The sequence below is a fragment of the Bacteroides sp. AM44-19 genome, assembly GCF_003603395.1.
In the GTDB taxonomy this organism is placed as follows: Bacteria; Bacteroidota; Bacteroidia; order Bacteroidales; family Bacteroidaceae; genus Bacteroides; species Bacteroides uniformis.
This window is the reverse complement of the sequence record NZ_QTNB01000007.1, coordinates 57672-233730: the sequence shown is the minus strand read 5'-3', so window position 1 is coordinate 233730 and position 176059 is coordinate 57672. Positions and strand designations below refer to the sequence as shown.

General features: G+C 48.2%; 110 protein-coding genes and 1 tRNA gene (1 of these 111 running past the window's edge). 66 read left to right on the top strand and 45 right to left on the bottom strand.

The features are described 5' to 3' along the window. The first annotated feature begins 274 nt into the window (after positions 1 to 274). From DW947_RS12925 to DW947_RS12910, 4 genes are all read left to right on the top strand, one after another. The gene (locus tag DW947_RS12925; RefSeq protein WP_005824875.1) at positions 275 to 586 is read left to right on the top strand and encodes a metal-sulfur cluster assembly factor; all 312 of its coding nucleotides are present in this window, start codon (positions 275 to 277) and stop codon (positions 584 to 586) included. A gap of 39 nt (positions 587 to 625) precedes the next feature. Further along, a complete protein-coding gene (locus DW947_RS12920; protein ID WP_005824878.1) occupies positions 626 to 1390 on the top strand; it encodes a UDP-2,3-diacylglucosamine diphosphatase in 765 nt (254 codons plus the stop codon). A gap of 41 nt (positions 1391 to 1431) precedes the next feature. Further along, positions 1432 to 3288 (top strand): ChbG/HpnK family deacetylase, encoded by a 1857-nt coding sequence (locus tag DW947_RS12915; RefSeq protein ID WP_117963522.1) that lies wholly within the window; start codon positions 1432 to 1434, stop codon positions 3286 to 3288. A gap of 99 nt (positions 3289 to 3387) precedes the next feature. Then, positions 3388 to 3600, top strand: coding sequence for a hypothetical protein (locus DW947_RS12910; RefSeq protein WP_005824882.1), 213 nt, complete (start codon positions 3388 to 3390; stop codon positions 3598 to 3600). Positions 3601 to 3698: 98 nt separating this feature from the next. On the opposite strand, the gene DW947_RS12905 is transcribed toward DW947_RS12910, so the two are convergent. From DW947_RS12905 to pta, 3 genes are all read right to left on the bottom strand, one after another. Next, entirely contained in the window at positions 3699 to 5099 is a 1401-nt protein-coding gene (locus DW947_RS12905; RefSeq protein ID WP_005824885.1) for an alkaline phosphatase, read from the bottom strand. Positions 5100 to 5279: 180 nt separating this feature from the next. Then, complete coding sequence (locus DW947_RS12900; RefSeq protein ID WP_022401075.1) at positions 5280 to 6476, bottom strand: acetate/propionate family kinase; 1197 nt, start codon at positions 6474 to 6476, stop codon at positions 5280 to 5282. 21 nt (positions 6477 to 6497) lie between these two features. Next, the gene (gene pta / locus DW947_RS12895; RefSeq protein ID WP_005824889.1) at positions 6498 to 7517 is read right to left on the bottom strand and encodes a phosphate acetyltransferase; all 1020 of its coding nucleotides are present in this window, start codon (positions 7515 to 7517) and stop codon (positions 6498 to 6500) included. Positions 7518 to 7839: 322 nt separating this feature from the next. On the opposite strand from pta, the gene DW947_RS12885 reads away from it, so the two are divergent. From DW947_RS12885 to DW947_RS12870, 4 genes are read left to right on the top strand one after another with little or no spacing between them, the layout of a single operon-like run. Beyond that, entirely contained in the window at positions 7840 to 8178 is a 339-nt protein-coding gene (locus DW947_RS12885) for a CidA/LrgA family protein (RefSeq protein WP_005824896.1), read from the top strand. After that, on the top strand, positions 8175 to 8870 hold the full coding sequence (locus tag DW947_RS12880) for an LrgB family protein (protein WP_005824898.1): 696 nt from the start codon (positions 8175 to 8177) through the stop codon (positions 8868 to 8870). The genes DW947_RS12885 and DW947_RS12880 overlap by 4 nt, the downstream gene beginning before the upstream one ends. Before the next feature lie 52 nt (positions 8871 to 8922). Then, positions 8923 to 9837 (top strand): DUF2156 domain-containing protein, encoded by a 915-nt coding sequence (locus DW947_RS12875; RefSeq protein ID WP_117866040.1) that lies wholly within the window; start codon positions 8923 to 8925, stop codon positions 9835 to 9837. A gap of 42 nt (positions 9838 to 9879) precedes the next feature. Next, positions 9880 to 10896 (top strand): GNAT family N-acetyltransferase, encoded by a 1017-nt coding sequence (locus tag DW947_RS12870; RefSeq protein ID WP_098031843.1) that lies wholly within the window; start codon positions 9880 to 9882, stop codon positions 10894 to 10896. A 2-nt stretch (positions 10897 to 10898) separates the two neighbouring features. Here DW947_RS12870 and DW947_RS12865 read toward each other — a convergent pair whose 3' ends face one another. From DW947_RS12865 to folP, 4 genes are all read right to left on the bottom strand, one after another. Then, positions 10899 to 12218, bottom strand: coding sequence for a TldD/PmbA family protein (locus DW947_RS12865; RefSeq protein ID WP_005824904.1), 1320 nt, complete (start codon positions 12216 to 12218; stop codon positions 10899 to 10901). Between the two features lie 22 nt (positions 12219 to 12240). Continuing rightward, positions 12241 to 13779, bottom strand: a complete 1539-nt coding sequence (locus DW947_RS12860; RefSeq protein ID WP_005824906.1) for a TldD/PmbA family protein — start codon at positions 13777 to 13779, stop codon at positions 12241 to 12243. A gap of 79 nt (positions 13780 to 13858) precedes the next feature. Continuing rightward, positions 13859 to 14623: a diadenylate cyclase CdaA gene (gene cdaA / locus DW947_RS12855; RefSeq protein WP_005824908.1), complete on the bottom strand. Its 765-nt coding sequence runs from the start codon at positions 14621 to 14623 to the stop codon at positions 13859 to 13861. Positions 14624 to 14649: 26 nt separating this feature from the next. Then, a complete protein-coding gene (gene folP / locus DW947_RS12850; protein ID WP_005824910.1) occupies positions 14650 to 15501 on the bottom strand; it encodes a dihydropteroate synthase in 852 nt (283 codons plus the stop codon). Between the two features lie 184 nt (positions 15502 to 15685). Here folP and DW947_RS12845 point away from each other — a divergent pair, with 184 nt between their 5' ends. Next, entirely contained in the window at positions 15686 to 16984 is a 1299-nt protein-coding gene (locus DW947_RS12845) for a UDP-N-acetylmuramoyl-tripeptide--D-alanyl-D-alanine ligase (RefSeq protein WP_005824911.1), read from the top strand. A 2-nt stretch (positions 16985 to 16986) separates the two neighbouring features. Here DW947_RS12845 and DW947_RS12840 read toward each other — a convergent pair whose 3' ends face one another. Further along, positions 16987 to 17370, bottom strand: a complete 384-nt coding sequence (locus tag DW947_RS12840; protein ID WP_005824913.1) for a VanZ family protein — start codon at positions 17368 to 17370, stop codon at positions 16987 to 16989. A 103-nt stretch (positions 17371 to 17473) separates the two neighbouring features. Here DW947_RS12840 and DW947_RS12835 point away from each other — a divergent pair, with 103 nt between their 5' ends. The 3 genes from DW947_RS12835 to DW947_RS12825 all read left to right on the top strand — a co-directional run bounded on the left by DW947_RS12835 (position 17474) and on the right by DW947_RS12825 (position 22247). Then, positions 17474 to 18841: a sodium-dependent transporter gene (locus DW947_RS12835; RefSeq protein ID WP_057281369.1), complete on the top strand. Its 1368-nt coding sequence runs from the start codon at positions 17474 to 17476 to the stop codon at positions 18839 to 18841. A gap of 6 nt (positions 18842 to 18847) precedes the next feature. After that, positions 18848 to 19798, top strand: a complete 951-nt coding sequence (locus tag DW947_RS12830; RefSeq protein ID WP_057281370.1) for a helix-hairpin-helix domain-containing protein — start codon at positions 18848 to 18850, stop codon at positions 19796 to 19798. Positions 19799 to 19922: 124 nt separating this feature from the next. Further along, positions 19923 to 22247: a TonB-dependent receptor gene (locus DW947_RS12825; protein WP_117963520.1), complete on the top strand. Its 2325-nt coding sequence runs from the start codon at positions 19923 to 19925 to the stop codon at positions 22245 to 22247. Positions 22248 to 22249: 2 nt separating this feature from the next. On the opposite strand, the gene DW947_RS12820 is transcribed toward DW947_RS12825, so the two are convergent. From DW947_RS12820 to DW947_RS12810, 3 genes are all read right to left on the bottom strand, one after another. Beyond that, positions 22250 to 22909 carry an ABC transporter ATP-binding protein gene (locus tag DW947_RS12820; protein ID WP_044468256.1) on the bottom strand — a complete coding sequence of 220 codons (660 nt, stop codon included), beginning with the start codon at positions 22907 to 22909 and terminating at the stop codon, positions 22250 to 22252. A 64-nt stretch (positions 22910 to 22973) separates the two neighbouring features. Next, positions 22974 to 23684 (bottom strand): ThiF family adenylyltransferase, encoded by a 711-nt coding sequence (locus DW947_RS12815; RefSeq protein WP_044468255.1) that lies wholly within the window; start codon positions 23682 to 23684, stop codon positions 22974 to 22976. A gap of 1 nt (position 23685) precedes the next feature. Then, positions 23686 to 25815 carry a cation:proton antiporter gene (locus DW947_RS12810; protein WP_117963519.1) on the bottom strand — a complete coding sequence of 710 codons (2130 nt, stop codon included), beginning with the start codon at positions 25813 to 25815 and terminating at the stop codon, positions 23686 to 23688. Between the two features lie 154 nt (positions 25816 to 25969). On the opposite strand from DW947_RS12810, the gene DW947_RS12805 reads away from it, so the two are divergent. Continuing rightward, positions 25970 to 26977: an aspartate-semialdehyde dehydrogenase gene (locus DW947_RS12805; RefSeq protein ID WP_009037764.1), complete on the top strand. Its 1008-nt coding sequence runs from the start codon at positions 25970 to 25972 to the stop codon at positions 26975 to 26977. Positions 26978 to 27049: 72 nt separating this feature from the next. Here DW947_RS12805 and DW947_RS12800 read toward each other — a convergent pair whose 3' ends face one another. The 3 genes from DW947_RS12800 to DW947_RS12790 form a co-directional block, all read right to left on the bottom strand. Further along, positions 27050 to 28948, bottom strand: a complete 1899-nt coding sequence (locus DW947_RS12800; protein ID WP_117963518.1) for a RagB/SusD family nutrient uptake outer membrane protein — start codon at positions 28946 to 28948, stop codon at positions 27050 to 27052. A 19-nt stretch (positions 28949 to 28967) separates the two neighbouring features. Further along, a complete protein-coding gene (locus DW947_RS12795; protein WP_117963517.1) occupies positions 28968 to 32309 on the bottom strand; it encodes a SusC/RagA family TonB-linked outer membrane protein in 3342 nt (1113 codons plus the stop codon). A gap of 414 nt (positions 32310 to 32723) precedes the next feature. Continuing rightward, complete coding sequence (locus tag DW947_RS12790; protein ID WP_005824933.1) at positions 32724 to 33572, bottom strand: hypothetical protein; 849 nt, start codon at positions 33570 to 33572, stop codon at positions 32724 to 32726. A 405-nt stretch (positions 33573 to 33977) separates the two neighbouring features. Here DW947_RS12790 and DW947_RS12785 point away from each other — a divergent pair, with 405 nt between their 5' ends. The 5 genes from DW947_RS12785 to DW947_RS12765 all read left to right on the top strand — a co-directional run bounded on the left by DW947_RS12785 (position 33978) and on the right by DW947_RS12765 (position 41518). Next, a complete protein-coding gene (locus DW947_RS12785) occupies positions 33978 to 37373 on the top strand; it encodes a SusC/RagA family TonB-linked outer membrane protein (protein WP_044468867.1) in 3396 nt (1131 codons plus the stop codon). A 22-nt stretch (positions 37374 to 37395) separates the two neighbouring features. After that, complete coding sequence (locus DW947_RS12780) at positions 37396 to 39081, top strand: RagB/SusD family nutrient uptake outer membrane protein (RefSeq protein ID WP_005824940.1); 1686 nt, start codon at positions 37396 to 37398, stop codon at positions 39079 to 39081. Between the two features lie 208 nt (positions 39082 to 39289). Further along, complete coding sequence (locus DW947_RS12775) at positions 39290 to 40843, top strand: hypothetical protein (RefSeq protein WP_005824945.1); 1554 nt, start codon at positions 39290 to 39292, stop codon at positions 40841 to 40843. A gap of 90 nt (positions 40844 to 40933) precedes the next feature. Further along, positions 40934 to 41206: an HI0074 family nucleotidyltransferase substrate-binding subunit gene (locus DW947_RS12770; protein WP_005824947.1), complete on the top strand. Its 273-nt coding sequence runs from the start codon at positions 40934 to 40936 to the stop codon at positions 41204 to 41206. Between the two features lie 3 nt (positions 41207 to 41209). Next, positions 41210 to 41518 carry a nucleotidyltransferase domain-containing protein gene (locus tag DW947_RS12765; RefSeq protein WP_005824948.1) on the top strand — a complete coding sequence of 103 codons (309 nt, stop codon included), beginning with the start codon at positions 41210 to 41212 and terminating at the stop codon, positions 41516 to 41518. Between the two features lie 148 nt (positions 41519 to 41666). Here DW947_RS12765 and DW947_RS12760 read toward each other — a convergent pair whose 3' ends face one another. Beyond that, positions 41667 to 42290, bottom strand: a complete 624-nt coding sequence (locus DW947_RS12760; protein ID WP_005834690.1) for an HU family DNA-binding protein — start codon at positions 42288 to 42290, stop codon at positions 41667 to 41669. Positions 42291 to 42662: 372 nt separating this feature from the next. On the opposite strand from DW947_RS12760, the gene DW947_RS12755 reads away from it, so the two are divergent. The 15 genes from DW947_RS12755 (at position 42663) to DW947_RS12680 (ending at position 67307) form a co-directional block, all read left to right on the top strand. Further along, positions 42663 to 44756 carry a BT4734/BF3469 family protein gene (locus DW947_RS12755; protein WP_117963516.1) on the top strand — a complete coding sequence of 698 codons (2094 nt, stop codon included), beginning with the start codon at positions 42663 to 42665 and terminating at the stop codon, positions 44754 to 44756. A gap of 230 nt (positions 44757 to 44986) precedes the next feature. Continuing rightward, positions 44987 to 46153 (top strand): exo-beta-N-acetylmuramidase NamZ domain-containing protein, encoded by a 1167-nt coding sequence (locus DW947_RS12745; RefSeq protein WP_034525429.1) that lies wholly within the window; start codon positions 44987 to 44989, stop codon positions 46151 to 46153. 158 nt (positions 46154 to 46311) lie between these two features. Further along, a complete protein-coding gene (locus DW947_RS12740) occupies positions 46312 to 47766 on the top strand; it encodes a sodium:solute symporter (RefSeq protein WP_117688958.1) in 1455 nt (484 codons plus the stop codon). Between the two features lie 15 nt (positions 47767 to 47781). Continuing rightward, a complete protein-coding gene (locus DW947_RS12735) occupies positions 47782 to 50892 on the top strand; it encodes a xanthan lyase (RefSeq protein ID WP_117963515.1) in 3111 nt (1036 codons plus the stop codon). A 19-nt stretch (positions 50893 to 50911) separates the two neighbouring features. Then, positions 50912 to 52771, top strand: a complete 1860-nt coding sequence (locus DW947_RS12730; protein WP_117963514.1) for a PQQ-binding-like beta-propeller repeat protein — start codon at positions 50912 to 50914, stop codon at positions 52769 to 52771. Between the two features lie 24 nt (positions 52772 to 52795). Beyond that, the gene (locus tag DW947_RS12725; RefSeq protein WP_117963513.1) at positions 52796 to 54256 is read left to right on the top strand and encodes a glycosyltransferase family 2 protein; all 1461 of its coding nucleotides are present in this window, start codon (positions 52796 to 52798) and stop codon (positions 54254 to 54256) included. 36 nt (positions 54257 to 54292) lie between these two features. Continuing rightward, entirely contained in the window at positions 54293 to 55225 is a 933-nt protein-coding gene (locus DW947_RS12720) for a DUF4922 domain-containing protein (protein ID WP_057281521.1), read from the top strand. 41 nt (positions 55226 to 55266) lie between these two features. After that, positions 55267 to 56586: a SpoIID/LytB domain-containing protein gene (locus DW947_RS12715; protein WP_057281381.1), complete on the top strand. Its 1320-nt coding sequence runs from the start codon at positions 55267 to 55269 to the stop codon at positions 56584 to 56586. A gap of 27 nt (positions 56587 to 56613) precedes the next feature. Beyond that, positions 56614 to 57936 (top strand): MFS transporter, encoded by a 1323-nt coding sequence (locus tag DW947_RS12710; protein ID WP_005824972.1) that lies wholly within the window; start codon positions 56614 to 56616, stop codon positions 57934 to 57936. Between the two features lie 48 nt (positions 57937 to 57984). After that, positions 57985 to 59226: an exo-beta-N-acetylmuramidase NamZ domain-containing protein gene (locus DW947_RS12705; protein WP_117963512.1), complete on the top strand. Its 1242-nt coding sequence runs from the start codon at positions 57985 to 57987 to the stop codon at positions 59224 to 59226. Positions 59227 to 59403: 177 nt separating this feature from the next. Further along, entirely contained in the window at positions 59404 to 62349 is a 2946-nt protein-coding gene (locus DW947_RS12700) for an FAD-binding and (Fe-S)-binding domain-containing protein (RefSeq protein WP_117963511.1), read from the top strand. A gap of 33 nt (positions 62350 to 62382) precedes the next feature. Beyond that, positions 62383 to 63567 carry an acyltransferase family protein gene (locus DW947_RS12695; protein WP_057281383.1) on the top strand — a complete coding sequence of 395 codons (1185 nt, stop codon included), beginning with the start codon at positions 62383 to 62385 and terminating at the stop codon, positions 63565 to 63567. Positions 63568 to 63680: 113 nt separating this feature from the next. Continuing rightward, a complete protein-coding gene (locus tag DW947_RS12690; RefSeq protein ID WP_005824980.1) occupies positions 63681 to 64520 on the top strand; it encodes a BadF/BadG/BcrA/BcrD ATPase family protein in 840 nt (279 codons plus the stop codon). 53 nt (positions 64521 to 64573) lie between these two features. Further along, the gene (gene murQ, locus DW947_RS12685) at positions 64574 to 65383 is read left to right on the top strand and encodes an N-acetylmuramic acid 6-phosphate etherase (protein ID WP_005824981.1); all 810 of its coding nucleotides are present in this window, start codon (positions 64574 to 64576) and stop codon (positions 65381 to 65383) included. 28 nt (positions 65384 to 65411) lie between these two features. Next, the gene (locus DW947_RS12680; protein WP_005824982.1) at positions 65412 to 67307 is read left to right on the top strand and encodes a serine hydrolase; all 1896 of its coding nucleotides are present in this window, start codon (positions 65412 to 65414) and stop codon (positions 67305 to 67307) included. Positions 67308 to 67451: 144 nt separating this feature from the next. Here the strand turns inward: DW947_RS12680 and DW947_RS12675 are convergent, their stop codons facing one another. The 12 genes from DW947_RS12675 to DW947_RS12620 all read right to left on the bottom strand — a co-directional run bounded on the left by DW947_RS12675 (position 67452) and on the right by DW947_RS12620 (position 85589). Beyond that, positions 67452 to 68096, bottom strand: a complete 645-nt coding sequence (locus tag DW947_RS12675) for an FKBP-type peptidyl-prolyl cis-trans isomerase (protein ID WP_005824983.1) — start codon at positions 68094 to 68096, stop codon at positions 67452 to 67454. A 68-nt stretch (positions 68097 to 68164) separates the two neighbouring features. Further along, positions 68165 to 69706, bottom strand: coding sequence for a glycine--tRNA ligase (locus DW947_RS12670; RefSeq protein WP_005824984.1), 1542 nt, complete (start codon positions 69704 to 69706; stop codon positions 68165 to 68167). A gap of 238 nt (positions 69707 to 69944) precedes the next feature. Next, positions 69945 to 72281 (bottom strand): beta-glucosidase, encoded by a 2337-nt coding sequence (locus DW947_RS12665; protein ID WP_044468059.1) that lies wholly within the window; start codon positions 72279 to 72281, stop codon positions 69945 to 69947. Between the two features lie 13 nt (positions 72282 to 72294). Beyond that, on the bottom strand, positions 72295 to 73491 hold the full coding sequence (locus tag DW947_RS12660; protein WP_044468058.1) for an esterase: 1197 nt from the start codon (positions 73489 to 73491) through the stop codon (positions 72295 to 72297). Between the two features lie 35 nt (positions 73492 to 73526). Beyond that, complete coding sequence (locus tag DW947_RS12655; RefSeq protein ID WP_005834667.1) at positions 73527 to 75068, bottom strand: DUF1593 domain-containing protein; 1542 nt, start codon at positions 75066 to 75068, stop codon at positions 73527 to 73529. Positions 75069 to 75089: 21 nt separating this feature from the next. Next, positions 75090 to 76637, bottom strand: coding sequence for a RagB/SusD family nutrient uptake outer membrane protein (locus tag DW947_RS12650; protein WP_005834665.1), 1548 nt, complete (start codon positions 76635 to 76637; stop codon positions 75090 to 75092). 20 nt (positions 76638 to 76657) lie between these two features. Further along, positions 76658 to 79714: a SusC/RagA family TonB-linked outer membrane protein gene (locus DW947_RS12645; RefSeq protein ID WP_005834663.1), complete on the bottom strand. Its 3057-nt coding sequence runs from the start codon at positions 79712 to 79714 to the stop codon at positions 76658 to 76660. A 74-nt stretch (positions 79715 to 79788) separates the two neighbouring features. Next, on the bottom strand, positions 79789 to 80805 hold the full coding sequence (locus tag DW947_RS12640) for a GRP family sugar transporter (protein ID WP_005834661.1): 1017 nt from the start codon (positions 80803 to 80805) through the stop codon (positions 79789 to 79791). 35 nt (positions 80806 to 80840) lie between these two features. Then, complete coding sequence (locus DW947_RS12635) at positions 80841 to 82265, bottom strand: L-fucose/L-arabinose isomerase family protein (RefSeq protein ID WP_005830248.1); 1425 nt, start codon at positions 82263 to 82265, stop codon at positions 80841 to 80843. A gap of 38 nt (positions 82266 to 82303) precedes the next feature. Next, positions 82304 to 83782, bottom strand: a complete 1479-nt coding sequence (locus DW947_RS12630; RefSeq protein WP_005830250.1) for an FGGY-family carbohydrate kinase — start codon at positions 83780 to 83782, stop codon at positions 82304 to 82306. 48 nt (positions 83783 to 83830) lie between these two features. Next, complete coding sequence (locus tag DW947_RS12625; RefSeq protein WP_005834658.1) at positions 83831 to 84754, bottom strand: transketolase family protein; 924 nt, start codon at positions 84752 to 84754, stop codon at positions 83831 to 83833. 1 nt (position 84755) lies between these two features. Then, on the bottom strand, positions 84756 to 85589 hold the full coding sequence (locus DW947_RS12620) for a transketolase (protein WP_005830255.1): 834 nt from the start codon (positions 85587 to 85589) through the stop codon (positions 84756 to 84758). 254 nt (positions 85590 to 85843) lie between these two features. Here DW947_RS12620 and ribB point away from each other — a divergent pair, with 254 nt between their 5' ends. Both ribB and DW947_RS12605 read left to right on the top strand, forming a co-directional pair. Further along, positions 85844 to 86458: a 3,4-dihydroxy-2-butanone-4-phosphate synthase gene (ribB, locus tag DW947_RS12610; protein ID WP_005830259.1), complete on the top strand. Its 615-nt coding sequence runs from the start codon at positions 85844 to 85846 to the stop codon at positions 86456 to 86458. A 7-nt stretch (positions 86459 to 86465) separates the two neighbouring features. Then, positions 86466 to 87227: a DeoR/GlpR family DNA-binding transcription regulator gene (locus tag DW947_RS12605; RefSeq protein ID WP_005830261.1), complete on the top strand. Its 762-nt coding sequence runs from the start codon at positions 86466 to 86468 to the stop codon at positions 87225 to 87227. Between the two features lie 79 nt (positions 87228 to 87306). Here the strand turns inward: DW947_RS12605 and DW947_RS12600 are convergent, their stop codons facing one another. Beyond that, positions 87307 to 88833, bottom strand: a complete 1527-nt coding sequence (locus DW947_RS12600) for a MutS-related protein (protein ID WP_005830263.1) — start codon at positions 88831 to 88833, stop codon at positions 87307 to 87309. Positions 88834 to 88971: 138 nt separating this feature from the next. Between DW947_RS12600 and DW947_RS12595 the strand changes: the two genes are divergently transcribed. Further along, the gene (locus DW947_RS12595; RefSeq protein ID WP_044467387.1) at positions 88972 to 90075 is read left to right on the top strand and encodes a glycoside hydrolase family 43 protein; all 1104 of its coding nucleotides are present in this window, start codon (positions 88972 to 88974) and stop codon (positions 90073 to 90075) included. 81 nt (positions 90076 to 90156) lie between these two features. On the opposite strand, the gene DW947_RS12590 is transcribed toward DW947_RS12595, so the two are convergent. Next, a complete protein-coding gene (locus DW947_RS12590; protein WP_005830268.1) occupies positions 90157 to 92154 on the bottom strand; it encodes a glycoside hydrolase family 2 protein in 1998 nt (665 codons plus the stop codon). A 244-nt stretch (positions 92155 to 92398) separates the two neighbouring features. Here DW947_RS12590 and DW947_RS12585 point away from each other — a divergent pair, with 244 nt between their 5' ends. From DW947_RS12585 to DW947_RS12445, 28 genes are all read left to right on the top strand, one after another. Continuing rightward, a complete protein-coding gene (locus tag DW947_RS12585) occupies positions 92399 to 96409 on the top strand; it encodes a hybrid sensor histidine kinase/response regulator transcription factor (RefSeq protein WP_057281385.1) in 4011 nt (1336 codons plus the stop codon). A 119-nt stretch (positions 96410 to 96528) separates the two neighbouring features. After that, positions 96529 to 99705: a SusC/RagA family TonB-linked outer membrane protein gene (locus tag DW947_RS12580; RefSeq protein WP_005834643.1), complete on the top strand. Its 3177-nt coding sequence runs from the start codon at positions 96529 to 96531 to the stop codon at positions 99703 to 99705. Positions 99706 to 99748: 43 nt separating this feature from the next. Next, complete coding sequence (locus DW947_RS12575) at positions 99749 to 101371, top strand: RagB/SusD family nutrient uptake outer membrane protein (RefSeq protein WP_009037735.1); 1623 nt, start codon at positions 99749 to 99751, stop codon at positions 101369 to 101371. A 40-nt stretch (positions 101372 to 101411) separates the two neighbouring features. Further along, positions 101412 to 102869: a glycan-binding surface protein gene (locus tag DW947_RS12570; protein WP_057281386.1), complete on the top strand. Its 1458-nt coding sequence runs from the start codon at positions 101412 to 101414 to the stop codon at positions 102867 to 102869. A gap of 130 nt (positions 102870 to 102999) precedes the next feature. Then, a complete protein-coding gene (locus DW947_RS12565; protein ID WP_005830286.1) occupies positions 103000 to 104433 on the top strand; it encodes a cellulase family glycosylhydrolase in 1434 nt (477 codons plus the stop codon). Positions 104434 to 104464: 31 nt separating this feature from the next. Further along, a complete protein-coding gene (locus DW947_RS12560) occupies positions 104465 to 106537 on the top strand; it encodes a glycoside hydrolase family 97 protein (protein ID WP_005834638.1) in 2073 nt (690 codons plus the stop codon). Next, positions 106534 to 110259, top strand: coding sequence for a glycoside hydrolase family 2 TIM barrel-domain containing protein (locus DW947_RS12555; RefSeq protein WP_227212764.1), 3726 nt, complete (start codon positions 106534 to 106536; stop codon positions 110257 to 110259). The genes DW947_RS12560 and DW947_RS12555 overlap by 4 nt, the downstream gene beginning before the upstream one ends. A 26-nt stretch (positions 110260 to 110285) precedes the next feature. Continuing rightward, positions 110286 to 112346, top strand: coding sequence for a beta-galactosidase (locus DW947_RS12550; RefSeq protein ID WP_057281388.1), 2061 nt, complete (start codon positions 110286 to 110288; stop codon positions 112344 to 112346). 22 nt (positions 112347 to 112368) lie between these two features. Continuing rightward, a complete protein-coding gene (locus DW947_RS12545; RefSeq protein WP_057281389.1) occupies positions 112369 to 115476 on the top strand; it encodes a glycoside hydrolase family 2 TIM barrel-domain containing protein in 3108 nt (1035 codons plus the stop codon). A gap of 57 nt (positions 115477 to 115533) precedes the next feature. Beyond that, positions 115534 to 117150: an alpha-L-fucosidase gene (locus DW947_RS12540; protein ID WP_057281390.1), complete on the top strand. Its 1617-nt coding sequence runs from the start codon at positions 115534 to 115536 to the stop codon at positions 117148 to 117150. Between the two features lie 14 nt (positions 117151 to 117164). Beyond that, positions 117165 to 119555, top strand: coding sequence for a TIM-barrel domain-containing protein (locus tag DW947_RS12535; protein ID WP_009037730.1), 2391 nt, complete (start codon positions 117165 to 117167; stop codon positions 119553 to 119555). Between the two features lie 49 nt (positions 119556 to 119604). Further along, complete coding sequence (locus DW947_RS12530; RefSeq protein WP_227212766.1) at positions 119605 to 122445, top strand: family 43 glycosylhydrolase; 2841 nt, start codon at positions 119605 to 119607, stop codon at positions 122443 to 122445. A 158-nt stretch (positions 122446 to 122603) separates the two neighbouring features. Continuing rightward, complete coding sequence (locus DW947_RS22000; protein ID WP_255342453.1) at positions 122604 to 122729, top strand: hypothetical protein; 126 nt, start codon at positions 122604 to 122606, stop codon at positions 122727 to 122729. 137 nt (positions 122730 to 122866) lie between these two features. Beyond that, positions 122867 to 125548, top strand: a complete 2682-nt coding sequence (locus tag DW947_RS12520) for a DNA gyrase/topoisomerase IV subunit A (RefSeq protein ID WP_009037727.1) — start codon at positions 122867 to 122869, stop codon at positions 125546 to 125548. A gap of 61 nt (positions 125549 to 125609) precedes the next feature. Beyond that, complete coding sequence (locus tag DW947_RS12515; protein ID WP_005830316.1) at positions 125610 to 126464, top strand: DUF3316 domain-containing protein; 855 nt, start codon at positions 125610 to 125612, stop codon at positions 126462 to 126464. A gap of 44 nt (positions 126465 to 126508) precedes the next feature. Next, entirely contained in the window at positions 126509 to 127525 is a 1017-nt protein-coding gene (locus DW947_RS12510) for a S41 family peptidase (RefSeq protein WP_085931088.1), read from the top strand. Between the two features lie 76 nt (positions 127526 to 127601). Then, positions 127602 to 127683: transfer RNA gene (locus DW947_RS12505), tRNA-Leu, on the top strand. A 168-nt stretch (positions 127684 to 127851) separates the two neighbouring features. Beyond that, positions 127852 to 130716, top strand: coding sequence for a hypothetical protein (locus DW947_RS12500; RefSeq protein WP_117963385.1), 2865 nt, complete (start codon positions 127852 to 127854; stop codon positions 130714 to 130716). A 178-nt stretch (positions 130717 to 130894) separates the two neighbouring features. Then, positions 130895 to 133918 (top strand): SusC/RagA family TonB-linked outer membrane protein, encoded by a 3024-nt coding sequence (locus DW947_RS12495; protein ID WP_117963383.1) that lies wholly within the window; start codon positions 130895 to 130897, stop codon positions 133916 to 133918. Between the two features lie 18 nt (positions 133919 to 133936). Next, positions 133937 to 135487 carry a RagB/SusD family nutrient uptake outer membrane protein gene (locus DW947_RS12490; protein WP_005830324.1) on the top strand — a complete coding sequence of 517 codons (1551 nt, stop codon included), beginning with the start codon at positions 133937 to 133939 and terminating at the stop codon, positions 135485 to 135487. A gap of 12 nt (positions 135488 to 135499) precedes the next feature. After that, the gene (locus DW947_RS12485) at positions 135500 to 137599 is read left to right on the top strand and encodes a family 43 glycosylhydrolase (RefSeq protein WP_005830326.1); all 2100 of its coding nucleotides are present in this window, start codon (positions 135500 to 135502) and stop codon (positions 137597 to 137599) included. Positions 137600 to 137616: 17 nt separating this feature from the next. Next, positions 137617 to 139008, top strand: a complete 1392-nt coding sequence (locus tag DW947_RS12480) for a glucoamylase family protein (protein WP_117963381.1) — start codon at positions 137617 to 137619, stop codon at positions 139006 to 139008. Positions 139009 to 139127: 119 nt separating this feature from the next. Beyond that, complete coding sequence (gene bglX / locus DW947_RS12475) at positions 139128 to 141419, top strand: beta-glucosidase BglX (RefSeq protein WP_005830329.1); 2292 nt, start codon at positions 139128 to 139130, stop codon at positions 141417 to 141419. A 137-nt stretch (positions 141420 to 141556) separates the two neighbouring features. Beyond that, entirely contained in the window at positions 141557 to 144592 is a 3036-nt protein-coding gene (locus DW947_RS12470) for a SusC/RagA family TonB-linked outer membrane protein (protein ID WP_005830331.1), read from the top strand. Between the two features lie 80 nt (positions 144593 to 144672). Further along, entirely contained in the window at positions 144673 to 146193 is a 1521-nt protein-coding gene (locus DW947_RS12465) for a RagB/SusD family nutrient uptake outer membrane protein (protein ID WP_005830332.1), read from the top strand. A 315-nt stretch (positions 146194 to 146508) separates the two neighbouring features. After that, entirely contained in the window at positions 146509 to 148845 is a 2337-nt protein-coding gene (gene bglX / locus DW947_RS12455) for a beta-glucosidase BglX (protein WP_034525957.1), read from the top strand. A gap of 39 nt (positions 148846 to 148884) precedes the next feature. Then, positions 148885 to 149748 carry an endonuclease/exonuclease/phosphatase family protein gene (locus tag DW947_RS12450; protein WP_008662722.1) on the top strand — a complete coding sequence of 288 codons (864 nt, stop codon included), beginning with the start codon at positions 148885 to 148887 and terminating at the stop codon, positions 149746 to 149748. Between the two features lie 44 nt (positions 149749 to 149792). Beyond that, complete coding sequence (locus DW947_RS12445; protein ID WP_034525907.1) at positions 149793 to 151127, top strand: glucoamylase family protein; 1335 nt, start codon at positions 149793 to 149795, stop codon at positions 151125 to 151127. Positions 151128 to 151214: 87 nt separating this feature from the next. Here the strand turns inward: DW947_RS12445 and DW947_RS12440 are convergent, their stop codons facing one another. From DW947_RS12440 to DW947_RS12385, 13 genes are all read right to left on the bottom strand, one after another. Beyond that, on the bottom strand, positions 151215 to 153746 hold the full coding sequence (locus tag DW947_RS12440; RefSeq protein WP_008662721.1) for a TonB-dependent receptor domain-containing protein: 2532 nt from the start codon (positions 153744 to 153746) through the stop codon (positions 151215 to 151217). Positions 153747 to 153896: 150 nt separating this feature from the next. Further along, the gene (locus DW947_RS12435; protein WP_005830344.1) at positions 153897 to 155192 is read right to left on the bottom strand and encodes an MgtC/SapB family protein; all 1296 of its coding nucleotides are present in this window, start codon (positions 155190 to 155192) and stop codon (positions 153897 to 153899) included. Positions 155193 to 155226: 34 nt separating this feature from the next. Then, on the bottom strand, positions 155227 to 155694 hold the full coding sequence (locus DW947_RS12430; protein ID WP_009037712.1) for a CYTH domain-containing protein: 468 nt from the start codon (positions 155692 to 155694) through the stop codon (positions 155227 to 155229). Positions 155695 to 155713: 19 nt separating this feature from the next. Then, complete coding sequence (locus tag DW947_RS21995) at positions 155714 to 155848, bottom strand: hypothetical protein (RefSeq protein WP_005830349.1); 135 nt, start codon at positions 155846 to 155848, stop codon at positions 155714 to 155716. An 80-nt stretch (positions 155849 to 155928) separates the two neighbouring features. Next, complete coding sequence (prfB, locus tag DW947_RS12425; protein ID WP_005830350.1) at positions 155929 to 157044, bottom strand: peptide chain release factor 2; 1116 nt, start codon at positions 157042 to 157044, stop codon at positions 155929 to 155931. A gap of 114 nt (positions 157045 to 157158) precedes the next feature. After that, positions 157159 to 157911, bottom strand: coding sequence for a carbohydrate-binding family 9-like protein (locus tag DW947_RS12420; protein WP_008662718.1), 753 nt, complete (start codon positions 157909 to 157911; stop codon positions 157159 to 157161). After that, positions 157908 to 159308, bottom strand: a complete 1401-nt coding sequence (locus tag DW947_RS12415; RefSeq protein WP_008662717.1) for a family 10 glycosylhydrolase — start codon at positions 159306 to 159308, stop codon at positions 157908 to 157910. Before DW947_RS12415 ends, DW947_RS12420 begins: the two co-directional genes overlap by 4 nt. Positions 159309 to 159313: 5 nt before the next feature. Further along, a complete protein-coding gene (locus DW947_RS12410; RefSeq protein WP_008662716.1) occupies positions 159314 to 160540 on the bottom strand; it encodes a DUF5009 domain-containing protein in 1227 nt (408 codons plus the stop codon). An 11-nt stretch (positions 160541 to 160551) separates the two neighbouring features. Next, the gene (locus tag DW947_RS12405; RefSeq protein ID WP_057258726.1) at positions 160552 to 163002 is read right to left on the bottom strand and encodes a glycoside hydrolase family 9 protein; all 2451 of its coding nucleotides are present in this window, start codon (positions 163000 to 163002) and stop codon (positions 160552 to 160554) included. Between the two features lie 85 nt (positions 163003 to 163087). After that, on the bottom strand, positions 163088 to 164173 hold the full coding sequence (locus tag DW947_RS12400) for a M57 family metalloprotease (protein WP_008662714.1): 1086 nt from the start codon (positions 164171 to 164173) through the stop codon (positions 163088 to 163090). A 128-nt stretch (positions 164174 to 164301) separates the two neighbouring features. Then, entirely contained in the window at positions 164302 to 165903 is a 1602-nt protein-coding gene (locus DW947_RS12395) for a SusD/RagB family nutrient-binding outer membrane lipoprotein (protein WP_005834583.1), read from the bottom strand. A 15-nt stretch (positions 165904 to 165918) separates the two neighbouring features. Further along, entirely contained in the window at positions 165919 to 169008 is a 3090-nt protein-coding gene (locus tag DW947_RS12390; protein ID WP_005830357.1) for a SusC/RagA family TonB-linked outer membrane protein, read from the bottom strand. Between the two features lie 854 nt (positions 169009 to 169862). Then, on the bottom strand, positions 169863 to 171668 hold the full coding sequence (locus tag DW947_RS12385; protein WP_119958541.1) for an AMP-dependent synthetase/ligase: 1806 nt from the start codon (positions 171666 to 171668) through the stop codon (positions 169863 to 169865). A gap of 217 nt (positions 171669 to 171885) precedes the next feature. Between DW947_RS12385 and DW947_RS12380 the strand changes: the two genes are divergently transcribed. Both DW947_RS12380 and DW947_RS12375 read left to right on the top strand, forming a co-directional pair. After that, a complete protein-coding gene (locus DW947_RS12380) occupies positions 171886 to 172503 on the top strand; it encodes a porin family protein (RefSeq protein ID WP_005834577.1) in 618 nt (205 codons plus the stop codon). Positions 172504 to 172593: 90 nt separating this feature from the next. After that, the gene (locus tag DW947_RS12375) at positions 172594 to 173664 is read left to right on the top strand and encodes a M20 family metallo-hydrolase (protein WP_005830364.1); all 1071 of its coding nucleotides are present in this window, start codon (positions 172594 to 172596) and stop codon (positions 173662 to 173664) included. 7 nt (positions 173665 to 173671) lie between these two features. Here DW947_RS12375 and DW947_RS12370 read toward each other — a convergent pair whose 3' ends face one another. The 3 genes in view from DW947_RS12370 to DW947_RS12360 are tightly spaced (at most 49 nt apart) and all read right to left on the bottom strand, a layout consistent with a single transcriptional unit that may run on beyond the window. After that, positions 173672 to 174973: a murein hydrolase activator EnvC family protein gene (locus DW947_RS12370; protein WP_005830365.1), complete on the bottom strand. Its 1302-nt coding sequence runs from the start codon at positions 174971 to 174973 to the stop codon at positions 173672 to 173674. Between the two features lie 49 nt (positions 174974 to 175022). Then, on the bottom strand, positions 175023 to 175610 hold the full coding sequence (locus DW947_RS12365; protein ID WP_005830366.1) for a DUF4292 domain-containing protein: 588 nt from the start codon (positions 175608 to 175610) through the stop codon (positions 175023 to 175025). Further along, positions 175588 to 176059, bottom strand: partial view of a tetratricopeptide repeat protein gene (locus tag DW947_RS12360; protein ID WP_005830367.1) — the final stretch only. It continues 1379 nt past the right edge of the window; the window shows 472 of its 1851 coding nt (coding positions 1380-1851); its start codon lies off the right edge, out of view — the gene reads right to left on this strand; it ends in the stop codon at positions 175588 to 175590. Before DW947_RS12360 ends, DW947_RS12365 begins: the two co-directional genes overlap by 23 nt.

The following is a 176059-nucleotide window of genomic DNA, read 5'->3' as shown; positions in this document are numbered from 1 at the left end:
CTGATATCGGTTATAAAAAGAAAAAGCGTCTAGCTAAATCAGGAAAAGACATTACCCTATATTGTAACGCCCTTTACCCCATATTGTAAAGACCTTTACCGCCTATTGTAAAAGGAGTTTCCCCAGGGGTAAAGGGAGTTCCCCCAGCGGGTGAAGCGTGTTTCCCCACCGTCAAACCCTTTCTGAAGTAATGAAAAGGAGGGCGTTCCTTTGCATTTTCAATTAAATTCCATAGCTTTGTTCTTTGAAAACCTATATATAAAACCCTACGAATATGACCAAATTTGAAATAGAAGAGAAAATAGTCTCCATGCTCAAGACCGTATTCGACCCGGAAATACCGGTAAATGTATACGACCTGGGACTGATTTACAAAATAGACGTCTCCGACCAGGGAGAAGCCTCCATCGACATGACGCTGACTGCCCCCAACTGTCCGGCAGCCGACTTCATCATGGAAGATGTGCGCCAGAAGGTGGAATCCATCGACGGCGTAACCTCCGCCACCATCAATCTCGTTTTCGAACCCGAGTGGGACAAGGACATGATGAGCGAAGAAGCGAAACTGGAGCTGGGATTCCTTTAAATCAGTTGAAAGTTCAAAGTTGAAAATGGAAAGTTGAAAATGAAGAATGTATATTTCCTCTCGGATGCTCACCTGGGCTCACGAGCCATCGAACACGGACGAACCCAAGAACGGAGGCTGGTCAACTTCTTGGACAGCATCAAGCACAAGGCATCGGCCGTATACCTGCTGGGAGACATGTTCGACTTCTGGTACGAATTCCGTACCGTAGTGCCCAAAGGATACACCCGCTTTCTGGGCAAGCTGTCCGAACTGACCGACCTGGGAGTAGAAGTCCACTTTTTCACGGGAAACCATGACCTTTGGTGCGGCGACTATCTGACCAAGGAGTGCGGCGTCATGATACACCGCGAACCGCTGACCACCGAAATCTTCGGAAAAGAGTTCTACCTTGCCCACGGTGACGGGCTGGGCGACCCGGACAAGAAGTTCAAGATGCTGCGCGCCATGTTCCGCAGCCGTACCCTACAGACGCTGTTCTCTGCCCTGCACCCCCGCTGGAGCATGGAGCTGGGACTGAACTGGGCCAAGCACAGCCGCTTGAAACGCATAGACGGGAAAGAACCCGCATACATGGGAGAAAACAACGAATACCTGGTGCTCTACACCAAGGAATACCTGAAAAGCCATCCCAACATCAACTACTTCATCTACGGTCACCGCCACATCGAACTCGACCTGATGCTGAGCAGTACCGCCCGCATCCTCATCCTCGGCGACTGGATAAACTACTTCTCGTACGCCGTCTTTGACGGCGAGAACCTCTTCCTTGAGAATTTTGTGGAGGGAGAGACGAAGCTATAACCCGCATTTCCAAACTGTTAACCATCATACCATTACCACCCATGAAACCTTTAAGACTGAAAAACATGATTGCCGGATGCCTGCTCGCAGCAGGAGCATTGCCGGTATGGGGACAATCCGGCGCCCCGACACTTGTCATCCGCATTGACGATCTCGGTGCCCTGCATTCCGTCAACGAAGCCTGTATCCAGACCTACCGCTCGGGTATTGCCCGCAGCGTGGAAGTGATGCCCGTAGCGGCCTGGTATCCGGAAGCCATCAAGATGCTGAAAGAAAATCCGGGACTGGACGTCGGCCTGCACCTCGTCATCACCAGCGAGTGGGAGAACGTGAAGTGGCGTCCGCTGACCCACTGCCCCAGCCTGACGGACGAGAACGGCTATTTCTACCCGATGATGTTCCCTAACCCCGCCTATCCGGGACAGTCCATCATGGAGCAGAAATGGGACATCAAGGAGATAGAGCAGGAGTTCCGCGCGCAGATAGAGACGACGCTGAAAAGCATTCCGCAACTCAGCCATCTGTCCGGACACATGCTCTCCACCGGTTTCAGCAAGGAAGTGAACGAGCTGGTGCAACGGCTCGCCAAAGAATACAACCTGCCGTCCATCGACCGCATGGACTCCTCCAAGGACTACCGGTTTACCTACATCGGGTACGACGGCCCCAAAAGAACCGCCGAAGAAAAGGAGGCCAGCTTCATCAAAGCATTGGAGAAGTTGCAGCCGGGCCAGCGCTACCTTTTCTTAGACCACCCGGCACTGGACAACGATGAAATGAAAACCGTCTTCCACGTCGGATATGAGGACGTGGCGCTGGACCGCCAGGGAGTGACCGACCTGCTGACAAGCCCCCATGTCCGGAAAGCCATTGAGGACAAAGGCATAAAGCTGATTTCCATCAACCAACTGACCAAGGGCCTGCCCCGCACCGCCGCTACTCCGAAGCTGGACAAGGCCATGAACAGATATCTGGATGCCGTAAAGAAAGCCGGACAAGACCTGCACAGTATCATGATTGTGCAACACGGCAATGTCATTGCCGAAGAATGGATGGGCGAAGGGAAAGAGGATGAGCCTCACATCCTGAACTCCGTCAGCAAGACATTCACCGCCACCGCCGTGGGACTTGCCGCCTCCGAAGGCAGGCTGAAGCTGACGGACAAGGTCATCTCCTTCTTCCCCGACAAGCTTCCGGCAACCGTCAGCGAAAATCTGGCAGCCATGACCGTACGCGACCTGCTGACCATGAACTGCGGGCACGACACCGACCCCACCGGAACGGTACGCAAAAAGGCGGACGCCGATTGGGTGCAGGAGTTCCTTGCCTTCCCCGTGGAGCACAAGCCCGGTACCTTCTACACCTACAACAGCCTGGGAACCTACATGCTCTCAGCCATCGTACAGAAAGTGACGGGCGAGAAAGTGGTGGATTATCTCTATCCCCGTCTGTTCCGCCCGCTTGGCATCGTCAACGCCCGGTGGCAGGAAAGCCCGCAAGGCATCAATACCGGAGGCTGGGGGTTGTACCTCAAAACGGAAGACCTTGCCAAGATGGGACAACTGTTCCTGCAGAAAGGAAACTGGAACGGACAGCAGATTCTGCCTGAAGAATGGGTAAAGGAGGCATCTGCCTGCCAAGTGCCCTCACTGCCCGCCGGCATGAAACCGGAGATACTGAAGAAAGCGAAGATGAGCGCCAAGACAAGCGACTGGCTGCAGGGCTACGGCTACCAGATGTGGCGCTGCCGCCACAACGCCTACCGTGCCGATGGTGCCAACGGACAATACATACTGGTGTTGCCGGACAAGGATGCCGTCATTGCCGTCACCGCCAACATCCCCGACATGCAGGCAGAGCTGAATCTAATATGGAAGTACCTGCTGCCCACGCTATAAAACGTTTATTCTTATAAATGATTACGAAAAAGTGAAGATTACCGGAACTTTTTCCCGGCATGGTTGTAATAACATCATAACATTAAAAACATTAGCGTCATGGATGATATGATTTACAGAAACGACCCGATTGCCGAAGAGAACATAGACCCGCACGGACGTCCGGCAACGGATGAATTCGAGGAATGGAGCGAAGAGGTCTCCGAACGGACAGATACCGGATACAAGGACCAGAAAGTAAAATCCGCCAAGGAACGGGAGAAACGTATCCGGGAGATGGATGAAATTATAAAGAAGGACCTTAAGGAATAATCACCACAGATAGCACAGATTCTCACAGATTAGTCTCTTATACTTGATTTCAGAGCTTCCAATCTGTGAGAATCCGTGTAATCTGTGGTGACCTTTTATTATTTGTATCCGCCAGCCTTGGCTATGCGTTTCGGGATTTCCGTGTTGTCCATCTTACCCACGAACAGCTTGGAACCTGCACCTACTGCGAATACCGGCACATATCCGGCTGTATGGCCACCGCTGGTCCAGCCTACCATGGCAATCTGGCTCATCACCTTCTTGGCGGCAACGGCCAGGGGCTCAGTCTTGGCATAAAGACTTTCCTCAAACACTACATGCTTGTTCACAAATGATTCTTCGTAAGCATCACGCAGCATCTTCTCCTGCTCCCAGCTCACCGGCAGCTCTTTCCAGAAACCCATCTTTTCTGCCAGGAATTCCTTCATTTCCGGCCAGTTGATAACCTTGCGCATCTTGCGTAAATCCGTGATGGAACGTGAAAGGATATCCTGAGACTGCTTCTGCTTGGCAAGGGCTTTCAGTTGAAGCTCGTACTTACCGGTACCCAGCCCCAGACCGCCGGTTTCATGGTCGGCAGTTACCACAATCAGCGTTTCTTTGGGATGCTTCTTATAGAACTCGTAAGCCACCTTGATGGCGTTGTCCATATCCACCACTTCCTCAAAGACTGTGGCGGGGTCGTTTCCGTGGCAGGCCCAGTCAATCTTTCCACCTTCAACCATCAGGAAGAAACCCTTGTTACTGCCTTTGGTCAGGAAAGAGATGGCGCTTTCGGTAATTTCGGCCAGCGTCAGGTCGCCTTCCTGGCGGTCGATGGCATAGGGCAGGCAAGAAGGCTCTGCCCCTTCTTTCTGGATAAGAATCATCTTGTCCGCCTGGGCAGACTTCGACTTGTATTCGTCAAGGCCTCTTGCAACGGTATAGCCGGCTTCTTCAAAGATAGGGAAGATGCTCGGAGCCTCTTTCTTGTCGGCAGTAGTAGTCGGTTTCAAGAAACCACCGCCTGCATAGAAGTCGAAACCGGCTTTCGGCAGGTCGAGGGCTATCTCGTAATACATACCACGGTCCGGCTGGTGGGCATAGAATGCAGCGGGAGTAGCATGGTCTACGCTGACGCTGGTAGTTACCCCAACTTTCTTACCGGACTTTTTGGCTCTCTCGGCCACACTCTGAAGCACACTCTTGTTATCGTCCATACCAATGGCGCCGTTATAGGTCTTTGCACCGGTAGCCAGGGCTGTTCCGGCAGCAGAAGAGTCAGTCACCGAGTTGGTGGCAGAAAAGGTAGTTGCCATGCTGGCAACCGGGAAAGAAGTGAACAGCAAAGGCTTTACACCGATGCGCCCTTCTTGTTCGGCCAGATACATTTCCGTACCGTTCACCTGGTTCACACCCATTCCATCACCGATGAAATAAAACACGTACTTCGCCTGCTGGGCATAGGCCATGCCGCTGGTCAGCAGTACAAAGAACAACACATACATTAATCGTTTCATAAGCAGTTCTTATTTAAAGTTATTCGGAAAATTGCCTTTATTGTTTTTAACCGAGTAACAAAGATAAGGATTTTAAAGGATTCGGAAAACATTTCGCCCCTACAAATACATTACATATTTGCAGGGGCGAAACCACATCCGGACTCCGGGAAGCCGGAACCGGGAAATATTACAGCGATATTACTTCTTCAGAATATCCATCGTGTCCGAAGCAATCATCAGTTCCTCGTCAGTGGGGATTACCACCACCTTCACCTGAGAATCTTCGGTAGAGATAACCATTTCTTCACCGCGTACTTTGTTCTTCTCGGCATCCAGCTTTATGCCCATGAATTCCAGGCCTTCACATGCACCCCAGCGGGCACTTGCCTGATTCTCGCCGACACCACCGGTAAATACCACGATATCCACACCACCCAAAGCAGCGGCATAGGCACCGATATATTTCTTGATGCGGTAGAAGTACATTTCTTCAGCCAGAACAGCCTTCGGATTGCCGGCAGCTACGGCATTTTCCAGGTCGCGCATGTCACTGGATTCACCGAAGATACCCAGCACACCGCTCTTCTTGTTCAGCAGGTTGGAGATGCCGTTGGCATCCAGACCCTCTTTCTCCATGATGAAGGAAACGGCACCGGCATCAATATCACCACTGCGGGTACCCATCATCAGACCTTCCAGCGGGGTCAAGCCCATGCTGGTGTCTACACACTTACCGTCCTTGATGGCAGTAATGGAACCACCGTTGCCAATGTGGCAAGTGATGATTTTCTTTCCTTCCGGCTCTACACCCAGGAACTCGCAGACGCGCTGCGATACGTAGCGGTGTGAGGTTCCGTGGAAACCATAACGGCGTACGCCGTACTTTTCATAAAGTTCGTAAGGCACGGCATACAGATAGGCATGCTTCGGCATGGTCTGGTGGAAAGCCGTATCGAACACACCAATCTGCGGAACATTAGGCAGAATGGCAGATATTGCATTTACACCCTTCAGGTTAGCAGGATTGTGGAGCGGAGCCAGGTCGTTGCAGGCAGTGAAGGCGGCAAGCACTTCCGGCGTCAGCCGTACAGACTCGCTGAACTTTTCGCCTCCATGCACCATACGGTGACCTACGGCATTGATTTCGTCCAAAGACTTGATGGCTCCATATTCAGGGCTTGTCAAAGTGTTCAGGATAAATTCCACACCTACGGTATGCTCTGGAATGTCCCTCTCAAGAACTTTCTTCTCGCCACTGGGCAAGGTGAACTTCAGGAAAGAGTCCTTCAAACCAATTTTTTCGATACCACCCTGGGCGATAACTTCTTTCCGGTCCATATCAAACAATTTGTATTTGATGGACGAGCTACCGCAGTTCAATACTAAGATTTTCATACTATATATCAGATTTAAAAGTTATTCAGCATTCTTTTTGGCAGCAATGGCCTGGTTGGCAGTGATGGCAATCATGCGGTACACATCCTCGATGGAGCAACCGCGTGAAAGGTCGTTCACCGGACGGGCGATACCTTGCAGGATAGGTCCTACGGCATCAGCATGTCCCAGACGTTGCACCAGTTTGTAGGAGATGTTGCCCACTTCGAGGCTGGGGACAACCAATACGTTAGCATGTCCGGCGATAGAAGAACCCGGAGCCTTGCTTGCACCTACTTCCGGCACCAAAGCTGCATCGGCCTGCAACTCACCGTCGATGGCAATATCGGGAGCCATCTCCTTGGCAATCTTCAATGCCTCAACCACTTTATCCACCACTTCGTGCTTGGCAGAGCCCTTGGTAGAGAAGCTCAGCATGGCAACTTTCGGGTCGAGACCGGCAACTGCCTGGGCTGTACGCGCCGTACATACGGCAATCTGTGCCAATTGTTCTGCATCGGGCACCGGAGTCACAGCCACGTCACCCATCACCAGGATACCGTTCTTTCCATATTCAGGAGCATGTGTCAGCAGCAGCATGGCACCCGAAACGCAAGTGATGCCCGGGGAAGTCTTGATAATCTGCAAAGCAGGGCGAAGTACATTACCCGTAGTGTTGCGTGCACCTGCCAACTGGCCGTCAGCATCGCCATTCTTTATAATCAGGCAGCCCAGATAAAGCGGATCGACAACCAACTTGCGAGCCTCTTCGATGGTCATGCCTTTCTTTTTGCGGAGCTCGCAAAGCAGTTGGGCATATTCTTCTTTCTTAGGATGGTCTTCCGGGTCGATAATGGTAGCCTTGTTTATATTTCCCAGCCCCCACTCTTTGGCACAAGCCTCTATCTCGGCAGGTTTTCCAAGGATAATCAAGTCGGCTACTCCGTCAGTCAAGATTTGATTGGCAGCTTTCAGTGTACGCTCTTCCGTACCCTCGGGAAGAACAATTCGTTGGCGGTTTGCTTTGGCACGCTCAACAATTTCGTTAATTAATCTTTGCATGATATTTTAATTGTCTATTAAGAATCGGCAGTATGTGTTATTCACGCCGCAAAAGTACACAATTTTGCAATATCTACATTGCAAACATCGGTCTTTTTACCGTTCAGACCATAATTATTATAATATTTAACATTAGGTATTCCCAGCATTCATGTGTACGCACACGTGCCCCTCTGCAACAAACAATTACCCGTCCGGCAGGAACAACCCGCCCGACTCTACAAACGACATAAAAAAAATCAGGATACAACGATAACAAGCAATACATAGAATACCTACCTTTGCAGCGTTTTCAACGTATAACAATAGGTATTATAATAGTATGATTCGTCAATGCGCCATCCTTTTCGGATGCTTAGCTTTGGGTGAACTGATTGTTTTCTTTACGGGTATCAAGTTACCTTCCAGCATCATCGGTATGCTGTTGCTCACCCTATTCTTGAAATTGGGTTGGATTAAACTGCACTGGGTGCAGGGTATGTCCGACTTCCTGGTTGCCAACCTGGGCTTCTTCTTCGTACCGCCCGGTGTAGCTCTCATGCTTTACTTCGATGTCATCGCCTCCGAGTTCTGGCCGATAGTGACCGCTTCCATAATCAGCACCCTGCTGGTGATTGTAGTCACCGGATGGGTTCATCAACTAACACGTAAAATCAAATGAACTTTTTAGAAAACGAATTTTTCCTATTGGCTGTCACCTTCGGGATTTTCTTTCTGGCCAAACTCCTGCAGAAAAAGACCGGCATCATGTTGCTGAACCCCATCCTGCTGACAATTGCCATCCTCATTGTCTTCCTGAAGATGACACATATCAGTTATGAGACCTACAATGAAGGAGGACATCTGATAGAATTCTGGCTGAAACCCGCTGTTGTGGCCCTGGGAGTCCCCCTATACCTCCAATTGGAAACGATTAAGAAACAGCTGCTCCCCATCATGCTGTCACAACTTGCCGGCTGCATTGTGGGAGTTATCTCTGTCGTGCTGATAGCTAAATTGATGGGGGCTTCCGACGAGATTATCTACTCCCTGGCGCCCAAGTCGGTCACTACGCCGATAGCCATGGAAGTAACCAAGTCGCTGGGCGGCATTCCCTCACTTACCGCCGCCGTAGTGGTTTGCGTGGGTCTACTGGGAGGAATACTGGGCTTCAAGACCATGAAATTGACACACATCGGCAGTCCCATGGCACAAGGCCTTTCCTTGGGAGCCGCCGCCCACGCGGTAGGAACTTCCACAGCCATGGACATCAGCCGCAAATACGGTGCATTCGCCAGCCTCGGCCTGACCCTGAACGGTATCTTCACAGCATTGTTGACCCCGACTATTCTGCGATTATTAGGGCTACTCTAACAAAATCGTCTTATTTTTGTTATCTATAATCATAACCAACTAAGAACAACGTATGATTTCATTTAAGGATATCGAATTACAAGACAAAGAACTTATTATTTCCTATACACAAAACAGCCCGCAACGGAATTGCGACCTTTCATTCTCCAACCTATGCAGCTGGCGCTTTCTATACAATACAAAGTTTGCCATCATGGACGGCTTCCTCCTACTGAAATTCTGGGCAAACGACGAACTGGTGTATATGATGCCAATAGGCAACGGAGATTTGACAAAAGTACTGGACGCACTGGTCGAAGACGCACACCGGGAAGGGGAACCTTTCTGCCTGCTGGGAATATGTTCGGGCATGTGCTCGGAACTGGAAGCCTTCATGCCCGGAAAATTCCAGTTCACAGCAGACCGGGACTATGCCGATTACCTCTATCTGCGTACAGACCTCGCCACGCTTGCCGGAAAGAAATTCCAGTCCAAACGGAATCATGTCAACAAATTCAAACGCACCTATAATTACGAATATACTCCCATCACTCCCGACCGCATCCAGGAATGTCTGGACCTGGAAGCCGAATGGTGTAAGGCCAACAATTGCGACCAGCATGAAGGAACGGGCAACGAACGTCGCGCACTGGTCTACGCCCTCCACAATTTTGAAGAACTGGGATTGACCGGAGGCATCCTGCATGTAGACGGCAAAATTGCCGCCTTCACTTTCGGAATGCCCATCAACCAAGATACCTTCGGAGTACATGTGGAAAAGGCCGACACCAGCATAGACGGAGCGTACGCAATGATTAACTATGAATTTGCCAACCATATCCCCGAACAATATGTCTACCTCAACCGTGAAGAGGATTTGGGTATTGAAGGATTGCGCAAGGCCAAACTTTCGTACCAGCCTGCCATTATTCTGGAAAAATACGTGGCATGCCTGAAAGATGAACCGGTGGAAGCTATCAAATGGTGAGAGTAAGGATTAGAGATTAAGGATTAAAAGGATAAGGGATTGATGATACGGGAAAAGGTAAAGAACTTATGGAAGCTCTGTTTCAATGATAGCGAGGAATTTACTGAACTGTATTTTCGGCTCCGCTACAACAATGATATCAATATTGCCATCCAAAGCGGCGAAGAAGTGATTGCCGCCCTACAGATGTTGCCTTATCCTATGACGTTCGAAGGAGAAGATATTCATACGGCCTATATATCCGGCGCCTGCACACACCCTGATTACCGTAACCGGGGCGTAATGCACGAGCTGTTATCACAAGCCTTTGCACGGATGCTACACAATAATGTCGCCTTATCCACCTTGATACCGGCAGAGCCGTGGCTGTTCGACTACTATGCCCGCAGTGGTTATGCACCCGTATTCCGCTATGCAGAAGAGACTTTTATCGCTTCCGGCACACCGGCAGCCGATACGGGCCTTACTTTGGAAATGTCTGCCGAATATACTGAAAAAAGATATGAATATCTCGACCGGAAATTGCGGGAGCGCCCTTGCTGCATCCAGCATACGGAAGAGGATTTTCAGGTTATCATTGCCGATTTACAACTGGGGCAGGGCTTCGTTTGCACATTGAGCAATGGGGAGGAAATCACGGCTTTGGCCATTACCTATCCGATAGGGAAAGCCAACTGGCGCATTGGAGAAATCGTGTCGGATACTCCCGCTACAAAAACTTTACTGCTTCAACATATCTGCCAAAGCTTGAATCTCCCGTCCATCCGGGTTCTCACTCCTCCCGCTACCGGTGAAAGCCAACTTTTGGGCATGGCACGCATCATCAATGCCAAAACCATGCTGCAACTCTATGCTACGGCCCATCCGGAACTGGAACTCAGCATTCATCTCACCGATGAGCAGGTCAGTGCCAATAACGGCTACTACTACCTGAACAATGGTAAATATATGAATAGTGCCAAGCGTCTGCCGGGCAGCCACTTGGCACTTACAATCGGTGAACTCACCGAAAAAATATTTGCAACATCAAGCCCATATATGAGCCTGATGTTGAACTAGCATTATAATCCGCTGAAGTCGACTCCCTCAAATACCAGCGAAGGAATCTGCCATGAACGGTTCGGTTGAGGGTCATTGCCCACAGCAACCAAGGAATTCCATAAAGTAACCATGTTACCCGTCACATTCATTTCGTTGACGGGCTGTGTCAGCTTGCCGTCTTCAATAAGGAAACCCTCTATACCATAAGAGAAGTCACCGGTACTGCTATTGCTGTTACCGCCATTGAAGCCCGTAACCAAGATGCCTTGTTTAATATCTGCAACCAATCCGTTCAGGTCCTTATCGCCCAGTGTCAGAATTAGACGTGAAGGTGCACTGATAGTAGGAGCTATATCCATCTTCTTACCATTGTAGGTATCGATGAAATAAGTTTTCAGCACGCCTTTGTCAAAAACAGTGCGGGGTTCGGTAGCCACACCCTCATTATCGAAATAGCGTGAACCGTTTGCACCGATAGCATGCGGCTCGTCACGCAACGTGAAGAGGTCGGAAGCCACTTTCGTATCCAGCTTATCCATCAGGAAGGAGTTCTTTTGTTGCAAAGCACTGCCATACAATGCACTTAGCATCGGACTGAGCAGGTTTCCCACATTCATAGGGTCAACCACCATTGTATATTTACCCGACTTTGCTTTCTTCTGTCCCAGCTTGCGCAATACGCGTTCCAATGCCTTGGCACCGATTCCCGTCTTCGTCAATTTATCATAGAACAGAGCCGAGTCGTACCAGTAATCCTGAGGGCGAGCTTCGCCTTCTCCCTTAATGGATACACTGGCTGAGACAGAGAACCAGGTACTCTTCGACTCGCCTTCAAATCCGTTGCTTATCAAACGATAGGAAGAACCCTCGCCATCACTATAAGAAGAATCAACCGAAATGATACGCTCATCCTTGCCCAATACCTCCTCTGCAGCAGCACGTGCAATCGCCACTTTATCATCCGGGTTGACTTCATAGAGTTTCTTGTCAAAAAGCTGCAAGTCAGGCTTGCCTCCTTTATAGTAGCGTGCAGGGTCGGCCAGCATACGCGACTCATCCACCGCCAGATAGCGGGTAGACTCTATACCATTCGTGATAAGAGTTTCCAATTCTTTCTTATCCAGCCGATTGGTGGAAAAAGAGCCGAAACGTCCGTCCACATAAAGATTCAATCCCAAACCATTCTCCGTAGACTGCTGCAAACGGTCCATTTTGCCGTCACGCAGTTCAAAAGAAGAATTAGAATTTGTATATAGCACCAGTTTGGCTGCCTGGCAACCGTTCTTCAAGGCATATTCCATTGCCCATTGTGCCAATTTCTTATTGTCGTCTGTAATCATGTCTTTAATTGATAGTTGATAATTAACTTTCTCCTCCTACAGTCAGCTTGCTGACTAGTGCCGATGGCATACCGCAGGTAACGGGACAAGACTGACCGTCTTTACCACAGGTCCAAGTACCGTTGTCAATCTTATCGTTATTTGCCACCATCGTGATGTCAGCCAATGCTTTCGGACCATTACCGATGATATTTATATCCTTGACGGGCTGCGTCAACTTGCCATCCTCAATCAAGTAACCCGACTTCACAAAGAAGGTAAAGTCTCCGGCACCGATTTGCACCTGGCCATTGGTAAACTGGTCACAATAGATACCTTTCTTCACGGTGGAGATAATGTCCGCTTCCTTCATATTGCCGGCTTCCATATAAGTGGCACGCATACGGGGGATAGGAGTATTACGGAAAGTATCGCGACGTCCGTTTCCAGTAGGAGCCACCCCATAATGCTTGGCACTGATGCGGTCGTGCAGATAACTGGTCAGGATACCTTCCTTCACGATATAGGTTTTCTGGCCTTCCACACCCTCATCGTCGAAATTCACGGCTCCACGATTGAAAGCGATGGTACCGTCATCCACCACGTTGATATGCTCATCGCACACCTTCTTTCCCAAAAGGTCGCAGAAAATGGAAGTACGTTTACGGTTGAAGTCAGCCTCAAAAGCATGTCCTATGGCTTCGTGCAACAAGATACCCGAACCGCCAGCCCCCATCACGACGGGCATTTCGCCACCTTTGGGTTTCACAGCCTTGAACAAGATAGCAGTCTTATCCACCGCCTCACGTGCAATAATATCCACGATGTCATCCGTCATGAATTCAAAACCCTTGCGGTAAGAACGACCGGCATAACCGTTCTCCATCTTTCCATTCTCTTCCATGATGCAGACTGCCATAAAAGAAACCATCGGACGGTAGTCGTAGTAGCTCACGCCCTCGGAATTACAGAACAGCACGTGCGATGTACTGTCAGAAAGAGAAGCCTGCACCTTACGTACACGATTGTCCAAAGAGAAAATCTTTTCGTTCAGCTTTTCTAAATAAGGTATTTTTGCCTTGACACTCACGTCCTCCCAAGGTTCAGTGACGGCATAGCGGCTTTTGGTAATTGTCTTTTCCGTCAGTCCTACAGATTTTCCGGCCTTGCCCGAAGAGGCGATACGGGCAGCAGTACGTGCAGCACGCAGCATTTCTTCCATAGTTACCCCTTCCACATAAGCATACCCCGTCTGGTCGCCTGCCAATACGCGTACGCCCATACCGAAGTCAATGTTAGCTCCACAGTTGTTTACTTTGCCGTCCATCAGAACCACACTGTTGTTGAATGTGTGTTCAAAATAAAGGTCGGCATAATCGCCGCCTTTTTCCAGAGCGGCAGCCATCACTTTCTTCAAGTCAGCCTCCGTCACACCGAAGTGAACCATTGCCGAAGCTACGGCAGACTGATTATCTGCTCCTCCTAAAGCTCCGCGTACTGACGCAGGCATAGCCAACGAGGGTACTGCCAGCGAACCTAACATCGCCAGACTTCCCGTCCGTAAGAAATTTCGTCTATCCATCCTTTTCAGTTATTAGTTATAAGATATTGTTTTTTATATCATAGTTATATGACGTAAAAATAGGAGATTTTGTCACACCTTAGCTTTCCTTTGTTAACAAACTTTCCAATTCCTCTGCATTCAGACGCAGATAGAATTGTCCTTTGTAAGCCACTGAAATACCTCCGGTCTCCTCCGATACAATGATGGCATGCGCATCAGACACCTGGGAAATCCCCATGGCAGCACGATGCCTCAGCCCCAGTTCCTTAGGAATGTCCAGATTATGGGAAACAGGCAGGATACATCCCGCCGCTTTGATACGTTTCTTACTGATAACCATCGCTCCATCGTGCAACGGACTGTTCTTAAAGAAAATATTCTCAATCAGACGCTGGTTTATATCGGCATTGATAATCTCTCCCGTACGCACCACATCATCCAAAGGCAGATTATGTTCAATGACAATCAGGGCACCAACCTTCTGCTTCCCCATACTGATACATGCCATTACCACCGGCATGATGTCGTCATGTTCCAGCTTCTCTTTCTTGTTACCGGTGAAGAAGCGCACCAGCGCACTGGCATGCTGATGCGAGCCGAGTGTCAGCAAGAAGCGCCGTATCTCGTCCTGAAACAAAATGATAAGCGCCAGCACGCCCACACTGACCAGCTTGTCGAAGATGGAACCGAGCAATTTCATCTCCAGCACCTGCGATACCACCAGCCATATCAGGATAAACACCAGGATACCCGTAAACACATTTATAGAACCGGAGGCTTTCATCAGCTTATACGTATAGTACAGCAAAAAAGCCACTAACAGAATATCTATAAAATCTTTTATTCCAAATTCAAAAAACACGATATTGAATGATTAGGGGTTAGGGACTAGGAATTATTTCGCATGGCTTGCACAATCCGTACGGTTTCCACGGCTTCTTTCACGTCGTGTACGCGGAGAATGTCAGCACCTTTCAGCAAACAGATGGTATCGAGCACCGTAGTACCATTCAGCGCCTCCTGAGGAGTAATGTCCAACAAGCGGTATATCATCGATTTACGTGAAACGCCTACCAGCAAAGGCAACTCAAAAATACGGAACTCTTCCAGATGGGACAGCAATTCATAGTTATGCTCCATTGTCTTTCCAAAGCCGAAACCGGGGTCCAGAATGATGTCTTTTACACCTAAGTCACGTAATTGCTGCACCTTGCGCGCAAAATACAAGAAAACCTCTTTCAGAAGATTGTCGTAATGAGGATGCTGCTGCATACTTTGCGGAGTGCCTTGCATGTGCATCATAATATAAGGTACGTTCAATGCCGCAACGGTATGGAACATATTCGCATCCATCTCACCGGCCGCAATATCATTGATGATGGCAACACCATACTCTTCCACACACATTCTTGCCACATCCGCCCTAAAAGTGTCTACCGACACCACAGCATCCGGCTGTATCTCAAAAAGTATTTTCAGGCCCATACGCAACCGTTCCATCTCTTCCCTGGCAGAGACATTGTCGGCATTGGGACGGGAAGAGTAAGCGCCTATGTCAATAATGGCCGCTCCCTCCGAAACTATCTGTTTCACCCGGCGTGCTATTTCCACCTCTGTCTGTGTACGGCTACCGGCATAAAAGGAATCGGGAGTAACGTTCAGTATGCCCATGACACGGGGTTGAGAGAGGTCGAGCAGCGAACCGTTGACATTTATATATCGGGCAGTTGTAATTTCCATAGGCAGTCTGTTCTATATAGTACCTGCAAATGTAAACAAAAAAGTGGTTTCAAAATACATAAACTCATAAAACTGATAAGTTTTTTGCTTGTACCCGGGAAGGGAGAGGATTAAAACTATATCTTTGCACGATGGTTTACCACAGATTACACAGATTCACACAGATTGATTTAATTATAAAGTCATGGATATAACAGCTATACATCAGATATTCCTAACATGCACCAGTGTCACTACTGACAGCCGTAACTGCCCCCAAGGCTCTTTATTCATTGCGCTGAAAGGCGAGTCATTCAACGGAAATGCCTTTGCCGCCCGAGCGCTGGAAAGCGGAAGTGCTTATGCCATAGTAGATGAAGAAGCCTATGCCCCCGCAGGCGATACACGATACATCGTGGTGGAAAACAGCTTGAAGACCTTGCAACAACTTGCCAATTACCACCGTCGGCAGATGCGTACACCCATCATCGGCATTACGGGTACAAACGGAAAGACTACTACCAAGGAACTGATGTCCACCGTACTTTCGCAAACTCACAACGTGCTCTATACCTTGGGAAATTTGAACAATCACATCGGTGTTCCCCTCACCTTGCTTCGCCTGCGCCCTGAACACGACCTTGCCGTGGTGGAAATGGGCGCCAGCCACCCGGGAGACATCAAGGAGCTGGTAGAGATAGCCGAACCTGACTACGGGATCATTACCAACGTAGGAAAAGCCCATCTGGAGGGATTCGGCTCTTTTGAAGGAATCATCAAGACCAAAGGAGAGATGTACGACTATCTGCGGACGCGGAAAGAAGCTACCATCTTTATCCATAACGACAACCCCTACTTGAAAAAGATAGCCTACGGACTCCACCAGATTGCCTACGGCAGTGAGGACGGGCTGTACATCAACGGACACGTCACCGGCAATTCTCCTTACCTCACCTTCGAGTGGAAAACGGACAACGAAAGCAAATATCACGAAGTACAAACCCGGCTTATCGGTGAATATAACTTCCCCAATGCTCTGGCAGCTGTCACCATCGGACATTTTTTTGGTGTGGAACCGGAGAAAATAGACAAGGCACTGGCCGGATATACCCCGCAAAACAACCGTTCACAACTGAAAAAAACAGCGGACAACACTCTGATTATCGATGCCTATAATGCCAATCCCACAAGCATGATGGCTTCCATTAGTAACTTCCGGAACATGCAGGCCGAAAACAAAATGTTGATATTGGGAGATATGCGGGAGTTGGGTAAAGACAGTGCCGACGAGCACCAGAAGATTGCAGACTATCTGGAAGAATGCGGATTCAAGGATGTAGTTCTTGTAGGGGAATTGTTTGCCGCCACACGCCACTCTTATCAGAGTTATCCCGATGTAACCGCACTCATCGCAGAGCTGCAAAGAGAGAAACCTTGCGGGAAAACAATTCTGATAAAAGGGTCGAACGGCATCAAGCTAAGTTCCGTAGTTGAATACTTATAATCCTATTTCATCCTTGGCCTTAAAATGAAATAGCCGACCATTGATGCAAGCACCGCTCCCGTGGTATTGGCCGCAAAATCCAGCCAGTCTCCACCACGGTATGTCGTGCAGTATTCTTGCAGCAACTCCACCATTCCGCTGAACAAAACGGGACAGACAAACGCCCCTGCCCATGCATGCCATAAAGGGGCGTTGTCTCTCCGGTGAGCGCGAAGAAACTCCAGCCACAGCATTCCTGACATGCCGAAATACATACAGATATGCACCACCTTGTCTATATTGGGAATCTTGCTTATTTCTGTAGAAGGCGGTTTAAAGAATGAAAGATAAATCACCGTCAGAATAATAAAAAGCGACACCGGATATTTCTTAATATAATATAGCATATACCAAATTATCAACGAACTGTGCGCAAAAGTACAGAACATTTTCTATATTTGCATGTTTTAGCTGGTATTAATAACGAATTGAAAGAAAAATCTACGTTTTATGACAAAAAGTGACAGAGCCAACTTCGGAAGCAAATTAGGCGTCATACTTGCCTCGGCAGGCTCCGCAGTCGGTTTAGGCAATATCTGGCGTTTCCCGTTTGAGACCGGGAATCACGGAGGTGCGGCATTTATCTTTGTATACCTGGTTTGCGTGCTCATTCTCGGCATCCCCATCATGATTGCAGAATTCCTCATCGGCAGGCGCTCGCGTGCCAATACGGCAAGGGCTTATCAGAAATTGGCACCCGGCACGCATTGGCGCTGGGTAGGACGTATGGGCGTACTGGCCGGATTCCTTATTCTGGGATATTACTCCGTTGTGGCAGGATGGACGCTTGAGTTTATCGGCGAAGCGGCTACCAACAGTTTTGCCGGGAAGTCGGCAGCCGATTTCATCGCATCCTTCAACAGCTTTGTCAGCAACCCCTGGCGTCCGGTCATCTGGCTGGTGCTATTCCTGCTGGCCACCCATCTCATCATTGTCAAAGGAGTGGAAAAAGGTATTGAAAAATCAGCCAAAATCATGATGCCGATGCTATTTGTCCTATTGATAATCCTTGCCATCTGCTCCATATCCCTGCCCGGAGCAGGAGCAGGCATTGAATTCCTGTTGAAACCGGACTTCAGCAAAGTGGACGGCAATGTGTTCCTTGGAGCCATGGGCCAGGCATTTTTCTCCTTGAGCTTGGGGATGGGATGTCTCTGTACATACGCTTCTTACTTCCGCAATGATACGAACCTGCCCAAAACGGCACTCAACGTGGCCGCTATCGACACCATGGTAGCCATTTTGGCAGGATTCATCATCTTCCCTGCCGCCTTCTCTGTAGGCATCAAACCGGATGCGGGTCCCAGTCTGCTATTCATCACCCTACCTAATGTCTTTCAGCAAGCGTTCGGCAATATTCCCTGGCTGGCGATACTGCTGTCTCTGATGTTCTATATCCTACTGGCATTGGCAGCACTTACTTCCACCATTTCCCTGCACGAAGTGGTAACTGCCTATCTACATGAAGAGTTCAAGTTCTCACGCAGCAAGGCAGCCAGATACGTGACAGCGGGCTGTATTTTCTTAGGAGTATTCTGCTCACTGTCTCTCGGTATCGGCAAAAGCTATACCGTATTCGGGCTAAACCTATTCGATTTGTTCGACTTTGTAACGGCCAAGCTAATGCTACCGTTAGGCGGTTTCTTCATTTCCATCTTCATAGGCTGGTATCTAGACAAGAAAATCGTATGGGAAGAAGTCAGCAACAACGGTACCCTGAGAGTAGCCGTCTACAAACTATTGATATTCATCCTGAAATACATTGCCCCGATAGGAATTGCATTGATTTTTATCAATGAGCTGGGTTTTCTGAAATAAGCCATCATGCAGAACCCCTTTAAAGAATTCCTTTATTTCTCCCGGGGAGAAAGGCGCGGAATACTGGTTTTGATTACCGGCATTATTCTCGTCTTTCTCTCCGGGTATATTTATATATACCAAAGAGAGCACCGCCCTCTCTCCGATGAAGCAATCCGGCGGCAGGCCACTGCCATGGCAGAATACGAATCGTTCGTCGCATCCATACAAGAAAAGGAACAAAAATGGGACAACAGACTTAATTCTTCCTCCCAAAAACAACCGACAACCGTCTCTCTCGTCCGTTTCAATCCCAATACTGCCGACTCCGTCACTTTTTGCCGACTGGGACTGCCCGGATGGATGGCGCGGAACATACTCCGCTACCGTAGCAAAGGGGGGAAGTTCCGTGAGGCAGAAGATTTCCGGAAAATATATGGAATGACAGAAAAACAATATCAAGCACTCCTACCCTATATCCACATCACTCCGGAAGACACAGAAACAAGAACCGTCCAGTTATACAGCTCTCCTGCAAGCAATGACAGCACTGCTACTTCCCGAATTGCACCGGAAAAATATCCGGCTGGAATCCTTGTCGACCTGAACCGTGCCGACACCACAGAACTGAAGAAAATACCAGGCATCGGTAGCGGCATTGCCCGTCTAATCATCGGTTATCGGCAACGCTTGGGAGGATTCTACAACATCACGCAATTACAAGAAATCCATTTGGACACCAGCCAATTGCAGTCCTGGTTTTCCATCGACACCCGTGCCATCCGCCTCATCAACCTGAACCGTAGTAGCATAGAGAGGCTGCGCCACCATCCTTACATCAACTTCTACCAGGCAAAGGCCTTTGTAGAATACCGGAAGAAGAAAGGCGACCTTCATAGTCTGAAACCTTTTGCACTTTACGAGGAATTCTCCGATACCGATTTGGAGAAAATCAGTCACTACGTTTGCTTTGAATAACAGCATCATGCAACATTTTTCAATGTCTGATGCAACCTTTTCACCAGTCATTTCGTCTAACAAGCAGAAACACCCTAAAAACAGGAAGGCCTACTGCAATAAGGATTAGAACCATCGTATCAATATGAAAAAATTAATGATTATAACCATGCTGCTGGGCAGTATGGCACAGAATGCTTTTGCTCAAAAAATAGAAATAAAAGGAACCGTCCGCGATGCTTCCGACAAGAGTATAGAGTATGTCAATGTGGTATTACAGACCATCGACTCTACTTTTGTCGCCGGTGTGACCACAAGTCCAGAAGGAGAATTCATCTTCAAGAACACGGCTACCGGAGATTACAGACTTGTTCTTTCCTGCATCGGGTATAATACCGGATACATCACCCTCAATGGAGTAAAGCGCCATACCGACCTTGGACCAATCGTATTAGACAGTGCTTCTATCGCACTGGAAGGAGTGACTATCACCGGCTCCAGCCAAATCAGCCGTGCAGACCGCAAACTGGTTTTCCCATCCGAAAGACAAATGAAAACTTCCACAAACGGAGTGAATCTGTTGCAGGAACTGATGCTGCCACGTATTCTGGTCAACCCCATGAACAATGAGATTGGATTGTCCGGCGGTGGAGAACTGCAATTACGCATCAATGGAGTCAAAGCCGAAATAGACGAGATAAAAGCCATTCGCCCTGCCGACATTATACGTATAGAGTACCATGACAATCCGGGACTGCGCTACGGTAATGCCGAAGTCGTTTTGGACTACATAGTGCGCCGACCTAAAACGGGCGGAAACTTCGGTGCCGACATTTCCCAAGGGTTGAACACGATGTGGGGAAACTATAATCTGTACGGCAAAGTAAACCACAAAAAATCAGAATTCGGCTTCTCCTATTACATGGGACCGCGGGATTTTAACGGCATGTACCGCGACAATGAAGAAGAATTCCACCTGGCAGACGGCACTACACTCAGACGCCTGGAGAAAGGAGAGCCCAGCAAGGCAACCATGTACCAGCACAACCTAAACGTAAATTACAGTTTGCAGGCTTCTGAAAATTCCCTTTTCAGCGCCACCTTCCGCCTTCGAGGAAACAATCAGCCGCACTGGGATTATAAAGGAACTCTCTATAACGCCAATGACGAAGCGGACGTGGTAGACATGACCGACCGTACCGACCAGAGCTGGACACGTCCCTCACTCGATTTGTACTACCAACAAGACCTGAAAAACAAACAAACCCTGGTATTCAATGTAGTAGGCACCTACAATCGGGAAAAATCGCAGCGGCTCTACCAAGAAAGCACCCTGGGAAACATATTGACCGATATTGACAACAATATCCGAGGCAACAAATACTCCCTGATTGCCGAGGCCATTTATGAGAAGCAATATTCCAAGGGGAACGCATTGAGCTTCGGTCTGAGCCATACACAGTCCTACTCTAACAATGAATACAGAAACGGGCATTATTATGAAACCAATATGCACCAAGGGAACACATACATATTCGGAGAATACCGTGGAAAGATAGACAAACTAAACTACCGGCTGGGAGTGGCCATGACTCGTTTCTACTATAATCAGAGCGGCAAGGACAAATCTACCGAGAGCTACAGTTTCAACCCGAGTATCGTTCTGCACTATGCCATGTCAGACAACTCCTACCTCCGCTGGAAGGGAAACATCTATAACGCTTCTCCTTCATTGGGCGACCTCAGCGATGTGGAACAAGCAGTGGATTCATTCCAGATACGTCGTGGTAACCCGAATCTGAAGTCGTACATGTGCTATCATACGGAGCTGACTTACGAGTGGAAAAAAGGCATCTTTTACACCAACTTATGGGGAGCCTATGACTATCGTCCCAATGCCATTATGGACGAGAAGATTCAAGAAGGCAACAAAATAGTGCAGACTTGGGACAATCAGAAGGATTGGCAGAAACTCTCCGGACGTGCCATGCTCCGCGTAGGACCCATCCGCGACATTCTGCAATTTTCTTTTACGGGCGGTGTCAACCATTACATGAGCCATGGCAATCACTACTCACATACCTACACCAACTGGTTTTGTGAGGCAGAAGCCTCATTAAACTACAAACAGTTCTCTCTGTTCTGGCAGATAAACACCAATTGGAACAATTTCTGGGGAGAAACCCTCTCGGGAGGAGAAAACATCCAGATGTTAGCTGTATATTACAAGCATAAGAATCTTCGGGTAGGAGTCGGTGCATTCAATCCTTTCACCGACAACTATAAAGTACAAAGCGAAAACTGGAATAAATTCGCATCCTACAAGACAAATAATTACATAAAAGAAAGCTCCCGCATGTTCCTGGTGAACTTTTCCTACAACTTCTCGTTCGGCCGCAGTTTCAAGACAGCACAGCGGAAGGTAAACAACAGTGACAATGACTCGGGAGTAATGGGCACGGGGAAATAGGCTCAGACCATTTTATTGATTTCCCCGTCAATCAGATGTATCGTCCGGTCGGTGAGCTGCGCCAGTCCTTCATCATGGGTTACGATAACAAACGTTTGTCCGAAACGGTTACGTAAATCAAAAAAGAGCTGGTGCAGTTCTTCCTTATTATGGGTATCCAAGCTGCCGGAAGGTTCATCTGCCAGCACCACTGCTGGATGATTGATGAGAGCACGGGCCACCGCCACACGCTGCTTCTCACCTCCCGACAACTCATTCGGCTTGTGGGAGGCCCGTTCGGCAAGCCCCATGAATTCAAGAATTTCCGTAGCCGCCTCCTTGGCTTCCTGCTGTCCTCTTCCGGCAATGAAGGCTGGTATCATTACATTCTCCAAAGCCGTAAACTCCGGCAGCAGTTGATGGAACTGGAACACAAAGCCGATATGGCGGTTGCGGAATGCGGAAAGTTCCTTCTCCCTCATACGGTTGACTTGTGTACCGTCAATAACCACCGAACCGCCATCCGGCATATCCAACGTACCCATGATTTGCAGCAAGGTAGTTTTACCCGCTCCACTGGGGCCTACAATGCTGACAATCTTCCCTTTCTCTATCTCCAGGTCAATACCCCGCAACACTTGCAGGTTACCGAAACTCTTCGTTATATTCTCTAAATGAATCACTAGGCTATTTACAATTTGACAATTTACTATTTACTATTTGATAGTTTTCTTTCAAGTGCTATTACTATAGTCTTTTAATTACATATTCGGCCAAATAGCAGCCAAAAACTGCGGGCATGTAGCTCACTGTTCCACAGGTGGACTTCTTGTTCATCTCGTCGTCCGTCAGCAAAACGGCATTCGGATCAGCCTGTTCGGTGCTGAAAACAACTGGAAGTTTCCGCTTTATGCCCATTTTTTGCAAACGCTTACGCACAGCCTTGCTCAACCCGCAATGATAGGTATCCCAGATATCGGCAAAGCGCACTTGCGAAATGTCACTCTTTGCTCCTGCCCCCATGCTGGACACTATCTTGATATGCCGCTTCATGCTTTCCGCTATCAAGTGGCATTTTGGAGCAAGCGTATCGATGGCATCCACCACAAAGTCATAAGCCGCATCATCCAGCAGTTCCGGTATGTTCTCATCTTTCAAGAATACGGGCAACACTCTCAGTTCCAGAGCCGGATTAATGTCCCTGAAACGTGATGCCAATATCTCCGCCTTCTTTTGCCCCAGGGTAGAATGCAGAGCCGGCAACTGACGGTTTATATTCGTAGGCTGCACGGTATCGGCATCGACAATCGTCATCCGCCCCACTCCGGCACGGCATATCATCTCGGCCGCATAAGCACCTACACCACCCAGTCCTACTATAAGTACATGCGCCTTGCATAACCGTTCCATCTTTTCATCTCCCAGTAGGAGTTGCGTTCGCTGTTTCCAATCTTCCATTCTAGCTTTTCTTAAACCATTTATAGAACCATTTGCCTACCTTCTCGTAATGCTGCGACTCATTGTTGCCACGCGGATTTGAGAAGGATACCGCATCCTGCGGTTCACCCAGTTGGTCTGGATACAACACAATCAGACTATTGTTTGCAAAATATTTACTGATTTGTGCTGGCAACTTCTCGAAGGAGCTGTCATAGGAGATGGAGCCCCGGCGGGCACTGATAATCACTAACAGATGGTCAAAGTTCACTTGTCCGGTCAATATCAGTAAGTCCCCCCAATCGTCCAGGCGGGAAAAGTCTGTCAATGTCTGTCCATATTTGGCTTTCACCAGCCCTTGAAGATGGGCGGTAGTCTCTTCATTGGCATAAAAATGCACCCGACAGCCCAAAGTACTCCCCAACCGGCAGAAATGTTCCACCCACTTCAGGAATCCCGCCTCATACTCGGCTTTCGGAGGTACCGCCACAATCACCCGCCTAATTGTGTTAATGGGCATCAGGAACTTGGAAACCATCACCTCGCGATGCAAGCCCTTCAGCAGATTCTCCGTCAGCATACCGAAGAATGAATCCACAATATTGACTTTACGGTGCAGACCTATAATGACATCCGTTACCGCATATTCTTTTGCTGTATGGATAATGCCCGAAGCGATATTCAAGTCGTAACGCGTGATTTGCCTCAACGGCACATCTGCCGAGGCCGTTATCATGGCAGCCTTTTCCAGATAGCGTTTCCCACGCAGTTCGGCGCTTTCAGAACTACTATCGTCGTTGATGACATTCAGTGCCAACAAATTATCCCGTTGCTTCGGGTCGCGTATCACCAAAGAAAGATTTATCAGGTCTTCAATCGTATCGGGGTTGGCTATCGGAATCAATATCTTCTCCGCTTCCACGGAGCGGTTTTCTTCCAGATGCGCCTCCTCCATGGCAATCTTCCGTGCGGCACGCTCCGTAATGAACGAGCTCACAATGCAAGTTACAAGAATCAGCAGGACGGTACCATTCAAAACATCATCGTTCAGCAAGCGTTCCCCATCGGGCAGAATGATGTTGTACCCCACCAACACAGCCGCCAGCGTTGCCGCTGCTTGTGCATTGCTCAATCCGTACATCAGCTCCCGTTCAATCCCTCCCATCTTATATATTTTCTGCGTCAGCCAGCAGGCAATCCATTTACCTGCCAATGCCACCACAATCATTACAGCCGCTACTTTCAGAGCATCGCCATGACCGAAAATCACATGCACATCAATCAACATACCCACACCTATCAGGAAATAGGGAATAAACAAGGCGTTGCCCACAAACTCCAGATGGTTCATCAGCGGAGAGACATGCGGAATCAGCCGGTTCAAAACCAAACCTGCAAGGAAAGCACCCAGGATACCTTCCATCCCCACAAACTCCATCAATCCGGCTCCGAGAAAAACCATGGCAAGCACGAATATGAACTGCATCACGTTGTCATCGTACCTCCGGAAGAACCAACGGCCTATGCGTGGAAACAGATATACAATCAAAATACCCAGGAAGATAACCTTTATGACAAGCCATACCCAAAAGAAGCCGTCCGACTCCCCCTTGAACATACCACCCACAACGGCCAGAACCAGCAAAGTGAGTGTATCTGTAACCGCCGTCCCCCCCACTGCAATGCTCACACTACGATGCCGCGACACACCGTAACGAATCACGATGGGATAGGCCACCAGCGTATGCGACGCATACATACTTGCCAGTAGAACAGAGGTCAGCACCCCGTACTTCAACAAAGCTATATTCGTTACCAAGCCTATGCCTATGGGCACAATAAAAGCCAAGAGCCCCAGAACAAGCGCTTTGCCCCGGTTCTGTTTGAAGTCTCCCATATTCATTTCCAGACCGGCAAGGAACATAATGTAATACAAGCCTACTTTGCCGAAAAGCTCAAAACTGCTATCACGCACCAAGATATTGAAACCATGCTCCCCAATGACAAGCCCCGCCAGTATCATTCCGATAATGTGCGGAATACGAAGCTTATTCAACAATATGGGAGCAAACAATATAATGAGGAGTACAAGGAGGAATATCCATGTAGGGTCGGTGATGGGAAGTTTCAAGCTGAAGTCAAACCAATCCATAGGCTGTAAGTTTTAGGTTTTGAATGCAAAATAACGAAAAACTTTTCACTTTATGCGGTGTTATACAGCATTTTGTTATAAATTTGCGACCAATTCTATCTTTTTAGAGATAGTATTTCACTTTTTTATAAACTTAATTTAAAACAAAAGAAAAATGAAAGTAGCTATTGTTGGAGCAAGCGGAGCCGTGGGACAAGAGTTCCTGCGAGTGCTCGATGAAAGAAATTTCCCGTTGGACGAGTTAGTATTGTTCGGTTCTAAACGCAGTGCCGGAACCAAATATACCTTCCGCGGTAAACAGATCGAGGTGAAACTCTTGCAACACAATGATGACTTTAAAGGGGTTGATATCGCTTTCACTTCCGCAGGCGCAGGCACCTCCAAAGAATTTGCCGAAACCATTACCAAGTACGGAGCAGTGATGATTGACAATTCCAGCGCTTACCGTATGGACGACAATGTACCTTTGGTAGTGCCCGAAGTGAATGCCGCCGACGCCAAAGAACGTCCTCTCGGTATCATTGCCAACCCTAACTGTACGACTATCCAAATGGTAGTGGCACTGAAAGCCATCGAACAGCTTTCCCATATAAAGACCGTACACGTTTCTACCTATCAGGCTGCTAGTGGTGCCGGCGCTGCTGCCATGGACGAGTTGTACGAGCAATACCGCCAGGTATTGGCAGGCGAACCCGTAACCGTTGAGAAATTCGCTTACCAGCTGGCATTCAACCTCATTCCGCAAATCGACGTATTCACCGAAAACGGCTATACCAAAGAGGAGATGAAGATGTTCAACGAGACCCGTAAGATTATGCACTCTGACGTAAAGGTCAGTGCTACTTGCGTACGTGTTCCCGCTCTCCGCTCCCACTCCGAAAGTATCTGGGTAGAGACCGAGCGTCCCATCTCCATAGAAGAAGCCCGCGAAGCATTTGCCAAAGGCGACGGACTGGTGTTGATGGACAACCCGGCAGAAAAGGAATACCCCATGCCGTTGTTCCTCGCGGGCAAAGACCCGGTTTACGTAGGTCGTATCCGCAAGGACCTCAGCAACGAAAACGGATTGACGTTCTGGATTGTGGGCGACCAGATTAAGAAAGGCGCTGCACTGAATGCGGTGCAGATTGCAGAATACCTGATTAAGGAAAAGGCACTGTAAGAGAACAATGAATAAAAAATAAGGGATGTCCTAGAAATGACATCCCTTATTTTTATAATCCACTTTATGGTATTACCAACCTGGATTCTGAGTCAATACCTGACCTTTATTCTCATAAATAGTCAACTGTGCAGCCGGTATGGCACGCAAATAGTAGCGTTCCGAATTCAATTCACCAGCCTTAAATATACGAAGTTCCTTTTCACGAAGATAATAAATATACCCTTTTTCAGTATCCTCATTACCCGGATTCTCTGGGTCGAACAGATAGAGCACTCTCTTGCCGGAATCATCTTTTGAAGATATTTCCGGATAATCGGCCATATTGACATAAGCACCTAGGAAAGACATGGTAGGATAACCATTTGCATCTTCTGAGTTTAAGTATTCAAACTTGGCCCAACGACGGAGGTCTTCACCACGACGGCCTTCCATAATCAACTCAATACGACGCTCACGACGGATTTCCCACAAAACCGGATTGACATCAGGGTCACGGGCAGGGTCATTAATAACAACCCCATTCACACTCAAGTTGCTGCCATTCAGTTGAACTTTCGGCATAGTCTTGGCTTCAGTATCTCCCCACTTCGTCAGCTGACGGTCACGGAGTTCATTGATAGACTTGTCAAGGTCGCTCTGCGAGAAAGCGTTACCCCCCACTTGGGCAATCTCATAACGCGCCTCTACATAATTCAGCAGCACTTCCGCATAGCGGATGCACGGCGCATCAGCCGGACTTAATCTACCGGTACAATAATCCAGACCAGCCACCCACCACTCGTCGTTCAAGAACTTTTTGGTAGGATATCCCGTTGGTGATGTACCTTCGGTATAATTTGTCCCCATGGCGCTCATGATACGAAGACTGTCGGCAACTGTTTGATACAAACGCGGGTCACGGTCTTGAAATGACTTCTGAATACTCGGGTCTTCCTTACCTTGATACAGCGGAGACTGACCTATCGGCAAACCGTCACTACAAAGATAAGTGTTGATTACATCTTGCGTAACACCACCCTGAGTCTGATCTTCCGGACCATTGTAGGACATCAAAGCATTACACTGCAAACCGCTTGTATATTCACGATACCAGATGACTTCCGGATTGTTAGCCAAATCGTCCGTAGTAAACAAAGCATTATAAGTATTGCCTATTGAATAGATACCAGAGTTCATCACTACCTCTGCACCATTAATGGCTCCTTGCAGCAAGTTCTTAATATCACCATCCGCCACCTTCTCTGAAGTAGGACCTACAGTAGTACCGTGATATTTCAGCCATGTGGCATGATACAGCATTTCGCGTGACATATACGCACCAACCACATATTTGTTGACTTGGCGCTTCGTATCATCCGTACGTACATTATCCAATGCATATTGAAAATCCTCTTGTATCTTCTGCGCTACATACAAATAAGAATCACGGTCTTTATAAAGAGCCGGGTCTGCCGGGTCTGTCACCTTATCGTAGTAAGGAACACCGCCATAATACTTTGCCAGCGTACTATAGGCCATTGCACGGAAATAGCGTGCAATACCTTCCCAGTGTCTCTTGGCTTCGTCCGAAATATTCATTCCGGGAATCTTCTCAAGCATGACATTGGCTTTATAAATAACACTATAATTGTCCGACCAAGTTCCCGTCCGGCTATTCCAGTCTGTAGTGGCAGAAGTGGAGAAATAAATATATCCTGAACCGTTTGTATTTGCATTATTCAGATTGATAAAATCATCCGTATAGTCATCTCCAGAGAAATAACCGGCAAAAACAGTATAGTCGGTACCATATCCTGCAAAGTAGGAAGAATAGAAGTCTTGCGCATAAGTACGCAAAGAAGTTTCAGTCTGCCAATAAGTGTCATTGGTCTGCTTGTCCTGCGGGTCTTTATCCAAAAAATCGTCGCAACCGCAGAGCGAGCTCATTGCCAACGCACAAACGATGTATAATAAATTTTTCTTTTTCATAACTGCAATTACTATTAGATTATAAACTAAGCTGAATACCGAACGACACTGTCTTCTGATATGGATAGCTACGGCCAAAGTTACGCTGGTCGCTCCTTGTACCAGCAGTACGTATACCGATTTCCGGATCGATAGCAGGCTTCACACCGTCGATGGTGAAAAGGTTTTCACCGGTGAAATAAACACGCAAGCCTTGCACCTTGAATTTACTTAACCAAACCTTAGGAAGAGAATAGCCCACAGTAAATGTCTTCAGACGCAGATAAGCCATATTCAGCAAATAGCGGTCATTCACGCTATAGTTACCCGAAGCAGACTGCCTGTAATCCATCGGACGGGGATAGAAAGCATCTGTGTTTTCGGGAGTCCAATAATCTTCAGCTCCTTTGTAGAAGGGTTCACCGGTAGTAAAGCCCGGCAATACCTGGTTACCTGCTGCCCAAAGTTTCCTCTTGGCTACCCCCTGGAAGAACATGCTTATATCAAAGCCTTTCCAAGCAGCATCCAGATTCAGACCAAACTGCAAACGCGGCAGAGCGTTACCAATAACACTAAGGTCGCCCACTTCATTTGTATTTGTCTGTTTTACGATTTCACCGTTGTTGTCGAGGTCTTTATAAAGTACATCACCGGGAGCAAATTGATAACCGGCAGGGAATACCTTGGTCTGGTCGGGCAAACCGGCTTTCAAAGAACCGTCAGCATTAAAGTCATCTTCCGTCAGAAAACGGTCGAACTGCAAGCCCCAGATATCACCCAAAACCATACCTTCTTTATAAGCACCCTTATCCCACCAGCCGGTAGCTCCATAAGAAGGAATCTTTGTATTATACGTCCACTTGGTTACTTCAGTTCTGTCATCGGCTACAGAAGCCGTCACGCCAAAGTGCAGACCATTCTTGAAGGTGTGGCGATAGTCAATGGCAAGTTCCCACCCTTTGGTCTGGATAGTACCCATATTTTCATATGGAGCGTCAGCACCCAATGTAGCAGGCAGGTTGGCAGTAGTCAAAATATCACTGGTAGTACGGTTATACCAATCAAACGTTACTCCCAAAGCATCATTGAAGAAACGGGCATCCAAGCCAAGGTCAAGTGTAGTAACCTTCTCCCAAGTAAGGGTTGAAGACACAATAGTCGGTTTTTGCGTTGACTGTACTTTCTTTCCATCGATAATCCAACTGTCAACAGAAGTGGACAGAGTGGAGATATAACGGTCGGTACCTACATCCTGGTTACCAATCATACCCCAAGAGCCACGAATCTTCAACGTACTCAGATAAGGCTTCAGTGACTGCATGAACGGTTCTTCAGAAATACGGTAACCGGCAGACATAGAGGGGAAGAAACCGAAGCGGTTGCCCGAAGGGAAACGGGAGGAACCGTCATAACGGCCGTTCAGCTCCAACATATATCGGTCTTTATAAGAATAATTAAGACGTCCGAAGAAGCCTGCTACAGACCACCAGGTATGCGAGGAGCTTGTAGTCTGGTCACCTGTAGCCAGATTCAATTCCGGTTTTGCAGGGTCGAGCAGACCTTTGCGTTGTGCCCAGTAATATTCATATTCGCTCTTTTCAAGGCTGGAACCTGCCATCGCCTTAAAATCATGATCTCCCCAGCGTTTGGCATAAGTTGCCACGAAGTTGGCTGTCAGATTCTCCGTGCGTCCGGTTTCCTGATATACATAATCATAAGTAGCAGCAGATAGATAACTGCCATAAGAATCACGTAATGCCTCAACAGACGGACGGGTAGTGAAGATTTCATAACCACTGGTCAAGCTCGGTGTACCATACTTCTTATAGCGATTTTCCACGCTGCTATAAGCAACATCTATATCCAGTGTTAAATCTTTGATAGGCTTGATAGTTGCACCACCTGTCAAACGCAGATACTCACGTTCTTTTGTGGTAATAGGAGCACTTTTCTGTTCGGTCAAGGCGTTACGGAACTCCTTGCCTTCAAAAGTACCGTAAGGCATCATCGGCTGCCAACGATACAGATAGTACATCGGATCGTAAAGATCAATGTTATAGTTGAATGGCTTGTCATAGTCAGAACGGGTGAACATGACACCTGTACGGATAGACACATATTTGTTTAATTCAGAGTTCAAAGAGATATTGGCATTGTAACGCTTATAGTTGTCTGAATTGACTTTCATCATACCATCCTGGCTCAGATATCCCAAAGCGATATTGTAATTAGTCTTTCCGTTGCCACCGTTGATAGAAAGGCTATGGTTCTGTTGCGGAGCCCAGTCTTTAATGTATTCATCATACCAGTCCCAAGTACGGATAAAGAACATACCGCCATCGCGGAACTCAAAGTCACGACCCAATTCCATCTCACGGCCAAACTGGTCACCATAACCATATTTGTCCCAGTAATCCTTCATTTTCTGTACATGTGTAGCATCCACACGCATATTACCCACTACGTTATAAAATGCGGTAGACCCCTTAGTCTGATTGATTACACCTTGCAAGTTAATATCAGCCTGCTGCCATCCCGGAAGTTGTTCGGGTGTCTTGGTCGGCGTACGCCATGCAAAGTTATTGGTATATTTTACAGAGAGACGTTCATGTTTACTTCTTGATTTTGTGGTAATCAGCAATACACCAAATGCACCACGGGCACCGTAAATGGAAGCAGAAGCGGCGTCTTTCAATACAGAAATACTTTCAATATCGTCCGGATTCACCATAGAAATATCCGTTACTTCCACATTATCTACCAGAATCAACGGTTTGGAGTCACCATTCGGAGAACCGATACTACCACGAATCTTGATAGTAGGCGCACCACCTATCTCACCGGAGTTGGTAGTGATGGTCAATCCCGGTACCGCCCCCTGCAAGGCACGGCCTATATCCGTGATAGGACGGCTATCGATTGTTTTGTTCACATCCACGGAAGCCACCGCACCGGTCAGGTTCACCTTTTTCTGTGCACCATAACCTACTACGACAACTTCATCCAACAATTCCGTATCATCTTTCAAAACAACCTTCATTACCGAAGTTGCCTTGACTTCTTGAGTAGTATATCCCACAAATGATACTTGCAGAATAGCACCGGGCTTTACATTTAATTTGGAAACTCCATCCAAATCCGTAATACCACCATTGGTCGTACCTTTCTCAATGACATTGGCGCCAATAATAGGTTCACCTTTTGTATCTACAACTGTAACAGTCACAGAGATAGATTGCATCTGTTCTTGTACTCCTTGCGAGTCGTCGGATGCTGTTTGGGCAGCCATCACGTTGCCACTGCCTAAAAACAGAGCACAGATTGCCACCGCCGTAAAGAACTTACCATTGGCAAGTCCTCGTTTTTTGCGATCTTCATTCATAAGTGATTGATGATTTTGTTAATTAAACCAGTTTTTCAAAATTAGGGTAAGGGAATCATATAGTTCGGAATTGTCAGACCATTTCCGAAGATTTCTTTAATTTCTCATAGGCATTTTCTTTATTTAAAGGTTCATAACTTTTATATTATCTCTCTTTTTTTCTATTTATTTACCAAGTCCAGACGGAACTTAGTTATATATTATATAAGGCTAAAATTTTGTTAATTACTTAACTCTATTGGTTGTTTTAAGAGATAAAAAACTCGTTATTAACAAAGGTGAGAAATGATTCGTTCATTTCGTCCTAACAAAGATACATTATTATTTAATATCAAGAACATTTCTTTGTATTTATTTAACTTTATATTCATACATTTGCAAAAAGGAGGTTATACACCTTATTATATAAAGAATTTAAGGTTCTTCTATATTTAAAGAATGGAATTCAATCAGGCCATTCATTGGTGTTTCTTCAATGATTTCCAGTTCGATGCCAAATTCACGGGCAACTTCCCGCAAAATGGTCGCGTAGCTGTAAGCCAATGAACCCACAAAACGAATAGGATAATTTTTGTAGTCATATTGGCAGACATTACGAGTAAAGAAATTTCTCAGATTACCGGTAATCAGCTCAAATACATAGTCATCATTGGTATAATCAGCCAAAAAATAAGATATAGTAGACAAAAAGCGATTGGGGAACGGGCGGTTATACACAGATTCCATAACCTCATTCGGGCTTATACGGAACTTCTCAAAGAAATCCGCCGTTACATCTTTAGGAGCCAAACCTTTCAGTACATCAGACAAAAACATTTTGCCCAATACAGCACCACTACCCTCATCCCCCAGGATGTAACCTCCTGCCCGGACATTCTTTACAACGATTTTCCCATCATAAAAACATGAGTTTGAGCCGGTTCCCAAAATACAAGCAATGCCGGCCTCGCATTTGAACAAGCCACGTGCAGCTGCCAGCAAATCACTCTCTACCTGAATTGGAGTTTTGAATTGTGCTACCAATGAAGCTCCCAATACATTTTTCTTTTCATAAGAAGTACATCCGGCACCATAATAATAGACTTGTTCCAATTTCCTTTTGAAAAAATGCTCGGGTAATCCTAACCGCACACTTCGGCTAATCTCTCTTCTCGTTTGAAAGAAAGGATTTAAGCCCTCTGTGAAGGCTCGCTGTATCAGACGATTATCTTCAACCAGCGCCCATTCTGTTCTCGTAGAACCACTTTCTGCAATTAGTTTCATAGGTAGTTAGTTTTAGAATTGAATACAAATATATAGCTTTTTTTAATCTTTCCAAGGCTATTTCAAGAAAAAATCATTTTGCTGGCCATACATCTCCCTTTTGCTCATATCCTCAATCATCCAACAAAGTATTCCCACTTTTCCAACGCAACCGCGTTTTAGTCAAAACAAGACGATAACAGACTAACAATAAGATACTATCTGACTGAATTCCAAGTTCCGTCTGGACTTGGTAAATAAATAGAAAAAAAGAGAGATAATATAAAAGTTATGAACCTTTAAAAAGAGAAAATGCCTATGGAAAAAGAAACAATCCTGCAAGTTGAATAGTCTCACTATTCGGCCCTTATTACCCTTACCCTAAATTTAAGAAGTATTTAATTAACAACAAATCATCAATCATTTATGAATGAAGATCACAAAAAACGAGGACTAACACATAGCAAACTCCTCACAGCAGTGGCAATCAGCTCACTGTTATTAAGTAGCGGCAACGTGATGGCTGCACAAGCCAATCCTGATAAATCGCTTGGTGTAACAGAACAATTACAAGCTATCACCATCAGCGGTTTAGTTGTCGATGCAGCCGGCGAACCGATTATCGGTGCCAGCGTAGTAGAAAAAGGGACTACCAACGGCGGAATTACCGACTTAGACGGTAAGTTTACATTGACCATAACACCGGGAGCAACACTAAAAATATCATTTGTGGGCTATCAGACACAAGAAGTGAAGGCAGCCAAAACGATGAGAATAACTCTGAAAGAAGATACCGAGATGCTGGATGAAGTAGTAGTAGTAGGCTACGGTGTACAAAAGAAGGCTAACTTGACAGGAGCAGTTTCTACAGTGGACTTAAACAAGACAATGGCAGGTCGTCCACAACAAGATGTAGCCAAAGCATTGCAAGGGGCTGTTCCGGGACTAAGCATTCTCACCACAAGTGGTGCCATCGACGAGACAGCCTCCATGCGTATACGTGGTTTGGGGACATTGAGTAATGGAGAAGTCAGCAATCCACTCATTGTAGTGGACGGCGTTCCGATGGATGACATTTCTTTCCTCGATACGCAAGACATCGAAAATATTTCCGTACTGAAGGACGCTTCCGCTTCCTCCATTTATGGAACGCGCGCCGCTTTCGGTGTGATTCTAATCAATACCAAGAGCGCAAAGCCTAGCGAAAAGGTTACCATCAATTACAGCAACAATTTTGCATGGGATCAAGCTACTTACCTGCCGGACTATCCCGATGTACCCACACAATTAAAGATGGGTATCGAAGCCAGTATGAACGGTGGTGCCGGTATGCCTGAATTGTTCGGTATGTATTTCGACAAATTGTTACCTTACGCCGAAAAGTGGCAGCAACAGAACGGCGGCAAGACCGGCTACCGTCCTATGAACCTCTACCAAAGCGATAGTAACGTGGGTGACTATATCGTATTGGACGGCACTCCTTTTTATTATGCTGACTGGGATGTACAGGACATCTACTTCAACAAAGCTGCTCCTTCCATGAGCCACAATGTTTCTATACAAGGAACATCTGGTAAGACCAATTACTACCTATCTTTCGGCTACAACGAAAAGCAAGGACAGATGAAGATTCACCCGGACGAACTAAAAAAGTACAATGCCTCAGTCAATGTCACCACTAATGTTTACGACTGGCTACAGGTGGGTGCACGCATCAACTATAGTCGTAAGAACTATAAACGCCCGGACACATGGGCCAACACCTACCAATATTTGTGGCGTTGGGGTTCTTATTTCATTCCTTCGGGCACAATCGACGGCTATGACACACGCGTCATGGCCATGCAGAAGCAAGCTGCCGATCGTGAAGTGACAACAGACCTGACCCGTATGAACACCTTCTTGAAAGCTGAAATCGTTAAAGGACTGACCCTTAATGCAGACTTTACATATGCCATTCAGAATATGAACAGCGGTTCGCAGGACAACTCCGTTTACGGCATCAATTGGAGCGGGAAACCGGTACCCTCTTACATCGTCACTAAAGGCAATAGCGGTATCTGGAGAGACTTTTCCAAACAGAACACATGGACGGCCAACGCATACGTAAACTATACCAAAACATTTGCCAAAAAACACAACCTGAATGTAATGGCAGGTGTCAACGCAGAAGAAGAGGAATACAAATATCTGTATGGTACCCGCAATGTGATGTACGATCAAGAGGGATACCCCGAACTGAATATGGCTGGCAAGGATGGACAAGATTTGAGTTGGAATCATACATCCCGCGCTTCTGCCGGTTATTTCGGCCGTATCAATTATGACTACAAAGGCATTTATTTATTGGAACTGAACGGACGTTACGACGGTTCTTCCCGTTTCCCCCATACCGACCAGTGGGCCTTCTTCCCTTCTGCATCCATCGGCTACCGCTTCTCCGAAGAAGCCTACTTCGCCCCACTGAAACATATTGTCAGCAATGGTAAGTTGCGTGCTTCTTTTGGCGAAATCGGCAACGAGGCTGTGGGCGACTACATGTTCGAACAATTAATAAGCCAACGGTTGAACAATAAAAGTACCGGCTATATCTATTGGATTGAAAACAATAATGCCAACGCTAATCTCCTGACCATGTATAACATGCCGGATTTGGTATCAAGTACTTTGACCTGGGAGCGTATCCGCACCCTCAATATAGGTCTTGACCTGGGTCTCTTGAATGACGAACTGACTATAGGTTTCGACTGGTTCCAACGTGAGAATCGTGACATGCTGGCACCGGCACAAGTATTGCCGAACACTCTGGGTGCTTCTGCTCCTTATGAAAATGCCGGTACCTTACGTACACGTGGATGGGAGTTGAACTTGAACTGGCGCCATACCTTCGGCGACTTCGACGTATATGCCAACTTCAACATCGGTGACTCCAAGACTAAAGTAACAAAGTGGGACAATGATTCCAAACTGCTCAGCACCTATTACACCGGTAAAACCTACGGTGACATTTTCGGTTTTGAAACCGACCGTTACTTCGAGGAAAAAGACTTCACCAGCCAAAATGCAGACGGCTCATGGAATTATGCAAACGGCATTGCAAGCCAGGCAGGACTGGAATCCGGTAATTTCCATTACGGCCCGGGAGACGTCAAGTTCAAGGATTTGGACGGCAATGGCAAGATTGACGGTGGAAAAGGCACAGCAGACGACCACGGCGATTTGAAAGTCATCGGAAACTCTATGCCACGCTACGAATACAGCTTCCATTTAGGCGGAGCGTGGAAAGGTATCGACCTTGACCTCTACTTCCAAGGTGTAGGCAAACGTGAGGACTGGACGACTTCTTCCCTAAACCTTCCCGCCATGGTACATGCCGACGTAGCCATCTATTCCCACCAAACAAGCTATAACAAAGTGCTTTGGAATTCAGACTATACCGCCATTACCGGTTATGAGGTAAATCAAGGCAACCGTTATCCACGTCTTTATCGTGGTACAAATAATAGTGGAGGTACCGTATCCGGTATAGCTAACGGCTGCAACAACTACTATCCCCAATCCCGCTATTTGACAGACATGTCCTATCTTCGTCTGAAGAACGTAACTGTGGGATATACCCTTCCGAAAGAGTGGACACGCAAAGCCTACATTGAGAAAGCACGTATCTACTTCAGTGGCAGCAACCTCTTTCTGCTCCACAAAGGGAATGACCTTCCAGTCGACCCCGAAATCAGTACAGGCAATGGACTTACAGCCGGTGGATGGGGACGTATAGCTCCTATTACACGCACATTCTCATTTGGAGTCCAGGTAACATTATAACAACCTCAAAAACTTAAGAACAATGAAGAAATTATTTATATATGGGGTCACAGCGCTGGCGATGTTAACCGGTTGCAACGATTTGCTGGACAAATCCCCCTTGGATACCTTCACGAATACTCCGGCATACTGGAGCAACACCGATAATTTGGATAATCAGTGCAATACTTTTTATAACAACTTTACCGGCTTTGGCAACGGAGCCAGTGGAGGATGGTTCTACTTCAAAACAATAAGCGATGACCAGGTAGATGCAGAAAGCCATAACTGGACTTACACTAACGTGGTCGCATCTTCCACAAACTGGTCAGCCCCTTTCACAGAAATCCGACGCGCCAACTATATCATTGCCGGTGTACAGTCTTCCTCTCTTGATGAAGCAACAAAGGCCCACTATGAAGGTCTTGCACGCATGAACCGTGCGTGGGAATACTATCAGTTGGTCCGTATGTACGGCGATGTTCAATGGATAGACAAAGTTATCGACCCAGCCGACAACGAAGCCCTCTACGGACCACGCACCGACCGGGATGAAGTGATGGACCATGTGCTGGCAGACATCAATTATGCGTGCGAACACATTACCGCAAACAGCAATCGGCAACGTTTCAGCACCGACATGGCATATGCCATGAAAGCAGACATCACCTTATATGAAGGTACATACTGCAAATATCGCACTCAAGCTGAGAATGGCAAAGCCGCTGATGAGAGCCGCGCCAACAAATACTTGCAAGAATGTGTATCAGCCTGCGAATATCTTATGGCCAAAAACTACTCTCTAAGTAACAGTTACAAAGCCAACTATAATTCTGTCAGCCTGGCAAGCAATCCGGAAATGATTTTCTACAAGCCTTATGCACAAAGTTCGTTAAGGCACTCCACCATTGACTACACAATCAATACAAGTGGTACGCACGGCATTTCAAAGGACGCATTCGACAGTTTCCTTTTCCTTGATGGAAAACCGTTGGCAACAACCTCGAAAAACAAGGACGATGCAGCCGTATTGGATGCAGACAAAAATTACTCTATAAGAGAGGTTTTGGCCGTACGCGACAAGCGCCTGTCCGAAATTCTTGACCCGGTACTTTCTTTCAGAGGCCACGCCTACAGCCGTGCCGGTGTAGCAGCCTTCACCACATCGACCGGTTATGGCATCGCCAAGTATGATAACCCCGAAGAATTGAGTGTTAGCGACCGAAACAACATCGGCTACCAATACACCGACTGCCCGCTCTATTGGATTTCAGTTATTTATCTGAACTTTGCAGAAGCCAAAGCCGAAATGGGTTCTCTCACACAAGACGATCTCAACAACTCCATAAACAAGCTTCAGGCTCGTGCCGGCCTGCCGGCTATGACAACTACTCCAGATGCCGATCCTGCCAATAATATGGGAGTAAGCAATCTGATTTGGGAGATACGCCGCTGTCGCCGTTGCGAACTGATTATGGATAACTGGTACCGATATTGGGATTTAATCCGTTGGCACCAGCTCGACAAATTGGATTCAACCAAGTACCCGAACACCATGTTGGGCGCCAACGTAAGCAATGTGCCTGACTGTGAAGAAGCGACCAAGAACGGATATATAGATGCCTCCGATGCACAAATCCGTACTTATGAAGCCAAACATTATTTCTACCCGATTCCAACTACACAGTTGACCCTGAATAAAAACATGAAGCAGAATCCGGGTTGGTAATCAACTAAAAACAGCATATCGCGCTGTACCTCGTTTGGATTTAATTAAAGCGTTCATACATTCCATGTATCTAAATACAAATGTATGGACGCTTTTGTTATTCCCTTTAAAAGGTGTATAGAAACACGAATAGCACCTTCTAAAAGGAACCATAAATCAATATCATATACTTTCCCTTCGTTCATAACATACTAACAAGAAACATATCATGAAAAAGAAGAACATATTTTTCGTACTACTAATCTGCTTCATCAATAGTAGTTGCAACAAAGAAGAACAAACAGACGAGTTACAAGATAAGGATTTCTATTCTGATGTCACAACACGTGCTTCCTACATAAGCGGTACTATTACGGGCGAAATGAACCCCTATGTTAGTGATGGTTACTACACTTATGATTTAAGTATTCCTATACAAAAACAATCTGTAGGTATAAGAATTTCAGCAGTCGGTGGAGAAGCACGATTCAAAACAAACTACCAAGAACGATTCGAGAGTACATGGGTAACCCAAATTCCAGCAGGAAAAAACCATTTTCCAATAAATGTATTATGGACTAAAGCAGGTAGTAATTCTACCCTGATGGTACGTCCTGAAAAAAGTACAATCGAACTTACCGCAGATCTAAGAAACATCAATGTCAAAATGAAACCTATGCCAATCAATGCCCCTTCAACATTTGAATTGGGAGATACGATAACACTTTGGTGCAATTATTCCATAAACAAAGATACGGGCATAAAGTGGACTTACGATAAAAATCTATTCGCTGAAGTCTCTCAAAGTGCATCTGTCACACAAAGTAGATTCCAAATAAATTTGAAATCAAAGCAAGCCTTCAAGAACAGCGATGTCGGAGTAGAAGTCCATGATTTCTACATAAATTCTATCGGAGCAAAAGAGTATTTCATGGCTCGGAAAAGCAATATCAGTTTTCCCAATATGGGTCCTCAAATAGATGGCTACAGAAATATTGAACAATATAAAGAATACATATATTCCATCAATGACAGCAAGGCACATACATTTTATTGGACCGGGAAGAATATTAAGATAGTAAGTGGTCAGAACAGCTCTACGGTAACAATCGTACCGACACAACCCGGTAACGCAAGTGTCAAAGTGAGCTACAAATATAAAAATCAAACCGATAATTTTACCAATGAGCTACCTTTGAGTGTATCTAAGACATCAATGCAACTGATTGGCCCTGACGTAATCTGTGACAACGGGACATTCAGTATCAAGAATTTTCCCACAAAAGCAACAGTGGATTGGATTGTTGGCAACGATTTATATTCGCAATTAAATCAGGCATCACCTGCTATCACCCTGAATAATTTAGGGACACCCGGAGGCAGTTCCATTTATACGACCTTAACCGCAATAGTACACACAAAGGAATACACTGTTCAGTTTTCCAAACCAATTACTTTCAATGTATCAGGAATACAAGAAAATGACCATGACATTATATATGGCTATCTGTCACAAAGCGGAGGTGAATGCGGATTGAATCCTATTCCTGAAGGTGCGCATGATTTTCATTGGAGTGTTGACTGCGATTGGGAGGTAGACATGCAAGGATATTATTTCACTACTTTCAGCAGTCGGAACAGTCATGAAATTGAACGAGTTTGCGTAACGGTTGATTTCATAAATGCATGTGGAACCAGAACATACATATATAACTATTTCGACATCGGCTCAACAAATTCAGGAACTTATTCCACACCTAAAAACAGCCTTTCTCCAAAATAGCCCCAGACAGCTTTCACGAAAAAGCCCCCATCCATTTGCTCGTTACACAAAAGAAGCTTATATTTGCTTACTTAAAAACAGACAGCTATCATGGTACAGCAAGACATACGATGGATACAGCGTTTTGAATATACCCACGAACTGGCCTGGAAAGTGATGAAGGACTATGCAGAATATCAGGGGTATACCGACATCCGCAGCTCCCGTGATGCCATACGCAAAGCCCTTGAAATGGGATTGATTGATGACAAGCAATGGACGGAGACTATAGAAGCCCGAAATCTGACATCGCACAATCATGACAACGATGTAGTCTCTGAAGAGAAAATGCAATCCTTGAATACACCATCCTTATTCGATTGAGCTATGTACGGATTGACCGACAATGAACTGGAAAAGCTATGCAATCTCTTCCGGAAACATGAAGAAATAGAGCAGGCTGTTTTGTACGGCTCACGAGCCAAAGGAAATTTCAAGCCTTTTTCCGACATAGACATCACGCTGATGGGAGACAGACTTACGTATAATACTTTAAGCAGCCTTTCCGATGAAATAGACGACCTGCTTTTGCCTTACAGCGTAGACCTTTCCATCTATGGCAAATTAAAGAATGCCGACCTTTTGGAACATATACACCGTATGGGAATACCCATATTCAGCCGCCCATCAAACTAAACTAAATTTCACACATCCACCCTCACCACCCTCACCTTTCGCACGCATCGCCCTATTCATCGGCATTCAAGAGGTGGGTGAGAGCAAATTTAAAAAGTGAGGGCAAAATTTGCCCTCACCACAAGATTTCTTCGTTCAAAGTTATAAGTCACTCATTCTTACCGTAATATCCTGAAACGGGTACATAAATCGGTTGCAGCATTGTTCCCTCATTCTTCAACTTTCCTTCGGTGCGCAGCCGACGGATATGCCGCATGGCAGTAGTACGCATCATGCCGCAAACGCTTTGAAAGTCATTCCGTGTCATAAAAGGGCGAGTGGCGAAATAGTTGGTCAGCCGACGGTCTATCTCTTTATCCGTCAGTTTAGCCGAATGCTCGTTTGCCTTCAAAGCCTTTGCCTTGATGGTACCAATTTCATTTTTCAGTTTCTGGTCAGCACGAAATTTCACACCCGCCATCTTCACCTTCGTCAACTTACGCTTGGTAGCAGCCACTACCCGTTCGGTCGTGGTGAGCGACACGCGAAAGTAGCCGATGCCGTCGAGATGCACCTGCCTTCCTTCGGCAAGTTCCCTGCCCATGACGTGCGACACAGCATCGAGCACAGCCGTCACATCGGTTTCTGTCAATGAGCAACGTGCCTGGATGTCCCGCCGCAATTCATCGGTAGACCTGCTCCCATTTAGGCGGAGACGGGGATGAAGGATTTTATCTTCCGGAGATTTGTCGTACGAGTCCGGATTCTCGTACCAATCAAACAAAATAGCCATAGTTCAAACTGCGTTAAAGGGTTACATTATACGATAAAGCACTGCACGGAACACGTGCGAAGTACGTACGCAGTCTGTTGAAGTACAAAGGTTATATCACAGCCCAGCCCGTGAGCAGAACCGTTCACTGTAGTGAGCTGCTCCGTTCACTAATATGAACAAGAAAGACCACTTTAGTGGACTGTTCATAAACTCTGGTGTAAAAGTAGACAAAACTATGGGGATAAGCAAAGAAACGAACACCTTTTATAAAAGAAACATATAGACATTCCACCCCAAAAAAGAAGCCAATCGGAAAATAATCCTTGAAAAGCTTGTATCCCCCCCCTTTCCCGGCGTATCTTTACAAGAATATTACATACACGATAAAGAATGAAAATCACACTGATCAGAGAGGAACGCGAAAGCGGAAAAGAGGCCGTCAGCACACAAAAAACGGACATGTTGATGGAAAAGCTGAAAACCGAGAACAAGACCGGATACATTACGGAGCTGCGTAGCATCATCCCGCATTTGAAAGGGACCAACGCCCGATATGAGCATATCGACAGACTGCCGCGTCTCTATCCCGCCGTAGAAATGACCCGCACCAAAGCAGGAGAACACCGGATAAAGACCTACAACGGGCTGATACTACTGGAAGTAAACAATCTGGCCGGGGTGGCCGAAGCCGAACTGGTGAAACAACAAGCCGCCCTGCTGCCGCAAACCTTTGCCGCCTTCTGTGGCTCCAGCGGACGAAGCGCCAAAATATGGGTACGCTTCACCCTGCCCGACGGAGGGCTTCCAAAGAATGAAGACGATATCGCCTTATTCCACGCCCACGCCTACCGCCTGGCAGTGAAGTGCTACCAACCCCTTCTCCCTTTCCCCATCACCCTCCAGGCTCCTTCACTCCTACAAAGCTGCCGGATGACCGTGGACGAACAGCCCTATTATAGCCCCACCGCCGTGGCCTTCTGCCTGGAACAGCCCTGCGCCCTGCCCTCGGAAGACAACTACCGCCAACGGAAACAGCAGGAAAGCAATCCGTTGCTGAGAATGACTCCCGGCTACGAAGTGGCGGACACATGCAACCTGCTCTTCGAGGCCGCCCTCGACCGCGCCTTCCGCGATTTGGACAACTGGCGACGGGGCGACGACCTGCGCCCGCTGCTGTCCCGCCTTGCCGAACATTGCTTCAAAGCCGGCATTCCTGAAGAAGAAGCGGTGCGCCAGACACTGATGCACTACTACCGGGAGGCAGACGAACCCCTTGTACGCCTGACGCTGCATAACCTTTACGGGGAATTGAAAGGCTTCGGCACCCGCAGCAGCCTGAACAAAGACCAGGAAACTGCTTTCCGGCTGGAGGAGTTCATGAAACGCCGCTACGAATTCCGCTACAACACCGTGCTTGGCGACTTGGAATACCGGCAGCGCGACTCCATCCACTTCTACTTCCAACCTGCCGACCAGCGCGTACGCAGCAGCATCGCCATGAAGGCACTGAAAGAGGGAGTACGTGTGTGGGACCGCGACATCACCCGCTTCCTGTCTTCGGACTACGTGCCGCTATACAACCCCATCGAAGAATATCTCTATAACACCGGACGCTGGGACGGCAAAGACCGCATCCGCGCATTGGCCGACCTCGTGCCCTGCCACAATCCCCACTGGAGGGAACTGTTCTACCGGTGGTTTCTTGGCATGGTGGCACATTGGCGGGGAATCGACAAACAGCACGGCAACAACACCTCGCCCCTGCTCGTAGGTCCGCAAGGTTACCGCAAAAGTACTTTCTGCCGCATCCTATTGCCACCGGAACTGCGTTTCGGCTACACCGACAGTATCGACTTCAAGAGCAAGCAGGAAGCGGAGCGCAGCCTTGGCCGCTTTTTTCTGATTAACATCGACGAATTCGACCAGATAAACGCCAATCAGCAAGGCTTCTTGAAGCACCTCCTGCAAAAACCGGTTGCCAACCTGCGAAAGCCCTACGGTAGCACTATTCAGGAAATGCGCCGCTATGCCTCCTTCATCGGGACCAGCAATCTGAAAGACCTGCTGACCGACCCGTCGGGAAGCCGCCGTTTCATTTGCATCGAAGTGACCGGCCCTATCCAGACAAACGTCACTATCAATTATCGCCAGCTCTATGCCCAAGCCATGCACGACATCATGAAGGGTGAACGCTACTGGCTGGACGACACTGACGAAGCAATCGTAAAGGAGTACAACCGGGAATTCGAGCGGGTAGACCCATTGGAAGAACTTTTCCTTTGCCATTTCCGTGGCGCGGAGGAGAGCGAAGAAGGCGAATGGCTCACAGCCATGCAGATTTTCAACGATCTGCAACAGAAAACGAGGGATAAGTTGGCCATCAACCGGATAGCAGCTTTCGGGCGCACGCTCCGCAAGCTGGACATCCTCAACAAGAAATCGAACCGGGGAACACTTTATCATCTGGTAAGAATAGAAGAATGAACCGGCACTCCCACCGATTGTACCAAAGTGAGGGCAAACTTGGCCCTCACTCTTTTTATAAAAAGTATTTCCGTAGGCAACTGATGCAGTTCAACCATTATTTAATAAGGTGAACAGTTGACTATTTGCAAATTATGATTGATAATACTAAAAATACCCAAATAAGTGTTTTTGATATTAAAATAAAACGTATCTTTGTTGCAAACAACGTCCTCCTTAATAATACTATTATGAAGAAACTGCTGCTTTTAGCCTTTGTGCTATGTAGTTCTTTACTGTGCCGGGCACAAGAAGAACGAGTTATTTTAGGTGATGAACAGACTTCCGAGTATTTTCCAATCCTAAAAGATAAACGAATTGCCATATTCTCCAATCATACAGGAATGATAGGAGACAAGCATCTGCTGGACATTCTGCTGGAAAACAAGTTCAATGTAGTAGCCATTTTCTCCCCTGAACACGGTTTCAGAGGAGATGCCGACGCAGGCGAACATGTGTCCAGCTCGGTAGACAAGAAGACCGGGGTACCCATCCTTTCGCTGTACGACGGGAAGTCTGGAAAACCAAGCGAAGCCTCCATGCGCAAATTCGATATTCTTGTGGTAGACATCCAGGATGTCGGCCTGAGATTCTATACTTATTATGCCTCCATGTGCCGGCTGATGGACGCTTGTGCAGAATACAACCGCAAGGTGCTGATACTGGACCGCCCCAATCCGAACGGACACTACGTGGACGGCCCGATACTGGATATGAAATATAAATCCGGTGTAGGTTGGCTGCCGATTCCCGTGGTGCACGGCATGACGCTGGGCGAACTGGGCCTGATGGTAAACGGCGAACGCTGGTTGCCGGCGTCACGCACTTGCGACCTGACCGTCATTCCCTGCAAGAACTATACGCACCAGACCCTATACAAGCTGCCGATTCCCCCGTCCCCCAATCTGCCGAACATGAAGTCCATCTATCTGTACCCCTCGACCTGCTACTTCGAGGCCACTCCGGTCAGCCTGGGAAGAGGAACCGACCTCCCCTTCCAGGTCTACGGGCATCCCAACATGACGGGCTACAGCTACAGCTTCACCCCACGCAGCATCCCCGGAGCCAAGAATCCGCCCCAGCTGGGCAAACTTTGTCATGGCGTAAACCTGAGCAATATGAGTGATGAAGAAATCTGGAAACGCGGTATTGACCTGAGTTACGTGATAGACGCTTACCGGAATCTGAACATGGACGACCACTTCTTCCGTTCCTTCTTCGAACTGTTGATAGGCACCGACTACGTGCGCAAAATGATAAAGGAAGGGAAGAGCGCCGAAGAAATCAAGGCAAGATGGAAAGACGACGTAGAGAAATTCAAGGTACAGCGCAAGCCCTACCTGCTCTACGAAGAATAAAGGGATGTACGATTTGGCGATTTACGATTTACGATTAAAAAATGAACGTGAATTGGAAGAGAACGTCAGAGCGTACATAGGATAATCAAAGTCGTACATATCATCAAAAGAAGTAATTTCAATCGTAAATCGTAAATCATAAAATCGTAAATAACCTCATGACTCCACTTTCCGTAATCATTACCATCGCTGCCTACTTCGTGATATTGTTCACGGTATCTTATATTGCAGGAAGAAAGGCTGACAACGCAGGATTCTTTGTCGGTAACCGTAAGTCATCCTGGTATGTCGTGGCCTTCGCGATGGTTGGTTCCGCCATTTCGGGTGTGACCTATGTATCCGTACCCGGCATGGTTGCCGCCAGTAACTTCGGCTATCTGCAAATGGTGTTGGGCTTCATTGCCGGACAGCTCATCATAGCCTATCTACTGGTACCGCTGTTCTACAAAATGAACCTGGTATCCATCTACGAATATCTGGAGAACCGTTTCGGCATGTCTTCCTACCGCACGGGTGCCTGGTTCTTCTTCATCTCCAAAATGCTCGGTGCCGCTGTCCGTCTGTTCCTCGTATGCCTAACGTTGCAACTGCTGGTATTCGAACCTTTCGGACTGCCTTTCCTGCTGAACGTGGCCATCACGGTGGCACTGGTCTGGTTGTACACTTTCCAGGGTGGCGTAAAGTCTCTTATCTGGACAGACTCTCTGAAGACATTCTGCTTGGTGGTGTCGGTCGTACTCTGCATCTGGTATATCGCTTCCGACCTCAATCTGTCATTTACCGGTATGGTAAGCACCATTGCCGACAGTGACATGTCCCGCATCTTCTTCTTCGACGATGTGAACAGCAAGCAGTACTTCTTCAAGCAGTTTCTCGCCGGTGCCTTCACCATGATTGCCATGACCGGGCTGGACCAGGACATGATGCAGCGCAACCTGAGCTGCAAGAACTTCAAGGACTCACAGAAGAACATGATTACCAGTGTCATTTCGCAGTTCTTCGTCATCCTGCTCTTCCTGATGCTGGGCGTACTGCTCTACATCTTTGCCGCCAACCAGCAGATTGCGGTGGAGAAGAGTGACGAACTATTCCCGCTGATTGCCACCGGCAACTATTTCCCTGCCATTGTGGGCATACTGTTCATCATCGGCCTGATTTCTTCTGCCTATTCAGCCGCAGGCTCGGCACTCACCGCGCTGACCACTTCCTTCACCGTAGACATTCTGGGAACGAAAGGCAAGTCGGAAGAGACGGTTGTGAAGATGCGCAAGAAAGTGCACATCGGCATGGCGGTTGTCATGGGAATCACCATTTTCGTATTCAATCTTCTCAACAACACCAGTGTCATCGACGCTGTATATATTCTGGCAAGCTATACCTACGGTCCTATCCTGGGTCTGTTTGCTTTCGGCATTTTCATGAAACAACAAGTGCGTGACAAGTACATCCCGTTAGTTGCCATCGCCTCCCCGGTTCTCTGCTTCATTCTGCAGAAGAATTCCGAAGCCTGGTTCGGAGGTTATCAATTCAGCTACGAATTGCTGATTTTCAATGCACTGTTCACTTTCATCGGTCTCTGTCTATTGATTAAGAAAGATAAAAAGAACAATTAACTTAATACATCATCTATGAATGTAAGACGTCAGTTTTTACTTAGTCTGCTTGCCGCCTCCCTCTTCCCCCACGCGGGAGGCGCGCAAGGACTTCCGACGGATGTCCGCCAGGCAATCGGGAAATTCTTGGATACCACCGCACGAAAAGAAGTTTCCGTAGGACGTATCAGCATCGACTCAGTGGCTGTGGAAGGAAATACACTGCAACTGTTTGCCAACATGAACTGTGCCTATATTCCTTTCCGTGAGGACAATGTGGCCGAAATCTACCAAGGCGTAAGCGCCCTGCTGCCGGCGGAGTTTGCCAAATACAAGCTGCAAATCCGTACCAACAAGCGCAGTATCGAAGAACTGGTTCCCCAAGCCCTGCGCAGTAAAAAAGACAAAAAGACGAAGACATTCAGCCCCGTCGCTTCCAAGCCTCTGGTTACCGAAGTTTCCTCCCCCTACACCCCCACCAACGGCTTGCATAACCGGCATATCGCCCTATGGCAAAGCCACGGCTGGTACTACGAATCAAAACTCGACCGCTGGGAATGGCAGCGTGCGCGTATCTTCCAGACAGTGGAAGACCTCTACACCCAGAGCTACGTATTGCCCTTCCTCGTACCGATGTTGGAAAATGCCGGTGCCAATGTGCTGCTTCCCCGCGAACGCGATTGCCAGACGGCAGAAGTCATCGTAGACAATGACGGTTGCCTGACCGGCCGTTCCGTCTATACAGAAAATTCCGGTGACAAGCTCTGGAGTCAGGGAGAAGGACAAGGCTTCGCCCACCTGCGCCCCCAATACATAGACTTTGAGAATCCTTTCAAGGAAGGCACCTACCGCGCCATAGAAACCATCAAGAAAGGAAACGCAAGCACCGCCGAATGGATTCCCGAAATCCCTTCGACCGGACAATACGCCGTATACGTCTCTTACCAAACCTTGCCAAACAGCGCGGACGATGCCCTTTACACCGTCTATCACAAAGGCGGCACCACGCAGTTCAAGGTAAACCAGCAAATGGGAGGCGGCACCTGGATTTACCTCGGCACCTTCGGCTTCAATGCCGGTCGGAACAATGAATGCAAAGTCGTTCTGAGCAACCTTTCCTCCAAAGTAGGAAGAATCATCACCGCCGACGCCGTGAAGATTGGCGGCGGTATGGGGAACATCGCCCGCCGCATCTCCAACGAGGGCGCTACGGAAAACCTGAAAAGCTCCGACACCCGCAACCTGCAAAACACCCATACAGGCAACATCCAAGACCGTGTAACCTATTCTCCATTGTCCACTATCAATTATCAACTATCTAACTATCCCCGCTTCTGCGAAGCCGCCCGCTACTGGCTGCAATGGGCAGGCATACCGGACAGCGTATATTCAGAAAGCAACGGAAAGAACGACTATACGGATGACTATAAATGCCGTGGTATCTGGGTGAACTACCTTTCCGGAGGCTCTGCCGTGAATCCGACGGAGAGAGGGCTGAACATCCCCGTCAACATGGCCTTCGCCTTCCACTCCGATGCAGGAACTACACAGAACGATTCCATCATCGGGACACTCGGCATCTACCATACCAACGCCTACAATGAGAAGTTCGCCAACGGAGCATCACGCTATCTGAGCCACGACCTGACAGACTTGATTCAGTCCAACATCGTGCGCGACGTGCGTACCCTCTACGAACCTCAATGGACACGCCGTGGCAAATGGAACCAATCTTACTATGAGGCCCGTGTACCCCGCGTACCTACCATGCTGCTCGAACTGCTTTCCCATCAAAACTTTGCAGACATGCGCTACGGACTGGACCCACGTTTCCGTTTCACCGTAAGCCGCGCCATCTATAAAGGTATGTTGCAGTTCCTCTGCTCACAATACCACATGGATTATGTAGTGCAACCGTTACCGGTAGACCACATGGCCTTGCACATGACCAGCGAGAACGAAGTGGAACTGACCTGGCAACCCGTAGCGGATGCGTTGGAACCAACTGCCGTAGCAGAGAAATACATTGTTTATACCCGTATCGGCGACGGGGATTTCGACAACGGAGTATTGGTGGACGGCAACAGTTACCGAACCACGCTCCCCGCCGGCATGGTATGCAGCTACAAGGTTACCGCTGTCAACAAGGGCGGTGAAAGTTTCCCTTCCGAAATTCTTTCCACCGGACGGGCGTTCAATTCCAAAGGTACCGTATTGGTGATAAACGGATTCGACCGTATCAGTGCCCCTGCCGACTTTACGGCCCCCGCCCCCGCCGACACCCTCCTTGCCGGATTTCTGGATGAGCAGGACCACGGGGTCCCCTATATCCATGACATCAGCTACATTGGCAAGATGAAGGAATACCGCCGTTCCATTCCCTGGATGGACGACGACGCCTCCGGTTTCGGCGACAGTTATGGAAATTACGAGACCCAAGTCATCGCAGGAAATACGTTCGATTATCCTGCCATACATGGTGCCGCTATCCTGAAAGCGGGATATTCGTTTGTATCGGTTAGTAATGAAAGTCTCTCCCCCGTAGGAAAGGGAGAGAAGAATATTCCGGTGGATATGAGGGAGTATAGGTATGTGGACTTGATACTTGGGAAGCAATGCCAGACCAAGATGGGACGGGGAGGCGTAAAACCGTTGGAGTTCAAGACTTTCAGCAAACCGATGCAGGAGGCTATTGCGGCTTATTGTAAGCAAGGTGGAAATATCTTTGTTTCGGGCGCTTTTGTAGGAACGGATTTATGGGACAACCGCCTTGCAACCGCCGACGAAGCCGACAAGAAATTTGCGATGGAAGTACTGAAATATAAGTGGCGTGTGGGACAAGCGGCTACAATGGGTAAGGTGAAAAGCGTAGCTTCTCCGTTCCCCGCCCTTTCAGGAAACTATACCTATCACAATGAGCTGAATGCCGATTCGTATGTGGTGGAATCACCGGACGCCATTGAACCGGCAACCAAAGATGCGCACACTGTGATGCGGTATTCTGAAAACAACCTAAGTGCCGGTGTGGCTTATCAAGGCAATTACAAGACTTGTGTCTTGGGATTTCCCTTTGAAGCCATACGTACTGATTCTGAAAGAGAGGCACTCATGAATGCTGTACTGACATTCTTCAACGACAACAAGTAATATCAACCAATCATCATCTATGAACAGAAGACTGTTAATAATCGTCCTGATGGCTTACCTGCTCCCCCTGGGGATGCAGGCACAGCAAGGGACATTCCGTTTTGCCCAACTGACGGACATTCATCTGACCCCGAACAATCCGAATCCCACAGAGGACCTGCTGCGTTCCGTGGCACAGATTAATGCCACCGACAGTATCGACTTTGTCCTGGTGACGGGCGACCTGACCGAAGAAGGCGACCGTACTACCATGGAAAAAGTGAAATCGTGCCTTGACTTGCTGAAGGTCCCCTACCACGTAGTCCTAGGCAACCATGAAACGAAATGGAGCGATTCCGGCTGCACCGCTTTCGGAGAAATCTTTGGCGGCGAACGCTTCGAGTTCGAGCATAAGGGATTCCTTTTCCTCGGCTTCAACTCCGGTCCGCTGATGCGTATGGCCTATGGGCATGTAGTGCCGCAAGACATCCGTTGGATGACGGAGGAAATGGAGAAAAACGGCAAAGACAAACCGGTGATACTTGTCACCCACTACCCGCTAATGGAAGGTGATGTGGACAATTGGTATGAGGTGACGGATGCCGTCCGCCCCTACAACGTGCGCTTGTTTATCGGCGGACACTACCACAGCAACCGGGATTTACGTTACGACGGCATTCCGGGCGTACTGATGCGCAGCAACCTGTGCGACAAAGAAGGGAAACCGGGTTACGGCATCTATGAAGTAACCGGGGATTCCATCCGGGTATACACGCAACGTATCGGCGAGCCCAAGAAGCAGTGGACAGCATTCTCGCTGACCGGACAGTATTACGACCGCAACGGAAAGGCAGAGAAATATCCTGACTTCTCGGTCAACAAGGAGTATCCGCAAGTAAAGGAGCAATGGATGGTGCAGACGGGCGCAGGCATTTACTGCTCTCCCGCCGTAGAAAAAGATAAAGTGTTCGTAGGAGACGATATGGGACAGCTGACAGCCTACGCCCTGAAAAACGGTAAAAAGCTATGGAGCTTTGAATCCGGCAAGCGCATTGTCGGTACTCCGGCCGTAAGCGAGGGCATCGTTGTATTCGGGTCTGCTGACCGTCGCATCTACGGATTGAACGCCAAAGACGGCAGCCTGCTCTGGACGGTAGAAGCCGCCGAACCGGTGCTCGGAGCCGTGACCATCGCAGACGGCAGAGCATACATCGGTGCCAGTGACGCCACTTTCCGTGCCATAGACATCCATACGGGAAAAGTAATCTGGGCCTACACCAGCGTGAAGGGCTACATCGAGACCAAGCCGTTGGTGACGGAAGACAAAGTTATCTTCGGCGCATGGGACAATACACTGTATGCCCTGAGCAAGGCAAACGGGCATGAACTATGGAAATGGACGGGCGGACTGACCCGTATGCACTTCTCTCCAGCCGCCGTATGGCCGGTAGCCACCGACGGCAAAGTATTCATTACCGACCCGCAACGCGCCATGACCGCCATAGACATCCATACGGGCAATACCGTGTGGCGCACCTTCCAGTCCATGGTGCGCGAGACCATCGGACTTTCCGAAGACGGTGAACGTATCTATAGCAAAACGATGAACGACAGCATTGTTTGCTATGCAGCTCAAGGAGATACTCCGCGGGAGTTGTGGGCAACCAATGTAGGTTTCGGTTATGAGCATGCCCCCTCCATGCAAGTGGAAAAAGAGGGGGTAATGTTTGGCAGTACCAAAGAAGGACTTATCTTCGCACTGGAAGGAAAAACAGGCAAAGTACTGTGGAAACATAAAATAGGAAATTCACTTATCAGTACCGTAGTTCCGTTGAACGGCCACGAAGTGCTGTTCACGGCAACCAGTGGAGAAGTGGGACTTCTGAGAATTAAAAATTGAGAATTAAAAATTAAAAGATATATCATGAATAAAATCAGTTGCTTTCTTCCCTACGCAGGAAAAGAACAAGTAGAAAAAACAGTGAACAGCCTACAGGCGACAGGACTTATAGAAGAAATCCGGTTAATCACGACCGATACCACTCTGGAATCGCTCCCGGGCTGCGAAATATTGTTTGTTGACATGCCCTACAGCAGTGCAACCCTCAAAGCTATTGCTAATGCAGCCAAAGGAGAATACACATTGCTTTATACCAAAGAGACTACGCTCGAAATGGGTATGTTTGCACTGGAACGTATGATACACATCCTTGAAGATTCAAGCGCCGGTATGGTATATGCCGACCACTACCAAATAGCAGACGGCAAGCAGAGCAACGCTCCGGTAATCGACTACCAATTCGGTTCCTTGAGGGATGACTTCAACTTTGGCTCCCTGCTCCTTTTCAACACCGAAAAACTAAAGGAAGCCGCCGGGCACATGAAGTCTGACTACAACTTCGCCGGACTTTATGATCTGCGCCTGAAATTGAGCCAACATTCAGACTTGGTACATATCAACGAATACTTATACAGCGAGGTGGAAAACGATACCCGCAAGAGCGGCGAAAAGATTTTCGACTATGTAGACCCCAAAAACCGTGACCGCCAGATTGAGATGGAGCAGGCATGTACCGAACATCTGAAAGAAATCGGGGGGTATCTGGCACCGGAGTTCAAGAAGATTGAGTTCTCTGCCGGTAACTTCGAATATGAGGCCTCCGTCATTATTCCGGTACGCAACCGTATCCGTACCATCCGTGACGCCATCAAATCTGTATTGATGCAGAAGACAGACTTTAAATATAATCTTATCATCATCGACAACCATTCCACAGACGGCACTACGGAGGCCATCGATGAATTCAAGGATGACGAACGCGTCATCCATATCATCCCCGAACGTACCGACCTCGGCATCGGCGGCTGCTGGAATATGGGGGTACACCACCCCAAGTGCGGCAAGTTTGCCGTGCAGCTGGACAGCGATGACGTATACAAAGACGAAAATACACTCGCCATCATGGTCCGCGCCTTCTACGAGCAGAACTGCGCCATGGTAGTAGGCACCTATATGATGACGGACTTCAACATGAACATGATTGCTCCGGGCATCATCGACCACAAGGAATGGACTCCGGCAAACGGACGCAACAACGCCCTCCGCATCAACGGTCTGGGTGCCCCGCGCGCCTTCTATACCCCGGTGCTGCGCGAAGTGAAAGTACCCAATACCAGCTATGGCGAAGACTATGCACTGGGACTGAACTTCTCCCGCCAATACCAGATAGGACGTGTGTACGACGTGGTCTACCTCTGCCGCCGTTGGGACGACAATTCCGACGCCTCACTGGACATCGTGAAGATGAACGGACACAACCTTTACAAAGACCGCATCCGTACTTGGGAACTCCAGGCACGCATAGCGATGAACAGGAAAAAGTGATTGTACACCGTAAATCATCAAATAACAGACAACCTCATGAATCAAACGATACACAATCTTCTAACCGAACAACTGGCATCCTGGGAGACGGCACGCAACAACTATGCCGCCCTCTCCGGCGTGCGGGTGAAAGAGCTGAACGTAAACGGCATACCCTATAAGGTGCAGTTCAACCCGGCACGCATCGTTTCCTCCGGTGCCAGGGTGGATGCCAAGTCCATCCAGGAACGGAAATGTTTTCTGTGCCCGGCAAACCTGCCGCCGGTACAGAAAGGCATCCCGTTCAGCGGACATTACAACATCCTGGTGAATCCGTTCCCCATCTTCCCCCGCCACCTGACAATACCGGAACTGGCGCATACGCCCCAACGCATCGCTTCCCGCTTCACCGACATGCTGGAGCTGGCCGGGGCGCTGACGGAATATACCATCTTCTACAACGGTCCCAAGTGTGGTGCCTCTGCCCCCGACCATGCCCATTTCCAGGCAGGAAACAAGGGATTCATGCCCATCGAGAAGGACTGGCGCGGACAGACTGCCGGGAAAATAGCCGATTATAGGAAAGCAGCACTGTGGTATCTTGACGACGCTCCCCGTGCCACACTTGTGATTGAATCCACCTCCAAAGAGGACGCGGCAGACTTGTTCGACATCATTTACCGTTCTCTGGACGTGAAACCCGAAGAAGACGAGCCGATGATGAACGTACTGGTCCTATACGAGGCCGACCGTTGGGTGGTCTTTGTCTTCCCGCGCGAGAAACACCGCCCCGCCTGCTATACTGCCGAAGGAGAAGCCAATCTGTTGAGCAGCCCGGCATCCGTCGACTTGGGAGGTGTCTTTATCACCCCCGTAGAAAAGGATTTCTTGAAAATCACTGCGGAAGACGTGGCGCAGATATTAAGTGAAGTATGCCTCTCTGCCACAGATTTCCACAAGGTACGGCAGCGTATCAGGGAAAAAATATGACTTCTGAAATCCAAGAACTCTAATTTTAAAGAAATACCATTATGAAAGAGCCCAAAGTACAAGTAGGCATTCTGTTTGAACCGCAGATAGAATTCGTTTTGCTGAATCCGTATCGCATGGACGGAACGGAAGTCAGCGGAAAGCAGGTAGTGACCTACGACGAAGGCAAGATTCTCTGGAATGGACGCCGGTATGACGAACTGCTGTTTGAACCGCAACACGAGCAGACCGATGCCTTCGAACTATTGGACGTTACCATCGGCATCAATTTCCATTGGGAGCGCAAGGAAGACCAGCGTTTTCTGGGTGCTCTCAAAATCATCGTTGAGAATGGAAAGCTCACCGGCATCAACGTCATCCATGTAGAAGATTATCTGACCAGCGTCATCTCCTCCGAGATGAGTGCCACCGCTTCTCTGGAGCTGCTCAAGGCACACGCTGTCATCTCCCGAAGCTGGCTACTGGCACAAATACAAAAGAATAAGGAAATCACCGAAGCCCAAGCTAACTACTCGGCCTTTACGCAGACCGACGAAGAGCTGATTCGCTGGTACGACCGAGAAGACCACACACGTTTCGATGTATGCGCCGACGACCATTGTCAGCGCTACCAGGGCATTACACGTGCCTCTACCGATATTGTGAAACAAGCCATCTCCGCTACCCGCGGCCAAGTACTGACATCTGATGGTAAGATTTGCGACGCCCGTTTCTCCAAATGCTGCGGCGGTGCTTTCGAGGAATTCCAATACTGCTGGGAAGACATCAAATACCCCTATCTTGCCCAACAACGAGACAGCAAAACGCACGCCACACTACCCGATTTGACGCAGGAAGTCGAAGCGGACCGCTGGATTCGTACCTCCCCCGAAGCATTCTGCAACACCACCGACAAGAAAATCCTCTCGCAGGTACTCAATAACTATGACCAGGAGACTACGGACTTCTATCGCTGGAAAGTGGAATATACTCAGGAAGAACTTTCAGCCCTCATTCTGAAACGTTCAGGCATTGACTACGGACAAATCATCGACCTTATCCCCATAGCCCGCGGAACCAGCGGACGCCTCTGGAAACTGAAGATTGTGGGAACCAAACGCACACTCACCATCGGCAAGGAACTGGAAATCCGCCGTACGCTCTCCACTTCACACCTCTATAGCTCCGCCTTTGTGGTAGACAAAGAGGAGTTGTCCGCCGAAGGCATTCCCGGACGCTTCATCCTCACCGGCGCCGGTTGGGGGCATGGTGTGGGGCTTTGCCAGATAGGTGCAGCCGTGATGGGCGAGCAAGGGTATAAGTATGATGCAATACTGCTGCACTATTATATAGGTGCCAGCATTGAAAAGCTATATGAATAATCGGATAAAACACAATAAATCAATATCATGAACCATACAAAAAACATATCGCCATGGGCATGGGTACCCACCTTGTACTTTGCACAAGGCATTCCGTATTTCATCGTAAACAACATCTCCGTGATGATGTTTACCAAGATGGGCGTACCGAACGGAGAAATGGCCTTGTTCACAAGCCTGCTTTATCTGCCCTGGACTATCAAACCCTTCTGGAGTCCGTTTGTCGACATCATCAAGACCAAAAGATGGTGGACTCTTTCCATGCAGATTCTGATGTCCGTGGCATTCATCCTGCTGACGCTGTCCATTCCACGGCCGGACGAGGCGACTATGGCAGCCGGAACAACCCCCATCAGCATGTTCAGCATCACGCTGATGCTGTTCATCATCACGGCTTTTGCCTCTGCCACACACGACATTGCCGCCGACGGCTTCTACATGCTGGCACTGAAACAGAGTGACCAGGCAGCCTTCGTTGGCATCCGAAGCACGTTTTACCGGCTCGCCTCTATCTTCGGACAAGGCGTGCTCGTAGCCATTGCCGGCGCCATCGAACTGAGAACCGAAAACATTCCGCTGTCATGGACCATCACGATGCTGGTTACAGCCGTTCTGTTCAGCCTGGTGACGTTCTATCACCTCTTTGCAGTCCCCAAACCCACCTCAGATAAGTCAACACTGGCTGCCGATGCCGCCACTGCAGGAGCCATATTCAGAGAATTCGGACGAACATTCGCCACCTATTTCACCAAACCGGGCGCATTGCTGGCCATCGTGTTCATGTTGCTGTACCGCCTGCCTGAAGCATTCCTCATCAAAATGTGTATGCCTTTCCTGGTTGCCTCCAAAGAATCGGGAGGTCTGGAACTATCGACAGCAGAAGTAGGTATCGTATACGGCACCATCGGAGTCATATTCCTCACCCTGGGCGGTATCCTCGGAGGATTGTTCGCATCACGCATTGGCTTGAAAAAATCCATCTGGTGGATGGCAGGATGCATGACTCTGCCATGCCTGACGTTTGTCTATCTTGCCATTGCCCAGCCCGACAATCTGTTTGCCATCTCCACCGCCATCGCCATCGAGCAATTCGGCTACGGCTTCGGTTTCACGGCCTACATGCTCTACATGATGTACTTCTCCGAAGGTGAATTCAAAACATCCCACTATGCCATCTGTACCGCATTCATGGCACTAAGCATGATGATACCAGGTATGTTTGCGGGATATATCCAGGAGGCTATCGGATATACGGACTTTTTCTGGTTGGTAATGATATGCTGTTTCGCCACGGTTGTTGTCACCATTTTTGCAGACAGAAGGATAGACCCGGAATATGGAAAAAAATGATTAATGGTTAATGATTAATGTTTTGTGAGTAATATTTAGTGATTGGTTATGAAGAGGACTATTATTATATCCTTGCTCTGCCTCCTTTGCGGAGGTGCGATGCAAGCACAGAAGATCAGAATAAAGACCGGTATCGAGGTACTGAAAGAACAGAATTTCCGATGCCTGGAAGGTAAGCGTGTAGGATTGATTACCAACCCGACGGGGGTGGACAACCGGATGAGGTCCACCATTGACATCCTGCACGAGGCGCCCAACGTGAACCTTGTGGCACTCTACGGCCCCGAACACGGCGTGCGCGGCGATGTGCACGCAGGCGACCATGTGACGGACATCAAAGACGCGACTACCGGACTGCCCGTCTATTCGCTTTACGGAAAGACCCGCAAGGCCACGCCGGACATGCTGAAAGATGTGGATGTATTAGTGTATGATATCCAAGACATCGGTTGCCGTTCCTTTACCTACATCAGCACCATGGGACTGGCCATGGAAGCCGCTGCCGAAAACGGCAAGGAATTCATTGTGCTGGACCGGCCCAATCCCGTAGGCGGATTGAAGATTGAAGGCAACTTGGTTGAAGATGATTGCATTTCTTTTGTAAGCCAGTTTAAAATTCCGTACCTTTACGCCCTCACTTGCGGTGAGCTGGCACTGATGCTCAATGGCGAGAAGATGTTGAAGGATGGGGAACAATGTAATCTCCACATAGTGAAGATGAAAGGCTGGAAACGCAAGATGGATTATACCCAAACCGGACTGCAATGGGTTCCCTCCTCTCCACACATTCCACATCCTCATTCTGCATTCTTCTACCCCGTCAGCGGCATTCTGGGCGAACTAGGATATATGTCTATCGGCGTGGGGTATACCATTCCGTTCCAGATGTTTGCCGCACCATGGATGGAAGCGGAAAAGCTGGCCGGAAACCTGAACCGTCTGAACGTACCGGGGGTCATCTTCAGACCGATGTACCTAAAGCCGTTCTATAGTGTAGGCAAAGGCGAGTTGCTGCAAGGTGTGCAAGTGCACATCATGGATTTCGGCAAAGCACCGTTGAGCGACCTGCAATTCCTGGTCATGCAGGAAGTCGCCGCCCTCTATCCTGACCGTGCCGTGTTTGACCATGCCGACAAGGGACGTTTCTCGATGTTCGACAAAGTAAGCGGTTCGCGGCAGATACGCGAGCGCTTCGCGAAGCGGAACCGTTGGGAGGACATACGCGACTACTGGTATAAAGATGCCGAAGACTTCCGTAAGCTGTCGAAAAAGTATTATTTATATAAATAAATTTACAGATAAACAAGGAAGGGAAAAGAGCCTGATACGGAGACTATTTCAGTCGTATACAGAACCACATTCAGTCGTATACTTAAATATATTCAGTATACGACTGAATGTACCCCCTCGTAAGACACGTTTACAGAGCACTTTGAAGCGAAGTGATGCAATATAAAAAAAGTGAACATGAAAGAGCATAGTTACATGGCTTTCCTGCAGGAAGCAAAACAATTCATTCCGCAGGAAAGGATTTACACCGACGAACTTCGCCGGCTGGCTTGGGGTACGGATGCCGGTTTTTACCGACTGATTCCCCAGATTGTAATCCGTTCGAAAGACGAAGATGAAGTTTCACAACTGTTGAAACTGGCGAGCCGCCACGGGCTGCCCGTCACCTTCCGAGCGGCAGGGACCAGTTTGTCGGGTCAAGCCATTAGTGACTCCATCCTCATCGTAGCCGGCAAGAATTGGGAAAAATACAGCATATCCGCCGGCCACGAACAGATAACCCTCCAACCGGGCATCATCGGACAACGTGTGAACGAACTGTTGGCTCCCTACGGCCGTAAGTTTGCACCGGATCCCGCCTCGGTGAAAAGCGCCATGGTAGGCGGTATTGTCATGAACAATGCTTCCGGCATGAACTGCGGTACGCACGCCAATAGCGACAAGGTGCTTGTTTCCGCCCGTATTATCCTAATGGACGGTACCCTGCTGGATACCGGAAATCCCGTCAGCCGCGCCTCCTTCGAAGTGACTCACCGTGACTTCATTCGCCGCATCTGCGAACTGCGCGATGAAATACGTACCAACGAAAAACTGGCCGAACGCATCCGTTACAAATATTCCATCAAAAATGTAACCGGGCTCAATCTGCTGCCCTTCGTCCGTTTCGACGACCCATTCGAAATCATTGCCCACCTCATGGTAGGTTCCGAAGGTACACTGGCGTTCCTTTCGGAAGTGACGATGAAGACTGAATATGATTATCCCTACAAGGCCAGCGCTATGCTCTACTTCAAGACCATCAAAGAAGCGAGCCGCGCTGTGGTAGCCATGAAGAAGCTGGTCGACGAAACCGGCGAATGGACAGTAAAAGGGGCTGAAATGCTAGACTATAAGAGTCTTTCCTCCGTCAACGACCCCGTATTCCTAAAATACAAAGGCGAAGTTGCCTCCTCTGCCCTCCCCGGCGTGGAGCCCGGCGACGAAACCGGGTTGACAGCAGTGCTGACCGAAACCCAAGCCCGTACCCCGGAAGAACTGCAACAGAACATATCCGCCATCGAAGCTTGCCTGCAAGCCTTCACCTCCTATATTCCGGTACGCTTCACCGACCGTCCGGAGGAATATTCCAAATACTGGGGCATCCGTTCCGGCATCTTCCCCTCTGTGGGAGGTACGCGCCAACCGGGAACCACTTGCCTCATCGAGGATATCGCCTTCCACATTGAAGACCTTCCAGAAGCGACGGCAGAACTGCAACAGCTCATAGCCCGTCACGGCTATGACGACGCCTGCATCTACGGCCATGCTCTCGAAGGAAACTATCACTTCATCATCAACCAGTCCTTCAGTACCCAAGCGGAAGTGAAACGCTACGAAGACTTGATGAATGACATCAAGACCTTGGTAGTAGATAAATATGACGGTTCCCTAAAAGCCGAGCATGGTACGGGCCGGAATATGGCTCCCTTTGTCCGCCATGAATGGGGAGATGACGCCTACAAAGCCATGAAAGCCGTCAAAGAGCTGTTTGACCCACAAGGATTGCTAAACCCCGGTGTCATTTTCAATGATGACCCGCAATGCCATATCAAGAACTTCAAGCCGCTGCCTTTATTAGTGATGAGTGACAAGAGACAAGCTACGTCACTCGTAGCTGACAAATGCATCGAGTGCGGTTTCTGCGAAGTCAACTGTCTCTCCTGTGGCTTTACCCTTTCCTCGCGCCAGCGTATCGTGTTGCAGCGCGAAATATCCCGGCTGAAACAAAGCGGCGAGGACCCGACACGCCTTGCACTGCTCGAAAAACAATACCGCTATCCCGGCAACCAGACTTGTGCCGGAGACGGCCTCTGCTCCATGTCGTGCCCGATGGGTATCAATACGGGCGACCTTACCCATATAATCCGCCAGGAAGCATTACCCAAAGGCAGTCTGGGATACAAAGCCGGAGACTTTGTCGCCAATCATTTCGCCGGTGTCAAGAGTACACTGCGTCCCGTATTGTCCTTAGCCAACTTCGGACATTCACTATTAGGGACAAAGGCGATGAGCAATATTACCAAAGGCTTGCACAATGCATTAGGCATACCTCTATGGACGCCGGCTATGCCGAAAAGTTATCAGTTACAAGCTACAAGCACTATGCAGCATAATAGCGCAGCACTTGTAGCTCGTAGCTCTGTAACTCGTAACTACAAAGTCGTTTACTTCCCCAGCTGCATCAACCAAACTATGGGTCTGGCAAAGAAGTCTCCCGTAGAGCAGCCATTGGTAAATAAAATGGTGTCCTTGTTGCAAAAAGCCGGTTACGAAATCATCTTCCCGAAAGACATGGACAAACTTTGCTGTGGCACCATTTGGGAAAGTAAAGGGATGCTGGACATTGCCGACCGCAAGACAGCCGAACTGGAGGCCGCACTTTGGGAAGCCAGCGAACAAGGCAAATACCCCGTCCTCTGTGACCAAAGCCCTTGTCTGCACCGCATGCGCGAATGTATCAAGAAGATGAAACTGTATGAACCTGCAGAATTCATCTATACATTCTTACGTGAGAAGCTGATTTTCACACCTATTAACCGCCCCGTAGCAATCCACATCACCTGCTCCATGCGGAAAATGGGACTGGCAGATACCATTATAGCCCTTGCACGCCTTTGCTCCAGTAAAGTCATCGTGCCGGAAGAAGTAGGTTGCTGCGGTTTTGCCGGAGACCGGGGATTCACCTATCCTGAGCTGAACTCGTACGCCCTACGCAAACTCCGCCCGCAAATAGAAGCGTCCGGAGTGAATATAGGCTACTCTAACAGCCGTACTTGTGAAATCGGATTGACAACAAACTCAGGTATCCCCTATGTATCCATTGCCTATCTGGTAGACGAATGTACAAAGGCAGCTGATAATTAGGATTGATAATTAACTTAACACACAAATATTACAATGAACAGTACAAAAGTAAGTAAACGCATCCTTGCACTCGACATTCTCCGTGGTGTCACCATCGCAGGTATGATTATGGTAAACAACCCCGGTTCGTGGGGACATATCTATGCCCCCTTGCGGCATGCAGAGTGGAACGGTCTGACCCCCACCGACCTCGTCTTTCCCTTCTTCATGTTTATCATGGGAATTTCCACATACATTTCCCTGAAGAAATACAACTTCGAGTTCAGCCACGCCGCCGGCATGAAGATACTGAAACGCACCATCGTCATTTTCCTCATAGGCATGGCTATCGGCTGGTTCTCGCGTTTCTGCTATTACTGGGCTTCAGCTCCGGACGACCTCAGTTTTGGAGAAAAACTATGGGCTTCCGTCTGGACATTCGACCGTATCCGTATCCTGGGTGTCATGCAACGGCTGGCCCTTTGCTACGGAGCAGCCTCCATCATTGCACTAACCATGAAGCATAAACATATACCTTATCTGATTGCCAGCCTATTAATAGGTTACTTCATACTGTTGATGTGTGGCAACGGTTTCGCCTATAATGAAACAAACATTCTTTCCGTGGTAGACCGTGCCATCCTGACCCCTGCACACATGTACAAGGATAACGGCATAGATCCCGAAGGTTTGTTAAGTACTATCCCTGCCATTGCACACGTGTTGCTGGGATTCTGTGTAGGACGGCTGATGCTGGACGGCAACAAGTCGGAAGACCGTGCCTCATTTCTCAATTCGCAGCTTATCACACTGTTTCTGGTAGGTGTTATCCTTACTTTCTCTGGTTTCCTGCTAAGCTACGGTTGCCCCATCAACAAGAAAATATGGTCTCCTACCTACGTATTCGTCACTTGCGGACTGGCATCCAGTTTTCTGGCATTGCTTATCTGGATTATTGATGTGAAAGGCTATAAGAAGTGGAGCATGTTTTTCGAGGCATTCGGTGTGAATCCGCTGTTCATGTATGTATTGGGCGGCGTACTTAGCATACTTTTCGGTAGCATCAGCTTCCCGTGGGGAGACGGCAGCATCAGTATACACGGATTCTTATACAATATAGTCCTCATGCCCGTTTTCGGTGAAACCGCCGGTTCCCTTGCCTTTGCCCTGCTGTTTATCGCCATTAACTGGTGTATCGGCTACCAGTTGTACAAACGAAAAATATATATCAAGATATGAGAATAAGGATGAAGGATGAAGGATTAATGTTTAATGATACCACCTTTATTATATGCAACACCCTAATCCTTAATCCATCATCCCTAATCCTTAATCCTTAAAAACTATTTTATATGATTCTAATAGCAGACAGTGGCTCTACAAAAACCGATTGGTGTGTTGTAGAGAATGGAGTACTTCTCCAACAGATATTCACGAAAGGTACGAACCCTTTCTTTCAGTCGGAAGAGGAGATCAGTAATGAAATAGCAACAGCGCTATTACCTCAGCTGAAAACAAGTGAACTGGATGCCGTATACTTTTATGGTGCAGGATGCGGATTTCCCGACAAGATAAGTATGGTGCACCGTGCCATAACCAAACACCTCAGTGTGAAAAATGAAGTGGAAGTCAATACCGATATGCTGGCTGCCGCACGTGGCCTCTGCGGACATGACTCAGGCATTGCCTGCATCATGGGGACCGGCTCCAACTCATGTTATTATGACGGAAAAAGCATTGTCACCAATGTATCTCCTCTGGGATTCATCTTGGGAGACGAAGGCAGCGGAGCCTGCTTGGGCAAACTGTTGGTAGGCGATATCTTGAAAAATCAGATGACACCCGAGCTGAAAGAGAAATTCCTCAAACAATTCGACCTGACACCTGCTGATATCATCGACCGTGTCTACCGTAAACCTTTCCCCAACCGTTTCCTGGCAAGCTTGTCACCATTTCTTGCACAGAATCTGGGTGAACCTTGTGTACGCGCTCTGGTACTGAACAGCTTTAAGGCATTCCTTAAACGCAATGTCATGCAATATGAAGACTATCAGCATCAAAAAGTACATTTCATCGGTTCCGTAGCCTTCTATTACAAGGAAGTTCTGGCAGAAGCTGCCAAAGAAATGGGTATCCAACTGGGTGCAATCATCAAGAGCCCCATGGAAGGACTCATCAAATATCACAACTGAAAGTGACAAATCGTAAATAGTAAATAGTAAATCGTCAAATAGTAAATAGCCTTATGTTCGTAAAAATCTCAGAGCAACCATCGCTCTACAATGACTTGGAAAAGAAATCAGTCCGTGAAATTCTGGAAGACATCAATACCGAAGACCAGAAAGTGGCGCTTGCCGTACAGAGGGCAATCCCTCAAATAGAAAAGTTGGTAACCCAGATTGTGCCCCGCATGAAACAAGGCGGACGCATCTTCTACATGGGTGCGGGTACCAGTGGACGTCTGGGCGTACTCGACGCTTCGGAAATTCCACCGACTTTCGGTATGCCCCCCACGCTGGTTATCGGCTTGATTGCCGGTGGTGACACTGCATTGAGAAATCCGGTAGAGAATGCCGAAGATGACATTCACCGCGGTTGGGAAGAGTTGACGGAACGCAATATTACAGATAAGGATACGGTCATCGGTATTGCTGCATCCGGTACCACCCCCTACGTGATTGGTGCCATGCACGAGGCACGCGAACACGGCATACTGACCGGCTGTATCACCAGCAACCCGGACTCTCCAATGGCAGCAGAGGCAGATGTAGCCATCGAAATGATTGTAGGGCCTGAATATGTGACGGGAAGCTCACGCATGAAATCGGGAACAGGACAGAAAATGATACTGAATATGATTACTACTTCCGTCATGATACAGTTGGGACGCGTGAAAGGCAACAAAATGGTGAATATGCAGCTCAGTAACAAAAAGCTTGTGGACCGTGGTACCCGTATGATTGTAGAGGAACTCGGACTGGACTATGGCAAAGCCAAGGCGCTGCTGTTGATGCACGGTTCGGTGAAAAAGGCAGTGGATGCGTACCGGATTTAGCTATTACTCACTCTTAAATTCCTTTATTATGAAAGCAATATATTTTTTTCTCTTTTCTCTTTGTCTGCAAGCTGCCACCGCGCAACCCTTGCAACGCGTAGCCCCTGAACAAGTGGGAATGGACTCACGCAAGTTGATGTATGCTGACGAAGCGATTGAAACAGCCATCTCCAACAAGGATATTCCCGGTGCCGTACTTGCTGTAGTACGTAACGGCAAGATGGCCTATCTGAAAGCTTACGGCAACAAGCGTATTTATCCCAATGTGGAGCCTATGACTGCCAATACTATCTTTGATATGGCATCTTGCAGCAAATCCATGTCGACCGCCGTATGTACGATGATACTGGCAGAACGCGGCAAGCTCCGTATGCTGGACCCCGTCAGCCTCTACATACCCCATTTCAAGAATTGGGAAAGCGAAGACGGCAAAGAGAAAAAGGTAATCCGCATTGCCGATTTGATGACACACACTTCCGGTCTTCCTCCCTATGCACCGGTAGCCGAGCTAGAAAAGCAGTACGGTTCTCCCAATCCTGATGGGCTTATGGAATATATTGCTACTTGTAAACGCGACTTCAAGCCGCAGACTGATTTTCAATACAGTTGCCTCAACTTCATCACTTTGCAGCACATTATCGAGACTATAAGCGGACAGAGCCTGCGTGACTTTGCACGTGAAAACCTATTTGATGTACTCGGCATGGAGCATACCGACTATCTGCCTTGCCAACGTGATAAGGATGGTAACTGGATTACGATAGTTGACAAAGGAACGAGAAAACAAGGACACAAGGAAAACAACGTAGCCAATTCTCAATTTTCAATTCGCAATTCTCAATTGAATAACATTGCCCCCACTGAAAAGCAACCTAATGGACAAGTTCTCTGCGGACAAGTTCATGACCCGCTGGCACGTGTCATGAACGGAGGTATCAGCGGTAATGCAGGAGTATTCTCTTGTGCTGATGATATTGCCATACTCTGCGCAGCCCTGCAAAACGGAGGTGAATGGAACGGACGCCGCATCCTGAGTCCGCTGGGTGTAAAAGCCATGCGTACTGTGCCACGCACTACCGCCAGTCTGGGACGCACTCTCGGTTGGGATAATTTTACAGCCTATGCCTCCAACAATGGAGATTTGTTTGGTCCTAATACCTATGGGCATACCGGCTACACGGGTACCTCCATCATTATCGATCCGGACAATGACACTTCCGTCATACTCCTTATCAACGCCGTACATCCGGAAGACGGACACAGCGTAGTTCGCCTGCGTTCATTGGTTGCCAACGCTGTGGCGGCTTCCATCTACCCCATTCCGCGTATTTATACAGACCATTACTACAAACGTTTCCTACAGTTTATGGATGAGCCTGCCATTACAAGCAAGGACATCGTCATGCTTGGCAATAGCCTGACTGAAGGTGGCGGTGACTGGTCTGCCCGTCTTGGTAAGAAGAATGTACGTAATCGCGGCATCATCGGTGATGAAGTGATGGGTATCTATGACCGCCTGCATCAGATACTTCCCGGACATCCCGCCAAGCTGTTCCTGCTTATCGGAGTCAATGACATTTCCCATGACTTGGCACCAGACAGTATTGTAGACATGATTCGCATGACGGTGGAACGCATCCGGAAAGAATCTCCCGACACAAAACTCTACCTACAAAGCCTACTCCCTTTCAATGAAAGTTTCGGCCGATACAAAAAACTGACTGGAAAGACAGATATGGTTCCTGAAATCAACTCCCGTCTGGAGGCGTTTGCCAAAGAGGAAGGCATTGCCTATATCAATCTTTTTCCACTATTTACAGAGAAGGGAACAAATGTACTACGCAGTGAGTTGACCGGCGACGGACTGCATTTGAATGAGGATGGATACAAAATCTGGGTAAAGGCCATTAAGAAGAAAATATAAAACGAACCAGTCTCCGAACGTCTGCCACACTACCAACAGGCTAAAGAAGACATCTCTCCATTAACTAGATTCCCCCTGCCATAGACATCTATAGCAGGGGGAATTCTTATATTCGGGGCGTTTCGGCACACACCCTCTTTTATCTCATTCGGCAAAGCTAACCAGTTGCAAGTCAAACGTCAACAGAGAGCCTCCGGGGATTGTATTTGTAGAATAAGGAGCAGTATAATCATTTATACCATATCCGCTTTGATAAGGGATATACAACATCCACCGCTCACCCATCCGCATAAGCTGCAAGGCAGCTGCCCAACCGGCAACGACACCCGAAACTTCAAAATCCACGAATGAATCAAAAACCGTAGGTTCTTTTACCGGAGGAATAGGTATATCGCGGTCAATAGCACTATAACCGTCAAAGCAACCGTCGAATTCTTCGCCATTCACATAAGTCCCATAATAATAAGCATTCACCTTTGAATGATAACCCGTATACAACGGGCGTTCACCCGTCTCATTCTTCACAAGCTTCTTGCAATAGACATACTGAGCACCTTCAGAAGTGCTTGCAGTCGTCTGTATGGCATACAGTTTCCCGAGTTCCATAGCATCGGCCTGCTCTGCTGTGGCGACATAATTCTCGCCAGTCAGCCTTTTTATCGAGTCAACAAAAGCCTCGCCGCGTTCTCTCCAATTATCATACTTTCCAGCCTCTTCCACTTCTTCACAAGAGATAAAAGCACCCACCAGCAACAGCAAGAAAGGCAAAAACAAAAGGGACTTTTTCATTTACTATTTTACTATTTTACTATTTACTATTTCAGTTTGTTCACGCACCGGTCTATTCCATAACCGCTTTATTGCAAGGTTTTCAGCAACGATGTGATGCTTACACGGTCTGCAATAATATTATTCAGTTCAGAGATAGCCACGCGCTCTTGCTGCATGGTGTCACGATTACGCAGTGTCACACAGTTATCTTCCAAAGTCTGATGATCCACGGTGACACAGTACGGAGTACCAATGGCATCCTGGCGGCGGTAACGCTTACCAATAGAATCTTTCTCATCATACTGACAATGGAAGTGGAACTTCAGATTGTCAATGATTTCGCGCGCTTTTTCGGGCAGACCATCTTTCTTTACCAACGGCATTACGGCCAGTTTCACCGGTGCCAGTGCAGCAGGCAACTTCAAGACAACACGGGATTCACCGCTATCCAACGTCTCTTCACAGTAGGAAGCCGACATGATGCTAAGGAACATGCGGTCTACACCGATACTAGTCTCGATGACATACGGGGTATAGCTTTCGTTGGTTTCCGGATCGAAATACTTGATGTTCTTGCCGGAGAACTTCTCATGCTGGGACAAGTCGAAATTTGTACGGCTGTGAATACCCTCTACTTCCTTGAAACCGAAAGGCATCAAGAACTCAATGTCTGTAGCAGCATTAGCGTAGTGGGCCAGTTTGTCGTGGTCGTGATAACGGTAATGGTCATCACCGAAGCCCAGCGCCTTGTGCCATTTCAGGCGAGTAGCCTTCCAACTCTTGAACCAGTCAAGCTCTGTACCCGGCTTCACAAAGAACTGCATTTCCATCTGCTCGAACTCGCGCATACGGAAGATGAACTGGCGGGCTACAATTTCGTTACGGAAAGCCTTACCAATCTGGGCGATACCGAAAGGAATCTTCATGCGACCGGTTTTCTGTACATTAAGGTAATTTACGAAGATACCTTGTGCCGTTTCCGGGCGAAGGTATATCTTCATGGCACCATCGGCGGTAGACCCCATTTCTGTTGAGAACATCAGATTGAACTGACGTACCTCTGTCCAGTTCTTTGTACCACTGATAGGGCAAACGATTTCTTCGTCAAGGATAATCTGACGGAGTTCGTCCAGATTATTATCGTTCAAAGCCTTGGAAAAACGTTCATGCAAGGCATCACGTTTGGCCTGGTGTTCCAGCACACGACCGTTGGTACTGCGGAACTGAGCCTCATCGAAAGCCTCACCAAAACGCTTGGCAGCTTTGGCCACTTCTTTGTTTATCTTGTCATCGTACTTAGCAAGCTGGTCCTCTATCAACACATCGGCACGATAACGTTTCTTGGAATCGCGGTTGTCAATCAAAGGGTCATTGAAAGCATCTACGTGTCCGCTGGCTTTCCAGATGGTGGGGTGCATAAAGATTGCTGAGTCGATACCGACAATATTTTCGTGCAGCAGCACCATACTCTGCCACCAGTATTGCTTGATGTTATTTTTCAGTTCCACACCCATCTGACCATAGTCATACACAGCTCCCAGTCCATCATAAATCTCGCTGGAAGGGAACACAAAACCATATTCCTTACAGTGTGATACGAGTTTCTTAAAAACGTCTTCTTGTGCCATTTTCTGTTGTATCTAAATTAATTTGAATCTTATTTTCAGCTAAAAAGCGCCACAAAGATAGGGATTTATATCGTAAGTAGGACACGGAGGGTATTAATTTATCTTATTACCAAATAAAAGAAGAAGCTACCTCATAACTCCGAGGCAGCTTCTTTCCCAATTTTACCCAATTACAATTAATTTACCTAAGCACTACAAATCAACCTAATCACAACCAAGAATAATATTATACTCACCTTCAGCGTTTTATCGTATTAACAGTCTCTTGTGGTTTCAATATGTCATTTGTTTTTTCCACAACTGATACCACATCAACATCAAGTACAGCCTTAATATCCTTGGAAGAGGTTCCAATCAAAAACTTATAATTTCCAGCATCCACTACCCATGAAGAAGAAGCTTCATCATAAGAAGCCAAATCCGTAGTGTTCAGTTTCAAAGTGGCAGTAACAGTCTCACCTGGCCTCAATTCCTTAGTTTTGGTAAAAGCTTTAAGTTCTTTTTCCGGTTTGTTCATCTGAAACCTATTGGGAGCGGAGACATAAAGCTGAACAACCTCTTTCCCTGCAAACTTACCAACATTCTTCACATCAATAGAAACAGAATATATACCATTATCAACTTTGACAGACGGATTGACATACTCGAATGTTGTATACGAAAGACCATAGCCGAAAGGATAAGACACTTGCTTTCCGAAACTATCGAAATAGCGATAACCGACAAAAATATCTTCTTCATAATCCGTATAGTCTACATTCTTCACTGAAGATCTTTTGTCCTCCTTATTCCTCACATCTGTATTAGCCCTAGCATCCATAGGAAAATTGGTCGAAGAAGCAACGTCCATCAACTTGTTCGGGAAAGTCATTGTCAACTTACCCGATGGAGATACCTTACCGCTCAACACATCCGTCACACTATTTCCACCCTCCTGTCCTGCCTGCCAAGCCAGCAAAATAGCATCCGGTAGTTTTTTCCAAGAAGCTGTTTCGATTACACCTCCGATATTCAATACCACCACCACTTTCTTCCCAGCAGCATGGAAAGCTTGGCTGACGGACTTCAGCAGTTGCAATTCTTCCTCGCTCAGTTCAAAATCACTGACATTACGGTCTACAAATTCACCGGAAGTACGTCCCAGCGTAACCAATGCAACATCCGCTTTAGCAACTTGTTCTGACAACACCTTTGTAGTAGGGATAAGTTCTGTCGGGCGAGGTACCGGCATAAATCTGGAGAAAGGCTGAGACGAGTCAGGAGTATTTTTCTTATTCTCGGCCTCAATATACTGTTCATAATCGGCCTTCAATGCTTCATCTATCTGGTATCCAGCATTCTTCAAACCATCCAATAATGAGACTGTATAGGCACGATTCACATTACCTGAACCGGTACCTCCTGCTATGAAATCATAGGAAGTACACCCGAAAAGAGCTATATTTCTGACCTTCCTTTCAAATGGCAAGGTTTCGTTATTATTCTTCAACAAAACCATTCCTTCAGTCGCTGACTGGCGGGTAACTGCTGCGTGCGCCTTCAAATCAGGTTTATTGGAATATTTGTATTCTTTAAAATGAGGAGTTTGGAGAATAAGTTCAAGAACACGCTTCACATTACGATTCAGTATGGATTCATCCAATTTTCCGGATTTCACTCCTTCGATAATCATATCATACTGGTTAGCCCTTCCTGGTTGAAGCATATCATTACCTGCTATCATCTGAGTCACGGCATCCTTCCCTCCAAACCAGTCAGTTACCACCATACCCTCGAAATTCCACTCATCACGCAATAAAGTGGACAGCAAGTCTGTATTCTCAGAAGCATAGGTGCCATTAATATGATTGTAGGAGGACATTACTGTCCATGGTGCCGATTCCTTCACTGCAATTTCGAACCCCTTCAAATAGATTTCCCGTAAGGCACGAGGAGTGATACGAGCATCATTAGCATTCCGATTGGTTTCCTGGTTGTTAACAGCAAAATGTTTGATGGAAGTTCCCACTCCGTTGCTCTGTATCCCTCTAACATATGCAGCAGCTATCTTGCCAGACACTAACGGGTCTTCGGAATAATATTCAAAATTACGCCCGCACAAAGGATTCCGATGGATATTCAAAGCAGGAGCCAGTAAAACATCCGCACCATATTCCAACACTTCATTACCAATTGATTTTCCAACTTCCTCTACCAAATCCTGATTCCAAGTAGAAGCAAGTAACGTACCGATAGGAAAATGTGTACAATAATAAGTAGCAGAATCCCCTTCGCGGATAGGATCTATACGTAAACCTGCAGGTCCATCAGCCAACACAATGGCAGGAATTCCCAAACGGGGTATCGGATAAGTAGTACCTGCTGCACCGGGAACCAACTTCTTTGTAGTGCCAATCACCGTACTGTCACCCGAAGTACCCACCATTCCGGTACCGATAACCAAATGTGCCTTTTCTTCCAAAGTCATGGCACCAATAACATCCTCAACGGAATCTTTACCCAGTTGGGGAGCCGCCGGTCCACAAGCGCTCAAAACGCTTGCGACCAACAGCAGACTGAATAGTTGTTTCTTCATGGTGTGTTATGATTTATTTGAACAACTTGGGAGCAAATACAGAGAGATAAATACGCCAGCAAGTCCATACATGCCCACCGGGAGTTTCCATAAACTCATACTTATATCCCTTCTTATCCAAATCGGCGCGATAGGCGGCATTGTTCTTATACAGGAAATCGTCTTTGCCGATACCCAGCCAGTAGAGTTTAGGAGCTTTTTCAAACTGGACAGCCAGCTTCTTGTCCATATCCTGATAAACCGGGCTATTCCGCTGGCCTGCACTCTGGACATTAAGAGCGGCAGAGAACAAACCTACATAATCGAACATATCGGGATAGTTCAAAGAAATATTGGCAGAATGAAAGCCACCCATTGAAAGGCCTGCAATGGCACGGTGTGCCTTGTCTGCCTGCACACGGTAATTACTTTCTACGAACTTCACAATCTCGGGGAAATAGGTTTCAAATGCACCGTCCATGGTTCCGTTCTTCATGTGGTAGGGCTTATAGTAACCCAGGCTGCTTTCACCCGGTGCAGCTTCCATGGCGGCATGTCCATTGGGCATCACGACAATCATCGGTTCAGCCTTGCCTTGTGCTATCAGATTATCGAGAATCTGTGCCGCACGTCCGAAAGTAGTCCATTCGTCTTCATCACCGCCCATGCCATGCAACAAGTAGAGCACAGGATATTTTCTGTTACCGGACTGTTCATAACCCGCCGGTGTGTAGATGTTGATACGGCGATCCATTTTCATGCCATCAGAGTGATACCAACGGTGGGCCAATGTTCCATGAGGCACTTTATTGACCTTATATAAATCAGCCTTGCCATTCCCTACGATGAATACATTGCTTGTTGTGGCAAAGTCACGATAGACATAAACATTGTTGGGGTCTATGGTCGGTACGCCGTCTACCATGAATTCATAACTGTAGAGTTCCGAGTCCAGCGGTTTGGTGGTATAGGTCCAGATTCCTTCGGCATTCTTCGTCATGTCTATCAGGCCTGCGCCCACCATACCGCCAATGTGTTGTCCCTCCGCCCTTTCGGCAAAGTCACCTGCAATCTGTACCTTCTTGGCATCGGGAGCCTTGAAGTTAAAAGTCACTGTGTTGTCTTTATTCACGATTGCAGACTCGAGGTCTTGCGCAACAAACAAGTTCTGCTGGGCAGACATTTGCAGTCCACAAGCTGCCATAAATGCAGCCAATATAATCTTTTTCATTTCAGTTCTTCAAATTAAAGTTCATTGATTCAAGTTCATTCTGCCACTGTAATAATCAGGCGGTGATAGCGGTTCATCTGTGGCGTACCGTTATCCGTAGCTTCCAAAATCAAGTGGATGGTATCACCGGGGTTGGCATCAGCCGGAACAGTAAAAGCTGTATTTGCAGAAGCAGGGTCATCTACCGTTACTTTGCCCCGATATGTACCGGCTGACACATACTGCCACCATTTAATGGTAAGGGCATCCTTATCCGGATCGGTTACAGTGTATTTAAGTTTCAGCTTCTCACCCGGCTTGGCACTCATGGCAAGCGCCCCTTTTATCACCGGCTCATGATTTGCGTCGGCATAGTTTGGAGTGACCGACCATTTAAAGCGGGCAGCCAATCCATTCATTACCGGAGCTGTGAAGTCGGGCAAAGGATAGTGCTCGGCTCTATACTTCATCTGCTCCATGCGCGGAAGATTCTTCACCGAATCGGGAAGGACGGTTCTTCCACCGCACCATCCCCCATAAGTGGGGTCTTCGTGACCACGCAGGCCGTTACCTATCAAATTCAGGAAACAGTAAGTATCGCCTTCAGCCAGATAGGAGCCTTTCGGCTGGATTCCGGTCCAAACCACATAGCCTTGCTTTTTCAATTCATCAACCGTATAACCCGACAAACCGAAGAAATCGAACTTATCACCTTTCACCATCTGCTTACCGTCTCCCCAGACCCGATACATTTCACCGAAAGGACCTTTACTGCGGATGTTCTCCTGCATCCATTCCGGAGAGTAGAAAACCTGATTTTCCTTGGAGGCTCTTAACTGTGCATTATAAGCCAGGCCGACTGTCATCCCCCCCATCTCCATTTGTCTGAGTTCCGGCCAGAAAGGTCGGATATACCGTGCATACGTATCATCCTGATCACCCGAAAGGGAAAGGACCACTTTTCCTATTATCTTCTCACGGATGCCTTTCCAGGCATCGGTATGCTCATAAATATCCTGAATGGACTTCAAGGCACGGGCGATGGTGCTGCCACCTCCCCAAGCATTGATGAATACCGGATCCGTACAATCATCGAGCAATACAGCTTTAATCAGCTCCGACCCCGGAGTGTCCTTGGAAATATCACCGTCGAACTCGATATTACCGATACGCACTTTAGACTTCAGGTATTCGGGAGTCGGATAAGACGGGTCGTGCACTTTCAGATTGGGATATACTTTCTCGTAAGCTTCCACGGCATCGTCAATGAAACGTTCATCCGGATCCCAACGCCAGCTTTCCATAGGTCCGTAGTCTATGCCATTACGGGAATATTCACGTCCAGGCACATACCACTTCGTGCCGTGCCCGTCACCTTTCCAATGGAACTGGCTGCTGGCATAAATCAAGCCTTCCACACGGAAATCCGTACTGAAAAGCAGGAAACGTATCAAAGAGTTCAGGTCATCAAGTTCCGGGTCACAAGTAATGATGACACGCGGTTTTGACGATTTTTCACCGGGCGTCTGCTGTCCGCTCATGCAAACCGGCATCACAGCCATAAGGCCTGATAGGAATAAGCATTTTAATTTATTCATAAACTAAGTTTTATTGATTAATTACCAACCCGGGTTCTGGGTCATATTCTTATTGACATTCATTTCAGTAGCAGGGAACGGAAGCAGTTCATGCTTACCGCTCTTGAAGCCGGCAGAAGCATTTTTCTGTTCATCCCAACTTACACGGCCGTCTTTGTAAAGAGCCGGTCTTTCCTGCCCTCTCTTGGCAAGTACCGTAGCAGCATCACCCCACCGAATCAAATCCTGGTAACGGCAGCCTTCCATCCAAAGCTCCAGACGCTTCTCTTTCTTGATATCATCCATAGAGACGCTGCCCAATGCAGGCAACTGGGCACGGTCACGCACTTTATTCACATATCCGGCAGCCTTACTTGCATTTCCGGACTGAAGACTCGCTTCAGCAGCAAGCAGCAGAACCTCGGCATAACGCATGGCACGGGTATTGTTAGGACAACGCAACCACCAATAGTTGATGACATCTGCTTCATAAACACGGTATTTCCAGCTGAAGTAACCGGCATTGTCCGGCATATAAGCTATGGCATTGCTCAATGAGATACCCATATCCTCCATTTGCCGGTATGTCTTGATAGAGGCATTCAAGCGATAAGTATCTCCCATTTCGACAAACGCATCGTAGCTTTCCTTCGTCGGATTAAAAAATCCCCAGCCGCCATGAGAATAGATTTGAGTAGGCTCATTGAATGCAAGCATGTCTCCACGCCAATGCACATATACCCAAATCATGTTACTCATAATGCCGGTAACATTGTTGGCGTCGTAAACATAATTACTTTCAAACAGACTTTCACAATTCGCCTCGCCTTTGGTAGTCTGGATATTCTCATAATCACTGTAAAGGTCGTACTTCCCGCTATTGATTACCTCATCCAAAACTGTAACAGCAGCACCATAATTCTTCTGGAATACGTATGCCTTGCCCAACAAGGCTTGTGCAAATTGTTTGGTGATACGATAGGTAAAGTTGTCCAAGCTTGTCTTTTCCTCCAAATTGCCACTGTTGACAGCTTCGGTCAAATCTTGGTTCACCAATGCCCAAAGCGCCTCTGTATTACCATTTGCCTGGGAATATTCGTTTGCTTTCAACGGATGGTCCACCAACGGCGGAGTTCCCCAAAGACTGATCAATTCGATGTAGGACATCGCACGGAAAACCTTTGCCTCTGCACGTGCACGAAGCTTAACCTCAGAATCATCGCCTACATACTGCAAAACAATGTTGGCGGCATAAATCACTTTATAAAGATTCGTATACAACGTTTTAATATGGGAAAAATCAGAGTCGAACGTATAAGTCGACAGCAACTGTGCACTGGCAGCCGTCCAGCTTTCCCCTGCCGAATAGCAATCGTCAGAAAGAAGATTCTTCAGCCAGAACGCAGGCGCATAGGTGTCCTTCCAATTGCTATAGCAGGCTATAATGGCTTCTTCCGCATCGGCATCCGTTTTATAGAAATTTTCGAAAGTGCTTACCCCATGCTGCGAAATATCCAGATTGTCCTCACAAGAGGAAAAGAAAGTGCAGCCGGCAAGTAACAGACTTGATAAAATATATTTTGCTTTCATATTTCGTATTGAATTAAAGATTAAAATACTACGTTAAGACCGAGCACGACTTTCTTGCTGGACGGATAAGAGCCCATATCCAAACCCATCGCATTGCCTGTACTCGTAAATTCAGGATCAAATCCGGGATATTTGGTAAATGTGAAGAAGTCGTCTAAAGAACAATACAAACGAAGGTTACTCAAACCCACCTGCTTCAACAAATTCTTAGGCAGGTTATAGCCCAACTGTATCTGCTTGATTTTAAAATATGAACCGTCGAATACAAATTTGGAGCTCTTTAAATACTTATCATAATTGCTGGGATTGGAACGGGCATATTTTGCATTGTCTCCCACAGCAGTCCACCGTCCGTCATAGAATTCCTTCAAGGTATTCGCTTTCATACGGGAAGTACGGTTATAGCCGGCAAACACATCATTGCCATGAGAACCGGAACCAAAGATTGTCAGGTCAAGGCCTTTCCAGGCAGCTGTCAAAGTAATACCATAAGTAAAGTCGGGAATGGCAGAACCGATTTCTGTCTGGTCGGCATCTCCAATAATGTCATCATCATTCTTGTCTTTGAATATTGGGTCACCCGTTTGCGGATCAATACCCGTGCACTCATAACCGCGCATGTACCAAATGGGATGTCCTTCTTCAAAATAATTCATAGTGCCGATACCTGCACTTGTTGTACTGGCAATACGCTCCAATGTTTCATGAAGATAAGTTACTTTATTCTTCAAAGTAGCGATGTTAGCTTTTACACTATAACTGAAATCTTTGATATGATCACGCCATGAGAGTTCAAACTCAAATCCGCTGTTCTTGACATTTCCCGCATTCATAGGTGAAGTAGTGTTACCCACAATCAAAGAAGGAGTAATACCGGTTACAATCAAGTCTTTGGTTTTCTTCTCATAATAGTCAAATCCGAAGCTCAAACGGTCATTCAGCATCCGGAGGTCAATACCCAAGTCTATCTGTTCGGAAGTTTCCCACTTCAAATCATAGTTACCGGTTGCAGATGGCAACGAACCTGTTTCATAAGACACATCACCGGACATTGGATAATTGATTCCAGACAAAATCGTAGCATCATACATATAGTCTGCCAAACCGGCGATACTACCATTCTGTCCCCAGCTTGCACGCAACTTCAAATGAGAGATTGACTTGAGGTTTTCCATAAATTTCTCGTTGGAAAGTACCCAGCCGACAGACACAGCCGGGAAATAGCCCCAACGTTTCTGCAAAGGAAGGATAGACAAGTCGGCTGCATCCGCACGAAGGGTGAATTGGGCAAAATACTTGCCTGCATAGTCATAAGATGCCCGGCCAAAGTAAGAAAGATTGGCATACCTCCGTTTCTCTCCACCACTTACCGTACGGGTGGCAGTACCGGTCCGAAAAGCAAAATAGGCATAATTGGGATCCAACTTGGTAATACCCAAATCAACCTTGTCGCCGGAACGGCTACCATTGATTCCTCCCGTCACTCCAAAGGAAGTATTGGAAGAATAGGACATACCAAGCATCACGTTTACATTGTGCTTATCTGCAAATGTCTTGGTATAGTTGGCAAAGTTTTCCCATTGCCAGTACGTGGTGTTGGAGCTTGTCGCACTTACCGATACATAGTCCTGATAAAGGTCAGAGCAGGTAATGTTAGGCATAACATAGCCGTAGGAATTGCTGTAAGTATAACGGTATCCCAAACGTGAAGTGATGACCAGCTCTTTAATCGGAGTAAAATCCAGATAAGTGGAGCCGCTGAACACAAAACCATCTCTTTTCGTTGTACCACGGTCACGCATAATATACGGATTGATATTATTGGAGTCACCATAAGGGGAAATAGAATAATAATCACCATTGGCATTCTGAAGCAAGGTATGCCCTTGGTTCATATAATTAATCATAGTGTCGGGCAGTTTATCCGGTGTATAGGTAACTGGAGTAAGAGGGTCAAGCTGAATGGCAGACAGCATCAAAGAACCGGTTGCTGAGCCTTCGCTTACAGACTGTACATGATAACGGGAAAATGAATTGTTTGTCGTGAACTTCAACCAATCCTTTACTTTATAATCTGCATTGACAGTGCCGGTAATACGGTCAAAAACGTCCTTATTGCCTACAATGGGACCATTGTTGCTTAAATAAGAAAGCGATGCAAACAGTGAACCATTATCATTGGCCCCTTGGAAATTGACATTGTGACGTTGCATCATGGATGATTCAAACGTTTCTTTCACCCAATCAGTATTTGTCTTTCCATCCCAATACCTATCTATTGTTTCTCTGGGAATAAGATTGCCTTCAGTCATATAATTGACGTATTCCTGAGCATTCAGAATATCAGGAGTACGACCCAAAGACTGGGAGGACAACTGGAAATCATAAGAAATACGGCGGACTCCCTTTTTTGCCTTCCGGGTGGTAATCAAGACAACACCGTTACCGGCCTGGGCGCCATAGATAGCAGCAGAGGCAGCATCCTTCAATACTTCCATACTCTCAATATCGTTCGGATCGAGGTTGCTGATGTCTTTCGTACGCAGACCATCGACTACATACAAAGGATCTGAGCTGGCATTACTGCTATATCCACGGATACGAATGGCGGGATTCGAACCAGGAGCCGCAGATGCAGAAATAATTTGCACACCGGCTGTCTTACCCTGCAAGGCCTGCTCGGCATTGGTAATGGTACGATTTTCAAAATCTTCAGCCTTTACGGAAGAGATGGCCCCCGTTACGGAGCTTTTCTTCTGTACACCATATCCCACTACAACCACTTCATCCAAGGTCTTGTTATCTTCTTTCAGTACTATATTCATAGTACCCGCAGCGGCTTTCTTTTCCTGGGTCACATAACCTATATACGAAAAGACGATAGTGGCGCCCTCATTCACCGACAAGGTATAATTACCATCCAAATCAGTTATGACACCATTTGTCGTACCTTTTTCCAATACACTTACACCAATCATCGGTTCATTAAGTTCATCGGTGATTCTGCCAGATACACTTACATGTTTCTGTGCAAAAACAGATGTCATACCTACCAAAAGGAACAGCACCAAGACCATTAACCTTTTCTGTTTAATTTGTCTTACAATCGTTTTCATTTATTATTATTTTGGGTTAACAATGAATTAAAATATCAGTTTGAAAGCGTAATCAGTACCAGCCCCACAACAAAGAGTACAAACATAGTCGCAATCATAGGTACAGTTCCTTTGGGAGCTCCTTTGAACTCTTTCCATACAAAGAATCCCCAAATCATGGCTACCACCGGTGCGGCATTGCTCAGCGCATAGGCTATGGCCGGATTGGCTGATCCGGCTCCCATAAAGCTGACCACCATACCGCTCATCCAGATAAAGCCGCCCAACATACCGATCAGGTGTGTACGGGTATCACCTTTCAGATAGTCCTTCATTGTGACCTTGTTTCCTTGAGCCGGATGACTCATGGCAAACGTATTGAAAATGGGAGTAGTGATAAGGACACCGGCGGCAAAGCAAAATACGCCGGTATAGGGAGTCAGTGTTCCCGTACCACCCGCAACATACTGGGGATCGAGTGATTTTACAACCAATCCATAGAAAAACATGATGGCCAATCCTGCCACAATAGCCAATAAGATACCTTTTTTAGGGGTGGATGCCTGACTCGCCGACATCTTTCCATAAGCCTTCCCGCAAATGCAGATGGCTACAATGATAACAACTACCCCTATCCAAAGCAATGCCTGGTTTCCGGGGTATACTTCACCGGCCAAAGTTATCAGCAGATAATTAAAAATTATACCGCCTATCCAGGCTAAGCCTCCGCCAATGGGAAACCCTATCGACATACCGGCCACAGCGATGGCTGCCGTCAGAAAGATATTACCGAAATTCCAGACAATACCACCCAACAGTGCATACTTCATACTGTTCCAGTCCATTGCCGCCAAGTCCTCAAAGAAAGTACGGCCTTCACTTCCCAAGCTTCCCAATGTCAGAGCCCCCAACAGAGCCGTGAAAAACAAACCGAAAGCCAAGTCCCAATAGAAAAGCTCGAAACTCCAGCTTTTCGAGGTCACCATCTTCTGCGTATTCGCCCAAGAGCCCCAACAGAGGCAGCAATAGACACAACACAGAATGGCCAAAATATAGTTGTCAACAAGTATCATAATTTATCTTCTGTTGTTTACCGTGTGTTTACTTTTCATTCATGCACATATAGATTCCAGCCCAAATAGTCCTCGATGGCTTCGTTCAGAATTTCCTTCACATCATTGCGAACCATAGCCACATGATGTTCAAAACCATTTTTACAAATATACTTCATCAGAGTCTGCAAGTTATTCACCTTGGTGACAGCTATGCATCCATCCATTCCATACGGGTCATCCGTGATTTCACCAGTACCCAAATAAGCCTTGATAGCGCCTTTTGTATCATCTGTGGAAATACGGAAGAATGTGAAATCACCTTTGGTCACTTTACCATATACGGCACCGAATGTATTGACCTTGCCCAGCGTACGTCCCAAAACGCCCAGTGTACCAAGCTTCAAGTCATTTCTGACAAACGATTTCGGGAAGTTACCGCAATGGGTACATACACATTTGTTCCGGTCTTCTGCAAAATTGTTATTCCAGTCAAGCAATGCCGATTGACCTTGCGCTGCCAATGTCAAAGCATACATGGACACAGCGCCGGCAATATCTACCTCACAAGCGGCAGGAAGTAATTTTTCACCCAGCATACTCATTGTCACACATGCTGCACAACCATAATTTTGTTCCAAAGAGTCCCAACACTGAACAGCAACAGCATCAATCTGATTGGCTTCGATCCAACGTTCTACAGCCACACCGAATTTTGCCTGAAGCACCAGCTTGTCACTATATTCCTTGGGAACTGCCGCATAGCACTTAATTTCTTCAAGCTTCTTCAGCAACTCCGCATCCGTATCCTCAATCTTACGGGCAGCACCGAGTATTTCAGAAAGGTCGACCGGAACGACTGTAATGCCACTCTTCTGTAACAGTTTCTCACTTGCACGTACAGTCTGGAAACCAGCCGGACGAGCACCGATAGCACCGATACGTGCATGGCGCAAGCCATTGACTACACGACAGATACCAGCAAACTTATTGATATCCTTGGCCAGTAATTCGGAGTATATAGAATAGGTGTGTAGCGTGGTATCTGTAAAAGGTATGCCATATTGATACAGATTGTTACAAACAGAAATCTTACCGCAAAAAGCATCACGGCGGCTGTCCAGATCCACCTTGTCGTTCTCGTCGTCACAAGCCTGTACCAAAACGGGGACATTCAAATCGGCCACGCTGATAGCATTGATGATTCCAATCTCAAAGCCAAAGTTGGGCAGGGAAACTATGATACCGTCAATGCGGTCACGATTCTGTCGGAACAGTTCCGCACACTTCAATCCGTCTTCGCGGGTTTCAATACTGCTACTGCCGGTAGGAGTAGCGTCTTCAGGTAAGATCACATAATCATAGCCTTCGTCGGCAAGTGTTTTCAACAATTGTTTGCGAACATCTTTAGCCAATTCTGAATTAAAATAAGCACGAGTGCCGATAATTATACCGAAACACATTCTTTCCTTGTTTTTCATTGTAGATAGTGGGTATTTAAATTATACTTTGAAAATATTTATCTGATTAATTGGTTTACCGCTTTCAACCAGCCTTCACACCATTTTTCTACCTGTGATAGGTTACTTTGCGGCTCTATGCGGTAGCGGCTCCGGCGTAATACGGACACCTGCTCAAAGCTCGTCCATATCTTGCGAGCCATTCCGTTCATTACAACGGCTCCCAAGGCCGAAGCTTCTTCAACATCCGAACAATTGATCGGTACACGTAAGCAGTCGGCCTGGAACTGCATCAGGAATTTATTTTTTGTAGGTCCTCCATCGGCTCTGACTTCTTTCAGCTTTATACCTGCCTGACTGGTCATCGCTCTGACCAAATCATTCACTTGATAGGCTATGGATTCAAGTGCTGCCCTGAGAACATGCGGTTTCCCGGTACCTAAGGTCATCCCTAAAATGGCAGCCTTTACATCCCCTTGCCACCAAGGAGCTCCCAACCCGGCAAAAGCCGGTACGACATACACACCTCCATTGTCTTTTACTGTAGCCGCCAACTCTTCCGCTTCGTCTGGCGAACTAATCATCTGCAATCTCTGTTCTAGCCACTTGATGGTAGCACCAGTACAATGGATATTGCCTTCAAAAGCATAGAATATTTTTCCAAGTGCGGCAAAACCGATGGAAGTGACCAATCCACGGGGAGCAACGGCAGCTTTTTCACCAATATTCACCATCACTGATGAGCCGGTTCCATAAGTGACCTTGCCCAGCCCTTCTTCAAAGCACATCTGACCGGCCAGTGCACCGTGTGAATCCCCCAATACACCGGCTATGACAATAGGATTCTTAAATAATCCTCCCACCGTAGTTTCTCCAAAAACAGCATCACATGGCAGTAATTCAGGCATCATAGTTTCGGGGATGGTAAATAGCTCCAGCAGGTCACTGTCCCATTGCATCGTATGAATATTAAACAAAAGAGTCCTGGAAGCATTGGTATAATCTGTCACATGGCGTTTACCATCAGTCAATTTCCAAATCAGCCACGTATCAATGGTTCCCATCAATAAGTCACCGTTATCAGCAGCCTGACGGGCTCCTTCCACATTGTCAAGTATCCACTTCACACCACTGGCTGAGAAATAAGGATCCAATAGCAAACCGCTTTTCGCCTGTACTATTTCGCTGTACCCACTGGCTTTCAACTCATTACAGATATCAGCACCACGCATGCATTGCCATACCACAGCATTGCATATCGGTTTGCCCGTATGCTTATTCCATACAACCACTGTTTCACGTTGATTGGTGATGGCCAACGAATACATATTGTCTGCCACTTCCTCCTTTATCAGTTCGGCTATACTTTTCTGTACATTCCGATAAATTTCTTCAGCATCATGCTCCACCCATCCGGATTTGGGATAATATTGTTCATGGGTGACATTGACGCGCCTCAGCATTTCACACCTCTCATTGAATAGCATGGCTTTGGTAGCCGAGGTGCTTTGGTCTATTGCAATTATCAGGTTTTCCATTTCAGGTATTATTAAAGGCTAATTGATTTCAAATTTATCGAATCGGAGTTACTTAAGGAAGTCAAGGGCAGTTTTCACGATACCGGATGAGTCGAGTCCATAATGGGCAAAAATTTCCAGGGAGTTCCCATGCACCACATTCTCATCAGGGATACCCAGGATTTTCACCGGTACGGGATGCTCGGATATGATTTCAGTCACCATCGCCCCAAGACCTCCATACTGGCTATGCTCCTCAACCGTGATGATTCGCCCGGTTTCGGAAGCGGCTTTCAAAACAGCTTCCTCATCACAAGGTTTAATAGAGGACATATCCAATACCCGGGCCGAAATACCATATTCGCGTAACTTCAAAGCCGCCTGACGTGTGTGGTATACGGTTTCACCGGTTCCGATAATAGTCAGATCTGTTCCGTCCAGCAACATGTTGGCCTTACCTATGGCAAAATCAAAATCATCATTTTCATAGACATCGGGAACTGCTGCACGACCTACACGTACATAAACCGGTTCGGGATAATCAACCAAAAGCTCAACCAGTTTTTTAGTCTGTCGGGCATCGCAAGGTAACACGATATTCATTCCGGGAAAAGTACGCAGCACGGCAATGTCGTGTAAGCTATGATGGGTAGCCCCCAAAGCTCCGTAAGCTACTCCTCCACTTACTCCCAATATTTTTACGTTGTTCTGGCTATAAGCCAAGTCCACCTTTACCTGTTCCAAGCTACGAGCCACATAAAAACAAGCCGGACCACATACAAACACTTTCTTTCCGCTATGAGCCAACCCGGCTGAAATACCCACAGCATCCTGCTCCGCAATACCACACTCCACGAATTGCTGCGGCAATTCTTTGGCAAAATCATTTAACGTCACCGAGCCACGGGCATCCGTCGTCACAGCAATGATGTCCTTGTCCATCCGAGCCAATGACAACAAAGTGTCGGTGAAACTTTTTCTGCAAGCTATCATATCAATTATATTCTAAATCCTTAATTCTTTCTGATATTTCTTGAATGGCCTGTTCATACTGTTCGTTACTCGGAACCCCATGATGCCATTTAGCTACCCCTTCCATGAAAGATACTCCTTTCCCTTTTGTCGTATGAGCCACCAGCAAATGAGGGTGACGGTTTGCATAATCAATGGAACGGAAAGTCCGGATAATATCTTCCATGTCGTCACCATTCATATCCTTTACCTCCCAGCCGAATGCCGTCCAGCGATCATGGATATCATCAATTCCCATCACATCTTCCGTATTTCCGCTAATCTGCAAATGATTACGGTCTATTATAGCCACCAAATTATCTAATCTATACTGCCGGGCAGCCATTGCTGCTTCGTAGATGGAACCTTCACCCTGTTCACCATCCCCCATCAACACATAGGTTTTATAATCCCTGTTGTCCATTTTGGCAGCTATCGCTATACCTACCCCAACAGACAAACCATGTCCCAAGGCTCCGGTATTCACTTCAATACCCGGAACTCCGATAGTGGGATGTCCCGAAAGGATAGAGCCATATTGTCCCAATGTATCCAAAATGCCTTCTGTTATAAACCCTTTGGATTCCAGCGTCACATACAAAGCCTCCACACAATGCCCCTTGCTCAAAATGAAACGGTCACGCAAATCATCTTTAGGACTGTCCGCATTCACATTCATCACATCAAAGTAAAGAGCCGTAAGAACATTGAGGCAAGACAAATCTCCGCCGATATGACCGGCTTTTGCCTTATAGATAATTTCAATTAATCTTTTTCGATTCCTTTCTGATTGAAGAGTCAATTCTTTTGTTTTCATAGCTTATTTGCTTTCATTTCTTTGCAAAGAAAACAAATAAAAACCACGAAACGAAAGAAAACAAAAGTTTTCCATTGTTTATTAACATGTTTTATAATTAGACCAGGGCGAAAAACGAAACAAATAAATAAAAAAGAGAAAGGAACTACAGTGCAAAAGATAATATATAGAATAAAAAAGAAGAAAAACAGCAAGAATAGACTTTCATTTGACTTTTTCTGACTACCTTTGCGGAAAAATTAAATGATTATACAATGCTCAATACTGTAGACGAAGGAATAGAAGCGGTTCGACAAGGGAAAATAGTGATAGTTGTCGATGATGAAAATAGAGAAAACGAAGGCGATTTTATTGTATCCGGTGAAAAAATAACTCCTGACATTGTTAACTTCATGATTACACACGGAAGAGGGCTTCTTTGTGTACCGCTACCGCGTTCACGTTGCAAAGAACTCCAACTGCCCCCAATGTCGGAAGACAACACTTCCCTTTTAGGCACGCCGTTCACCATGTCCGTCGATCTGAAGGGCTATGGCTGCACAACGGGAGTTTCCGCCTATGACCGCTCCGCTACCATACGTGCTTTGGTTACCGGTAATATAAAGCCCTCGGAACTGGCACGTCCCGGACACATTTTCCCCCTTTACGGACATGAGGACGGAGTATTGGGACGTGACGGACATACAGAAGCATTACTCGACCTGACAAGAATGGCAGGATTGACACCCGGCGGCGCTCTCATTGAAATACTGAACCAGGATGGGACAATGGCCCGCTTGCCACAACTACTTGAAATGGCAAAAAAGTTCCGACTGAAGATTATAGCGATCAAAGATATACAGGATTATCGTAGAAACAACAATATATAAAGTAGATATGGCACTAAACCAAAGAAGAGTCAAGATTCTGGACCTTATCCGCGAAGACGGGCATGCAAAAGTTCAAGAATTAAGCAGGATTTTCAATGTAACGGATGTAACAATCAGACAAGACCTGGAAGCCCTTGAAAAATTAGGGTATATCCAAAGAGAACACGGCGGAGCCTTCCTGAAGGATGTGGGCTCATTTGCAAAAACCGGAAAGGTTTTCAATCAGACCCATATTGAGGAAAAAAGAGAAATAGCCCAAAAAGCAGCGTCGTTTATCAGTGAAGGTGAATGTATCATTCTCGACTCCGGTTCTACTACCACAGAAATAGCCAAACTACTTACACAATACAAAGAGCTGACCGTCATTACCAATGCTCTGAACATAGCACTTATATTGGGCGAAAATCCAGGCATCAACCTCATTGTGACAGGAGGAGAATTCAAAGCACCCACCCTTTCATTGACAGGAAAGATGGCAGCCGATTCACTCAAAGGTTTCCATGCCAACAAACTATTCCTTGCCACAGCAGGAATATCCCCAGACATGAGTCTGACCTATCCGAGCCTCAGCGATCTGATGGTTAAATCGGCCATGATAAAAGCCGCCGAGGAAGTCATTCTGGTAGCTGATTCCTCCAAGATAGGAATTAGTGCATTTGCCAGTTTAGGTTCAATATCTATGGTAAATTCTTTCATCACAGACAGCAATATCTCGGAAGAGAATATCGAAAAGATGAAAGAAAAGAACATAAACCTTCTAATTGGATAACTTAAAAGATTACCCCTTCCAGAAGATATTGAACAGACAATATAGTAACGATTGGAATAAGGAACAATTAGAAGTAAAACTATAAAACATGTTTTTTAGCCAGCCGATACGCTTCCCCGACCACTTCCTTCGGATAACCGCACATCTCGATAATCCGGATGGCATTACGTTCCGTCGCCGGTCCCGGTTTCAGCTTATAATCAAAAGACAAGGTATTGTCGGCAACACATTCACAAAAATGAAACGATTCATATTCGTTCTCAAGTAAGGAAGCCAGTTCAACGTCGTGAGTGGAAGCAAACACGATACTGTTCTTGTGTGCCAAAGCAGATAGCACAGCTTTGGCTATAGCTATCCGTTCCACCGTGTTCGTCCCTTTGAACAACTCATCCAGCAGGAAAAGCTGCCTACGTCCCTTTCCGACCTCCAGCATCTCTCGAACAATCTGTACCTCCTGCAGAAAGAAACTTTTTCCTTCCATCAGACTATCCTCCAGATGGATAGCAGAAAACAATGCGGTATCCATGGGAAAACGAAAACTGCGGGCGAAACAAGTATGGAACACTTGTGCGGAAAGCAGGTTAAGTCCGATAGCACGGATAAAGGTTGTCTTACCAGACATATTGGAGCCGGTAACAAGGACAGAACTGCCACAAAGCGTAATGTCATTGGGGATACAATGCTCTATAAGCGGATGATAAAGGCCCTCTGCATGAAGCGTTTCACCCTCGTCACAAGCTTCCGGAAGAGTATAATAGGGCAGCCCATCCCGAAGCTCGGAAACAGAGCAAAGCGCATCCACCAATCCAAAATAGCGGAAAACCTCTTCAATCTGTTCTTGCCTGCCCTGCAATAGAAAGAAAGCCTTGGAAACCGGAATAACCTCCCGCAGGAAAAACACATTCACCATCTCGATGAAGAAATAAGCAAGAATGGCGATGTCGCTCTCCAGCTTGATACTGAAACGGAAAGTGGAAAGTTGCTTTCGTAACGGACGCAGCGCCTGCAAAGTCTTTTGGATATCCCGATGCACCGATACACACAACGGAATCTGTGCCAGCCTCTCCGCTTGCCTGAGCAGCAGCCATAACTGAGGGATGGAAAAGAAATAGCCCTGAATCCGTGCCTTGCTGCGATAGTGCAATACCATGTTCACCAATACCGATATACACAATAACCCCAGAACGTAAAGCGAAGATGTAACATAAACCATCCCTGACAAAACAAAAGGCACGAACTGCAATATACTTAGCAAACGGTAAAAGCGGCGGGAATATATGGGATGGGAAATGGAAAACAACGATGCAATGGCGCAAGCATCCGGCGTATCCAGTTTCTGCAACTCCGACCGGATTTCTGCACGCAACTCCTTGTCGGCAGAGAGTTCGCGAATCACTTCCTCCTGTTCCGAAATCTCCGAAAGGCGGTTGTAATGCAACAAGTCGTAGAGGTACTGTCGGCCCACACAAGAAGAGGTACGGTCGGCCCATTCGAAAAAGTCATCCAGATTGAGGTCGTCCCAGGTTTTCTGTGACACCAAATGTTCTTTCTCCTTCACCGACCGGTACTCGTGGTATAGCGATATATCCGAAAATGACTGTCCCATCAAAGAATTATTTAGAATGATGCACAAAAATAATGAAAAGCTTGCATTCTATCTAATTTCCTTGCAGCTTTCCCTATATTGTGTTTACTTTGCAGATACAAACACTTTTCGTTACTTCAACATTTAAATTCTAACAAGATGAAGCACACCCTTTTCACATTGGCACTGGTCTTATTGGCTCTGCTGTCAGCATCATGCGGAGATAAGAAGAAAGTAGTATATCAGAACCCACTTCCCATGGCCTTCGGAGACCCGTTCCTCCTGAAAGCTTCCGACGGGAAATTCTATATGTACGGGACGGGGGGAGTACAGAACGGCTTCAAAGTATATTCCTCCGATGACCTGGTGACATGGAAAGATGAGGGTCCCGTCTATCAAGGCGGCACATCCGACTCATGGGCCACCGACTGTTTCTGGGCGCCCGAAGTGTATGAGCGCGACGGCAAATACTACTTATGGTTCAGCGCCAACTGGAAGGAAAACCCCACTCAGGAGCAAGAGAACTTCCGTATCGGCGTAGCCGTAGCCGATAAACCCACCGGGCCTTTCAAAGATTTGTCCGACCGCCCGGTATTCGACCCCGGCTATCCTATCATCGACGCAAACATACTCTTTGACGATGCATCCGGAAAGACCTACCTCTACTACTCCCGCTGCTGCTACAAACATGCCGTCGAGAGCGAAGTCTCAGCATGGGCCAAAACAAAGGGCTGGTTTGACGAGATTGAGGAGAGCTGGATTTACGGCGTGGAGCTGAAACCGGATTTCTCCGGTGTCATCGGAGAGCCGGTAGCATTGCTTTGCCCGCCCAAAACGATGGACGACCCTCAAGCGAAATGGGAGAACCGTTCGGTGACTACACATGAGGTCAACAGACGCTGGACAGAAGGTTCGTATATGGTGAAACACGGGAATCTCTATTACATGCTTTACTCTGCAAACTTCTTCGGAGGAAAGAATTATGCGGTGGGCTATGCAACCTCCCAAAGTCCTTTAGGCCCATTCACAAAGGCTGCCAACAATCCGGTGCTGCAAAAGAACACAGAGCAAGGCGGCATCGTGACCGGAACCGGGCATTGTATGCTCATCGACATTCACAATCGGCTCTACTGTGTCTACCATGGACGCACCGAAACCACCGGTGACGAACGAATGGTATTCATCGACCTCATAGACATCCAACCAGACGGGAAACTGGTAGTCCACGGACCGAATACGGATTTACAGAAAATCACATATTAAAGCTATCAGGCGCAGACTGTACAGCATTTCACGGTTCATTATTCCCCGTGGCTCTCCTATACATTCCGCGCCTGATGAAAATTAAAAAGGACATATCCATACACAACAATCCGCTCCATATTTGTTCCTGACTTCAATTCTATTTTCACCGGTATCCAATACAATGCCTTTCCATTCCAGTACATTTACGGAATCAGGTTTTGCAGTCCCATATGCTTTGCCATTGATATACAATTTGGCAGCTCCGCTATTGCTGAATACTTGCACATCAACGGTTTTGCGGGTTCTGTTTACCAATCGTTTTCCTGCGATATATACAAACTTATCTTCTTGATTCCAGTTTGCCTTATAAAAGTAAAAGGCATCTTTCTTTATTTTCCGGTCGTAAGTCACCAGCCCCTTATCGTTGCGTCCCATAATGGATCCCTCCCTACGGCCTGCCGCCGAAAAGTCGAACATGCACCAGATGAAGTTGCACCACAAGAATTCGCGTTCCTGAAGCTGTTTCCAATTCTCCACATGATAATAAGTCTGCCAGTTTTCGGGATGCCATTGCCCCCACGGTTCCGGATGCCTCAGCGAGTCCTCCTGCTGGAATACGCATGCCCCGGCACCATACTCGCTGATGCCCATCTTCCGCTCCGGATGTGCTGCATGCTCGCGGTCTATCCAGCGCCCCATGTCATCCATGTTGTCGCCATACCAGCCGAAATACTTGTTGAAAGCAATCAGGTCGGTGAATCCGTTGAAGTCGTCATCCTGATTACTGGCTCCCATAGTGGGACGGCTCGGGTCCAACTGACGGGCCAAAGCATGAAGCTCTGCCGCCATACGCGAAGGACGGTCCAGCCAACCGGAATTTATCTCATTGAACAGCCCCCAGAACAAAATGCAGGGGTGATTGTAGTTCTGTAAAATCAGTTCCTTCAATTGCAGGCGCAAGTTTTCATCATAAGCAGGATTATTCACATAAACATTGACAAAAGGAATCTCAGCCCATGCCACCAGTCCCCGCTTGTCCATCTGTTGATGCATGTATTTGGCTTGCGGATAGTGACAAAGACGCACGGCATTGCATCCCATTTCCTGCATCAAGTCCAAATCTTCATCATGGTCTTGCGGATAAAATGCCGAAGCGCGTTCTGCCCTATCCTGATGCCGGTTCACGCCATTCAAGCGATAAGGCTTTCCATTCAGGAAGAAACCTTTCTCCGCATCGGCATGAAAGTAGCGGAAACCTATCTCTTCTTCGCGGCGGTCTATCTCTTTTCCATCCTTACGCAATATCACCACTCCTTTATATAAATAGGGATTCTTCACTCCATCCCACAAATGAGGCCTTTCAAGCACTATGTCCATCATCACCTTTTTATCCTCACCCACCTCTGCACTGGCAACACGGCAAAGCAACTTTTCCTTGTCATATAGTCGAAACTCCACCTCGCAACCGGTCACAGTAGTTTCCCTTGCCGAAAGCAGTGCTTCAATTTTCAAATGGGCCTTTTTCTCCGATACATCGGACTGAGTGAAGAATACACCTGAAGAGGCATAATAAGCAGGTTCTATGCAGACATCCTCCGTCACCAGCAGTTCCACCCCCCGATACAACCCACCAAACATATTGAAGTCGCCGCAAATGGGAGCGACATCCATAGTCTGAGCATTGCTGACACGAATTTCCAATACACTTTCTGTTCCCGGGACCAGGAAATCAGTCAATTCTGCCACAAATGCCGTATAACCACCCTTATGTTGCATCACAAAATGATGGTCGATAAAAATGTCGGCAACCGTCTGTGCAGCCATCACTTTCAAGAAAAAACGTTTGCCCCGATAATGGGCAGGAACAGACAACTTACGACTGTAATTGCATAATCCCCTATAATAATCGGCATTGCCAAACATGCCATCGCCCGCATTCCAAGTGTGAGGCAAAGTAACCTTCACTATTTCCGAAGCAGGTGCCTGAAAACCCCGGTGGAAATTCCATCCTTCATTCAGTGGAATCACCTCTACGGCAAATACACATGTTGACAATATTCCCAAAGAGAATAAAAATAAAATGATGAATCTGTTCATTTTCGATAAAGTATTAGAAGGTTAATCATATTGGCAGGAACCAGTCCTTCCCTGCAAAGGTATGAAATAAATGTTGAATAATAAATGAGAAAAACACTTCAAGACACGCAAGACAACAAACGGATGGCATGTTTAAGACTTATACGACCGCGATGCAACATTACAGACCTATTAATGCAACATATTTACGTTTATTTAAATAAGATATTGCTATCTTTGAGAATTCAATTTCAGATTATATAGTATGTCTTTTACAAACTATTTACACAAATTAGTGTTCCCCCTCATTATTCTGTTACTGGCTTATCTGCCGTTAGCAGGACAAACTCCGTATGTATTTCGCCATCTGAAAGTAGAAAACGGGCTTTCAAACAATAACGTAAAAACCATATTGAAAGACTGTGAAGGCTTTTTATGGATAGGGACCGCCAATGGATTGAACCGATACGACGGATATAGCTTTAAAGTGTATCAACCCAAAGAAAAAGACATCCATTCTTTATTGTCTAACGACATCTGGAACTTACAGGAAGACGGTTTGGGCAATTTGTGGATTGGAAGCGAGGCAAGATATTGTATATACGACCGAGACAAAGACAACTTCATTACCGATATTCCCTCATACCTCCTTAAAATAGGCATCCAGATAAATGGTACCTACAAAGTACATGTTGACAAAAGACACAATTTATGGGTACTGCAAGGCCAAAATGCTTTTTACTTCAATTTTTCTCATAAAACCCTTAAAACATTCAAAATAGAAAACTTTCCAGAAGAAACTCCGGAACTGAGTATCAGCGATGATGGTGAAAACCTATATCTTCTTTGGAATTCGACCTTATTGAAACTAGAGAACAACGCAAAGAAATGTAAACGGGTAGATAACATCAGCTTACCCTCCAACTCTATTATCGAAAAGCACATATACACTGATTATCATGGAGGCATCTGGCTATATTCATATACCGATGAACAAATATTCTATAAGAAAAACATAAAATCGGAATGGAACCAAATCAATCTCCATTCCAAAATAGAGACAAAAAGTAATGCGGTAAGGAGCATACTGGATGACTCGAACGGACATGTCTGGATAGGAACGGACCATAAAGGAGTATTCATTTATGACTACGTAAATGATAACCTTGTCAACCTCCTGAATACCCCTATGTCTTCCACATCCCTTGCTTCCAACAGAATAAATACAATCTACCGTGATGATTCAGGCGTCATTTGGTTAGGAAATTTCAAAAAAGGAGTTTCTTATTATCACGAAAGCTTCCATGAATTTATTGATACCCAGCATAAAGAATGCGGTGATATAGCCTCCATTTTAGAGGATAAGGCCGGAAACATTTGGCTGGGAACAGATGGGAACGGACTTTATGTAAAAGAAAAGCAAAAAGGATTTGCCATTCGCAAACTATCCATCCCCGACATAGCCATCATCAGTCTTCTCGAAGACCATAAAGGACGGATTTGGGCAGGAAGTTATCAAGACGGATTGTTCTGCTATGAGAACAACAGTATTCGCCATTTTACTCCAGAGAACAGCCAACTGCCATACAGTGGCGTATGGAGTATGAAGGAAGACCGATATGGAAACTTATGGATAGGTTATGTACTGGAAACTTTGGTTTGTTTTAATCCGGACGCAAATACTGCGACAAGTTATCTACTACCTGATGGGAATAATATCAATGTACTCAATATCTGTTATGACTATGGAGACAAAATGTATATCGGGACTACATACGGACTCTGTGTAATGGACATCGTGACGAGAAAACCCGAAATGATTTATGCCAATCGAAAAGAGACACAGCCATTCAAGCAGCTCTTCATTTCCACTGTATTCAAGGACGACAGAGATATATTGTGGTTAGCCCATAAACAAGGATTGACTGCCTGGGACTTAAAAAATGATTCACTACACTGGTTCGACGTAAACAACGGATTGTGTGACAATCTCATTAACAGTATAACCCAAGACAATCATGGTAACATGTGGCTTGCAACAAGTAACGGATTGTCTATATTGGAAGTAACCCCAGACACCCAGGAAGGAGTAGACTTTTCTTTCAAGAATCTTTCTACCAGAGACGGATTGCCAGAAAATCATTTCAACTCCCATTCCGCTTGTAAATTGTCCAGCGGAGATTTACTGCTGGGAGGCACCAGTGGCTATACATCTATAAATCCGAACAAGCTGACCGAAAAGAGCCGACCGCTGGCAAAGGTGTATTTTACAAATCTGACCATTGGCAATCAACATATAGAAGTAGACTCAATATATGAAGGGCGTAAACTATTAACAACTGTACTTGGCAGAACCCCATCATTGTCTGTCAGATATGACGATTATTTAATCTCCATCGAATTTGCCGCAGGCGATTTGCTGAATGCTGATAAAATAAGATATGCCTATAAACTGGAAGGATTAAATACCCAATGGTACTATACAAACGAGAACAAAGTAGCTTTCACCACCCTTCCTCCTGGCAATTACAAACTATTGATTAAAGCTTGTAACAGTGACGGTATATGGAATGACGAAGCTAGTGAGTTGAATATAACCGTTTCATCTCCAATATATTTATGTAATGTTGCTATCATCTTATACATATTGTTTGCCATTGGTATAATATCCTATGTAATATACCGATTCAAAAAGCATCACAACATAAGACTGGAGCAACAACGAGCAAAACTGGAGCAAGAACAAAAGTTGCTCCTGAATGAGATGAAGCTAAAGTTCTTTACAAATATAAGCCATGATTTACGTACACCACTGACGCTTATCATTAGCCCGTTACAAATGTTATTGTCAGAAACCCTGGATGACGGAATACGCAAAAAACTAAATACAATCAATAAAAATGCACAACAATTACTTACATCGATAAACTCTCTGCTTGATTTCCGGAAACTGGATGTAGGAGCCGAGACAGCTCATTACAAATCGGGAGATATTGTCAACTTTATCCGCGAGATTTGCAGTACTTTTCAAGAGTATGCTCTTGACCATACCATCAGCTTCTGTTTCATGTGCGAAGTAGAAAACCTGAACATGTCCTTCGATCCGGTTAAAATAAAAAAAGTAATGAACAACTTGTTGTCCAATGCCTTCAAATACACTCCTGATAAAGGAGAAATCAATGTACATCTTTATCGCGAAGATGACAATGTATGCATCTGTGTGGCAGACAACGGACAAGGTATCATAGACAAAGACAAGAAACATATCTTCGAACGTTTTTATCAGGTGCAACAAACTTCGGAAAAAACCGGCAGTGGAATCGGCCTGCATATTGCAAACGAATATGTACATCTACACAAAGGAACAATCTCCGTTACAGACAATTTTCCTAAAGGTTCCGTATTTACCGTTAAATTGCCTATCGTCACATATGCCAGTGAAAAGGAGGAATTACTTCCGGAACTGCTAAACAATGACAAAGCTCCGAATGAACTTCCCGTTCCAAATGCGGAAGAATTGCGGTATACCATCTTGTTGGTGGACGACAACAAGGATTTCTGTAGTTTCATGTCTGAATACCTGTCCGATGAATACGCCATACAGGTTGCCTACAATGGAGCAGAGGCATTGAAGATATTAGAAAAAAACAGTGTCAATATTGTAATAAGCGACATCATGATGCCAGTGATGAATGGAACAGAGCTATGTCGGCAAATCAAAACAAACATGCAATGGTCCCACATTCCCGTTATATTGCTTACAGCCCGTATGGCAGAAGAATACAAAAGTGAAGGATTTGAGCAAGGAGCCGATGACTATATCGTAAAGCCTTTTGACTTCAAATTACTAAAGCTGCGCATCAGGAAATTTATTGAATGGACAGAAAAAAGCCATCGTAAATTCAGTCAGAAAATAGAAGTGACACCTAATGAAATAACAATCACTCCACTAGACGAACAATTTATTGAAAAAGCTATCAAAATAGTAGAAGAGCGCATGAGTGATTCCGACTTCTCTGTGGAAATGTTAGGAGCAGAATTGGGGTTGAGTCGTAGCCATCTCTACAAAAAGCTGATGTGTATCACCGGTAAAGGTCCGGCAGAATTCATCCGGATTATCCGTTTGAAGCGCAGTAAGCAACTTCTAAAGGAAAGCCAGAAACAAATTGCAGAAATTGCCTATGAGGTGGGATTCAGTTCTCCAAAAAGGTTCACTGTAAACTTCAAGAATGAATTTGGAATATCACCATCTGATTACATCCGCAGTCTAAAATGATAACTTGAAACATAAAGGTATGTTATTTGAGACATGATAGACCTATGCTATTATGATAACTTTCCATATTTGCAGTAGCTTTTAATAACAGTTATTTTTAAATCTTAAATTAAAGTATTATGAAGTTACACGCAAATGTATGCTCTCAATGGGAATGGACAAAATTGAGACAATTGCTTGTTATCGTGTTACTAGGTTTGGGTATTGTTTCCACGTATGGACAAACCAAAACAGTATCCGGTATCGTTAAATCAGAATCGGGCGGTGAGCCACTTGTAGGAGCCACCGTCAAAGTGAAAGAAACCAATACGGGCGGCATTACCGACATCGACGGCCGTTACACCATCCAGGCAAATCTGGGACAAACATTGATAGTCTCTTACATCGGCTACCGCACCAAAGAGGTGAAAGTAGAGCGCACCACCCGCATCGACATACTGCTGCAAGAAGACAATGAGATGCTGGACGAAGTAGTAGTAGTGGGATACGGTACGATGAAACGCAGTGACCTGACCGGTTCCGTAGTCAGCGTGACGGGTGACGAACTGAAAAAGTCCGTAGTCACCTCGCTCGACCAAGCTTTGCAAGGACGTGCCGCCGGTGTGCAGGTGACCCAGAATTCCGGAACTCCGGGTGGCGGTATCTCGGTCAGCATCCGTGGTATCAACTCCTTGAACGGCAACGAACCGCTCTACGTTATCGACGGTGTAGCCATCTCAGGCAACAACACCAGCAACAGCAGCGTGCTCAGTTCCATCAACCCTGCAGACATCGTTTCCATGGAAGTATTGAAAGATGCATCGGCCACAGCCATCTATGGTAGCCGCGCCTCCAACGGTGTAGTACTCATCACCACCCGTCAGGGCGAAGAGGGCAAAACGAAGGTCTCCTACGAAGGTTACTATGCCTTGCAACAGCTTCCCAAGAAACTGGAAACACTGACACTCCCCGAATATGCAGTTTACCAGAACCTCCGCGCCGCCACCATCGGCTTCGGTGCACGCGAAGAGTTCAAAGACCCCTCACTCCTCAGCCGCGGTACCGACTGGCAGAATGAAATCTTCCGCACTGCCCCGATGCACAACCATCAGATAAACATCTCCGGAGGTTCGAAGAGCATGAAATACTCGCTCTCCGGCGGCTACATGCAGCAAGACGGTATTGTATTCGGTTCGGACTTTGAGCGTTTCTCTTTCCGCGTCAACATGGACAACGACATCAACAAGTGGCTCACCACCGGCTTGCGCGCCTCCGTAGCCCGTACACAGCAGACCAACAACGTAGACGGTTCGGGTGCCATCTACAATGCCCTGAACCAGCTCCCCGAAGTGCCTGCCCGCAACCCGGACGGCAGTTTCGGCATGCAGACGGAGAACATGTATGGAACTTACTTCTCCAACCCCCTCTCCGACCTTATCCAAAATGAAAACTATAGTCGCAACACACAAGTCTATGTCAACGCCTTTGCCGACATCAAGCTGTGGAAAGGACTCGTATTCCGCACGGAATATGCCGCCAACTTCAATTACAGCAACGACTATAAGTTTACCCCCTCCTACGACTACGAGCACTTCAAGCAGCAGTCGTCAGCAAGCCGTGGAGCCGGCAACGGAAGCAACTGGACATTGAAAACTTACTTTACTTATAATAATACCTTCGGCAAACACGGCCTCTCTGCCATGCTGGGACACGAAGCGCAAGAAAACAAGTACGAGTCGCTGAGCGGCAGCCGTACCAACTTCCTCTTCAACTCCGTACACGAACTGGATGCGGGTGATGCCACAACAGCAAAAGCCAACAGTTCCCGTGGTTCATCCGCCATCGAATCATACTTCGGCCGTCTGAACTACAACTACGACGACCGCTACTTGCTGACCGCTACGCTCCGTGCCGACGGTTCGTCTTCGTTTGCCAAAGAAAGTCGTTGGGGTTGGTTCCCTTCGGTAGCATTGGCTTGGAAAGTCAACAACGAAGCTTTCCTCAAAGATGTGGAAGCCATCAACTCACTGAAACTCCGCCTGGGTTGGGGTGTAGTAGGTAACCAATGGGCGGGTTCCTATGCCTACGGCGTCACCATGGCTTCGGCAGCCTCCATCTGGGGTACTGGTTTCTATGCAGGCAACTATCCTAATCGTGAACTGAAGTGGGAAGAAACAAACTCCTTCAATGTAGGACTCGACCTCGCCCTCTTCAACAACCGCATAGAGTTCATCGCCGATGCTTATTACAAGAAAACGGACAATCTGCTGATGCAAGCTTCTCTTCCTACCTACGTAAGCGGTCTGATTCGTGCACCGTGGGTCAATGCCGGTGCCATGACCAACAAAGGTGTAGAATTTACCCTGAACACGCACAACATCCAGACACGTGATTTCACCTGGACCTCAGGACTCACCTTCTCCATCAACCACAACGAAGTGACGAAGCTCTACTCCGAATCATCCGCTATTTCGGGAATCAACGGTTCGGAAACACTGACCTACACCATGGTGGGCGAACCGGTCGGGCAGTTCTACGGCTATAAAGTAATCGGTATGTTCAAGGAAGAAGGAGATTTCTACAAGAAAGGTGCCGACGGCAACTTCCTGCTCGACGAAACGGGCAACCGCATCCAAGTAGCCATCCCGAAAGACCAGACCATCGGCAAATCGGGCATCTGGGTAGGTGACTACATCTATGAAGACCGCGACAACAACGGTGTAATTGATGAGAAAGACCGCACGTTCCTCGGCAATCCGGCACCCAAATTCACGTTCGGCTTCAACAACTACCTTTCTTATAAAGGATTTGACCTCAACATCTTCCTGAACGGCTCGGTGGGCAACAAGGCTATCAACCTGATTCGCCGCACCTTCACCGATCCCATGCGTAACAGCAACCTGCTGAAAGAAGCTACCGGCATTGCCCAAATCGCCATGCACGACCCCGAAGTGGGCGACGAGGTACTTTCCAATGTTTACGTGGCCAACGCCGATGCAGCCAAAGTACAACGCATCACTACCAGTAGCGCCAACGACAACAACCGTATCTCCGACCGCTTTGTTGAAGACGCTTCCTACCTCCGCATAAAAAACATCTCGCTGGGGTACACCTTCCCACAGAAATGGTTGCGCCGTTTGCAGATAGACCATCTGCGCCTCTACGTCAACATCCAGAACCTCTGTACCATCACAGGCTACAAAGGCTACGATCCCGAAATAGGCGCTTTGAACTACAATGTATTGCTACGTGGTGTGGACGATGCGCGCTATCCTTCGCAACGTATCTATACATTTGGCCTTAACTTCAATTTCTAATGAGCCAGACAAATCATTTATCATTTAAAATCTCAATATAGTTATGAAACACAGATTTCTAACCCTTATATCATCGCTCCTTCTGCTTACGGCATGCAGCGACTCATTTTTGGAACGTGCTCCCGAAGGAAACTACGTAGATGTGACATACTACACTTCCGACGATGCACTCGAACAAGCCACTGCACCGCTTTACAACCGTGCATGGTTCGACCTCAACTCCCGCGCCATCGTGCCGCTGGGCAGTAACCGTGCCAACGATAACTTCAGTCGCTGGGGAGCTCCCGAGTTCACCAACTTCAAGGTGACAGCCCTGAGCGAAAACCTTGCCAATGCATGGACAGGTTTCTACTCGGTCATTACAATGGCCAATGCAGTTATCAGTGATGTGCAGACCAAATGTAGCAACAGCGTAAGCGAACGTGCCAAGCGCACAGCCATTGCCGAAGCCCGCCTGATGCGTGCTTGTGCCTACTTCTACATGGTTCGCCTCTGGGGACCGGTTATCATCATCGAAGACAACGACAAAGTGGTTGCCAATCCCATGCAACCGCTCCACCGTGAAGAAGATGTGCTGGAACTCGTTATTCGTGACCTCACTTATGCAGTCGAGAATCTTCCTGAAGTGGCAACCGCCAAAGGACGTGTCAACGCATGGGGTGCAAAAGGCATGCTTGCCAAAGTCTACCTCGCCCGCTCAGGCTGGAAAGGAGGCACACGCGACAACGCCGACCTGGAGAAAGCCAAGGAACTGGCCGCCGACGTGATAAACAACAGCGGCATCAGCCTTTACGAAAACTATGAAGACCTCTTCAAGTATAAGCACAACAACAATCCCGAATCGCTCATTGCCATGCAGTGGGTGCCACTGGGTGATTGGGGCGTATGCAACACTCTGCTTGCCGACCTCGCCGGCAACAGCAAGATGACCGGCGGTGTAAACGTATGGAGCAGCTATCAGGCAAGTATAGATATGCTCCAGCAATATGAGTTGGGCGACACTATCCGCCGCAACGCCACCTTCTGCACACCGGGTACATACTATTCATACATCTGCATTGCCGACGGTGGTTATACTTACGACGGCGCCACCTCTTGCATTAAAAAAGGTGTACCGGGCGGTCCGGACGACGACAACGACGGTTATATCCAGTCCATGAACTCTCCGCTCAACACCTACATCCTACGCCTTGCCGATGTTTACCTGACCTATGCCGAAGCTTGTCTGGGCAACAGCGAAGAACTGACCGGTGGTCCCGGCCTGGAAGCATTGAACCAGGTGCGCGACCGTGCACGTATCCCCCGCAAGGAACGCGTAACCTTCGAAGACATCATTCGCGAACGCCGCGTAGAGTTCTCGATGGAGTATTGTAACTGGTATGACATGGTATCGTGGTATCACTGGAAACCCGACTACATGCTGAATTACTTCCAGAACCAACACCGCGGCTACACAGTAGACCTCATCGTGAAAGACGAAGACGGTTACCTCCACTTCGGCAAGAAAGAAGGCGACACTTTCCTCGAAGGCATAGAAAATTGGCAGGAACCGGGCGAGAACATCGAAATCCACCACGGCAACATCCTGATGCCTTATCCGGAAAGCGATGTCATCCAGAATCCGCTACTGAACGAAGAACCGGTAGCATACGAATTCAGTGAATAAACCAAGTTATACATTCATTATCTCAAATAACGACTTTAATATGAAATATATACATTTTCCTTTTGTGTTGCTCACCATCCTGTTGGCATGCAACCTTTTCACCGCCTGCAACGATGACGAGGGCGGCGGTGTTCCCGTAATCCACCACATCCGTCTTGTCGACCCAGAGAAGGCCGACAGTACGTTCACCGATGTAAATCCGGGCACCATGATTGTAGTCATCGGCGAAAATCTGAATAATGTGCGGAAAGTGTTCATCAACGAACAAGAAGTTTCGTTCAATAGCAACTACGGCACTTCCACCAGTCTCATCCTCACTATCCCCGGCGAATTGCAACTGACGGGTGCCAACCCCGAACTGAAAGGCGAACTGCGTATCGAGACCTCGCACGGCATTGCCACGTACTCCATGCATGTACTCTCGCCCGCACCCTACATCACCCGTGTAGCCACAACCTTCCCCGTGGAGACGGGCACGCCTCTGCGCATCGTGGGCGGTAACTTCTACGAAATTCAGCGCGTTTATTTCACCACTGCCGTGGACGACATCACCAATGCACCTGTTTCGGTAGAAGTAACGGACTACACGGTAAACAAGAACTTTGACGAAATATCATTCAATGCTCCCGCAGGCCTGATTGATGAAGGCAGTCTGGTAGTGGAGTGCTATACCGCATCCGCATTTACTCCCTTCCGTCGCACAGCCCTCCCACCAAGTATCAGCAAGGTAAGCTCCATGATGCCTATCACGGGTACCACAGTTACCGTACTGGGACAGAATTTTATGGATATCGCCTCCATCACAATGGGCAATCGCTCGGTAGATCTCTCTACTGTTACCGTAAGCGAAGCTAACGATATGCTTACCTTTACCATGCCGCGTGCACCGCAAGGCACTTGCTCACTCGCCATTACCACAATGGGCGGTACTGCCGAAGTTCCGGGCTTCTATCCTTTGGAGAATATAGTATTGAACTATGACAACATCGGTTGGTTCTCCTGGGGCGGGCAAGCTGTACCCGTCACTGCCGACGGTACAGCAGCTCCTTTCTTCTCGGATGGTAAATGCTACAGCATATCAGGGGAACTTTCAGCATGGAATTACTGGTGGGGCCAATTGCAGAACGGTGCCGTATGGGGCATTGACACAGCCTTCCTGCCTACCGATACACCGACTTCCGAACTGGCTTTGCAGTTCGAATGCTTCGTGGCAGTGGAATATGGCGAAGGTCCTGTATTCCGCATCTACCTCAAAGGGAATGAGGCTCACAACTACACGAACTATCGTCCGGTGAGCGACTTCACCGGAAAAACCGAAGTAGGCCAATGGATGCAGTGCAGCATTCCGCTCTCCGAACTGGTAGACGAAACCACTTGGGGCGAGTTCCAAAAACGTGACGGTGACGAGTTGGCACTCCAGATGACAAATCCCAGCGAAAACGGTCCATACAACATCGAAATGTATTTTGATAATTTCCGAGTTGTCAAGATACAATAATTTGAATTAAATTCTGGCACAGGATTACACAAAGTGACACCTTCTTTTAAACTCTTAGACGCTGATTCAATTGAATCAGCGTCTAAAAATAAATACACCGAAATTATTAAAACGAAATTTTACCGATACCATGACACAAATCTTCAAGAAAACCTTATTAACCAGCCTGGTTCTATTTCTGATGACAGCTTGCTCTGACGATAAAAAGGAGCTGAAAATCATCGTAGAGCCTACTTCTTTCCATTTTGAACAAACGGGTGGTAGCAAGAAATTCGGTATCACCCCCAATGAACCAGCCACTTTCCAAAGTTCGGAAGCATGGTGCAAAGTAACCTCGGAAAGCAGCACTCCCGTACAGGCAATCTATAACATAACCGTAGAACCCAACACTACGCCCGACGTGCGCAACGCCATCATCACCGTCAGCGTAAAGGAGCATATACAAGAAATCAACGTGGAGCAGGCGGCCTATATCCAAAGCGATGAACCGGAAAAATACACTGTACGCGAGAATCTCACAACCCACCAACTGATTAACGAAATGGGACTGGGCATCAACCTAGGCAACACGCTGGATGCCGTGGGCGACTGGATAGACCCAAGCAACATTCTCAATTACGAACAAGCATGGGGAAGCCCTATTATCACACAAGAAATCATTGAAGGATATGCCAAAGCGGGCTACTCATCTCTGCGCATACCGGTCAGCTGGGGCAATCTGCTGTCCGACGACTTCAAAGTGCATCCTGACCTGATGGACCGCGTAGAGAAAATCCTAAACTGGACCCTCGACTGTGGCATGGTGGCTATCATCAATATCCACCACGAAAACGAATGGATTAAACAAGTACCCACCGACAGCAAAGCAAAAGAAAAATTCACTTCCATCTGGAAACAGATATGTGAACGCTTCGAAAAGTACGGTGACCACTTACTGTTCGAGCCAATGAATGAAATCGGATACGATGAGATTTGGACTCCGTGGGGCGGTAGTGAAGCCGACAAGGCAAAGGCACTGGGATACGTGAACGACCTCAACCAGCTCTTTGTCGACATAGTAAGAAACAGTGGCGGCAACAACGCCAAACGTCATCTGTTGGTGGAAATCTACAACACCAACTTGGAGTATGCTTACGACCCCTTGTTCAAGATGCCGAATGATCCCGCAAACCGACTTGCTCTTACAGTGCATTACTATACTCCCGCAAACTTTGCCATACTGGGTGGAGGCGAGGTTGTCGATTGGGGTGTAGGCCGGGAAAGCTGGGGAACGGAAGCTGACTTCAAGGAACTGAACGACAATATGGACCTACTGAAGAAGAATTGCGTAGACAAAGGAATCCCCGTCATCATAGGCGAATATTGCGCCGACTCCAGAAACAGAACAAAGGAAGTGATAAGACTCTTCTGTGTTTCCGTAACCGAAGCCATCTACTCGCGCGGCATGTGCCCAATGCTATGGGACACTCCGGGGGGACAATACAACCGACAGACTTGCCAGTTCGACGACCCTCTCTTCTTAGAAGAAATGATGGCTATTCCGGTTAAATATCCACGGAATTAAACAAATATTCATAATCAATAATCAAATAAAAATGAACAGAATCAGCACTTGTTTCGCCAGCCTATTGCTTTCTTGTGCATTGACGGCACAAGCACAGCAATATCAACTGAATTCACCGGACGGAAAACTAATTGTCAACATCGAAGCCGGACAAGCCCTCAACTGGGCGATTGCCCACGACGGTACCACCGTTCTTTTGCCTTCAGACATTGCCATGCAATGCACTGAATCTGAGGGAAAGCCCATTGCTTTCACCTTCGGCAAAGATGTGAAGGTGACCAAAGCTACCCGCACTTCCGTCGACACTTCCTTCCCCACTCCTTTCTACAAAAAGGCGAGTGTGAAGGACACTTATAACCAACTCACGCTGAAATGCCGTAACGGCTATAGCATACAGTTCCGCGCCTACGACGACGGAGCCGCCTATCGTTTTGTTTCCGAACTGCGCAAACCTTTCTGCGTGAAGGACGAGATTGCCGAGTTCAACTTCGACCGCGATTACCACGCTTTCGTGCCCTATATTAACGACAATCGCGCCGGCGAGCGTTACTGCTACTCCTTCGAGTCCTACTACGATGAGGCCCCCCTCTCTCGCATGTACAAAGACTCGCTTGCCATTACTCCGCTGATGGTAGAACTGGAGAACGGAAAGAAAGCCGTCATTATGGAAGCCGGATTGTCCAACTATCCCGGCATGTTCCTCACTGCCAACCCACAGATGCCCCACGGAGTGAAGGCAGAATTCGCCCCCTATCCACTGGAAACAGTCATCGGAGGCTATGACCGCTTGAACCTCGTCCCTACCAAACGTGCCGACGTTATCAGCAAGCCCAACAATGCCCCCTACTTCTGCCCCAACGGGCGTCCCACAGGGAAACAGACCTATCCTTGGCGTGCCGTGCTTGTTGTTACCCACGACACACAACTCGCCAACAACGACATGATGCAACGCCTCGCACCCGAATGCCGCATCGCTGACACATCCTGGATTAAACCCGGAAAAGTGGCATGGGACTGGTGGAATACTTGTAACCTGACCGGCGTGGACTTCAAGGCAGGCATGAATACGCCCACCTATAAGAAATACATCGACTTTGCCGCCGAAAACCAGCTGGAGTATATCATCATCGACGAAGGTTGGAGCGGAAAGGAATCATTAATGGAAGACATCAGTCCCGAAATCAATCTCGAAGAACTGGTGGCATACGGCAACCAAAAGGGCATAGGCATCATCCTCTGGGCAAGCTGGCGCAATCTTACGGGAGGAGGCGACATCTCCCCTGCCGTGGAACAAGTTATCAGCCACTACGCACAAATGGGAATCAAAGGTTTCAAAATTGACTTCTTCGACCGCGACGACCAACTCGCCATCTCTTCTACCGAACAACTCGCAGCATGTGCCGCCAAGCATCACATGTTGCTTGACCTACACGGACTGAAACCCTTCGGCATCCAGCGCGCCTATCCCAACATCCTCAACTTTGAAGGTGTGAAAGGACTGGAAAACAGCAAGTGGGAGCCCATCGTGAACGGTGCACCCTTGCATGACTTCCCGCGCTACGACGTTACCGCCCCCTATCTGCGCCAACTCGCCGGTCCGATGGACTATACGCCGGGAGCTATGGTAAATGCCACCCGTTCCCTGTTCCGCTCCGTCAACGACCACCCCATGAGTCAAGGTACACGTGTACACCAGATGGCTATGTACACCGTCTTCGAAGCACCCTTGCAGATGCTTGCCGACAGTCCCAGCAAATACATGAAGGAACAGGAATGCACCGACTTCATCGCCAAGGTTCCCACTACCTTTGACGAAACCATTGCTCTTGATGGTAAAATAGCCGAATACATCACGATAGCACGCCGCAAAGGAAACACTTGGTTTGTAGGCAGCATGACCAACTGGACTCCGCGTAGCTGCACCATCGACCTCTCCTTCCTCAGCGAAGGCAACTACGAAGCCGAAATCTTTGCCGACGGCATCAATGCCGACCGTGAAGCTACCGACTATAAAAAAGAAGTACGCATCGTCACTGCCAAAGACAAACTCAATGTACAACTGGCACCCGGCGGTGGATGGACAGCACGAATTACAAAAAAATGAATCTGAGAAAACTGTTTCTGCCATTGTGTTCAGTAGCCTTGTGCCTGCAATCCTATGCACAAGACAAATCCTTCCTTAAGGATATGCTCTGGTATATAGACAACCCTTCTGTATTTGAAAAAGGACAAGAGGAAGGACACGCTTGGCATATGCCCGAAAAGAGCATGCTACTGAATGGGACATGGAAGTTTTTCTGGTGCGATACACCGGAAGGGATACCTGCACACTTTTTTAACCCCGAATTTCCGGATAAGCAATGGGGCGACATCAAAGTTCCCTCAAACTGGGAAATGCAAGGTTATGGTGACAAGCTGTTCAGAAATGTATCTGCTCCCTTCGGGGTGAATCCACCACATGCTCCCAAAGAGTATAACCCTACCGGACTATACCGGCGAACATTCAAGGTACCTGCAAGTTGGGCAGCAAAAGACCAGATATTTTTAAGGTTCGAGAAAGTGGCATCCGCTTCTTTTGTATGGGTCAACGGTCATGAAGTGGGCTACAATGAAGGAGCACAAGAACCTGCCGAATACAACATCACTCCTTATTTGAAGCCGGGCGAAAACACGCTGGCTGTCTGTGTACTAAAGTATTCGGACGGCTATTACCTGGAAGGACAAGATTATTGGCGACTGGCCGGAATCTTTGACGACGTATGGTTGTACGCCACACCTGCTGTCAGGATATTCGACTGGCAAGTAATCACAGAGTTTGATAATACGTATACCGATTCGCAGTTAAGTATTCAGGTAAAAATCAAGGACTACCAAAAGAAGCCAAATGAGAATTATGGATTGAAAGCTTACTTAAAGGATAAAAACGGCAAGATTATCTGTAACTTTTCCGCAACTCCATTTGAAATGGACGCTGCGGAAAAGACAATACAGTTGCATACCTTGGTACAAGAACCCCGGAAATGGACAGCCGAGACACCCGAGCTTTATACGCTCGGTCTGGAATTATCCAATCCGGCCGGTCTGCAGAAAGACAAGATAGAAACGGTCATCGGATTCAAAAAGACGGAAATCAAAGACGGTGTTTTTTATCTTAACGGTATCCCACTGAAAGTCAATGCACAAAATTCGCACATGCAGCATCCCGAAGAGGGACATGTCATGGACGAAGCCACCATACGCAAGGATTTTGAATTGTTGAAACAGTTTAATTTCAATGCCGTACGTACCTCTCACTATCCTCCGGTGAATAAGTATTTGGAACTGGCCAATGAATACGGGCTTTATATCATAGACGAGGTGGGCGATGAAGCCCATGCCTCGGAATGGATTTCAAGTCTCCCGGAATACGAAGAGATGTATCGCGAGCGATGCCGCAGAATGGTGTTACGGGACAGAAACCATCCCTGCGTCTTGTTCTGGAGCGCAGGAAACGAAAGCGGTGAAGGTATCAACATTACCCACACCATTGAAGAAGGGAAATCGCTGGACCCCACCCGCTTCTGGATGTATGGCGGAAATGCATTCTCCCATCCGGCAGAAGATATTATCGGACCCCGTTACCCTACTCCTATGGAACTGGAAATGCAGGTAGGCATAGGAGAGGATTCCCGACCATCGTTTATGGATGAATACTTATCGGTTGCAGGCAATGCCGGCGGTGCCCTGGACGATTATTGGGAAGCCATCTACCGACATCCCCGCCTGATAGGAGGGGCCATCTGGGATTTTGTAAGTCCGGGACTGACCGAACGGATAAGGCAAGTGGACGACCTTTCGCCCTTCCATACTCCCGCCCATCTGATGGGAAATGCCCGCTTGGTGAAGGAAGGAAAGAACACGGTGCTGGACTTGAACGGTCACGACCAATGGGTAGAGGTCTATCGTGCAGACAATGTGGAGTTGAACAGTAATGAACTGACACTCACTTGCAGAATCTACCCCCGGAAACTGGTAAGCAGTTGCGGCTCATTCATCACAAAAGGCAATTATCAGTTCGGGCTGCAACAACGCGGTAAAGACAAACTGGAATTTTATATCTATACTGATAAAAAGCATTCCGTATGCGCCTCCTTGCCTACTGACTGGGAATACAACTGGCATCAAGTGACGTGCGTCTACGACGGACAGAAAATGTCCATCTATATAGACGGAGCAGAAAAGGCCTCCACACAAGCATCGGGCAATATCCGGAACTTCCCCTACCCCGTCAACATCGGTCGGAATGCAGAAACACACGGCCAAGAGACTTCGGTCTACATCTGCGATGCTCAAATGGACGAAGTCGGCATTTTCGCCAAGGCACTGACTTCCTCTTTTCACCCGGAAGAAGCCGCTCTGTGGCTAGATTTTGAGCAAGAGACGGAAAATGGTACATTCTACAGTTACGGCATCGGTGCACGTACGTACGGCAGCATCTGGCCCGACCGTAGCGTACAGCCCGAAATGTGGCAAATGAAGAAAACCGGACAACCTCTTTCTTTTTCCATGTCGGATGTGACAGAGGGAGTCGTTGAGTTATGGAATCGCAATCATTATACAAATGCTTCCCGATATGCCATACGATGGGAATTGAAAGAAGATGACAAGGTTATTCAATCGGGCGACTTGGCACTCTCAACAGCACCGCTTAGTCGTGAACTGGTGCACATACCTTATAAGAAGCCTGCCCTGATTCCCGGCAAAGAATACCGCCTGATGCTTCATGCCGTCCTGAAAAAAGATGAATTGTGGGCAAAAGCCGGACATGAGGTGGCATGGGAAGAACTTGAACTGCCTTGGAGCCTGCCATGCTCTTCGGAAGAAAAGGTTCAAGGCATACCTTCCTATTCACTTTCGGAGAAAGAATTGATTGTCTCCGGAGAGGGCTTCAAATATGTTTTCAACCGTACTGACGGACAACTGACGTCGATGGTTGTTCAAGATATGGAACTGCTGGAGTCACCGCTCCGGCTGAATCTTTGGCGTGCCCCGCTGGCCAATGAGCTGGACAACTGGAATGCTTCCAGTGCCCGCTCCTCCAACTGGAAAGAAGGTTACGGATACACGGTAGCCACAGAAATGTATTCTGCAGGGATTGACCGCCTGACACATCAGCCCCTCTCTTTTTCGGTGTCCGAAACCACCGAAGGCGTACATATACACATCATTGATGCGGAATTGATGGGCAAAGGAGAAAAAGAGAAAAAAGACCTCTACATCGAAGGAGTACAGAACAACGGCATCATCAACCACTATGAGTATATTATCAATAGTGAAGGGACGATAGAGATACGCCATGTATTGAAGCCTGAAGGGAAAATGCCGCTTTGGTTTCCTCGTATAGGACTTACGCTGACCGTAAGCGATGCGCTCGACCAAGTGAAATGGTACGGCCGAGGACCGCAAGAGAACTATCCGGACCGGAAAACCGGCTATCCGACGGGGATATATGCCTCTACCGTACAAGCTATGTACGAGCCCTATCTAATGCCACAAGATTACGGATTGCGGACAGATGTACGCTGGTTGCAACTGACTACGGACAAAGGCATCGGCCTTCAATTCAAGATGAACGAATGGTTTAACTTCAACATTTATCCGTACAGCACGGATAACCTGACGAAAGCGATGTATACCTACCAATTGCAGAAGCAGAAAGGCATGACCCTGAATCTCGATTATGCCACTACCGGGGTCGGTTGTACAGCCCGCGGTGTATTCGGTGCTTACAAAGCGATGCCGCAGGAATATCGGAGAACCATCAGCATAAAACCTATGATGAAATAAAAACATTGTATCGGACTGGTAAGATTATGAAAAACAAAAATTACTTTATTCTATTAGTGTTGTTTTTAAGCGCTCTACAAATAAAAGCGCAGTATTCATTCGACAACGTGCTTTATGGCGCAGCCTATTATCATGAGTATATGCCCTATGAGCGACTGGATGAAGATATCCGGCTGATGAAAAGAGCCGGCCTGACAGTAGTGCGCGTTGGAGAATCTGCCTGGGGAGTATTTGAGCCGCAAGACGGAACCTTTGAATTTGAATGGATGGACCGCATTCTGGACAAGATGCATGCAGCAGGAATCAAAGTCATCTTGGGAACTCCCACCTATTCCATTCCTGCATGGCTGGCATACAAACACCCGGAAGTGCTGGCAGAACACGCTAAAGGGAACAAAGCCTATTATGGAATCAGACAGAACATGGATTTTACAAACCCGACCTACCAATTCTATTGCGAACGGATTATCCGCAAGATGCTGGAAAGATATGCACAGCATCCGGCAGTCATCGGGTATCAAGTGGACAACGAAACAGAAGCGCGCGGAGTAAACAACAGAGACTATTTCTTCGGATTCAGGAACTACATCAAACAGAAATTCAACAATGACCTGAACCTGCTTGCCAAGGAATGGGGAATGAACTACTGGGGAATGAACATCAACACCTGGGAAGAGTTCTATCCGCGCGATGGAGTGACAAGCCCTTCGTACAAGAATGAATGGGAGCGCTATAACCGGAAGGAAGTGGCCGATTTCCTGAATTGGCAGTGCGACCTTGTAAATGAATACAAGCGTAAAGACCAATTTGTTACTCACTGCTTTATGCCCGACTTCCATAATATAGACCAAGTGGAAAGTTTCAGGCAAATGCAATATCCTGCCATCAATGTCTATCACGATGTACAGGATAAACAAGACGGCCAGCGCATCGCTTATGCCGGTGACTTCGTGCGCACCGTAGCCGACAACAATTACATCGTCATGGAAACCAACGCACAAGGCATCGGCTGGGATGCCCGCACCCAGTTTCCTCCATACGACAACCAGTTGCGGCAGAATGTGTACGCACATTATGCTTCCGGAGCCAATATGGTGGAATACTGGCACTGGTCTACCCTGCACTATGGGCAGGAGACATACTGGCGCGGCGTGCTGGGCCATGACATCCAACCCAACCGCATATACAAGGAATTCACCACCACCGCCAAAGAGTTGGAAAGAATAGGCAGCCACATCGTGAACTTGAAAAAGAAAAACCGAGCAGCTATCCTCTACAGTCATGATTCTTATCATGCTCTCGGCTTCATGCCCTACACTTACAAGAGCAATTATCCCATTGATATGGTGCATAAAGCCCTCTATTTCCAAAACATAGAAACGGACATCATCCCTTGTGACAAGACAACCGATTTCAGCGGATATGACATGCTTGTCATTCCCCCTTTGTATGTGGCTACCGACCAATTACTATTAGCCATTGATGAATTCGTACAGTCCGGCGGACACGTGGTAATGATGCACAAAAGCGGTTACTGCAATGAGCACTCCGCAGTTCGGGCCACCTTGGCTCCCGGGCCGCTACGCAAAGCCTGCGGCTTCCATTACCAAGAATTCTCCACTATCGGTGACTTATCATTAAAGGATAACCCCTTTCAATTAGAGGGAAAGAACCAGATAAGCGACTGGTATGAATTCCTGATTCCCGAGACAGCCACCCCGTTGGCTTATGCAGAGCATCCATTCTTCGGCAAATGGCCCGTTGTCACCGAAAACAAGTATGGCAAAGGCAAACTGACCTACATAGGAGCCTACCCTTCGCAGGAATTGCTGAATGCCATCGTGCGAAAGGCAGCCATCCATGCCGGTATCATCTCTTCAGAGAGCGACGTGTTCCCCATCATACAGCGTTCGGGAATAAACAAAGCCGGAAAAGCCATCCGTTACTTCTTCAATTACAGCAGCGAGAGCAAAGAAATCACTCATAACTATCCGACGTCCAAAGAGCTGATTTCCGGCAAGACTGTAAAAGAAGGAGACCATGTAACATTGCCCCCCTGGGGAATTCTCATCATGGAAGTTTATTGACCATCAGAAAACATGAGAAAAAATGAGAAAAAAGATATTTGCCTTTCTATTGCTAAGTGCCCTATATGCCGGCGCCCAAGAAGTTCCGGACTGGGAGAATCCTATTGTAGTCGGCATCAACAAAGAGCCGTATCATGCCACACTGACATTGCCTTCGCAAAAAGTCGATTGCAAAGAAATCATATCCCTGAACGGCAAGTGGCGATTCCAATGGTCTGCCGACCCGGGAAAGCGCCCGGCCGACTTCTACAAGAATGATTTCAATACCGACACATGGGATACCATCACAGTGCCGGGAGCATGGCAATTGCAAGGTTATGGGAAACCTATCTATTCCAACGTAAACTATCCCTTCCAGAAGGATGCACCCAGAGTGACAAGCGAGCCTCCCGCCGAATATTACAGTTACGGGCACAGAAATCCCACAGGCTCTTATGTCACCACGTTCGAAGTGACGCCCGATATGAAAGACAAGTGCCTATACCTTCACTTTGAAGGAGTAAAATCGGCCATGTATGTCTGGGTAAACGGAGAGCGGGTAGGCTACAGCCAGAATTCGATGTCGCCTGCCGAGTTTGACATAACCGAATTTGTGAAGAACGGAGCCAATCGTCTGGCAGTGGAAGTGTATCGGTGGTCGGACGGCAGTTATCTGGAAGACCAGGACATGTGGCGGCTTAGTGGAATACTCAGGCCGGTAGAGCTATGGGTACGTCCCCGGACAAATATCCGGGACTATAGGTTCAGCAGCGACTTGTCGGACGACATGCGTTCAGCTACATTCGGAACCGAAATTTGGATAAGAAACCAGACCGACCGCAAAGTAAAAGACCTGACCGTAGAAATAAACCTGGTGGGGAAAGACAACAGAGGAAATAAACTCGACAAAAAAATGGTGGCTCCCGTAGGTACTATTCAGGCCTTTTCTGAAACGAGCGTCACACTGTCCGAAATGCTCCGGGAGCCTCAACTATGGTCTGCCGAAAAACCGCATCTATATGACATCCACATCAAGCTTCGCAGGAAGAATGAACTTTTGGAATCGTTCGAATACCATTGGGGCATACGGAAAATAGAAATCGCGGGAGACGTCTTCAAAGTCAACGGGAAAGCCGTCAAGCTGAAAGGAGTGAACCGTCACGACTTCCATCCCCGTATGGGATTCTTTGTCGACAGCCGGACGATGGAGAGAGATATCCGGCTGATTAAACAAGCCAACATCAACATGATACGCACGTCCCACTATCCACATCTGCCATTGCTGTACGAGCTATGTGACAAGTATGGAATCTACGTAATGGACGAAGCGAACCACGAAAGTCATGCCTACGGTTTGGGGAACAAAGTATTAGGAGACAACCCTCAATGGACACTGGCCCATGTGGACCGGGCAGTAGCCGTGGTGGAAAGGGACAAGAACCATCCGTGCATCCTATTCTGGTCATTGGGCAACGAGGGTGGAAGCGGTGCCAATTTGCGAGCTATGGCAGACACAATCCGTGCCTTAGACCCCACCAGACCGATATACGACGATACAGACCGCACCGTATCCGATGTCTATGACGAAGCTTATCTGCATCCCAACGCTTTGAAGGAACTTGGCGAGAAAATAACCGACCGCCCCGTATTCATGAGAGAGTATGCCTACGCCATGGGAAATTCCATCGGCAACCTCAAGGAGTATTGGGATGTGATTGAAAAGGACGAAAGTATTATCGGAGCTGCCATTTGGTGCTGGGTAGACCAAGGCATTCCTAAAAAGCTTAACGGTGCACCGTTAAGTTTCGGCGAGAGCCCCTCGTCACTCCCATTACTGCCCGATGAATTCTGGGCGTATGGAGGAGATTTCGGGGACTATCCCAACGACGGTCCCACCGGCATTAACGGGCTGGTATCTCCCGACCGGGTGCCTCACCCCCATTACTATGAAGTACAAAAAGTATATCAATACATCAAGTTTGAAAAGAAGGGAACACAGCAAATCAAATTGACCAACGGGTATGCGTTTTCCGATTTGGATGAATTCGATTACAGCTATGAGTGGATATGCAACGGAAAGGCTGTACGCAACGGCGACCTCCACTTGTCCGAAGGGAATCTGCTGGAGGTACCTTCAAGACCGGATAAGTGTGGGGAACTTTGCCTCAATGTATATGCCACGTTGAAGGAATCCACGACGTGGGCAGAGAAGGGCTTCAAAGTTGCCAAGGAACAACTTACGTATCATGACTATGAATTCCCACAATTGAAGGATGACGGCGGGAAGGCCACGTTTAAGGAGACACCCGAAGCGGTGGAAATTATAGCCGCCGATGCCTTGTTCACCATAGAAAAAGGTACCGGTGCTTTGGTGAGTTGGCGAGTCAAGGGAGAAGAGTTGTTGCACAGTGCCTTGGAACCCTATTTTTGGAAACCGGCAAATGACATTCAGGTCCGCAACGGCTACAATGAACGTTTGAGCGCTTGGAAAAATGCAGAGCAAAAACGTATCGTAAAGGCATACCAAGCAACCGTAAACGATGGTATGGTGATAGTGGATGCCAGTCTCTCCCTCCCCCGGATAGGAGCCGGTTACCATCTCCGCTACACTGTGGACGGCAAAGGCCGCATACAAGTAGAAGCAACCTATCAGCCTGAAAAGGAAGATATTCCGCTGATGCCCAAATTCGGTATGCGCATGAGAATGCCCTCGGCGCTGAACCGGATAGCCTGGTACGGACGCGGCAAGTTCGAGAACTATCCCGACCGCAAGAGCGCCGCTTTCCTGGGAGTCTACGAGTGTGGCATACACGAATTTATCACGAACTACATCGTACCGCAAGACAATGCCAACCGGTGCGATACACGCTGGTTCATGCTGGGAGACAGTGAGCGATGGAAAATACAAGTCAAAGGCTTGCAACCCCTATGTTTCCGTATATGGCCCTACGGGGAAGAAGACCTGGAAGGGAAAGAGCATGCGCACGAACTGCCCGAACGCGACTTCATCAACCTGAATATCGACTCCAACATACACGGAGTAGGTGGAAACGACGGATGGGGCGCACAGACCATGAAGCCATACACCATTGACGGCAATCGCTCTTACCGGTATGGGTTTATCATGGAGTATATGGACAAAACAGAATAATCCGTTCATCAATGCATTCAAAAAGGGAATAAACATTTTGTAAACAACAATAAAGGTATGAAAAGAAACATCTTTAAAACAATTCTCCTATCCGCCTGCATCCTGCAAGGGGGCAGTGCATTGGCACAACAAGAGAAAGCAGAACCGGGCAAGTTCTCACCTACCTGGGAGTCATTGTCCCAATACGAAGTGCCCGAATGGTTCCGCAACGCCAAATTCGGCATATGGGCACACTGGGGTCCGCAATGCCAACCCGAAGCCGGCGACTGGTACGGTCGTGGCATGTACGAAGAGGGCGGTGCTGCCTACAAGTGGCACTTGGAGCATTACGGACATCCTTCGGAATTCGGCTTCAAGGATGTAATCAACGAATGGAAAGCCGAAAAATGGAATCCGGAGAGGCTGGTAGCCCTTTTCAAGAAAACCGGTGCCCGATATTTCTTTGCTATGGGCAACCATCACGACAACATGGACTTGTGGGACAGTAAATACCAATCATGGAACTCCGTCAACATGGGCCCCAAGCGAAACGTACTGGGCGAATGGGAGAAAGCGGCCCGCAAAAACAAACTTCCCTTCGGTGTCAGCATCCACTCCTCCCATGCTTGGACATGGTATGAAACTGCACAAGGAGCCGACAAGAAAGGCCCATACGCAGGAATCTCCTACGATGCCCGCGTAGTGACTAAGGAAGACGGCAAGGGAAAATGGTGGGAAGGCTACGACCCGCAAGAGCTATACGTACAGAATCATGCCCTGAGCGGACATGCTTGGGCTGCATGGGACTGGCCCGAAGGAACCTCTGTCCCCCCACAGAGCTACTACGACAACTTCTTCGACCGCACAGTGGACATGATAAACAAGTATCATCCCGACCTGGTCTATTTCGACGACAGCGTACTCCCCTTCTGGCCCATCAACGATACGGGGCTGAAAGTCGTGTCGCACTACTATAACCAAAACATGAAGCTTCACAAGGGCAATCTCAATGCCGTAGTCTTCGGAAAGAAGCTGGAAGCTAAACATAAAGAGGCCATCGTATGGGATGTAGAAAAAGGGGTTCCATCGGAATGCCAGGACAAGGCGTGGCAAACCTGTAGTTGCCTCGGTACTTGGCACTATAACCGCTCTGCTTACGAAGACAACTGGTATAAATCAGCCGAGACCGTCATCCACATGCTCATTGACATCGTCAGTAAAAATGGCAACCTATTACTAAGCGTACCAATGAAAGGAAACGGCACCATCGACGACAAGGAAGAAAAAATTCTGGAAGACATAGCCGCCTGGATGGAGGTGAACGGAGAAGGAATATTCGACACACGTCCCTGGTGTATTTATGGTGAAGGTCCCTCCACAGAAACAGCAATACCTTTGGACGGAGCAGGATTCAACGAAGGCAAGAACGCACCCTACACTTCTGCCGACATCCGGTTTGTGAAAAAAGGGAAATACTTGTATGCCCATATCATGAAATGGCCCTCAGACGGAAAAATACAGATAAAATCACTGGCTATCGGCAGTCCCTACTGCAAAGGAGAAATCGAAAAGGTAGAATTATTAGGAGGTGGAAAGGCAAAGTTCAGAAGAACTTCCAAAGGCTTGCTTATTGACCTTCCCAAAGACAAGACACCCAATCCTATTTCTTTGGTACTGAAAATCACTAACCGTTAAACTGCTGATATTGTATGAAAAAGGGATTTTTTTTAAGACTATTTGTCCTGCTGATGCTGACATTTTTCATAGCAGAACAAGGCAGAGCACAAACCTACCAACGCACCTCACAAGGCATAAAAAGCACTGTGCAAGGTATAAATATAGATATTAGCTTCTTCTCTCCTGTCACAGTGAGAATCTTAAAATCGCCTGACGGCTGGAAGTATACCAAAGAAAGTTTGTCGGTCATCGGGCAACCGGAAAAAGTAAAACTATCCGTCTCTTCGAAAGGGGGCATATTGACTATCAAAAGCCATCAGCTTACAGTCCATCTCAACGAAGAGACCGGACAAATAACTTTTGCCTCTTCCGATGGAAAATCGCTGTTGCAGGAACAAAATAAAGGCGCACGTTTTGATGATTTCAACGATGCCGGCACAAAAACCTTCAGCGTTTATCAATCGTTCACCTTAGAGAAAGACGAAGCTATTTATGGATTGGGACAATTGCAAAACGGCAAAATGTCGCAACGTAACCAGACCAAACGCCTTATCCAAGACAATCTTGAGGATGTGATTCCCTTCTTCCAGTCCGTCAAAGGCTACGGTCTCTTTTGGGACAACTATTCGCCAACCATCTTCAAAGACAATCAAGAAGAGACATCCTTCCTTTCTGAAGTCGGCGACTGCATTGACTACTATTTCATGTACGGCGAAAATGCCGATGGAGTAGTTGCCCAGATGCGCTACCTCACAGGACAAGTGCCCATGTTTCCATTATGGACATATGGATTCTGGCAAAGCCGTGAACGCTACAAAAGCCAAAAAGAGATTGTTGGCGTAGTGCAAAAATACCGCGAACTGGGTGTGCCCCTCGATGGAATTATCCAGGATTGGAGATACTGGGGAAGCAACTACCTGTGGAACGCAATGGATTTTTTGAACGAAGAATTCTCCGACCCCAAAAAAATGATGGAAGACATACACGGAATGAATGCCCACATTATCATCTCCATTTGGTCAGCTTTCGGACCACATACCAAACCCTATCACGAGTTGGATAAAGGGAACATGCTCTTCAACTTCCGCACATGGCCCGAATCCGGTTCCGAGAAGTGGCCTCCCAATATGGACTATCCATCCGGTGCCCGCGTGTACGATGCCTACCATCCGCAAGCACGCGACATCTATTGGAAGTACCTGAACGAGAACCTACGTTCTGTGGGTATAGACGGCTGGTGGATGGACTCTACCGAACCCGACCATTTTCACCCCATTCCTGAAGATTTTGACACGCCCACCTATTTGGGGTCATTCCGTAAAGTACGCAATGCCTACCCTTTAATGAGTGTAGGTGGAGTGTACGACCACCAGCGTGCCGTAACTTCGGATAAACGCGTATTTATCCTTACCCGCTCAGCCTTTGCCGGCCAGCAACGTTATGGTGCCAATACATGGACAGGAGATATCACAGCATCATGGGAAGTTTTGGAGAAGCAAATACCTGCGGGATTAAACTTCTCACTATGCGGCATTCCCCATTGGAACAGCGATATCGGCGGATTCTTCCTATGGCAATATCCCTTGATGCTGGATGACCCGGATTATCGCGAGCTTTATGCCCGTTGGATACAGTTCGGTACATTCTGTCCCATGATGCGATCACATGGGGAAGGTGCTCCCAGAGAAATCTATCAATTCGGCAAAAAAGGCGAGCCAATATACGATGCGATTGAGAAATACATTCGGTTACGCTACAGTTTGTTACCATACATCTACACAACTGCCTGGGAGGTAACTGCCAATCAGTCCAGCTTCATGCGTGCCTTGGCAATGGATTTTGCCCACGATCGCAACGTGTGGAACATCCACAATCAGTATATGTTTGGCAAATCCCTATTGGTATGCCCTGTAACCCAACCCATGTATACCCAAACAGTTTCGGACACCATCCGTGTAGAAGATTTCAGTACCGTTAAGTCTATGCGAATATATCTGCCTAAAAATACGGAATGGTATGATTTTTGGACCAATCAGAAACACTCCGGCGGACAATATATCGTGAAAGATACCCCTATTGACATTTTACCACTTTATGTGAAAGCAGGTTCCATCCTGCCAATAGGTCCCGAAGTGCAGTATAGCACCGAAAAATCATGGGACAACTTGGAGATAAAAGTGTATCCCGGTTGTAACGGCGAATTCACACTTTACGAAGACGAGAATGACAACTACAATTATGAAAAAGGAATGTACAGCACCATTACGATGAAATGGAATGACCGTACTCGCATGCTCACTATTGAAAATCGGAAAGGAGAGTTTTCCGGTATGTTGAAAGAACGGAAATTCAACATAGTAACTGCTGATGGCGCAAAAAAGGCAGTGGCTTATAATGGGAAAAAAGTAACGGTTAAAATGTAATGGTTTCTAAAAACAGCTATTAATTTGCATTATGGAAATAAATACTCGTATGAAAAAATATCATCATTATCTTACCCTTTTAAGTTTATTTATGCTGCTCGGCATCCTGAAATTGCAAGCAGCGATACAACTCCCTGCCATATTTTCCAACCATATGGTGCTACAACGTAACTCAGAACTTACTTTCTGGGGATGGGGTATTCCGGGAGAAACAATTTCCATCGCCCCCGAATGGATGAAAGGAGAAATAATCAAAACCCAAGTCAATAATACGGGGAAATGGTCAGCCCGTGTACCTTCCGGCGAAGCCGGCGGACCTTATGAGATTCGTTTCAGCGGCTCGTCAGAAGTAACCTTGACCGATGTCATGCTAGGCGAAGTTTGGCTGTGCAGCGGACAATCCAATATGGAATGGAGCGCCAACCACGGCATAAAGAACGGAGACGAGGAAACGGCAAATGCCCATTGTCCCAATCTCCGAATTTTTCACGTGGCCAGAATAGCCGCCCCGTTCCCTCAAGAAAACTGTTTCTCGCAATGGACACAGTGCACGCCCGAAACGATGCGCAGCACGAGTGCCCTGGCCTACTTCTTCGGCCGCAACATCCAGGAAGAGCTGGACGTGCCGGTAGGAATCATCGTAGCCGCATGGGGCGGAACCACCGCCGAGACATGGACGCCCCGCGAATGCGTAATGAGCGACCCGATCTTGTGCGACTATCCGTATGAATCCAATCCTTGGTTTCCGGCTGAAACAGGCACGTTGTACAACAGCATGATTTATCCCGTGATGCCCTACGGCATTGCCGGATGCATCTGGTATCAGGGAGAAGCCAACCAAGGCCGTGCCAGCTCCTACGCCCGGGTGATGCAGCGGCTAATAGGCTCGTGGCGTACCGGATTTAACAAGGAATTCCCATTCTATCTGGTCCAGATAGCCCCCTTCCAATACCACTCCAAAGACAACGGACCGGCACTGCTACGCGAGCAGCAGGCCATGTTGCCCGAAATGCTGGACAAGGTCAAGATGATTACCGTGTCAGATTTGGTGGACAATGTGCAGGACATCCATCCACGTGACAAAAGAAGCGTAGGCAAACGTCTCGCCAATCTTGCACTGGACGATACATACCATATATATGCAGGCCCCTATAAAAGCCCGGTCTTTGAAAGCGCCTGCCGCAAAGGCAACCATGTGACAATCTCTTTCAAAGACATAAAGAACGGACTGGCCGTACACGGGAAAAGGATAGAGGGGCTGATGATGGCCGCAGCCGGCCAGGAATGGCAAGAGGCCCGGGCCAGGATAGACGGGGGAAAGCTGATTGTCCCGGTAAAAGGAATCGAAAGCCCGGTTTCCATTCGCTACTGCTTCAGTGACGCTGCTCAAGGCAACCTTTTTTCAACGGAAGGCATCCCCTTAGCCCCCTTCCGGGCAGACAGCATCGCCTCTTCTGAAAACATTCCGGTTTCTACAGACAGCGCTTTGGAAGAATCTTTTGAATTCTCGCCCAAGTTCTCTACCGGCAATGCCAATCCCCTTCTCGACTTCCAATACATGGCCGACCCCACAGCAGTGGTGCACGACGGCCGCATTTATGTGTACGGCACTAACGACCACCAGCAATATGATGTAGTGGGCCGTAACGGGAAAAACACCTATCAGCACATCCATTCGCTGACGATGGTCTCTTCTGACGACATGGTGAACTGGACTTATCACGGAGTAATCAATGTAAAGGCTCTGGCTCCCTGGGGAATGGCTTCGTGGGCACCTTCCATCGCTTCGCGCAAGGAGGCCGACGGCAAAACCCACTTCTATCTGTACTACTCCAACAGCGGTTCCGGTGTAGGTATGCTGACTGCCACTTCCCCCGTGGGGCCCTGGACAGACCCATTGGGCAAATGTGTGGTAGACGGCAATACTCCAGGACTCGGCAAGTGTAAAGCTCCCTTCGATCCGGGAGTAGTCATCGACGACAAGGGCATCGGCTGGCTCTCCTTTGGCGGGGGCGACAGCGACGACTACATTCCCGGAGACGCACGCATCGTGCGGCTGGCAAATGACATGAAGACGCTGGACAGCGAAATAGTTGAAATAAAAGCGCCATACCACTTTGAAGCAAACGAACTGAACTATCTGAACGGCACTTGGATTTACACCTACAACACCAACTGGAAGAACCGGGATGCATGGCCCCACAAGGATATAGACAAGCCGAGCCGGTGCTGCATGAGCTACATGACGAGTCGCACGCCACTTGAGACAGACAGCTGGACCTATCGGGACAACTACTTCAAAAATCCCGGCGACTATGGCATGTCCGACAGCAACAACCATACACATCTGGTAAAATTTCAAGGGAAGTACTATCTCTTCTACCACTCACTGGGCTTGCAGGACAGCCGCGACCTCAAAGTGGGCGTCCGCAGTATCTGCGTGGAAGAAATAGAGGTGGACGAAAAGGACCTCACTATCCACATGGGCACAGCCACAGCCAAGGGCGTTTCACAAATCAAGCCTCTCGACCCGTTTGCGCAGCAACAGGCCGAGACCACAGCCGCCACACGCGGCGTTGCCTTTGAACCTACCGGACAGACAGGCAACATGTCTGCCGTAGGAAACAAGAGCGGACAGGCCATCTGTGTCCGCGGTGCGGAATTCCCGCAATCACCTCAAGCCATACAGATGAAGATAAAAGGGAAAGGCTCCATCGAAATACACATGGACAGTCCAGACGGTCCGCTCCTATCCACCTTGACCTTTGATACCGATACGTGGCAAACATTGACAAAGCCGTTGGACAAACAGATAAAAGGCAAACACGACATTTACTTCGTATTCGGGAACGGAAAGTTCTTATTTGACGAATGGAAATTCACAAAATAATGAATCCGTCGGCAGAATCTGCCCAGTATCTCTTCACCCTTGTGATGATATCGCTGCACAATTCGAGCCAACACACAACAAGCTAGCAAGTTACTTTGCCAGCGTTTTGCCACCATATTGGCAAAGTTTTGCCATGCCTTTGGCAAAGCTTTGCCAATGTGGTGGCAAAACCTTGCCAACTTGTCGGCAAGAAAGACAAAAGCAACATCGCTGTCCGCAAAGAGGCGGAAGCACGTCCTCAATATAATTCCGCTAACGGGAAAGAGACAGATTGGTTCCATTAACGGGCAGAAGTTTTAAAAAATGGGAAGGATTTGGCACAATAGTTCCGCGCAAATTCTCATTTATCGAACAAAAATTGTATTTTTGCCTGCGACTGAAAAATCAGTAATATCATAGAATAGACAATTCCCGAACAAATATGAGCGAAGATTTTGAAGCACCGAAAGATGATTTGGACAAGGAACTCCCGGCCGGGAGCGAAGAACACTCGGATTACAAACCTGCGGACGCAAAGGATGCCAATATAAAGCACCAACTGAGCGGCATGTACCAGAATTGGTTTCTGGACTACGCCTCATACGTTATATTGGAACGTGCCGTACCCCATATCATGGATGGTCTGAAACCCGTACAGCGGCGTATCCTCCACTCCATGCGCCGCATGGAAGACGGGCGCTACAACAAGGTGGCGAACATCGTAGGACATACCATGCAGTTCCATCCGCACGGTGATGCTTCTATCGGCGATGCTCTGGTACAGCTGGGACAAAAGGACTTGCTCGTGGATTGCCAGGGAAACTGGGGTAACATTCTGACGGGTGACAGCGCCGCTGCCCCCCGTTATATCGAAGCACGTCTCTCCAAGTTCGCACTGGACGTGGTATTCAACCCCAAGACCACCGAATGGAAACTCTCTTATGACGGGCGAAACAAAGAACCGGTTACACTACCGGTAAAATTCCCACTGCTGCTTGCACAAGGTGTGGAAGGTATTGCCGTAGGCCTGTCATCCAAAATATTACCACATAACTTCAATGAGCTGTGCGATGCTTCCATCAGCTATCTGCACAACGAAGAATTCAAGCTGTACCCCGACTTCCAGACGGGAGGCAGTATCGATGTATCCAAATACAACGACGGTGAACGTGGCGGTGCGATACGCGTGCGCTCCAAAATAGAAAAGATAGACAACAAGACACTTGCCATTAAGGAAATTCCTTACGGGAAAACGGTGGCCAGTGTATGCGACTCCATCGTAAAGGCCAGCGAAAAAGGAAAAATCAAGATACGTAAGGTAGAGGACCTGACATCCGGCAGTGTGGAAATATTAGTGCATCTAGCCCCGGGTGTATCATCCGACAAGACCATCGATGCCCTCTATGCCTTCACCGACTGTGAAGTGAGCATCTCTCCCAACTGCTGTGTCATCGACGACCAAAAGCCCCACTTCCTCACCGTGAGTGATGTATTGCGCAAATCAGTCGACAACACATTGGCACTGCTACGCCAGGAACTGGAAATCCGTAAGGGAGAGATACTGGAAAGCCTGCATTTCGCTTCACTCGAAAAGATATTCATTGAAGAACGTATTTACAAGGATAAGGAGTTTGAACAAGCCAAAAACATGGATGCCGCCTGCGAACATATCGATGAGCGCCTGACTCCCTACTACCCGACTTTTATCCGCGAAGTGACCAAGGAAGACATCCTCCGGCTGATGGAGATAAAGATGGCACGTATCCTCAAATTCAACTCCGACAAGGCAGAGGAACTGATAGCACGCATGCGAAAGGACATAGAGGAGATAGACTGCCATCTGGCAAACATCGTGGAATATACCGTCGACTGGTTCCGTATGTTGAAGGACAAGTACGGCAAAGCCTTCCCCCGCCGCACGGAACTGCGTAACTTCGACACCATCGAAGCAACCAAAGTCATCGAAGCCAACGAAAAGCTGTACATCAACCGCGAAGAGGGTTTCATCGGAACTGGATTGAAGAAAGACGAATTCATAGGCAACTGCTCGCCCATAGATGACGTGATTATCTTCTTCCGCGATGGAAAATATATCATCACACCGGTGGCCGACAAGAAGTTCGTGGGCAAGAATATACTTTATGCCAACATTTTTAAGAAGAACGACAAACGTACCATCTACAATGTCTGCTACCGTGACGGCAAGGAGGGGACAAGCTATATCAAGCGTTTTGCCGTCACTTCCGTGGTGCGTGACCGCGAATACGATGTGACGCAAGGTACTCCCGACTCCCGTATCACCTACTTCACCGCCAATCCCAATGGAGAAGCTGAAATCATCAAGGTAACCCTGAAACCCAATCCCCGTGTACGCCGTATTATCTTCGAGGAGGATTTCAGCAACATCAATATCAAGGGACGGCAGGCCATGGGAAATATACTCACGAAACTCCCCGTACACAAGATAGCCTTGAAACAACGTGGAGGCTCCACGCTGGGTGGACGGAAAGTCTGGTTCGACCGTGATGTGCTACGTCTCAACTACGACGGGCGCGGAGAATATCTCGGAGAATTCCAGAGCGAAGACACCATCCTTGTCGTACAGAACAGCGGAGAGTTCTATGCCACCAACTTCGACTTGAACAATCACTATGACGATGGCATACGCGTATTGGAGAAATACGATCCGAACAAAGTATGGACCGCCGTACTCTACGATGCCGACCAGCAGAACTATCCTTACATCAAGCGTTTCTGCTTCGAGGCAACCGCCCGCAAGCAAAACTACTTGGGAGAAAACAAGAACAGCAGCCTCATTCTGCTGACAGACGAGTGCTACCCACGTTTAGAAGTGGTGTTTGGCGGCCACGACAATTTCCGAGAGCCGATGGTGGTGGAAGCCGACGAATTCATCGCCGTGAAAGGCTTCAAAGCAAAAGGTAAGCGCCTGACCACCTATACTATAGAAACCATCAACGAGCTGGAGCCTACCCGTCAACCGGAACCCTCGCAGAAAACCGAAGAGCAGGAAACGGATGAAGAACCGGAAATTCTGGACCCCGACCACGGTAAAAGCGAAGGGGACATACTGGACGAGATGACAGGACAGATGAAACTCTTTTGATGAAGGACGGAAATGAAGTATTAGTGGCTAACGATTACTAATTTGTAATTGATAATTTAATATGTACATATACAAGATAATAATCCTATGCGGACTGCTCTTGGGAAGTGTCGGACTGAAAGCACAAGAAGCACAATGCAGCATCGACCGGAAGCTACGGGCTGACTCCACCAACCGTAACCGTATTATCACCCGTGCCACCATGTATGGTGTCGGCTTCACCAACGTGTTCGACACTTATCTTTCACCTCAGGAGTATAAGGGAATCGATTTCCGTATCTCCCGCGAAAGCATGCGGATGACACGGTTGATGGACGGCAACGTGTCTCTGCAAACTTTCTTCCAGGCAGACTTAGGATATACACACAACAAAGTAGACAATAACAATACATTCTCCGGACTGGCCAACTGGAACTACGGCCTGCATTATAATTTTCCAATCACGGGCAATTTCAAACTGCTTGCCGGAGGAGTCGGCGACTTCAACGGTGGCTTTGTCTATAATCTGCGCAACGGAAACAACCCCGCCCAAGCACGTGCCTATATCAACCTTGCCGCATCTGGAATGGCTATTTGGGACTTGCGCATCAAGAACCGTCCCATCACACTACGCTATCAGGTAAATCTTCCCTTGGCAGGTATCATGTTCATGCCCAACTATGGACAGTCCTACTACGAGATATTTACGTTAGGACATTGGGACGGAGTAGTGAACTTCACCTCCCTGCACAACCAGCCCTCTCTGAGACAAATGCTGACCGCAGACTTTCCGGTGGGACGTGCCCGGATGCGTTTCGCTTACATATGGGACGCACAACAGTCCAAAGTAAATGAAATAAAGACACATACTTACTCGCATGTATTCATGGTGGGGTTCGTAAAGGAACTCTATCTGTTTCCTAACAAGAGAAAGTAAAAAGTGACAAGGTGATAAACGATAAGATGATAAGGATAATGTGCATGAAAAGAAGATATATTTTAATAATTTGGAGTATCCTACTCACGTTATTGCCCCTATTGAACGGATGTATTCGTGAGGAAGAGTTCGACAATACCCCACAAGGCAATTTCGAAGCCTTGTGGAAAATAATAGACGAACAGTACTGCTTCCTGGACTACAAGCAAATAGACTGGGATGCCATCCATGACAAGTACCAGCCACTCATTACCCCGGGAATGAGCTACGACGGTCTATTTGAAATATTAGGTAACATGCTTGCCGAGTTAAAAGACGGACATGTCAACTTGTACTCTTCTTCCAACATGGCGCGCTACTGGGACTGGTATCTGGATTATCCTCGTAACTTCAACGAAAGTATCATTGAAAAGTACCTGGGAAGAGACTACCGCATTGCTGGAGGCGCCAAATATACCATATTGGAGGACAACATAGGATATATCTATTACGGTGATTTCTCCAGCGGCATCGGAAACGGCAACCTGGATGAGATTCTGTTATACCTTTCCGCTTGTAACGGCCTAATTATCGACGTGCGCAACAATGGTGGCGGCAACCTGACAAACGCCACCCGAATGGCACAACGCTTCACGAATGAAAAAGTACTGACGGGATATATTCAGCACAAGACCGGCAAAGGCCATAGCGATTTTTCAGATCCGACTCCCATTTATGTGGAACCTTCCAACAGTATCCGCTGGCAAAAAAAGGTAATTGTCCTGACCAACCGTCATTCCTATAGTGCAACCAATGATTTTGTCAACTCCATGCGCTGTTTTCCCAATGTCACCCTGGTTGGTGACAAAACCGGCGGCGGGTCGGGCCTGCCATTCTCTTCGGAACTGCCCAACGGATGGGGGGTACGCTTTTCTGCCAGCCCGCACCTCGATGCCCAAAAACAGCATATCGAGTTCGGCATCGACCCGGACAAGAAAGTGGATATGAGCAAAGAAGATGAGAACAATGACTTGGACACCATCATTGAGGAAGCAAGAAAAATACTGAAAGTGACTTTCTAAAACGACTTTATCTACAAAACAATTTGCCAAAACGAAAATTCTTTCTATCTTTGCTCCCGCTAATCGGAATTATTCCGCGGATGTGGCGTAATTGGCAGCCGCGCCAGACTTAGGATCTGGTGCCGTGAGGCGTGTAGGTTCGAGTCCTATCATCCGCACAATCCCTATAATAAATTTCAAAAGACAAACAACTAAGAGGGGAGGATATTCATTAAGAAGCATCCTCCCTAACCGCTTCAAGTACCTTTTTTATCTCATCAAAACACAATATTTAGAATACTTATTGTATCTTTGCTTCCAAGAAACACTTCGATTAACCTGAAAAAATGAAACAAAATACGATAAGACCGATGCTTTTCAAGTATTGGGTAGTGTGCCTTCTATTGTTCATCCTCTTCATCCAGGCCAGGGCTTCTTCCTTCATGCCCGCCGTCACCAACTATCTTGCCAAAGACTATGAAGCCGGTTATCAGAACTGGGCATGTGCGCAAGGCAGCAACGGCGAAATGTATTTCGGCAACAGCCAGGGGCTCCTGGTATATGACGGTTATCGCTGGACTCTCCACAAAGTGCCGGGGAACCATATTGTCCGTTCGGTGTATGTGAAAGAAGACCGTATCTATGTGGGGGCATTCGAGGAATTCGGCTATTTCAAGTATTCGGAGGCAGGCACTCTCCGGTACCATTCTTTGAGCAAATTCCTGAAAAATTTCCCCATGGAGAACAACGAGATATGGAACATTGTAGAGCTGGACGGTCGCATCTACTTCCAGTCGTTCAGCGCTTGGTTCTCCTACGACGGGAAGATGGTACGCGCTTTCCGCAACAGACAGCAACAGCCGCTCTACTTCTACACCCAAAACGGACATATCTACACACAGATGATTGATGAGGACTTCTATGAATTCGACGGCAAGGATTTCCATCATCTCTTCCCCCGCAGCCAAGTGAACGATGACAATGTAGTGTCATTGTTACCCGACGGGGACGACAGCTTCTTGATGGTCACAGAGAATAACGGATTGTTCCGCTACAACGGTGACATCACTCCCTGGAAAACGGACATTGATACGGAACTAAAGAAACAGCGGGTGAACCGTGCTGTAATGACCAATGACTCTATATTCATGATAGGCACGGTCTTGAACGGTATATACGCCATCGACCGCAAAGGACATTGCCTTTGGCACTTCAACCTGGACAACCGCCTGGACAACAACACCGTCCTGGGGCTGTTCTGTGACAAAGACAACAACGTATGGGCAGCATTGGACGACGGCATTGCATACATCCACCACAACTCCCCCGTTATGCTGCTAACCCCTGCCAACCATGAAACCAAATTGGGTATGGTGTACGACATAGCCCATCGGGATGACTGTTTCTATCTGGCCACCAACCAGGGCTTGTACGAATACCACCAGATTACCGGAAATCTGCGCCTGCTTCCCCATACCGAAGGTCAGAACTGGTATGTAAAGGACATTGACGGGCAACTCTTTGCAGGCAACAATGCCCATACCTTATTAATAGGTGAAAAAGGGAACGTTTCCGTCATAAGCAATACCAACAGCAGTACGTGTCTGATAAAGTGCACCCTCTATGGCGAAGAGATACTGTTGGAATCATCCTACGCCGACTTGCGTATCTATAAAAAGAAGAACGGGCAATGGACCTTTTCGCATGTCATAGACGGCTTCATTGCACCGGTCATGCACTTGGAGGTGGACCAAAGCGGTGTCATCTGGGCTTCACACATGTATCAGGGAGTCTATAAAATAGTCTTGAGCGATGACTTGTCGGCTGTAAAAGGCGTACGGCACATCTCCCATTTAGGCTCGGAATATATCATCGGCCCTATCCAAGTAATGAAAATGCGAGGACGTATCGTCTTTTCCAGTCCCAACGGCTTCTATACCTATGACGACATCACCCGGCAGATTATCCCCTTCCAAAAGCTGAATGCCATTCTGCCCTATATCAGGAATGCTCATTCTGTGGTATCCGTCACGAACGACCGCTTCTGGCTGTCCGGTTCACATGAGTACGTACTGGTAGAGTACGCAGAAGGAGAGTACATCGTGAAGCAGCGCATCCTCATCGAACTGTTTGATTCTCCATGCATAGAGAACTACAACAATGTGTTCGTCGACAATGACGTTGTCTATTTTAATCTGAACAACGGAATCGCCAGTTACAGCAAAAACACAGACAGCCTCAGTCCTACTCTGGAGTCCGCCCTCTCACTGAGCTCGGTCACTGCTTCCTCTTCCGATAAAAAGGAGAAACGCCTGCCTCTGTCTGGAAATGTCGAACTGGAAAGCAATTACCGGGATTTGCTGTTCTCAGTAAGCCTGCCGCATTACAATAAATTGTCCGTACATTTCCATTATGTCCTGCAAGGAGGACAAGGCATGGCGCTGACATCGGACCTGAAAGAGCCCGAAATCCGCTACGGTAGCCTGGATTACGGAGAATACACATTCCAGGCAGAAGCCTATAATGATTTGGGACAGAAAATCGGTGAGGTGGAATATCATTTTGCCATAGCCCGCCCTTTCTACCTCTCCTATTATGCCTTTGCGCTCTATCTCATAGTTCTCACAGCGCTTGTCTACTTTTTCTCCAAGTGGCGCGCCAACCGTGCCATGGAAAAGAAACGGAAGGAGTATGAGGCAGAGCAGGTGCAGCAGAACATCAAGATGCGCGAGCAGGAGCATCTGATAACTCTGCAGCAACAGCAATTGCTGGAAGCCGAGTTGTCGGCAAAGAGTAAAGACCTTGCCAGCATGGCACTGGGTGTATTTGCCAAGAACGAGGTCCTGGAGAAACTTCGTACTGTCGTACAAGAGTCCCTGGTGAAAGGGCAATATGGACGCAAGAACCTCGAATCTCTGCTGAAGCTCATCAACGAAAACATCGAGACACAGGAATTTTGGGATGTATTCCAGAACAATTTCGACCTGATTCATGAGAAATTCTTCCGTAATTTGCGCGAACGTTATCCCAGTCTTACCGCTACCGACCTCCGTTTTTGTGCGCTGCTGCGCCTGAATCTTTCTACGAAAGACATTGCGCAAATGACCAACCTCACTATCCGGGGAGTAGAGGCAGCACGCTACCGTTTGCGCAAGAAACTGGATATCCCCGACGGAACGGGATTAGTGGATTTTCTCATCGACTTGAAATAAAGCGGCTACAAATCATTCAATCATAACAAACTGATTATTAGAAACAAGTAACACGAAAACGTAGTAAAACGGTACCCATTTTTACCCTAAACGTATTATCGTGGTAGTGTTTTTTTTTGCCTTACTTACCGTAATTACTTCCTTTGCCGGCAGAATTATTAACTCTTAAATTTAGTTTATGAGAAGGCAAACTTTATTTCTTCTATTCATGATTTTGTTCTCATTGCCACTGACAGTTTTGGCACAAGGAACAAAGATAGTTAAAGGAACTGTTGTTGATCAGAACAACGAACCGATTATTGGAGCCACGGTTGTAGTAAAAGGCTCTACTATTGGAGCAGCTACCGACCTCGACGGTAACTATGTACTGAACGGCGTCCCCGAAGACGCAACTCTCGTATTCAACTATTTGGGCATGTTGCCGCAGGAAATAAGCGCTGCGGGACAATCCGTCATTAATGTAAAGCTACGTGAAGATGCACAACTACTGGAAGAAGTTGTTGTTATCGGTTACGGTTCGGCCAAGGCGAAAGACCTGACGGCCCCGATTGACGTTGTCAAAGAGAAAGAACTTATCAATGTTCCTACCTCCTCCCCGATGGCAGCATTGCAGGGAAAGGTACCGGGTGTTAACATCATCAATTCGGGAACGCCGGGCGAAGGTCCTAAAGTGACCATCCGTGGTATGGGTTCCTTCGGTGACACTTCTCCTCTCTATGTAGTGGACGGAATGTTCTACGACAACATCAACTTCCTGAACAATTCCGACATTCAGGACATGACCATCTTGAAAGACGCATCCGCATCTGCCATCTACGGTGTACGCGCTGCCAACGGTGTTGTAATCATCACCACCAAGAAAGGAAGCCGCAACCAGGATGCCAAGATTACCTATAACGGTTATGTAGGTATTCAGAAAGCCACCAACCTGCTGGAGATGTGTAACTCTCACGAGTATGCCACCATGATGTTGGAAGCCAACCCGGAAGCTTACCGGTCGATTTTCGAAAAGTCAGTAGCCGAATTCGGAGGCAATATGGAAAACCTGCAATTCAATGCCGATACCAACTGGTATGACGAACTGTTGCGCACAGCCATGATGACCAATCACAGCTTGAATATCTCCGGTGGTACGGAAAAAGCGACCTACTCTGCCGGCATGAGCTATCTGGCACAAGACGGTATCATGGACGTGGAAAACTACTACCGCCGCTTGAACTTCCGTGCCGCCCTTGACTACGAAGCCCGCAAATGGCTGAAAGTAGGCTTCAACGGCGTATTCAGCAACTCGCAGCAGCAGCTTCCCAAGAATGCCGCATGGCAACAGGCATACAACACACCGTCTATCATCCCGGTGTATGATGACCGCCGCGACGATGCCGTGTTCCCTAAGAAGTACACATCGCCCGAGCAGGTGGGCCTGACCAACAACTTCAACAATCCGGTAGCCACTGCCAACTATTACGACAACCGGAACGAGACCTACCAAGTGCTGACCAACTTCTATGCACAGCTCAACCTCATCCCCGACAAGCTGAATATACGCAGTAGCTACAGCTACGACTACTCAATGATTCGCGGTTCTGAGTTCACTCCTACCTACTATGTAGGCACCAACCAGAAGAAAGAGGTTACCGAACTCACTAAAAAGAACACTAACTACTACAAATATATATGGGACAACGTGGCCACTTATACTGACAAGTGGGGCAAACACTCCTTTACCGGTATGCTGGGTGCATCCATGCGTCAAGAGCAATACCGCCTGCTCGAAGGTACCGCCACCAACGTGCCCGAAGGTGAGGACGTGTGGAAATACATCGCACTGGGCAACAAGGAAGGCGCTACGGTGAAAGACGACGGCTGGAAATACCGCGGTCTCTCCTATTTCACCCGACTGAATTACAACTACAACGACAAGTACATGTTGATGTTCACCTTCCGTGCCGACGGCTCGTCCAAGTACAACGACAAATGGGGCTACTTCCCCTCCATCGGTGCCGCATGGGTCATCTCCCAAGAACCGTTTATGAAGAACCAGAATATCTTCGACTACATGAAGCTGCGTGCCAGCTGGGGTAAGCTGGGTAACGACAAGATTGCTGCCAGTGCAGGCTTCGCAAGCATACAGAACGTACAGTCCGTATTCGGTCCCAATACCGCCATCGACGGATTCATCAACACCACCAACTTCAGCTGGCTGGGTTGGGAAGTAGTGAACGAAACCAACGTGGGCGTCAACTTCAGTACACTGAAGAACCGCTTGAACGCCGACATCGACTGGTACTACCGTCTGACTGACAACGCCGTGATTTCACCCAAGCTCCCGATGAGTGGCGAGCTGCTGGCCGGCAACAACGGACAGATTCTGAATACCGGTATCGACCTCTCCTTGAACTGGAACGACAAGATTGGCCAGGACTTCAATTACAACATCGGCGTCAATCTCTCTTATCTGCATAACGAAGTGAAAAGCCTAAAAGGAAACATGAAAATCATCAAAGGCGGAAAGACCGTGAATATGGTGGGCGAGACGATGAACTCATTCTATGGCTACAAGGTCATCGGCATCTACCAGACTCCTGAACAATGTGCTGCCGACCCCATCGCCGTGGCCAACGGACTGGAACCCGGCGACTTCATCTACGAGGACGTGAACGGCGACCATGTGATAGACGGAAACGACAAGCAGGTGTTGGGCTCATACGTGCCCAGCTTTACTTATGGCTTCAATGCCGGATTCTCTTATAAGAACTTCGACTTCAGCCTCACTACCTACGGACAAGCAGGCGGCGAACTGTGGAACCGTAAGCGTGCCCTGCGCTATGCAGCCGACTACTATAACTTTGACCGTGCACAGTATGAGAACCGCTGGACGGGTGCAGGCTCTACCAACGAACATCCGTCGGCCAAGGCTCTTCTCAAAACCTGGAACAAATCAGACAGTAACAACGCTTCCTATTTCGTAGAAAGCTCCGATTACTTCCGCATCCAGAACATCACGCTGGGCTACTCGTTCAAGAACTTGAAGATAGGCAGCTACGTGATGCCGGGACTCCGCCTCTCATTGACGGCCGACCGCCCCTTCACTACCTTCAAGGCCAACAGCTTCACACCTGAAGTGTCGGATGCCGAAGGTTGGGATACCGAAGTATACCCTCTGACTTCAACCTATACTTTCGGAGTGCAAATAGATTTCTAAACCCTAAAACGTAAAACAATGAAATTCTTAAAGAAAACATTCGCATATATACTTCCGGCCATGATGGTACTGGGAGGAGCTACCGCTTGCACCGATTTCATAGAAATCGATCCGGAGAACAAAGTTCCCGAACAAGGCGTGGACTTTACCAACAAGAACAATATGTACCAACCCGTAGTGGGTGCCTACTCCAAAGTACGCACACAGGGCATGCACTGGTGCAACGCACTATTGATGTTCACCCGCGACGGTGACGTGTGGTCGGGCCGTACCGATGACCAGGGCGATGCCGTGGCCTTCGGACGCAAGTTCAACTACAACAACTCATTCTGGGCACTGAACCAGGTATGGATGAACTTCTACGACATCATCCGCATCACCAATGCCGCCCTGCAAAGCCTCGACGGTTATGCCGAATATCTTGCTGCAGGAAGCGAAGATTACAAAACCTACGAATCCTATTGCGGCGAAGTACGTACCATCCGTGCATGGGCCTACTATTGTCTGGTGACCAATTTCGGTCCCACCGTCATCTACCGTGACAACCTGCAGACCGATTTTCGCCGTTCTACCGTAGAGGCCGTATATAATTATATGCTGGAAGATTTGAACTACGCCATCGACAAACTGCCCCGCATGCGTCCCAACCAGATGGAACACAAGGGAGCCGTGACAGCCTTCACCGCCCAAGCATTGGCCGCCCGCATCTATCTGCTGAAAGGAGACTATGCACAAGTGGAGACACTGACCGATGACATCATCAAGAACGGTGGATTCCGTCTCTACGACGACTTCTACCAGCTGTTCAAAATTCCCGGAAAGTTGTGTGACGAATCTTTGTTCGAATGCCAGGTAACAGACTACGGCAATGGTTCCGGCGATTACCTGGGCGTAGACCAATGGTTCAATTTCCAGGGTCCGAACATGGCAGAGAGGTATGATGAAGTAGTGAACGCAGACGGTACCATCAGCTACAAGCAAGCCGAAGGCACCAAGTCCATAGGCGGCTGGAATTTCATAGGCTATGAACCCGAGTTCGTGGCATGGGCCGAAGCCCGTGGCGAAGGTGTGCGTGCCGAAACTTCTTTCCTGAAAGCCCTGAGCAAGACGCGCGAGGGTTGGCAGGTAGGTCCCACATCGGCCACCAAGACCGACTGTTGGAACGGCAAAGGTTACCTTCCCTACAATCAGATGACTCTTCCACGTACAACCTACGGAGCCAACAATAATGTGCGTATCATCCGCTATGCCGAAGTACTGCTGATGAACTCCGAAGCCAAAGTCAGACTGGGCAAGGATGGAGACGCAGGCTACAACGAAGTGCGCCGGCGTGCAGGCATGAGCACCAAAACCGGTGTTACCCTGAAAGACGTGATGGACGAACGCCGGATGGAACTTTGCGGCGAATGGTGTGCCCGTTATGTGGACTTGGTGCGTACCGGCGATGCCGCCACCGTACTCGGTCCCAAAGGATGGACAGCAGAAAAGACTTATTGGCCCATACCGGCCAACCAGTTGGACGACCTTCCTGATTTGAAGCTGGAACCCATTGACGGAATTGCCGAATAAATCCGTTCCAATATGGTAAAAAGATTCCTAATCAGTTGTGGAATAGCCTTTGCCGCTCTGGCGGCAAAGGCAACCCCTGACGATTCCATCAAAGTGGTGAAGGGGCAAGTCAGTGACTATTACATCACTGTAACCCAAGACCGTATCGTAAAAGGACACGTACTGGACACCAACCGCCAGCCACTCGCAGGCGCCACAGTCATGTTCTTCGCAAGTCCCATGCACAATACCACTGCCCACGACGGCAGCTTTGCCATCAAAGGAGCGAAGAACGACGTGCACCTGTATGTCTACTATCCCGGGAAAAAGATAGTGAACAGAATCCTGGCACTGGATGAAACCGATATTGAGGTAGTGATGGAAAAAGAGGTACACAAGGCAACCGCAATCTGCCGCCCCGCCCAGGCGACCCGGTGGTATGACCCACAGGCGCCTCTGTCGCGCACCTTCTGCAATCCGATGAACATCAGTTACAACTTCGAGCCTTTCAACAACAATGTGCGTCCCAACGGTTCGTTCCGTTCCTCTGCCGACCCGATGGCTGTGGAATACAAAGGAGAATATTTTCTGTTCTCCACCAACCAGGGCGGTTTTCATTATTCCAAGAACCTGGTGGATTGGGATTTCGTTCCTGCCAGCTTCCAGCGCAAGCCTACGGACGATGACCAGTGTGCGCCGGCCGCCTATGTAAGCGGCGACACGCTGTTCTATACCGGCTCCACCTACGAAGGTCTGGCCGTGTGGTACAGCACGCATCCCAAAACGGGACGTTTCAAACGTGCCATCGAAAAGAACGTACTTCCTTCATGGGATCCTTGTCTGTTTCTGGACGACGACGGCAGATTGTATCTGTACTATGGCTCCAGCAATGAATATCCCTTGAAAGCGGTAGAACTGGACCGGAATGATTTCTACCCCATCAGCAAGATTCACGATGTCATGATGCTCCGCCCCGAAGAACACGGCTGGGAACGTTTCGGCATGAACAATGACGATGAAGTGACACTCCGCCCATTCACAGAGGGCGCTTACATGACCAAACACAATGACAAATATTATTTCCAATATGGTGCTCCGGGCACTGAATTCAAAGTCTATGCCGATGGCGTATATGTTTCGGATTCCCCGCTGGGCCCGTTTGTCTACCAGAAGCATAACCCGATGTGCTACAAGCCGGGCGGTTATGTGCAAGGTGCCGGTCATGGAGGCACGTTCTGCGACGTGAAAGGCAATTACTGGCACGTGGCCACCTGCATGCTCTCCCTGAAGTACAAGTTCGAACGCCGCATCGGTCTTTATCCGGTGGCTTTCGACAAGGATGGTGTCATGTATTCGTCCACTGCCTTCGGCGATTATCCCAACTGGGCAGAACCGATGGACGTAAAGAACCCTGCAGAGCGTTTCACGGGATGGATGCTTCTGTCCTACGGCAAACCGGTGGAGGTATCATCTACGGATAGCATCCATGCAGCTTCCAACCTGACGGACGAAAGTATGCGCACCTACTGGGCAGCCCGTTCCGGCAACCCCGGCGAATGGGCCGGGATAGACCTGGGCAGTACAAAGAATGTACGTGCCGTGCAGTTGAACTTCTACGACCATAAAGCGGTTCAATACAACCGTGCCATGGATATTTATCACCAATACCGTATTTTTGCTTCCGAAGACGGAAAAGAATGGACATTGGTCATAGACAAGAGCGACAGTGACAAGGATTGTCCGCACGACTACATCGAGCTCAACGAGCCGTTGCGTGCCCGTTATCTGAAATACGAGAATGTGCACATGCCTACGGGAAATGTCGCCTTGTCCGGCTTCCGCGTCTTCGGGAACGGTGACGGCGATGTCCCGCAAGCCGTGAAAGGACTGACTGTGAAACGTGACAGGAAAGACCGCCGGAATGCCCTTATCTCCTGGCAACCCGAAGCAAGCGCCTATGGCTACAACATCTACTACGGCACCGCCGAAGGCAAGATGTACAATGCCATCACGGTACTGGGACAGACGGAATATGACTTCCGCGGACTGGATGCGGACACGGACTATTACTTCACTATCGAGGCGCTGAACGAAAACGGCCGCTCGCCATTGTGCAAGACGACAAAAAATTAAACACAAGAAATAAAGATATGAAAAAAACAATAATGATACATGTGCTGGCTTTGTTCCTGATTTCCACATTGGCGGGCTGTGCATCCTGCTCTTCCGACTTGAAGGAAAACGGGAAAGAGAACGGAAAAGAGGAAAAGCCCGACACAGAGGAAGTACGTCCCGAATCATTCGCTTCGGATGACGAAATGCTTGATTACATCCAGAAGGTACATTTGAACTACATGTGGGACGGTGCGGAACCGACCTCCGGACTGGCACGCGAACGCATCCACCTGGATGGGGATTATCCCGAAAAGGACCAGAATGTTGTCACCACCGGCGGCAGCGGATTTGGTATAGCCGGACTGCTGGTAGGCATCGAACGCGGCTTCATCCCCAGGGAAGAAGGCGTGAAGCGCCTGACCAAGATTGCCGATTACCTGAAACGCGCCGACCGCTTCCACGGCGTATGGCCCCATTGGTTGTACGGCCCTACCGGCAAGGTGAAACCTTTCGGACAAAAAGATAACGGCGGAGACTTGGTGGAAAGCTGCTTCCTGATGCAAAGCTTGCTTTGCGTACGCCAATACTTCCGCGACGGCAACGAGCAGGAAAAGGCGCTGGCAGAGAAGATTGACCAATTGTGGAAAGAGATGGAGTTCAGCTGGTATCAGAATGGCAAGGATGTCATCTACTGGCACTGGTCTCCCGAATACAACTGGGAAATGAACTTCCCGCTGGAAGGCTACAACGAAGCATTGATTGTGTATGTGCTCGCAGCCTCCTCCCCCACTTATCCCGTTCCGGCTTCAGCCTACCACAACGGCTGGGCACGCGGCGGCGGCATCAAGTCCGACTCTGCCCCCTACGGCCTGCCTTTGGAATTGAAACACAACGGAGCCGAGAAACTGGGCGGTCCCTTGTTCTGGGCACAATACTCGCACATCGGTCTGGACCCGCGCAACCTGAGCGACCGCTATGCCAACTACTGGAACGTGGTGCGCAACCATGCCCTCTCCAACTACCGCTACTGCGTGGAGAATCCCAAACAATACAAAGGTTACGGCGAGGACTGCTGGGGACTGACCGCCAGCTACTCTACCAAAGGCTATGCAGCCCACTGCCCGGGCGACAACGACCATGGTGTCATCACACCGACAGCAGCCTTGTCCAGTTTTCCCTACACACCGGAGGAATCCATGCGTGCACTGAAGTATTTCTATTCCAAAGGCGACTGGATTTGGGGCAAGTACGGATTCTACGATGCCTTCTCCGAGGGAAGTGACTGGACGGTGCCCCGCTATCTTGCCATCGACCAATGCACCATTGCCCCGATGATTGAGAACTATCGTTCCGGCTTGTTGTGGAAACTCTTCATGAGCTGTCCCGAGGTTCAGGAAGGATTGCAGAAGCTGGGATTTAAGGCTTAGGGATTTACGATTGAAGTTAGTATGCGACATGATGGAGCAGCTAAGCTTAAGTTGAATTTCTATATCACTATTCCCCTCCCCCTTCAGGGGGCCGGAGGGGATAATCAAAATTATATCATATGAAGAAATACACATTATTAGCAGCCTTGGCTTTCTCTGCCCTCACCGTGACGGCAACGCCCAAAGAAAACACATCCCAAGGCAATCCGCAGGAGATGGATAAATTCATTACGGAGCTGATGGGCAAAATGACGCTGCACGAGAAAATCGGTCAGCTCAACCTGCCGGTAACGGGAAACATCGTCACCGGACAAGCCAAGAGCAGCGACGTTGCCGGTAAAATCCGCAACGGTGAAGTCGGAGGTCTGTTCAACCTGAAAGGCGTGAAGAACATCCGCGAAGTGCAGAAACTTGCCGTAGAGAACAGCCGCCTGGGCATCCCCTTGCTGTTCGGTATGGACGTGATTCACGGTTACGAAACGGTATTCCCCATCCCCTTGGCACTCTCGTGCAGTTGGGACATGGAGGCTATAGAGAAATCGGCCCGTATCGCCGCCATTGAGTCGAGTGCAGACGGTATCTGCTGGACGTTCAGCCCGATGGTGGACATCTGCCGCGATGCCCGTTGGGGACGTGTATCAGAAGGCAACGGTGAAGACCCCTTCCTGGGTTCAGCCATTGCACAAGCCATGATTCGCGGTTATCAGGGCAAGGATATGAGTGCCAACAACGAGATAATGGCTTGCGTAAAGCACTTCGCACTGTATGGCGCCGGAGAAGCCGGCCGCGACTACAACACGGTGGATATGAGCCGCAACCGTATGTTCAACGAATACTTCCCTCCCTACAAGGCTGCCGTAGAAGCCGGTGTGGGTAGCGCAATGACCTCCTTCAATGAAATTGACGGCGTACCCGCCACTGCCAACCACTGGCTACTGACCGACGTTCTGCGCAACCAATGGGGCTTTGATGGCTTCGTGGTGACAGACTATACAGCCATCTCCGAAATGATAGACCACGGAATCGGTGACCTGCAGGAAGTATCCGCACGTGCCCTGACCGCCGGAACAGACATGGATATGGTAGCCGACGGATTTATCGGCACACTGGAAAAGTCTCTGAAAGAAGGCAAAGTGACCGAGGCCGACATTGACAAAGCCTGCCGACGCATCCTAGAAGCCAAATACAAGCTGGGACTGTTTGCCAATCCGTATAAATACTGCGACGTGAAGCGTGCCGAAAAAGAAGTGTTCACTCCCGAACACCGTTCCATCGCCCGCCAGATTGCCACAGAGACATTCGTACTGCTGAAGAACCAGGACAATCTGCTGCCCTTGCAACGCAAAGGCAATATCGCCTTGATTGGCCCGCTTGCCAACACCCGTGCCAACATGCCGGGCACTTGGAGTGTGGCAGCCACAGCAGACAAATACAGCACCCTGCTGGAAGGTTTCAAGAATTCTGTCGGCTCCAAGGCCAACATTCTCTATGCACAAGGCAGCAACCTGATGTACGATGCCGACTACCAGACACGCGCCACGATGTTCGGCCGTGAACTGCCCCGTGGCAATGACCAAGAACTGCTGGACGAAGCCCTGAAAGTAGCCGCACAAGCCGATGTCATTGTAGCCGCCCTCGGCGAGTCCTCCGAGATGAGTGGTGAGAGCAGTAGCCGTTCCGAACTGGAAATGCCGGACGCACAGCGCCACCTGCTGGAAGCATTGCTGAAAACGGGCAAACCCGTAGTATTGGTATTGTTCTCCGGACGTCCCGTAGTGCTGACTTGGGAGAATGAAAATGTTCCTGCCATCCTGAATGTATGGTTCGGAGGTAGTGAAGCTGCAGACGCCATTGCCGACGTAGTGTTCGGAGACGTTTGCCCCAGCGGTAAGCTGACCACCACTTTCCCGCAGAATGTGGGCCAGTTGCCTATGGCATACAACCACAAGAATACCGGCCGTCCTCTGAAAGAAGGCAAATGGTTCGAGAAGTTCCGCAGCAACTACCTGGATGTGAGCAACGACCCGCTGTATCCTTTCGGCTATGGCTTGAGCTACACCACCTTCCAGTACAGTGACATCACGCTCAGCTCCAAGCAACTGAATGCGGACGGCAAGCTGACCGCTTCCGTAACCGTAACCAATACGGGTAACTACGATGCAGATGAAATCGTACAGCTCTATATCCGCGACTTGGTGGGCAGCATTACCCGCCCCGTGAAAGAGCTGAAAGGCTTCGAGCGCATCCACCTGAAAAAAGGCGAAAGCAAGCAGGTGACCTTCACCATTACCCCCGAATTGCTGAAGTTCTACAACTACGACATACAGTATGTATACGAACCCGGCGAGTTCCATGTAATGATTGGACCCAACAGCCGCGATGTAAAGACTACGAGTTTTGAGTTGAAATAGGTATAGTTTTGCTTTTAGGTAAGAGGGCAGTCCGCGAAAACCGGGCTGCCCTTTTTTAACACCGTCACCAAATCTTTTTTGCATTTTGATTGTTCAGAGGAGAAACTGAATGATTTATCCACTAAAAAATCAATGTAATGAAGAAGAACCTAAACCTTCCCAAGAAGAAAACCGGAAGACTGAGAAACCTATTTCTGACGGTGTGCCTGCTGGCAAGTGTCGCCGCATCGGCGCAGGAGAAAACAGTAACCGGTACCGTGACCGATGCCCTGGGTGACCCGCTGATTGGTGCCACCGTATTGGTGCAGGGAACCTCCAATGGCGTGATTACCGACATAGACGGCCGGTACTCCATCCAGGCCACCCCGGAGAACACATTGGATTTTTCCTATGTAGGCATGGTGAAGCAAGCTGTCAAGGTAGGCAGCCAGTCGGTAATCAACGTCCAGATGAAAGACGACTCGCAGATGCTGGCCGAAACCGTTGTCATCGGTTATGGCAGCGCCAAGAAGCGAGACCTTACGGGCTCCATCACCAACATTAAAGGCGACGAAATCGCCAACAAGCCGGTGGTCAACCCCGTATCCGCACTGCAAGGAAAGATTGCCGGCGTGCAGGTGATAAACTCCGGCAAGGCAGGCTCCGACCCGGAAATCCGTGTACGCGGAACAAACTCCATCAACGGCTACAAGCCACTCTATGTGGTGGACGGACTGTTCAACGACAACATCAACTTCCTGAATCCGCAGGACATCGAATCCATGGAGATACTGAAAGACCCGTCGTCGCTCGCCATCTTCGGTGTGCGCGGTGCCAACGGCGTGATTATCATCACCACCAAGAAGGCGAAAGAGGGACAGACACGCGTCAATATCAACGGCTCGTTCGGTTTCAAGTCCATCACCGACAAAATTGCACTGACGGATGCCGAAGGCTTCAAACTGCTGTACAACGAACAGTTGAGGAATGAAGGCAACCCGGAATACAACTTCTCGGACTGGACGGGAAACACCAACTGGCAGGATGAAATCTTCCAGACTGGGTTCATCACCAACAACAACATCAGCATCACGGGTGCCTCGGACAAGAACAGCTTCTATCTCGGTGCGGGCTATGCTTACGAGCAAGGCAACATCAAGCACGAGAAGTACAGCAAAATCACGCTGAACATCAGCAACGACTATAAAATGACGGACAACCTCAAGGTAGGTTTCCAATTCAACGGGGCACGCATGCTGCCCGCCGACACGAAGAGTGTGGCTACAGCCCTGCGCGCAGCTCCGGTGGCGCATGTATTCAACTCCGAGTACGGCCTCTACACCTCACTGCCCGGATTCCAGAAGGCACAGATGAACAACCCGATGGTGGACGTAGACCTGAAGGCGAATACCACGAAAGCCGAGAACTACCGTGGCTCGGGCAACGTGTACGGGCAATGGGATTTCCTGAAACACTTCCAGTTCAAGGCCATGTTCTCCCTGGACTATGCCTCGAACAGCACACGGACATACACCCCGGTTATCCAGGTATATGACGCAAGCGTCGAGGGAGACATAGCCACGCTGGGCAACGGCAAGACCGGAGTGTCCCAAGCCAAAGAAACGGAAATGAAGGTACAGAGCGACTATCTGCTGACCTACACCAACTCCTGGGGAGACCACAGCGTGACGGCCACAGCCGGTTTCACCACCTACTACAACAAGCTCGAGAATCTGAACGGCGCCCGTACCCAAGGGGTAGGCCTGGTCATTCCGGACAATCCCGACAAATGGTACGTAAGTATCGGCGACGCAGCCACCGCCACCAACGGCAGTACGCAGTGGGAGCGCTCCACCGTGTCCGTGCTGGCACGCGTGCTCTACAACTACAAGGGCAAGTACCTGTTCAACGGCTCCTACCGCCGCGACGGTTCTTCCGCCTTCTCCTACACCGGCAACCAGTGGCAGAACTTCTACTCCGTCGGCCTGGGCTGGCTGATGAGCGAGGAAGCATGGATGAAGGACATCACCTGGCTGGATATGCTGAAACTGAAAGGCTCATGGGGCACACTGGGCAACCAGAACCTGGACCGCGCCTATCCCGCCGAACCGTTGCTGACGAATGCCTACTCCGCCGTGTTCGGCACCCCGTCTGCCATCTATCCGGGCTACCAGCTTGCCTACCTGCCCAACCCCAAACTGCGCTGGGAGAAGGTGGAAGCCTGGGAAGCCGGTGCAGAAGCCAACTTCCTCCGCAACCGCCTGCACTTTGAAGGGGTGTACTACAAGAAGAAAACCAAAGACCTGCTGGCCGAAGTGCCGGGCATCTCGGGCACCGTACCGGGTATCGGAAACCTTGGCTCCATCGAGAATTCGGGCGTAGAGCTTGCCTTGAGCTGGCGCGACCGGATAGGCGACTGGAACTACAACATCGGAATGAACCTTGCCACCATCAAGAACAAGGTACTGAGCCTCGTGCAGGAAGGCTACTCCATCATAGCCGGAGACAAGCAGCAGAGCTACACAATGGCAGGATACCCCATCGGCTACTTCTACGGCTACAAGGTGGAAGGCGTCTACCAGACCCAGGAGGAGATTGAGCACTCTCCCAAGAACACACTGGCAACCGTCACCCCGGGCGACCTGAAATTCCGCGACGTGAACGGTGACGGTGAAATCACCACGGCAGACCGTACGATGATTGGTAATCCTACACCCGATGTCACCTACGGCTTCACGCTCGGCCTGGGCTACAAGAACTGGGAGCTTGCCGTTGACATGATGGGACAAGGCGGCAATCAGATTTACCGTACCTGGGACAACTACAACTGGAGCCAGTTCAACTTTATGGAGCAACGCATGGACCGCTGGCACGGTGAAGGGACCAGCAACACCCAGCCGCTGCTGAACACCAAGCATACCATCAACAATCTGAACTCCGAGTATTACATAGAGGACGGCTCGTTCTTCCGCATCCGTAACGTGTCGCTGGCATACAACTTCGACAAGGCGCTGATTTCGAAGATAGGCATGCAGGCGCTGAAGCTCTACGTGAACATACAGAACCTGAAGACGTGGAAGCACAACACCGGATATACCCCGGAACTGGGCGGAAGTGCCATCGCCTTCGGGGTGGACGACGGCAGTTATCCGATGCCGGCGATTTATACGTTCGGATTTAATCTGACGTTCTAAAAGCCTCTCCCCTAAAAAAGAGTAACTTCAAACCTCCCCCGACTCCTTCAAAGGGAACGGGGAATGAAAAATATAAATTTATGAAACTGATAAAATACATATTTACATTGCTGGTGGGTGCAACAGCCCTCTCACTGACATCCTGCAACGACTTCCTGGACCGCGATCCGCTGGGGCAGTTCACGGAAGATGACTCTCCCAACGCCCTTGTAGGCGGGAAGATATTCAACGTCTACTACCTGATGCGCTCGTACGACATCACTGCCGGTATTCCTGCTTTTATGGTGCACATGGTGCGCAGCGAGGACTCCGAGAAAGGCAGTGACGCCGGCGACGGCAGCAACGAGGCCGCCATGTGGGACGACTTCGAATACACTGCCTCCAACGGGCCGCTCAGCGCCTATTGGGGACAGAACTACAAAATCATCTACCAGTGCAACGAAATCCTGGACGACATTGAGAAGAGCGGACACAAGGACGACACCGAAGCCATCCGCAACCGCGGCGAAGCGCTCTTCTTCCGTGCCTGGTGCTACTTCAACCTGGTACGCGCCTTTGGCGAAGTGCCGCTGGTCACCATCAAGGTAGTGGAAGCCTCCGATGCCAACGTGCCCAAGACCACGGCGGAAAAGATATACGAACAGATTGACAAAGACCTGACCGAAGCCGAAGAATGCCTGCCCCTGCGGTGGGACAGCGACTATACGGGACGGCTGACCTGGGGCGCCGCACGCTCCCTGCACGCACGCACCTATATGATGCGGAACGATTGGGACAATATGTACACAGCCTCCACCGAAGTGATAAAGTCGGGCATCTACAACCTGAATACACCGGTCGACAAAGTCTTCACCGTAGAAGGGGAAAACTGCGGCGAGAGCATCTTCGAACTGCAATGCGAAGCCACCGATGCCATGAAAGAGGATGCCAGCATCGGCAGCCAGTTCTGCCAGGTGCAAGGGGTGCGCGGAGCCGGCGAGTGGGACCTGGGATGGGGCTGGCACATGGCCACCAAACTGATGGGAGAAGCCTTTGAGCCGGGCGACCCGCGCCGGAACGCCACATTGCTCTACTTCCGCCGCAGCACGGACGAGCCCATCACACCGGAGAATACCAACCAGCCTTATGGCGAGTCACCCGTATCCACCGCCATGGGTGCCTACTTCAACAAGAAGGCCTACACGGACCCGACACTGCGCCGCAAGTACAGCCGTATGGGTTTCTGGGTAAACATCCGCCTCATCCGCTATCCGGACGTGCTGCTGATGGCTGCCGAAGCCGCCAACGAGAAAGGGCTGACGGGCGAAGCCGCCGGGTATCTGGAACAAGTACGCGCCCATGCCCGCGGCACACTGGCAGACGTGCTTCCGAAGGTAGAATCTGCCAGCCAGTCTGTGCTGCGTGACGCCATTCGCCACGAACGCCGCGTAGAGCTGGCACTGGAACCCGACCGCTTCTACGACCTCGTGCGCTGGGGCATTGCCAAAGAAGTGCTGCAAGCTGCCGGAAAGAATTACCAGGACAAGAATGCGCTGCTGCCTCTGCCCCAGACAGAGATAGACAAATCGAACGGAGTACTGGTACAGAACCCCGACTATTGATACCCGGCCAAAGGAAACAGCCGACCCAATCAATGGCAAAAGGTCTGTTTTATAACTTGCTATCAATCAAAGCATTGCTACTGCAAAGAGCTGCAAACTTTTTGCAGTGGCACTGCAAAAGTGTTGCAGTAGCACTGCACAACAGTTGCAGTGTCGCTGCAAAGCAGTTGCAGTAGCGCTGCAAATCGTTTGCAGTATCACTGCAGAGAAATTGCAGCACCGTTGCAAAGAAGTCATAGCGCCACTGCAATAGAGTGACGGCAATCTAAAAACAATGAAGGGAACATACTTACAAACAATTAATTCAATATGAATATGAAGAAAATTTTCAAGAGAACAAGTCTGCTGCTCGCGACCGCTTTAATAGGTGTCACCGCCACCGTGCAGGCGCAGAAATCTCCGCAGGACATGGACCGCTTCATCGACGCACTGATGCGCCGGATGACTGTGGAAGAGAAAATCGGCCAGCTCAACCTGCCCGTGACCGGAGAGATCACTACCGGTCAGGCAAAGAGCAGCGACGTGGCCAAGAAGATTGAGCAGGGGCTCGTGGGAGGGCTTTTCAATCTGAAAGGAGTGGCCAAGATACGCGACGTACAGAAACTGGCCGTAGAGAATTCCCGCCTGGGCATCCCCCTACTGTTCGGCATGGATGTGATACATGGCTATGAGACCATCTTCCCCATCCCCCTCGGCCTCTCCTGCACGTGGGATATGGCAGCCATCGAGCAGTCTGCCCGCATAGCCGCTACAGAAGCCAGTGCCGACGGTATCTCATGGACATTCAGTCCGATGGTAGACATCAGCCGTGACCCACGCTGGGGACGTGTATCCGAAGGGTCGGGAGAAGACCCGTTCCTCGGAGGTGCCATCGCCCGCGCCATGGTGTTGGGGTATCAGGGAAAAGACCCGGACGACCAACTGAAACGGAACGACGAAATCATGGCATGCGTCAAGCACTTCGCACTGTACGGTGCCGGAGAAGCCGGACGCGACTACAACACGGTAGACATGAGCCGCAACCGCATGTTCAACGAATACATGTACCCCTATGAAGCAGCCGTCCGCGCCGGAGTGGGTAGTGCGATGGCCTCCTTCAACGAAGTGGACGGCGTGCCCGCCACCGCCAACCACTGGCTGATGACAGATGTACTGCGCAAACAATGGGGCTTCAACGGTTTTGTGGTGACCGACTTTACCGGTATCTCCGAAATGGTGGAACACGGAATCGGCAACCTGCAGACCGTTTCCACCCGTGCGCTCAACGCCGGTGTGGACATGGATATGGTGAGCGAAGGTTTCGTAGGCACGTTGAAAAAGTCGCTCACCGAAGGCAAAATAACCATGAAGACGCTGGATGCAGCCTGCCGCCGCATCCTTGAAGCGAAATACAAGTTAGGGCTGTTCGATGACCCTTACAAATACTGCGACCTCAGCCGTCCCGCACGCGACATCTTCACCCGCGAGCACCGCGCCGCTGCCCGCCGGATTGCCGCCGAAAGCTTTGTGCTGCTGAAAAACGAACCTTTTGAGGGACAAGGCAAGAAGTCTTCTCGTCCCGTCCTTCCCTTAGAGAAGCAAGGCACCGTCGCCGTCATCGGCCCCCTGGGCAATACCCGCAGCAACATGCCCGGTACCTGGAGTGTTGCCGCACGCCTGGACGACTATCCCTCTCTGTACGAAGGATTGAAGGAGATGACAGCCAGCCGGGTGAACATCACCTACGCCAAAGGTAGCAACCTCATCAGTGATGCAGCCTACGAGGAACGCGCCACCCTATTCGGCCGTTCGCTGAACCGGGACAACCGTACGGATAAGAAACTGTTGGACGAAGCTTTGAAGGTGGCCTCCGGTGCCGACGTGATTGTAGCCGCCCTGGGCGAGTCTTCCGAAATGAGCGGTGAAAGCTCGAGCCGTACCGACCTCGGCATCCCCGACGTGCAACGCACCCTGCTGGAGGCCTTGCTGAAGACCGGCAAGCCCGTTGTACTAACCCTCTTCACCGGCCGGCCGCTGACGCTCACCTGGGAGCAGGAACATGTGCCCGCCATCTTGAACGTATGGTTCGGTGGCAGCGAAGCGGCCTATGCCATTGGCGACGTGCTGTTCGGCGACGTGAACCCAAGCGGTAAGCTGACCATGACTTTCCCGAAAAACGTGGGGCAGATACCCTTGTTCTACAACCATAAGAATACCGGACGACCGCTGGCAGAAGGCAAATGGTTCGAGAAGTTTCGCAGCAACTATCTGGATGTGGACAATGAGCCGCTGTATCCCTTCGGCTACGGTCTCTCGTACACCACTTTCCGGTACAGCGACATCGCCCTCAGTACCCCGGTCATGGGACAAAATGGCTCCACCACTGCCGTAGTCACCGTGACCAATACCGGCAAGCGTGACGGCGCAGAAGTCGTGCAGCTCTATATCCGCGACCTCGTAGGCAGCATTACCCGCCCCGTACGCGAGCTGAAAGGCTTTGAAAAGGTGTTCCTGAAAGCGGGCGAAAGCAAGACCGTATCCTTCAAGATTACCCCTGAGCTGCTCCGCTTCTACGACTACGACCTCAACCACGTGGCCGAGCCGGGAGATTTCGATGTGATGATAGGTGGCAGCAGCCAGGCAGAAAAGACAGCCCGACTGACACTGAAATAAAATAAAATATTTAATATTGCACTCTAAAAACAAGAAAACATGAGATATACTACTTTACTCCTTTGTTTTTGCAGCATTCTGCTCCTTGGCAGCTGCAAGAGCCAGCCCTCCGCACAGAACGGACAGCCGCTGGAAGTGATGACGTTCAATGTCCGCCTGGATATTCCTTCGGACAGTGTAAACAACTGGAATTACCGCAAGGGTGACGCCTGCCGTATGATAGCCTACTACAGCCCCGACTTGCTGGGCATGCAGGAAGTGCTTCACAACCAAATGGAAGACCTAAAACGCGGGCTGCCGCAATACACAGCACTCGGTGTGGGGCGCGACGACGGCAAGGAAGCAGGCGAATACTGCCCGATATTCTTCCGGACCGACCGGTTTACACTGGTGGAATACGGCAATTTCTCCCTCAGCGAGCAACCCGAAACTATCGGCATCAAGGGCTGGGACGCTTCCTACAACCGTGTCACCACCTGGGCGATACTGCAGGAAAAGAACAACGGACAAAAGTTTGTATATTTCAACACCCATCTGGACAACGACGGAAAGACAGCCCGCAAAGAGGGCGTGCAACTCATTCTCGACAAAATCAAGGAGATAGCACCGGACATGCCCGCCATCATCACCGGTGACTTTAACTGTACGCCCGGTGAAGAACCTCTGCAAACGCTGGAAAAGGGAGGAATGGAAAATGCCGCAAAGACAGCTGCCGTCACCTACGGTCCGTCCTGGTCTTTCCATGACTTCGGCCGTCTGCCGGTGGAGGAACGCGTACTGCTGGACTATGTCTTCGTGACCAAAGGCGCAAAGATAGACCGCTACCGCGTTATCCAAGACAAACCGGAGAACAGCTACCTTTCCGACCACTGTCCTATACTTGTTGAATTGACCGTGCAATGAATATAGATAAGTAAATGATAAAAAAACAAGTAAGCATTGGTACAATGAAAATACAATACAGTTTATTATTGTTCCTGCTGTTGCTCGGTTTCACGCAATGCAAAAGCCCCGCCGCCAAAGAAGACCGGCTGAGCGACGATGCCCTGATGGACACCGTACAGCGCCGTACCTTCAACTACTTCTGGGAAGGTGCCGAGCCCAACAGCGGACTGGCACGCGAACGCATCCACATGGACGGTGTCTATCCGGAGAACGACCAGAACGTAATCACGTCCGGTGGAAGCGGCTTCGGCATCATGGCTATACTTGCCGGTATAGACCGCGGCTATGTCACCCGCCAGGAAGGGCTGGAACGAATGGAGAAAATCGTCTCCTTCCTCGAAACCGCTGACCGTTTCCACGGTGCCTACCCACACTGGTGGTATGGCGATACGGGCAAGGTGAAACCCTTCGGGCAGAAAGACAATGGCGGCGACCTGGTAGAAACAGCCTTCATCATGCAGGCGCTGCTCTCCGTCCACCAGTACTACATCGACGGTTCGCCCGCCGAGCAAGCCCTCGCCGCCCGCATCGACAAGCTGTGGCGCGAAGTGGACTGGAACTTCTACCGCCAGAACGGCCAGAACGTGCTCTATTGGCACTGGAGTTCGGAATACGGTTGGGAAATGAACTTTCCCGTACACGGTTACAACGAATGCCTCATCATGTATATCCTTGCCGCCGCCTCGCCTACCCACGGCGTGCCTGCAGCAGTCTATCACGAGGGCTGGGCGCAGAACGGGGCCATTGTAGACCCTCATAAAGTGGAGAATATCGAGTTGCATCTGCGCTATCAAGGCACAGAAGCCGGACCGCTCTTCTGGGCACAATACTCGTTTCTCGGCCTCGACCCCATCGGGCTGAAGGATGAATACTGCGCCAACTACTTCGACGAGATGCGTAACCTGACGCTTGTGAACCGTGCCTACTGTGTCCGCAACCCCAAGCACTACAAAGGTTTCGGGCCCGACTGCTGGGGACTGACAGCCAGCTACTCCGTCAACGGATATGCCGCCCACGCTCCCAACGAACGCGACGACCAGGGAGTCATCTCTCCAACTGCCGCCTTGTCATCCATCGTCTATACCCCGGAACAGTCGTTGCAAGTGATGCGCCACCTCTACGAGATGGGAGATAAGGTCTTCGGCCCCTATGGCTTCTACGATGCTTTCAGCGAAACGGACAACTGGTATCCGCAGCGCTACCTCGCCATTGACCAGGGCCCGATAGCCGTCATGCTCGAGAATTATCGGTCGGGACTGCTGTGGAAGCTCTTCATGAGTCATCCGGATGTGCAGAAAGGGTTGAAGGAGTTGGGGTTCTCAACAGTCAGCAAGTAACTTACTATCATAAAAAATCCCCTTCTGAAACTTGTATTCTCTGATGAATAGCGAGGTACAAGTTTCAGAAGGGGATGTATTTACAACCTATTCACCGCCGCCACCGGAACCACTGCCACCGCTCTTCACATCATCATTGCTGATAGTGCGCGCAGCCTTTTTCACGCTTGCCTTCAACTCACCGATACGGTAGCTGACGCTTATGCCAAAGCGTTGGCGGCTGTACTTATAATTGCTTTCCCGTATAAAACCGCTGCCTTCGGTGGTGGAGCTTTGGTCCATATACTTCTTGAAGAAGTTGCTGGCAAAGGCAGACAAGGTGAGGCGCTTGTCCAAGAAGGACTTGTTGACGCTCAAGCCATAATCAAAGAAGCTGCTGCCCTTACCTTGCAGCATAATCCACGGCGTCTGTCCGAAGACATTCAGACTGATGCGCCAGTCATGGGGCAGCGTCTGCTGTGCACCGCCGTAGGCAAAGAGGCTCCAGCCATCGTTACGCATGCCTTCACTGCCCTCCAGATAAGAGTAATTGCCGCTCATGTTCATGTAGATACGTGTACGTGGAGTGGCATTCCAGTTGACGTAACCGTTCACACTGGCATAACGGGTCTTGCCGATGTTGGCATAGGTAGAATAAAGCACATCCTTGCCCGTGGGGTTCTTCAATCCCTCAATCTCCGTATCGGGCATGAGCCTTGTCACATTCTCAATACTGTTGTTGGTAAACGAGTAGCGGGCCGAGATATTGATATTGAACTTCTGTGTGAAGTTACTGTAACTCAAGTTGAAAGCATGGCTCTTCTCACTGTCCAGCTTCGGATTACCCTGGCTGATATAGGAGGGGTCCGTATCATTCAGATAAGGATTCAGAGACCAGATTCCCGGACGATAGATACGCATGTTGTACCCCAAACGCAGATTGGACATATCCGTCAGCTTGTAGCCGATAGAAGCGGAAGGCACTACGTCGTCGAAGTTCTTTGTGAAATCCTCGCCGCGGCCCACCAGATACTTCACATCTTGGATGGTATGCTCGTAGCGTAATCCCAAACGGCCCGAAAGTCTCTTCACCTTCAGTCCATATCCCAGATAGGCGGCGATAATATCGTTCAAATGCTTGTAGTGTGAGCTCTGGTCCTTGTTGTATTCATACTTTCCGGTATCGTCCGCATCAAAACGGTCGTCTTCGGAGGAGTTGTTGCGCAGAATGTACTTGGCACCTGCCTCCAATGTATGCAGCTTGCCGATAGGCGTGGTATAGTCGGCCTGGAACGTATGCTCCGTGGTATTCTGCTCACCGTCGTTATGCTGGTTCTTCAAACGGTTCAGATAGTCTGCCCAATCGGGGTTATAGCCATTGTCTATTTCATATTCCGTATAGGAATCCGACGTTTGCGGACGGGTGTTTATCTTGTAGGAGAACGTCAGCATGCGGTCCTTGACCTTGAACAGACGCTGGTAGTCGATACCTCCGTCGATGGAATACCAGGAAGACTTGCTGCGGTTGAAGGCAGAGTAGCTGTAAATGGGAGCAGCGTTTATGTTCTCTGGAAAGGTGGCGATGTAGTCCGTAGAGCCGTTACTCTTATTCCCACCGCCCCAAAGTCCGAAAGACATGGTAACCAAGCGTAATGTATCTATTTCGTAGCTGGCCTCCATGCTGCCCGACTGGAAAGAACCGTGTCCCTTGTTGCTGCCGTCATAGTCCAGATTGGAAGAATTCTCCGTAACAGCTTCCGGTGTCACATGCTGGCTACCACTGCTGTAGTTGCGGGGCTGGTCGTTGTAATTGTAATTGTAGCGGGCGCTGACGGTCAGCTTTCCGCTCTTTATGGTACCGAATGCCCCGCCGCCTGCACCGCGGTTGCTGACGTTGGCACTGAACGTAGCCGTATAGCCTTCGAGTCCGCTGCCCACGGTGACGATGTTCAGAATACCGCCCACACCCTCGGCGTCATACTTGGGGCCGGGATTGGTTATCACTTCAATATGCTTGATACTGTTTGCAGGCATACTTTTCAGCACTTCCGTCGGGTTGTTGCTCATCATGTTGTTGGGCTTTCCGTTGACATATACCTTAAAGCTGCTACTCCCGTTCACCTGAATATTGTCCTCGCCATCCACCGTTACCAACGGTACCTTGCGAAGCATTTCCAGCACGGAGTTCGACTGGGCGTCAGGGTCATCCTGCACATTGTACTCTATCTTGTCGATATCTGCCTTCACCAGAGGCTTCTGTGCCACTATTTCCACCTGCCCCAGCTCATTGGAGGCATCTACGATATACAGCGTGCCGAAGTCCACCAGCTTCTCCCCTGCCTTCACAGAAAAGTCCTTCACGATGGGAGTACGTCCCACGGAAGTGATGGTCATTACGAAGTTGCCCGTACCGGGAACTTTTTCCTGAAACTGGCCTTTCATATCCGTTACCAGCATTTTCAGCGCCTTTGCAGGGGCCTCTTTCTTCACGATTTTAATGGTAGCATAAGGTTCACCCTCCTGGGTGAGCGAGTCGAGCAAAATTCCTTTAACCTGGAAAGAAGTGTTTGCCGTGTTTTGCGCTGCAAGCAGTCCCGAAATCATCAGCATCCATAGCAGCACAGTCCATTTTGTTCTCATTGCGTTTTTATATTTAGTGACTATTCATGTTTATTGTCTTGGTATTAGACGTTTCCCGTTCGAGTTTTGTCACAATGAATTCGGCAAAAATAGCCCCTTTTTCATGCATTTACGAGACTTTCGGAGTTAAAAAAGCAAAAAGAAAGCAATTTAGAGAAAATAGAAGAAAAGTAACAGACAGATATTTGCGGCAATAACAGAGCCGAATCCCCCCAATATCCACGGCCGCAAAGGGCTTTTTCCACCGGCAAAGAATAACGCGTAGCACATGTTTACCGCTATATTGCTGACAATAGCCTGCATGCTGCAAGCCGTAATTACCAGCACCGCCACGCTGCCCGTCCCTTGAAGCAGGTTCAGGATGAAAGGAGTGATGTCACTGAAGCCCGAAATGAAAGAGAGCAGGTTCAGCCCACCCGTACCGGCATACACCAGCGTATAGTGTGTCAAGATAGTGAACACGACAAACAGCATGGCAAAAATCAGCGCCACTTTAAACTCCAACGGATTACTGCTGTCCTCGTCCTCCGTGGTCTGCGTGCCGTCGTCCACCCGTTTCCGCTTGGAATGCAGATACCATGCCACGGCTGCCGTCACCACCGACATTATCAGCAGGTAGGGATAAATGGCCAGTAGCGTCTCCCGGCTGAAAATACCTATCAATATCAAGAAACGGAGGAACATCATACTGACCGCCAACAACATGGCCGCCACATATTCGGGAGCATCCTGCACAGAAGCCTTACGGCTCTTTCGCGCCAGTACGGAAATGGTAGCCGTGCTGCTGTACAAGCCTCCCACGATGCCCGAAACCAGAATGCCCGACTCATGGAAAACGTAACGCTTCAACAGATAAGAAAGGTAGGAAATGCCCGATACAACCACCGTGGCCAGCCAAATACTGTATGGCGTCAGGTTGATGCCGGGAATAAGATTCTCATTGGGCAGCATCGGCAGGATAATGCCGCTGATGGCAAGGAACTTGGCAAGCGTAATCATCTCGTCGTTCTTCATGCGCTGGGCCAGTTCCGTGAAGGTGTGTTTCAGCTCGGTGAAGAGCAGGACGGTCACTATGACCATGACGTAGAACCACGACGGCTGCGTGGCCACAATGGGAGCAATGCAGTAGGTGATGAGTGCAATAATGATGGTGGTTACTCCGAACACATGGTACTGTGACTGCTTCACATAATAGTTCAGTCCGAGCAGCAGTCCCAGAATGGCTCCTCCTCCCATGAACAGACGATAGCCCGTAGGGTCGAGGATATAGAGCAGATAGCCCAGAATGCCTATAAAAGTGAAGGTGCGGTCGGTACCGAAAAGCGTAGTTTCCCCTTCGCGCTTCAAGCTGATTTTACGCTGTGAAAGCCCGATGAGTAAAGAGAATACAGTGACCAAAAGGAAGGTGACCAGTTCTCTTGGCAGGTAGTCGTAAAGTTTCTCCATGACGATTAAACAAGTACGGCATACAATTGGTTTGCTACCATGTGGTGAAAGGGTGTTTCATCAGTTGCGAGTTATAGTAGCGGACATCTCCCGTCACCTCCCGTCCGATGAATGCAGGTTTCACGAAAGGCTCGTCTTCCGAGGAGAGTTCCACCTCGGCCACAGTCAGTCCCTCATTCTCGCCATAGAATTCATCCACCTCAAAGACGTGCTGTCCGCTGCGCACCAGGTAACGGGTCTTGTCGATGATACCCGGTTCGCACAGCTTCAGCAATTCCCGCGCTTCGCACAGCGGAATTTCCTTTTCCCACTCGTAGCGGCTGGTTCCCGATTCATTGGATGCACCCTTGATGGTGAGAAATCCCCGTCCATCGCGGATGCGCACCCGTACTGTCCGTCCACGTACACTGCTGATGTATCCTTGTACGATACGGCTGTGTGCATACGCTTGTGGCTTGTATTCTCCCGTCACGAGGAATTTCCGTTCTATCTCCTGCGGCATGTCGTTTCCAGTGATTTTATCAGCCCCAGTAAGAGTAAGCCACAAACATGGCGATGACCAATACAATGGCTATTACTCCCATCGTCATCATCACTTTCTTGGCTTGTTGCTCTTCCTTCTGGCTGTGCATTGCTTTCTTTTTACTTTTTCCCATGGTGTGTTTTATAGTTTAAAGTTCAACGATGAACAAAGTAAGAAGAAATTCGGGAAGAATGCAAATGAAAGGGAGAAAATTTATTCGCCACTTCCTGCAAACTCCATCAGGTAAGCTTTGATAAAGCCGTCTATCTTTCCATCCATCACACCATTCACATCACTGGTCTGGAAGTTGGTACGGTGGTCCTTCACGCGGCGGTCGTCGAAGACGTAGCTACGAATCTGGCTACCCCATTCGATTTTCTTCTTACCGGCTTCCACCTTTGCCTGCTCGGCCATGCGGTGTTGGAGTTCCTTGTCGTAAAGCATGGAACGGAGAAGGCGGAGAGCGTTCTCGCGGTTCTTGGGCTGGTCTCGTGTCTCGGTATTTTCAATCAGGATTTCTTCCTCTTCGCCCGTATATGGATCCTTATACTGATAGCGCAGACGGACACCGGACTCTACCTTATTGACGTTCTGTCCACCGGCGCCACCACTTCGGAAGGTATCCCATGACATGCGGGCAGGTTCGATGTTCACCTCGATGGTATCATCTACCAAGGGAGTGACAAACACGGATGCAAAAGAAGTCATACGCTTGCCCTGGGCATTGTAGGGCGAAACACGCACCAAGCGGTGTACACCGTTCTCACCTTTCAGGTAGCCGTAGGCATAATCGCCGGAAATCTCGATGGTACAAGTCTTGATACCTGCCTCGTCTCCTTCCTGCAGGTTGGCGATGGTGGCCTTATAGCCGTGAGTCTCGGCATAGCGCAGATACATACGCATCAGCATGCTTGCCCAGTCCTGGCTCTCCGTACCACCGGCACCAGAGTTAATTTTCAGCACACAGTCCATCTGATCGGCTTCCTCGCGAAGCATATTCTTGAGTTCGAGGGCCTCGACAGCAGTGATTGCCTTGGCATAGGCATCGTCCACTTCCTCTTCAGTCACCAGTTCGTCTTTGTAAAAGTCGAAAGCCAGTTGTACCTCGTCAGTCAAGGTCTTTACCTCATTGTAGCCGGAAATCCATTGCTGCAAGCCTTTCACTTTCTTCATCTGAGCCTCGGCAGCCTTCTGGTCGTCCCAGAAACCGGGAGCCTGGGTGCGGAGCTGCTCTTCTTCCACCTGTATCTTCTTTCCTTCAATGTCCAGATAGCGATTCAACGCCTCGGTACGTTCTTTGATATCTTTCAGTTGTTCTGCGGTAATCATATATGCATTTACAATTTAGGAAGTGCAAAGGTATAAAAAAACACATAATTCCGCAATTGTCAATCCAATAAGTAATGCTAACGGCAAATGATTCCACCAGAACACCCTAAAGATTTATTCAAAAGACAAGGTGCCGAAAAAGGCCGGACAGTGGAACATGGGGCGTTCCAGCCCGATAGGACTCCAAGAAAGGAAGTGGGGAGTCTGGAGTTTGTCACCACACTTGTAGAAATTCCCTTTCATTGTTTTTCCGTCCAGAGAACCGACGGAATGCTGGAAGAAAACGGAAACGGGAATAACCATGGCCAGTTCCCATCTGCACTCGCCCAAACGTTCCTCGAAAGGTTCGCCGCCCAACGAGCTCCAACGTTTCACCATGCCCAGCACCTCCTGACTCGCCGTAGGACGGCGCTCATTGACTGCACCTCCCTGAATCAGCAGCCTGCCGGCGCAGTTACATTCGAAATTGTAATAGCGGTCGTCACCTTCGGGAGATACGAAGAATTCCACACAAGCATCTTCCCATACCCGGCCATTGTCTCCGGAGGCCACTGCACGCACACTGGCTTCCTTCACTTTGTAGTGGAGCAGGATTTCGCGCCCCGTATGGGCTATGCGGAAACTCACTTCCGGCTTGTAGGGATAATCTTTCCAGTTGACCACATCAAGGGGCTGAAACTCTATCCCGTTCCCGTCCAGCAAGGACGGCACAGCCCCACCTTCCGGTGAAGCCGTACACATTACTTTCCTTACGGGCAAACTCTTTCCACTCTGAGCATTGCAATAAACCATGCCTACCATCGAAAACACAAAGAGCAGAAAGAGTTTGCTCCCGTAATCTCTCACTATCATAAAACGTCCTTTCATTTCTTAGAAGAATCCTTGTCTGCCACTGTCACATCCCATCCGGAAACGACATCGCCGTAAAGATAGAACGTCACGTCAAAAGTAGTCTTGCTATTATTGTCTACCACCTGATAACAGCGCGTTGCGTCGTAGGAATCCACCTCCTTGTACTCGCCCAATGCCAGCGGAGCCGGCTCTTCCTTACCGGCAGCCGTGGCTATGATTTGCTGCATGCGTTCCTGCATCAGTTTCATAATGCCTTCGTGTTTGAACGGATCCGGTTCGGCCACCTTAGGATAGGTTGCCTTTATCACTCCACCGTTGGCGGCACGCACGGCTCTGACACTGTCCGTATAAGCCTTGAACTGCTTCTTCACCTCCGGAGAACGCAGACCGAGCATCGTAAACACGGCAATTCCCTGGGCGCCGTTGTTCAAGGCGGCATCCATGCACTCAAACATCATCGGCCCGTCCGTGGCGGTCATGCCACAATACAGCGTCGTCATGTCGTTCTTGTCGCGTGCATTCTCCACCGTACAGTCGGAAATGAAGCTGGCATCGCCCGTATAGAAAGTATGGTAAACCATCGGGAATACAATGTCAAGATTCCATTTGCCCCAGTCCTGACGTACCATGCGCGAGGACATCTTCGGAGTAGGGAACGGAGAGGCAGCCATTGTCTTGCCGTAGGAGTGTACCACTTCGGCAATCATATTGGCCACTTCGGTTATCTGGTCGCAACGGAACTGACGCCACTTCACATCAAGCGAAGGGTCTTCCTGTTCGCGAGGGTCATAACCATGCTGCTCCTTGAACTTCTTGAGCATTTCCGGATGATAGCCGTAATCCCATGCAGCGTATTCACGGTCCTGCACAATGCCGTAGCGAGGCCACAAGGTAGTAGGAAGCACCACATCCACAAAACGGTGGTAGTCGATGGCAATGCCGTTCAAACCTTCCACTTCGCAATAGGCCTTGATTTTCTCCTTGATGAACTCACGGACTTCGGGCAGTGCCGGGCAAAGGAATTTGTAATAGCCTACGTAGGCGGTAGTGTCTGCCAGGCTCTTGCCGTTACGGTTCACACTGAACCATTCGGGATGTTCTTTCAATATTTTGTCACGGTCGTGTTCCAGATTCATGGTCCATAGCCAGGCATACACTTCGATTCCGTGTTTATGGGCAATCGGTATGGCTACCCGGTAATCGTCGGGAGTCGGTGCATTCAGCATGATTCCGTCCATGCCGATGTCGTTCATCACTTGGCAAATGGAGTCGAAGTTCATACCGGGACGATAGTCCAGCCACGTCCAGAACATGGGATATTCTTTGTTTGTCTCTTTAGTTCCCTGCTGGCACGAAAACAGGCCCAGCGCCAGGAACAGCAATAAGAATGCAGGTAAAAAGTTCTTTTTCATTCTATCTAAATTTTAAGTTTAACGTGCAGTTTTTCCATCACCCAGGTAACGCCGATTACCACAAAGGCAAAGCAGAGGCAATTGACCAGTCCCATGAATCCATGCGTAAACCAGTCCGGCAGGATAACACCGGTCACATCGGCGAATCCATAAAAGACATAAGGCACCAGATAGGTAGTCAGCGTAGCCGTTCCGGCAGGGCGTATCAGATTGAACCAGCCCGTGACCTGATGACTGACCAAGCAGCCAAGCACCGTATAGAGTGCCACGGAAATGGCAGTTACATAGAACACCCAGGGAGGAGTGCCGCCTATCTTGGCTACAATCCAAAAATGATGCGCCCCTATCCCGGCCAACAGAAGCAGGACAGCAGCCGTCAGCCCGTTGCGAAGTTTCCAACCGTCACCCTTGTCGGCATAGCGGGCACTGAGAATGGAAAGGATGATACCTCCCATTGTAAATGCGGGCAAAGCTCCGTTGCCGATGTGCAGGATGCCCAGCATACCTTGATAGAAGTTACGTTCGGGAAAGGTAAGAATGGCCTCGCCGCCAAAGCTTTCGCGCAAAGGCGTGCCCAACAGACATATCAGAATGAAGACTCCCCAGATGGGCAGCAGATACTTCAACCGGTCACGGCTGAAGAAATAAATCACGGCACATACCAGATAAGTCCAGCCGATGGATCCCAATATTCCCCAATAAGCCCCGAATACACCTTCCTGCGGATTGCGGAAGGTAAAGGCAAGGTAGAGAAGAACCAATACGCCGATTATCTTGAAAGCACGGAAAAGGTTCTTCTGAGTACCGGAAGCCGGTTTCGGATATTGGTTCCACACGCCGATAAAGCCTATGGCCATCAAGAACCAGTATACCCCTATCGGATAGGGAGCTTCCGGTGAAAGCCGGAACTCCGAGTTTGTGATGAATGCCCCCATCACCAGCAAAGCAAAGGTGCGGGAAAGGATATGTCCTAAGGTGGATTCTGCCGAAAAGCCTTTGGCATATCTGCGTTCGATGGCGTATGGTATGGACATTCCCACTGCAAACAAGAAGCAGGGGAATACAATATCCGCCAGTCCCATAAAGTCTTCACCATAAACGGCATGTTCCAGCCAATGGGGTACGTCATGCACTTTCCAGAAGTCATTGACGAAAATCATGGTGAACATGGTCAACGCCCTCAGCATGTCAATGGCCGGATTGCGCCGTGAATAAACAGTCTTGTCACTCATATCATCTTGCTTTAGAATTCGGAAACCAACATCAGCCATCTGGCAGCCGAAGAGCCCCAGACTTCCTTATAAGTAGCCGTATTGAACTGCGGCCAGTAGGGAGCATCTTCATTGAAATAAGACTGCATACCTACGGGTATCTCTCCTACCGTTTCTCCGGGCAGTGCCGTATAGAGCTGCGGATAGTTGCTGCCCTCCCCATAAATCATGGACTGTCCGAAAGGATTCCTGCCTACAACCCAGAAGAGCTGCTGTTCGGCAATGTCTTTCAGTTCCTTGTCCTTCAACACTCTGGCGCAAATGGCTGCGGCTTTTCCGGTAGACAAATGTACGGCAATATTTCCTTTGAACGAGAACCAGACGGGGAATATACGCAAGTAATGCTCCTTATCCAGACGGATACCGTTCTCGAGCTGTTCTTTGAAATCCTTCGCAGCACCACTGCGAATGCCTACCTGGACGGCGTAGAAGTTGACGGAGTCCTTCACTTCATCCTTGTGATAGATGCCGCTGGGCACCATTCCATAAGGATATACATACTTCATGATGTTCTTCAGATAACCGCCATAGAGTTTCATGGCACGAATCCACTGCTCATACTCGGCATGACGGGGCTGCGTTTCGCAGAGGGCGGCAAGGGCTTCCATGTAGGCATAATCGCGAGACTGATGAGTATAGTGTACAATGGACTTCTTTGCCAAATCGCGATAGAAGAAGCCGCAGGTCTTGTCTTTGTCTTTCAACGGTTCGGTGCGCTGGCACTGCAAGGTGTAGCGGATGGCTTTTACAGCCTCATCGGCATACTGCTGTTCGCCGGTCAGCTTATAGAGCATGCTGGCCGCCCATGAGATGTTGGCGTGATACTGGCTCTCGGATGCCATGGCGGCATGTCCCCCACCCTTCTTTATCAGCTCGGCAAAGCCAAGTTCGTTGAAGCGCTTCATGGCATAGCCGAAGTCTTCCTTTGCAATCTTCTTCAGATTACCCTTAAGCGACTCGTCATTTTCAATCCTCATGGAGGCATACGCTTCAATTCCTGCAAGCAGGAAATTCTCCAAAGCTCCGTTATGGACAAGCAGTTCGCGGCGACCGGCATCATCGTCGGTGCCCACCTTACCGTCGGTCCATAGGTTGGTGCCCCATGTCTGTGCACGGTAGCCATCGCCCAGACGGGTCTTCATCACATAGTCCATTCCCCACAAAGCCTCTTCCATCAGGCGGTTGTACAAGTCTATATTGCCTTTTTCTTTGGCACGTTCGGCCATCAAGAGCAAGGAATAGGCTATCTCTCCCGTCTGTAAGGTCTGTTGGGACATATCGGCGGCATCGTGCCATCCTCCGTTTATATGAATGATATGTCCGTTGTAAGTGGCATGCAGGTCATTATGACAAGCCCCGTGCTTTCCGGGAACGGGATAACCGCAACGCTCGCAGAACAGGAAGTTCACCATACGCCAGGCAGAATCATCCCACACATCCTGATGGATATAGAAAGGCAAGGTGGTGACATCCCCTACCTGAATGACGTAACGGCCTTGTGTCTTGAAGTCCGAGAAGTCTATTGTCTCGAACTCTCCCAGGCCGGTCTTTTCCTTACGAACGGGACCGGTATAAACAATGGCCTGCGTAGCGGCATCCTTCAACTGGAACTGTCCGCCGTGCTTTTCCACATTGACAATGGCGCTTTTGGGGCTCTCTATACTATAACCGGTAGTAGAGAAGATGATGCGATTCTGTGCAGGCATCCAGCCTTTCACGGTTTCCGGGTTCTCCACCTTCTGAAGTTCCACGGCATCTACATCGAAGCGAAGGAAGTCGCCCATAGTACGTTCTTTGCCGAACACTTCGATGGCAAATGAAATCTTGGTTACCTTGTCGCGCGCCAGTCCGGACATCTCGACGAAGCATTCGTTCCATTGGTTATTTTTCAGATTGATTTCGTGGTAGCCTTCCCGACCGTAAATGTCGGGTACTTTTATTTCTCCGTCATTCTCCACATAAAGGTTGAGGTAGATGCTGCGTGCTCCTTCGCACGTGGGATAGATATAGAACTTCAGGCGGTTGTAACCTTCCCAGTTCACACCTCCTATATCATAAGAGGCCATGCAAGTGCCGCGTCCCAAACCCCAGCCAAGAATCTTCTCCGGATGGGCGGGAGCTTCCAGACGCAGACTGTGCTTGCCGGACTTGCTCCGTTCGTCAGTCAAACCAATCTTACCGATGCCCTTATGCGACCATTTGGAGAAATCCTCCATATCACACAGCATCACGGTTTCCAACACTTTCTTTTTCAAGCCGAATGTTTCGAAAGCCTTTGTCTCGTCGAGCGGTAACGGACTGTGCACGTAGCCCGTGCTGACGATGTCGGCTTTCAACTTTTCATCTACCTGGGCATGAAGCAAAACGCAGCAACCGATAACTAAATCAAAAAGCAAAAAGATAAGTTTTATTACATTCTTCATCATATTATAATTATTAAGTTATAAGGTGATTAAAGCATAAAGGAGAAGAAAATTAGTACAAATATATGAGGAACTATGCCTAATCTCAATTTTCAACAAGTCTTTGAATAGTTGTTTGAGTGGCATACTCTCTACTAATACAATAAGTTTCTCCATATACAGTAGTAACATATGCCCTAAGTTCAGAAGTTACAGGACTACCAAAAATAACTTTAGCAGCATCTCCTTCGGAAGCAAGCAAAAACATGCCTGTAGTCCCCCATTCATATTTCAGAATAGGGTGATTGCCGACAACACGTACCATATACACGTCAACTCCAAAGCGCTTTACCTCTGTTGGGTAATTAACAAAATCTCCTTCAAAAAATCGAGGATACAAATAACTTATCGCTGATTTATCTCCCTCACTAAACCCAGACCATTGATATTCGGCAGTTCCTCCATTCATCACAGAATAGGGATCTGAATCAAAAGTTCCAGTAATACCATTGGCCACAGATTCACCCAATGATTTCCAATTTGTATGCCTTAGTCCGAAGCAATGTCCCAACTCATGTACCATATTATATATCTTCTGAAGTCTTGGAATGGTTTTGTTATAATCATAATCCAAATTTATCCAAATAGAGGAACCTGGTTTTCCATTCATAGGCCAAGAGCCTGCCGCAATAGTATTGTTCGGTAAAGGAGCGCTAGCATCACTACGGATGAGTATATCCGGATTGGCAGCTGTAGTATAAGTCATTTTAAGGTTACTAAGAGGATTCCACAGATTGATGGCTTCCTGTATTTCATCTCGCCAATCATCCACACCTGATGCAGGTATCGAGCTATCAACACCAACGGTAATTGCTCTTTGTTTGGGGTGACCAATTAAACCGGTAGTATGATAAGCCTGCCTTGTTTGTGGTTGACTATAAGTGACAAGTTTACTTTTTTCAAGGTATATATCACCTTGAATAAGATAACCTGACTTCAACTCTACCACATCTAAAGTATCGAATCCAAGTGATTGGATTATACACATACCATCTTCTATTGAAACGCTTTGCTGTTCTTCTTGTTCTTCAAAGTCAACAGTTTCCAACTCATTATAACAAGCGCTCATAAACATTAAAAACATAGAATAGCATAATATAAACAAGCCATTCACGAGATATTTTGAATTCATAATAATCAATTATTATATTAAACAAAAAATACATAAAGGGAAATATGAAATATGTTTTTCATACTTCCCCTTAAAAAAACATGCTTCAAAAAGTCCTCATCACTTAATCTCTATGATAATAATGCGGATTAGAAGTTCGGTTTATCTACATCCCAGAAGATGCGAGTACCGCCATTGTCCGGTCCGCCCAACATTTCGACGGCTTTGGCATAACCGGTAGGATTATTGCCTTTTTCATTGATGGTGAAGGGTAAACGGCGTGGGCCAAGATCTGTATCAATCTCACCTTGACTGTAGTTCACCATTACCGGGAATAATTTGGGATAACCAGTGCGACGTATCTCAGCCCAGCCATTCATACCTTCAGGATAAATAGCAATCCAGCGTTGTGTGGCAATCTTAGCAAATTTTTCCTCGTTACTCAAAGACTCGTCCCATTTAGCAGTCACCTTGCTCTGGCCTTCAATGCTGGCAGCGGGAATAACGGGGTCTACATACGCTGCAGCAGTAGTCGTACTGCTTAAATAATCGCCCACAGCGGCTCCCCATTGTTCGAACGATGTCCGTATACCCTTTTCATACAAGCTCTGAGCGGTGCCCTTACCATTTACATCCCAACCACGCAAAGCAGCTTCGGCTTCCAACAAAATGGTTTCGGCAGCAGTTGCCAAAATAGCAGGAGAGGTTTCTGTCAAGTTGGGTCGACTTACAATCGCCTTATAGGCATCCGAAAACCCTTCTTCTTCCAGTCCTTTAATACCAAGACGAATACCAAAATATTCACTCTTGCTGTTCTGTGTAGCATACTTATCAAGACGCGCATCGCCCATACCAGACAAGATAGAAGGAATATTAGCGCCTAAAACACCATCTCCATAGTTGAATGCAATACCGTAAAGCGGATTGACATAACCGTTTCCTGCAATGCCGAAATTAGCATCATTGGTTTCAATCAATCCATTACTATCGTTCATGGCAGCTTCCGCCTCACTTTTTGCCCAAGCAGCATCATACTTCACAATACGCATGGCCAAACGCAAACGAATGGTGTTACACAACTGCGCCCATTTGTTCAAGTTACCTCCATAGGCATAATCAAACATCATAAACGAAGCCACATCCTTTTCTTTAGCAGTACGCAGCACGTCTGCAGCTTCTTTCAATTCTTCAAAGAATTTTTTATAAGCATCCTGTCCTGAATCATACTCACCACCAGTAGCCGATTCGCCATAGTGAGAATAGATAATACATCCGTATTGGTCGGCAAGACGCGACATAGCTATTACGCGGCAGATGGTATTGATAGCCTCGAAATGGGCATACGTCTCCATATCGTCTTTGCACTTGTTGGTGATTTTCAAGCTTTCCACCATTACGTTTCTATAAGCATAATCCCAACAGTTGTCATTCCATCCTGCATTCATGGCATAGGTCACATTACTTACATTGCCGGCAAATGCAGTAGCCGTACTGATATAGCCTGACCACAAATCGGCATTCAAATTTTGAATAAGCTGATATTCCCATACATTGACACCTGCATTTTTATTATAATAGATAGACTGCATCATGGGAATGAAGTGCATACCAATGTAGTTGTTATCTTGTTTTAGTTCTTCATCGCTCACTCCCTTCGGATTAGTGTTCATATCCTCGAACGCTCCCGTACATGCCGAGAATAAGGTAGCTGCCAGCAGCGCTACAGCTGTAAGTCTAAATATATTTTTCATAATCATATCTACTGTTTAAAAATTAACTTTCAAGTTGAACCCAATCGAACGGTTGGTAGGCATACCAAACACATCAACTCCTTGCAGACGGTTGCTGGTAGAAAGCATGCCATCAGGATCATATGGAGCATTGTTCTTGAAGAAGAACAGGTTGCGGCCTACAAGTGAAACCTGTGCGTTCTTAATGACACCAGTCTTTGCCAACCAAGCCTGAGGCAGACTATAGCCAATGGAAAGTTCGCGCAAACGTATGTTGGTAGCACTGTACATATAATGCTCGGTCACACCCGCACGGCCACCAACCTGATTATAGAAGCCTTCCACATCTGTAATTTGACGGCCTTCCAGCATCACGTAACCACGGTCACGAGCATCACCCGTTGCCTTGCTTACTCCCTGCTGATCGAGGTCGGCTTCCGTCAAAGACATCACTTCACCTCCAAAACGTCCATCAATCAAGAAGTAAAGAGAGAAGTCCTTCCACGTGATTGTATTGCTCCACCCCAAGTTAAAATCAGGAGTAGAATTACCCAGTTTCACCGGATTTGTCTTGTCCACCAATGGAAGTCTATCACTATCTTTTTGTCCTTCTTTTGCAGGTTCATACTGAATATTGCCTTTTTCGTCACGTACAAAAGTAGTACCGTAAATGTCACCAAACGAACCACCTACTTCTAAACGACTCCATACATTGTTACTTTCGCCACCGCTAAATGTAAAATAACCAAAGTCATCACCAGCCAGTGCCTTTGCTTCGTTCTTATTGGTTGCAAAGTTAACACCGGTTTTCCAGCGGAAATCCTTAGTCATGACAGGAGTTCCATTCAACATAACTTCGACACCGGTATTCTGAATATCACCGGCATTGATGTAATATCGGGCGTATTGTGAACCTGACGGAGCATCCAACGTAAAGAGTTGATTCTTTGTATTAGTCTTATAATAAGTGAAGTCGAACTCCAAGCGGCTATTGAAAAAGCGCCACTCAGTACCAAACTCAATGGAAGTAGTCATTTCCGGTTTCAGTTCTGCAAACGGAGCTGTACTGTTGAAATTGATGCTACCACTCTTTGTAATGGAGTTGAGAGGATTTGAAGTATAAGTATTCAAACCGTTACCCACCTTCGACCATGCACCGCGAATCTTACCTAAATCAATCCAAGAAGGTAATTTCAATGTTTCGTTCAGCAACCATGTCACACCTACTGACGGATAGAAAAAGCCTTTGTTTTTGTATTTGGTAAATGCCAATGTTGAAGTCCAGTCGTTACGTGCTGTCACGTCCACATAAATCTGATCTTTGAAGCCTACCTGACCGGTGAAGAACACACTCTGGCTTTGAGTATGGGTTTTCCAATCGGTCAATGAGCCCTTGTTCAAGGAGCAGTTCTGCATAGTGAATACGTTGGGCACAGAGAGTATACCCGGATAGGAATCGAAACCTGTACCGTTTCCTGTATAATCGTTGATGCTGGCACCTACCGAAGCATTGACACTGAAGTTAGTGAATTGCTGTTGATAAGTAAACAAAACATCCCCATAAGAAGAAAGGCTACTTGATTCACCGTAGATGTAACGACCGTTAGTTCCTGTTCCAGCCGGATTCATACCACACAACACCGGGCTGGTACCTGCATACATACGTGTATTGTTCTTGTCTACAACATAGTCGGCACTACCACGAGCCTGTATACTGAACAGGTCATTGAACTTATACTTCACACTCAGATTCAACAATGTACGATAACGGGTATCCTCATTCGGAACCTTATTAATCAACCAATAGGGATTCTGCTCCATATCAGTACCTTGAGATTTATACCAGTTCTGGTCCATTATGTTACGACCGGCATTAAGAATCTGATAATTATCTTTGTAGTAGTTAAAGTCCTTTCCACCTTCAACACCACCACGCGGGAAGTGATAAAGACCTACCAAAGGATTCATGTAATAACCTCCCGAAGTAGTACGGTTGTTCCCCCTTTGATACATCGCATTGATATTGGCATCAACAGTCAGTTTGTTATTGAGGAAGTTGGCAGTTTCGCGAAAATTGAAATTATGCTTCACCAAGCTATTACCTTCCACCACGCCCTTGCCGTAAGTATTAGCATAGGAAAAGTAAGTTTGCATAGCTTGCGAACCCATGCTCAACGAGAGCGAGTTGATAGTAGTGACACCTGTTTTGAAGAAATCGTCTGTATAGTCGGGACTACCTTTGATATCACTGCCCCAACTGGTTGACACACCCGTATAGTGATTCTGGAATTCGGGAATACCGTATGCAGCTATATCGAAAGTGGTGCTGGTATTGAAACTGATACTGGCGCGTCCTTCCTTGCCCTTCTTAGTGGTAATAATCACCACACCATTGGCAGCCGAACTACCGTAAAGTGCAGCTGCGGCAGGGCCTTTCAATATGTTCATGCTCTCAATATCATCGGGATTCAGATTGGAAATACCGTCGCCACGGTCGTAGTTACCACTGTCGTTGTCTCCGCCGATAGTAGTTGAGGTATTTTCGTTGGTAGATGAACCGAACGGTACACCGTCTATCACATACAACGGCTGGTTACTTCCGCTTACAGAACGGTTACCACGAATAATCACTTTAGAAGAACCTCCCAAACCGGAAGAACTCTTATTAATCTGCACACCTGCCGTCTTACCGGCCAATGCGTTCATCATATTGGGGTCTTTCACGCGTGCCAATTCATCACCGTTTACTACCTGAGTAGAGTAAGTCAGTGATTTTTCTTTCTTTGCGATACCCAATGCCGTTACCACCACTTCATCCAGCAGCTTGGCATCATTCTTTAATGTGACTCTTATCGTCCCCGGAGTGATGGGAACTTCTTGTGTTATCATACCTACGAAAGACACTTGCAGGATTTTCGCACCTGCGGGCGCATCTGTAATAGTGAATTTGCCGTCTAAATCCGTTACGGCTCCGGTAGTGCTTCCTTTTACCAATACGGAAGCTCCGATAATCGGTTCATTGTCCTCAGCTGAAATAACGATACCGGTAATGGGGGAATTTTGGGCTGCTACCCAACCGATGGCTGCCAGCAGGCAAACCAAGGTCAGCATAATTCTTTTTTTCATAAGCTGTTTTTCGGAAAATAAATATTAGATTAAATGTGTGTTAAGTTAATAAACAGATTCTGATGGGGTCTGTCTTTCCGATTGACAAGCAGGGTTGAATGTCAATCTCATTTGTTTCTTTTTGTATGCTACATAGGCTATTAGAATGTTACGGTTAATACTCGAGCTTATTAAAATGTCTCTTATTCTGCAGATTTCTTTTTAAGCTTCGTATATAAAACCGGGTAGAGAACCGCAACCCTATCGAGAAACAGAAGTTTCTTTGCTAATAAAAGTTAATCGGGTTCGGAAGAAGAAGGAAAAACTAATACGATTTTCTTAATGTTGCCCTCACCGGTGTTCGGTCTGTCCCGTTCCCTTGCTTTCTCTTGTCTCGTCCCCTTCTTTCTCTTGTTGTGTCCGCTTCTTTGTCTTATAGAGGCTTTGAGTTTCTGAGCGGCTCACTATAGTGGTCTGACTCGTTCACTATAGTGAATGGAGTTGTTCACCATAGTGAGCTGATTTGTTCACCCGAGTGAGCCGACAATGAACAAAGGCTGTTTCGGGGACAGACACCAAGCGTTTGAGGGATAAAGCAACGGGGAAAGACGGACTGAACAAGGGGAGCGTTCCGGACTACGTGCTTGAATCCCGTGACAGATGACAGACGGTTCTTCCCCTTTATCTTTGAAGAAGCTGTTTTGAAATGATAAATCCCCATTTATCTACCAGGCTGTTTTTTAAGCCTAACTAACGTGCACATACTCGAGAGTCCTATCTGCCAAGGGCAAGTCCATACATAAAACAAACCGTCCGGCCCGGAATGAAAATAATTCACTCCAAGTCGGACGGTTCAAAAACAAACAAATGGAAATCTATTCCTCGTACATCTTGTCAATCAGCCCCTTGTAGTTCTTTGCCACTACAGAGCGTTTCAGCTTCAGCGTGTTCGTCAGCTCGCCACGCTCCATGCTGAACGGTTCGGTCAGGAGCGTGAAGCGCTTCACTTGCTCGTAATGGGCGAACTGTTGCTGCAAGGTATCGATACGGGCACGGAACAACGCTTGTATCTTGGAATGTTGCAGTAACTCATCCATATTGTTGTATGCAATGCCTTTCTCCTTGGCATAATCCTTCACAAAGCCATAAACGGGAACTATCAAAGCGGAAACAAACTTACGCTCATCGGCAATGACAGCAATCTGGTCAATGTAACGGTCAATAGCCAGCTTCGTTTCCAATGCCTGCGGCGAAATGTATTTTCCGTTGGAGGTCTTGAACAAGTCTTTGATACGCTCCGTCAGATACAGATGGCTATCCTTCAAATAACCGGCATCACCCGTGTGGAACCAACCGTCACGGTCGATGGCAGCAGCCGTTGCCTCCGGTTTCTTGTAATAGCCGGTAGTGATAGTCTTACCACGAAGAAGTATCTCGTTGTTCTCGCCAATCTTCACCTCCACATCAGGCATCACCGTACCTACGGAACCAATCTCATAGCCTTCGTTGAGGAAGCAGGAAACGGTAGCCGTAGATTCCGTCAGACCATAGCCCACCACCATGTTTATACCTACAGAATGCACAAACTCGCAGATTTCATCGGGCACAGCAGCACCTGCCGTAGGGAAGAAATTACCGTTCTCAATACCTATCGTCTTCTTCAGCAGAGCATAAATGGTCTTTTCGTAGAACTTGTATTTCAGATGAAGCATCATCGGAGGAGTCTTTCCTTGGCGCAAATAATCAATGTTATGCGTCCTGCCCACCTTGATGGCATCCAACATCATCGCTTTACGCAGACCGGTTTCCTGGGAAATCTTCTCCTGCACACCGGCATAGACTTTCTCCCAAAAACGGGGTACACTGCACATCAGTGTAGGGCGTATCTCTTTAATAGTAGTTTGGATATCTTGTGGACGGAGATTGATGCAGACCTGCACCCCCCGGTGTATACAAAGGTAGGTCCATGCCTTTTCGAATACATGGGTCAGCGGAAGGAAGTTCATGGAAACATCCCGGTCTGTCATGAAAGGCAATCGGATATCATGAATGCGGAAAGCCTCTCTATAATTGAAATGATGGAGCATGACACCTTTCGGCTCACCGGTAGTACCGGAAGTATAAAGGATATTGGCGAGGTCATCATCTGAGGCAGCTGCTGTACGTTCTTCTACAATGGCATTGTGCTGCAACTCTTCATCCATTGCCATAAATTCATCAAAATAGATGGAAGTCATGTCGCGCGGATCTTTCACCACAGCACGGTCGAAGATGATGAGCTGCTGCAGAGACTGGCAAAATCCGAACACGCTGAAAGCGGCATCGTACTGGAACTGCTCGCCTACAAACAGATAACGTATCTGTGCATCGTTGATGATATACTGTGCCTGGGCCGGTGAGCTGGTAGCATACAAAGGTATAGTCACCGCCCGGTTGGCGAATGCACCGAAATCAGTAAAGAGACATTCGGGTTTATTCTGCGAGAAGATACCGATATTCTCTTGTGGCTCTATTCCCAAAGCCACCATTGCATTGGCAGTCCGGCGTACAGTCTGTGAGAACTCTTTCCAAGAGATGGGTATCCATTGTGCAGTTTCATAGTCCCTGTATTTCAGGGCTATTTTGTCTCCATACTTCTCTGCCTGGCGATGCACCAGGACAGATAAATGATGATAAGTCATAACTTTTGATATTGGTAAATACGGTACAAAGGTAGTGGTTTCATTTGAAACTAATTTGATATTAGCGGGTAATTATTCAAACTTTACCTTTAAAGTATCCGACCATCCGTTAGCAAATTATCCACAAAAGATACTTTCTTTACCATTAAAACAATAGAAATATATTAAATATCTATATATTTGTGGTGATATACAAACTAAATCAAATTCAATGAACATGAAAAAAGTATTGCTTTTAATGGCTATGCTGACCATAGGTTTAGCAAGCATCAATGCTCAAGACAACCTCAGATGGGGAGCAACAGTCGGCATGAACTCCAGTAACTTCTCCATTACCGGTTTCGACAGTAAAATAGGCTTTCATGCTGGGGTAAAGGCTGAAGTAGGATTGCCTCAAATTTCAGAAGGAGTCTACCTCGATATGGGTGCATTACTTACGCTGAAAGGAGCCAAAATAGACGGAGGCTCTGCTGCTTCTATCAAGTTCAATCCCTACTACCTGGAAATTCCTGTACACATTGGCTATAAATATGCAGTGAATGAGAACTTTGCCATATTCGGCAATGCCGGTCCTTATTTAGCCATCGGTCTTTTTGGCAAAGCCAAGGCAGAAGGAGATATTCTTGACGAATATGAGTTTGATGATAACTCCACCAATGTATTCGGGGATGATGCCATGAAGCGTTTTGATTTCGGTCTCGGATTAAAAGCCGGAGTCGAATTCAGTCAGAAATATCAGATTTCCATCGGTTATGACTGGGGACTGGTAGAGAACATTAAAGATTCAGGCAACAAAAACCGCAACTTGATGATATCACTCAGTTGCTTCTTCTAAACAATATTGAAAAAACAGAAAGGACGTCGGTTTGGCGTCCTTTTCATTTTTTATCCGTAAGTTTGCGGCCAGATTATTTATTTACTGAATATGATTTACGATATACCGACTTTAACTTCCGAAGCAATCGGATTGCTCAAATCACTGATAGCCATTCCTTCCTTGAGCCGCGACGAGGAGAAGGCGGCAGATTATCTGCAGAACTATATCGAAATGCAAGGCATGGCAACAGGACGTAAAGGCAACAATGTATGGTGCCTCAGCCCGATGTTCGACTTAAAGAAACCGACCTTGCTGCTGAATTCCCATATCGACACCGTAAAACCCGTCAACGGGTGGCGGAAAGATCCTTTCAAACCAACGCTGGAAAGTAATGGAAAGCTCTACGGGCTGGGCAGCAACGATGCCGGAGCCAGTGTAGTCAGCCTGCTGCAAGTATTCCTGACATTGTGCCGCACCACTCAGGCCTACAATCTGATATATCTTGCCTCGTGTGAGGAGGAAGTATCAGGCAAGGGGGGAATAGAATGCGTATTGCCGGAACTCCCTCCCATACAGTTTGCCATTGTAGGCGAGCCGACAGAGATGCAACCTGCCATTGCAGAAAAAGGATTGATGGTGCTGGACGTAACTGCTACCGGAAAATCGGGACATGCTGCCCGAAACGAGGGAGATAATGCTATATATAAGGTATTGGATGATATTGCCTGGTTTCGTGATTACCGTTTCCCAAAAGAATCTTCCCTGCTGGGTCCCGTGAAGATGAGCGTAACCATGGTAAACGCCGGTACACAGCATAACGTCATTCCCGACCGTTGTACTTTTGTCGTAGACATTCGCAGCAACGAGTGTTATAGCAATCAGGAGCTATTCGATGAAATACAGAAACACATCACGTGTGAAGCCAAAGCCCGCTCCTTCCGGCTAAGCTCTTCACACGTAGCTCCGGAGCATCCGGTAGTGCAAAAGGCTATTGCCATGAAACGTACTCCTTTCGGCTCACCGACCTTGTCCGACCAGGCACTGATGCCATTCCCTTCTCTGAAGATGGGACCGGGGAAAAGTGCCCGTTCACACACTGCCGATGAATTTATCTTTGTCAAGGAGATAGAGGAGGCGATAGGGATGTATCTGGAGCTGCTGGAAGGAGTAAAAATTTAAATTATCATTATCTGTTCAGCCACGGCTCCGGATTCAGTTTTTCCTTCTCTTTCCTCAATTGGAAGTGTAGCACCGTACGACCATTGTCGGCCCCATCCGAGAAGATTTGTCCGAGAGTCTGTTTGGTGGCAACATCATCGCCCTGCTTCACCGAGGCCGATGACAAGTTGCAATAGACTGATATATAATTCCCGTGACGGACAAGGATATTGAACAGTCCGTTCAGTTTAAAGACAGCCGCCACTTTACCATTGAAGATAGCACGGGCTTGGGCACCCGGTTTCCCTTGTATATCAATGCCCTTATTGTCCAGCTTGACATTGCGCAAACCTTCCACAGAATACTGGCCGTAATGGCTGGTAATGATATACGCTCCGGTGATGGGCATCGGCAACTTACCGCGATTATTAGCAAAGTTCCCTGATAATTCACGGTCTGCCTTACTCATGGAGTAAGTTTCCAAAGGCTGTGCCTTCGGCTTTGCGGGCGTAGAGGCAGTTGCCGTTTTTTCGGTTTTCTCACCAGCCTTTTTACGTGCGGCTGCCTCACGGCGCGCTTCTTCTGCCGCACGCTTACGCGCTTTCTCTATTTCTTCCGCTATCAGACGGTCAATGCGTGCATTGAGCTGATTGGCTTCACGGCGTTTCTTATTCAGTTCGTTCTGCAATCCCCGCTGTTTCTTTTTCAGATTGGCTACCAACAACTTTTGTTCCTTCTCCTGCGCTTCCAGCTTGACTTTCTCCTCTTCACGTTCTTTCAACAATCCTTCCTTGGCAACCTTCACTTGCTGAAGCTCAGTCTTCTTACGGTTCACCTGCTCCTGCTTTTTCAACACTTCCTCGCCTTGCAGGCGCTGATAAGTAGCATATTCACGTACATAGCGCATGCGTCGATAGGTCTGTGCCAGGCTCTTGGCAGAGAAAATGAACATCAGCTTCTCTTCAATGGAGCGGTTCTTATACAAATATTGAACGGACGATTCGTATTTCTTCTTCTTGTCCCTTAGGTCACGTTGCAGGCGGGTCAACTGACGTTCTAATGAAGACAACTCGCGCTCTATGGATTCCACATCATTATTGATAGTCAGAATATAGCGTTTGCGCTCTTCTATCTGTCCGGTCAGTGCAGCAAGACCGTTCAACTGGCTTCCCACATCCTTCTTGGTGGTTATCAACAGCGTTTCCGACTCTGCTATCTGTTTCTGCAAGGCACCACGCTTGCTTTCCAGTTCCTTAATCAGCTTGTTGGACTGGGCAAGGAGCGGAGAAACCGGCAAAAGGAGGAGAAAGAAGAGAAGGAGAAGCTTCATAAGTTATGAGTTATAAGTTATGAGGGATTATCTGACAATTATCAACTAATCAAAGGTCCATCAGCATTTCCAGCAGTTCTTCCAGCTCCACCTCTTTATATTTCTGTGAGAGCTGGGTAGGAGTCAGTGCAAAAGGCTTATCCGAGAAGTTGGAAAGTTCAATCTTTCCCTTTTCCAGAGAGGGTATCCCGAGTTCCTTGCCGGTAAGCACCTTCTTGCCATTGGGTTTGGAAGCAGCATAAAGCAGTTTCTCCAAATGGGCAAAATCCGCCTTCTTGGGCAGCACATCCTTCAGTTCCTTACGTGTTGCACGGACATAACGTTTTCCCATACGGTCTACCAACAGAATCTCATCCGGGGTGACTTCCATACGTGCCACCTCCGTACGAAGTATCGGCATCAGAAAGGAAATCTGCATGCATTCTTCCTTCTTCAACTTCATCGTACCGTTCACAGTAAGGGTGGCATCTTTATGGGGTACCGTCAGCTGCACTTTGGAGGAAAGGCAGGCAGATTCTCCGGACAGAGAACTTGAGTGACGCGAAGTCTTGCAACCGGCAAGCCCCACAGCCAGCAACAACAGCAAGGACAATAGGCGGCACGTCCTTGCCATATCATTCAGCAGGTTTAGTTTCATCTGATATATATTTCTTTTTTTGTATTTTCTGTTTCAACGTATCAGAGCGATTGCCCTTATCCCAGGCTTGTTTCCAGTATTTCAAGGCACCTTCCGCATCGCCAGTCATGTAATAGATATCTCCGCAATGTTCCAAGACCACGTCACTGCTATCTTTATCATTCTTTATCGCCTCATCTATGTAGAGACGCGCCTCGGCATAATTACCTTTAACAAACAATATCCATGCATATGTATCGAGATAGGTGGAATTGTTCGGCTCGGCTTTCACTGTCTTGTAGCTCATCTCTTCCGCCTTGTCCAAGTCGCGGCGCTCCACGGAAAGATAATATGCGTAGTTATTCAAGGCACCGATGTTTGAAGGATTGTACACCAAAGCGGAATCATAAGCCGCATAAGCTTCCGCATGCAGATTCTTGGTGTGATAAGCATCACCGATAATGGCATAA

What these genes read in the sequence shown, in the direction of transcription:
- DW947_RS12625 (WP_005834658.1), bottom strand. Translation starts at nt 84,754, where the DNA reads ATGATAGCTTGCAGAAAAAGTTTCACCGACACTTTGTTGTCATTGGCT.
- DW947_RS12390 (WP_005830357.1), bottom strand. Translation starts at nt 169,008, where the DNA reads ATGAAAAAAAGAATTATGCTGACCTTGGTTTGCCTGCTGGCAGCCATC.
- DW947_RS12775 (WP_005824945.1), top strand. Translation starts at nt 39,290, where the DNA reads ATGAAAAAGAAGAACATATTTTTCGTACTACTAATCTGCTTCATCAAT.
- DW947_RS12845 (WP_005824911.1), top strand. Translation starts at nt 15,686, where the DNA reads ATGGATATAACAGCTATACATCAGATATTCCTAACATGCACCAGTGTC.
- DW947_RS12440 (WP_008662721.1), bottom strand. Translation starts at nt 153,746, where the DNA reads ATGAGAACAAAATGGACTGTGCTGCTATGGATGCTGATGATTTCGGGA.
- DW947_RS12745 (WP_034525429.1), top strand. Translation starts at nt 44,987, where the DNA reads ATGAAGAAACTGCTGCTTTTAGCCTTTGTGCTATGTAGTTCTTTACTG.
- DW947_RS12415 (WP_008662717.1), bottom strand. Translation starts at nt 159,308, where the DNA reads ATGAAAAAGAACTTTTTACCTGCATTCTTATTGCTGTTCCTGGCGCTG.
- DW947_RS12405 (WP_057258726.1), bottom strand. Translation starts at nt 163,002, where the DNA reads ATGAAGAATGTAATAAAACTTATCTTTTTGCTTTTTGATTTAGTTATC.
- pta (WP_005824889.1), bottom strand. Translation starts at nt 7,517, where the DNA reads ATGCAAAGATTAATTAACGAAATTGTTGAGCGTGCCAAAGCAAACCGC.
- DW947_RS12805 (WP_009037764.1), top strand. Translation starts at nt 25,970, where the DNA reads ATGAAAGTAGCTATTGTTGGAGCAAGCGGAGCCGTGGGACAAGAGTTC.
- DW947_RS21995 (WP_005830349.1), bottom strand. Translation starts at nt 155,848, where the DNA reads ATGGGAAAAAGTAAAAAGAAAGCAATGCACAGCCAGAAGGAAGAGCAA.
- DW947_RS12600 (WP_005830263.1), bottom strand. Translation starts at nt 88,833, where the DNA reads ATGGGACAGTCATTTTCGGATATATCGCTATACCACGAGTACCGGTCG.
- DW947_RS12810 (WP_117963519.1), bottom strand. Translation starts at nt 25,815, where the DNA reads ATGGATTGGTTTGACTTCAGCTTGAAACTTCCCATCACCGACCCTACA.
- folP (WP_005824910.1), bottom strand. Translation starts at nt 15,501, where the DNA reads ATGGAAATTACAACTGCCCGATATATAAATGTCAACGGTTCGCTGCTC.
- DW947_RS12880 (WP_005824898.1), top strand. Translation starts at nt 8,175, where the DNA reads ATGAACTTTTTAGAAAACGAATTTTTCCTATTGGCTGTCACCTTCGGG.
- DW947_RS12650 (WP_005834665.1), bottom strand. Translation starts at nt 76,637, where the DNA reads ATGAAAGCAAAATATATTTTATCAAGTCTGTTACTTGCCGGCTGCACT.
- DW947_RS12695 (WP_057281383.1), top strand. Translation starts at nt 62,383, where the DNA reads ATGAACAGTACAAAAGTAAGTAAACGCATCCTTGCACTCGACATTCTC.
- DW947_RS12450 (WP_008662722.1), top strand. Translation starts at nt 148,885, where the DNA reads ATGAGATATACTACTTTACTCCTTTGTTTTTGCAGCATTCTGCTCCTT.
- DW947_RS12575 (WP_009037735.1), top strand. Translation starts at nt 99,749, where the DNA reads ATGAAACACAGATTTCTAACCCTTATATCATCGCTCCTTCTGCTTACG.
- DW947_RS12835 (WP_057281369.1), top strand. Translation starts at nt 17,474, where the DNA reads ATGACAAAAAGTGACAGAGCCAACTTCGGAAGCAAATTAGGCGTCATA.
- DW947_RS12915 (WP_117963522.1), top strand. Translation starts at nt 1,432, where the DNA reads ATGAAACCTTTAAGACTGAAAAACATGATTGCCGGATGCCTGCTCGCA.
- DW947_RS12435 (WP_005830344.1), bottom strand. Translation starts at nt 155,192, where the DNA reads ATGGAGAAACTTTACGACTACCTGCCAAGAGAACTGGTCACCTTCCTT.
- DW947_RS12540 (WP_057281390.1), top strand. Translation starts at nt 115,534, where the DNA reads ATGAAAAGAAACATCTTTAAAACAATTCTCCTATCCGCCTGCATCCTG.
- DW947_RS12735 (WP_117963515.1), top strand. Translation starts at nt 47,782, where the DNA reads ATGAATGTAAGACGTCAGTTTTTACTTAGTCTGCTTGCCGCCTCCCTC.
- DW947_RS12740 (WP_117688958.1), top strand. Translation starts at nt 46,312, where the DNA reads ATGACTCCACTTTCCGTAATCATTACCATCGCTGCCTACTTCGTGATA.
- DW947_RS12825 (WP_117963520.1), top strand. Translation starts at nt 19,923, where the DNA reads ATGAAAAAATTAATGATTATAACCATGCTGCTGGGCAGTATGGCACAG.
- DW947_RS12545 (WP_057281389.1), top strand. Translation starts at nt 112,369, where the DNA reads ATGAGAAAAAAGATATTTGCCTTTCTATTGCTAAGTGCCCTATATGCC.
- DW947_RS12645 (WP_005834663.1), bottom strand. Translation starts at nt 79,714, where the DNA reads ATGGTCTTGGTGCTGTTCCTTTTGGTAGGTATGACATCTGTTTTTGCA.
- DW947_RS12770 (WP_005824947.1), top strand. Translation starts at nt 40,934, where the DNA reads ATGGTACAGCAAGACATACGATGGATACAGCGTTTTGAATATACCCAC.
- DW947_RS12675 (WP_005824983.1), bottom strand. Translation starts at nt 68,096, where the DNA reads ATGAAAAAGTCCCTTTTGTTTTTGCCTTTCTTGCTGTTGCTGGTGGGT.
- prfB (WP_005830350.1), bottom strand. Translation starts at nt 157,044, where the DNA reads ATGATTACCGCAGAACAACTGAAAGATATCAAAGAACGTACCGAGGCG.
- DW947_RS12710 (WP_005824972.1), top strand. Translation starts at nt 56,614, where the DNA reads ATGAACCATACAAAAAACATATCGCCATGGGCATGGGTACCCACCTTG.
- DW947_RS12520 (WP_009037727.1), top strand. Translation starts at nt 122,867, where the DNA reads ATGAGCGAAGATTTTGAAGCACCGAAAGATGATTTGGACAAGGAACTC.
- DW947_RS12815 (WP_044468255.1), bottom strand. Translation starts at nt 23,684, where the DNA reads ATGGAAGATTGGAAACAGCGAACGCAACTCCTACTGGGAGATGAAAAG.
- DW947_RS12840 (WP_005824913.1), bottom strand. Translation starts at nt 17,370, where the DNA reads ATGCTATATTATATTAAGAAATATCCGGTGTCGCTTTTTATTATTCTG.
- DW947_RS12670 (WP_005824984.1), bottom strand. Translation starts at nt 69,706, where the DNA reads ATGGCACAAGAAGACGTTTTTAAGAAACTCGTATCACACTGTAAGGAA.
- bglX (WP_005830329.1), top strand. Translation starts at nt 139,128, where the DNA reads ATGAAGAAATACACATTATTAGCAGCCTTGGCTTTCTCTGCCCTCACC.
- DW947_RS12690 (WP_005824980.1), top strand. Translation starts at nt 63,681, where the DNA reads ATGATTCTAATAGCAGACAGTGGCTCTACAAAAACCGATTGGTGTGTT.
- DW947_RS12560 (WP_005834638.1), top strand. Translation starts at nt 104,465, where the DNA reads ATGAACAGAATCAGCACTTGTTTCGCCAGCCTATTGCTTTCTTGTGCA.
- DW947_RS12550 (WP_057281388.1), top strand. Translation starts at nt 110,286, where the DNA reads ATGAAAAACAAAAATTACTTTATTCTATTAGTGTTGTTTTTAAGCGCT.
- DW947_RS12665 (WP_044468059.1), bottom strand. Translation starts at nt 72,281, where the DNA reads ATGAAGAAACAACTATTCAGTCTGCTGTTGGTCGCAAGCGTTTTGAGC.
- DW947_RS12605 (WP_005830261.1), top strand. Translation starts at nt 86,466, where the DNA reads ATGGCACTAAACCAAAGAAGAGTCAAGATTCTGGACCTTATCCGCGAA.
- DW947_RS12865 (WP_005824904.1), bottom strand. Translation starts at nt 12,218, where the DNA reads ATGATTACAGACGACAATAAGAAATTGGCACAATGGGCAATGGAATAT.
- DW947_RS12640 (WP_005834661.1), bottom strand. Translation starts at nt 80,805, where the DNA reads ATGATACTTGTTGACAACTATATTTTGGCCATTCTGTGTTGTGTCTAT.
- DW947_RS12530 (WP_227212766.1), top strand. Translation starts at nt 119,605, where the DNA reads ATGAAAAAATATCATCATTATCTTACCCTTTTAAGTTTATTTATGCTG.
- DW947_RS12925 (WP_005824875.1), top strand. Translation starts at nt 275, where the DNA reads ATGACCAAATTTGAAATAGAAGAGAAAATAGTCTCCATGCTCAAGACC.
- DW947_RS12885 (WP_005824896.1), top strand. Translation starts at nt 7,840, where the DNA reads ATGATTCGTCAATGCGCCATCCTTTTCGGATGCTTAGCTTTGGGTGAA.
- DW947_RS12470 (WP_005830331.1), top strand. Translation starts at nt 141,557, where the DNA reads ATGAAGAAGAACCTAAACCTTCCCAAGAAGAAAACCGGAAGACTGAGA.
- DW947_RS12905 (WP_005824885.1), bottom strand. Translation starts at nt 5,099, where the DNA reads ATGAAACGATTAATGTATGTGTTGTTCTTTGTACTGCTGACCAGCGGC.
- DW947_RS12370 (WP_005830365.1), bottom strand. Translation starts at nt 174,973, where the DNA reads ATGAAGCTTCTCCTTCTCTTCTTTCTCCTCCTTTTGCCGGTTTCTCCG.
- DW947_RS12445 (WP_034525907.1), top strand. Translation starts at nt 149,793, where the DNA reads ATGAAAATACAATACAGTTTATTATTGTTCCTGCTGTTGCTCGGTTTC.
- bglX (WP_034525957.1), top strand. Translation starts at nt 146,509, where the DNA reads ATGAAGAAAATTTTCAAGAGAACAAGTCTGCTGCTCGCGACCGCTTTA.
- DW947_RS12910 (WP_005824882.1), top strand. Translation starts at nt 3,388, where the DNA reads ATGGATGATATGATTTACAGAAACGACCCGATTGCCGAAGAGAACATA.
- DW947_RS12725 (WP_117963513.1), top strand. Translation starts at nt 52,796, where the DNA reads ATGAATAAAATCAGTTGCTTTCTTCCCTACGCAGGAAAAGAACAAGTA.
- DW947_RS12790 (WP_005824933.1), bottom strand. Translation starts at nt 33,572, where the DNA reads ATGAAACTAATTGCAGAAAGTGGTTCTACGAGAACAGAATGGGCGCTG.
- DW947_RS12430 (WP_009037712.1), bottom strand. Translation starts at nt 155,694, where the DNA reads ATGCCGCAGGAGATAGAACGGAAATTCCTCGTGACGGGAGAATACAAG.
- DW947_RS12565 (WP_005830286.1), top strand. Translation starts at nt 103,000, where the DNA reads ATGACACAAATCTTCAAGAAAACCTTATTAACCAGCCTGGTTCTATTT.
- DW947_RS12365 (WP_005830366.1), bottom strand. Translation starts at nt 175,610, where the DNA reads ATGAAACTAAACCTGCTGAATGATATGGCAAGGACGTGCCGCCTATTG.
- DW947_RS12420 (WP_008662718.1), bottom strand. Translation starts at nt 157,911, where the DNA reads ATGAAAGGACGTTTTATGATAGTGAGAGATTACGGGAGCAAACTCTTT.
- DW947_RS12555 (WP_227212764.1), top strand. Translation starts at nt 106,534, where the DNA reads ATGAATCTGAGAAAACTGTTTCTGCCATTGTGTTCAGTAGCCTTGTGC.
- DW947_RS12480 (WP_117963381.1), top strand. Translation starts at nt 137,617, where the DNA reads ATGAAAAAAACAATAATGATACATGTGCTGGCTTTGTTCCTGATTTCC.
- DW947_RS12495 (WP_117963383.1), top strand. Translation starts at nt 130,895, where the DNA reads ATGAGAAGGCAAACTTTATTTCTTCTATTCATGATTTTGTTCTCATTG.
- DW947_RS12860 (WP_005824906.1), bottom strand. Translation starts at nt 13,779, where the DNA reads ATGGATAGACGAAATTTCTTACGGACGGGAAGTCTGGCGATGTTAGGT.
- DW947_RS12535 (WP_009037730.1), top strand. Translation starts at nt 117,165, where the DNA reads ATGAAAAAGGGATTTTTTTTAAGACTATTTGTCCTGCTGATGCTGACA.
- DW947_RS12700 (WP_117963511.1), top strand. Translation starts at nt 59,404, where the DNA reads ATGAAAGAGCATAGTTACATGGCTTTCCTGCAGGAAGCAAAACAATTC.
- DW947_RS12400 (WP_008662714.1), bottom strand. Translation starts at nt 164,173, where the DNA reads ATGAATTCAAAATATCTCGTGAATGGCTTGTTTATATTATGCTATTCT.
- DW947_RS12730 (WP_117963514.1), top strand. Translation starts at nt 50,912, where the DNA reads ATGAACAGAAGACTGTTAATAATCGTCCTGATGGCTTACCTGCTCCCC.
- DW947_RS12875 (WP_117866040.1), top strand. Translation starts at nt 8,923, where the DNA reads ATGATTTCATTTAAGGATATCGAATTACAAGACAAAGAACTTATTATT.
- DW947_RS12380 (WP_005834577.1), top strand. Translation starts at nt 171,886, where the DNA reads ATGAAAAAAGTATTGCTTTTAATGGCTATGCTGACCATAGGTTTAGCA.
- DW947_RS12395 (WP_005834583.1), bottom strand. Translation starts at nt 165,903, where the DNA reads ATGAAAAATATATTTAGACTTACAGCTGTAGCGCTGCTGGCAGCTACC.
- DW947_RS12585 (WP_057281385.1), top strand. Translation starts at nt 92,399, where the DNA reads ATGTCTTTTACAAACTATTTACACAAATTAGTGTTCCCCCTCATTATT.
- DW947_RS12765 (WP_005824948.1), top strand. Translation starts at nt 41,210, where the DNA reads ATGTACGGATTGACCGACAATGAACTGGAAAAGCTATGCAATCTCTTC.
- DW947_RS12515 (WP_005830316.1), top strand. Translation starts at nt 125,610, where the DNA reads ATGTACATATACAAGATAATAATCCTATGCGGACTGCTCTTGGGAAGT.
- DW947_RS12755 (WP_117963516.1), top strand. Translation starts at nt 42,663, where the DNA reads ATGAAAATCACACTGATCAGAGAGGAACGCGAAAGCGGAAAAGAGGCC.
- DW947_RS12510 (WP_085931088.1), top strand. Translation starts at nt 126,509, where the DNA reads ATGAAAAGAAGATATATTTTAATAATTTGGAGTATCCTACTCACGTTA.
- DW947_RS12660 (WP_044468058.1), bottom strand. Translation starts at nt 73,491, where the DNA reads ATGAAAAAGATTATATTGGCTGCATTTATGGCAGCTTGTGGACTGCAA.
- DW947_RS12920 (WP_005824878.1), top strand. Translation starts at nt 626, where the DNA reads ATGAAGAATGTATATTTCCTCTCGGATGCTCACCTGGGCTCACGAGCC.
- DW947_RS12490 (WP_005830324.1), top strand. Translation starts at nt 133,937, where the DNA reads ATGAAATTCTTAAAGAAAACATTCGCATATATACTTCCGGCCATGATG.
- DW947_RS12410 (WP_008662716.1), bottom strand. Translation starts at nt 160,540, where the DNA reads ATGAGTGACAAGACTGTTTATTCACGGCGCAATCCGGCCATTGACATG.
- DW947_RS12375 (WP_005830364.1), top strand. Translation starts at nt 172,594, where the DNA reads ATGATTTACGATATACCGACTTTAACTTCCGAAGCAATCGGATTGCTC.
- DW947_RS12655 (WP_005834667.1), bottom strand. Translation starts at nt 75,068, where the DNA reads ATGAATAAATTAAAATGCTTATTCCTATCAGGCCTTATGGCTGTGATG.
- DW947_RS12500 (WP_117963385.1), top strand. Translation starts at nt 127,852, where the DNA reads ATGAAACAAAATACGATAAGACCGATGCTTTTCAAGTATTGGGTAGTG.
- murQ (WP_005824981.1), top strand. Translation starts at nt 64,574, where the DNA reads ATGTTCGTAAAAATCTCAGAGCAACCATCGCTCTACAATGACTTGGAA.
- DW947_RS12705 (WP_117963512.1), top strand. Translation starts at nt 57,985, where the DNA reads ATGAAGAGGACTATTATTATATCCTTGCTCTGCCTCCTTTGCGGAGGT.
- DW947_RS12800 (WP_117963518.1), bottom strand. Translation starts at nt 28,948, where the DNA reads ATGAAAAAGAAAAATTTATTATACATCGTTTGTGCGTTGGCAATGAGC.
- DW947_RS12715 (WP_057281381.1), top strand. Translation starts at nt 55,267, where the DNA reads ATGAAAGAGCCCAAAGTACAAGTAGGCATTCTGTTTGAACCGCAGATA.
- DW947_RS12785 (WP_044468867.1), top strand. Translation starts at nt 33,978, where the DNA reads ATGAATGAAGATCACAAAAAACGAGGACTAACACATAGCAAACTCCTC.
- DW947_RS12680 (WP_005824982.1), top strand. Translation starts at nt 65,412, where the DNA reads ATGAAAGCAATATATTTTTTTCTCTTTTCTCTTTGTCTGCAAGCTGCC.
- DW947_RS12385 (WP_119958541.1), bottom strand. Translation starts at nt 171,668, where the DNA reads ATGACTTATCATCATTTATCTGTCCTGGTGCATCGCCAGGCAGAGAAG.
- DW947_RS12465 (WP_005830332.1), top strand. Translation starts at nt 144,673, where the DNA reads ATGAAACTGATAAAATACATATTTACATTGCTGGTGGGTGCAACAGCC.
- DW947_RS12590 (WP_005830268.1), bottom strand. Translation starts at nt 92,154, where the DNA reads ATGAACAGATTCATCATTTTATTTTTATTCTCTTTGGGAATATTGTCA.
- DW947_RS12595 (WP_044467387.1), top strand. Translation starts at nt 88,972, where the DNA reads ATGAAGCACACCCTTTTCACATTGGCACTGGTCTTATTGGCTCTGCTG.
- DW947_RS12795 (WP_117963517.1), bottom strand. Translation starts at nt 32,309, where the DNA reads ATGAATGAAGATCGCAAAAAACGAGGACTTGCCAATGGTAAGTTCTTT.
- DW947_RS12570 (WP_057281386.1), top strand. Translation starts at nt 101,412, where the DNA reads ATGAAATATATACATTTTCCTTTTGTGTTGCTCACCATCCTGTTGGCA.
- DW947_RS12900 (WP_022401075.1), bottom strand. Translation starts at nt 6,476, where the DNA reads ATGAAAATCTTAGTATTGAACTGCGGTAGCTCGTCCATCAAATACAAA.
- DW947_RS12830 (WP_057281370.1), top strand. Translation starts at nt 18,848, where the DNA reads ATGCAGAACCCCTTTAAAGAATTCCTTTATTTCTCCCGGGGAGAAAGG.
- DW947_RS12780 (WP_005824940.1), top strand. Translation starts at nt 37,396, where the DNA reads ATGAAGAAATTATTTATATATGGGGTCACAGCGCTGGCGATGTTAACC.
- DW947_RS12580 (WP_005834643.1), top strand. Translation starts at nt 96,529, where the DNA reads ATGAAGTTACACGCAAATGTATGCTCTCAATGGGAATGGACAAAATTG.
- DW947_RS12630 (WP_005830250.1), bottom strand. Translation starts at nt 83,782, where the DNA reads ATGGAAAACCTGATAATTGCAATAGACCAAAGCACCTCGGCTACCAAA.
- DW947_RS12620 (WP_005830255.1), bottom strand. Translation starts at nt 85,589, where the DNA reads ATGAAAACAAAAGAATTGACTCTTCAATCAGAAAGGAATCGAAAAAGA.
- DW947_RS12760 (WP_005834690.1), bottom strand. Translation starts at nt 42,290, where the DNA reads ATGGCTATTTTGTTTGATTGGTACGAGAATCCGGACTCGTACGACAAA.
- DW947_RS12870 (WP_098031843.1), top strand. Translation starts at nt 9,880, where the DNA reads ATGATACGGGAAAAGGTAAAGAACTTATGGAAGCTCTGTTTCAATGAT.
- DW947_RS12635 (WP_005830248.1), bottom strand. Translation starts at nt 82,265, where the DNA reads ATGAAAAACAAGGAAAGAATGTGTTTCGGTATAATTATCGGCACTCGT.
- DW947_RS12485 (WP_005830326.1), top strand. Translation starts at nt 135,500, where the DNA reads ATGGTAAAAAGATTCCTAATCAGTTGTGGAATAGCCTTTGCCGCTCTG.
- ribB (WP_005830259.1), top strand. Translation starts at nt 85,844, where the DNA reads ATGCTCAATACTGTAGACGAAGGAATAGAAGCGGTTCGACAAGGGAAA.
- DW947_RS12720 (WP_057281521.1), top strand. Translation starts at nt 54,293, where the DNA reads ATGAATCAAACGATACACAATCTTCTAACCGAACAACTGGCATCCTGG.